General features: G+C 63.6%; 165 protein-coding genes and 2 pseudogenes (1 of these 167 only partly in view). 86 read left to right on the forward strand and 81 right to left on the reverse strand.

Annotation, left to right across the window (positions count from 1 at the left end):
* Nucleotides 1–1363: the 5' portion of an ABCB family ABC transporter ATP-binding protein/permease gene (locus XI08_RS38925; protein WP_271578489.1), read on the reverse strand. Its footprint begins 593 nt before the window's first position; 1363 of the gene's 1956 nt are visible here — the first part of the coding sequence; it begins with the start codon at nucleotides 1361–1363; the stop codon falls past the left edge of the window.
* Between the two features lie 200 nt (nucleotides 1364–1563).
* On the opposite strand from XI08_RS38925, the gene XI08_RS38930 reads away from it, so the two are divergent.
* Nucleotides 1564–2169, forward strand: coding sequence for a TIGR00730 family Rossman fold protein (locus tag XI08_RS38930; RefSeq protein ID WP_271578490.1), 606 nt, complete (start codon nucleotides 1564–1566; stop codon nucleotides 2167–2169).
* 4 nt (nucleotides 2170–2173) lie between these two features.
* On the opposite strand, the gene XI08_RS38935 is transcribed toward XI08_RS38930, so the two are convergent.
* The 4 genes from XI08_RS38935 to cysS form a co-directional block, all read right to left on the reverse strand.
* Nucleotides 2174–2551 carry a VOC family protein gene (locus XI08_RS38935; protein ID WP_271578491.1) on the reverse strand — a complete coding sequence of 126 codons (378 nt, stop codon included), beginning with the start codon at nucleotides 2549–2551 and terminating at the stop codon, nucleotides 2174–2176.
* A 136-nt stretch (nucleotides 2552–2687) separates the two neighbouring features.
* Nucleotides 2688–4286 (reverse strand): citramalate synthase, encoded by a 1599-nt coding sequence (gene cimA, locus XI08_RS38940; RefSeq protein ID WP_271578492.1) that lies wholly within the window; start codon nucleotides 4284–4286, stop codon nucleotides 2688–2690.
* Nucleotides 4283–4774 carry a GNAT family N-acetyltransferase gene (locus XI08_RS38945; protein WP_027544500.1) on the reverse strand — a complete coding sequence of 164 codons (492 nt, stop codon included), beginning with the start codon at nucleotides 4772–4774 and terminating at the stop codon, nucleotides 4283–4285. Before XI08_RS38945 ends, cimA begins: the two co-directional genes overlap by 4 nt.
* Before the next feature lie 115 nt (nucleotides 4775–4889).
* A complete protein-coding gene (cysS, locus tag XI08_RS38950; protein ID WP_271578493.1) occupies nucleotides 4890–6272 on the reverse strand; it encodes a cysteine--tRNA ligase in 1383 nt (460 codons plus the stop codon).
* 286 nt (nucleotides 6273–6558) lie between these two features.
* Between cysS and XI08_RS38955 the strand changes: the two genes are divergently transcribed.
* On the forward strand, nucleotides 6559–6864 hold the full coding sequence (locus XI08_RS38955) for a hypothetical protein (protein WP_271578494.1): 306 nt from the start codon (nucleotides 6559–6561) through the stop codon (nucleotides 6862–6864).
* A 130-nt stretch (nucleotides 6865–6994) separates the two neighbouring features.
* A complete protein-coding gene (locus XI08_RS38960) occupies nucleotides 6995–8188 on the forward strand; it encodes a DUF2865 domain-containing protein (protein WP_271578495.1) in 1194 nt (397 codons plus the stop codon).
* 54 nt (nucleotides 8189–8242) lie between these two features.
* On the opposite strand, the gene XI08_RS38965 is transcribed toward XI08_RS38960, so the two are convergent.
* A complete protein-coding gene (locus XI08_RS38965; RefSeq protein WP_027544504.1) occupies nucleotides 8243–9151 on the reverse strand; it encodes a DUF2189 domain-containing protein in 909 nt (302 codons plus the stop codon).
* Between the two features lie 527 nt (nucleotides 9152–9678).
* On the opposite strand from XI08_RS38965, the gene XI08_RS38970 reads away from it, so the two are divergent.
* From XI08_RS38970 to XI08_RS38990, 5 genes are all read left to right on the forward strand, one after another.
* Nucleotides 9679–10512, forward strand: coding sequence for a cytochrome c oxidase subunit II (locus tag XI08_RS38970; RefSeq protein WP_027544505.1), 834 nt, complete (start codon nucleotides 9679–9681; stop codon nucleotides 10510–10512).
* A 77-nt stretch (nucleotides 10513–10589) separates the two neighbouring features.
* Nucleotides 10590–12368: a cbb3-type cytochrome c oxidase subunit I gene (locus tag XI08_RS38975; RefSeq protein ID WP_027544506.1), complete on the forward strand. Its 1779-nt coding sequence runs from the start codon at nucleotides 10590–10592 to the stop codon at nucleotides 12366–12368.
* Nucleotides 12365–13069 (forward strand): cytochrome c oxidase subunit 3, encoded by a 705-nt coding sequence (locus XI08_RS38980; RefSeq protein ID WP_271578496.1) that lies wholly within the window; start codon nucleotides 12365–12367, stop codon nucleotides 13067–13069. The genes XI08_RS38975 and XI08_RS38980 overlap by 4 nt, the downstream gene beginning before the upstream one ends.
* A 14-nt stretch (nucleotides 13070–13083) precedes the next feature.
* On the forward strand, nucleotides 13084–13806 hold the full coding sequence (locus XI08_RS38985) for a heme-copper oxidase subunit III family protein (protein ID WP_027544508.1): 723 nt from the start codon (nucleotides 13084–13086) through the stop codon (nucleotides 13804–13806).
* A 9-nt stretch (nucleotides 13807–13815) separates the two neighbouring features.
* On the forward strand, nucleotides 13816–14208 hold the full coding sequence (locus XI08_RS38990) for a cytochrome C oxidase subunit IV family protein (RefSeq protein ID WP_027544509.1): 393 nt from the start codon (nucleotides 13816–13818) through the stop codon (nucleotides 14206–14208).
* Between the two features lie 26 nt (nucleotides 14209–14234).
* On the opposite strand, the gene XI08_RS38995 is transcribed toward XI08_RS38990, so the two are convergent.
* The 3 genes from XI08_RS38995 to XI08_RS39005 all read right to left on the reverse strand — a co-directional run bounded on the left by XI08_RS38995 (nucleotide 14235) and on the right by XI08_RS39005 (nucleotide 17844).
* Entirely contained in the window at nucleotides 14235–15992 is a 1758-nt protein-coding gene (locus XI08_RS38995; protein WP_271578497.1) for an NAD+ synthase, read from the reverse strand.
* Between the two features lie 105 nt (nucleotides 15993–16097).
* Entirely contained in the window at nucleotides 16098–16451 is a 354-nt protein-coding gene (locus XI08_RS39000) for a diacylglycerol kinase (RefSeq protein WP_027544511.1), read from the reverse strand.
* Nucleotides 16452–16455: 4 nt separating this feature from the next.
* Nucleotides 16456–17844, reverse strand: a complete 1389-nt coding sequence (locus tag XI08_RS39005) for a class II 3-deoxy-7-phosphoheptulonate synthase (protein ID WP_135173953.1) — start codon at nucleotides 17842–17844, stop codon at nucleotides 16456–16458.
* A gap of 181 nt (nucleotides 17845–18025) precedes the next feature.
* Here XI08_RS39005 and XI08_RS39010 point away from each other — a divergent pair, with 181 nt between their 5' ends.
* Nucleotides 18026–18922, forward strand: coding sequence for an alpha/beta hydrolase family protein (locus XI08_RS39010; RefSeq protein ID WP_271578498.1), 897 nt, complete (start codon nucleotides 18026–18028; stop codon nucleotides 18920–18922).
* Between the two features lie 185 nt (nucleotides 18923–19107).
* On the opposite strand, the gene XI08_RS39015 is transcribed toward XI08_RS39010, so the two are convergent.
* Nucleotides 19108–19371: a hypothetical protein gene (locus tag XI08_RS39015; RefSeq protein ID WP_271578499.1), complete on the reverse strand. Its 264-nt coding sequence runs from the start codon at nucleotides 19369–19371 to the stop codon at nucleotides 19108–19110.
* Between the two features lie 200 nt (nucleotides 19372–19571).
* A complete protein-coding gene (locus XI08_RS39020) occupies nucleotides 19572–21056 on the reverse strand; it encodes an aldehyde dehydrogenase family protein (RefSeq protein WP_271578618.1) in 1485 nt (494 codons plus the stop codon).
* 114 nt (nucleotides 21057–21170) lie between these two features.
* Here XI08_RS39020 and XI08_RS39025 point away from each other — a divergent pair, with 114 nt between their 5' ends.
* Together XI08_RS39025 and XI08_RS39030 are read left to right on the forward strand one after the other, a co-directional pair.
* Entirely contained in the window at nucleotides 21171–22253 is a 1083-nt protein-coding gene (locus XI08_RS39025) for a substrate-binding domain-containing protein (protein WP_271578500.1), read from the forward strand.
* A 76-nt stretch (nucleotides 22254–22329) separates the two neighbouring features.
* Nucleotides 22330–22704, forward strand: a complete 375-nt coding sequence (locus tag XI08_RS39030) for a winged helix-turn-helix domain-containing protein (RefSeq protein ID WP_271578501.1) — start codon at nucleotides 22330–22332, stop codon at nucleotides 22702–22704.
* 6 nt (nucleotides 22705–22710) lie between these two features.
* On the opposite strand, the gene XI08_RS39035 is transcribed toward XI08_RS39030, so the two are convergent.
* Both XI08_RS39035 and XI08_RS39040 read right to left on the reverse strand, forming a co-directional pair.
* Entirely contained in the window at nucleotides 22711–23088 is a 378-nt protein-coding gene (locus XI08_RS39035; RefSeq protein WP_271578502.1) for a hypothetical protein, read from the reverse strand.
* 214 nt (nucleotides 23089–23302) lie between these two features.
* Nucleotides 23303–23881 carry a hypothetical protein gene (locus XI08_RS39040; RefSeq protein ID WP_271578503.1) on the reverse strand — a complete coding sequence of 193 codons (579 nt, stop codon included), beginning with the start codon at nucleotides 23879–23881 and terminating at the stop codon, nucleotides 23303–23305.
* Between the two features lie 162 nt (nucleotides 23882–24043).
* Here XI08_RS39040 and XI08_RS39045 point away from each other — a divergent pair, with 162 nt between their 5' ends.
* Together XI08_RS39045 and XI08_RS39050 are read left to right on the forward strand one after the other, a co-directional pair.
* Nucleotides 24044–24982: a LysR family transcriptional regulator gene (locus tag XI08_RS39045; protein ID WP_271578504.1), complete on the forward strand. Its 939-nt coding sequence runs from the start codon at nucleotides 24044–24046 to the stop codon at nucleotides 24980–24982.
* 173 nt (nucleotides 24983–25155) lie between these two features.
* On the forward strand, nucleotides 25156–26124 hold the full coding sequence (locus XI08_RS39050) for an AraC family transcriptional regulator (protein WP_271578505.1): 969 nt from the start codon (nucleotides 25156–25158) through the stop codon (nucleotides 26122–26124).
* 31 nt (nucleotides 26125–26155) lie between these two features.
* Here XI08_RS39050 and XI08_RS39055 read toward each other — a convergent pair whose 3' ends face one another.
* The 5 genes from XI08_RS39055 to XI08_RS39075 form a co-directional block, all read right to left on the reverse strand.
* Nucleotides 26156–26740 (reverse strand): TIGR00645 family protein, encoded by a 585-nt coding sequence (locus XI08_RS39055; protein ID WP_027544523.1) that lies wholly within the window; start codon nucleotides 26738–26740, stop codon nucleotides 26156–26158.
* 34 nt (nucleotides 26741–26774) lie between these two features.
* Nucleotides 26775–27410, reverse strand: coding sequence for a TerC family protein (locus XI08_RS39060; RefSeq protein ID WP_027544524.1), 636 nt, complete (start codon nucleotides 27408–27410; stop codon nucleotides 26775–26777).
* The gene (locus XI08_RS39065) at nucleotides 27407–27769 is read right to left on the reverse strand and encodes a hypothetical protein (RefSeq protein ID WP_271578506.1); all 363 of its coding nucleotides are present in this window, start codon (nucleotides 27767–27769) and stop codon (nucleotides 27407–27409) included. The genes XI08_RS39060 and XI08_RS39065 overlap by 4 nt, the downstream gene beginning before the upstream one ends.
* Before the next feature lie 2 nt (nucleotides 27770–27771).
* Entirely contained in the window at nucleotides 27772–28233 is a 462-nt protein-coding gene (locus XI08_RS39070) for a tellurite resistance TerB family protein (protein ID WP_271578507.1), read from the reverse strand.
* 569 nt (nucleotides 28234–28802) lie between these two features.
* Nucleotides 28803–29183 carry a nuclear transport factor 2 family protein gene (locus tag XI08_RS39075; RefSeq protein WP_271578508.1) on the reverse strand — a complete coding sequence of 127 codons (381 nt, stop codon included), beginning with the start codon at nucleotides 29181–29183 and terminating at the stop codon, nucleotides 28803–28805.
* 273 nt (nucleotides 29184–29456) lie between these two features.
* On the opposite strand from XI08_RS39075, the gene XI08_RS39080 reads away from it, so the two are divergent.
* The 3 genes from XI08_RS39080 (at nucleotide 29457) to XI08_RS39090 (ending at nucleotide 31807) form a co-directional block, all read left to right on the forward strand.
* Nucleotides 29457–30284 carry a class II glutamine amidotransferase gene (locus XI08_RS39080; RefSeq protein WP_027544528.1) on the forward strand — a complete coding sequence of 276 codons (828 nt, stop codon included), beginning with the start codon at nucleotides 29457–29459 and terminating at the stop codon, nucleotides 30282–30284.
* Nucleotides 30285–30304: 20 nt separating this feature from the next.
* Nucleotides 30305–31534 (forward strand): carboxylate-amine ligase, encoded by a 1230-nt coding sequence (locus XI08_RS39085; RefSeq protein ID WP_271578509.1) that lies wholly within the window; start codon nucleotides 30305–30307, stop codon nucleotides 31532–31534.
* 87 nt (nucleotides 31535–31621) lie between these two features.
* Complete coding sequence (locus XI08_RS39090; RefSeq protein ID WP_135173972.1) at nucleotides 31622–31807, forward strand: hypothetical protein; 186 nt, start codon at nucleotides 31622–31624, stop codon at nucleotides 31805–31807.
* On the opposite strand, the gene XI08_RS39095 is transcribed toward XI08_RS39090, so the two are convergent.
* Nucleotides 31792–31995 (reverse strand): hypothetical protein, encoded by a 204-nt coding sequence (locus XI08_RS39095; RefSeq protein WP_027544531.1) that lies wholly within the window; start codon nucleotides 31993–31995, stop codon nucleotides 31792–31794. The two genes, XI08_RS39090 and XI08_RS39095, sit on opposite strands and share 16 nt — an antisense overlap.
* 403 nt (nucleotides 31996–32398) lie before the next feature.
* On the opposite strand from XI08_RS39095, the gene XI08_RS39100 reads away from it, so the two are divergent.
* Entirely contained in the window at nucleotides 32399–33538 is a 1140-nt protein-coding gene (locus XI08_RS39100) for a hypothetical protein (RefSeq protein WP_271578510.1), read from the forward strand.
* A 132-nt stretch (nucleotides 33539–33670) separates the two neighbouring features.
* On the opposite strand, the gene XI08_RS39105 is transcribed toward XI08_RS39100, so the two are convergent.
* From XI08_RS39105 to rpiA, 4 genes are all read right to left on the reverse strand, one after another.
* A complete protein-coding gene (locus XI08_RS39105) occupies nucleotides 33671–34120 on the reverse strand; it encodes a hypothetical protein (RefSeq protein ID WP_271578511.1) in 450 nt (149 codons plus the stop codon).
* A 215-nt stretch (nucleotides 34121–34335) separates the two neighbouring features.
* A complete protein-coding gene (gene gor / locus XI08_RS39110) occupies nucleotides 34336–35724 on the reverse strand; it encodes a glutathione-disulfide reductase (protein ID WP_271578512.1) in 1389 nt (462 codons plus the stop codon).
* Nucleotides 35725–35757: 33 nt separating this feature from the next.
* A complete protein-coding gene (locus tag XI08_RS39115; protein ID WP_135173979.1) occupies nucleotides 35758–36276 on the reverse strand; it encodes a DUF2059 domain-containing protein in 519 nt (172 codons plus the stop codon).
* A 2-nt stretch (nucleotides 36277–36278) separates the two neighbouring features.
* Complete coding sequence (gene rpiA, locus XI08_RS39120) at nucleotides 36279–37004, reverse strand: ribose-5-phosphate isomerase RpiA (protein ID WP_271578513.1); 726 nt, start codon at nucleotides 37002–37004, stop codon at nucleotides 36279–36281.
* A 155-nt stretch (nucleotides 37005–37159) separates the two neighbouring features.
* Between rpiA and XI08_RS39125 the strand changes: the two genes are divergently transcribed.
* The 7 genes from XI08_RS39125 to XI08_RS39155 all read left to right on the forward strand — a co-directional run bounded on the left by XI08_RS39125 (nucleotide 37160) and on the right by XI08_RS39155 (nucleotide 43829).
* Nucleotides 37160–37852, forward strand: coding sequence for an HAD family hydrolase (locus XI08_RS39125; RefSeq protein WP_271578514.1), 693 nt, complete (start codon nucleotides 37160–37162; stop codon nucleotides 37850–37852).
* 136 nt (nucleotides 37853–37988) lie between these two features.
* Nucleotides 37989–38474, forward strand: a complete 486-nt coding sequence (locus tag XI08_RS39130; RefSeq protein WP_271578515.1) for a hypothetical protein — start codon at nucleotides 37989–37991, stop codon at nucleotides 38472–38474.
* A gap of 109 nt (nucleotides 38475–38583) precedes the next feature.
* Nucleotides 38584–39618: a GTP 3',8-cyclase MoaA gene (moaA, locus tag XI08_RS39135; protein WP_027544541.1), complete on the forward strand. Its 1035-nt coding sequence runs from the start codon at nucleotides 38584–38586 to the stop codon at nucleotides 39616–39618.
* Between the two features lie 292 nt (nucleotides 39619–39910).
* A complete protein-coding gene (locus XI08_RS39140; RefSeq protein ID WP_011086532.1) occupies nucleotides 39911–40450 on the forward strand; it encodes a TRAP transporter small permease subunit in 540 nt (179 codons plus the stop codon).
* A complete protein-coding gene (locus XI08_RS39145; protein WP_027544542.1) occupies nucleotides 40447–42048 on the forward strand; it encodes a TRAP transporter large permease in 1602 nt (533 codons plus the stop codon). Before XI08_RS39140 ends, XI08_RS39145 begins: the two co-directional genes overlap by 4 nt.
* 121 nt (nucleotides 42049–42169) lie before the next feature.
* Entirely contained in the window at nucleotides 42170–43456 is a 1287-nt protein-coding gene (locus tag XI08_RS39150; protein ID WP_271578516.1) for a M20/M25/M40 family metallo-hydrolase, read from the forward strand.
* Nucleotides 43457–43592: 136 nt separating this feature from the next.
* Nucleotides 43593–43829 carry a hypothetical protein gene (locus XI08_RS39155; protein WP_027544544.1) on the forward strand — a complete coding sequence of 79 codons (237 nt, stop codon included), beginning with the start codon at nucleotides 43593–43595 and terminating at the stop codon, nucleotides 43827–43829.
* Nucleotides 43830–44015: 186 nt separating this feature from the next.
* Here XI08_RS39155 and XI08_RS39160 read toward each other — a convergent pair whose 3' ends face one another.
* From XI08_RS39160 to XI08_RS39190, 7 genes are all read right to left on the reverse strand, one after another.
* Nucleotides 44016–45104, reverse strand: coding sequence for a TRAP transporter substrate-binding protein (locus XI08_RS39160; protein ID WP_027544545.1), 1089 nt, complete (start codon nucleotides 45102–45104; stop codon nucleotides 44016–44018).
* Nucleotides 45105–45255: 151 nt separating this feature from the next.
* Complete coding sequence (locus XI08_RS39165) at nucleotides 45256–46614, reverse strand: sensor histidine kinase (RefSeq protein WP_271578517.1); 1359 nt, start codon at nucleotides 46612–46614, stop codon at nucleotides 45256–45258.
* Between the two features lies 1 nt (nucleotide 46615).
* On the reverse strand, nucleotides 46616–47290 hold the full coding sequence (locus tag XI08_RS39170; protein ID WP_027544547.1) for a response regulator transcription factor: 675 nt from the start codon (nucleotides 47288–47290) through the stop codon (nucleotides 46616–46618).
* A gap of 191 nt (nucleotides 47291–47481) precedes the next feature.
* On the reverse strand, nucleotides 47482–50832 hold the full coding sequence (locus XI08_RS39175; RefSeq protein ID WP_271578518.1) for a DUF7379 domain-containing protein: 3351 nt from the start codon (nucleotides 50830–50832) through the stop codon (nucleotides 47482–47484).
* Nucleotides 50833–50907: 75 nt separating this feature from the next.
* Nucleotides 50908–52506, reverse strand: coding sequence for a hypothetical protein (locus XI08_RS39180; protein WP_271578519.1), 1599 nt, complete (start codon nucleotides 52504–52506; stop codon nucleotides 50908–50910).
* Nucleotides 52507–52516: 10 nt separating this feature from the next.
* On the reverse strand, nucleotides 52517–53749 hold the full coding sequence (locus XI08_RS39185) for a CHAT domain-containing protein (protein ID WP_167770689.1): 1233 nt from the start codon (nucleotides 53747–53749) through the stop codon (nucleotides 52517–52519).
* Nucleotides 53750–54181: 432 nt separating this feature from the next.
* Complete coding sequence (locus tag XI08_RS39190; protein WP_271578520.1) at nucleotides 54182–55033, reverse strand: SDR family NAD(P)-dependent oxidoreductase; 852 nt, start codon at nucleotides 55031–55033, stop codon at nucleotides 54182–54184.
* 296 nt (nucleotides 55034–55329) lie between these two features.
* Between XI08_RS39190 and XI08_RS39200 the strand changes: the two genes are divergently transcribed.
* A complete protein-coding gene (locus XI08_RS39200; RefSeq protein ID WP_271578619.1) occupies nucleotides 55330–57096 on the forward strand; it encodes a tetratricopeptide repeat protein in 1767 nt (588 codons plus the stop codon).
* Between the two features lie 39 nt (nucleotides 57097–57135).
* Here the strand turns inward: XI08_RS39200 and XI08_RS39205 are convergent.
* The 4 genes and pseudogenes from XI08_RS39205 to XI08_RS39220 all read right to left on the reverse strand — a co-directional run.
* Nucleotides 57136–57246, reverse strand: a pseudogene (locus tag XI08_RS39205) (IS5/IS1182 family transposase); the annotation flags it as partial.
* A 552-nt stretch (nucleotides 57247–57798) separates the two neighbouring features.
* Nucleotides 57799–58890, reverse strand: coding sequence for a TRAP transporter substrate-binding protein (locus XI08_RS39210; RefSeq protein WP_027544552.1), 1092 nt, complete (start codon nucleotides 58888–58890; stop codon nucleotides 57799–57801).
* A gap of 203 nt (nucleotides 58891–59093) precedes the next feature.
* Entirely contained in the window at nucleotides 59094–60230 is a 1137-nt protein-coding gene (locus tag XI08_RS39215; RefSeq protein WP_271578521.1) for an Mrp/NBP35 family ATP-binding protein, read from the reverse strand.
* A gap of 55 nt (nucleotides 60231–60285) precedes the next feature.
* A complete protein-coding gene (locus XI08_RS39220; RefSeq protein ID WP_027544554.1) occupies nucleotides 60286–60723 on the reverse strand; it encodes a VOC family protein in 438 nt (145 codons plus the stop codon).
* Between the two features lie 199 nt (nucleotides 60724–60922).
* Here XI08_RS39220 and XI08_RS39225 point away from each other — a divergent pair, with 199 nt between their 5' ends.
* From XI08_RS39225 to XI08_RS39250, 6 genes are all read left to right on the forward strand, one after another.
* Nucleotides 60923–61795 (forward strand): NAD(P)-dependent oxidoreductase, encoded by an 873-nt coding sequence (locus XI08_RS39225; RefSeq protein WP_271578522.1) that lies wholly within the window; start codon nucleotides 60923–60925, stop codon nucleotides 61793–61795.
* Between the two features lie 22 nt (nucleotides 61796–61817).
* Nucleotides 61818–63095 carry a sodium:proton antiporter NhaD gene (gene nhaD, locus XI08_RS39230; RefSeq protein WP_271578523.1) on the forward strand — a complete coding sequence of 426 codons (1278 nt, stop codon included), beginning with the start codon at nucleotides 61818–61820 and terminating at the stop codon, nucleotides 63093–63095.
* A gap of 137 nt (nucleotides 63096–63232) precedes the next feature.
* Nucleotides 63233–64828 carry a sensor histidine kinase gene (locus XI08_RS39235; protein ID WP_271578524.1) on the forward strand — a complete coding sequence of 532 codons (1596 nt, stop codon included), beginning with the start codon at nucleotides 63233–63235 and terminating at the stop codon, nucleotides 64826–64828.
* A 44-nt stretch (nucleotides 64829–64872) separates the two neighbouring features.
* The gene (locus XI08_RS39240) at nucleotides 64873–65076 is read left to right on the forward strand and encodes a DUF1289 domain-containing protein (RefSeq protein ID WP_027544558.1); all 204 of its coding nucleotides are present in this window, start codon (nucleotides 64873–64875) and stop codon (nucleotides 65074–65076) included.
* A 28-nt stretch (nucleotides 65077–65104) separates the two neighbouring features.
* Nucleotides 65105–65659 carry a TIGR02281 family clan AA aspartic protease gene (locus tag XI08_RS39245; RefSeq protein WP_025576432.1) on the forward strand — a complete coding sequence of 185 codons (555 nt, stop codon included), beginning with the start codon at nucleotides 65105–65107 and terminating at the stop codon, nucleotides 65657–65659.
* Between the two features lie 219 nt (nucleotides 65660–65878).
* Nucleotides 65879–66547, forward strand: a complete 669-nt coding sequence (locus XI08_RS39250) for an outer membrane protein (RefSeq protein WP_271578525.1) — start codon at nucleotides 65879–65881, stop codon at nucleotides 66545–66547.
* 57 nt (nucleotides 66548–66604) lie between these two features.
* On the opposite strand, the gene dusA is transcribed toward XI08_RS39250, so the two are convergent.
* Nucleotides 66605–67600, reverse strand: a complete 996-nt coding sequence (gene dusA, locus XI08_RS39255) for a tRNA dihydrouridine(20/20a) synthase DusA (RefSeq protein ID WP_271578526.1) — start codon at nucleotides 67598–67600, stop codon at nucleotides 66605–66607.
* 823 nt (nucleotides 67601–68423) lie between these two features.
* Between dusA and XI08_RS39260 the strand changes: the two genes are divergently transcribed.
* From XI08_RS39260 to XI08_RS39280, 5 genes are all read left to right on the forward strand, one after another.
* Nucleotides 68424–70076, forward strand: coding sequence for an ABC transporter substrate-binding protein (locus tag XI08_RS39260; protein WP_271578620.1), 1653 nt, complete (start codon nucleotides 68424–68426; stop codon nucleotides 70074–70076).
* 35 nt (nucleotides 70077–70111) lie between these two features.
* Nucleotides 70112–71122 (forward strand): ABC transporter permease, encoded by a 1011-nt coding sequence (locus tag XI08_RS39265; RefSeq protein ID WP_271578527.1) that lies wholly within the window; start codon nucleotides 70112–70114, stop codon nucleotides 71120–71122.
* Nucleotides 71119–71967: an ABC transporter permease gene (locus XI08_RS39270; RefSeq protein ID WP_271578528.1), complete on the forward strand. Its 849-nt coding sequence runs from the start codon at nucleotides 71119–71121 to the stop codon at nucleotides 71965–71967. Before XI08_RS39265 ends, XI08_RS39270 begins: the two co-directional genes overlap by 4 nt.
* Entirely contained in the window at nucleotides 71946–73670 is a 1725-nt protein-coding gene (locus XI08_RS39275; protein ID WP_271578529.1) for an ABC transporter ATP-binding protein, read from the forward strand. The genes XI08_RS39270 and XI08_RS39275 overlap by 22 nt, the downstream gene beginning before the upstream one ends.
* Nucleotides 73671–73865: 195 nt before the next feature.
* The gene (locus XI08_RS39280; protein ID WP_271578530.1) at nucleotides 73866–75218 is read left to right on the forward strand and encodes an FAD/NAD(P)-binding protein; all 1353 of its coding nucleotides are present in this window, start codon (nucleotides 73866–73868) and stop codon (nucleotides 75216–75218) included.
* A gap of 40 nt (nucleotides 75219–75258) precedes the next feature.
* On the opposite strand, the gene XI08_RS39285 is transcribed toward XI08_RS39280, so the two are convergent.
* The 5 genes from XI08_RS39285 to XI08_RS39305 form a co-directional block, all read right to left on the reverse strand.
* Entirely contained in the window at nucleotides 75259–75660 is a 402-nt protein-coding gene (locus XI08_RS39285; protein ID WP_145639666.1) for a VOC family protein, read from the reverse strand.
* Between the two features lie 134 nt (nucleotides 75661–75794).
* Nucleotides 75795–76577 carry a class II aldolase/adducin family protein gene (locus tag XI08_RS39290; protein ID WP_208750605.1) on the reverse strand — a complete coding sequence of 261 codons (783 nt, stop codon included), beginning with the start codon at nucleotides 76575–76577 and terminating at the stop codon, nucleotides 75795–75797.
* Between the two features lie 16 nt (nucleotides 76578–76593).
* Entirely contained in the window at nucleotides 76594–77586 is a 993-nt protein-coding gene (locus tag XI08_RS39295; protein WP_271578531.1) for an NAD(P)-dependent oxidoreductase, read from the reverse strand.
* A gap of 136 nt (nucleotides 77587–77722) precedes the next feature.
* A complete protein-coding gene (locus XI08_RS39300) occupies nucleotides 77723–78106 on the reverse strand; it encodes a 4Fe-4S dicluster domain-containing protein (RefSeq protein WP_271578532.1) in 384 nt (127 codons plus the stop codon).
* Nucleotides 78103–79698: an FAD-binding protein gene (locus XI08_RS39305; protein ID WP_271578533.1), complete on the reverse strand. Its 1596-nt coding sequence runs from the start codon at nucleotides 79696–79698 to the stop codon at nucleotides 78103–78105. Before XI08_RS39305 ends, XI08_RS39300 begins: the two co-directional genes overlap by 4 nt.
* Before the next feature lie 470 nt (nucleotides 79699–80168).
* Here XI08_RS39305 and XI08_RS39310 point away from each other — a divergent pair, with 470 nt between their 5' ends.
* The 3 genes from XI08_RS39310 to XI08_RS39320 are packed head-to-tail and all read left to right on the forward strand — an operon-like array spanning nucleotide 80169 to nucleotide 82807.
* Nucleotides 80169–81173 carry an ABC transporter substrate-binding protein gene (locus XI08_RS39310; protein WP_231088355.1) on the forward strand — a complete coding sequence of 335 codons (1005 nt, stop codon included), beginning with the start codon at nucleotides 80169–80171 and terminating at the stop codon, nucleotides 81171–81173.
* Nucleotide 81174: 1 nt separating this feature from the next.
* Nucleotides 81175–81990, forward strand: a complete 816-nt coding sequence (locus XI08_RS39315) for an ABC transporter ATP-binding protein (protein ID WP_145639675.1) — start codon at nucleotides 81175–81177, stop codon at nucleotides 81988–81990.
* The gene (locus tag XI08_RS39320) at nucleotides 81983–82807 is read left to right on the forward strand and encodes an ABC transporter permease (protein WP_271578534.1); all 825 of its coding nucleotides are present in this window, start codon (nucleotides 81983–81985) and stop codon (nucleotides 82805–82807) included. Before XI08_RS39315 ends, XI08_RS39320 begins: the two co-directional genes overlap by 8 nt.
* Before the next feature lie 25 nt (nucleotides 82808–82832).
* On the opposite strand, the gene XI08_RS39325 is transcribed toward XI08_RS39320, so the two are convergent.
* The 6 genes from XI08_RS39325 to XI08_RS39350 all read right to left on the reverse strand — a co-directional run bounded on the left by XI08_RS39325 (nucleotide 82833) and on the right by XI08_RS39350 (nucleotide 87643).
* Nucleotides 82833–83180 (reverse strand): DUF3088 domain-containing protein, encoded by a 348-nt coding sequence (locus XI08_RS39325; RefSeq protein WP_271578535.1) that lies wholly within the window; start codon nucleotides 83178–83180, stop codon nucleotides 82833–82835.
* Between the two features lie 27 nt (nucleotides 83181–83207).
* The gene (locus tag XI08_RS39330) at nucleotides 83208–83528 is read right to left on the reverse strand and encodes a 4Fe-4S dicluster domain-containing protein (RefSeq protein WP_271578536.1); all 321 of its coding nucleotides are present in this window, start codon (nucleotides 83526–83528) and stop codon (nucleotides 83208–83210) included.
* Nucleotides 83525–85150, reverse strand: coding sequence for an FAD-dependent oxidoreductase (locus tag XI08_RS39335; protein WP_271578537.1), 1626 nt, complete (start codon nucleotides 85148–85150; stop codon nucleotides 83525–83527). The genes XI08_RS39330 and XI08_RS39335 overlap by 4 nt, the downstream gene beginning before the upstream one ends.
* A gap of 63 nt (nucleotides 85151–85213) precedes the next feature.
* Complete coding sequence (locus tag XI08_RS39340) at nucleotides 85214–85465, reverse strand: hypothetical protein (protein WP_271578538.1); 252 nt, start codon at nucleotides 85463–85465, stop codon at nucleotides 85214–85216.
* A gap of 25 nt (nucleotides 85466–85490) precedes the next feature.
* Nucleotides 85491–86288 carry a MetQ/NlpA family ABC transporter substrate-binding protein gene (locus XI08_RS39345; RefSeq protein ID WP_271578539.1) on the reverse strand — a complete coding sequence of 266 codons (798 nt, stop codon included), beginning with the start codon at nucleotides 86286–86288 and terminating at the stop codon, nucleotides 85491–85493.
* Between the two features lie 35 nt (nucleotides 86289–86323).
* Entirely contained in the window at nucleotides 86324–87643 is a 1320-nt protein-coding gene (locus XI08_RS39350) for an O-acetylhomoserine aminocarboxypropyltransferase/cysteine synthase family protein (protein WP_271578540.1), read from the reverse strand.
* Nucleotides 87644–87896: 253 nt separating this feature from the next.
* On the opposite strand from XI08_RS39350, the gene XI08_RS39355 reads away from it, so the two are divergent.
* From XI08_RS39355 to XI08_RS39365, 3 genes are all read left to right on the forward strand, one after another.
* Nucleotides 87897–89291 (forward strand): LLM class flavin-dependent oxidoreductase, encoded by a 1395-nt coding sequence (locus XI08_RS39355; protein ID WP_271578621.1) that lies wholly within the window; start codon nucleotides 87897–87899, stop codon nucleotides 89289–89291.
* Between the two features lie 193 nt (nucleotides 89292–89484).
* Nucleotides 89485–90450: an aliphatic sulfonate ABC transporter substrate-binding protein gene (locus XI08_RS39360; protein WP_271578541.1), complete on the forward strand. Its 966-nt coding sequence runs from the start codon at nucleotides 89485–89487 to the stop codon at nucleotides 90448–90450.
* A 43-nt stretch (nucleotides 90451–90493) separates the two neighbouring features.
* Nucleotides 90494–91834 carry an LLM class flavin-dependent oxidoreductase gene (locus XI08_RS39365; protein ID WP_271578542.1) on the forward strand — a complete coding sequence of 447 codons (1341 nt, stop codon included), beginning with the start codon at nucleotides 90494–90496 and terminating at the stop codon, nucleotides 91832–91834.
* Between the two features lie 15 nt (nucleotides 91835–91849).
* On the opposite strand, the gene XI08_RS39370 is transcribed toward XI08_RS39365, so the two are convergent.
* A complete protein-coding gene (locus XI08_RS39370) occupies nucleotides 91850–92935 on the reverse strand; it encodes an LLM class flavin-dependent oxidoreductase (protein ID WP_271578543.1) in 1086 nt (361 codons plus the stop codon).
* Nucleotides 92936–93215: 280 nt separating this feature from the next.
* On the opposite strand from XI08_RS39370, the gene XI08_RS39375 reads away from it, so the two are divergent.
* From XI08_RS39375 to epsC, 6 genes are read left to right on the forward strand one after another with little or no spacing between them, the layout of a single operon-like run.
* On the forward strand, nucleotides 93216–94073 hold the full coding sequence (locus tag XI08_RS39375; RefSeq protein ID WP_442869905.1) for an ABC transporter permease subunit: 858 nt from the start codon (nucleotides 93216–93218) through the stop codon (nucleotides 94071–94073).
* Nucleotides 94070–94798 carry an ABC transporter ATP-binding protein gene (locus XI08_RS39380; RefSeq protein ID WP_271578544.1) on the forward strand — a complete coding sequence of 243 codons (729 nt, stop codon included), beginning with the start codon at nucleotides 94070–94072 and terminating at the stop codon, nucleotides 94796–94798. The genes XI08_RS39375 and XI08_RS39380 overlap by 4 nt, the downstream gene beginning before the upstream one ends.
* 17 nt (nucleotides 94799–94815) lie before the next feature.
* On the forward strand, nucleotides 94816–95820 hold the full coding sequence (locus XI08_RS39385) for an NrtA/SsuA/CpmA family ABC transporter substrate-binding protein (RefSeq protein WP_271578545.1): 1005 nt from the start codon (nucleotides 94816–94818) through the stop codon (nucleotides 95818–95820).
* Between the two features lie 22 nt (nucleotides 95821–95842).
* Nucleotides 95843–97075, forward strand: coding sequence for an acyl-CoA dehydrogenase family protein (locus XI08_RS39390; protein WP_271578546.1), 1233 nt, complete (start codon nucleotides 95843–95845; stop codon nucleotides 97073–97075).
* A gap of 46 nt (nucleotides 97076–97121) precedes the next feature.
* A complete protein-coding gene (locus tag XI08_RS39395) occupies nucleotides 97122–97694 on the forward strand; it encodes a flavin reductase family protein (protein WP_271578547.1) in 573 nt (190 codons plus the stop codon).
* Between the two features lie 46 nt (nucleotides 97695–97740).
* Nucleotides 97741–98667 carry a serine O-acetyltransferase EpsC gene (gene epsC / locus XI08_RS39400; protein ID WP_271578548.1) on the forward strand — a complete coding sequence of 309 codons (927 nt, stop codon included), beginning with the start codon at nucleotides 97741–97743 and terminating at the stop codon, nucleotides 98665–98667.
* A 59-nt stretch (nucleotides 98668–98726) separates the two neighbouring features.
* On the opposite strand, the gene XI08_RS39405 is transcribed toward epsC, so the two are convergent.
* The 4 genes from XI08_RS39405 to XI08_RS39420 are packed head-to-tail and all read right to left on the reverse strand — an operon-like array spanning nucleotide 98727 to nucleotide 102455.
* Nucleotides 98727–99593 carry an ABC transporter permease gene (locus XI08_RS39405; RefSeq protein ID WP_271578549.1) on the reverse strand — a complete coding sequence of 289 codons (867 nt, stop codon included), beginning with the start codon at nucleotides 99591–99593 and terminating at the stop codon, nucleotides 98727–98729.
* On the reverse strand, nucleotides 99586–100446 hold the full coding sequence (locus XI08_RS39410; RefSeq protein ID WP_271578550.1) for an ABC transporter ATP-binding protein: 861 nt from the start codon (nucleotides 100444–100446) through the stop codon (nucleotides 99586–99588). Before XI08_RS39410 ends, XI08_RS39405 begins: the two co-directional genes overlap by 8 nt.
* Complete coding sequence (locus XI08_RS39415; protein WP_271578551.1) at nucleotides 100443–101507, reverse strand: ABC transporter substrate-binding protein; 1065 nt, start codon at nucleotides 101505–101507, stop codon at nucleotides 100443–100445. The genes XI08_RS39410 and XI08_RS39415 overlap by 4 nt, the downstream gene beginning before the upstream one ends.
* 21 nt (nucleotides 101508–101528) lie before the next feature.
* Nucleotides 101529–102455 carry a TauD/TfdA dioxygenase family protein gene (locus XI08_RS39420; protein ID WP_271578552.1) on the reverse strand — a complete coding sequence of 309 codons (927 nt, stop codon included), beginning with the start codon at nucleotides 102453–102455 and terminating at the stop codon, nucleotides 101529–101531.
* Between the two features lie 505 nt (nucleotides 102456–102960).
* Between XI08_RS39420 and XI08_RS39425 the strand changes: the two are divergent.
* From XI08_RS39425 to XI08_RS39445, 5 genes and pseudogenes are all read left to right on the forward strand, one after another.
* Nucleotides 102961–104298, forward strand: a pseudogene (locus XI08_RS39425) (LLM class flavin-dependent oxidoreductase).
* 37 nt (nucleotides 104299–104335) lie between these two features.
* Nucleotides 104336–105151 carry a MetQ/NlpA family ABC transporter substrate-binding protein gene (locus XI08_RS39430; protein WP_271578553.1) on the forward strand — a complete coding sequence of 272 codons (816 nt, stop codon included), beginning with the start codon at nucleotides 104336–104338 and terminating at the stop codon, nucleotides 105149–105151.
* A 36-nt stretch (nucleotides 105152–105187) separates the two neighbouring features.
* Complete coding sequence (locus XI08_RS39435; RefSeq protein WP_271578554.1) at nucleotides 105188–105514, forward strand: hypothetical protein; 327 nt, start codon at nucleotides 105188–105190, stop codon at nucleotides 105512–105514.
* 199 nt (nucleotides 105515–105713) lie between these two features.
* Complete coding sequence (locus XI08_RS39440) at nucleotides 105714–105878, forward strand: hypothetical protein (protein WP_271578555.1); 165 nt, start codon at nucleotides 105714–105716, stop codon at nucleotides 105876–105878.
* Nucleotides 105879–105933: 55 nt separating this feature from the next.
* Nucleotides 105934–106443 (forward strand): Lrp/AsnC family transcriptional regulator, encoded by a 510-nt coding sequence (locus tag XI08_RS39445; protein ID WP_271578556.1) that lies wholly within the window; start codon nucleotides 105934–105936, stop codon nucleotides 106441–106443.
* A 662-nt stretch (nucleotides 106444–107105) separates the two neighbouring features.
* On the opposite strand, the gene XI08_RS39450 is transcribed toward XI08_RS39445, so the two are convergent.
* From XI08_RS39450 to XI08_RS39500, 11 genes are all read right to left on the reverse strand, one after another.
* Nucleotides 107106–107807, reverse strand: coding sequence for an SDR family NAD(P)-dependent oxidoreductase (locus XI08_RS39450; protein WP_271578557.1), 702 nt, complete (start codon nucleotides 107805–107807; stop codon nucleotides 107106–107108).
* 33 nt (nucleotides 107808–107840) lie between these two features.
* A complete protein-coding gene (locus tag XI08_RS39455; RefSeq protein ID WP_271578558.1) occupies nucleotides 107841–108647 on the reverse strand; it encodes a glutathione binding-like protein in 807 nt (268 codons plus the stop codon).
* A 60-nt stretch (nucleotides 108648–108707) separates the two neighbouring features.
* Nucleotides 108708–109907, reverse strand: a complete 1200-nt coding sequence (locus XI08_RS39460) for an ABC transporter substrate-binding protein (RefSeq protein WP_271578559.1) — start codon at nucleotides 109905–109907, stop codon at nucleotides 108708–108710.
* A gap of 71 nt (nucleotides 109908–109978) precedes the next feature.
* Nucleotides 109979–111139 (reverse strand): iron-containing alcohol dehydrogenase, encoded by a 1161-nt coding sequence (locus XI08_RS39465; protein WP_271578560.1) that lies wholly within the window; start codon nucleotides 111137–111139, stop codon nucleotides 109979–109981.
* Between the two features lie 101 nt (nucleotides 111140–111240).
* Entirely contained in the window at nucleotides 111241–112251 is a 1011-nt protein-coding gene (locus XI08_RS39470; protein WP_271578561.1) for an NAD(P)H-dependent flavin oxidoreductase, read from the reverse strand.
* 19 nt (nucleotides 112252–112270) lie between these two features.
* Nucleotides 112271–113458, reverse strand: a complete 1188-nt coding sequence (locus tag XI08_RS39475) for an acetyl-CoA C-acyltransferase (RefSeq protein ID WP_271578562.1) — start codon at nucleotides 113456–113458, stop codon at nucleotides 112271–112273.
* Between the two features lie 13 nt (nucleotides 113459–113471).
* Nucleotides 113472–114602, reverse strand: a complete 1131-nt coding sequence (locus XI08_RS39480; protein ID WP_271578563.1) for an acyl-CoA dehydrogenase family protein — start codon at nucleotides 114600–114602, stop codon at nucleotides 113472–113474.
* A gap of 25 nt (nucleotides 114603–114627) precedes the next feature.
* Nucleotides 114628–115809, reverse strand: a complete 1182-nt coding sequence (locus tag XI08_RS39485) for an acyl-CoA dehydrogenase family protein (RefSeq protein ID WP_271578564.1) — start codon at nucleotides 115807–115809, stop codon at nucleotides 114628–114630.
* 12 nt (nucleotides 115810–115821) lie between these two features.
* On the reverse strand, nucleotides 115822–116559 hold the full coding sequence (locus tag XI08_RS39490) for an SDR family oxidoreductase (protein WP_271578565.1): 738 nt from the start codon (nucleotides 116557–116559) through the stop codon (nucleotides 115822–115824).
* Nucleotides 116560–116604: 45 nt separating this feature from the next.
* Nucleotides 116605–118158 carry a class I adenylate-forming enzyme family protein gene (locus XI08_RS39495; RefSeq protein ID WP_442869904.1) on the reverse strand — a complete coding sequence of 518 codons (1554 nt, stop codon included), beginning with the start codon at nucleotides 118156–118158 and terminating at the stop codon, nucleotides 116605–116607.
* 54 nt (nucleotides 118159–118212) lie between these two features.
* On the reverse strand, nucleotides 118213–118851 hold the full coding sequence (locus XI08_RS39500; RefSeq protein WP_271578566.1) for a 2-hydroxychromene-2-carboxylate isomerase: 639 nt from the start codon (nucleotides 118849–118851) through the stop codon (nucleotides 118213–118215).
* A 207-nt stretch (nucleotides 118852–119058) separates the two neighbouring features.
* On the opposite strand from XI08_RS39500, the gene XI08_RS39505 reads away from it, so the two are divergent.
* On the forward strand, nucleotides 119059–119556 hold the full coding sequence (locus tag XI08_RS39505; protein WP_271578567.1) for a winged helix-turn-helix transcriptional regulator: 498 nt from the start codon (nucleotides 119059–119061) through the stop codon (nucleotides 119554–119556).
* 757 nt (nucleotides 119557–120313) lie between these two features.
* Here XI08_RS39505 and XI08_RS39510 read toward each other — a convergent pair.
* The 10 genes from XI08_RS39510 to XI08_RS39555 form a co-directional block, all read right to left on the reverse strand.
* A complete protein-coding gene (locus tag XI08_RS39510; protein ID WP_271578568.1) occupies nucleotides 120314–121075 on the reverse strand; it encodes an SDR family NAD(P)-dependent oxidoreductase in 762 nt (253 codons plus the stop codon).
* Nucleotides 121076–121096: 21 nt separating this feature from the next.
* Nucleotides 121097–122836 carry a nitrilase-related carbon-nitrogen hydrolase gene (locus XI08_RS39515; RefSeq protein WP_271578569.1) on the reverse strand — a complete coding sequence of 580 codons (1740 nt, stop codon included), beginning with the start codon at nucleotides 122834–122836 and terminating at the stop codon, nucleotides 121097–121099.
* Nucleotides 122837–122850: 14 nt separating this feature from the next.
* Nucleotides 122851–123840 (reverse strand): acetamidase/formamidase family protein, encoded by a 990-nt coding sequence (locus XI08_RS39520; RefSeq protein WP_271578570.1) that lies wholly within the window; start codon nucleotides 123838–123840, stop codon nucleotides 122851–122853.
* 30 nt (nucleotides 123841–123870) lie between these two features.
* On the reverse strand, nucleotides 123871–124590 hold the full coding sequence (locus XI08_RS39525; RefSeq protein WP_271578624.1) for an ABC transporter ATP-binding protein: 720 nt from the start codon (nucleotides 124588–124590) through the stop codon (nucleotides 123871–123873).
* A gap of 1 nt (nucleotide 124591) precedes the next feature.
* On the reverse strand, nucleotides 124592–125308 hold the full coding sequence (locus XI08_RS39530; RefSeq protein WP_271578571.1) for an ABC transporter ATP-binding protein: 717 nt from the start codon (nucleotides 125306–125308) through the stop codon (nucleotides 124592–124594).
* Nucleotides 125308–126372, reverse strand: coding sequence for a branched-chain amino acid ABC transporter permease (locus tag XI08_RS39535; RefSeq protein WP_271578572.1), 1065 nt, complete (start codon nucleotides 126370–126372; stop codon nucleotides 125308–125310). The genes XI08_RS39530 and XI08_RS39535 overlap by 1 nt, the downstream gene beginning before the upstream one ends.
* A 15-nt stretch (nucleotides 126373–126387) precedes the next feature.
* Nucleotides 126388–127260, reverse strand: coding sequence for an ABC transporter permease subunit (locus tag XI08_RS39540; RefSeq protein WP_271578573.1), 873 nt, complete (start codon nucleotides 127258–127260; stop codon nucleotides 126388–126390).
* 93 nt (nucleotides 127261–127353) lie between these two features.
* Nucleotides 127354–128607 carry an urea ABC transporter substrate-binding protein gene (locus XI08_RS39545; protein ID WP_045011814.1) on the reverse strand — a complete coding sequence of 418 codons (1254 nt, stop codon included), beginning with the start codon at nucleotides 128605–128607 and terminating at the stop codon, nucleotides 127354–127356.
* A gap of 10 nt (nucleotides 128608–128617) precedes the next feature.
* Nucleotides 128618–129283, reverse strand: a complete 666-nt coding sequence (locus XI08_RS39550) for an ANTAR domain-containing response regulator (protein WP_271578574.1) — start codon at nucleotides 129281–129283, stop codon at nucleotides 128618–128620.
* Nucleotides 129280–130440 (reverse strand): transporter substrate-binding domain-containing protein, encoded by a 1161-nt coding sequence (locus tag XI08_RS39555; RefSeq protein WP_271578575.1) that lies wholly within the window; start codon nucleotides 130438–130440, stop codon nucleotides 129280–129282. Before XI08_RS39555 ends, XI08_RS39550 begins: the two co-directional genes overlap by 4 nt.
* Nucleotides 130441–130535: 95 nt before the next feature.
* On the opposite strand from XI08_RS39555, the gene XI08_RS39560 reads away from it, so the two are divergent.
* Entirely contained in the window at nucleotides 130536–130661 is a 126-nt protein-coding gene (locus tag XI08_RS39560) for a hypothetical protein (protein ID WP_271578576.1), read from the forward strand.
* Nucleotides 130662–130929: 268 nt separating this feature from the next.
* On the opposite strand, the gene XI08_RS39565 is transcribed toward XI08_RS39560, so the two are convergent.
* Together XI08_RS39565 and XI08_RS39570 are read right to left on the reverse strand one after the other, a co-directional pair.
* Nucleotides 130930–131079, reverse strand: coding sequence for a hypothetical protein (locus XI08_RS39565; RefSeq protein WP_271578577.1), 150 nt, complete (start codon nucleotides 131077–131079; stop codon nucleotides 130930–130932).
* A 463-nt stretch (nucleotides 131080–131542) separates the two neighbouring features.
* A complete protein-coding gene (locus tag XI08_RS39570; protein ID WP_271578578.1) occupies nucleotides 131543–132445 on the reverse strand; it encodes a LysR family transcriptional regulator in 903 nt (300 codons plus the stop codon).
* Nucleotides 132446–132623: 178 nt separating this feature from the next.
* Here XI08_RS39570 and XI08_RS39575 point away from each other — a divergent pair, with 178 nt between their 5' ends.
* From XI08_RS39575 to XI08_RS39590, 4 genes are read left to right on the forward strand one after another with little or no spacing between them, the layout of a single operon-like run.
* The gene (locus XI08_RS39575) at nucleotides 132624–133061 is read left to right on the forward strand and encodes a cupin domain-containing protein (RefSeq protein ID WP_271578579.1); all 438 of its coding nucleotides are present in this window, start codon (nucleotides 132624–132626) and stop codon (nucleotides 133059–133061) included.
* Nucleotides 133058–133885: a cysteine hydrolase family protein gene (locus XI08_RS39580; RefSeq protein ID WP_271578580.1), complete on the forward strand. Its 828-nt coding sequence runs from the start codon at nucleotides 133058–133060 to the stop codon at nucleotides 133883–133885. Before XI08_RS39575 ends, XI08_RS39580 begins: the two co-directional genes overlap by 4 nt.
* Nucleotides 133882–135264, forward strand: a complete 1383-nt coding sequence (locus XI08_RS39585; RefSeq protein WP_271578581.1) for an FAD-binding oxidoreductase — start codon at nucleotides 133882–133884, stop codon at nucleotides 135262–135264. Before XI08_RS39580 ends, XI08_RS39585 begins: the two co-directional genes overlap by 4 nt.
* A gap of 13 nt (nucleotides 135265–135277) precedes the next feature.
* On the forward strand, nucleotides 135278–136123 hold the full coding sequence (locus XI08_RS39590; protein ID WP_271578582.1) for an alpha/beta hydrolase: 846 nt from the start codon (nucleotides 135278–135280) through the stop codon (nucleotides 136121–136123).
* Here XI08_RS39590 and XI08_RS39595 read toward each other — a convergent pair whose 3' ends face one another.
* Complete coding sequence (locus tag XI08_RS39595; protein WP_271578583.1) at nucleotides 136124–136918, reverse strand: creatininase family protein; 795 nt, start codon at nucleotides 136916–136918, stop codon at nucleotides 136124–136126.
* Between the two features lie 263 nt (nucleotides 136919–137181).
* Here XI08_RS39595 and XI08_RS39600 point away from each other — a divergent pair, with 263 nt between their 5' ends.
* From XI08_RS39600 to XI08_RS39620, 5 genes are all read left to right on the forward strand, one after another.
* Nucleotides 137182–138168, forward strand: coding sequence for an ABC transporter substrate-binding protein (locus XI08_RS39600; protein ID WP_271578584.1), 987 nt, complete (start codon nucleotides 137182–137184; stop codon nucleotides 138166–138168).
* A gap of 65 nt (nucleotides 138169–138233) precedes the next feature.
* Nucleotides 138234–139082 carry an ABC transporter ATP-binding protein gene (locus tag XI08_RS39605; protein ID WP_271578585.1) on the forward strand — a complete coding sequence of 283 codons (849 nt, stop codon included), beginning with the start codon at nucleotides 138234–138236 and terminating at the stop codon, nucleotides 139080–139082.
* Nucleotides 139079–139879, forward strand: coding sequence for an ABC transporter permease (locus XI08_RS39610; RefSeq protein WP_271578586.1), 801 nt, complete (start codon nucleotides 139079–139081; stop codon nucleotides 139877–139879). The genes XI08_RS39605 and XI08_RS39610 overlap by 4 nt, the downstream gene beginning before the upstream one ends.
* Complete coding sequence (locus XI08_RS39615) at nucleotides 139876–141234, forward strand: amidohydrolase family protein (RefSeq protein ID WP_271578587.1); 1359 nt, start codon at nucleotides 139876–139878, stop codon at nucleotides 141232–141234. Before XI08_RS39610 ends, XI08_RS39615 begins: the two co-directional genes overlap by 4 nt.
* A gap of 19 nt (nucleotides 141235–141253) precedes the next feature.
* On the forward strand, nucleotides 141254–142276 hold the full coding sequence (locus XI08_RS39620; protein ID WP_271578588.1) for an aromatic ring-hydroxylating dioxygenase subunit alpha: 1023 nt from the start codon (nucleotides 141254–141256) through the stop codon (nucleotides 142274–142276).
* Between the two features lie 956 nt (nucleotides 142277–143232).
* Here XI08_RS39620 and XI08_RS39625 read toward each other — a convergent pair.
* On the reverse strand, nucleotides 143233–143508 hold the full coding sequence (locus XI08_RS39625; protein ID WP_271578589.1) for a hypothetical protein: 276 nt from the start codon (nucleotides 143506–143508) through the stop codon (nucleotides 143233–143235).
* On the opposite strand from XI08_RS39625, the gene XI08_RS39630 reads away from it, so the two are divergent.
* Nucleotides 143507–143836 carry a hypothetical protein gene (locus XI08_RS39630; RefSeq protein ID WP_271578590.1) on the forward strand — a complete coding sequence of 110 codons (330 nt, stop codon included), beginning with the start codon at nucleotides 143507–143509 and terminating at the stop codon, nucleotides 143834–143836. The two genes, XI08_RS39625 and XI08_RS39630, sit on opposite strands and share 2 nt — an antisense overlap.
* Nucleotides 143837–144178: 342 nt before the next feature.
* Here the strand turns inward: XI08_RS39630 and XI08_RS39635 are convergent, their stop codons facing one another.
* Entirely contained in the window at nucleotides 144179–145099 is a 921-nt protein-coding gene (locus XI08_RS39635) for a LysR substrate-binding domain-containing protein (protein ID WP_025576019.1), read from the reverse strand.
* Between the two features lie 96 nt (nucleotides 145100–145195).
* Between XI08_RS39635 and XI08_RS39640 the strand changes: the two genes are divergently transcribed.
* From XI08_RS39640 to XI08_RS39735, 20 genes are all read left to right on the forward strand, one after another.
* Nucleotides 145196–145963, forward strand: a complete 768-nt coding sequence (locus XI08_RS39640) for an ABC transporter ATP-binding protein (protein ID WP_271578591.1) — start codon at nucleotides 145196–145198, stop codon at nucleotides 145961–145963.
* On the forward strand, nucleotides 145960–146682 hold the full coding sequence (locus tag XI08_RS39645) for an ABC transporter ATP-binding protein (RefSeq protein WP_027544818.1): 723 nt from the start codon (nucleotides 145960–145962) through the stop codon (nucleotides 146680–146682). The genes XI08_RS39640 and XI08_RS39645 overlap by 4 nt, the downstream gene beginning before the upstream one ends.
* A gap of 3 nt (nucleotides 146683–146685) precedes the next feature.
* Nucleotides 146686–147600, forward strand: a complete 915-nt coding sequence (locus XI08_RS39650) for a branched-chain amino acid ABC transporter permease (protein WP_271578592.1) — start codon at nucleotides 146686–146688, stop codon at nucleotides 147598–147600.
* A gap of 3 nt (nucleotides 147601–147603) precedes the next feature.
* Nucleotides 147604–148677 (forward strand): branched-chain amino acid ABC transporter permease, encoded by a 1074-nt coding sequence (locus XI08_RS39655; protein ID WP_271578593.1) that lies wholly within the window; start codon nucleotides 147604–147606, stop codon nucleotides 148675–148677.
* 29 nt (nucleotides 148678–148706) lie between these two features.
* The gene (locus tag XI08_RS39660) at nucleotides 148707–149894 is read left to right on the forward strand and encodes an ABC transporter substrate-binding protein (protein WP_271578594.1); all 1188 of its coding nucleotides are present in this window, start codon (nucleotides 148707–148709) and stop codon (nucleotides 149892–149894) included.
* 105 nt (nucleotides 149895–149999) lie between these two features.
* A complete protein-coding gene (locus XI08_RS39665; protein ID WP_271578595.1) occupies nucleotides 150000–150728 on the forward strand; it encodes a LamB/YcsF family protein in 729 nt (242 codons plus the stop codon).
* A gap of 41 nt (nucleotides 150729–150769) precedes the next feature.
* Nucleotides 150770–151012, forward strand: a complete 243-nt coding sequence (locus XI08_RS39670; RefSeq protein ID WP_027544813.1) for an acetyl-CoA carboxylase — start codon at nucleotides 150770–150772, stop codon at nucleotides 151010–151012.
* Between the two features lie 14 nt (nucleotides 151013–151026).
* Nucleotides 151027–152397, forward strand: a complete 1371-nt coding sequence (locus tag XI08_RS39675) for an acetyl-CoA carboxylase biotin carboxylase subunit (protein ID WP_271578625.1) — start codon at nucleotides 151027–151029, stop codon at nucleotides 152395–152397.
* A 36-nt stretch (nucleotides 152398–152433) separates the two neighbouring features.
* Nucleotides 152434–153309, forward strand: a complete 876-nt coding sequence (locus tag XI08_RS39680; RefSeq protein ID WP_271578596.1) for a 5-oxoprolinase subunit B family protein — start codon at nucleotides 152434–152436, stop codon at nucleotides 153307–153309.
* Nucleotides 153299–154276, forward strand: coding sequence for a biotin-dependent carboxyltransferase family protein (locus XI08_RS39685; RefSeq protein ID WP_271578597.1), 978 nt, complete (start codon nucleotides 153299–153301; stop codon nucleotides 154274–154276). Before XI08_RS39680 ends, XI08_RS39685 begins: the two co-directional genes overlap by 11 nt.
* Before the next feature lie 326 nt (nucleotides 154277–154602).
* Nucleotides 154603–155562: a helix-turn-helix domain-containing protein gene (locus tag XI08_RS39690; protein WP_271578598.1), complete on the forward strand. Its 960-nt coding sequence runs from the start codon at nucleotides 154603–154605 to the stop codon at nucleotides 155560–155562.
* A 251-nt stretch (nucleotides 155563–155813) separates the two neighbouring features.
* Nucleotides 155814–157838, forward strand: a complete 2025-nt coding sequence (locus XI08_RS39695; RefSeq protein ID WP_271578599.1) for a hydantoinase/oxoprolinase family protein — start codon at nucleotides 155814–155816, stop codon at nucleotides 157836–157838.
* 3 nt (nucleotides 157839–157841) lie between these two features.
* Complete coding sequence (locus XI08_RS39700; RefSeq protein ID WP_271578600.1) at nucleotides 157842–159803, forward strand: hydantoinase B/oxoprolinase family protein; 1962 nt, start codon at nucleotides 157842–157844, stop codon at nucleotides 159801–159803.
* 106 nt (nucleotides 159804–159909) lie between these two features.
* A complete protein-coding gene (gene torT, locus XI08_RS39705; protein WP_027544806.1) occupies nucleotides 159910–161010 on the forward strand; it encodes a TMAO reductase system periplasmic protein TorT in 1101 nt (366 codons plus the stop codon).
* A gap of 66 nt (nucleotides 161011–161076) precedes the next feature.
* Nucleotides 161077–162615: a sugar ABC transporter ATP-binding protein gene (locus XI08_RS39710; protein WP_271578601.1), complete on the forward strand. Its 1539-nt coding sequence runs from the start codon at nucleotides 161077–161079 to the stop codon at nucleotides 162613–162615.
* Complete coding sequence (locus XI08_RS39715; protein WP_271578602.1) at nucleotides 162612–163631, forward strand: ABC transporter permease; 1020 nt, start codon at nucleotides 162612–162614, stop codon at nucleotides 163629–163631. Before XI08_RS39710 ends, XI08_RS39715 begins: the two co-directional genes overlap by 4 nt.
* 13 nt (nucleotides 163632–163644) lie before the next feature.
* Nucleotides 163645–164637 (forward strand): ABC transporter permease, encoded by a 993-nt coding sequence (locus XI08_RS39720; RefSeq protein WP_271578603.1) that lies wholly within the window; start codon nucleotides 163645–163647, stop codon nucleotides 164635–164637.
* A 29-nt stretch (nucleotides 164638–164666) separates the two neighbouring features.
* Nucleotides 164667–165503 carry an FAD binding domain-containing protein gene (locus XI08_RS39725; protein ID WP_271578604.1) on the forward strand — a complete coding sequence of 279 codons (837 nt, stop codon included), beginning with the start codon at nucleotides 164667–164669 and terminating at the stop codon, nucleotides 165501–165503.
* 21 nt (nucleotides 165504–165524) lie between these two features.
* Nucleotides 165525–165983 (forward strand): (2Fe-2S)-binding protein, encoded by a 459-nt coding sequence (locus XI08_RS39730; protein ID WP_271578605.1) that lies wholly within the window; start codon nucleotides 165525–165527, stop codon nucleotides 165981–165983.
* 9 nt (nucleotides 165984–165992) lie between these two features.
* Nucleotides 165993–168353: a xanthine dehydrogenase family protein molybdopterin-binding subunit gene (locus XI08_RS39735; protein WP_271578606.1), complete on the forward strand. Its 2361-nt coding sequence runs from the start codon at nucleotides 165993–165995 to the stop codon at nucleotides 168351–168353.
* Nucleotides 168354–168458: 105 nt separating this feature from the next.
* Here XI08_RS39735 and XI08_RS39740 read toward each other — a convergent pair whose 3' ends face one another.
* From XI08_RS39740 to XI08_RS39755, 4 genes are all read right to left on the reverse strand, one after another.
* Nucleotides 168459–169445 carry a peptidyl-alpha-hydroxyglycine alpha-amidating lyase family protein gene (locus XI08_RS39740; RefSeq protein ID WP_271578607.1) on the reverse strand — a complete coding sequence of 329 codons (987 nt, stop codon included), beginning with the start codon at nucleotides 169443–169445 and terminating at the stop codon, nucleotides 168459–168461.
* A 39-nt stretch (nucleotides 169446–169484) separates the two neighbouring features.
* On the reverse strand, nucleotides 169485–170156 hold the full coding sequence (locus tag XI08_RS39745) for a 4-carboxy-4-hydroxy-2-oxoadipate aldolase/oxaloacetate decarboxylase (RefSeq protein WP_271578608.1): 672 nt from the start codon (nucleotides 170154–170156) through the stop codon (nucleotides 169485–169487).
* An 89-nt stretch (nucleotides 170157–170245) separates the two neighbouring features.
* On the reverse strand, nucleotides 170246–170392 hold the full coding sequence (locus XI08_RS39750; RefSeq protein ID WP_271578609.1) for a hypothetical protein: 147 nt from the start codon (nucleotides 170390–170392) through the stop codon (nucleotides 170246–170248).
* A 647-nt stretch (nucleotides 170393–171039) separates the two neighbouring features.
* Nucleotides 171040–171249 (reverse strand): hypothetical protein, encoded by a 210-nt coding sequence (locus tag XI08_RS39755; protein WP_271578626.1) that lies wholly within the window; start codon nucleotides 171247–171249, stop codon nucleotides 171040–171042.
* A gap of 1093 nt (nucleotides 171250–172342) precedes the next feature.
* Here XI08_RS39755 and XI08_RS39765 point away from each other — a divergent pair.
* A partial coding sequence (locus tag XI08_RS39765; RefSeq protein WP_271578610.1) for a beta strand repeat-containing protein occupies nucleotides 172343–174788 on the forward strand: 2446 nt, incomplete at its 3' end.

Raw genomic sequence — 174788 nt, forward strand, 5'->3', positions numbered from 1 at the left:
CGATGGAAGCGCGCAAGCTCGCCTGCGTGACCTCGCGGATATCCTGGCCGTCGATCAGGATCCTGCCGCCGGAGATGTCGTAGAGGCGGAACAGGAGCCGCGAGATGGTCGACTTGCCGGCGCCGGACGGACCGACGATCGCGACCGACTTGCCGGCCGGCACCTCGAAGCTGATGCCCTTCAGGATCGGACGCGCCGGCTCATAGGCGAAGCGCACGTCCTCGAAACGCAGATTGCCAGCGGAGACGACCAGCGGCAGCGCATCGGGCGCGTCCTTGATCTCGGCCTCGCGTCCCAGCACACCAAACATCTTCTCGATGTCGATGATCGCCTGCTTGATCTCGCGATAGACCATGCCCATGAAGTTCAAGGGCTGGTAGAGCTGGATCATCATGGCGTTGACCAGCACGAAATCGCCGACCGTGTTGGTGCCGTCGCGCACGCCGATCGCGCACATCAGCATGGTCGCGGTCAGGCCCAGCGTGAAGATCACGGCCTGGCCGGTGTTGAGCACCGCGAGCGACGTATAGGCCTGGACGCTCGACTCCTCGTAGCGCGCGACCGAGCGGTCGTAGCGCTGCGCCTCGCGCGCCTCGGCGCCGAAATATTTCACGGTCTCGTAGTTGAGCAGCGAGTCGATCGCCTTGGTGTTCGCCTCGGTGTCGGAATCGTTCATCTTGCGGCGAATGCCGATCCGCCACTCGGTCGCGATGTAGGTGTAGTACATGTAGACCGCGACCGTGATCAGCGTCGCCACCACGTAGCGCCAGTCGAACTGCCAGAGCAGCACGGCCAGGAGCAGCGAAACCTCGACGATGGTCGGGATCAGCTGGAGGATCACCATGCGCACGATGACCTCGATGCCCTCGCGGCCGCGCTCGAGCACGCGCGTCAGGCCGCCGGTCTTGCGCTCGAGGTGGAAGCGCAGCGACAGCTCGTGCATGTGAATGAAGGTGATGGTGGCGAGCTTGCGCACCGCATGCATGGCGACGCGCGCGAAGAGGCCGTCGCGCCATTGCGTCAGCACCGCCATCAGGATGCGCGTCGCGCCGTAACTGGCGGTCAGCAGCAATGGCGAGGCGATCACCCAGAGGTGCCAGTTGTCGGGCAGCACCGGCGCGGTGTTGGCGCCGGTCAGCGCGTCGGTCGCCCATTTGAAGCTGAACGGCACCGTCAGCGTGATCAGCTTGGCGGCGAGCAGCAGCACCATCGACCAGACCACGCGCATCTTCAGGTCGAAGCGGTCGCCCGGCCAGATATAGGGCCACAGATGCGCCAGCGTGCCCATCAGGGTGGCCCGCTCGAGCGGCCCGCCGGCGGGATCTGGCACGTCGGCGCCGGGCGGCGAATGAGGTTGGTCCATCAAGAAGCCTGAAAGCCCGCCGGATGCGGGCGCGCTGCGATTAACGATTTTCGTTCGTCATATAGAAGCTTCCTGGGGCGAGCGCACCCCGCCAGATGGCGAATCTTTGATTGTTTGTCGCCGTTTACCGGTAGATTTCCGGGAGGTCCGAATCACCGATTGGGCTTGACGCCTCTTCGCTGCAATGCATCATGGCACCAATGAGCACGATCAAAACCGTTTGCGTCTATTGCGGCTCCGGCCCCGGAACCAATCCCCGCTTCACCGAAGGCGCCAAGGCGTTCGGCAAGGCGCTCGCCGAGAACAACATCCGCCTGGTCTATGGCGGCGGCTCGCTCGGCCTGATGGGCTCGGTCGCAACCTCCGTCCTCGATAACGGCGGCACCGTCACCGGCATCATCCCCGAATTCCTGCGGATGCGCGAGAATGCGCTGACGCGCGTGCAGGAGATGATCGTCACCCCCGACATGCACGAGCGCAAGCGGCTGATGTTCGAACGCTCCGACGCCTTCGTGGCGCTGCCGGGCGGTGTCGGCACGCTGGAGGAGCTGGTCGAGCAGCTGACCTGGAAGCAGCTCGGCCGTCACGCCAAGCCCGTGCTGCTCGCCAATTTCGACAATTTCTGGGAGCCGCTGTTCTCGCTGCTGTCGCACATGCGCCAGACCGAGTTCATCCGTGCCGGCCTCTCGGTGGACATCCTCAAGGCCGATCGGGTCGAGGAGATCCTGCCGAAGCTGAAGGCCGCCGTGGCAAAGCTCGCCGAGGCGGAAAAAGAGCTCGCTCCGGAAGTCGCGCGCAAGCTCTGACGCCCTACTCCGCGGGAAACGTCACCGCCTCGATCCGGTTGCCATCGGGATCGACGACGAAGGCCGCGTAGTAGCGCACGCGATCGTGCGGGCGGATGCCCGGCGCGCCGTCGGATGCGCCGCCGGCGGACAGCGCTGCCACGTGAAACGCATCGACCTCGGCCGTCGTCTTCGCCCGCAGGCAGATGTGCACGCCGCTCTCCGGGGCTACGCGCGGCATGCCCTCGCGCAAGTTGATCCAGAATTCAGGATAGGCCTTGCCGAAGCCGACCGTCCGCGGCCGCGTGACGAGACGCGTGAGGCCGAGGGCGGCGAGCGTCGCCTCGTAGAATCTTGCGGAGCGATCGAGATCGCTGACGCCGACGGAGATGTGGTCGATCATGTGCTGCCCTCCTCACCCCAACTGTCATCGCCGGCTTGACCGGGCGATCCAGTATTCCGAGACGCCCGAGAACTACCGAGAAGCTGCGGCGTACTGGATACCCCGCTTTCGCGGGGTATGACAGCCGTAGCGGGTCTTACGCCGGCGCACCCGATTTCACGAGCTTGTAGATCACCGAATCCATCAGCGCCTGGAACGAGGCGTCGATGATGTTCGGGGACACGCCGACCGTGGTCCAGCTGTCGCCGTTCTCGTCCTCGCTCTCGATCAGCACGCGGGTGACCGCGCCGGTGCCGCCATTGAGGATGCGCACGCGGTAGTCGATCAGCTTCAGGCCCTCGATGTATTTCTGGTACTTGCCGAGGTCTTTTCGCAAGGCGACGTCGAGTGCGTTGACGGGGCCGTTGCCTTCGGCCGCCGAGATCAGATGCTCGCCGGCGACGTCGACCTTGACGACCGCGAGCGCCACCGTGACGCGCTCGCCGAGCGCGTTGTAGCGCTGCTCGACATTGACGTCGAACTGCTCGACCTCGAAATACTGCGGCACCTTGCCGAGCGTGCGGCGCGCCAGCAGATCGAACGAGGCGTTGGCGGATTCGTAGGCGTAGCCGGCCGCCTCGCGCTCCTTCAGCTCCTCGACCAGACGCATCAGCTTCGGATCGCTCTTTTCATAGGCGATGCCGGCGCGGTCGAGCTCGGCGATGACGTTGGAGCGGCCGGCCTGGTCCGAGACCAGCACCTTGCGGTGATTGCCGACCAGTTCAGGCAGGACGTGCTCGTAGGTCTGCGGATCCTTCAGCACGGCGGAGGCGTGGATGCCGGTCTTGGTGACGAAGGCGCTCTCGCCGACATAGGCCGCATGCCGGTTCGGCACGCGGTTGAGCATGTCGTCGAGCGTGCGCGACACCTTGACGAGGGTCGCGAGCTTCTCGGCGGTGACGCCGATCTCGAAAGCGTCGGCAAACTCCTTCTTCAGCTTCAGGGTCGGGATCAGCGAGCAGAGATTGGCGTTGCCGCAGCGCTCGCCGAGGCCGTTCAGCGTGCCCTGGATCTGCCGCGCCCCGGCGCGCACCGCGGCGAGCGAATTCGCCACCGCCTGCTCGGTGTCGTTATGGGCGTGGATGCCGACGTGATCGCCGGGGATGTGCTTGGTCACCTCGGTGACGATGGCCTCGACCTCGTTCGGCATGGTGCCGCCATTGGTGTCGCACAGCACCACCCAGCGGGCGCCGGCCTCGTAGGCGGCCTTGGCGCAGGCGAGCGCGAAGCTGGCGTCCTCCTTGTAGCCGTCGAAGAAATGCTCGCAGTCGAGCATCACCTCGCGGCCGGCGGCCTTCGCCGCCGCGACGCTGTCGCGGATCGAAGCGAGGTTTTCTTCCCTGGTCGTCTCCAGCGCGACGCGTACCTGATAGGCCGAGGACTTCGCCACGAAGCAGATCGCATCGGCCTTGGCTTCGAGCAGCCCGGCAACGCCGGGATCGTTGGAGACCGAGCGCCCGGCGCGGCGCGTCATGCCGAAAGCGGTGAAGCGCGCGTGATTGAACTTCGGCTTGCTGCCGAAGAACTCGGTATCGGTTGGATTGGCGCCGGGATAGCCGCCCTCGACATAGTCGATGCCGAGCTCGTCCAGCATCGCCGCGATGATCTGCTTGTCCGTCAGCGTGAAATCGACGCCGTTGGTCTGCGCGCCGTCGCGCAGCGTGGTGTCGAACAGATAGAGGCGCTCCTTGCTCATTGCGATGCTCCGAGCGTCTTCTTCATGGTGGTGTTGGCGAGCCACTCGTCGTTGACGGTGATGCTGTTGCGCTGCATGGCGACATAGCCGCGCTTGGCGAAGAAGCCCTGCGCGGTGTCGCTGGCATCGACCGACAGGCTTTTCGCGCCGCGGCCGCCGGCAAGCTTCTCCAGCGCATCGACCAGCATGGTGGCGATGCCCTGCCCGCTGACTGCCGGATGCACATAGAGCATGCGGATGTGGTCGGCCCCTTGCAGCGAGGCGAAGCCGACGGGCGAGCCCTCCAGCGTCGCAATCAGCGTCAGGTCGGCGGCGAGCCGCTTGCCGAACTCTTCGGTTTCGGCAGCCTCCATCCAGGCCTGCTGCTGCGCCTCGTTGTAGTCGTCGCCGGTCAGCTCCTCGATGCTCGCAGCGAAGATCGCGGCGAGCACCGGCACGTCATCAGGCAGGAAGGGCCGCAAGCCCGGCTTTGGCAAAGTCTGTCCCATCGTCTTCACCACATCCCATAGAGCTTGAGCGCAAGTGCCACTGCGGCGGCGAGCAGCAGGATCTTCAGCGCGATGTAATAGAGCCAGTGCCGCGGAAAAGGCGTGTCGGGCCGCATCATCGCGAAAACTCCCAGGTCGTCCCTTCCTTGGAGTCCTTGATCGCAACGCCCATCGCGGCGAGCTGATCGCGGATGCGGTCGGACTCTTTGAAGTCCTTCCGCCCACGGGCCGCGGTCCGCTCCGCGATCAGGCGCTCGACCTCCCCGGCATCGACCCCGCTCGCCTGCTGTTTGCGAGCTTCCCACTGCGCAGCGCTCTCGGAGAGGAAGCCGAGCAGCCGCAGCGATCCCGCCAATGCGCTCACGTCGCTGTTGCGCAGGCCATGCAGCGCCGCAATCGCCAGGGAGGTGTTGAGGTCGTCGAGCAGCGGTTCGACCACGGACGCGGCCGGCCGGCCGGGATCGACGTCGGCCGCGACGCGATACCAGTCGTCGAGCGTCTTGGCGCTCTCCTCCAGCGATTTCATGGTCCAGTCGATCGGCGAGCGGTAATGCGTCTTCAGCATGTTCAGGCGCAGCACCTCGCCCGGCCAATCCGCCAGCAGCTCATGGATGGTGATGAAGTTGCCGAGGCTCTTCGACATCTTCTCGCTCTCGACCTGGAGGAAGCCGTTGTGCATCCAGTAGTTCGCCATCCGCTCCCGGTGGAAGGCGCAGCAGGTCTGCGCCACCTCGTTCTCGTGATGCGGAAACACTAGATCGATACCGCCACCGTGGATGTCAAAATGCTCGCCGAGGTGCTTCCAGGCCATGGCCGAGCACTCGATGTGCCAGCCCGGGCGTCCCTGCGCAGCGATGCCGGCCGGCGACGGCCACGACGGCTCGCCGGGCTTGGACGGCTTCCACAGCACGAAGTCGGTGTTGTCCCGCTTGTAGGGCGCGACATCGACGCGGGCGCCGGCGATCATCTCGTCCAGCGAGCGATTGGACAGCGCGCCATAGTGCGGCAGGGTGGAATTGGCCGCGTTCATCGCCTGCGGCGAGAACAGCACGTGGTCCTCGGCGACATAGGCAAAGCCGCCGGCGACGAGCCGTTCGGTGATCTCGCGCATCTCGCCGATATGCTCGGTCGCGCGCGGCTCGACGCTCGGCCGGAGCGCGCCGAGCGCATCGACGTCGGCGTGAAACTGCTTGCCCGTCTGCTCGGTGACCTTGCGGATCGCCTCGTTCAGCGGCAGGCCCGGAAAGTCGCGCGCGGCGCGGTCGTTGATCTTGTCGTCGACGTCGGTGATGTTGCGGACGTATTTGACGTGCGCCTCGCCATAGAGATGGCGCAGCAACCGAAACAGCACGTCGAACACGATCACCGGCCGGGCATTGCCGATATGGGCGAAGTCATAGACCGTCGGTCCGCAGACATACATGCGGACGTTGCTCGCATCGAGCGGCACGAACGGCCGCTTCTCCCTGGTCAGCGTATCATAGAGGCGCAATTCCATATGGACACCCGTCGGCTGTTGGCCGGGCGTCCAGTGCTCTCAATGTTTTTGAGAAAAGACGGCTCCAGCCAGCGAATCGCTAGCTCGTAATCTCGCAAATCGTGCAAATGGCGAGGAGACCGTTCATGCGGGAACATATGGGCTATGAGGCGGCCCCGCGTCAAGAGAGCCGCGAAAATGCCGTTCTATCTCCGCAAAGCACGGCCGCCCCGCCATGATGGTTCATCATCATTAACCTTTTGAGTTTATTCGAGATGCTGGCGGTTCCCCCAGCCCCGGTATTTTCATGCGACCCATACTCGCGCTCATTTCCTGTGCCACCATCGTCGCGTCATCCGGCGCATTCGCCGAGACCCGCGTCTTCATCATCGCCAACCAGGCGGACGGCTACGGCATCGACCAGTGCCTGGCCAAGGGCGACAAATGCGGCGCGCAGGTCGCGCGCACCTATTGCCAGTCACGGGATTTTGCCCAGGCCTCGGCCTACCGCCGGGTCGATCCCGACGAAATTACCGGCTCTGTCCCCAAAACCGGCGCAAACTGCTCCCATGGCCGTTGCGACGAATATGTCGCAATCACCTGCCAGCGCTGAATTCGCTCGGAGCTGGCGGACCTTAGGCCCAATCTTTGGCCCCTGAAACGACGTGACGATGCCGCAGGAAGCGGCTATGGGAGGGCGCGCTTCGGCCCTTCATGTCACATTGGGCCGTGACCTCGCTAGAATGGCGGATATGCCTGAATTTTTGACTCTCTCCCGTGCCCGCTCGATCCTTGCCTGCACCGTGCTCCTGAGCACCGTGATGCTTGCCAACGGCGCCTTCGCGCAGGCCGGCCCGCCCGGCCCGCCGCCTCAGCCCGGCCAGAACGGGCTCGGCCCCAATCCGATGTGCGTGCGACTGGAAGGCCAGCTCGCCGCGCTCGATCGTGGCGGCGGCGGTGACCCCGCGCGCGAAGACCAGATCCGCCGCTATCAGGATTCCCAGGCCAAGCAGCAGGCCGAGCTCGACCGCGTGACCATGCAGGCCAAGCGCATGGGCTGCGATTCCTCCGGCTTCTTCTCGCTGTTCAACGGCCAGTCGGCGCAGTGCGGCCCGGTCAACACCCAGATCCAGCAGATGCGCGCCAATCTGGACCAGATCACCGGCAATCTCGAACGCCTGCGTGGCGGCGGTCCCGGCGGCTTCAGCCCGGAACGCGACAGCCAGCGCCGCTCGGTGCTGGTGGCCCTCGCCCAGAACAATTGCGGCCCGCAATATGCCAACGCCGTGCAGTCGCAGGGCGGCGGCAACTTCCTGAGCAATCTGTTCGGCGGCAACAACGCCAACAATCCGCAGGCCGTGCCGCCCTCCGATCTCGGCCCGCAATCCGGCACCTACCGCACCGTATGCGTGCGCACCTGCGACGGCGCCTATTTCCCGGTCTCGTTTGCGACCGTGCCGGCGCGCTTTCCGGACGACGAGAAGACCTGCAAGGCGCTGTGCCCCGCCGCGGAAGCGGTGCTCTACACCCACCGCAATCCCGGCGAAGACATGAACTCCGCGGTCTCCGTCAGCGGCCAGCCCTACACGGCGCTGCCGACCGCATTCAAATTCCGCAGCGAGTTCAACCCGTCCTGCTCCTGCAAGGCGGCGGGACAGACCTGGGCCGATGCGTTGAAGTCGGCCGACGACAAGGCCGCGGCCGAGCAGCAGGGCGACATCATCGTCACCGAGGAGAGCGCCAAGAAGATGCAGCAGCAGCGGCTCAACAAGGGCACGCCTGCAACGACGACCAAGAAGGGTGCGCCTCCGGCGCCGACGACAGCCGCCGCGCCGGCCACGACACCGCTGGCGGATACCAGCACGGCTCCGACGAGTTCGGAGAACAAGCCGATCCGCTCGGTCGGCCCGACCTTCCTGCCACAGCAGCAGAAGTAGGCCCTAACCGGTCATGCCCCGCGCAGGAGGTCGCCGGTCACAGCCGTTTCACCGTTACTGCTCTCCCTCGCGGCTCCACGGGAAGAGATTGGCCGGAAAGTCCGCAGCGTAGCGCTTTCCCTTCGGGGGCGGCGACGGCTCGTCCGGTGGATTCGGATTCGGCTCGACCACCCGCCGATAGAGGTGCCAGGTCGCATGACCGAGCACCGGGAGGACGACAGCGAGACCGACGAAGAACGGCAGCGAGCCAATCACGAGCAGCGCCGCGACGATCAGCCCCCACCCCGCCATCGCGACCGGATTGGCGGCCACCGCCTGCAGCGAAGTTCGGATCGCATCGATCGCCGTCGCATGCCGATCGAGCATCAACGGAAACGATACGACGCTGACGCATAGGGCCGCGACCGCAAACAGGAAGCCGATACCGCAACCGACGATGATGAGCGACCATCCTTCCGGCGTGGTCAGCACGCGGGTTGCGAAGTCGGGAATGCTTGCAGCCGCCGCGTGACCGAAGATGGTGACATAGATCGCGTTCGCGACGCCGATCCAGACCCCGAACAGGACAAGCAGGAGCACGCCGAGCTCGAGCATGGCGCCGAAGGACGGTGCGCGCAGCACCTTGATCGCATCCCATGCATCGACCTCCTCGCCGCGCTCACGGCGACGGCTGAGTTCGTAGAGGCCGATCGCGGCAAAGGGACCGATCAAGGCAAAGCCTGCGGCCAGCGGAAACAGCAGCGGCAGGACCGAATGGCCGAGGACCATCCTGAACAGGACAAGACCGAGAACCGGATAGATCACGCAGACGACGATCGCGTGACTCGGCATCGCCTGGAAATCTTCCCAGCCCAGGCGCAGCACCTCTCTCAAGTCGGACAAGCCGATCTTACGAATGGGATAAGAGACCGCCTCACCGAACAGGTGGCGCTTTATGATCCTGTCGGGATAAAGAGTGGCCATGGACACACCCTCCTCTGCTGAAAGCCGCGGCGGAGAACGGCGCACTTTCCGGCCACGCGTATCCGCCCTTGTGTGCGGGAGACGCGATCGAGCCGAGTACGGCAGTTCCAGGCTCAACGAGGAAGGAGCTTAGCCGGACGAAACCCGTCGCGACCTGCGCCCCAAGCTTAGCGCGCGCGACGTGGAATGACCAGCACTCCCGACTGGGTGAAATAAGCGTCGCATATTTTGTGCGATGCACATCGAGAATGCGACTGTCGATGGCCAGCTTGCACGGCAACATGGATCGCCCGCGCCAGCTAAGCGTGTTGACATGCTATTGACGCCGGGTTCGCGGGGGATCATTTTAAAAGCATAGACGCCCGCAAAATTGGCGGTCGCGATCGAATATCGCGACCGGTTGAATGGGCGAGGCAATAGGCGCGGCGATGGCATCGATGTCATCCTAGAAGAGTCCGCCATCGCGACAGACGCGAGCTCCGCCCTGGATTCGTATCCGCAGCCTTCGATGGCAAGGATGGATCAGGATGGCTGTCGCATTGATACTGCTTCTGGTCGCGATCGGCTCGGTGCTGTTTCACCTCTACAGCCCGTGGTGGTGGACGCCGATCGCCACGAACTGGGCCTATATCGACCACACCATCAACATTACGTTCTGGATCACGGGCTTTGTTTTCGTCGCGGTCATCGCCTTCATGGCTTATTGCGTCTTCCGCTTTCACCACAAAGAGGGAAGACGGGCTGACTACAATCCGGAAAACAAAAAGCTCGAATGGTGGCTGAGCGTCGGAACCGGCGTCGGCGTCGCGGCCATGCTGGCGCCTGGCCTCGTGGTCTGGCACCAGTTCGTGACGGTGCCTGCGGATGCCACCGAGGTCGAGGTCATGGGGCAGCAATGGCAATGGAGCTTCCGCCTTCCGGGCAAGGACGGGCGGTTGGGCACGTCCGATGTCCGCAACATCGCTCCCGACAATCCGATGGGACTCAATCGCGACGACCCACACGCGCAGGACGACGTCGTGATCGAGAACGGCGACCTGCACCTTCAAATGGGAAAGCCGGTCAAGGTTCTCCTCCGCTCGGTTGATGTCCTGCACGATTTCTACGTGCCCGAATTCCGGGCCAAGATGGACATGGTTCCAGGCATGGTGACCTATTTCTGGATAACGCCGATCCGAACCGGAACGTTCGATGTTCTATGTGCGGAGCTTTGTGGCGCTGCTCATTATCAGATGCGGGCCAAGGTCATCATCGACGAAGAGCGTGAATATCACGCTTGGCTGGAGCAACAAAAGACGTTTGCCGAATTGTCGCCGGCAAAAGCCCTCGTGAAGGCGACGTACCAAACCGGTGGCAAGTAGCAAGCTGCCGCTGCGAAGATGGATCGGGTGCACGAGGCCAACGCCTCGCCCCCGATGGATACGACCGAGGAGGTTCTATGGTCGATATTCCATATGAAGGGATCACCGGCATCCCGCCTGCCGAAGTACCTGAGGTCGAGCTCTATCATCCAAGGAGCTGGTGGACACGGTATGTCTTCTCCCAGGACGCCAAGGTAATCGCCATTCAGTATTCGCTGACGGCCTCGGCCATCGGGCTGGTGGCCCTGGTGCTGTCGTGGCTGATGCGGCTGCAACTGGGATTCCCCGGCACCTTCTCTTTCATCGATGCCAACCAGTACCTCCAGTTCATCACCATGCACGGCATGATCATGGTGATCTATCTGCTCACCGCATTGTTCCTGGGCGGCTTCGGCAACTACCTGATCCCGCTGATGGTCGGCGCCCGGGACATGGTCTTCCCCTATGTGAACATGCTGAGCTACTGGGTCTACCTGCTCGCAGTCCTGGTGCTGGCCTCGACATTCTTCGTGCCCGGCGGCCCCACCGGCGCCGGCTGGACGCTGTACCCGCCGCAAGCCATCCTCTCCGGAACGCCCGGCCAGGATTGGGGCATCATTCTCATGATGTCGTCCCTGATCCTGTTCATCATCGGCTTCACCATGGGCGGGCTGAACTACGTGGTCACCGTGCTCCAGGCGCGCACCCGCGGCATGACGTTGATGCGCCTGCCCCTGACGGTGTGGGGCATTTTCACGGCGACCGTCATGGCGTTGCTGGCATTCCCTGCACTCTTCGTTGCCTCGGTCATGCTGCTGCTCGACCGTCTGCTTGGAACCAGCTTCTTCATGCCCTCCCTCGTCGAGATGGGACAGCTGTCGAAATATGGCGGCGGCAGCCCGCTGCTGTTCCAGCACCTGTTCTGGTTCTTCGGCCACCCCGAGGTCTACATCGTCGCCCTGCCCGCCTTCGGCATCGTCTCCGATCTGATCAGCACGCATGCGCGCAAGAACATCTTCGGTTATCGCATGATGGTCTGGGCCATTGTGGGGATTGGTGCGCTCAGCTTCGTCGTGTGGGCGCACCACATGTATGTGAGCGGCATGTTCCCGCAATTCGGGTACTTCTTCGCCACCACGACGCTCATCATCGCCATCCCCACCGCGATCAAGGTCTATAACTGGGTGCTGACCCTGTGGCGCGGCGACATTCATCTCAGGGTGCCGATGCTGTTCGCCCTCGGCTTCATCATCACCTTCGTGAATGGCGGCCTCACCGGCCTCTTCCTCGGCAACGTCGTCGTGGACGTGCCGCTTTCGGATACCATGTTCGTGGTCGCGCATTTCCACATGGTGATGGGCGTGGCACCGATCATGGTCGTGCTCGGCGCGATCTATCATTGGTACCCCAAGGTCACGGGACGGATGCTGAACGACGTCCTCGGCAAGTTTCACTTCTGGGTCACCTTCCTCGGCGCCTACCTGATCTTCTTCCCCATGCACTATCTTGGACTGCTCGGGGTTCCGCGCCGGTATTTCGAACTCGGCGACGCGGCGTTCATTCCGCCCTCGGCCCATTCACTGAACGCCTTCATCTCCGTGGTGGCCCTGACCGTCGGCTTCAGCCAGATGGTGTTCCTGTTCAATCTGGCCTGGAGCCTGTTCAAGGGTGAGGCCTCAGGCGGCAATCCGTGGCGGGCGACGACGCTGGAGTGGCAGACGCCGGAGACGCCCCCAGGGCACGGCAACTGGGGCAAGGAGCTCCCGATCGTGTACCGCTGGGCCTATGACTACAGTGTGCCTGGCGCCGCGGAGGACTTCATTCCGCAGAACCAGCCGCCACGCGCGACGCAGCTCGTTCAGGGAGCTGCTTCGTGAGCGCCATCATCCTGTTCCTGGCTGTGCTTGCGATGATCGCCGGATGGTGGCTGTCGCAGCAGCGGCTGACGGCCAAGCCCTGGCTGGAGGAAGGCACGGTCGGTGACTTCCCCGGCGGCGATAGCATGACCTGGCCGGCAGCGAAGGTCGGACTTGGCGTGTTTCTCGCCGTCGCGAGCGCATTGTTCGTCCTGTTCATCAGCGCCTATTCGATGCGCATGAGCGTGGTGGACTGGCGGCCGCTGCCGGTACCGCGGCTGCTGTGGGTCAACACGGGCGTCCTGGTCCTGAGCAGTGTCGCGCTGCAATGGTCGTACGTGGCTGCCGGGCGACACGATACCGAGAGCGTCATGGTCGGTCTGCTCGTTGGCGGAGCATCTGCCGTGATCTTCCTCGCCGGACAGCTCCTGGCCTGGCAGCGGCTCGGGGCTGCCGGATATTTCGTGGCGTCCAATCCGGCGAATTCCTTCTTCTACCTGTTGACCGCGGTGCACGGGCTGCATCTGACGGGCGGTCTGGTGGCCTTGGGCCGAACCTCAGCCAGGATGTGGCGTGGCGCCGAGATCGCCGAGATGCGATTGAGCGTGGAACTGTGTGCCATCTACTGGCACTTCCTGCTGCTGGTCTGGCTTGTCCTGCTCGGTCTTCTCACGGGCTGGACCGATAATTTCGTCGACATCTGCCGCCAATTGCTGAGCTAGGGAGGCGAGACCAGATGGCTGAGACCGTGCTGACAAATTCGGACCAATCGACTGCGCGGCTTGAAGGCTGGCGTGGCATCGCCGCCGACTGGGCGTCCGATCAGCGCGCCTTCAAGAACGTGTCCTGGGGCAAGGCCATGATGTGGATCTTCCTCCTCAGCGACACCTTCATCTTCAGTTGCTTCCTGCTCTCCTACATGACGGCGCGCATGTCGACGACCGTGCCGTGGCCCAATCCCAGCGAAGTCTTCGCCCTCAATATCGGGGGCAAGCACATCCCCCTGATCCTGATCGCCATCATGACCTTCGTCCTGATCAGCAGCAGCGGAACAATGGCGATGGCGGTCAATTTCGGCTACCGCAGGGATCGCGTGAGAACCGCAATCCTGATGCTGGTCACGGCAGCATTTGGCGCAACATTCGTCGGAATGCAGGCGTTCGAATGGACCAAGCTGATCATGGAGGGCGTTCGACCCTGGGGCAATCCATGGGGCGCGGCGCAGTTTGGCTCAAGCTTTTTCATGATCACGGGTTTCCACGGCACCCACGTGACGATCGGCGTGATCTTCCTGATCGCGATCGCGCGAAAGGTCTGGCGGGGAGACTTCGACGTCGAGAGACGCGGCTTTTTCACAAGCCGCAAGGGCTATTACGAGATCGTCGAGATCACCGGGCTGTACTGGCACTTCGTCGACCTCGTGTGGGTGTTCATCTTTGCATTCTTCTACCTTTGGTGAGGTCGGCGCATGACAAACGCGGCAATACACATGGAAGGACAGCTCCACGCTCCCGCGTCTGGCGCAGTCGCAACGGGAGCCGCTCACGCCAAGGGCCAACAGCACCCGATCAAGCTCTACCTCGTGGTCTGGGGCTGGTTGTTCGTCCTCAGCACGTGCTCCTACCTCGTCGACTATTTTGGCCTGCACGGCTATCTGAGGTGGTCGCTGATCCTGCTGTTCATGGTGTTGAAGGCCGGACTGATCGTCGCCGTCTTCATGCACATGGCCTGGGAGCGGCTGGCCTTGGCCTATGCCATCCTGCTGCCGCCGATCGCGGTATTGGTATTTGTGTCGATCATGGTGCTCGAATCCGAATACACGCACTTGCTTCGGGTGCTGTTCTTCGCAACCCCGTCATAGGGCCCGCTGTCGCTCAAGACTGGAGCTCAGCCTTCGAACGCGTCGATCGACGCCTTGCTCCCGCGCGAGACCAGCGTCTCGTCCGGGGCGGGCAGCGGCTCGCCCCTGTCGCGAAAGCGGTTGGTGATGGGATAGCGGCGATCGCGGCCGAAATTCTTAGCTGTCACCTTCACGCCGGGCGCCGCCTGGCGGCGCTTGTATTCGGCGACGTTCAGCAGATGGTCGATGCGGGTGACCGTCTCGCGGTCGAAGCCGGCGGCGATGATCCGATCCAGCGGCTCCTCGCGCTCGACCAGGCGCTCGAGGATGGCGTCGAGCACGTCGTAAGGCGGCAATGAATCCTGGTCGGTCTGGTTCTCGCGCAGCTCCGCCGTCGGCGGACGCGTGATGATATCAGGCGGAATGACCTCACCGGAGGGCCCGAGCGCGCCTTCAGGCTTCCAGCTGTTTCGCAGCGCCGCCAACCGGAACACCTGCGTCTTGTAGATGTCCTTGATCGGATTGAAGCCGCCGTTCATGTCGCCATAGAGCGTGGCGTAGCCGACCGACATTTCTGACTTGTTGCCTGTTGTCACCACCATCAGCCCGGTCTTGTTGGAGATCGCCATCAGCAACGTGCCGCGGGTGCGGGCCTGAAGGTTTTCCTCGGTGATATCAGGCGGCAGATTCTTGAAGATGCCGGACAAGATGGTCTCGAAGCCGGTCACGGCTTCCGCGATCGGCAGCACCTCGTAGCGGATGCCGAGATGGCCGGCGAGTTCGCCGGCGTCCGCGATCGAGCTTGCCGCAGTGTAGCGATAGGGCAGCATCACGCCATGCACCTGGTCGGCGCCGAGCGCGTCGACGGCGATTGCCGCACACAGCGCGGAATCGATGCCGCCGGAAATGCCGAGCAGCACGCCGGGAAAGCCGTTCTTGGCGACGTAGTCGCGAAGGCCCAGCACGCAGGCCGCGTAGTCGGCGTGGTCGCCTTCCGGCTGCGCGGCGATCGGCCCGGTGCAGCGCCAATCGTCGCCGTTACGAGTGAAGCGCAACGTGGTGATGCTTTCCTCGAACGCCGGCAATTGGGCCGCGAGCGAGAGATCGCTGTTGAGTGCGAACGAGGCGCCGTCGAACACCAGCTCGTCCTGGCCGCCGACCTGGTTGAGATAGACCAGCGGCAGGCCGCTCTCGGTGACGCGCGCGACCGCGACCGACAGGCGCACGTCGTTCTTGTCGCGGGCATAGGGCGAGCCGTTCGGCACCAGGATGATCTCGGCGCCGGTCTCGGCCAGCGTCTCGACCACGTTCTCGTAGTCCTCGGACTCCTCCAGCCAGATGTCCTCGCAGATCGGCACGCCGATGCGCACTCCGCGCACGGTCATCGGCCCCGCGGCGGGCCCGCGCGCAAACAGCCGCTTCTCGTCGAACACGCCGTAATTCGGCAGATTGCACTTGAAACGCAGGCCAGCGATGCAGCCGCCCTCGAGCAGCGCGCAGGCATTGTAGAGCCTGCCGTCCTCGACCCAGGGCGTGCCGACAAGCATCGCCGGCCCGCCATCGGTGGTCTCACGCGCAAGGCTTTCGATCGCGGCCCGGCAGGCGGCCTGGAAGGCCGGCTTCTGCACCAGGTCCTCCGGCGGATAGCCGGCGATGAACAGTTCCGGAAACAGCACGAGATCGGCGCCATCGGCGGCGGCTTGCGCGCGCGCCGCCCGTGCCCTGGCGGCATTGCCCTCGACGTCGCCCATGGTCGGGTTGAGCTGGGCCAGCGTGACCGCGAATGCGTTGAGACGTTGGGTCATGGCCGCCCCTGTCCGATCCAATGGCTAGAGCATGATCCGGAAAAGTGTGGAGCGGTTTTCCGAGAAGATCATCCTCAAACAACAACCTAAGGCGCGATGAGCGCTTTAGACGAAACCCAAGCGCTCGACGATGGCAAAGATCCAGAACGCACCGGCCATCAGCAGCGCGACGCCGACGGCCGCCGAGCCCATGTCCTTGACCTGCCCGATCTGCTTGTCGTGATCGAGCGTCAGGCGGTCGGCGAGCTTTTCCACCGCGGTGTTGAGCAGCTCGACCACCAGCACGAACGCGACAGCACAGACCAGCTCGACCGCGCGCATCGCGGTCGCGCCGATGAACCAGGCCAGCGGCAGCGACAGCAGGAGCGCAAAGATCTCCTCGCGGACGGCCTGCTCCGATCGAAGTGCAAAGGCCAGACCGTTACGGGAGTTGATCGTGGCCTTCCAGATCCGCAGCAAGGTCTTAGAGCCCCGCGGCGGCCGGCATCGGCTTGGCCTTGCCGGCGCGCTCCTGCTTGAGCAGCTCGGCGACCAGGAAAGCCATGTCGATGGATTGCTCGGCATTGAGGCGGGGATCGCAGACCGTGTGATAGCGGTCGTTGAGATCCTCGTCCGTGATCGCGCGGGCGCCGCCGAGGCATTCGGTGACGTCCTGGCCGGTCATCTCCAGATGCACGCCACCGGCATGGGTGCCTTCGGCGGCGTGGATCGCAAAGAACGACTTCACCTCGGACAGGACGCGGTCGAACGGCCGCGTCTTGTAGCCCGACGTCGAGGTGATGGTGTTGCCGTGCATGGGATCGCACGACCAGACCACCACCCTGCCCTCGCGCTTCACGGCGCGGATCATGCCCGGCAGGTGCTCGCCGACCTTGTCGGAGCCGAACCGGCCGATCAGCGTCAGCCGGCCGGGCTCGTTGTCGGGGTTGAGCACGTCGATCAGCTTCAGCAGTTCGTCGGGCTTCAGCGACGGGCCGCACTTCAGCCCGATCGGGTTCTTGATGCCGCGGAAATATTCGATATGGCCGTGATCGAGCTGGCGGGTGCGGTCGCCGATCCAGATCATGTGGCCCGAGGTCGCGTACCAGTCGCCGGTGGTGGAATCGACGCGGGTCATGGCCTGCTCGTAGCCGAGCAGCAGCGCCTCGTGGCTGGTGTAGAAATCGGTCGCGCGCAGCTCCGGATGGCTCTCGAGATCGAGGCCGCAGGCGCGCATGAAGTTGAGCGCGTCCGAGATGCGGTCGGCGAGCTCCTTGTAGCGACGGGACTGCGGCGAGTCCTTGAGGAAGCCGAGCATCCATTGATGCACGCTGCCGAGATTGGCGAAGCCGCCGGTCGCAAACGCGCGCAGCAGGTTCAGCGTCGCGGCCGACTGGCGATAGGCCATCAACTGGCGCTGCGGATCCGGCACGCGCGCTTCCTTGGTGAAGGCGATGTCGTTGACGATGTCGCCGCGATAGCTCGGCAGCTCGACGCCGTTGATCTTTTCGGTCGGCGAGGAGCGCGGCTTGGCGAACTGGCCGGCGATGCGGCCGACCTTCACCACCGGCACGGCGCCGGCATAGGTCAGTACCACCGCCATCTGGAGCAGCACGCGGAAGAAGTCGCGGATGTTGTTGGCGCCGTGCTCGGCAAAGCTCTCGGCGCAGTCGCCGCCCTGGAGCAGGAAGGCTTCGCCCGCCGCAACCCGCCCCAAGGCCTTCTTCAGATTGCGCGCCTCGCCCGCGAACACCAGCGGCGGAAAGGTCGCAAGCTGCGCCTCGACGTCGGCCAAGGCCTTGGCGTCGGGATAATCGGGCACCTGCAGCACCGGCTTGCTGCGCCAGGACTCGGGCGTCCACCGCTCGGACATCGCAATCTCTCCGTGAGGCAAAAAGCACAACCTGATCTGTGGGTTGCGAGGGCCGCCTTATACACAGGCTGGCAAAGGACCGCCAGTTGTAAATCCATTTCGTACTGCAAACCCTTGCAGGGAAAGCCAAATTCGCATTTGCTTGGGAGCGGCAAGGAAACTGACAGGACACCGGCTGCCCATGGACGCGGCGCGCGACGACGTTTTCATCGACGAGATCAGCTTCCCGGCGACCGACGGGTATGCGCTGAGCGGCACCCTGTTCCTGCCGCGCGCCACCAAGCGTCATGCCGTCCTGATCAACTCGGCCACCGCCGTCCCGCGAAAGATCTATCGCGGCTTTGCCTCCTATCTCGCCCATCGCGGCTGCGCGGTGCTGACCTACGACTATCGCGGCATCGGCGACTCCCGGCTGCCGGCGATGGTCGGCTACAACCAGCCGAAATCGCTGGTCGGCTTCAAGGCCTCGATGTCGGACTGGGCCGCGCTCGACGTCACCGCCGCGGTGAGCTGGATGCGCGAGCGCTACAATACCCTGCCGCTCACCTATATCGGCCACTCCTTCGGCGGCCAGGCCCTCGGGCTGATCGCGAACAACACCGACATCTCGCGCGCCGCGTTCGTCGCCTCGCAGGCGGCGACCTGGCGGTTGATGACTTCGCCGGAGAAATACCGCGTCCTCGCCTTCATGAACCTCATTGGCGTGCCGCTCGCCCACGCGCTCGGCTACGCCCCGGGCTGGGCCGGCATTGGCGAGGATTTGCCCAAGGGCGTGTTCCTGCAATGGGCCGACTGGGTCTCGAGCCCGCGCTGTCTCTTCGATTCAAAGCTGCCCGCGCTGGAGAACTTCGCCAAATTCAAGGGCGAGCTGCGCGCGCTGTGCTTCTCCGACGATCCCTGGGCGACGCGCCCCGCGGTCGAGCTGCTCGCTGGCGGGTTCACGGCGATCAAGCCCGAGGTGCTGACGGTGACGCCGTCCGACGTCGGCGCCAAGGCGATCGGCCATTTCGGCTTCTTCCGCCCCGAGCACCGCGACACGCTGTGGCGCGGCGTGGCGGAATGGGTCCAGGGCGAGTGAGAGGTATCGCGTTGGCCGCAACCTCAGTGTCGTCCCGGCGAAGGCCGGGACCCATAACCACCGAATTTAGTTTGGCGAAGATTGGTCGTTCGGTACTTCTACCTCACGCAATCGATGGATTCCGCGGTATGGGTCCCGGCCTTCGCCGGGACGACGCATGGATGTGCTTACGTGAGCCGTTCGAATTAGCGAATGATCGTCGTCAGCGACGAGTAGCGCCTGTTCGGCTTGGCTTCGCCCGGCGCGAACTGCGCGAAGGCATCGCTGACGCGCACCGCCGGCGGCGTATCGCCGGCGAAGCGGAATTCCTTTGGCCGCGGCGCGTAGAAGCTGGCGCTGTAATAGGCGTCGTCGAAGCGCGCCTCGCCGACCCCGAACAATGCGTCGCAGACGATCAGGAGTGCGTAGACTCCCGCGACCGCGGCGACGATCTCCTTGAGAATTGACATGCTGATGCCCTGCCCTGTTGCGGGCAGGATGCGCGTTGGTTCCAAAGCTCCGGTTTAAGGCGCCGTGGTTCCTGTTCGCAGGGTTTGCCGCCGCTGAGCGGAATGCAGACAATTTTATCGATCTCGAAAAGAGAGCCCGCCTGACCGGACGATCAGGCGGGCTCCAGGCTTGGCCGCTCGGGAGGTATCAGACGGCCAAATCAGACGGCTAAGTTCATCCATACCGCCTTCGGCTCGGTGAAATTGTCGAGCGCGGCGGTGCCGTGCTCGCGGCCGAGGCCGGAGTCGCGTTCGCCGCCCCAGGGTAGGCGCACGTCGGTGTAGCCATAGGTGTTCATCCAGACCGTGCCGGCGCGGGCCCGCTTGGCAAAACGCTGGAGCTTGCCGATGTCGCGGCTCCAGACGCCGGCCGCGAGGCTGTAGGCGGTGCCGTTGGCGATCCGCAAAGCATCGGCCTCATCCCTGAACTTGATGACGCTGACGACGGGGCCGAAGATTTCCTCCTGCGAGATCCGCATCTCGTGTTCGACATTGGCGAACACCGCGGGGCTGATAAAGTAGCCGCCCTCGCCGACCCGCGTCCCGCCGGTGACGAGGCTCGCCCCCTCCTGCCGGCCGATATCGACATAGTCGAGGATCGACTTCATCTGCTTCTCGGAGATGACGGGACCCAGCGCCGTCTTGCGATCGAGCGTATCGCCCATCTTCAGCGATTTTGCGCGCGCAGCGAGGCGCTCCACGACCTCATCATAAGCCCTCTCCTGCACCAACACGCGGGAGCCGGCCGAGCAGACCTGGCCGGCGTTGAAGAAGATGCCGGAGGCAGCGGCTTTCGAGGCTGCTTCGAGATCGGCATCGTCGAAGATGACATTGGCCGATTTGCCGCCGAGTTCGAGCGAGACGCGTTTGAAGTTGCCGGCCGCGCCTTTCATGATTCCGCGACCCACACCCGGCGAGCCGGTGAAGGTGACCTTGTCGAGATCGGGGTGATTGACCAGCGCGTCGCCGACGACGCGGCCGGGGCCCGTGACGACGTTGAAGACGCCCGCCGGCAGACCGGCCTGAAGCGCGAGTTCGGCGATGCGCAGCGCCGACAGCGAGGTCAGCTCGGCCGGCTTCATCACGATGGTGCAGCCGCAGGCCAGCGCCGGCGCGAGCTTCCACATGCCGATCATCAACGGGAAATTCCACGGCACGATCGCCGCCACCACGCCGACCGGCTCGCGCACGGTGTAGGTCAGGGCATCGTCACGCACGGGCACGACGTCACCGCTGATCTTGTCGGCCCAGCCGGCGTAGTAGATCAGCGTGTCGAGGGCCGCCGGAAAGTCCTGGCGCATCGTCGCGGAGATCGGCTTGCCGGCATCGATCGACTCGAGCTCGATGATTTCTTCGGCGTTTGCCTTGAGCAGATCGGCCCAGCGCAGCAGGATCTGGCCGCGCTCGGAGGCGCGCATCGTGCGCCAGGGGCCCTCGAATGCCCGCCGCGCCGCCGCCACTGCATGCTCGACATCGGCCTCGCCGCCTTCGGCGACGGTGGCGATGACCTGCCCGGTCGCGGGATTGAGGGATTTGAAGGTGCGGCCGGAGCTTGCGGGGACGCGGCGGCCATCGATGAGCAGATGCTGCGGCCGGGCCATGAACTCGCTGGCTGGCGAATGCGCAAAGTCATATGCAACTGACATCATATTTCCTCCTGTTCTGGTATGCCAGATTAGGACAGAGATTGCCGCGGTAAATATGATATCGTGTGCCTATGGCACACCTTACATATGCACTCCACTTCATAAGGTTATTCCATGCTCCAGATCGAGATCGAGGCAGTTTGGCGGTTTCGCCAGGAGGGCAGTCCGCGCACGGCGGTGGTCATGCTCGGCGTGCTCAACGAAATCCGGAAGACCGGAAAGATCACGAGCGCGGCCGCCGACGCGCATCTCTCCTACCGGCACGTCTGGAATTTGATCGAGCAATGGTCGGAGTTCTTCGGCACGCCGCTGGTCGAGACCCAGCGCGGCAAGGGCTCCAGGCTCACGCCATTCGGCGAGCGGCTGGTATGGGCCGGCGAGCGCATGCAGGCACGGCTCGGGCCGCAGCTGGAAAACCTGGCACAGGAGCTGGCAAGCGAGATCAAGCCGTTCCTCGAGCAGCGCCCATCGGTGATCCGCGTGCACGCCAGCCACGGCTTTGCGGTGGCAAAGCTGCGCGAATTCCTCGACCGCGAGCCCGGCATCGGTGTCGACCTGCGCTATGTCAGCAACCAGCATTCGCTGGTCTCGCTGGCGCAGGGCGCCTGCGATCTCTCCGGCCTGCATCTGCCGCACGGCGCGCTGCGGGCGCAAGGCATCAAGGCCGCGCGCGAATGGCTCGATCCCCGCGAGGACCGCGTCATCAGCTTCGTCACGCGCGAGATGGGGCTGATGGTCGCGCGGGGCAATCCGCTTGGCATCGAAACGATCGAGGACCTGACCAGGCCAAAGGTCCGCTTCGTCAACCGCGACCATGATTCCGGCACGCGCCTGCTGTTCGACCAGTTGCTGGCCGCACACCGCATCGACGAAAGCCGCATCAACGGCGCGCAGCAGATCGAGTTCACCCACGCCGCCGTCGCCGCCTATGTCGCGAGCGGCATGGCGGATGCGAGCTTCGGCGTCGAGGCGGCCGCCCGGCATTTCGGCCTCGATTTCATTCGCATCGTGACCGAGGATTATTTCTTCGTCTGCAAGCGCGCCTTCCTCGACACCGAGCCGATGCAGCGCATCCTCGACATCATGCGCAGCGCCGATTTTCGTGCCGCTGTCGCCAGCCTGCCCGGCTACGTGCCGTCGGAAACGGGCACCGTGACCGGCGTGAAGGCGTTTCTGGAGATGCACGCCGTGCGCTGATTCGATACGGCGCCCTCACCTTGTCCGCGGCAGGCAAGAGTGGCAATCTGCCTTCATTGTCCCTCGAGACCCGAACATGTCGCGCGCGAGCGCCAAATCGCTTCCCCAATTGAGCCTTCGCATCGATCTCGACGGCGAGGATCGGATCGGGCCCGGCAAGATCGAGCTTCTGGAGCAGATCCGCGAGCAAGGCTCGATCTCGGCGGCCGGCCGCGCCATGGACATGTCTTACAAGCGCGCTTGGGATCTCGTCGACGAAATCAATCGCATCTGCGGACATGCCGTGGTCGAGCCGCAGGCCGGCGGCAAGAACGGCGGCGGCGCGATGCTGACTCCATTCGGCGAGAAACTTGTTGCCCGCTACCGCAAGATCGAGCGCGACGCCGCGCGCGCGGTGCACAAGGAACTGGAAGCGCTCAGGAGCGATATCGGCCGTTCCCGCAAGTCGTGAGCGCGGCTAGTTCGGCCGCACCGACGTGTCGGGCATCGGCTGCGTCAGGGCCTCGCCGAGCAGGCTCTGCTCGGCCTTCGGGATCGAGAAACGGACCTTGAACCCGTCCTCGGTCTGAAGCGTGATGATGCGCTGGGTCGTGTCGGTCGATTGTTCCAGCACCCAGGATGCCAGCGGATAGGCATAGCGCAGGCTCTGGTCGCCGTAGCGGGCCTTCAGTGCCGTCTCCAGCAATCCCGGCAGCGTCATGATCAGGGCGCCGACCTGGTTGAGCGAGACGCTGACGGCGGCGGTATTGCCCGTCACGTCCTCGAAGCCCAGCGAGATCGCACCGCCATCGGCTGCCACCTCGCAGGTCGTGAGCTGCCTCACCTTGATTTCCATCATCGGTCCCGGAACGCATCTCACTATATCCGTCACGATATATCGATGAGTCCACCCGCGTCCAGCCTACTTTTCTGGAATTGATCGAACCGGCCGCCATGGCCTGGCCGGCGGAAGCGTGATATATGGTTGAATATAACGAGGCTCGAAGAGTGACTACAATCTTCTCATCGACGACAAGATGGTGCCCGGGTTCTCAAATAGGCACGTCCGCTCAGATCGCCGGCTCGTCCTTGAGCGCCGCCACCACCTGCTCGCCGCGATCGGTCAGGCGATAGGTCACCAGCGGACGGCTCGACGGCGGCTTGCGGTCGATCTCGACGATGTAGCCGCGCACCATCAGCGCTTCGAAACTGCCGTAGTAGCCGAACATGCTGATCTGGTTCTGCTTGAGCAGCTTGAACTCGCGCAGGAGACGGATCTCGTTGCCCGAGAGCAGCGAGCGACGGACGCGCTGCACGAACCGCGCGCGCTGCTCGAACCACGCCTGGTCGGGCAGTTCGTGCAAGGCCGGCGCCGGATCGCGCTCGCAGGGGCGCGCCTCGGTCGCGACATCGACCATGACCTCAGGAAGGCACGGCATGCTGCCGACCACCGCGTCCTTGGCGACATCGAGCAATGCGATCGGCCAGCGCCGCTTGTTGTCCACCATGACCGGCGGCGGCACGACGTTGTCGCGCACCAACTGCTCGAAACGGCCGGCGGTGACGCCGACATAGGCGGCCGCCCGGCGGCGATCGACCAGACGGGTGTCCGGCCCGTGCTCCAGCTCGCAAGCGATGTTCTCGTTCACCCCGAAATCCCCTGGCGCGTCGTTGCGCAGGCCCGGCGGCCCCCATTGGGGCCTGGCCGAGCCGGCGGCGAACCTAGGGGGGACCAGCGCTCTCGAAAAGCAGAGAATTTCGTACATGTTGATGCCGTTTCGGCAACGGCTATAGTCCGTGCCGGGGGACCCATGCGATTTCACTCACCGGCCATCCAGTATTTCCACGCCGTCCGCCGCACCGGCTCGATCCGGGCCGCGGCACGCGTCCTGAACGTCGCCTCCTCGGCGGTCAGCCGCCAGATTCTCAAGCTAGAGCAAGAGGTTGGATCACCGCTATTCGAGCGCAATGCGCGCGGGCTGACGCTGACGACGGTCGGCGAGATGCTGGCCCGGCATGTCATGAACGTGCTCCAGGACCTCGACCGCTTCCGCTCGGACGTCGCGTCCCTGTCGGGCACCTGGCGCGGCACCGTCAGCATCGCCTGCATCGAGTCGCTGACGGAATCGGTGCTGCCGGACCTGATCGCCTCACATCGCGGCCGCGCCCGCCGCGTCAGCTTCACCACCGAGGTGAAGGGATCGTCGGACGTGCTGGAGGCCCTCAGCCGCGGCGAGGCCGACATCGGCATCGCCATGGCGCTCCGCCATCCGCCGGACTTGCGGCAGGTCGCCTTGAAGCGGTTTCGCCTCGGCGCGGTGGTGTCGCGCGAGCATCCGCTGGCGCGCCGCAAGACGGTGACGCTGGAGCAATGCCTCGCCTTCCCCGTCATCAATGCGCTGCCGGAGCTGTCGATCTATCATCTGCTCCAGCCGCTGATCGCACAGCTCTCCGAGACCCCGGAGCCGGCGATCCAGGCCAATTCGATCGACCTGATGCGCGAGCTCGCCGCACGCGGCGTCGGCGTCGCCTTCCAGACCCAGCTCGGCATCGGCCGGCTGTCGCGCGACAGCCAGCTCGTCTTCCTGCCGCTCGACAACGCCGGCAGCCCGGTCTGGTCCGACCTCGGCATCTATGTTCGCGCCGAGCGCACCCTGCCCGCCTTCATCGAATCCTTTCTCCAGGAGCTGGTGCGCGAGCTGGGCGAGCGCGAGCGGCGCGAGAACGCGGCCTATCCGCAGACGTCGTGACGTCGCGGCGCCGCCGCCAAGCCGGCGCAGCGTGGATGCGACCACGCGACCCGTGGTCTTGCGGACTTGCCTGAAGCAAGGTTGCTCCGGCAGCATTCCCGGCCGATGTCGCGCCCGCGAGATCGAGGACGCGCCGGCACACGCCGAACGCCTGAGGTCACTGGGATCCCGAGATGCCGGTACGTTGGCTCAAGCCGTCGCGAGTCCTGAGCATCGAGCGCTACAGCGACTTCGAATCCTTTCGTCCGAGCGAGGTTTTGGGCGGCGGCATCAGCACGCCGCTCGAGCCGCGCGAGGTCTCGCTGCACCGCGCCATCCTGCCGCTCCAGGATGGTCTGTTCGTGCTGCAGCGGACCTTCGCCCGGCGCCTTCAGGCCAACATCGGCACCGATCACGGCGTCGGCCTCGTCATCCCGCTCGCCTCCCACTCGATCGCGAACGGGCGCGAGATCGACAATTCGATGATCGGAATCGTGCGCGGCAAGGTGCCCACCGAGGCGGTCGAGCATCACGCCAACACCTATCTGATGCTGCGCTTCAACTCCGACATGCGCCATCGCGGCTGGGCGGACTACGACACCGGGCTCGAATTCACGCGCCTCAACGCCGACACGATGGCGCGCGTGCGCGCGGCCATTCTCGACATGTTCTGCCTGGCCTCGCGCTGCAACGATCCCAGGCAATTCGAAGCCATCGACCGGCCGATCCAGGAAAGGCTTCTCGCGGGGCTCGATGCCGCCCTTGCCCCCATTGACGCTCGACATCTCCGGCGCGGGTCGTACGACAAGCATTGCAAGCTGGTCGCACGGCTGGACGAGGCGGCCACGCTGTCCGGCGGCATCCCGCTGTACAGCGGCGACCTCGCAAATGCGCTCGGCGTCTCCGTCCGCACGCTCCAGAGCGCGACACAGGCCGTGCATGGCGTCAGCCTGCATTACTATCTCAGGCTGAAGCGGCTGTGGTCGACCCGCGCGCAGCTCATCACCGGAGGTGACGGAATGACGGTGAAGGCCGCGGCGCTCGCGAACGGCTTCTGGCACATGGGCGAATTCTCGAAACTCTACAAGGCGACGTTCGGCGAGATGCCGTCCGGGACGCTGGCGCAGGCCCGTGATTTCAAGGACGAGAGCCCGTACCTCTGAGACAGCTTCGGTCAAACGCGCTGCGCCGCGCTCAGCCGTGCCCCACTTCCTTGCGGTGACCGCTCTCGCTGAGGCGATCGACCCAGGCGATGCCGATCGCCGAGATGATGAAGGTCAGGTGGATCAAGACCTGCCACATCACGCCGGTCTCGGTGAAATTGCTGCGCGTGGTGCCGAGATTTCCTGCCTCGATGAAGGTCCGCAGCAGCGAGATCGAGGAGATGCCGATGATCGCCATCGCAAGCTTGATCTTGAGCACGCTGGCGTTGACATGACTGAGCCATTCCGGCTCGTCGGGATGGCCGCTCAGGTTCAGCCGCGAGACGAAGGTCTCGTAGCCGCCGACGATCACCATCACCAGCAGGTTCGAGATCATGACGACGTCGATCAGTCCGAGCACGACCAGCATGATCTGCTGCTCGCTGGCGTCGAACGAGTGGAGGACCAGGTGCCAGAGCTCCTTGAGGAACAGCAGCACGTAGACGCCCTGTGCGATGATGAGGCCGACATAGAGCGGCACCTGCAGCCAGCGCGAGCCGAAGATCAGCTGGGCGACCAGGCCGATCGCCGGCGGCGGCACGGGCGCCGCCGAAGCTGCCTTGGGTTCAGACGTCATGGATCACTCCGGATTGCAGGCAGGAATCGTCGCCTCAGAGACTCGCGATGACGGGCGCGAGCTCGAGCGAGCCGCGATAGATCATCTCGAAGGCAACGTAGACGATGATGGCGAGACCGACATAGGCGATCCAGCGCTGCTTCTGCAACACCCGGCCGAGCAGATCGGCGGCGACGCCCATCATCGCGACCGACAGCAACAGTCCGAACGCGAGGATGTAGGGATGCTCACGCGCCGCGCCCGCGACCGCGAGCACGTTGTCGAGCGACATCGAGACGTCGGCGGCGACGATCTGCAAGGCGGCCTGGCCGAAGGTCTTTCGCGGCGCCGATGCCGCGCTTCCGCCGCCATGGCTGAACGCAAGCGCGCTGCCGTGCCCGGCCTGCTCGCGCAATTCGCGCCACATCTTCCAGCACACCCAGAGCAGCAGCACGCCGCCGGCGAGCAGGAGGCCGATCACCTGCAAGAGCTGGGTCGCGATGCCGGCAAAGACGATGCGCAAGACCGTGGCCGCGACGATACCGACGACGATGGCGCGCCGGCGCTGCCCGGCCGGCAGGCCGGCAGCGGCAAGGCCGATGACGACGGCGTTGTCGCCGGCGAGCACGAGGTCGATCAGGACAACCTGGAGCAGCGCCGACAGCGCGTCGGCGGTGATGAACTCAGTCATGATTGATCAATTTTCGGTGCGGACGGTTCGAACCATTGCGGCTTGCGGCGTTCGATCCAGTCGAACACCTTCGAGCGGGCGGAGCGCAGCGCAGGCACGTCTTCGGCGAGCAATGCGAGACCGAGCGGCAGCATCCAGACGCCGAGCACCGGCAGGAAGGAGAACACGCCGCCGACGATGAGCAGCGCGCCGGAGGGGATCCTCACCCAGCGGCTGGACGGCTTGAGCAGATAGGTGACGGTGTCGCCCATGCGGGGCGGCAGACGATGGACGAGCCTGTCGAGGCGCGGATCACCGCCGGCTATCTGGCCGGTGGTGCCCGCGGTTCCGGTCGTATGCTCGTCCGATGTCGCGCTCATGCTCACTCCTTTGGGAGGGTGCCTGCCGCACCCGGTCCGACCTGCTTGGCGCGCGGCAATACCAACGTCAGCAGCCGCAGCAGCTTGATCGCCTGCACCTCATGGGGATGCACGTCCTCGTCCGCGGCCGCAACGCGCTCCGACAGCTCCATCAGATGGGACGAGAGCGGCATGTTCGAGACCGGCCGCAGCGTGTCGATCACCACATTGGCAAAGTCCGGCTCCTCCAAACGTTCCGCCAGCTCGTCGAACATCGCGAACAATCGGTCGTCGCCGATATGCGGCGCCAAACCGCGATCCCTGATGAAGCGGATCACCTCGTCGCGCTCGACCGGCGAGACACGCCGGTCGGCGACCGCGACAAGCGCGCCGGCGATGATCAGCGCCGCCGCAGCCTGCTCATTGAGGCTGGACGGTTCGGCAATCTCAAGTGCGATCGGGTTGGAGTTTTTGGCGTCAGACATCGATGCTCCTCAACGTTGCGAGATGGCCGCGCGGAGCTGCGATGGGGACGATTGGGCCGGAGGGAAACAGAGAAGGCCCGACGATCGGCCGATCCATCGCATTCGCGCGGGACAGGTCATCCGACATCGCGAGGTTGGCCGACATTCGTCGGCGGCCTCGCCAGAGGGGCCCGGATTCTTGTTCTGCTCACAGATAAAGATGGGCCTGTCGGAATCAAGGCGAGGCGACTGCGACCAGCCGCCGCATCGGTTCCATGGTGCCGGATTTGGTTAAGCAGCTTTGCTGATTGTCTCATGTCCCGGACGCGCTGCAACGCCTTCAGCGTTGCGGCGCAGAGCCGGGACCCAGACAGCCACGCATTCGCCGCTGCATGGGCCCCGGCTCCGCAGCGCACCGCTGAAGAAGCGCTGCGCTGCGTCCGGGGCACGGGAGCCTCGTTTGGGCACGCAACTACGTCAACGCCGTCATTGCGAGCGCAGCGAAGCAATCCAGAATCCCTCCGCGGAAAGACTCTGGATTGCTTCGCTGCGCTCGCAATGACGGAGTGTCGGCGACAGCGTCGCCCCCTTCAATTCACCCGCTCGACAAGATGCGCGCGCGAGGGTGACGGATCGAACCGGTCGCCGAAATATTGCGTTTCGTGTGCCACCAGTCCGTCGCGGAATTCCATGATGCTCACGACGTAGGACGGCACGCCGTCATATGTCAGCACGAATTCGCTCACCCAGAGATCGCCGCCGCCGATGATCCGCCGGACCGTGAAGCGCTTGCTATTCGGCTGCACGAAACGGCTCTCCTGAATGTTCCGGCGGCCATGGATGCGCTCGCCCGACTGCGGGTAGTCGAGCACGGCATCCTCGCGATAGATGTCGTGCTCGGCCTCAAAATCGTTCGCGTCCGACGCATCCCAATGGCTCCGGAGCGCCGCCAATCTGGCTCGATCATCCATCTCGGTCTCCGATCCTGAATGAAACTGTCCGACGCCCTCATCTGATGATGCAGAACTCCGGCGGCAAGGCTCCCCTCGCAACGTCTAACAACGTCCAACGAGCTAACAATTCGATTTGGATGCAGATTGGCGTGCGCACAGGTCTCAGCACATTTGCGACAGATGGAGGTCGGCGGCGGCGTCCTGATTCGCATGTAGGGGTGATGGGAACCATCCTGCCATCAGGCTTGTTGGTGCACCTCACGACGCATCCACTGCCCGACTGGAACCTGCATGTGCCGCTGGATCGCATACCGGGGCGAGACCACCTCGTTCGAACCTTACGTCACCGAGCCCGAGCATTCGCTGATCGCGCAAAGCATCCGCTCGCTCCAGTCCACCGCGGGCTCGAATGGCGACGGGTTCGGGCTCGGCTGGTATGGCGAGCATCCGGAGCCGGGCCTCTACCGTGAAACGCGCCCCGCCTGGTCGGATGAAAACTTGCGCTACCTCTGCCGTCATCTGCGCTCGCACCTCTTCTTCGCCCATGTGCGCGCCGCCACCGGCACGGCGGTGACGCGGCAGAATTGTCATCCCTTCGCCTGCGGTCAGTGGATGTTCATGCACAACGGATTCGTCGGCAGCTGGAACCGGCTGCGGCGCAAGGTCGAGGCGCTGATCCCGGATGCCTATTATCCGTCGCGATTGGGGACGACCGACTCCGAAGCCGTGTTCCTCGCCATCATGGGCGCCGGCCTCGACAACGACCCGCTTCGAGCAACGCAAGCCGTACTGCAATCGCTTGTCGGTCTCGTCAACGAAGGCCAGCTTCGCGAGCGGTTGCGCTTCACCAGCGCGATCGCCAACGGCAGGGATCTCTATGCGTTTCGCGTTGCGGTCAACGATGCCGCCAACACGCTCTATTTCCGTGAGGCCGGTGGCCAGGTCATCGTCGTGTCCGAGCCGTTCGACAAGGAATCGGACTGGACGGAGGTGCCGCCGAATCACGCCCTGATCGCGCGCGCGTCCGAAAGTGCGAAAATTGTTCCGTTCAACCTTGCAATTTCCAGCGGGTCCGACGCGGAACCCGCCCCCGCCAGGAGGATTATTGTCCGCAGGTAATGCCTTCGCCGGGTGGCACGATGACATTTACTTCGGACGTTTTGAAATTGCTGCGTCTCGATTCCTCCGACGACAAGCAGCACCTCGTCATTCGCTCGGCCGGCGGTCGCGGCAAGGCCGCAGAATATTCATTCGGCATCGAGGAGGAATATTTCCTCGCCGATCGGCGCAGCCTGGAGGTTGCGATCCAGACTCCCAACGAGCTGTTCGAGTCCGCGAACTGGTCGACCGGCGGCCAGGCCATGCGGGAGATGCTGCAATCCCAGCTCGAGGTCGCCACCAACGTTCATGTCGACGTCAACGACGCGCGCGAGGAGCTCCGCTTTCTCCGCCGCGAAGTCGCCAACGTTGCCGCCCAGTACGGCTTCGTGATCATGGCCTGCGGCACGCATCCGACCGCCGTCTGGCGCATGTCACAACCGAGCCCGAAGCCGCGCTACGAGGAGATGATCGAGGATCTGCGCAGCATCGGCCACCGCAACATGATGTGCGGCATGCATGTGCACGTCCAGCTGCCCGATCCCGAGAAGCGCATGGCGGTGATGCGCGCGATGCTGCCGCATCTGCCGCTGTTCATCGCGCTGTCGGCGTCCTCCCCGTTCTGGAACTCGCACAAGACGGGCCTGAAGGGCTACCGCCTGGCGGCCTATTCCGAGCTGCCGCGCACCGGCCTGCCCGAACTGTTCGAGAGCAGGTATGATTACGACGAGTATGTCGGCGCCTTGCAGCGCTCCGGCGTGATCCCCGACGAGAGTCACATCTGGTGGGCGATGCGCCCTTCCATGAAGCATCCGACCCTCGAGCTTCGCGCGCCCGACACCTGCACCTTCGTCGACGACGCCGTTGCCATTGCCTCGCTCTATCGCTGCCTGACGCGGCGTCTGTATCGGCGGCCCCATCTGTCGAGAGAGGTCACGGTTGTCGAGCGCGCGATCGCGGTCGAGAACAAATGGCGCGCCCAGCGCTACGGCACCGATTGCATCTTTGCCTCGAAGGACGGGCCGGTCACCATCTCGGAACTGCTCTCCCGCCTGATCGACGGCATCGCCGAGGACGCGGATGCGTTGAATTGCGCGTCCGAGGTCGAGCATTGCCGCACCATCGTGGAACGCGGCAGCTCGGCGGAATTCCAGCTTCGCGCCTACCGTGAAAGCGGCAACGACATCGCGGCCGTGTCACAATGGATTGCTACATCGACGATATCAGGGACGAGCGCTCCGGCGGGACGCACCGCTTCTGCATCGGCATAGCCTCCGCGCAAGCCTTGGGAACGATAACGGCATTCCGGAATTTGCCGTGTCTTGTACAGAGTCCTGTACAGTGTCTTGGAGAAACGCATGACCGACATCACCTGTTGCGCCGGCTGTGGCCGCGGCCTGGTGCCCATCCTGTCCGAGAAGGGCGCGACAGAATCAAGCTGCTTCTGGTGCGAAGGTGTCGATGCGCGAACCATGGAAATGGCGAAGTGGGCGGACAGCCCCTCCGGCAAGCCCGAGCGCAGCGCGCTTCAGTCGTTCGAATGAGCGGCTTCGGACGTCTTACGGAATTCCTGTGCCTCGGTGCTGCAATGCCTTCCGGCTTGCAGGATCACCATGCTGAGCAGGTGAGCCAGGAATGAAAGTCCGGCCGTATGCGCGATCTCGCGCAGCTCGGTGCAGATCTCCGCAATGTAGCGGGCGGCCTCCTGCGGCCTTGCGTAGCCGTCTTGCATGGAAACTCCCGGGTTAGCGCCGGACGAGAACTGCTGTCTCGGTTCAAAAAGGCAACCTAGGACGCCTAATCCCGCCGAGCCGAATGCGTTCCGCGGTTGCACGCGGGAGCAGCCATGCCCTGCACGCTGCCCGTCAGGGCTTGCCGACAAATTAGACAATCTGGGTCACCTTCGCGAGATCGCGAGGTTCGGCAGGACGGTCGGTCAATCGCGCGCAACGCGCGGTCTAACCTTCGGCGGAACCACTGGATTTTCTGCTGTCCGGTCTCGCTATCCGGAGCCGCGGGGGCCGCTTGCTGCCCCGCAACCGAACTGGCCCAAAATTCGCAGAGCCACATCAGGCCCAAGTCCCCGCCCTCGCCACCAGGGCAGCCGGGACGAGCGGATCAGATCGGAGAATGCCATGAACGTGCATGCTGCGGGCGATCTCAAATTCACCGGCCTCACCCGTCCGAATGGCACGCCCCTTCGCCTGAACGATCAGGACTTCGTTGCGATCGACCGCGACAAGAATGCGAAGTTTGAGGCGACCTACCGGCCGCAAGCCCTCTACAATCGCGCCAACGAGGGCTTTCACGCCAACAACGAAACCTTCCTGCTGCACGAAGTCGCGACCAATCTGCCGATCTACCGCCCGGACACCGGCCCCACCGATTTCCATCTTCATCTTCCGCCCGGCGGCTTTCAGCTCGTGCTGGTCACCTCGGGCGCATTCACCTTCGACTACGATGGGCGCTTCTACAGTGTCGGCCCCGGCGCGGTGATGCTGCAAAGCGCGATCGTGCACCGCCAGCTCTTCTACACCTGGTCGGGCCTGTCGACCGAAGAGAATTTGAAGACACCGCAGACGGTGGTGCCCGATCCGATCTCGATGGGCTATTCGGGCAAATTCCTCGAAGCCTTCATCACCGATCCCACCACCTTTCCGAACCCGACCATCGTCGGTCCGAGCCAGATCAACGAGGCCGAGACGCCACGCGTGGCCTGGAGCCATCCTCTGCATGATCGTCCCGCCGATGCAGGCTTCTGGCTTCAGGACCCGCTGGCGCTGGATGCGCTGTTCAAGCCGCTCACCGACGGCTCGGTCAAATCGGCCATGCCGGTCCATGTTCGCGATATCGGCATCGAGGTGCCGAGCGGGCATCTCGTCACCGGCCACATCATCGCAACCGACCCGCCCGGCCAGTCGCTGCTGCCGAAGAGCACGTCGGCGGCGGTGGACGGCACCTCGTTCGCCAAGGGCGAGGTCGTGATCTATCGCGTCATCCGCGGCACGGCCGAATTCAAGACCAAGTCCGGCGAGACGTTTGAACTGTCTGCCGGCGACGTGGTGACGGCCGGCAAGAGCTCGATCATCCTCATTGGCGTCGGTGAGAACACCCAGGTCCTCCGGCTCGGCCTGCTCAAGGGCATGAACGACCTTCGCAGCTGGACCCCGACGCAGCGCGACGAGATCGACGGCCTCGCCGGTCAAATCATCACGCACAAGGACGTCCGTCCCCTGCGCACCGAAGGCAAGCCGGTCGGGTATCTATACGCGTAGCGCACAAAAAACGGCCCGCCGGAGCGGGCCGTCGAGATCTCATTTAGCGCAATGATCGACCGTTGAGCCCAAGCGGTTGCGCGTCTCAATCATGACAAATGCCCTTGGGGTGCATCGGGAGGGTCGAAGGGATCAGGCTTGCGCGCCTCGCGGCGAAGGTCGCGAGACCGGCCGCGTCACGCCGTCGAGCCAATCCTGCGTGTCCGCGAGAGCGAGCCAGGCATCGCCCATGCGCCTGAACTGCTGGCGCGCTGTGTCGTCGGAAGCAGTGCCTTCGAGGGTGAGGCAATGTCCGGCGTTCTCGCGAAGATGCTCGGACCGGCTCGCTTCGAGATCCGTGCTGCTCGCAGGATCTGCAGAGGACTGCCAGGCGTTCCGGCACACCGGGCACCGCCACTGATTGATGAGTTTCCCGGTGGGCAAATAGGTCGAGTGCACGGGAACCATGACGAGCCGCCCGCAGGCGGTACAGCCGTCCGTTCTTTGCGACGGCGGCGATTGGCCGTCGTCCTGAATCACCTTCGGGCTCCAGTGACGTTCGAACTTGCGGCAAAGGTGCAGAGGATAAAGCAAGACGTTCATTGCGCGCCTCCTGTTTGTGGCGGGAGCGCGGCAGCGTCTCTCTGTCACCGGCGCCTGTGGTGTCTGTGCAAGCGATATCCTGAATATGGTGCCTCACCCGACATTCGCCAGAGCGCGATCCCGAGAAACCGCTTCTCAATTGGCGCCGCAGGCCAGGCCCGCGTCGAAGCGTCGACAACGAATCAAGGCGGCCCCGCGGAGGCCGCCTAACACCCCTACTCCGCCGCCTGACGCACGTGGCGCGCGGTCGGGGTGCGCATGGTGACGAGCTCTTCGGCGGCGGTCGGATGCAGCGCAATTGTCGCGTCGAAATCGGCCTTGGTCGCCTTCATCTTCACCGCGATCGCGACCGCCTGGGTGATCTCGGCGGCGGCGTCACCGACGATGTGGCAGCCGAGCACGCGGTCGGATGAGCCGTCGACGACGAGCTTCATCAGAACACGGGTGTCGCGGCCGGACATCGTCGCCTTGATGGGACGGAACGTCGTCTTGTAGATGTCGACGTGGCTGAACTGCGCGCGCGCTTCGGTCTCGGTCAGACCGACGGTGCCGACCTCCGGCTGCGAGAACACCGCAGTCGGGATAGAGGAATGATCCACCTTCACCTCGCGCTTGCCGAACACGGTGTCGGCGAACGCATGACCCTCGCGGATCGCGACCGGCGTCAGATTGTGGCGATGGGTGACGTCGCCGATCGCATAGATGCTGTCGACCGAGCTCTTGGAAAAATGGTCGACCGCGATGCCGCCGTTCTTCGGATTGATGGCGACGCCGGCCTTCTCCAGGCCGAGATTGGCGACGGCCGGATGGCGGCCGATCGCGAACATCACCTGGTCGGACGCCACGCTCGAGCCGTTCGACAGGTGCGTGGTGAATTCCTCGCCATGGCGATCGACCCTCGCCACCGTGCAGCCGGTGAGAATGGTGATCCCCTGCTTCTCCATCTCGCTGCGGACATGGGCGCGGACATCCTCGTCGAAGCCGCGCAAGATGTTGTCGCCGCGGTAGATCACGGTGACGTCGGAGCCGTAGCCCGCGAAGATGCCAGCGAATTCCAGGGCGATATAGCCGCCGCCCTGGATCACGATCCGCTTCGGCAGCTTCTTGAGGTGAAACGCCTCGTTGGAGGAGATCACGTGCTCGATGCCGGGGATCGAGGCGCCGTGGTTGGGTGCGCCGCCGGTGGCGATCAAAATGTACTTTGCGGTAATCTTCTTGTCGTTCTCGAGCAGGCGGACGGTGTGCTTGTCCTCGATCACCGCACGGCTCTTGACGATCTGCGCGCCGGACTTTTCGACATTCGTCGTGTAGGCCGCCTCCAGCCGCGCGATCTCCTTGTCCTTGTTGGCGATCAGCGTCGCCCAGTCGAAGCTCATGGACGGGATGGTCCAGCCGAAGCCGGCGGCGTCCTCGATCTCGTGACGGACATGCGAGCCGATCACGAACAGCTTCTTCGGCACGCAGCCGCGGATCACGCAGGTGCCGCCCATGCGGTACTCTTCCGCGATCGTGACGCGGGCACCGTGGCCGGCCGCGATGCGGGCGGCGCGCACGCCGCCCGAGCCGCCGCCGATGACGAAAAGGTCGACGTCGAATTCAGCCATTGTCCACTCCGACCTTCCTGCCCCGCGTCCTCGTCACATTTCCTTGCCGCGCTTCTTCATCTCGGCGCGAAACGCGCTCGCAATGGTTTCGGAGAAACTCTGTGCCCACGAATTCATGACCTTCATGCTCTGGTCGATGGCGCGCGGCTCGGCTTCGATCAGCTTCTTGCCCAGCGGCGACTTGTAGAAGGTGACGAGGTCCTTGAGCTCCTGCTCGCTGAACTGGGCGGCATAGGCCTGCGCCATGCCTTCGCCGATCTCCTTCTCGCGGCCGGCCAGCTGCTGCGCCACGACCGGCGCCAGCTCGTTGAGGTCCTTCTGGTAGTTGAGGTTCTGTCCGATCAGCGTCGCCTTGACCTTCTCGACCATGCCGGGCACCGCGTTCGCGTACATCGCGGTGGCGTTCTTCATGCTCAGGATTTCCCTGGCCGACGCGATCGCCGCGGGCGAGGCCTTGGGCGCGGCTGCTTGCTGTGCCGCGGCCGGGACCGCGCCAAAAGCCAGCCCCAAGGCAAGGCCCGCAGCGGGCAGCAACTTCAAAACGCTCTTCATTCCTAGTCTCCTTTCGGCTTTCGCCGTTCAATCACGCGAATTCCCTCGCCACCCGCCAGAACAGCCGAGCTGGCCAAGCCGATGAACAACCCATGCTCGACCACGCCTGGGATCACGCTCAACGCCTTGGCGAGGCCGGGCGGATCGACAATTCGTCCGAGCTGGGCATCGAGGATCCAGTGGCCGCCATCGGTGACGAAAACGTGGCTGTCCTCCGCCCCGCCCTTGGCCTTGCGGACCGCCATTTGCCCGGAAACGCCGCAGGCGGCAAATGCCGTCTCGATCGCCCGGCGCGTCGCCCCGAGCCCGAACGGGATGACCTCGATCGGCAGCGGGAAGCGGCCGAGCGTCGGCACCCATTTGGTGTCGTCGGCAATCACGATCATGCGATCCGATGCGGCCGCCACGATCTTCTCGCGCAGCAGCGCACCGCCACCGCCCTTGATCAGGTTGAGCTCGGGATCGATCTCGTCGGCACCGTCGACGGTGATGTCGAGATGGTCGATCTCGTCGAGCGTGGTCAGCGGCACGCCGCAGCGCTCCGCATCGAGGCGCGTCGCCTCGGAGGTCGGCACGCCGATCACCTTGAGCCCGGCCGCGACGCGCTCGCCGAGCAACTCGACGAAATGCTTGGCGGTCGAGCCGGTGCCGAGCCCGAGCTGCATGCCGTCCCGCACCTCTTCCAGAGCGCGCGCCGCCGCCTGCCGTTTCAACTGGTCCATATTCACGTTTGCGCCCGCCTTTGAAGTCACGAATGCGCCGCCGATCGTGGCCGCTTGCGGCGGCCTATGTAGCCTCGTTTTCCGCGCGGGAACAGGCCTATAAGCTGATCTTATGGCGTCGCCCCTTGCGCCGGCAGGGCCGGACCGATAGCGCTTGGACCATGACCTCCCCTCACACCATCGTCTTCGATCTCGACGGCACGCTTGTGGATACGGCGCCCGACCTGATCACCGCGCTGAATTACGTGCTCGACCGCGAAGGCCTGCCGCCCGTGCCGATGCAGTCGGCCCGCAACATGATCGGCGCCGGCGCCCGCAAGCTGATCGAGCGGGGCCTGGAGGCCGAGGGCCGCACCGTGACGCCTTCGGACATGGACCGGATGACGGCGGATTTCATCGCCTATTACGCCGAGCATATCGCGGTCGAATCCCGGCCTTTCGAGGGGTTGGAGGCCGCGCTCGACCATTTTGCGGCGCAAGGCCATCGCCTTGCGGTCTGCACCAACAAGCTGGAATGGCTGTCCAAGCGCCTGCTGGACCAGCTCGACCTCAGCCGCCGCTTCGCGGCGATCTGCGGCGCCGACACCTTTGGCGTCCAGAAGCCGGATCCGGCCATTTTCCGGGAAACGGTGGCCCGCGCCGGCGGAGAGGTCAAAGCCAGCATCATGGTCGGCGATGCCGGAACCGATGTCGGCGTGGCCCGGCGCGCCGGGGTGCCCGTGATCGGGGTCAGCTTCGGCTACACGGACGTGCCGATCGCCGAGCTGAAGCCGGACCGGCTGATCCATCACATGCGCGACCTGCCGGCCGCAGCCCATAGCCTGATGACGGCGCGAACCTCGGCAAGCCACTGAAATTCCACAAAAATCCTGAAGATACCCCGCGTTAACCAACTATTAACTATGCGCATCCCGCCGGTTGCCTGCCCCAAACGACGCTCCTAAGGTCGGTCGGGGATGTGGCGGTTCGTCGCAGTAGAAGTGGATGGTCATGCGTCGTGTCAGCGCGATTGCGTTAGCGGGAGCGAGTCTCCTGGGGGCAACAAGTCTTGGTGGTTGCTCCTCAATGTCCTGGGACATGTTCAAGTCGGCGCCGCCGACGGTGCAGGTCCAGCTCGAATCCAACCCTCCGGGGGCTGACGCCAGGACCTCGCTCGGCCCGGGCTGCAAGACCCCCTGCTCGGTCTCCGTTCCCGCCCCCGATGCCCCGTTCACGGTTGCTTTCGCGCTGCCCAAGTACCAGCCGGCGAGCATCCCGGTGAACATCATCAAGAACCCCGGCGATCTCGCCACGCCCGCCTCGGTCACCACCGATCCGAATCCGGTGTTTGCGGAACTCCAGCCGGCCACCCCGCCCAAGCCGGTGAGGAAGCCGCACCGGCCGAAGAAGCCGAAACCGGCCGCAGCCGCGCCCGCAACAGCCGCACCGGCCGCTGGAGACTCGCCCTTCCCCGATCCGAACGCGGGCAAGCGCTGACCTCCGTTATCGCCCCCAATTGTCCTCAGGCACCGCGATGCTTAGATTGCTTCGAGGGCACCGTTGAAGCAAAGATGCGCCCGTCGCCGTCAGTGACAAGGCATTTGGTATGAACGGATCTTCCGCGAATCCCCGCGCAGCGCTGTCGAGCGCCATGACCGATCCGTTCGGGCGGACCATCAGCTATTTGCGTGTCTCGGTCACGGACCGCTGCGACCTGCGCTGCTTCTACTGCATGTCGGAAGACATGACGTTCCTGCCCAAGGCGGACCTGTTGACGCTGGAGGAGCTCGACCGGCTCTGCTCGGCCTTCATCGCCAAGGGCGTGAGGAAGCTGCGGCTCACCGGCGGCGAGCCGCTGGTCCGCCGCAACGTGATGACGCTGGTGCGCTCGCTGTCGCGCCACCTGTCGAGCGGCGCCCTCGGCGAGCTGACGCTAACCACCAACGGCACGCAGCTGGCAAAGTATGCCCGGGAGCTTGCCGATTGCGGCGTGCGCCGCATCAACGTCTCGCTCGACACGCTCGATCCCAGGAAGTTTCGCGAGATCACCCGCTGGGGCGAGATCGACAAGGTGCTGGAAGGTATCGAGGCCGCGCGGGCCGCAGGACTCGCTGTGAAGATCAACGCGGTGGCGCTGAAGAACCTCAACGAGGATGAGCTTCCCGAGCTGATGCGCTGGGCGCACGGCAAGAACATGGGCCTGACGCTGATCGAGGTCATGCCGATGGGCGAGATCGGCGCGGGAAGGATCGACCAGTATCTGCCGCTGTCGCTGGTGCGCGCGCGCCTTTCCCAGCAATTCACGCTGACGGACCTCGCCGAAAGCACCGGCGGCCCGGCGCGCTATGTCAGCATTGCGGAGACCGGCGGCAAGCTCGGCTTCATCACGCCGATGACCCATAATTTCTGCGAATCCTGCAACCGGGTGCGCATTACCTGCACCGGCACGCTGCACACCTGCCTCGGCCACGAGGATGCCTCCGATCTGCGCAAACCTCTGCGTGCGTCGGACGACGATATGCTGCTTGCGGATGCGATCGACCGCGCCATCGGGCTGAAGCCCAAGGGCCACGATTTCATCATCGACCGCCGCCACAACCGCCCCAGCGTCTCCAGGCACATGAGCGTCACCGGCGGCTGAAGATCGGCCCCTCCCCGCTAACCTAAGCTTTTGACGGCGCGTCAATTTGTCCATTTTCCGATTGACGGCACGTGAAGCCACTGATTTGGTGCGACCGCCTTTGCTTGCCCGGCAACATAAGCCGGCCCGCCCGTTGGCGGTCGCGGTCAAGACGGCAAGGCACGAGGGGAGGACTGACGCCGCAATCGCTCCGGAATGCAATCCGTGCGGTCGTGTGCATCTTGCACGCGAGCCGAGCGATGTGTGCTGAAGCCTCCCGTGAAGTGTTAGGCCGCGACGGAGAGAAAGTAAGATGCGTCCATTGCTGGCGCTCAGCAACGCCATCGACGCCCTCAACGAAAAGATTGGGTACGTCTGTAACCTGCTCGTGCTCCTGGCGTGCCTGGTCAGCGCGGCCAACGCCATGATCCGCTACGCCTTCAACGACTCGTCGAACGGCTGGCTGGAGCTGCAATGGTACATGTTCGCCATCCTCGTGATGTTCGGCTCGGCCTACACCTTCAAGCGCAATGAGCATGTGCGGGTCGAGATCTTCTACCTGACCTTGTCCGAGCGGGGCCAGCTCTGGCTCGACATGATCGGCACGCTGTTCTTCCTGATCCCCTCCTGTCTCCTGCTTGCCTATCTGTCCTGGCCGTTCTTCATGCAGGCCTATAGCGTCGGCGAGACGTCGGCCAATGCCGGCGGCCTGATCCGCTGGCCGATCAAGTTCGTGATCCCCGCCGGCTTCGTGATGCTGGCGCTCCAGGGTGTTTCCGAAGTCATCAAGCGTATCGCGGCTCTCCAGGGCTATGTGACGATCGACGCCAAGTACGAGAGGCCGACCCAATGATTACGCTGGAGATGATGCCGCCGTTGATGTTCGGCGGCCTGGTTCTGGCGATGCTGATCGGCTTCCCCGTCGCGTTCACGCTGGCGGCCGTCGGCCTTTCCTTCGGCTTCCTCGCCATCCATCTCGGCTTCTTCGATCTCAACTTCCTCCAGGCGATTCCCGGCCGCGTGTTCGGCAGCGTGCTCTCCAACGAGCTCCTGCTCGCGATCCCGTTCTTCACCTTCATGGGCGCCATATTGGAGAGATGCGGGCTGGCTGAGGACATGCTGGATTCGATGGGCCAGCTGTTCGGCCCGATCCGCGGTGGTCTCGGCTATTCCGTCATCATCGTCGGCTTCATCCTCGGCGCCATCACCGGCACGGTGGCCGCGCAGGTGATCGCCATGGCGCTGATCTCGATGCCGGTGATGATCCGCTACGGCTACAACATGCGCTACATCACCGGCGTGCTCGCGGCCTCCGGCACGATCACGCAGCTGGTGCCGCCCTCGCTGGTGCTGATCGTGCTCGCCGACCAGCTCGGCAAGTCGGTCGGCGACATGTATCTCGGCGCCTGGGGCCCCTCGGTGTTCCAGATCATGCTGTTCGCCGGCTACACTTTCATCCTCGGCCTGATCAAGCCGGGCCACGTGCCGCCGGTGCCGAAGGAGGCGCGCACGTTGACCGGCTGGCCGCTGTGGAAGAAGTGCCTGATGGGCATCATCCCCTCGGCCGTGCTGATCTTCGTCGTGCTCGGCACCATGATGATGGGCCTTGCCACGCCGACCGAAGCCGGCGCGATGGGTGCCGTCGGCGCCATCGTGCTCGCCGCGATCCACCACAAGGACTTCACCTCGACCGACCGCAAGATCTTGATCCTCGGTGTGATCGCTGCCGGCATCGGCACCATCATCGCGATGATGTACAGCGAGAATCTGATCTTCAAGCTCGCCTTCGCCCTTACCTATCTGGCGGTGGCGTGGATCTGCATCCGGGCCGCGCGCATCCCCGACCTGCGCGACCTGATCACGCAGGGCTACCAGTCCACCATGCGCCTCACCTGCATGGTCACCTTCATTCTGATCGGCTCGACCTGCTTCTCCGTGGTGTTCCTCGGCGTATCCGGCGGCGTCTGGCTCGAGCACCTCCTGACCTCGCTGCCCGGCGGCGTCTGGGGCTTCCTGATCTTCATCAACCTCTTCATCTTCTTCCTGGCCTTCTTCCTCGACTTCTTCGAGATCGCCTTCATCATCCTGCCGATGATCGCGCCGATCGCGCAGAAGATCCTCGCCCCCGTGGTGGGACCGGACGCGGCGCTGATCTGGTTCGGCGTGATGCTCTGCGTGAACATGCAGACCTCGTTCCTGCATCCGCCCTTCGGCTTTGCGTTGTTCTACCTGCGCGGCGTGGCGCCGAAGGAAGTGAAGAGCTCCGACATCTACTGGGGCGCGATGCCCTGGATCGGCCTCCAGCTGATCATGGTGATGCTCGTGATCATCTTCCCAGTCACCGTGACGGGCCTGCTTGACAAGCCCCTCAACGTCGATCTCGACAAGGTCAAGATCGAGGTGCCGCAGATCGAGCTGCCACCGCTGGATCTCGGCCCACCGCAGAAGTAGCGGCCATAACCATCGCCGTCATGTTCCGCCTCGGCGGTTGATGACGCGCGCGTCCGCGCACGTGACACGCGCCGCAAACACGGGCATACCGGGCCATCCTCCAACTGATGGACCGCCGCGTATGTCCCGATCCCACCCTGCTCCGTCGCTCACTCCCTTGATCGCATCGCTCTGGCTGGCATGTGCCGCAACGTTTGCGCATGCGGAACCGATGACCGATGTCCATGCATTGGCGCAAAAGGAGCAGCAGCCGCTGCTCGACACGCTGCGCGATCTCGTCGGCATCGAATCGGGCAGCAAGGACATCGACGGCCTGAACCAGATCGCCGAGCGCGTCGCCGGCCAGCTCAAGCAGCTCGGCGGCACGGTGGAGATTTTGCGCCCCACCGACATCTATCGCCTCGACGACACGCCCGAGACAATCGGCCCGGCCGTGCACGCCGTGTTCAAGGGCACCGGCAGCAAGAAGATCATGCTGATCGCCCACATGGACACGGTGTACCTGAAGGGCATGCTGAAGGACCAACCGTTCCGCGTCGACGGCGACAAGGCCTACGGCCTCGGCATTGCCGACGACAAGCAGGGCGTCGCGCTCATTCTCCATACCGTGGCGATGCTCCAGAAACTCAACTTCAAGGATTACGGCACGCTCACGGTGCTCACCAATGGGGACGAGGAGATCTCCTCGCCCGGCTGGCGCAGCACCATCACCAAATTCGCCGCGGATCAGGACGCGGTGTTCTCGTTCGAAGGCGGCGGCACCGACGGCACGCTGCGCCTCGCCACCAGCGGCATCGGCTCGGCCTATCTCACGGTGCAGGGAAAGTCCTCTCACGCGGGCGCGCGGCCCGAGGGCGGCGTCAACGCGCTGTACGAGCTCTCGCACCAGGTGCTGCAGATGAAGGACCTGTCCAAACCCGAGCAGGGCCTGAAGCTGAACTGGACGGTTTCCAAGGCCGGCACCAACCGCAACGTCATCCCGGCCGACGCCACGGCCCAGGCCGATGCGCGTGCGCTCAAGGTCGCCGATTTCGACGAGTTGCAGAAGGCACTGCACGAGAAGATCAAGAATCGCCTGCTGCCCGACTCCAGGGTCGAGCTGAAATTCGAGGTGCGTCGTCCGCCGTTGGAAGCCAACGACGCCTCGCGCCGCGTCGCGGCCTACGGCAAGACGATCTATGGGGAGATCGGACTGTCCCTCAAAGTCGACGAAAAGGCGACCGGCGGGGGCACCGACGCCGCGTTTGCCGCGCTCAAGACCAGCGGAGCCGTGGTGGAGGGCATGGGCCTGTCGGGCTTCGGCGCGCACTCCAACGATGCCGAATATGTGCAGATCAACAGCATCGTGCCGCGGCTTTATCTGGCCACGCGCATGATCATGGACCTGTCCACAGGCAAGCTGAAATAGCGGCCGGATGCCAAACCCGAGTCCACCGCCGGTGAACGTCTGATCCCGATGACATGGATCAGTTACTATCCAGGACTTGTTTGCTAATTTGCCGGATATGGGCAAATCTCTGTTCCAGGACGGAAGGACGAGCTTCATGAGCAGGCCGGTCAAGACTGAAGGCGAACTGATCGCAATGGCGAGGGCCGAGTTGAAGGTTCACGCCGACTGTCCCGATGGAATGGCGATTTCCATCGTTCGCGATGGCGACTCCTGGGAGTTTCGAGCCAGTGCGGATCAGGCCACTTCCGATCGGCCCGGCTATCCCGAGTGTGTCGCCATGCTGGTCCAGATCGGCGATCACCTCAGCAAGCAGTACGACATCGGGGGGTAGACGGACCTCGAGGCTTCGAACACGCGCGTCGCGATTTCACGACACGTATTCGATCACCATCGTCAAACCAGCTGCGACGCCATCACGACAAGCAACGGAACTGCCGTTTCAAGGAACGGCAGCGCGCCGCGACAGCAGCGCCCCGACGCCGTCGCTTCGGGGCGCAGCACGCGACAGATGGCGCGATCAGCTCTGCGACCGCCGCGCCATGAAGATGTCGTAGCCGACTTCCGCGACCTGGAACCAGGCGTAACCATCGCCGGTGAACTTGGCGAGAGAGTCGTGGACCTTCTTGAAGTTGGCGTTGGTCGCACCGACTTCGGCGTGCAGCTCCTTGGCGGCCTTGTAGCAGGCCTCCATGATCGGCGGCGAGAAGGCGTGCAGCTTGGCGCCGCCCGCGAGCAGCTTCTTCAATGCGAGCGGATTGGCTGTGTCGTAGCGTGCCATCATGTAATTGTTGGCGTAGTGGCCGGCCTGCTCCAGCACGCTCTGGTAATATTTCGGCAGCGCATTCCACTTGTCGAGATTGACGAAGGCCAGCAACATCGGACCGCCCTCCCACCAGCCGGGATAGTAGTAGTGCGGCGCGATTTTGTAGAAGCCCAGCTTCTCGTCGTCATAGGGACCGACCCATTCGGCGGCGTCGATGGTGCCCTTCTCCAGGGCCGGATAGATGTCGCCACCGGCGAGCTGCTGCGGCACCACACCGAGCTTCTGGAGCACGCGGCCGGCAAAGCCGCCGATGCGGAATTTCATGCCCTTGAGATCCTCGGGCGTGTTGACCTCTTTCCTGAACCAGCCGCCCATCTGGCATCCGGTGTTACCGGCGAGCAGCGAGACGACGTTGTAGCTCTTGTAGAACTCGTTGAGGACTTCCCGTCCCCCGCCCTGCATGTACCAGGCCTGGTTGATGCGCATGTTGGGGCCGAACGGCACGGCTGAGCCGAAGGTGAAGGTCGGGTCCTTGCCGAAATAATAATAGGACGCGGTGTGGCCGATCTCGCAGGTGGCGTTCTGGACGGCGTCGAGCACCTGGAGGCCCGGCACGATCTCGCCGGCCGCGAAGATCTGGATCTGGAATTTGTTGTCGGTCGCCTCGGCGACCATCTTGCACATCATCTCGGCGCCGCCAAAGAGCGTGTCGAGCGATTTAGGCCAGCTCGTCGGCATGCGCCATTTGATTTCCGGCATCGACTGCGCGATCGCGGGAGCCGCGAGCGTGGCGGCGCCGGCCGCACCAAGTCCTGTGACCTTGATGAAGTCTCTTCTTTTCATGATTTCCTGCCCTGATGGATTGTGATTCTGGGCCTTCTTGCCGAGGCTTGGACGCCAGCATGGAACATTGCGGCGCCGATTTCCATCCGGATCAGGGGGCGAGAGACGAAATGGCGGGCCTTGCCGCCATTTCAATCCTACGACTTTAGGCTTAGACGGCGGCTTGCGTCATGTCTGCCAACCTGAAGCGCAGCGTGAACTCCGCACCGCCGCCGGGAAGATTCTCCACCGCAACCGTCGCGTCATGATCGTCCGCCACGCCGCGCACGATCGACAGGCCCAGACCGGCGCCGTCGCTGCGCTGGCGGTCGGCGCGCCAGAAGCGCTGGAAGATCAGCTCGCGCTCGGCGTCCGCGATGCCGGGGCCGCAATCGCGCACGCGCACCACGCCGTCGTCACCGACCTCGACATCGACCGAGGTGTCCTTTGCGGTGAACTTGATGGCGTTTTCGGCGAGATTGAAGATCGCGCGCTGGAGCATCTCGGAATTGCCGTGCACCAGTACCGGCGCATCGGTGCCCTTGAGTGCGATGTCCTTGTGCTGGGCGAGCGCGAACGGCGCGATCGCGCCGACCACCTCGGTGCAGACGGCGCGCAGGTCGGCGGTCTCGCCGGGATCGAGCACCAGCGTGTCCAGCTCGGCGATCTCCAGCAGCTGGGCGACGATGCGGCTCATGCCTTCGATGTCGGCGTGCAGCGCCTGCCTTGCTTCGCGGTCGCCGAGCGTCTCGATCCGGGTGCGCAGGATCGCGAGCGGCGTGCGCAATTGATGCGCGGCGTCCGCGGTGAACTGGCGCTGCACGCGAAAGCCGTCCTCGAGGCGATCGAGCGCCTGGTTCACGGCGGTGACGAGCGGCATGATCTCGCGCGGGATCTGCTCCGTCGGCAGGCGGATGTCGGTGCGCGCCGGGCCGATATTGCTGGCCTCCTCCGAGGCCTTCCACAGCGGCGCAACCGCACGGCGGAAGATGATGATGTCGGTGGCGAGCAGGATCAGCAGGATCGGGATGGTGATCCACCCGACCCGCCGGAAGAAGTTCGAGATGATGTCGTCGATGATGACGTCGCGATGCGAAAGATCCTCGGCGACGCGGATGCGCACCGTCCTGCCCTCGATCACGCGGCTGACGCCGGCACCGGAAATCGTCTCGGACAAGCGTGGCGGGGCGGTATCACCGGTCTTTCGCCGCGACGAGAACAGCACGCGTCCGTCGGCATCGCGAATGTCGTACTGGTAGCGGCCATAGGCTTCCGAATAGAGGCCCTTCAGACTGTCGGGCAGATTGAACGTCAACGTGCCGTCCGCCTGCGGGACGATGCGCTCGGCGAGCACCTCGGCCTGGGCGCGCATGGCATCGCGATGCAGCTGGTCGACCTCGGAGTTGAGCAGCCAGAACAGCACCAGCGGCAGGAAGATCGCAACCACCGCGACCGCGACGATGTGCAGGAACACGATGCGCGAGATCAGCGATTTGAACGTCGGCCTGGCGAATGACCGGGCGGCGGACACGCTATTTCTCCTCGGCCATGAGATAGCCGACGCCGCGGATGGTGTGGATCACGACTTTGGCGCCGTGTTCGCTGAGCTGCTTGCGCAGCCGCGAGACGTAGACCTCGACGGCGTTGGAGGCGACCTCGCCCTCGAGGCCGAAGATGTGGTCCTCGACGTTCTTCTTCGGCACCACCCGCCCCTGCCGGCGCAGCAGGATCTCGAGCACCGAGGCCTCGCGCGCGGAGATGATCCGCGGCTGGTCGTCGATGAAGATCTGGCGGCTCTCGGTGTCGTAGACGAGGTTGGCCAAACGCAGCGAGCGGCCGAGCAGCTGGCCCGGCCGGCGCAGGATCGCCTCCAGCCGCGCCACCAGCTCCTCCATCGCGAATGGCTTTGCGAGATAGTCGTCGGCGCCGCTGCGCAGGCCGTTGACGCGGTCCTGCAAGCCGCCGCGCGCGGTCAGCACCAGGACCGGCAGCGGCTCCATCTGCCGGCGCAGCTCGCGCAGCACCGACAGGCCGTCGCCGTCGGGAAGGCCGAGGTCGAGGATCATCGCGGCATAGCTGACGCTGCCGACCGCCTCGCGCGCCTCGGCCGCGCTGCTCACGATGTCGCTCTCGTAGCCGGCCGCCGACAGCCCGCTGGCAACCAGCCGCGACAGCTCGGCATTGTCCTCGACGATCAGAAGGCGCATCGCATTTCCCGCCGGATGTTCCGGTGTCACAGCACGGCTCGCGCCGCATCTGCGCTCTCTTCCCCCATTCGTCCGGTTTCGGCCAGCGAAAAAACGCCGGGCAGGCCGGCCTCCCGCCCCTGTCAGGTCCATGTAAGCCGGTCCGGCGCGAGCTCGGGACGCAGAGGGCGACGGATGGATCCCGGCTCCGGCTAGGGAGCTTCCGAGGCGCGCGCGAACGGATTGCCATACACGGAATAGGCCAGCCAGGTCAGTTCCTTCCGGTTCTTGGCGGCCTCGCGCGCGGCGCGGACGGCGTCAACCAGCGCATCTCCCTGCTTGAGCGAACGATAGAACGCCTCGGCAAAGCTGTAGGCCAGCTTGTCGTCGACCGACCACAGCGCGCCGACCAGCGCACCCGCGCCGCGTTCGGAGTACGGCCGCAGGAATGCGTCGACAAAACCGGCGACACCTCCGCCGATGCCGCGCCCGGCGCGCCCGGTCTGACAGGCGTTGATGAAAACGATCGGATTCGGCCCGCTCTCCGCGAAGCGGGCAAACGCCTTGACCTGATCCGCCGAGAGCGAGTCCTGCGCAAAATTGCCGTCAACCTCGGTACCCGTCATCAACAGGTCGGCTGTCATCACCGCGCGCTGTGCCGCCTCGCCATGGCAGGCAAAGTGCAGCACGTCGCATTCCCTCGCATCCTTCTGCAGGAAGCTGGTCACGGCGATGCTCTCGGCCGGCACCTCGCGCGGGCTGCCGAAGAGCTTGACCAGCATCTGGCGCTCGGCATCGGCGCCTTCGAGCCGCAGACCAGGATCGACATAGGCCGGGATCACGTAGTTGACGCGATCATTGCGCATGGCGAGCTGCGGACCAGGCCACGGCGTGCTGTGCAGCCAGCGCACCAGCCCCCATTCCGCGAGGAAGCCCTTCCCGTCAGGTCCGGACTTCCGGTCGTTGATGTAGAGCAGCTCCCAGGGAATGAACGGCTCCTCCGAGATGACCTGGATCGCGCGGATCGCGTCGCGGTGGGTCCACAACGCCTCGCGGACCCTGTCCGGCAACAGCTCGTTTGCCATGACGATTCCGTTCGCCTGCAGGCGCGACAGGAACTGGTCGTACAAGCGGTTCGTTGCAAGCCACGAGCTCTCGATGCCCTTGAAAATCTCCGCAACATAGACATCGCGGGAGAAGCCGCCCGGAAGCGTGCGCGATTCCGAAACCGCGATGTTCGGGTCGACGCAGGCAAGATCGAAGCGCAGCGTCACCTTGCCGCTCTCCACGATCTCGTAGATCCGCAGCACCGCCGGCTCGTCCGGATGTGCCGCCATGGCCTGTCCGACCTGGCCCCGGCGCAAGGTCTTGCTGTCGGCGTCGACGAACACGGGGGCCAAGGCAAATGACGCGAGAATGCGCGGGCCCTGCCGTGCTTCGACAAGGATGTCGGCCGCGCCTTCCGCGGCGCCCTCCACGACGAACCGGAGCGACTCCGCTCTGCGGTCCTGCGGCGTGTCGATCTCGACGGTGGTGTCTCCGATGACCCGGCAATTCTTGCGCGCGATGATTTCGACGACGATCTTGCGAGCCGTATCGACGTTGACCGGCGCATCCAACGCGGCCGAGGCCGGGCTCTCGGCGGCCTGGATCTTCTGTCGGGAGACCGTGACGAACAGCGGGACCGGCTTCTTCGGCGGCGGGTGAGACTCGATCTCCGCAGCGAAATAGCAGGCGGCGGTTCGTGACCCCGGCGACGTCGATGCAGGGGGCGGCGTGTCAGTTGCGGCAGGCGCCTGTGGCCCGGGCGGCCTGGCCGAAGGAGCGGAGCGCGATCGCGTCCGTCGCAATGTGAGCGTGTCCGACATGGAGCCGGATCCGGAGCTTTCCCATTCGCGAGCAGCCGGACTGGATTCCTGCAGGCGTTCGACGATGGACGCCACTCCCCGCCTCGATCGCCGCGGCGGCGCCTGCAGGTCGATTTGCACCGGGACCCGATCAGGACGAGGTGCACCAATATCCAGCCACTCGCTCAATTTCGAGGGCACGATTTCCGTCGCAAAATACGTGGTGTGAAAGACGTCGTCCGTATCGCCGAAAGCAAACGTCGCGTCCTTCGCAAGGCGCGGGCCACGGGTACCGAACGATGTCATCGACGCCGTATCCACCACCAGATCGTTGTCGAGCTGGAACAGGCGATTTGTGACGCGATCGGCAATGAACTCGGCGAACTCCTTCGTCACGCCCTTGTCGGGTGCGACCTGCGCCACGAAATTCGACGTGATCGCAAAATAGGCTGCGAGCCTGTCGAGAGGACCGGCCGCTCCGTTCAACTCCCTGACGAGATCGCTTGTTGGCCGCATCGCGGCAAGTCCGGGCACCCGGCCCTCGTCGATGGCGACTTCGGAAAACGCCTGGACGAAACGGCCGACGGTCTTGATCCCCTGCGACACGACGGGGCTCAGCGCAGCCCCTCCTGCGAGGAATGAAACCGCGCGGACGCCGGCCATGATCCCGTTGGTGTAGAGGTCGATCATCGCCGCCCAGTTCTCGGGCTCGGCCAGATGCGTTCCGGCATTGGTGCAGCCGACAAAGATGGCCTTGCCGAACCGGATGTCCGGCCGCTTGTCCGCAAGCAGGTTTTCGGCCACGCGATAGACCAGTGCGCCGCGACTGTGGATGACGGCGTCGATCGAGGATTTCTCGGGAATGCCCAGCGCCTGCAGTGCGGCAACAAGAGCTCCCGCATTCTCTCGGGGGGCAACCGTCAGCGTCTTGTGATCGAAGCCGAGGACGGCGTCGTAATGCGCACTGGCCTTCGACAGGAACGTCTTCCCGCCGTCGGAACCGGCAAGCTGCGCGAAGCCGCTCGCCGTCGACGAGAACGTGCCATGCACCATGAGCAGGATCTTCAGCGGGCGGTTCTGCGGCAGTCGAGGCCGCGCCGAGCGCGCCGGTGTCCATGCGGCCGGATCGAGCCCGGCCATCACCACGATGCCCTCTTCCCTGTCCCCCTCGATATAGTCGGTCGCCACATCGATCGCCGTTCGGGCGGCAAACTTCAGCACGTAGGCACGGACCGGATCGATCAGCTTGTCGGACACCCAGTCGAGAACGGGGCCGCGCTTGCCGCTTGCGGCGGGCGTTCCGCGCGCCGTCCCCCTCGTCCCGGCCGTCAGAGGAAATACCAGAACTTGTCCACCTCCACGCCGCCTTGCCGGTTGGCCCGCCGGCTGCGGATAGGTCCAGGCATAGACACCGCCTGCTCCCTCGATCAGGACCATCGCCCTTTCGGACGGGCCGACTTCGACCTCGATCTGCGTCGGCGTCGACGCGTCCCGTCGCAGCGCGCGCGTTCCCGGGCGCGTCGGCACCATCTCGACTTCGGCGGCGATGGTGAAGTCGGACGCCGACAACGCCCCCCTGAGCTGATCGGCGCCACTGATCTGGCTAGCAGTCCCACGGCGAAATCCTCGCCGGACAGGACCGTCCTGAACGATCCTGATTTCGACATCGTCGGGACTACGAACCACGATCCCGTTCGCTACTTCGAGTTCAGCCATGAGTTCGCCCCTGTCCAGACGGTCTGCTTCGTCGCGTCCTCGTGTGCCGCTCGGGCTTGCGAGCCCGGCGTGAAATCAAGTCCTGACCTGCGTGCTCGGCTGAGACACCGGCGCCGCCCATTCGAGCCGATTGCCATTAAGCGCCGACGACTTCCGGATCAGCTTGTTGGCCTCGATGTAGGCTTCCGCGGTCGACGGCACGAGATAGCCCATGACGAAGCCGAGCAGCCCGAACAGAGCGACGATGCTCCCGTACACCAGCCAGGAGATGTACGGCATGTTCAGACCGAAATGCCTGCTCACCAATGTGAAGCCGATGAGAAGGCAGACCATGGCACACGCCATCACCACCGCGTGGGTCGCGCCGTCCCTCAGCCTTGCCTCGTGATAGTCCAGCGCATCGGCCCTCAGCCGCACGTCGAGAAGAATGCTCAGGACCAGCGTATTGGTCAGGAAGACCAGGGACAGCAGCGAGCTCGCCGCAAGCGGATGACCGCTCGCCAGCCAGCCGGGCGCGATCGGGATCGTGCTGTAAGTTATCCAGAGGACGGCATTGCCGGCCAGATAGGACAATGCCCCGAAGACCACATAAGAGCGCCACGGCAAGGCGTACAGCGAGGGACGCGCGAAATTTGTGGAGGCCTTCGGATAGATCGCAAAGAAGATCGAGATCGTGAGGGCCACCGCATGTGCGGCGGAGGAGAGCCCTCCGGTCAGCGAGCCGACTTCATAGTTCTTCGACAGGTTCATGAAGAACAGCGGCAAGACGGAGACCACGAAGTCGAGCACGAAGATGATCACCAGGGGCGCAAACGGCAGCGGCTGGGGGAGAACGGTCTGATATCCGAAGCTGGAAATCAGCTCCGTCCGGGAGTCACGCCTGTCGACCACCGACAACGTCGCCTCGGCCAATCGACGCTGGTACGCAACGCGCAGGTCCTCGCATTCCTCCACGATGAAATCGGAAATCTCGAGCACCAGCTCCACCGCGTCAACATCCGACACCGTGATGTCCTCGGTCAGCAGGAGTGCACGGGCCGACCGTCGCAGCATTCGTCGATATTGCTTTTCCATCTCGTCGAAGGCGGCTTTCCTGGCGCGGAAAAATCTCGCGAACCGCTTGTTCTCGCGCAGTTCGACAAAACTGGTATGGAGGGAAGCGACCTGCTTGATCATGCTTGCCGCGCCGACGGCCAGCACCTGGTTGTCGTCATTGAGCGCCTTCTCGATCAGCCCGGCGGGAACGCCATACCCTGCGAGCTCGCGCTGCAGCTCGGGCGCCGCCCGCTCCGTCACGCTGATGGGCGACCGCGCGATGGCGACGATGACGGTCTCCACGGCCTGTGGGTAGCGGGCCAGCGTCTGCATCATGCTCCGCAGAAAATCGATCACCCAACCGAGCAGCGGCAGGTGGGGCGCCAGCACCATGAAGGCAATCGTCCCCGGTATCGCAACGAGAAGTTCGACTCCGCGGGACATCAGGATCGCGACGAAGAAATAGAACACCACCGCAATCATGACGTAGCCAACGACCGCGAAATAATAGCGATCGCGCATCACGGCATAGCGAATGTCCGCGGTTTGGAAGGGCGCGTGAAAGTCGATCGCGCTGACGATGCAGATCGCGATCGCACCGAGGCAGAGAGCTACGATCGAGTGGTCAAGGCCATGCATGGATGAAAACTCACTCCGATCCGGCCCGGTCCACGAAAATTTCCCCGTCGAGGCCGCGCATATAAAGCACCGGCGAAATCCATTCGGCGAACTGCCGCGCCTTCAATTCGGCCCGGGTATGCGCCAGCGCGGACTGGATCGATACGTTTTCCGCCAGGTAGGTGTAGAAAGTATCGGCGAACGCGAGACCCATATTGTCGCTGATCTCGAACTGCATGGCGATCACGGCGGGCACGCCTCCCTGAATGAGCTCGGCGGCGGTGCTCGAGAACAGGGAGCCCGGTTCGCCCTGCGCGCCGCTGCAGGAGTTCAGGACGACGAGACTCGGCGTTTGACCGGGCTGGGTCAGGAATGCCTTCAGCGAGTCGGCATAAAGCCTGATGCCCTTCGACCCGCCCTCCTCCTGGACCACGATGAAGCCCATCTGCCGCTCGGGATCGTGGCCGCCGTGCCCGATGAAGTGAAACAAGTCCCACCGCTTGCCTTCATCTCCCCTCAGGAAGCGGCGGTTGAGATCCCGCGCCTTTGCCGAGGGGATCCAGGACAGCTTCATCCGCTTGCCGTCATTCAACTCACTCAGCGCCTTCTTGATCGCGACCTGCTCGGCATCGACCTCGATCTCGTCCAGCGGGAATCCGTTCAGGACCTTGACCCGCGCAGCCATGCCCAGCATCCGTATCGGCCTTGCTGCGCACGCCCGGCGCTCCTCGACATAGTCGTCGACGGCGCGCATGAATGGCGTGCTTTGGGACGTCGTCACGTAGAAGCGGTTCTTCTTGTCGTACATCGTCTCCCAGGGCACGTAGGCGAGCGTGGGATCGGTGACCCGCAGACGGATCAGGAACGGCTGATCGTCCTTTCGCGCCGCATGGGAACATTCCTGATAGAGCTCGAGGATCTTGCGCTGAAAGATGAACTCGAAGAGTTGCGATCCGACTTCCTGCACGATCCGTTCGTCCGATCCCGAGGTCAGACTTCCGGCAGCGTCACGGAGAGCGGGTTTTGCCTCATCACCACCGCCTGCCGCGGCCGCATTCTCGTTTCGCGCGCGCATCGCCACGTCGGCGCTGCGCGCGGCAGCGCACTGGAGAATTGCTTCCTGCAACGGCCTCAGATTTTGACGAAAACTCGGCTTGAGCTTCTCGACTTCAATCTCGCGGCACGTTGAATTGTATTCCGCGACGATACGGCAATGACTATCGCCACTATCTTCAATGGTCAGATTGAAAACGACTTTCGCCACGACGCAACCCTCAGCCGCGCACATGCCAGCGCAAAAATCTCACGCCTACTCAAAGTCTATACCGGACAGAAAAGCGCGCAATGGGCGAGTGGCGGTTGTAATGCCGCACATCTGCACGCGCCGACCGCCCGGGGATCGGCGCAAGCCGCACCCCGCCGTGTTCGTGCTGCTCTCCGCATCTACGGGTGCCTGCATCTCGCCGGTCACCCCGCTTTTCCGCCCGGGACGCGCACCATCCATGGTGCACGCCCGATTGGAATCAAATCGAATGATCGTCAAAACGACGCGGAACCGGAGTTCAGACCTGCCGCTCGTAGCTTGCGCGCCCCAGCCGCGGCTCGCACACCGCTTCGCGGCGATCGGCGCGGAGCGGAAGCTTGCCGGCTCCTGGGCTTTTCTAGAGCCAATTCTCCGACACGATTGTGAGCGGTTTCACATCTCCCGTTTTGTTGATCCCGCCCGACTGCTTTGAGCATGCGCCGGAGCCGAGAGCATCGTGCAGGCCGCAGGCTGTGCCGCTGGAAGCTTCACGCCTGTCAGCTCCCACAGTCCGGCGATGAGGGCGTCCTGGAATGTCGGGTCGGTCGCCTCACCGGCCGGCTGCTCCTGCCGGAGGTGATGCCAGTAGCGGCCGCTCACCAGCGCAGCCGGCTCTTCGCTGACGGCAAGCCAGGACTGCGTCTGCTGTCCGGTGTCGAGATCCACGGGGGCACCCGCACCGCCCATTTTGGTGCGCACCCAACCGGGATCGACCGCATTGCTCAGGACGCGCGGCCAGCGCCGTCCCAGTGCGTAAGCCAGCGCGACCGCGTGCAGCTTGCTTTCGGCATAGGCCTTCGCCGCATCCCAGCTTCGCTTGGTCCAGTCGAGGTCGCGCAATGAGCCCTCGCCGCCGCGGTGCAGACCGCTACTGAGATAGACCAGCCGCTTCGGCCGCGCGATCAGGGCCGTCAGCATGTACGGCGCCAGCGTGTTGATTGCCAGCGTGCCGGCGTGCCCCTCCGCTGTCGCGCCGCGGCTCCGCTCCGTGTAGACGCCGGCATTGTGGATGATCGCGTCCATGCGTCCGATCGCGTTGACCTGGTCGGCGATGCCCTTCGTCTCGACGGCGCTCCTGAGGTCGCCGACCACGATCGCCACAGCATGCGAGGCGAAGTCCGCAACCGCCGCGGCGCGATCAGCCGATCGCGCGTGCAGCACCACCCGGTGGCCCTGATCGAGCAGCGCTTGCGCCGCCGCCCGGCCAAGACCATCCGTGCTGCCTGTGATGAAGACGATCGCCATGCGCAGCTCCCCTATACCTGGCAGAACGCAAGCCCGACGTAGCGGCTCTCTGCGCCCCTATCCCCTGCGATATTGTTTCGTCGCCGACCTTCTCCGTCCAGTCAACGTTTTTGCCGCCGGAGGATCCCTGGATGGCGATTTGGGTAATCACCGTCGTCGGCGAGGCCCCGTGTGACGTGAGGATGGCCCAGCTTCGATCTCCTGGCTACTTGCCAGTTGCCCCAAGGTCGTCATCGATGGCTGGCGAGTCGCCTCGGAACGCCGAAAAATCCCTTGATCGAAACCTCTGCGTGATCATGATTGATGCGGTTAGAAGATCATTTGAGGGTACAATGAGAAGGTTGCTACTTATTTCTTTTGTGCTTGCTGCTGATGTCATGGTCGGGCTTTGTACGGCTGCTGCACAATCAGCCGTTGACCTTTGTAACCGAGGAAGCGTCGACGAAGTGATCGCTGGTTGCAGCACAGCCATCAAACAGAATCCGAAGAGTCAAAACGTGTCGATCGCCTATCACAACCGTGGATCGGCTTGGAGCGCCAAGGGCGATTACGACAAGGCCATCGCTGATTTCGAAGAAGCGCTAAGGTTGAATCCGAAGTTGGCGTCCTCTTACAGCAATCGTGGTCGAGCCTGGGCGATGAAGGGCGACTACGACAAAGCGATCCCCGATATGAACGAGTCGATTCGGCTGAACCCGAAGGACGCGGTCGCCTATCAAAATCGTGGCACGGTTTTCTACCACAAGGGCGACTACGACAAAGCAATCGCCGATTGGAACGAGTCAATTCGGTTGAACCCAAGGGAAGCGACGGCTTACAGCGGCCGTGGCTCGGCTTGGATGGGCAAGCGTGACTACGACAGAGCAATCGTTGACTTGAACGAGTCGATACGGCTGGACCCGAAGAATGCGATTGCTTACAGCAATCGTGGTCTGGCTTGGACCGGCAAGAGTGGTTACGAGAATGCGATTGCTGATTTGAACGAATCGATCCGGCTCAACCCGCGGAATGCGGTTAGCTACAGCGTTCGCGGTTTGGCTTGGAGCTTCAAGGGCGATTACGACAAGGCGATCGCCGATCTGACCGAATCGATTCGGTTAAATCCAAAGCTTGCCAATCCATACAATCATCGTGGAACGGCGTGGAGCAAGAAAGGCGATCTGGACAAAGCGATCAGTGATTACAAAGAAGCTGTTCGGCTGAACCCCAACTACGCGGTTGCACAGGAAAATCTCCAGTTAGCGTTAGACAGGAAACAACGAGCGGATTTACGCAACTCACCCGCTGAAGCAGCGGCACCAAATGATATTGGGACGCCTCCCGCTGCGGCGCCTTCGGGCGGAAAACGTGTGGCGCTCGTTATCGGCAACAGCAAGTACAGAAATGTGCCAGCGCTCGATAACCCAACACGTGATGCAGAACTCTTCGCACGAACGCTGCGTAATGTTGGTTTTGACGATACGATCAAGCTCAAGCTATCTCGGGCAGAGATGATGGCTGCGCTTAAAGATTTCCAGAAGACGGCTAAAATGTCTGACTGGGCGGCCATCTATTTCGCAGGGCACGGAATAGAGGTCGGTGGCGTCAACTATATGGTTCCGATTGACGCTCAAATGACAGACGAGAACAGCATCTCAAATCAAATGGTCAATATGGAATACCAGCTGAACGCCGCTGAAGTCAGCAAGAAACTGCGATTGGTTATTCTCGATGCATGTCGCAACAATCCATATGCAAAGCAGGTTGGTGTAGCATCGGCATCCCGGGGCATTGACGGGATTGGTTCTTCTGTCATTGGGCAGGGACTCGGTCGTATAGAGCCAGAACCCGGAACGCTGGTCGTCTACTCCGCGAAACATGGCGAATTTGCTCTTGATGGCGATGGCAAAAACAGTCCATTCGCAGAGGCGTTGGTGAAGAGAATGGAGCAGAAGCCTGCGATAGAGGTGCGAAGGCTGTTTGACTTCGTTAGAGAAGATGTCGTCGAGGTAACGCGTAAACAGCAGCAGCCATTTGCATACGGCTCCCTTTCCGCGAAAGATGATTTCTTCTTTCTCAGATGAGCTCAATGGCAGAGATCGTGGCGGCACTAGGACGCGTACTCATTTGCGCAGCCATAGCCTGATTGATGCGAGTCGAACGAAGGCAAGGTAGTTGGCGGCGAGCTGGTCATAGCGCGTCGCAACGCGGCGGCAGTGCTTGATCTTGTTGAAGACCAACGATCGGCGCCGTGCGCCAATTTCGGATTATGCGATGATTGCTTTCTGCCACTGTTTTGCCCGACGAGTCAAACCGGTTCGCTGCCAGGCTGAGCCCAACTCCATCCGCCCGTCATTGCGAGCGGCTTGTCCGCCGAAGCTCAAAGAGCGAAGGCGGAAGCGAAGCAATCCAGGATCTTTCCGCGGAGGGACTCTGGATGCTTCGCGGGGCCTGTCATCGGGCCGCCCCTGGCGCGGACCCGTTGGCTCGCAATGGCGGTGTCGAGGCAGATGCGCGCCAAATGACGATGTCGTTCCGGTCGCCGCCGGGCAAATCGCCGTTTTTGCCCCGACTGCGCGACGATTTCCGCTTCCCGCTGAAATGCGCCGACACGTCAAATTGTTAGCAGCATCCGCCGGGCAACGTGCCCTCACCCCATTTCTACTGTGCATGGGGTTGTTTTCGACATTATTTGTTTCGGCACCTTCGGATGCGCCCGCAGCAAAGAAAAAGCCCGGCCTCGCGAAGGAGGCCGGGCTCTGTCGTCTTGCGACTTGCTCGACAGATCAGCCGCGGGTGCGCGAGCGGATCATGAAGCTGTCGTAGGTGTACTCGGCGACCTGCCACCACAGATATTCGTCGGAGCGGTAGGCCTGCATGGCGTCGATCGACTTCTTGAAGTCGGCGTTCTTGGCCGAGATCTCCGCCCACAATTCGTTGGTCGCCTTGAGACAGGCTTCCAGCACCTCGTTGGTGAACGGACGCAGCTGGGTGCCGCCGGCAACCAGTCGCTTCAGCGCAGCCGGGTTCTGCATGTCGTAGCGCGCGGCCATCCAGCTGTTGGCGTTGGCCATCGCGTTGGTGAGGATCGCCTGGTAGTTCTTCGGCAGCGCATTCCACTTGTCGAGGTTGGTGAAGGCGTGCACCATCGGGCCGCCTTCCCAGAAGCCCGGATAGTAGTAGTACTTGGCGACCTTGGCGAAGCCGAGCTTCTCGTCATCGTAGGGGCCGACCCATTCGGCGCCGTCGATGGTGCCCTTCTCCAGCGCCGGATAGATGTCGCCGCCGGCGAGCTGCTGCGGCACCACACCGACCCTCTGAAGCACTTGGCCGGCGATGCCGCCGATGCGCATCTTCAGGCCGGAGAGATCCGCAACGGTCTTGATCTCCTTGCGGAACCAGCCGCCCATCTGGGCGCCGGTGTTGCCGCAGGCGAAGCCGATCACGTTCGACTTCTTGAAGAACTCGGTGCCGAGCTCCATGCCGCCGCCCTGGTACCACCAGGAGTTCTGCTGGCGCGCGTTGAGGCCGAAGGGCACCGAGGCGTAGATCGCAAAGGTCGGGTCCTTGCCGACATAGTAGTACGAGACGGTGTGGCACATCTCGACCGTACCGTTCGAGGTCGCGTCGAGCGCCTGGAGGCCGGGCACGATCTCGCCGGCGGCGAACACCTGGATCTGGAACTTGTTGTCAGTCATCTCGGCGACGTACTTCGCCACCTGCTCGCCGGCGCCATAGATGGTGTCGAGCGACTTCGGGAAGCTCGAGGTCAGGCGCCACTTGATCTCGGGCGAGGATTGCGCGATCGCCGGCGAGGCCACCGCGGCGGTCGCCGCCGCGCCTGCTGCCGACACTTTCAGGAAATCACGACGCTTCATCTTCAGGTCTCTCCTTGCTGGGGCGTTTCCCCGAACTTCCTCTTTGCCGCCGCTCATTCCGGCGACGCGCTTGGCCCGCGTCGAACCGAAGGGGCTTGACTGCTGTGGGCGTTTAACACGGAAGCCCCGCCTGCGGAACGCGACATTGGCATGACGGGGCTCTACGAAAGTCGCATGTCCCCAATGGATTGGCCGCGTCTCGCTCAGGCCGCCGCGATGACGCCCTTGAGCTGGTCCCGGACCTGGCCCGCAATGGCGCGGTAGATCGCCGCATGGGGGCCGTCCGGCTCGCTGTCGACGACGGGATTGCCGGCGTCCGAAGTGGCGCGAATCGCCATGTGCAGGGGGATCTCGCCCAGGAACGGGACTCCGAGCTTCTCGGCCTCGTGGCGCGCCCCGCCATGGCCGAAGATGTCGGATTTCGTGCCGCAATGCGGGCACTGGAAGTAGCTCATGTTCTCGACGATGCCGAGCACGGGCACGTTGACCTTCCGAAACATCGCAAGCCCCCGCCGCGCGTCGATCAGCGACAGGTCCTGCGGGGTCGAGACGATCACGGCGCCCTTCAGCGGCACGTTCTGCGCCAGCGTGAGCTGGGCATCGCCGGTGCCGGGCGGCATGTCGACGACGAGCACGTCGAGCTCGCCCCATGCGACGTCGCGCAGCATCTGCGTCACCGCCGACATCACCATCGGACCGCGCCAGATCATCGCGGTCTCTTCCTCCACCAGGAAGCCGATCGACATGATCGCGAGGCCGAAGCGCCGGAGCGGAATCATCTTGCGCTCGGCGTTGAGCTCCGGCTTGTCGTGCAGGCCCGTCAGCCGCGGCACCGAGGGGCCGTAGATGTCCGCATCCAGAAGCCCGACCTTGAGGCCGAGGTCGCGCAGGCCCAGCGCCAGATTGAGCGCGGTGGTCGACTTGCCGACGCCGCCCTTGCCGGAGGCGACCGCGATCACCGCGGCGACGCCCGGAATCTCGGATTGCCGCGCCATCGGCGATTGGCCGCCCTGCGGCGGCTTGTGGGCATGGACCGGCTGCACGCCGGGCGTGCCGCGGCTTGGCGTGGGCGGCGGAGGTGGTGCAGAGCCCGGCTTGCGCTCGGCGGTCAGCGCCACCATCACGGTGGTGACGCCGGGAATGGTGCGCACGGCGGCCTCGGCCTCGGCCCGGACGGACTCCCAGGCCCGCGCCTCCGCGGCGTCGACATTGATCGAGAAGAACACCTTGCCGTCAGAGGCGCTGATCGCGCTCAGCACATTGGCATTGGCGAGCGCGACCCCGCGCGGCGATTTGATCCGGGCGAGGCTGTCGAGAACCTGTTGCTGCGTCACGCTCAAAGCGCATCTCCATGAGTCCAAGATGTGCCCCATTAGAGCGGAAACGCCCAAAAGGCTACTGCCTGCCGATATCGTCAGCCATCTCGGCGGGCGCCGCCCCCTGCTCCATGGCCGCCTCGTAGTTCAGCTCGATCATCACCCCGTTGGGGTCGTGCACGAAGATCTGCCAGAGGTCGCCGCCGGGCACCTGGCGGGAGTCGAATTTCATCCCTTTGGACGTCAGTCGCTGCTTCATGCCCTCAAAACCGCGGCTGACGAAGGCGACGTGGTGAACAACGCCGGAATCCGGCTTTTGTGGCTCCGAGGTCGGAGAAATATCGACGAGGTGCACCACCGGCCTGCCCTCGCTGTACATCCAGGCCCCCGGGAAGGCGAAATTCGGCCGGGCGCCGTTTTCCAGGCCCAGCACGTCCTCGTAGAAGCGGACCGTCTCGGCCAGATTCCGGGTCCGGATGTTGAAATGATCGAGGACGCCAACGCTCACGCCGCCCATGCTTTCGCTCCCTTTTTTGAAGTCCTTAAGTCCCGCCATCCTAGCACAGGGGGCCGCCAAACGAAGCCGTTGCCCTCCCGGCCTAACGGTTTATGGTGCGCCTCCGATCCGCCCTCGCGGCGGAAGTTCCAGGGCGCCGATTTGGCGTCCCTCGCCCGGCAAGAACCGTAAAACCCAAACTACCGACAAGGTACCACACATGGCTAAAGTCGCTTTCCTCGGTCTTGGCGTCATGGGCTTCCCCATGGCCGGACACCTCGTGAAAAAAGGGGGCCACGAGGTCACCGTCTACAACCGCACCGCGGCCAAGGCGAAGGAATGGGCGGACAAGTTCGGCGGCAAGACCGCGGCGACCCCGAAGGCCGCCGCCGAGGGCCAGGATTTCGTGATGTGCTGCGTCGGCAACGACAATGACCTGCGCGCGGTCACGATCGGCCCCGACGGCGCCTTCGCCGGCATGAAGAAGGGCGCGACCTTCGTCGACCACACCACCGCCTCCGCCGAAGTCGCGCGCGAGCTCGACGCGGCCGCCACCAAGGCCGGCTTCAAGTTCGTCGACGCTCCGGTCTCCGGCGGCCAGGCCGGCGCCGAGAACGGCGTGCTGACGGTGATGTGCGGCGGCGCCGAGGACGCCTATGCCGGCGCTGAGCCGGTGATCACCGGCGCCTATGCGCGGATGTGCAAACTGCTCGGGCCCGCCGGCTCCGGCCAGCTGACCAAGATGGTCAACCAGATCTGCATCGCGGGCCTGGTCCAGGGCCTCTCCGAGGGTATTCACTTCGCCAAGAAGAGTGGCCTCGACGTCGCCGCAGTGATCGAGACCATCTCCAAGGGCGCGGCGCAGTCGTGGCAGATGGAGAACCGCTACAAGACCATGAACGAGGACAAGTACGATTTCGGCTTTGCGGTCGAATGGATGCGCAAGGACCTATCGATCTCCCTGGCCGAAGCCCGCCGCAACGGCGCCAACCTGCCGGTGACCGCGCTGGTCGACCAGTTCTACGCCGAAGTCGAGAAGATGGGCGGCAAGCGCTGGGATACGTCCAGCCTGCTTGCGCGCCTCAACCGCTGACATCTGACGATCTGAAACGACCTTGCTGATCGCGATCGCCGCCATCTTCGTCCTCGCCTATGCGGCGATCGCGCTCGAGCATCCCCTTCGCGTCAACAAGAGCGCCTCCGCGCTGCTCGGTGCGGGCCTGCTCTGGAGTGTCTACGCGATCGCGACCGGCGACCACGCGCTGGTCGGCCGCCAGCTCGACGAGTCCGTCGGCTCCACCGCGCAGATCGTTTTCTTCCTGATCGGCGCCATGACCATCGTCGAGGTGATCGACGCCCATGACGGTTTCGAGGTCATCACCTCGCTGATCCGCACCACGAGCCAGGTGGCGCTGATCTGGCTGATCGGCTTCGTGACGTTTTTCCTGAGCGCGATCCTGGACAATCTGACGACCACCATCGTCATGATCTCGCTGATCCAGAAGCTGATCGCCCGTCGCGACGACCGCCTGCTGTTCGCCTCCCTCATCGTCATCGCCGCCAATGCGGGCGGCGCGTGGACCGTGATCGGCGACGTCACCACGACCATGCTGTGGATCGGCGGGCAGATCTCGCCGCTGAAGATCATGAGCGCGGTGTTCCTGCCCTCGCTCCTCAATCTGCTCGTACCGCTCGTCTTCATCAGCTTCTCGCTCAAGGGCAAGACCATCGCGCCGCCGTCGAAGGACACCGGGCTGCTGGTCGTCGACCGGTTCGAGCGCAACCTGATGTTCTATCTCGGGCTCGGCACCCTGATCGCGGTGCCCGCGTTCAAGGCGGTTACGCATCTGGCGCCGTTCATGGGCATCCTGTTCGGGCTCGGCGTGCTCTGGCTGGTCGGCGAGATCGTGCACCGCCACAAGGACGAGCATGTGCGCCAGCCCCTCACGCTGGTGCACGCGCTGGCACGGATCGACATGAGCTCGATCGTGTTCTTCGTCGGCATCCTGCTCGCGGTCGCCTGCCTCGATCACGCCGGCCTGCTCTCGATGCTGGCCAAATGGCTCGATGCCACCCTCGGCCGACAGGACGTCATCGTCGTCGCGCTCGGCCTGCTCAGCGCCGTCATCGACAACGTGCCGCTGGTCGCCGCGACCATGGGCATGTACGACCTCGCGCATTATCCGCCGGACAGCTTCATCTGGGAGTTCATCGCCTATTGCGCCGGCACCGGCGGCTCGATCCTGATCATCGGCTCGGCCGCGGGGGTTGCCGCGATGGGGCTCGAGCGCATCGAGTTCCTCTGGTACGCCCGCCGCATCGCCGGCCCCGCGCTCGCCGGCTATCTGGCCGGTGCGGTGGTATACATCGCACAGCACGCGGCGCAGCATTGAGCCGTTCAGGCCGGATCCAGATTAACGCCTGGTTAACGTAATTCTTTAGCTCCTTAAGTCAGCTCTTAAGGATTTCTTGCCAGAGATAGACAATGCAGAAGGCCCGCGTCCGGCGTGGGCAGGAATCGTGTTGCTTGATGAGTAACCCCGCTGAAAAGCCTGAGGTTGTGCAGCTTCCGGCCGAGCCGGTAAGCGCTCCATCGGCGAGCAGCCGAAGGGCTGCGGCGCAGCGGGTGCGCGAGGCGCGCGATAAGTTAACGTCGACCAGCGGAACCCGGCCGGCCTTCGACGCCGAGATGCTGCGCCAATATGCCCAGACGCGGCTGTCGGCCTCCTATGTCGTAATGCTGCTGGTGGTTGCGACCGGCGTGCTGTTCGGACTGTGGATGCAGCCGATCCCCGCCGCGGCCTGGACCGCCGGCATGCTCTGCATCCACGGCGCGATGATCCGCAGCTGCCGGCGCTTCCTGACCGAGCCCGCCTCGCCCGCCGCGACGCGCGCCTGGCGGACGCGCTTCGTCGTGCTCGACCTGCTCTATGGCCTGTGCTGGATGGCGATCCTGATCCATCCCGTGCTCGACATGGTCACGGAAACACTGATGATGTTCCTGATGCTGCTGGTGATCGCAGTATCGAGCATGCTCGCCGCCAATCTGCCGATCGCCGCACTTGCCGCCACCGCACCGGTCGCAGTCGCCATGGCGCTGAGCTTTGCGGTGACCGGCTCGCTGGACAATTACATCCTGGCGGCGCTCGCGCTCGGCGCCGAAGGCTATTTCGTGCTGCTGGCGCATCGGCTGCATTCCTCGACCTTCGCCACGCTCGAGGCGCGCGCCGAGAAGGACGCGCTGATCGGCGAGCTCGAACAGGCCAAGGCGATCTCGGACGAAGCGCGCCACCGCGCCGAATCCGCCAATGTCGCCAAGTCGCGCTTCCTCGCGCAGATGAGCCACGAGCTGCGCACGCCGCTGAACGCCATCCTCGGCTTCTCCGAGGTGATGAAGAGCGAGATTTTTGGCGCGCACGCGGTGCCGGTCTACAAGGAGTACTCGGCCGACATCCACAATTCCGGCGTGCACCTGCTCAATCTCATCAACGAGATTCTCGATCTGTCGCGGATCGAGGCGGGCCGCTACGAGCTGAACGAGGAAGCCGTGTCGCTGGTCGGCATCGTCGCCGACTGTCACCATTTGATGAAGCTGCGCGCATCGAGTCGCGGCATTACCATCCACGAGGTGTTCGAGCAGGCCATGCCGCGGCTCTGGGCCGACGAGCGCGCGATCCGCCAGGTCGTGCTCAACCTGCTCTCCAACTCGATCAAGTTCACGCCGCAGGGCGGCGAGATCTGGCTCAAGGCCGGCTGGACCGCTTCGGGCGGACAATATCTCTCGGTGAGGGATACCGGCTCCGGCATCCCCGAGGACGAGATTCCGATCGTGCTCGCTTCCTTCGGCCAGGGCTCCAACTCGATCAAATCGGCCGAACAGGGCGCGGGCCTCGGCCTGCCCATCGCCAAGAACCTGATCGACCTGCATGGCGGCACGTTCACGCTGAAATCGAAGCTGCGCATCGGCACCGAGGTGATTGTCACCTTCCCGCCGGAGCGCGTGATGAGCGCGCTCGCGCCGCTGTCGGATGATTCTCCACCGCTCCAGCCGGAGGGCTCCCTCGTGCCTGACGAGAAGCGCCGGCCGCGCCACAAGCCAATCATGAGCGCAGGCACGGGCTCTTAACGATATGCTTGCAGAAATGCCCGACGATCCCTCACTATATCCGAATGAGCAAAGAAACGCCGTGCGTCGCCGTCTGCATGATCGATCCCAAGACCAAGCTGTGCTTCGGCTGCGGCCGCACCTTGCCGGAGATCGCGCGCTGGCACGCCATGGAAAGCGCGGAGCGGCTCTCGGTTATGGCGCTGCTGCCGGCGCGCATGGCGGAGGCCGGCCTTGCGCCGATCGCGGGATCGCAGAAACGCGCCTGACCGGCCCGCGCGCATATGGAGGTGCGCGATGATCCGCTTCCTGCTCGTTCTCGTCATGCTCGCCGGCACCGCAGGTGCCGTCGTCGCCTATGGCGATCCCGATCAGATCGCGCGTGCGAGCCACAAGGTTTCGCACATCTTCCGCGCCCAGACCGCCGCGCCGGCCCCCGCCGTGCAGATCCACCGCGGCCAGGGCGGCGAATTCGCGCTGCGCGCGAAGATCAACGGCGTCGCCGCACCGATGGTGATCGACACCGGTGCGACCTCCGTGGTGCTGACCTGGGAAACCGCGAAAGCCATCGGGCTGCCGCTCGAGATGCTTGAATATGACGTCGACCTGGAGACCGCGGGCGGCCACACCAAGGCGGCCCGGCTGACGCTCGACCGCCTTGCCGTCGGCCACCTCGTCGAGAAATCGGTGCCGGCCCTCGTCGTGCAGCGCGGACAGATGAAGACCAATCTGCTCGGCATGAGCTTCCTCGACCGCCTGGAGAGCTGGGGCGTGCGCGCCGACAAGCTGATGCTCACCGGCTATCCCGAGCTCCAGAGCAGCCCCCGCCGCGCGCGGATGGCGGTCGACTAGACCGCCCACGCGAGCCGCCGCCCGCCTGCCGACAGGCTTGATTGCGCAGGCTGCGCCCCATCCAGAACACGACTTCAGTCGGTGCGCCGCGAAAGCGCTCCGGGGTGGCATTTGCGCTATTTACAAACCGCCCAGTCGGTTTATAACAATCACATTCCCGGATCAGGGTGGACAGGCGCTGCTCCCGAAGGGACGCGGCCAAGTGGGAGACTGTGAATTATGACTGCAAGAGCCGCCTTACGCCGCACGATGCGCACCCTGCCCTTTGCCGCTGTGTTCGCCGCAGGCAGCGCCTGCGCTGCCGACCTGTCGCCGCGCTATGCAGCGCCCGCCTCCGCCTATACGGCACCGCAGCCGGTATATTCGTGGACGGGTCTCTATGCGGGATTCAACGCCGGCTATGCCGAGAGCGGCGACGATGCCTTCAACAATCTCGTCGGCGCGAGTGGCGGCAAGGTCAAGGGCGCCGTCGGCGGCGTGCAAATCGGTTATAACTACCAGCTCTCGCCGATGTTCGTGGTCGGCATCGAGAACGACTTCGAAGGCGGAGACATCAAGAACCACGACGCGCTCAACAGCGCCGCAGTCAGCCTGCCCTGGTACATGACCGGCCGCGCCCGCGCCGGTATCGCGACGATGGATTCACGCCTGCTGTTCTTCGGGACCGCCGGTCTTGCCGCCGGCGAATTGAAGGACGGGCCGATCAACAAGATGAAGATGGGCTGGACGGCAGGCGGCGGCGTCGAATGGGCGTTCCTGCCGAAATGGTCGGCCAAGGCCGAATATCTCTACACCGAGTTCAAGCACGACGACCTGCCGGACTGGAACGACGCGAAATTCCACTCTTTCCGCGTCGGCGTGAATTATCACTTCGACCTGTTCCGCTGAGACCGATCGATCGACGAAGAGCCGGATGTTGCGATCCGGCTCTTCACCTGGCGGCAGTTAGGCGGCCGCCTCAACCGGCGCACGCACACCGACGCGCGCGATCGCATCGCGCAGCACGTCGAGACCGGCGCCCGGCTTTACCCCCTGCTCGGCAAGATGGCGGCGGAAAGCGCGCGCGCCGGGCACGGCGTGGAATGCGCCGACGAAATGCCGTGTGATGGCGTGCAGGCGCGTGCCGCGCGCGAGCTGCGCCTCGATATAAGGCATCATCGCTTCGAGCGCGTCCTGCATCGTCGCATGCGGCGCCGCTTCGCCGAAGATATCGGAATCGACGGAGAGCAGCCGCCAGGGATCCTGATAGGCGGCGCGGCCGAGCATCACGCCATCGACATGTTCGAGATGTGCTACCGCCTCGTCGATGCCTGGGATGCCGCCATTGATGATGACGGGCACATCAGGCATCGCACGCTTGAGCCGATAGACGCGCTCGTAGTCGAGCGGCGGGATGTCGCGGTTCTCCTTCGGTGACAGGCCGTTGAGCCAGGCTTTCCGGGCATGCACGATCAGCGCATCGCACCCCGTTGCGACCACCGCGCGCGCAAGCGTATCGAGCGCCGCTTCGGGGTCCTGGTCGTCGATCCCGATGCGGCATTTCACCGTGACGGGAACGCCGACCGCCTGCTTCATCGCATCGACACACCTCGCCACCAGCTCCGGCTCCGCCATGAGACAGGCGCCAAAGCGGCCATCCTTCACGCGATCGGACGGGCAACCGACATTGAGATTGATCTCGTCATAGCCGAACGCCTCGCCGATCCGCGCCGCCTGCGGGAGCTCGCGCGGATCCGAGCCGCCAAGCTGAAGCGCCACCGGGTGCTCCGACGCATCGAACCCGAGCAGCCGCTCCCGGTCGCCATGGATGATGGCGCCAGTGGTCAGCATCTCCGTATAGAGCAGCGCCCGCCGCGTGAGATGACGGTGGAACACCCGGCAATGCCGGTCGGTCCAGTCCATCATGGGGGCCACGGAAAAGCGATAGTCTTGATATTTCAACTGGTTACAACATCCGCTTAGTAGTCGCCCGGTTATACTACTTCCGCGAAAATAGTATAGCCACCGTTGATCGCCATTCTGCCTATGGCCAGCGGTACTGGTGTCGCGTTCTCCCCAGCCACTCGAGAAAATGAGACGCCTCTGCCGGGTCATTCGCTGCGCATTGGCGCGATTATGGTGGAACCACAACCCAAAGGGCAGTGTCGATCCGCACCGGACGGATTTCGACACCCCCAACGAGGAACTATCCGCTCACGCCGACGTCCGCTCGCAGATAGACAATCGTCTCTGGTGATGCTCCGAACGACGTCTCACATGCGTCAGGTCATCCAGCACCTCGGCGGACCATTCGTTCCGAACACGTGGACCCGCTAAAACGTCGGTGTCGCGCGAACCGTCGCGAGCGCGCCTTTGACCCGCAAGCAAAGTCGACGGCGAGAACGGCAGATTCGAGCGGAGGCCCCATCTCGCATGGGCTGAGGCGCGCGCAGCTTACCGCAGCGGCTTCAACCAAGTTTGTGAAAGCATCGAGCTCCGCTCCAGTGCGACCGCCCCTGGCACGCGTCTCAAAACTGACATGCGACCAAGTGCGACAATCGATACGTATTTGGTCACAAGACAACCGCAGCCGAGTGCGTTTGCACTGACGACAAAATAGCTGTCACTCACATGGCTCCGATCCCGAAGCATTTGTTGTCCATCTCCAGCGAAATTTGGAATGGCCAGATCCGTTCGTTTCGCTTCTCCTACGCAGAAACGCCGGTCGTGCCGAAGCATCTCCATGAATGCCGCGATCGACGCCACCAATCATCAGGGGCCTTCCATGATCGCGCGCTTCTCTTCGCTCTCGCTCTCCCGGCGTCGCCTGCTGGCCGCGACCTCCGTAGTGACTGCGGTCGCCCTAACAGCAATGGCGGGACTGTCTCCGGCACGGAGCGCCGGCGCTCCACCAACAGGCGGCGACATCACCTTCCTGATCGACTCGCTCGGCAGCACGTGGATCCCGAACAACAGTGCGATCTCCAGCTTCCAGGGCCACGTCTGGGGCCATGTGACCGACAAGCTCGTCTATGTCGATGCTGACGGCAAGGTCAGTCCCTGGATCGCCGAGAGCTGGGAGCAGAACGGCGACGCCACGCAGTTCACCCTGCACCTCAAGAAGGGCGTGACCTTCTCCGACGGCACTCCGCTTGACGCAGCGGCTGTCGTCGCCAATCTCGACATCTGGTATGCCGGTCGCAAAAACGATGGCATCAACCCGATTGGGCTGTTTCCGAAGACTTACGAGCGCGCCGAGGCGGTCGACGCGGCCACGGTGAAAGTCTTCTTCAAGGCACCGACGCTCGGGTTCATCCCGACGCTCGGCTACCATGGCTCGATCCTGATCTCCCCGAAAACCATCGCGCAACCTGCGGCCCAGCAGGCCGACCTCTCCAAGACATCCGGCAGCGGGCCGTATGTGGTCGCCTCCTGGAAGGAGGGCGATTTCGTCAAGCTGGTCAAGCGCAAGGACTACAATTGGGGTCCCGCCGCCGTCGGCCACACCGGCCCGGCCTATCTCAATTCGATCACCTACAAGCTTGTATCGGAGCCGTCGCTCCGGGTCGCGGCCGTCCAGTCGGGACAGGCCGATGTCGCCTACAGCCCCTCACCGCAGGAATTGAAGTCTCTCAAGGAGGCCGGGTTCACGATCGCGACGCCGCGCTATCTCGGCTTTGTCAACGGCCTCGCGATCAACACCAAGCTGGAGCCGTACAATGACGTGAAGGTGCGACAGGCGCTCCAGGCCGGCATCGACCGGAAGGAGATCATCGACACCGTCTATACGCCTGACTGGAAGCTGGCGACGTCCTTCATCCAGAGCAACGTGCCCGGTGCGACCGACCACAGCGACCTCCTGGCCTATGACCCCGGCAAGGCCGAGAAGCTTCTCGACGAAGCCGGCTGGATCAAGGGGGCCAATGGCATCCGCACCAAGGAGGGCAAGCAGCTGTCGCTCACACTTCACTCCAATCCCTACCTCGCGACGGCGAAGTCGGTCGACGAGCTCATCGCCCAGCAACTCGGCAAGATCGGATGGAAGGTCACCATCCGGGCCTACGACGTCGTGACGTTCGGCGAGAAGGTCCGGTTCGGCGGACCAGCTGTGCCGGCCTACGAGGTGACGCGCAGCTTCATCGACGCCGGCACGGTCGCCAGCATCCTCACCGATGCCAACAATGGTGAGAACTGGTTCAATCTCGGCGACAGCGACAAGAAGCTCAACGAGCTTCGCGACAAGATTGCCGGCGCGGCCTCTCTCGACATTCGCAATCCGCTGCTCGACGAGTTGCAGACCTACGTTCTCGAGCAAGGCTACTTCATCCCGCGCACGCAGATCGTCCAGCGCATCTACGTGCAGTCTCCGAAGCTCAAGGGAGAGGTCTACAACGGCATCGCCTACGCCAGCTATTACACGGCGACGATCGGCGAATAGGGCGCGGTGCAACCGAGCAGTGTGAGGCAACCGGCATGAGAAGTGCCTATCTGTCCTATGCCGCAAAGCGTTTCGCCCAGGCTGTCATCGTCATCCTGTTGGCTTACGTCTTCACCTTCGTCGTCGTCAGCATCCTTCCCGGCGATCCCATCACCAACGTGCTACGCGACCCCCAGAACGGGTTCAGTGAGGACCAGATCAGGCAGATCATCGCCGCCCAGGGCTTAGATAGGCCGATTCCGGTCCAGCTCTGGACGTCCTTGTCCAACTTCGTGACGGGTGACCTCGGCTTGTCGATGCGGTCCAGCCGGCCGGTGACAACCCTGATTGCCGAGGTTCTACCTTCGACGTTGATCCTCGCATCAGCGGCGTTTGCCATCGCGCTGCTGCTGGCGCTCACGATTGCCTACGGCACGCAGTTTGTTCCGAAACGTTGCGGCCAGGGCTTGCTGCGCGGTTTCCCGTCGTTGTTCCTGTCAGTGCCGAATTTCGTGATCGGCCTGGCACTGATCCACATCTTCGGTTTCCAGCTCGGGCTGTTTCGGGTGATTGCGCCTGATAGCTTCTGGGCAACTTTCTTCGCCGCGATCGCGCTCGGGGGGCCCGTCTCCGCGCGGATCACCGAGGTGCTGATCGCGAACCTCGACAAGGAGTCCGAGCAGGAATACGCCGCCGTTGCGCGCAGCCGTGGACTGGGACAAGCGCGTCTGTTTGCCAGGCATTTGCTCAAACCGTCTTCGCTCCCGGTCGTCACCGTCATTGCACTCGCGATCGGCGAGTTGCTCGGCGGTTCGCTGATCACCGAGACAGTGTTCGGACGCACGGGCATCGGCAGCCTGGTGCAGCGCTCGGTGAGCACGCAGGACCTGCCTGTCCTGCAGGCGGTCGTCTCGCTCGCCGCAGTCGTGTTCGTGCTGGTCAATTTGATCGCCGACCTCGTCTACCCGCTGCTCGATCCGCGCGTGAAGCTGATCGGAGGTCGCAGGGTGCGCCCGACCACCGCTGACGACAGCGCGACTGCCACATCCGCAGCGGTGACCTCATGACCCTCGCCTCCTTCTCTTCTGCTTCGCGCGGCACGTCGATCGGCCGGTTGACAGCTCTTCGCGTGCCGCCGACCGTCGCGCTTTCTTTCGTGGTCATCGCGCTCGTGATCGCATGGTCGCTGGCGCCGGGCTTGTTCACGACTCATAGCCCGATCGTCGGCGTTCCTGCTGAGAAGCTGCTCAGCCCGAGCGCCGCGCATTGGTTCGGCACCGACCACCTCGGCCGCGACCTTTATGCCCGCGTCGTCTACGGCACGGCATCCTCGGTGACGAGCGCGCTCATCGCCGTCGTCATTGCCGCCGTAGCAGGCGGACTCATAGGGCTTCTGGCGGGCTTTCTCAGCGGCTGGGTGGACATTGTGCTTGCTCGCCTGGTCGACGTGCTGCTGGCGATCCCGAACTTCTTGCTGGCAGTCATCGTGGTCACCGCGATCGGTTTCGACACCACCAACGCCGCGATCGCGACCGGCGTCTCCGCGGTCGCCGTGTTTGCCCGGGTGATGCGCTCGGAAGTGATCAAGACCCGGCAGGCGGTTTTTGTCGAGGCCGCGTTCCTGATGGGCGGCTCGCGCTGGCACATCTTGCTGCGGCACGTGCTGCCGAACGCGTCGCGCTCGGTGCTCCCGCTCGCGGTCTTGCAATTCGGCCTGTCGATCCTGGTGATCGCGAGCCTTGCCTTCCTCGGCTACGGCGATCCGCCTCCCGCCTCCGACTGGGGCCTGCTGATCTCGATCGGCAAGGACTACCTCAAATGGCCGTGGCTAGTGTATGCGCCCGCCTTCGTGACAATCGCGACCGTCCTCTCCGTGAACAGGATCAGCCGATGGCTGCGCAAGACAGACTGACCGCAAACACATTCACGCGCGCCGAGCGCACCGCGCCAGTGCCGCTGCGCCCGCTTCCGCTGCTCCGGGTCGATGGCCTCTCGGTCTCTTACGGGCCGCACGAGGTCGTGACCAATGTCGGGTTTGAACTCGGCCGCGGCGAGAGCCTTGCTCTCATCGGGGAGTCCGGCTCCGGCAAATCGACGATCGCCCGCGCGGTGCTGCGGCTGCTTCCCAGCGGCGGACGCGCCACCGGCCGCGTCGCGTTCGACGGCCAGGAGGTGCTTGATATCTCCGAGCGCGGCTTCCGGCCGCTGCGGGGACGCGCCATCGGGTTCGTGCCGCAGGATCCTGCCAACTCGCTCAATCCGGTGCGGACGATCGGCGCCCAGGCACAGGAGGCCGCCGCGCTGCTCGACGAGCCCGACACGGCGATCCGCAAGCAGCTCATCCTGGAGACCTTCGCCGAAGTCGGGCTCGACAACCCTCAGCGTGTCTACGACTCCTACCCGCACCAGCTGTCCGGTGGCATGCTCCAGCGCGTGCTGATTGGCCTCGCGATTCTTCCGCGGCCGGCACTGCTGGTGGCGGACGAGCCGACTTCTGCGCTCGACGTCACGATCCAGAAGCGCATCCTCGACCTGCTCACGCGGCTGCAGCACGACTTCAAGATCAGCCTGCTGCTCATCACTCACGATCTGGCGATCGCCGCCGAACGGGCGAACGCGCTGGTGGTGCTCAAGGATGGCGTCGTTCAGGAAGCCGGCCGGACCGCTTCCGTCTTCTCCTCGCCGGCGTCGGCCTACGCGCGAAAGCTGCGCGCCGACGTTCCGGCCCTCAATCCTGACCGCTACGCTGCCCTGCGCGACGCGGGCTTCCAAACCCTCAAGACCGGCGACGCTGCGACACCAAAGATCGAGGTCAGCGCCGTCACGAAGACCTTTACCGTTGACGGCAAGACGCTGACGGCCGCCAGCGATTTGTCGTTCACAGTTCCGGCCGGCACCACGCACGCGCTGGTCGGCGAGTCCGGCTCGGGCAAGACGACGGCGATACGGCTGCTGCTGGGCCTCGAGCAACCTGACGCCGGCACCATCTCGGTCGCAGGCGAACCGATCACCGGTCGTTCGCCTCAGGCACTCCGCTCTGCATGGCGTCATCTTCAGCTGGTCTACCAGAACCCGTTCACTTCGCTCGATCCGACATGGACGGTCGAGCAGTTGGTGCGCGAGCCGCTCGACCGCTTCAAGGTCGGAACGCGCAAGGAGCGCGACGAGCGGGTACGCGAAGCGTTGGCCGACGTCCGGCTCGGCGAGCACCTGCTGTCCCGCAAACCAGGAGCTCTGTCAGGCGGCCAGCGCCAGCGCGTCGCCATCGCCCGGTCGCTGGTGCTCGAGCCTGAGGTGATCGTGCTCGACGAGCCCACCTCCGCACTCGACGTCAGCGTCCAGGCCGACATCGTCGAAGTGCTACTCTCGCTACAGGCCAATCTGGGCCTGACCTATGTGTTCGTTTCTCACGACCTGGCGCTGGTGCGCCAGCTCGCCCACACCGTCTCGGTGATGCACCGCGGGCGGATCGTCGAGCATGGAGCGGTCACCGAGATCTTCGACAATCCGCAGCAGCCCTATACGAAGTCGCTGCTGGCCTCGATCCCGTCAGGTGTCAGCGGTGCGATGCACGCACAGCAGCCGCAACTCAAACTCGCCGTGGCTGCCGAATGATCGACACCTCACAGGGCGACAGCCGCCGCGTAGCGACATAAACATTCTATGCACCCCAAGTTCGATAGAAAAATGACTGCGCGCTTTTAACCTAGGGAGATATGTCACGTCCGTCCGACTATCACCGTAATCGGGTCGTAGAACCAAACGCAGTCCTGCAAAGTTGGTCGACCGACGAAAAACGGGGGCGGCACGATGGGTGCGGAGGGGCGGCACGCGATCGTCATCGGGGGAGGCGCCAGCGGCGTCCTCCTCGCCTTTCAGCTGCTGAAGACCAATCCATCCGATCTCCGCGTGACCTTGATCGAGAAGAGGCCCGAGATCGGACGCGGACTTGCCTATCATGCAGGGAATCCCGAACATCTCCTCAATGTGCGCGTGACGAATATGAGCGCGCTGCCCGACGATCCCGAGCATTTCTGGAACTGGCTGTGTGCGCAGCCCGCCGGACCGTTGTGTCCGGATCCCTATTGCTTCGTTCCGCGGCAAACCTACGGGGACTATCTCGCCGATCTGATCGCGCCGCTGAAATCGCGTGAGGGGTCTAATGGCCTGACCATCGTACGTGGCGAGTGCGTATCGATCCACGAAAATCCCTCCGACGTCGCAGTCACCCTTGCAGACGGAACATGCTACACCGGGAGCACGGCCATTCTCGCGACCGGCCATGATGCCGCAGTGCGGCTGCTGGCGGGCCACGCCGAACCGTGGGCCTCACCCGCCGAGGCCGGCATCGACACGAAGGCCACCGTGCTCATCCTCGGCACGGGTCTCTCGATGGTCGACTATGTCCTGTCGTTGCTTCGCTACGGACATCAGGGGCGGATCGTCGCAATGTCGCGGCGCGGCCTTCTGCCGAGAGCCCACCGACGCGTCGATCCAATGCGCTTCGCCGAAGGCGAGATCCCGTTCGGCGCCGAGATCGGGCCGCTGCTGCGCTGGTTTCGCCACCGCATCGAGATGCACGTCACTGAGGGCGGCGACTGGCGCGGTGCCGTCGACGCGATCAGGCCTTTCACCCAGCGGCTTTGGCAGGAACTGCCGTTGAGCTCCAGGCGCCGTTTCCTGGAACACGCCCGCGCCTGGTGGGATGTGCATCGTCACCGCACCGCGCCGGAGGTCGAGGCTCGCATTGCGGAGGCTCTCGCGGCAAAACGGCTGACGGTCATCGCCGGCAAGCTCGCCGCCATCGCTCCGAATCCCGACGGCGCGATCGTTCGCTACCGCAGGCGCGGCCAAAGCGAGACGTCCGAGCTTCAGGTCGGAGCCATCGTCGACTGCACCGGCATCGTCCGGGATCCAGGTGCGAGCACCAACCCGGCCGTACGCAGCCTGCTCGACCAAGGCCTTGCCCGCATCGATCCGCTGCGGATCGGCATCGACGTCACACCCGACTGCGTAATCCTCAATCGTGACGGGTCGCCCTCGCGCCGCCTCTACGCCGTCGGCCCGCTGACGCGGGCCGCGTTCTGGGAGATCATTGCCGTTCCCGACATCCGACAGCAATGTGCGGAACTCGCAGCACGCCTCGGCAAACATTCGTTCTAGGTCACAGAGGGCCGAGAGCCAGATTCGTTATAGGCGCTCTCTATCCCCGTTCAATCACCTGTGCGATCTCCCAGACATGGCCTGAAGGATCAGCAAAGGACGCGGTTCGCCGCCCCCAGGGACGATCGATCGGCCCGTTGAGCAGGCCGACGCCAATCTCCCGAAGCGCCGAACACACCTGATCGACGTCAGCAACCCTGATCGTCAAGAGCGCGCGTGCCCCTGCGGAGGACTGCGCGACGCGCGACGGTTCAACGAGCGGCGGCGCTTGCGACACGTCGAGAAGATTGATCAGGAGACCACCAAATCGAAGGACGGATGAGACTGCGTCCTCCCAAACAGTCTCAGATGCGAAAACCCTGGCGTAAAACGCTCTCGACGACACGATGTCGTCGACAAATAATGTGATGACTTCAACTTCGCTTGGCAGACCATTGACCATGCCGCCCTGCTCCTCACCGTTGCTACGGCGGCTTGCACACGCAAGATGAACCGCCTGCCGTTATATCTCACGATGTCCGAGCGTGGCGCAATGCAGGGAACCGGGCCATTGGCCCGGCTCAGAGGCCTTGATTCCTAGTTAAACAGATCCGGCTCCGCCTCGCTGATCCAGTCCCACAACGGCTGGAAGCTGAAGTAGCCGCCCTTGTGGGTTCCGACCTGCCGCGAGGTCAAGCTGGCGATCTCGTGCGGGATCGGCTTTGGCGTGCCGGCGGCCTCGGCAAGCAACTGGGCGCGCGCGGCATTGTCCATCGCGATGTACCACCAGGCGGCCGCCTCGATGGTCGGCCCCACCGTGAGCAGGCCGTGGTTCTGCAAGATAGCAGCCTTCTTCGATCCCAGCGTCTGCGCGATCTTGCGGCCCTCTTCCGCTTCCAGCACGACGCCTGAGAACGGATCGAACAGCACGTGATCCTCGTAGAAGGCGCAGGAGTCCTGCGTCAGCGGATCGAGCAGGCGTCCGAGCGCCGACCAGGCCTTGCCATAAGTCGAATGGGTGTGCGCCGCTGCGATCACCTCCGGATGCGCGGCGTGGATCGCCGAGTGAATTACGAAGCCGGCCTGGTTGATCGGCTTGTCGCCGATCAGGATATTGCCGTCGTGATCAACGAGCTGAAGGTCGGAGACCTTGATCTGGCTGAAATGCTTTGACAGCGGGTTGATCCAGAACCTTTCAGGGAATTCTGGATCGCGCACGGTGACGTGGCCTGCGAGCCCCTGATCGAAACCGTAGCGCGAGAACAGGCGGAAGGTTGCGGCAAGCCGCTGCTTGCGATGCAACCGCTCTTCCTCGAACGTCGCCGCCGGCTTGCGCTCGACCAGGGAGTATTTCTTCGGTTTCTCGACGACCTTGTTCATTGTTGCCGTTCCCTTTCTAGTATTCGAGATTCTTGTCGAAGACGTCGGCCAGCGCCACGCCATGCGCGTAAGCGTCGAGGTTGACCAGGGTCTTGTCCGCCAGCCGCTTGGCATCCTCGCCACCCGTCCATGATACATGCGGGGTCAGGACGACCTTGGGATGGTGATAGATCGGATCACCCTCCGGCGGCGGCTCCGGGTCGGTGACATCGAGCGTGGCGCCGGCAATCCGTCCATCATCGAGCGCCTGCAACAGCGCGCGCTGATCGACGATCCGCCCGCGTGCGACATTGATCAGGTGCAGCGACGTCTTGGAGCGCGCCAGCACATCGGCGTTGATCAGACCCGCCGTTTTGCTCGTCGCTGGCAAAGCGAGGACGAGATGATCGGAAACCGCGACCAACTCCTCGATGCTGTCGACAGGCTGGATGCCCGGAAGGACATATGGCCAGGCCGAGCGCCGCAAAACCCTGATGTTGACGCCGAACGGCTTGACGCGCTCGACGACGGCGCGGCCGATGGCACCGAATCCCGCGATACCGATCGTCTTGCCGCTGAGCGAGCCCAGCGGGGTGATTTTCCATTCTGCACGGCTGCGCGGCCGGATGTCGTGGATGCGTTTTTCGAAGCTGAGGATCGCCGCAAGGACATATTCGGCGATCGGATCGGCCGAGATGCCGCGGCCGACCGTGACCACGGGGCCATCGAGCAACCAGGCCGGAAAGAAATCGACGCCCGTCGAAGCGGTCTGGATCCAGCGCAGGCCAAACGGCCAGCCGGCGGGCTTCTCCGCGGGCGCACCGTGCCAGCCGGCGAGCGGCCGCGTCAGCAACACGTCCGCCTCGGGGGCGATCTCCCATGGCGCGCGATCGGTGGGATGATCGATGATCAGCGGACGCGACCAGTGATCAGCCAGCGCGGCCCGAACCTCCGCGCCGAGCTGATTGACGATGATCGGCGATCGTACGCTGGTGGAGGCGCGCCTGCTTTCAATTCGCGGAGTGTTCATGTCCTGCAGCTTTACGATGGCAACAACGAGGACATGCTAGGCGCTCAGCCCAGGATAGTCTTTTCAAAGATCATCGCTGTCATGCAACAACAGGACGACGCATCTCGGCACGACAAACGAGTTTGTCTCTCCGGACTCACTTGGTGCGGATCACGTCGGCCGACGTCACTTTCGCCTGCGCCGCGGCCTCGCCGGCGCGGCGGAAGACGGTTTCCATCAGCCATTGCTCATTGGGAAAGCGATCCGACCGTTCGTCCCAGCCGGAATGCTTGCGGTATTGACCGAGGCGACCGGAGGACACCACTTCGGTCTCGTCCACGGCGACACGGCGGTCGCAATCGGGTGCAACGTAGATGGCGTCGGCCTGACAATAGAGCTCGCACATGAAGCAGGTCTGGCAATCCTCGACGCGCGCGAGGATCGGCAGGCCGCCTTGCCCGGCGTCGAGCACATTAGCTGGACAAACCTCAATGCATGTCCCGCAATCCGTGCAGCGGTCCGCGACGATGAGCTCGATCATGATGCCACCTCGAGCTGACCAGTCTTGGCGCCCCCAGGAGCACCGTCGACGGCGACCCAGACTTGGTCGAGGCCGCCGCTCAGCAAACGGACTGCAAGCCCGGAATCCCGTGAAGGGAAATCCTCGCGGCGATGAAGGCCCCTGCTCTCCTCGCGTGTTGCCGCCGTGGCGACGGACCAGCGCGCTGTCGCCAGCAGCGCCGCCGTCTCGCGCGAGGCAATCGTGCCTGTGTCGGCGTGATCGGCCAACTCGGTCCACAAGCCCTCGAGCACCTCTGCAGATGCTGCAAGTCCTTGCCCGGTGCGGAATAGATTTTTCTCGAACGGGTGCATTTCGGCACGCACGCCGTCGCGAAGCGCGGCGAGATCGACGCCCCTGGCGCCCCTGCGGGGCTCGCGGCCAAGTGGCCGCAATCGGCCCGCGCTCCTCTTCGCGCTTCGCGCCAGGCGCGCCGCTGCACGCCCGGCAAACACACCGGACGAAAGCGCCCAGGCCGAGTTGACATTGCCGCCGCCGGAGATCGCGCCCGCAACCTTCTCGCGCGAGGCGTTGTCGCCGGCCACGAACAGTCCCGGTACCGACGTCCTGCCATCCACGTCGTGCACGCGCACCCCGCCGATGCCACGAATGGTGCCGTCATTGTGCAAGGTCACCTCGAAGCGGTCGCGATACGGATCGATCCCCCAGCGGTCGAACACCAATGGCACGTTCGGCGAAATCGTGTGCATCCGCGCCTTGATGTCGTCGGGCAAACGGTGCAGCGAGCAGTAGACCGGTCCGCGCTGAAGAGCGCGTGCCAGGCGAATGGTCTGGTCGGGGCCGAAAGGAATATCGAGCTCGCGCCCGTCGGCATCGTAATAGGTCGCGAACGAATACGCCATGCTTCGCGTCATCGTCGAATGCGCGGGTGCAATGGTGTAAGCCGCAGTGAACTCCATGCCGGACATCTCCGCGCCCGCTTCGGCCGCCATGAGATAGCCGTCCCCGGTGTTGGTTCGCGAACCCAGAAGGTGGGAGAGGAAGCTGGTGCCGCCGGCTGCGAGCACCACCGCGCCGGCCTCGATCCGATACGCCCTCCCGCCATCCTGCCGGCGCTGGCCGCGGACACCGCCAATCGAGCCGTCCGATCGCGCCAGAAGCTCGAGCACGGGCGAATGATCGAGGATGGTGACGCCGTGGCTCAGCACCTGCTGCCGCAGGGCGCGCATATATTCGGGCCCGCGGACTGCGCGATAGTTTACCCGCCCCTCGTCATCCACGCCGAACTTGTAATGGCGTGCCAGCGTCGGCAGCGTGCGCCAGGTCTGGTCGAGGATGCGATACATCCAGTCCGCTTCACCAAGACCGAGGCCACTCGTAACACGATTGGCGACGGCCGCATCGCGCGCCGCCGGAGGATCCGGCGGGACCCACCAATGGCCCGGCCCCGCCGCGGCCGTGACGCCGCTGGTGCCGCAATAGCCCTTGTCGACCAGCACGACCTTCGCCCCCGCTTCCGCGGCAGAGGTCGCAGCCCAGGCACCCGCCATCCCGCCGCCGACGACCAGCACGTCGGTCGCCAGCGACAGCTCTTCGAGCGTGGACAACACCATGATCTCTGCCTCTGACAAAACGGCGGCTGGCCGGCACCGGAAGATGCCAGGCCATGCCCATCGCCGCGATGTTTGAGCCGGACCCCGGCCGCGTCAATGAAAGGCAAAACTCTTTTGGCGGCTTGCGGCGAACGAGACGCCCTGCCGTCTTCGATGTCGGGAAGACGTCTATTTCACCGTAGAACAGACTTCTCCGGAGAGGACGGCGACTGAAACGTAACGTCCTTCTATTGTCAGGTCCCGTCGGACGCCCGAAAAGCGGATCGAAGCTCCTCAAGGCACAGGAACAGACTTCCTTCATCGAAGCACCATGGGAGAACGGATTTCTCGTCAAACGCGGCGAGCAGGTGCGTTTCTTTCGAAAATGGCGCAGCGACATCAGTTCACTGGACCGGCTGATTGATTTCCTGAAGTGTGCCGCATGGCTCGTGGTGAGCCCTCGCGCGAATTGGAATTCAAGAGACGTCAACATGAATAGATCGAGGCTTTTGCAGGCGGCGCTCGCGCTGATCATTACGCTGGGCGGCGCGAATGGCGTTCGCGCCGAGACAGGCCAGCTTCGCATCGCCCAACAATTCGGCATCGCCTATCTTCCGCTCATCGTCGCCAGCGAGAAGGGGCTGATCGAGGAAGAAGCCAAGGCACTCGGCATTGCGCCGCCAAAGATCGAATGGCTGCGGCTGTCCGGCGCGGCGGCCATGAACGAAGCGCTCATTTCAGGCGGCCTCGATTTCGCAACGGCCGGCATCACGCCGATGATCCTGACCTGGGACAAGACGCGGACCACAGCCAAGATCATCGGCGTCGCCGCACTGGGCTCGATGGCCAATATCCTGACCACCAACAATCCCAACATCAAGACGCTGGCGGATTTCACCGAGAAGGACCGGATCGCTCTGCCCTCGGTCAAGGTCGGCTTCCAGCCGATCGTCCTCCAGATGGCGGCGGACAAGGCGTTCGGCAAATACGACAAGCTGGACGAACTCACCGTCAGCATGCCGCATCCGGACGCGACGGCCCAGATTCTGTCGGGCCATTCCGAGATCACGGCGCATTTCACCTCGCCGCCGTTCTCGCAGCAGCAACTGGCGAGCGGCAAGGTGCATCAGGTCCTCAACAGCTACGACGTGCTCGGCGGCCCACACACCTTCAACGTGGTTTATTCCACCACGAAGTTCGTCAACGACAACCCGAAGACGATTTTGGCGTTCGTCCGCGGTCTCGATCGCGCCAACGAATGGATCAAGGCAAACCCGAAGGACGCCGCCGCGCTTTACATCAAGGCGGAAGGTTCGAAGCTTGCGCCTGATTTCGTCGAGAGCATCATCCGCGACAAGGACGTGAACTTCACCACCGCGCCCGAGGGCGCCCAGAAGTTCGCGGATTTCGAGGCCAAGGTCGGCCTGATCAAGCAGGCGCCGGCATCATGGCGGGATCTGTTCTGGTCCGGCCTCGGAGAGAAACCGGGAAGCTGACATGAACGTCGCTCCGCGACTGACGGGCCTCGTCGGCGATACGGCGTCGCCGACACTACTAGAGCTCGATCACGTCAGCATCAGCTATCCGACGCCGGACGGCATCCTCACCGCGGTTGAAGACGTCAGCTTCAAGATCGCGGCCGGCGAACGGCTGGTCCTGCTCGGCCCGTCAGGCTGCGGCAAGTCCACGCTGCTGCGTGCCGTCGGCGGTTTCCTCAAGCCGAGCGCCGGTGAAATCCGCATGAACGGCCGGCGGATTGCAGCCCCGGCGCCGGACCGCATGACCGTGTTTCAGGAGTTCGATCAGCTGCTGCCGTGGCGTACCGTGCTCGGCAATGTCCGCTATGCCCTGGAGCGGGGAAGATCGCTGCCGCGGCGAGATGCAGAAGGTATTGCGCGGCGCTGGCTTGAGCGCGTCGGACTGAAGAATTTCGTCGACGCTTTCCCTCACACCCTGTCCGGCGGCATGAAGCAGCGCGTCGCGATCGCGCGGGCCTTTGCGCTGGAGCCGGCGTTGCTGTTGATGGACGAACCCTTCGCCGCGCTTGACGCGTTGACGCGTCGGCAGATGCAGGACGAACTGCTCAAGCTGTGCGAGGAGACCGGCAACACCGCCCTGTTCGTAACCCATGGCATCGACGAGGCGATCCGCGTCGGAACCCGCATCCTGGCCCTGACGCCGCACCCGGGACGGCTGGCCGCCACCTTCGATGTCCCGCCGGACACCCGCGCCCGCGGCAGCTCGGGTTTCGGTGAGCTGGAACGACGCATTCAGGAGACCGTGTTTTCTGCTCCGGAAATCAACCATGTCTGACATCACGGTCCCGAAACTCGTTCGTGCGCCAGCGCTGCGGCGGGCGCTCGAGGGAACACCCTGGCGACGCTTCATAATCCTCGCCGGCTTTGCGCTCGCCTGGGAGCTCTATGCGCGCTGGCTCGACAACGCGCTTCTGCTGCCGACCCTGGGCGCGACGCTGTCGGCGCTGTGGTCGGCCGTCCTGTCGGGCGAGCTGCCGAACCGTGCAGCGACCTCGCTGCGGGTCCTCATCACCGGCTATGCGCTGGGCGTTGCCGTCGCGGCGGTGCTGACGACCCTCGCCGCCCTGTCGCGCTGGGGCAATGAGGCCCTTGGCCTGTTGACGTCGATGTTCAACCCGCTTCCGGCCATCGCGCTGCTTCCCATTGCGCTGCTCTGGTTTGGGGTGGGAACGCCTAGCCTCATCTTCGTGATCGTGCACTCCGTTCTTTGGCCGGTGGCCCTCGCCTGCTACGGCGGCTTCCTCGCGGTGCCGCCGACTTTACGAATGGCCGGCCGCAACCTGGGCCTCTCGGGGGGCCGGTTCGTCGCGGAGATCCTGGTGCCTGCGGCCTTTCCCCAGATCCTGTCGGGCTTGCGGATCGGGTGGGCGTTCGCCTGGCGCACGCTGATCGCGGCGGAACTCGTGTTCGGCGTCAGCGCGCGGTCCGGCGGGATCGGCTGGTTCATCTACACCAGCCGCGCGCAGCTGGAGACGGCGAGCGTCTTTGCGGGATTGCTCACAGTGATCCTGATTGGTCTCCTCGTGGAGGGCGTGATCTTCCGGAGCCTGACGCGGATCACGGTCCAGCGCTGGGGACAGGTGCAAACCTAGGGGATGCCGAGGATCCCGATCGGTCCTATTGGTGGACATGCGGGAATGCGTAGCGATCGGCCAGATAGCGGAGTATTCGTTCCGAGGAATCGATGAAGCGCCGGCCGTTGGCAACGCCTGCGTCGTCAGGCACCGGCCGGCTCTCATCAAAGACCAGAACCGGAAGCGATTGATGCTGCTCGCCCAGGATTTCAATGAGGGCCGTTCGCGGACGCGCGAACGGCAGGCGGTGCACCTCGATCTGCGTTGCCAATCCGGGAAACGACGCCAGCACTCCTTCGATCGCGTTGCAGTGCGGGCAGACGAAGAAGCGGCCCGGCCGCTCGGGATCTTCAAATCCCGGCTTCAACAGAAAGAGGCGATCTCCGCTCATGGCCGGCCTCCAGAGACGACATGAATCTCAATGGCCGAACAGCCGATAGCTACGATCGGCCGCCCGCAGGTGCCGGCTCTCCTCGACCCAGCCCACCGCTCGCCGATAGCTACCCAGCAGGGTCGCTTCCTTCAATGTCGCCACGTCGACCGTTTGCGGCGCGTCGGCGAACGGCGAGACGAACAGCGCATCCTCGGGACAATAGAGCTCGCACAGAAAGCAGGTCTGACAATCGCTCTGGCGCGCGATCCTGGGAATGCCGTCGGTCTTGTCGAAGACATTGGTCGGGCACACGCTCACGCAAATGTCGCAGGCCGTGCATTGTTCGGCGTCGATAACCTCGATCATTCGGCGGCCTCCGCATATTGCTTAGACGCCAACGGGCGCGCCGATGTCCAGACGTCGTCTAGCCCGCCGGTCGTCACGAAATGGAGGTAACGGTCGTCCTGTTCGGGGTAGTCGTCGCGGCGGTGCATGCCCCGGCTTTCCTGACGCGCCAGCGCGCTGCGATACATCCAGCGCGCGGTCGCGAGCATGGCCGCCGCTTCGCGCGCGCGTAGCAGCTCCTGATCGTCTGGCGCATCGGCAGCCGAGGCATCAGACCACAATGCATCCAGCCGACGGAGCGACCCACCCTGCCGCCCGGCCTCGCGGAAGTAATTCAGCTCGTAGGGGAACACCTCATCCTGAACGCTCCGCACGAGCGCGCCGCCCTGCAATGGCCGACCATTGCCGGAGCGCAGACCAACAGTGCCGCGCCGGAAAGCCTGACGCCCGATGGTTGCGCCCAGTTGTCGCGCAAACTCGGCGGCACCCTGGCCGGCCCAACAACCTGAAGACATCGCCCAGGCCGCATTGTGGCTGCCGCCGCCGGTGAAGCCGCCGCAGATCAGTTCGCGCGTCGCGGCATCGCCTGCGGCGTAGAGACCCGGAACGGTGGTCGCGCAACTGTCGTCGATGATCCGCAAGCCCCCCGTGCCGCGAACGGTTCCCTCGAGGCGCAACGTGATCAGAAAACGTTGCGTGAACGGATCGATACCGGTGCGGTCGAACGGGAGAAAGAAATTCGGCTGCGACACGCGCATCTGCCGCCGGGTCTCGGCATCGGCCTGGTCAAGCAGCGCGTATACTGGGCCTTGACGGAGCGCGCGCGCAATCACGGAGCGTCCGCCTTTAGAGGACGCGCCGGGGATGACGCGCCCGTGCTCATCGGTGAAACTCGCCCAGCTGTAGAACAGGGTCTTGGTCACCGATCCGAAGGCCGGCGAAATCGCGTAGGCGTTGGAGAACTCCATGCTGGTGAATTCCGCGCCCACTTCCGCGGCGAGGAGATAGCCGTCGCCGGTCAGCACGTTGGAGCCGAGCGTCTTGCTGAGGAATGCGCATCCGCCGGTGGCGATCACCACGGCCTTGGCGTTCACCACCCAGCGATCGCCCTTCTGGCGGCGCAGGCCCGCAGCTCCCGCCACCACGCCGTTGCCATCGACCAGCAGTTCCAGCGCCGGCGAATGATCGAGAATGGTCACGCCGGCCTGCTTGGTCCGCTTGCGCATCAGCCGCATGTATTCCGGGCCCTGGAGCGAATTGCGTTGCGGCCTGCCGTCGTCATCGACGGGATAAGGATAGCCCCAGTCGGCGAGCTGGTTGCTCTGGGCGTAGGTCCGATCCAGCACGCGCGCCATCCAGCGGCGATCTTGAAGATGACCGCCCAGCTTCTCACGGCTGGCCATCGCGGCCTCGCGGCGCTCCGGAGCCGGGTCGACATACCAGACGCCGGTGCCGGCGGCCGCCGTCGCGCCTGATGTGCCGCAAAAGCCCTTGTCCGCCAGCACGACGCGCGCACCATGCTCGGCGGCGCTGATCGCGGCCCATGTGCCCGCCGGACCGCCACCGAGAACCAGCACATCCGCGTCGAACACGACGGATCCTGTCGAACTCGACAGCTTCTCGGCACGACCAGGGTTCGACATCACTAATCTCCGATCTCATTTCTGAACGGCCCTTCGGCCATCACGCGCAATCTGCTGCAAAATCTATCCAACGCGGGCAACCAGGACATCCGCCGTAGCATCCGCGAATTCGGAAGACATGTCGTTGAAGACCGCGAGTTCCTGAACGGTTGCGGCACGCGGGCGGCGGTTCAACGCCTCGGAGCCCTGTCGATTCAGGAAGAAGCGCCCCAGAGCCTGCACAAACGCCGGCGATCCCGCGATCTCTGAAGCGTGGCTCTCACTACCGGCCACGAAGGCAAAGCTCATCTGATTCACGTCGACGACATAGATCATGCTGAAGCTTTCCCTCGAGGGCGCGCTAGCTGCTGAACCCCGCCGGGATGAACGCCGGGATCTTCTCCTCGATGAATTGCTTCACCTCCGGCGAGTTGAACACCTGGATGAATGCCTTCAGGCGCGGATCGTCCTTCTTGTCGGGCCGGGCCGTGAAGCGCAGCACGAGGCCGTCGTCAGCGGTGCGATCGATGATCAGGGCGGACTTCGGATCGCCGCCGGCTGGAATGAGGTAAGTGATGTTGACGAGCGCCAGCGTTACGTCGTCCAGCGACCGATAGGTTTGGGCGGGGTCGAGCTCGACGATCTTGAGGTTCTTTGGATTCTCGATGATGTCGAGCTTGCTGACCGAAAAGCCTTTGCCGGGCGCAAGCTTGATCAGCCCCGCCCGTTCCAGCAGGATCAAACCGCGGGCACCGTTGAGCGGCTCGTTTGGAATAGCGACGCTGTCGCCCGACTTGATCTCATCGAGCTTCTTAATCTTCTTCGAGAACAGGCCGACAGGCGCAATCACGCCCACCTTGTCGACCTGCACCAGATTGAAGCCGCGCTGCTTGTTCTGAAGAGCAAGATAAGTCGCATGCTGGAACAGGTTGGCATCGACCTCGCCGCTGTCCACGACCTCGTTCAACGCCACCCAGTCCGACAGCTCGACGATTTTGACGTCCTGTCCCTTCTCCTTGGCGAGCTTGGCGGCAAAGGACGCCAATTGGGCAACCGGGCCGGCGCTGGTCGCAATCTTCAGCGGTTCACCGGCGAAGGCGGCTGCCGTGAATGCGAGCCAAAGACCGGCGGCCTGGGCGGTACGACGTAGGATTTTCATTGCCTCAGTTTCCATTGCAAATCAGTTGGCGCATCTCACGCGGCCTTGCGTGCACTGGCGTCGGCCTGCGCCAACGCCTGGCCGAGATCCGCCAAAATGTCGTCGGGATGCTCGATGCCGACCGACAGGCGGACATAGCCAGGCGTGACGCCGGCGGCGAGTTGCTCGGCGGCGGCCAGTTGCTGATGCGTCGTCGACGCCGGGTGAATGGCGAGCGACCGGGCGTCGCCGATATTGGCGACGTGATAGAACAGCTTGAGCGCATCGATGAAGCGACGGCCGGCCTCGACGCCGCCTTTCAGCTCGAAGCCGACGAGGGCTCCGTAGCCGCCCTTCAGATAGGCATCCGCCCGGCGCTTGTTCTCTCCGCTCTGCAGGCCGGGAAAGATCACGTTCGACACCGAAGGATGTTTGGCGAGGAAATTCGCGACCTTCACCGCATTCTCGTTGTGCTGACGGATGCGCAGGGGCAGGGTTTCGAGACCCTGGATGAACTGGAAGGCATTTTGCGGCGCGATCGACGCGCCGAGATCGCGCAACAGCTTGACGCGGGCCCGCAGGATATAGGCAATCGGACCCAACGGCTTCGCCGCCTCCGTCCAGATCGCGCCGTGATAGGCCTCGTCGGGCTTGTTCAGCAGCGGGAAGCGGTCGGCATGCGCAGCCCAGTCGAAATTGCCGCCATCGACGATGGCGCCGCCGATCGCGGTGCCATGGCCGCCGATATATTTGGTCGTGGAATAGACCACCACCGCGACACCATGCTCGAACGGTCGCGCGATCAGCGGCGAGGCCGTATTGTCGAGAATGAGCGGCACGCCGAGCGAGCGGCCGATATCCGCGACTTCCTTGATCGGGAACACGTTCAGCTTGGGGTTCGGGAGCGTTTCGCCGAAATAGGCCCGCGTCTTCGCGTCGGTCGCGCGGCGGAAGTTTTCGGGGTCCGAAGGATCGACGAAGCGAACCTCGATGCCGAACTGCTTCAGGGTCTGCGAAAGCAGCGTCCAGGTCCCGCCATAGAGATCGGTCGACGACACGATGTTGTCGCCGGCTTGCGCGATGTTGAAGATTGCGAAGGCGGAGGCGGTTTGTCCCGAGGCGACTGCAAGCGCGGCCGCCCCGCCCTCCAATGCCGCGAGCCGCGTCTCGAACGCCTCCTGGGTCGGATTGCCGATGCGGGTATAGATCGGGCCCAGTTGCTCGAGCGCGAACAGGCGCGAGGCGTGATCGGCGTTCTCGAACTGGAATGACGTGGTCTGGTAGATCGGAACCGCCACTGCGCCGGTGGCGGGATCGGTGCGGTACGATCCACCGTGCAACGCCAGCGTCTCGAAATTCCGCGTTTCCAAGGCCATCTGTTTTTCCCTTTCGATCTCGAGAGCGCGCGCCGTGCGCGGCAAGCCGTGCTTATCGATGAAAATGATGCGGCCGGATTCCGCCTCTGTCGAGCGTGTCAGAAAAATAGCGATGCACGTGCTGCATCATCGCCGCCTCGCAACGCGTTTGTTTCCGTGCCTTTGCCGAATTGGAAACAAACTCGCTCGCGCAAGATGTTAAAAATGATCGTGCGGAGCGAATGTGCTTCGCGATGAACGATCGGGCCAGACCATGACGCGACTGCGCGAGCTGCGCTTCAACGCTTTCAACATGACGGCCCCAAGCCACAATTGGGCGGGCCTGTGGTCTCATCCGCGCGATGCGTCCATCGACTACAACACGCTCGATTATTGGGTCGACTACGCCAAGACCGCAGAGCGTGGACTGCTCGACGGCATCTTCCTGGCGGACGTATTCGGTGTGTACGACGTCTATGGCAGCAATGCCGATGCCGCCGCCCTGCATGCCGTGCAGCTGCCCAACGCCGACCCGACACTGCTCGTGTCCGCCATGGCTCTTGTCACCAGCCATCTCGGCTTTGGCATCACGTCCAACCTGACCTTCGAGCATCCCTATCAACTTGCGCGTACGTTTTCGACGCTCGACCATCTGACCAGGGGCAGGATCGGCTGGAACATCGTCACCGGATATCTCGATAGCGGCGCGCGTGGCATGGGCCTTCCGGCTGGCCGGGCCCACGACGACCACGCGGCCGAGGACTTTCTCACCGCGACCTACAAGCTATGGGAGGGAAGCTGGGAGGATGCCGCGGTTCGCCGCGACCGCGGCAGCCGCATCTTCACGGACCCTTCAAAGCTCCACCGCGTTCTGCATGAAGGCCCCTACTTCAAGGTCGACGGCATCCATCTCGCCGAGCCGTCGCCGCAGCGAACCCCGCTTTTGTATCAGGCCGGCACCTCGAAGCGCGGCCGCGCCTTCGCCGCCCAGCACGCGGAAGCGATCTTTCTCAACGGCCAGACCAAGCCGATCCTTGCGCGTGCCGTTCGCGAGATACGCGAAGCCGCCAAGGCCTATGGCCGTGATCCCTACGACATCCGCCTGTTTGCCGGCGCGACCGTGATCGCGGCGCCGACACGGGACGAGGCGAACGACCTGCTCGCGGACTACGCACGCCATGTCGACCGGACCGGCCAGCTCGCCCTGCTGTCGGGCTGGACCGGCATCGACTTCTCGACCTATCGGCCCGACCAGCCGATCGAATATGTCGAGAGCAACGCCATCCAGTCGATGGTCGAGAATTTCACGGTACGGAGCGACCGGCCGGTCAAGGTCGGCGATCTCGCGAGACTCAGCCGCGTCGGCGCCCGGTCGCCCTTCGTGGTCGGCTCGCCGCAGGATGTCGCCGACGAGCTGATTGCCTGGGCGGATGAGACCGATGTCGATGGCTTCAACCTGTTTCGCCTGGTCGCGCCGGAATCGCTGAACGCCTTCGTCGACCTCGTGGTGCCGGAGCTGCAATCGCGCGGCGTCTACAAGACCGCCTATCGCGACGGCACACTGCGCGAAAAGCTGTTCCCGGGACGCGGCCCGCGGCTCCGCACGACGCATCCTGGCGCGAGTTTTCGGCGCTCACCCGACACGCTGCGATCCGATGCCGCCGAATAGCGGGCGGGCCGATTTCAGATAACAAGCTGCACCGCGTGGAAAATTCCGTTCTCAGGTTGTCTCCGATCAGAGACGCTTCCTCTCCAACTGCACCGCATTCCGAAATTGCAACACGGCCTCGCTTGCCTGCACATTGCGGCCTGCAGTTTGTCGAACGCGTCGCCAAAGCGGCTTAGCTTCAGGATCATTGTTCATGTCTGGTTTCATCTCCCGCCTGCGGACCCTCGCCGCGGCCACACTCGGCATCTTCGCCATGGCGTCCGTTCAGCCCGCGACGTCCGAAGAGATCCGCATCGGCTATCAAAAATCCTCGACACTGACAGCGATCCTGAAGACAAACGGGGAGCTGGAGAAGGCGCTGGCGCCGCTCGGCGTCACCATCTCCTGGCACGAATTCACCAGCGGCCTGCCGCTGCTCGAAGCCATCAACATCGGCAGCATCGATTTCGGCGCTGATGTCGCCGACACCGTGCCGATCTTCGCGCTGGCTGCCGGCGCCAAGCTCGCCTATGTCGCCGAGGAAGCCGCCTCGCCGGCGGCGCAGGCCATCGTCGTCCCGCAATCCGCGACCATCAAGACCATTGCTGAGCTCAAGGGCAAGAAGATCGCGGTAACCAAGGGCGCCGGCAGCCACTATCTGCTGCTTGCGGCGCTGGCGAAATCGGGGCTCAGCTTCAAGGACATCACGCCTGCCTATTTGACGCCGGCCGACGGTCGCGCGGCTTTCGTCAGCAACAATGTCGATGCCTGGGTCGCCTGGGATCCGTCCCTGACCAGCGCCCTGCATCAGACGAAGGGCCGGATCCTATCCGACGGCAGCAACGGTCTTGCGAGCTACAAGCGCTATTACCTCGCCTCGGCCACCTATGCGGACAAGCATGCCGAAGTGCTCAACGTGATCTTCGCAAAGCTCGCCGAGACCGGCAAATGGGTGAAGTGGCAGCCGAAGGACGCCGCTACATTGCTCGCGGGGCTCTGGGGTATCGATGCGGCCACCGTCGAGGAAGCCAACAGCCACCGGTCCTATCAGGTGGGCGCGGTCACCGGACCCGGTCTGTCGGAGCAGCAACGAATTGCAGACGCATTCCACGCCGAGGGTCTGATCCCCGTGAAGATCGACACCACCGCCATCAAGATCTGGTCCCCGAAGGGGTCCTGATCACCGCTACGTGCGCCTTAGGCCGCCGACCTTCGGAATCCTCATGCCCCCACGCCAACTGCACCTGAACGTCAACCTGCTCCATTCCGGCGTCTATCCATCGGCGTGGCGCCTCCCGGACAGCGATCCACGCGCATTCTTTGATCTCGGGCACTATGTTCGGGTGGCGCAAATTGCCGAGCGCGGCAAGCTCGACGCGATCTTTCTGGCGGATTCGCCGGCCGTGAACGATCGCATCGACTATCGATCGTTCACGTCGCTGGAGCCGACCATCATTCTGGCGACGGTCGCAGCCGCGACAACGCGTGTCGGCCTGATCGGGACGGTATCGACGAGCTATAACGAGCCCTACAACATTGCGCGCCGCTTCGTGTCCCTCGATCACGCCAGCGGAGGCCGCTCGGGATGGAACGCGGTCACGACCGCAGATGCCGCGTCAAGCCGCAATTTTGGCCTCTCGGGCGCGCTGGAACACAAGGCCCGCTACGAGCAGGCCAAGGAATTCACGGAGGTCGTCCACGCCCTGTTCGACAGCTGGGAGGACGACGCCTTCGTCGGCGACAAGGCGAGCGCCAGGTTCGTCGATACGTCGAAAGTACACCCGATCGCCCACCGCGGCCCGCATTATTCAGTCGCCGGCCCCCTGAACGTGCCGCGCTCGCCGCAGGGACGACCGGTGACGGTGCAGGCGGGCGGCTCCAGCGACGGCCGCGACTTCGCCGCCGCCTATGCGGAGGCCGTGTTCACACTGGCGCAGTCGATCGAGGAGGGCGTTGCCTATGCGCGCGATCTGCGAACGCGTGCCGCGGCTTACGGCCGCTCCGGTGATTCCATTGTGATTCTGCCGGGACTTGCGACCGTCATCGGCAGCACGGAAGCGGAAGCAAAGCGGCGGCAGGATGAGCTTTGGGAACTGGTCCCGATCGAATACAGCCTGGCGCGTCTCGCCGGCACGCTTCAGATCGACCCCGCTCTGCTCGAACTCGACAAGCCGCTTCCCGATCCCTTGCCGCTTCCGGCGAATGCCAATCACACCATGTTCCAGGGCACCGTGAACCTTGCCCGCCGCGGCAATCTCACTGTCCGCGAACTGATCCGCGCGCTCGGCGGCGGCGTTGGCCATCGCATCATCGTCGGGACGCCGGAGCAGATCACGGACGATATCGAGGCCTGGTTCAAGGCCGGTGCCGCGGACGGCTTCAACCTGATGCCGGACGTTCTTCCCACGGGCCTGGAGACCTTCGTCGATACCGTCGTGCCGATCCTTCAGAAGCGCGGTCTGTTCCGAACCGAGTACACGGGCACGACATTGCGCGACCATTTCGGTCTGCCGCGGCCGACGAGCCGCTACGCAAAGCAGGCGCCCGCCGTCGCCTCGGCCTGATCGCAACCAGCTACCCTATCGACTGGCCAGCTTCGCAGCTGGCCCAGTTGATCGCCTCGCTCGGACGCGGGGAATAATCTCGTCTGCAAACCGCCGCATCTCTGCCTCGAACGGCTGGAATTGCAGCATGAAGAGCTCAATGCCGGCGGCATGGAATGCCTCGATGCGCGCCGCGACCTCATCGTAACTGCCGACCAGCCCCGCGGCCGTGCCGCCGTTGCTGCCGACCCGCGGCGTCTTCTGCATCGTCTGCATCATCACGACTTTCGGGTCGGTATTCTGCTTCTGGATCGCCTTCATCGGCGCGTCCTTGGCCGCAAGGCTGAGCAGCCGCTCATAGGCGACCTGCGCCTGCTCACGGGTCTCGCGTGCCACGACAAAGGCGGACAGACCGAAGCGCAATGGCGGCGCTGAACCGCGCGGCCGCGCCGCGACATCGGCGATCAGGCCGGCGACATCATCGAGCGGCTGGCCATTGATGAACCAGACGTCGCCATGGCCGGCGACCAGATCGCGCGCGGGCTCGGATTCCCCGCCGACATAGATGGCGGGGCGCTTGCGGTACAGGCTGGTCGGCCGCAGCGCATAGTCCGTGACGTTGAAGTGATCGCCGCTGAAATTGAGGCGCTCGCCCTCCATGAGCCGGGACACGACGGAGATCCATTCCTTGCCGTAAGCATAGCGGGCATCGTGCTCGGGAAAGCCGATCCCCGCCTTGTCCAGCTCCGGACGATTCCAGGCATTGACCAGATTGATCGCAAACCGGCCGCGACTGATGTTCTCGATGCCGAGCGCGAGCTTGGCGAGCACCACGGGGTGATAGAGATATGGCTTGATGGCGGCAATGATCTCGATGCGCTTGGTCAGCGCCGCGATCGCCGCAGCAGCACTCCAGGCTTCGAGCTGATCGAGATCTTCCCGATGCGGATTGATCGTGTGCTGCGCGATCAGCGTCGAATCATACCCGAGCTCCTCGGCTGCAAGGATCAGATCCCGATTGCGCTCCCAGGAGGCATCGTAGGGCTCTTCCGGGTCCTGATGCGCGGCACGCGGCCCATGCACCAGCGCCCAGATGCCGAAGCGAAGAGGTGCAGCCGTCATCATGCTCTCCCGTAACTCTCTCGACTTTCGCCGTTCTCGCCAATCGCTGGCGCGAGTTCAAGCAGACGCGCATCAAAAGATTTTCTTTGTTGCGCATCCACGCGGCGACGACAGCAGATCACTCCGGATCTGACGACAATTGAAATACCGCTCTATTTCTGCCAGCCCGATTTCGTGGGACATTTTGTGGAGACGGCAGGTGATTGCCGTCACGCTTTCTGCATCACATGCAGTGCGTGAAACGAGGTCTCGCGTCTTGAGCAATATGGAACTGAGCGGCATGGACCGCAGCGTGATCGGTGCGGACCGCGCGCCGTCATCGCAAAGCGGCGGCAACGCACTCGCTCCCACCGCCGCGAAAAGCAAACCTGGCACTCGCAGCCTTCAGCTTCTGTCGTGGCTGGCGCCGGTGGTGCTGGTCGTCATCTGGGAATGGCTGGCGCAGGCAGGATGGCTCTCGCCGCAAGTTTTGCCTGCACCGAGCAAGGTCATCCGCACCGCTTTCAAGCTTGCAACCACGGGCACACTGCTCAACGATCTCGGTGTGAGCTTGCTCCGGGCGGCGGCGGGATTCGTGATCGGCACGGCCGTTGGTGGCGGCCTAGGCATTCTCGTCGGCTTCTCCCGCATCGCCGAAGCTCTGATCGACCGCAGCGTACAGATGATCCGGGCCATCCCGTTCCTCGCGGCGCTGCCCCTGGTCATCGTCTGGCTTGGCGTCGGTGAGACGCAAAAAATCTTTCTTGTGGCCCTCGGCGTCACCTTCCCGATCTACATCAACACGGTCCTCGGTATTCGCCAGGTCGATCCAAAACTGCTCGAGCTCGGCCGCGTCCAGGGCCTGAGCTCCATTCAGCTGATCCGCCGGATCATCCTTCCCGGCGCATTGCCGTCGATCCTGACCGGGGTCCGCTATGCGCTGGCGACGGCATGGCTTGCGCTGGTCGTAGCTGAAACCATCGGCGCGCAGTCGGGCATCGGCTTTCTCGCCATGGACGCGCGTGAATTCCTGCGCACCGACGTGATCGTGCTGACGATCGTGATCTATGCGCTCATCGGCGTCGCAGCCGATGGAATTGCACGCTTCCTCGAACGGCGCCTTCTCGCCTGGCATCCGAACTACGGGGCAGCACGATGAACGCTCACGTCGCTCCGCTGTCGGCCTCTTCATTCGAAACCGGACCGGCCGTCATCGTCAGCAATCTCGTGCGCAGCTACGGCAGCCGCGTGGTCATCGAAAAGCTGAACCTGCGCATCGAACGGGGCGAGTTCGTTGCCCTGCTCGGCGAAAGCGGCTGCGGCAAGACGACATTGCTGCGGGCGCTCGCCGGTCTGGACTCGATCCAGGGTGGGCGCATCGTCGCGCCGCGCCGGCCGGCGGTGGTATTCCAGGAGCACCGGCTCCTGCCCTGGGACAGCCTCTGGCGCAACGTCTCGCTTGGTTTGCAGGTGCCGGACGCACGCGAGCGCGTCGCCGAAGCGTTGACCGAGGTCGGCCTCGGCGACCGTCTCGACGATTGGCCGCGCAATCTGTCCGGCGGACAGGCCCAGCGCGTCGCGCTTGCCCGCGCGCTGGTGCAGCAGCCAGAGCTTATGCTCCTCGACGAGCCGTTTGCCGCATTGGACGCGCTCACCCGCATCCGCATGCATGAGCTCGTTCGCGAGCTCGTCGCCAATCATCAGCCGGGCGTTCTGCTCGTCACGCACGACGTCGACGAAGCGATTGCTCTGGCGGATCGCATCCTGGTGATGCGGAACGGCGCCATCGCCTACGAGCACCGCGCGGCGCGCAACGGCTCGACACCCATCTCGCGTCGCGAGCTCCTTGTCGAGCTCGGCGTGAATTCGCACTCCAGCCACTAATTCAACGGAAGGCCATTATGTCCGACTCTTCAATCGCCAAGCCGTCCCGCCGCAGCTTTCTCAGCACCGCGGCCTTCGGCGTGGGCGCCCTCGCCGGCCTGAACATCGGCGACTTTGCCGAGGCCGCAACTGGCCGCGCCACGGATACGGTTCGCCTGACCTGGGGCCTTAGCGGCCTCAATCTGATCGCCAAGGAACGCGGCGAGTTCGAGAAGGTGCTGGCCAAGGACGGCATCAAGGTCGAATGGCTCGGGCCCTTCCCGAACCACGCCCCGACATTGCAGGCCGTCACCGGCGGCAGCGCCGATTTCAGCTTCGGCGGCAGCACGACGCCGGCGCTGGCCGCCATCATCGCCGGTTCACCGCTGGTGTTTACCCAGTTCGTGGTTTACGAGCCCCGCACCACGGCGATCATCGCCAAGGACGGCTCCGGCATCGATAAGGTCGAGGACCTCGTCGGCAAGTCGGTCGCGGTCAACCGCTCCGGCCTCGGCGAATTCCTGCTAGTGGCCGCGCTCGAGAAGCACAAGGTTGACCGTTCCAAGGTCAAGTTCGTCTATCTCAATCCGCCCGATGCGGCGCCTGCGCTCGCCTCCGGCAAGGTCGACGCCTGGTCGATGTGGAGCCCCGGCGTCGATATCGCCCGGCTCGAATACAAGGCGCACGACATCTTCCTCGAAGGGCGCGATCTCGACTTCCAAATCGACTACACGTCCTACCTGACCACCCGCAAATTCGCGACCGACAACCCTGCCCTCGTGCGAGCCGTCAACGATGCGTTCCGCGCCGAAGGCAAGTGGATCTCGGAGAACGGGAAGGAGGCGGAGTACATCGCCCAGAAAGCGGGCAAGTACAGCGACGAGGTGCGCGATCAGTTCATCGCGCTGAAGCGCCAGTACCGCTACTTCGCCGTCAACGACGAGCGCTTGATCAGCGAGCTGCAAAAGGCCGCAGACTGGCTTGTCGCTCGCAAGGTTTTGCCCGAGCCGGTCAAGGTGACCGACCATCTCGCCCTGCTCTGAGAACGCGACCAACAGGCCAATCATGAACAAGACCGTATCCGCCCCCTCCCTCGGCACATCCGAGCCGCTCAAGGCCGGCTCGCCGGAGATGGAAGCGCTGCTCAACCAGATCGCCGAGAGCTCGAGCGCGCGAGAACGCGACCGCGTGCTGCCCTTCGAAATCATCGATCTCATCCGCCGCGCCCGCCTCGGCGCGTTGCGGCTTCCGGTAAGCGCCGGCGGCGCCGGCAGCACGATCCGCGATCTCTTCGCTTTCGTGATCCGCCTCGCCGAGGCCGACGCCAATGTCGCGCATATCTTGCGCAACCATTTCAGCGTGGTGGAGCGGCTGGTGCGTACGCCCAAGGACGAGCAGAGTCGCGCGTGGCAGAAGGCCGTCGCGCAGGGCGCGATCATCGGGCTTGCCACCACCGAGCTCGAAAGCCCCCGCGTCGGCAATGTCACGCCGGGTACGACCTTCACGCCTGACGGAAACGGCGACTACCTCCTGAACGGGACCAAATACTACAGCACGGGCACACTGTATTCGGATTACGTGCTAGTACGCGCCGCCGATCCTGATGGCACCAGCGGCGCGACCATCGTCCCGATCAAGCGCGACGGCATCGAGCTGGTCGACGACTGGGATGGGCTCGGACAGCGGCTCACCGCGACCGGCACGACGCATTTCCGCAACGTCAAGGTCAAGCGCCAGGAGATCGTCTTCGACACGCCCGACACCGGCTACGGCGTGCCTTACTCCAACACGTTCGCGCAGCTGTTCCTGACCGCGGTCGTTGCCGGTATCGCGCGCGCAACCTTGCGCGACGCGACCGCCCTGATCCATTCGCGGAAGCGAACCTTCTATTACGCGCCCACAGAAGTTCCGACCGATGATCCCCTGCTTCAGCAGACCGTCGGCCAGATCGCCAGCGGAGCGTTTGCGGCCGAAACGGTGGTGCTGGCGGCCGCCGAGGCGCTCGACGTCGCGACCGATGCCTTCGACGCGGGCGCATCGAACGCTGCAGATGCCGCCCACACGGCCGCGCTGCTCTCGGCCAAAGCCAAGGTCATCGCGGACGATTTCGCCATCCGCGGCGGCAGCCTGCTGTTCGACGTCGGCGGCGCGTCCGCGACCAAAAAGGTCACTAATTTCGACCGGCACTGGCGCAATGCGCGGACGCTGTCCTCGCACAATCCGACCACCTACAAGGCGCGCTCGATCGGCCAGTACGAAATCAGCGGCACGCCGTTGCCGGCGAAGGGCTTCTTCTAGGCAAGATGGCGCCGCATTCGACGGTCCGATGCAAGGAGAGACAGACATGGGAAAGTCGGACATCCATCTGGTCACTGACAGCAATGAGATCGAGCACCAGTTCCGCGCCGTGATGCGCCGCCTCGCCGGTGGCGTCAGCATCATCACGGCCGGCCGCGACGACGACATCACGGGGATGACGGTCACGTCGCTGACCTCGCTAAGCGCGAGCCCGCCGCGCGTGCTGGTCAGCGTCAACCGGCAGGCCTCATCTTTTGCCCCGATCGAGCGTCACAGGGTATTCGGAGTCAACATTCTCGGATCCGACCAGCAGGAGCTCGCGAGCCGATTCAGCAATGGCAGGCTGAAGGGGGCCCAGCGCTATGAAGGCATAGCCTGGACGGCCGGGGTATCCGGCGTTCCCTTGCTTGGCAATTCACTGGCGACGATCGAATGCCAGGTGGAGGAGATCATCGAGCGGTATTCGCATGGGATCATCGTCGGCAGCATCTTGAGCTTCGAACTGTCGCCCCAGTTGTCGGGACTGGTATACTGGAACGGTCAATACATCGAGATAAAGCACGATTTCGATCTGGATTTGCTTGCCGAGATCAGCATCCCCCTGGCGCATGTCAGGTAGGAGCGCTCCTGCAGCTTCTCGATCTCCGGCATAAAACGAGGGCAGCATGAAACGCGAAATCCCGACATCGGACCTGGAGCCGACTGCCAGGCGGTGGCAGCTCGACCGGATCGTGGCCGAGCTACGCGTCTCCCGGGAGGAGACACACAGCATTCGCAGGGACGGCGAAGCACGCCAGGCCCCATCGCGCGAAGCGCTGGAGGCGGTCCTCGATGGCCTTACGGCAGCACTGTTTCCACGGCATTACGGTCGCTCCGAGCTCGACGGCGAGAATATCGACTATTTCGTCGGAAACACCCTCAGCGTCGCCCTGGACTCGTTGTGCGACCAGATCCATCGCGGTGCCCTCTTCATCGGCGACGAGCTCACCGCCGGCTTCCGCCGCGAGGACGCCGTCGAACTGACCCGGACATTCGGCTCGCGACTGCCGATCGTGCGCGGGCTCCTCATCAACGACCTCAGGGCCGCCTTCGTCGGCGACCCGGCCGCCCGGAATTTTCCCGAGATCCTGATCGGCTATCCCGGCATGACTGCGATCATTCATCACCGCCTCGCCCATATCCTGCACGGGTTGGGCGCCCGGCTTATCGCTCCCCTGATCGCCGAGATCGCGCATACCCGTACCGGGATTGACATCCACCCCGGCGCGAGCATCGGCTCCGGCTTCTTTATCGACCACGGCACCGGTGTGGTGATCGGCGAGACCGCCATCATCGGCGACAACGTCCGCGTCTATCAGGCCGTCACGCTCGGCGCCCGCCACTTTCCGACCGACGACGATGGCAGTTTGATCAAGGGCGACGCCCGCCATCCGATCGTGGAAGACGACGTCGTCATCTATGCCGGCGCCACGATTTTGGGCCGGATCACCATTGGTCGCGGATCGACGATCGGCGGCAATGTCTGGCTGACCCACGGTGTGCCGCCGAACAGCATCGTGACCCAGGCCACGGTCCGCAATAAGCAAGGCTAGAGCTTCTTGTTTCTACGCGTTTTCTTGACGCGAACCGGTATCCACTTCGCTCGAAAACGCTATATGGCTGGCGCCTTCCATCGCATCAGGCGGCGCTCCAGCGCCTCGAGGATTGCGTTGAAGGCGAGGCCGATCACGGTGATTCCAAGGATCCCGAAATACATCTGGGGGATCAGGAAGCTGTACTGGCTGTTGATGATGAGATAGCCGAGCCCTGATTTCGCACCGACCATCTCGGACGCGACAAGGACCAGCATCGCCGAGGCACTTGCCAGGCGTATGCCGACGAAGATCGTCGGCAGCGACGCCGGCAGGATCACCTTCCGGAACAGCTGGCTGGACGTCGCCCCCATCGTCCGCGCGGACTTGATCAGGAGCGGATCGACCTGGCGGACCGCAGCGATCGTGTTCAGCAGCAGCGGCCAGGCGCAGCTGTAGACCACCATGGTGACTTTCGAGAGCTCGCCGATCCCCAGCAGCAGGATGAAGACCGGCAGCAGCGCAAGCGGCGCCGTGTTACGCGCGATCTCGATGATCTGGTTCAGGAGATCGCCAAGCCGGGCGTACCACCCCGTCAGCACACCCAACGGCACGAACAGGACGATGGCGATCAGGAAACCGCTCAGGGCCCGAAGCAGGCTTGCGCCGACGTCGTCATAGAGCTCGCCGGTCTGCGCGAGCTGCCAGCCGGCAGCGATCACTTCGGAGAACGGCGGCAGGAACGTCACGTCGATCAGACCGAGGCGCGGCGCCGTCTCCCAGACGGTCAGGAACAGCAGCAGCAGCAGGGATCGTTGCCCGATGATGCCTAACCATCGCACCAGGCTGCCCCTCGCTGCGGCAACTACGCCGGCGCGTTGCCTGGCCCGGTCTTTCGGGCTCCCCTCGGCCAACTCCAGCAGCGTCAGGATCTCCAGATTAGACATGGGCCAACTCCTTCGACTTGGCGACCCGCTCGCCGTCCGATGCCGGTACCTGAGAGCCCTGCGCCTTCAAGACCTCGCCGCGCAGCAAGGACCACACTTCGTGCCTGACATGACCGAACCCGGGCAGCGAACGGACATCCTCGGTCTCGCTGTGCAGCTCATCGGGAATATCGATGACTTGCTTGATGCGGCCGGGGCGCGAGGTCATCACCGCCACGCGCTGGCCCAGGACCACGGCTTCGTCGATACCGTGGGTGATGAACAGGATGGTCTTTCCCGTGCGGCGCCAGATCCGCAGCAGCTCGCCCTGGAGTGTCTCCCGCGTCTGTGCATCGAGCGCCGCGAACGGCTCGTCCATCAGCAGCACCTCCGGATCGTAGGCAAGGCTGCGGGCGATCGCGACGCGCTGTTTCATGCCGCCGGAGAGCTCGTGCGGATAGCGGTCGGCAAAGCCGGATAGCCCGACCAGGTCGAGATAATGCAGCGCTCGCTCTCGCCGCTCCTTCGCCTTCAAACCAGCAATGTCGAGCCCGAACTCGACATTCTGCGCGGCCGTCCGCCAGGGAAACAGCGCGTATTGCTGGAATACGATGCCGCGGTCGCGCGCCGGGCCCTCGATAACCTTGCCATCGAGCAGGATGCGACCGCTGCTCGGCGTCGTCAGGCCGCCGAGCAGGTCCAGCAGGGTCGACTTACCGCAGCCGCTCGGCCCGACCAGCGCAAGGAATTCGCCGGTCCGAACATCCAGCGTGATGTCGTCGAGCGCGGTGAAGCGTTGCGCCGGCCCACCATCCTTGCCGCGGACCAGGAATTCCTTGCGCACATGCTCGAAGCGGATCTTGGCCGTCGTCATTTGACCTCCGCGGTCTTGCCCGGGCGGAAATAGTTGAACTCGTTGGTGTAGAGGTCCGACGGCTTGAGCTGGTCCTGCTTCAGCAAGCCATCCTTGACCAGCCAGTCGACCCATACCTGGAGTTCGGCATCGCCGATCACGCCGCCCTTGGTCGCGACGCCCGTGCTCTTCCAGTACTTGATCGGGGTAGCGTCCTCGTTGCGCTTGCGCTCCGCGACAATGCGTTCGAAGCGGGCGCGGACCTCCTCCGGCGGTGTTGTCTGAGCCCAGTCGATGGCACGAGACACGCCCTCGATCAGCTTGCGGGACGTATTCGGATTGTCCTTGATGAACTTGTCCCGCAGCACATAGGCCCCTCCGGTGAAGTTCCCGAAGACGTCCGTATCCGCAAACAGCCGCCGAATGCTGCCGCGCTCGAGTGCCTTGTCACGCAGAACGCCACCGAGCGTGCTAAGCTCGACCTGCCCCTGCCGCAACGCCTGCTCGCCGGTGACCGGCGGGATCGCAACAAGCGTCACCTGCTTCGCCTCCGCCGGCGTCAGGCCGTTGCGAGCCAGGTACTCGCGCAGCACGAATTCATGGTGCGCTCCCAGCGTATTGACCGCGACCTTCTTGCCGATCAGGTCCCGCGCGGTCTTGATCGGACTATCCTCCTTCACGTAGTAGCCGCTGTAAGTGTTGTCGTCCGAGCCGTAATAGCCGACCACCGCCTTGATCGGCGCCTTGGCAGCGATCAGCTTGATGATCGCGCCGTAGAAAGCGCCGCCGATGTCGATATCGCCGGTGACCACGGTCTGGATGTCCTGCGGGCCGCTGATGGTGTTGCCGACCCATTTGAGCTTGAGCGGCGCGAGATAGCCGAGATCGTCGGCCAGCTCGATGAAGGTGACCTGCCCGGCCCAGCCCTGGTAGCGGATCTCGGTCTTTTCGAGCTGCGGCTCGGCCGCAGCGCCCCCGATCAGGCCCGCCAGCGCGACACTGGCAAGGCCGATTTGCCGGACCCTTGCCTGTGCACGCAAGCCGACCACCAGCCGACGCAAGGCAGAAGCGACGGTTTTCATTGGATTCACTCCCGTGCTCATTCAGGCAGCTTTTGCCTGCGGCTTGGTCGACTTGATCCGGGTGACGCTCTGGCGGCCGTCGATGCCGACCGGCACCTCGCCATCAATGGTCGCGCGGCGCACGACGCGATGCTGATCGCCGTAGTCATTGACGGCGTAATGCTGGGTCGCGCGATTGTCCCATATGACGACATCCCCCTGCCTCCAGCTCCAGCGAACCGTGTTCTCCGGCGCGGTAATGTGCGACTGGAACAGATCGAACAATTTCTGGCCGTCATATTTCGACAGGCCAACGAAGCGCTGGACGAAGTTGCCCAGCACCAGCGTCCGCTCGCCGGTCTCGGGGTGGACGCGAACGACGGGGTGCTCGGTCTCGTAGATCGTCCCGGTGAAGACCTCTTCAAAGTGTTTCCGGTCGGCCTCGCTCGCCCGGGTCTTGACCGCATAGTCATAGGCATTGCTGTGCACCGCCCAGAGCTCGTCGGCGAGCTTTCGCAGCGGAGCTGGCAGGTCGAGATAGGCGGCAGCCGTATTCGACCAGATCGTGTCGCCGCCGAATTCCGGGATCACGACGCCGCGCAAGACCGAGATCTTGGGATAGGCGTCGACAAAGGTGACATCGGTATGCCACTGGTCGGCACGGCCGCCTCCACGCCCGGAGTCGAGCTCGAGGATCGAGGCCGTGCCCTTGGTAGCGCCGACCGTCGGATGCGGCACCAGCGTGCCGAGCCGATGGGCAAAACGCTCCTGCTCGGCATCGTCAAGATGATTCTGGTCACGGAAGAAGATGACTTTGTGCTCGAGCAGCACCTGGTTGATCGCTGCAATCGTCCGATCCGGCAGATCGCCCGAAAGCTTGATATTCCCGATTTCGGCACCGATACGGGCCGATCGCTTGACGATATCCGAACGCGGAATGACGTTGTCGATGGCGATTCGGTCAGTCATGTCATCTTCCCCGAGACCGCGATCCATTTGGACAAAGCTCCGCCGCTCGCCGATCGCAGTTGCGACGGTGGAGTGAAAGACAGTGATGGTGTGATCGATCCTCTTGCGGGATTACCGTCTGCTCTGGCGGCAATCCCGTCTGGCGGGACCTTTCTGTGGAGGCTGCATCAATGCGACCTGTCGTTCAGTCAAGGAATGCTAGCTCACGGCTTTCGGAAATGGCTTCCAAAGATTGAACGGTGTGGGGAATAGTTGCATTCGCGAAAACAGCGACAGAAAACGCAAAGCCGCTCTCGGCGTAAACCACGGTGTCGCCGCCGCTTAGATGTTCGTCTGGACGTGCGCATCTCGAATCCACAAGGGGTCGCGCCACGTGCGATCTCCGCTTGCAGGCTTTCCCGAAAGTTCATGCTCGGATCGAACTCAACAACGCAAATCCATTCCATCGACAACGATGCGAGCGCCGACATAGATTTTGCGCAGGCCGCATACGGGGCGTTTCGACATGAGCAATCGACGGCAGCTTGTTCTCAACCTCTTCATCTATCCCGGCGGCCATCACGAAGCTGCGTGGCGCTACAAGGGATCGTCGGCGGAGCGCATTCTCGACATCACCTATTATCAGGAGCTGGCGCAGCGCGCTGAGGCGAGCAAGTTCGACGCGATCTTCTTTGCCGACGGGCCGGCGCTGGCCGACAACGTCCGCTACGCCCAGCGTTTTCGCTTCGAGCCGATCACCTGGTTGGCTGCAATCGCCGCCGTGACGAAGCGTATCGGCCTGATCGCGACGGCATCGACCACCTATACCGAGCCTTACAACCTCGCGCGCATGTTCGCTTCGCTCGACCATCTGAGCAAGGGCCGCGCCGGCTGGAATATCGTGACGACCAGCGCGCCGCAGGCCGCGCAGAATTTTGGCCTGCCCGAGCACCCGCCCCACCACGAGCGCTACGAGCGCGCCCGCGAATATCTCGACGTGATCTCGCGGCTCTGGGACAGCTGGGAGGATGACGCGCTCGTCAACGATCCCGCTTCCGGCGTCTTCGCCGAGACCAGCAAGATCCACACGCTCGACCATGTCGGCAAGCATTTTCGCGTGCGCGGCCCGTTGAACATCTCGCGCACCCCGCGGCCGGTCTATGTGCAGGCCGGCTCCTCCGACGATGGCCGCGCCTTCGCGGCCCGCTTTGCGGAAGCCATCTTCACCGCGCACCAGACACTGGACTCCGCCAGAGCCTTCTATGCGGACATCTAGCGGCAGGCCCGCGCCTTCGATCGCGGCCCCGACGAGATCAAGATCCTGCCCGGCATCAGCCCCTTCATCGGCAGCACGCAAGCCGAGGCAGACCGCCTCCAGGAGGAGTTCAACGAGCTGATCCAGCCGGAATATTCCCTGACGCAGCTGCGCCAGATGATCGGCGTCGATCTCACCGGCTACGATCTCGACGGTCCCGTGCCGCGCCATCTGATCGACACCGCCAGTGCACGCGGCGTCGCCAGCCGTTTCAAGCTTGTGGTCGACATCGTCGATCGCGAGAAACCGACGGTCCGCCAGCTCGTCCAGCGCCTAGCCGGCGCGCGCGGCCACTGGGTCATCGCCGGCACGCCGGACAAGATCGCCGACAACATCCAGGCCTGGTTCGAGGGCGGCGCGGCCGATGGTTTCAACGTGATGCCGCCCTGGCTGCCCGGCGGCTTCGACGTCTTTGCCGAGCAGGTCGTCCCGATCCTGCGCAAGCGCGGCTTATTCCGCGAGGACTACACCGGCACGACGCTGCGCGAGCATTACGGCCTCGCCCGCCCCGCCAGCATCTACTCGAACGAGGTCAAGGCAATCGCCTGACACCGCTCTCCCTCCAAACTGGAAACCGTAAGAACACATGAAGACCGCGTTGTTTCTCCTCTCCGGCCTTTTGGCTCTCTCCCCACTCGCCGCCGAGAATTCGTTGGCGCAGCAACCCGCGAAGCCCGAGCTGCGGGTCGGTTTCGTGCCGGGGCCGTACATCGATGAGTTCAAGATCGGCGTCGAGCCCGAGCTGAAGCAGAAGGGCTACAAGATCCGCTACGTAGAGTTTTCGACCGGCCTTGAAGCCAACAACGCGGTGTTCAAGTCCGAGATCGATGCCAATGTGATGCAACACACGGTCTTCCTCGAGTCCTATAACGAGCGCCAGAAGACCGATCTCGTCGGCATCGTCCACGTCCCGACGCCCCCGATGGGCCTCTATTCGAAAAAGCACCCGCTGGGCACGCCGATCAAACCGGGCTCCAGCGTTGCGGTGCCGAACGATCCCGTCAACCTCCAGCGTGCGCTGTGGGTGCTGCGCGATCTCGGATTGATCGAGATCCGCGACAGCAAGCCGGTCGACGTCACCGAACTCGATGTCATCAAGAATCCGGGCGGCATCAAGATCGTGCCGCTCGAAGCCGCGCAGGCACCGCGGGCGCTCGACGATGTCGACTTCGCCGCGGTCCAGGGCAATTTTGCGATCTTCAGCGGCCTGAAGCTGACCAATGCCTTTGCGCTGGAGAAGATGACCACGCCCTATGTCAACGTGCTCGCAGTGAAGAAGGCCAATGCCAATGCCGAATGGGCACAGGACATCGTCGCCGCCTACAAATCGCCGACATTCAAGACGGCGATCTTGGCTGACCGGTTCTATGACGGGTTCACCCTGCCCGACTACATGAAGTGAATGGATCGCGGAACAGCAGTGAGACGAGGCGTCAGCGTGTTCGAGTTCACACTGGAATGGACGAGCCTTCGCTCGTCCACTGAGCGGGCGGCCGACGCGCGAGCGGTGACCAGTCGCGTCGGCTGGCATGAAGCCTTGATCCTGCCGCTGGTGCTGGTGATCGCGTTCCTGTTCGTGCTCGGCGTGATGACGGGGGCGCACCTGCATGAGCGCGCCGACCGGAGCCTGATGTATGCATCGTTCGGCAGCATGGGAATACCCATGCTGTCGATGGTGCCGGACTCCTGCCGTAGGCCGCTGAACGCCGGCTCCACCCCGCGTCTGCAGCACGCCGACGTGCTCGCGCTACTCGCGAACGAATGATCTGACGCCTCCGCACTCCCCACACCGCATGAAAAATGTTCCTTGCGAAACGGCACCATGGAATTTTGTGCTCGAACAGATGACACTCTCAGTATGATCCAACCAAACTGAACGTGGCCAACGGCTGGCGATGTTCAACATGTTACCGCTCGTGTTAGCTTTGTCGTGTTCTCGCCCTACAATGTTGTCCGGAGTGAACATGAGCTACATCATATCGCTGCATTCAAGCTTCGCCAGCTGGCTCGAACAGGCACGCGGATGGTTCCGGCACTCACTGCGGCCGCAGACGGGCGGCCCGAACGATGACCAAGGCGGCCATCAGGACGACCTTTACGAGATCTTCCTGTTCGGACCTCACGGCTGAGAACTCTACGCAAGCGCCGGCCCCGAGCTTCTCCTGACACAAAGGTAATCAGACAATGACCGACGCTGCGTTGCAGCTCGCCGAGACTGGCCGCCGCCTCGATGCCATCGACCGCAAGATCCTGACGGTGCTTCAGGAAGACGCCTCACTCTCGGTGGCCGAAATCGGCGACCGGGTCGGCCTGTCATCCACGCCGTGCTGGAAGCGCATCCAGCGGCTCGAGGCCGACGGCGTGATCCTGAAGCGCGTCGCGCTGGTCGACCAGAACAAGATCGGCCTCGGCCTCTCCGTGTTCGTCTCCGTGGAGAGCGCAGATCATTCCGATGACTGGCTGAAGCGTTTCGCCGCGGCGGTCAGCGCCATGCCCGAGGTGATGGAATTCTACCGCATGGCCGGCGACGTCGACTACATGCTGCGCGTCGTCATTCCGGACATGCCGAGCTATGACGTGTTCTACAAGAAGCTGATTCATGCCGTTCCGCTCAAGAACGTCACCTCGCGTTTCGCGATGGAGAAGATCAAGTCGATCACGGCTTTGCCGGTGCCGGCCGTGACTGTGGAGTAATTTCGACAAGCGGTGAGACTGTATCACGCTACAAACTCCCCCATAGCGCACCAAAGCACCCTCAACCGAGATGCTATAACTCCTCTCGCTTCTAGGTGGAATAGAGCGCTCGGTGAGGTTTTTGGCGCTGTTTTGCGGCCGGCTGCCATTGCCCGCCGCCACGCCAAATATGCTCTTCTCTCGGACATTCGTATTTCGCGGCTTGTCGCTGCGTCCACCTTTGAACGTCTGCTTACACTGGTCTTGATGGGACTTTTCTTGATCTCCCGGTGCACACGCCGCGCACACGCCGCCCTCTAACCCATTGAGAATTCAGAACTCTCGCTCCAATCCATCATAAGGAAGTTTGAGCTAGGTCCAGCCAATGTAAGCTAGCCCGATCTAGTATTGACTGCGAGAATTGAGGATTGGCTTGGTGGTACATACCGAGGCTCGAGCCTAGGACCCGCCGACTAAAGGGAGGTGTGATTTAGTTTGAAAATCAACGGTCGTTCCGACACATGCGTCAATAAATTTTCATTGAACCCCGCAGTGGAATTTCGCCTTGTCGGAACAGCTGGATCATGAAGGCAGACTGGAGGGTGGACGGGCCGCAGATCGTGTCAGAAGGAGCCGCGCCAGCTCGATCGCGCTAGATCGGCTCTTGCCGCTTTGCACGCCCGCTACCAGCTCTCGCCGAAGGGCCGAATTTCAACGTTAAACGACCATGCGCTGCGGTCCTGGTGGGCGAGGTGCCAGATCTCGCTGGCGATCGCCTGCGGCTTGATGAAGAAGTCGTCCGGCCGCTCCGGCCACCGCTTTCGCGTCCATTCGAGGTCGATCACGGCATCGATCACGACATAGGCAACGTGGACTCCCTGCGGTCCCAGATCCCGGGCCATGGACTCCGCCAAAATCCGCTGCGCCGCCTTGGTCGGCGCAAAGCCGGCGAAGCCGGCCTTGCCGCGTAGCGCCGAGGTGTTGCCGGTCGCAATGATAGACCCCGCACCGGCTGCGACCATCGCTGGGGTAAATCGCCGGGCCAGGAACAAAAGCCCCATCGTGTTGACCTGAAAATTGCGATTGAGGATCGCCGGGTCAATCTCCCGGAAGGTGCCAAAGGCACCGCCGACGGCGTTGTGGATGACGACGGCGGGATGCCCGAGATCACGCTCCACAGCGGATGCCACCGCATCCACCTGCGCGGGATCCGATACATCACAGCGAAATCCCTTCGCGCCGGGCAATTGCGCTTCGAGCGTCGCAAGACGCTCCTCGTTCCGCGCGAGCAGCGCTACGCTATAGCCGCCTTCTGCAAACTTCCTGGCAAGGGCCGAGCCCGTACCGGAGCCGACACCTGAGATTAGGCAAACTGGCGCGGTCATGCGGGCAGACCTCCTTCGTGCAGCCGGCGGCCTTCACGCCGCAGCCCTGGACAGCAACTTCTCGACAAATGGCCCGAGATCAGGACGGAAGTGCTCGTGCGCGACGAGCCGGTCAAAATGGGCGAACGCCAGAGGGTACTCACTCCGAACACCGGCGTGAAGGATCTTGTCGAGGCTCAGTCTGTTCAACTGTTCAACCCGCGCATGCTCGTTCATGAACAGCGCAAGTTCGGCGGCAAAGCAGATGTCGGCCAACGTGATCCCGTTCCCCACCAGCGTATCCCGCCGCGGCGACAAGGCCTGTTCGATCCCCGACGCATAGATCGCGAACGCCTCCTTCGCGCGGGCGTGAATGGTCGCATCGACCGTGCCGGCCGACAGCGCAAGGAGATAGATCTGCGCGTCCCTCGCAAAGACCAGGCTGACATCGAGAAAGCCATCTATCCTGGACGCTTCATAGGCGTCCCTTCCGTAGAGCAGGTACGTCGCTTCGCCAAGGCGCGCCACAGCACGCATGATGCAGTTGGATTCGAAGATTCCGACCTTGCCGGCAGGCCCGAAGGCGGCCGGCACGTTGCCGAACGGCTGCGCCGCCAAGAAAGCATCGGTCTTGAAGAGCTGCGCGCCGGTCAGCCCGACCCGCCCCGTTCGTGCGAGAGATGACAGCGATTGGCGTTCCTCCTCGACCAGAGGACGTGCATCATAATCCCACAGCCAGCCTTTGAGCTCCCTGGCGGGCGCCCCTCTGACCTCGACATCCACACCGCAGAACCGTGCGGCAATGGTTGCCTTCCAGACACGCGGGTTCGGCAGATAGGAGAATATGCGCAAGTCGGCCATCGTGGATTTCTCCTGATGAACTTCGTCCTCACCTCCCAAGCGTAGGAGCAGCCGGATGCTCTACTCCGAGCTTGCGTCGAGAATGTCGCCGAACGGCTCCCAGCGGGAACCGGTCCAGCGCTGAAGCTGAAGCTGCGTCCAGATCATGTTGTTGCTCTCACTGGTATTGATCCTGACGCCGGGCAAGGCGGTCGGCAAAACAAAGTCCTTCAGCGACTTTGCCTGCTTGATGATGTTCTCGCGCGAAAGATCGTCGCCGCATTGCCTGAGGATCTGCTCGAGCACCATGCCTTGCTGGTACCCGGTCAGATAGCTGGTGTTGGTGATGTCGGAGCCAGCCAGATATCGCTCGAAGAAGGTGCGATAGGCCTTGACCGCCTCATCGTCAGTCCATTTCTGGTCGTTCGGATCCTTGTTCGGGGTCCCGACAATGACACCAATCGAATTTTCCAGCCCTGCGGGCCTCAGCGTGCCCGCGACCGAAGACGAAGGGAAGTTGATCAGGATCGTCACCTTCCACCCGGTCTCGGCTGCGCGACGGATCGCCTGTGCCGCGAATTTCGGCGTCCCGGCCACGAACAGTGCCTGCGCGCCGGAACTCTTGAGTGCGACGACCTGCGAGTCGACCGTCGGCTCCGTGACCTCGTAGCTGGCGGTGACCACACGCTTGTCGAAATCCGCGCCCAGCACCGCCTTGAAGGCGTTGACGTAGTCGCGACCGAGATCATCGTTCTGGTAGAGGATTGCGTATTTCGCCGCGGGCAACGCACGCATCAGATATTTTGCGTAGATCTTGCCTTCGGTGTCATAGCTGACGAGGCCGGTGGTCGTAAGCGGATAGTCCTTGACGCTGGTGAACTTGCTCGCTCCCGTGACGATCGCGATCGTCGGCACACGTTTTGCGGCAAGATATTTTGCCACGGCGGAGTTACCCGCCGTGCCGAGCTGGCTGAACATAAAGGCGACCTCGTCGCTCTCCACCAGCTTTCGCACATGCTCGAACGCCTTGGGCGGGCTGTACGCATCGTCCATCATGACATAGTCGATCTTGCGCCCGTGGATGCCGCCGCGATCGTTGATCGATTGCACATAGGCCTGCACGCCCTGCCCGACCTGGCCGATCGAAGAAGCTGGTCCGCTCAGCGGAAAAATACCACCGATCTTGATCTTCGTCGGCGTGACACCCGGCGCGTCACCCGCCCAGCAAGGCGTGGACATCGCAATCACGAATGCGCAGGCCAGTCGTGTGCCCCAGGACATCGCGCGTTCCTCCATTGTTGTTTTGCGCGCGCCCTGCATGCAGCAGGCGCGACGGAGATTGAGTGGCCGCTTCAGGCGGCCAGCTTGAGTATCTTGACGATGTCGCCGGGCTCACGGATCGGCTGGGGGTTCGCTCGCGTGAAGATCGACAGCATTGCGTTCTTGCCAATCAGCTCAAAACGGTCCTCGGCCACACCGACGTCGGCAAGCCTGCGCGGCAGGCCAAGCTCCGCGATGAAAGCTGCAAAAGCCTCGCCGGCATCGCGCCCCGGCGCACCGAGTGCGGTCGCGACCGATTCTTGAGCGATCTGAGTGGCCGGTAGATTATATCGCAGCACGCTCGGCATCATCACGGCCGTGCAGAAATAATGCGGTACGTCACAGGTCCCGCCAAGAACATGGCCGATGGCATGGCTTGCGCCCATCGGCACGCGCGACTGCAACCCGAAGGCTGACATCCAGGACCCCAATTGGCAGCTCAGCCGTGCCGCTTCGTCGTTTGGGTTGTCCTTGGTGCGCAGGAGCCCATCGTGCAGATAACGCAGCCCCTGCTGGCACACGGCATCGACGAGCACATTAGGACGGCTCGAGCAGATCGCCTCGATGCCGTGATCCATCGCCCGCGTGCCAGACCCAAGCCAGAGCTTCTCAGGCGTGTATTTCGTGATCGCGGGGTCGACGATGATGCTGCGCGGCATCATCATCGGATGATTGAAGATCTGCTTCAGCTTGCGGCTGGTATCGGTGACCAGCGCGCCGGAATTGTACTCACCGCCCGAGAGCGTGCTGGGGATCGCGATCATCCGCACCTTCGGGGTCCGAAATGGCCCGAAGCGGCGCTCCGGCGTGGTCTCGAACCCGTCGAGCCCCATCGGTTCGAAAATCTCGTGCTCCATGCACATCAGCACGATCTTTGCCGCGTCGACCACAGAACCGCCGCCGATCGCGACGACCAAATCGGCTTGAGCGTCCTTGGCCTGCCGCGCAATCTGCGTAACCACGTCCCGGGTGGTGTGCTGCGGCACGCCATCAAAGGTCGCGGCATGGCGCGCACCGAGCGCCGCCCTGATTTTCTCGATCTCGTCGGTGGTGGTGTTGAGCGTGCGGCTTGCGATCAAATAGACGCGCTTGGCGCCCAGCCGTTCGGCCTCCTCCCGCAGCGCCTCGGCCGCCGGCTTGCCGTAAATCACGGATTCCATGGTGGGGTATTGATGGCTACCGGCGACTGGCATGCTCTTCCTCCCTGGCGTTCTTTTTTCTCTGGGTGCTGCGGCGTCAGCCTCGTGACGCCGTCAGCTATCCCGGTCTTGACGTGCTCGTATGTCGCGCCTCGTCAGGCGACCGCACGGGTCCGTGCAGGCTCGATCGTCCCGTCAAGGAATCCAGTCAGCCGCTGGCGGATGATCGCCTCGGCCTCGGCCATGATGCGGTCGATTAGCTCCTTCACCGTCGGAATGTCGTTGATCAAGCCGACCACCATGCCGCAGCTCCAGGCTCCGGCATCCATCTCGCCGTTGATCATCACCTTCGGATAGACGCCCGCGACCTGCTCGTGGATGTCGCCGATCTTCAACGTGGCGCCCTTCTCGCGCTCGATCTCGAGCAGTTCGTCGACGCCCTTGTTCTTCAGCACCCGCTCGGTGTTGCGCAACGCGCGCATCACGAGGCGCGTATCGAGCTCGGTGGCGTCAAGCAGCGCCTGCTTCACATTGGGATGGACCGGCGCCTCCTTGGTGGCGATGAAGCGCGTACCCATGTTCATGCCGGCGGCGCCCATCGACAGCGCTGCGACCAGGCTGCGCGCATCGGCCATGCCGCCGGAAGCCACGAACGGAATCTTGAGCTCGTCGGCCGCGCGCGGCAGCAGGATCATGTTAGGAATGTCGTCCTCGCCGGGATGGCCGCCGCACTCGAAGCCATCCACGCTCACGGCGTCGCAGCCGATCTTCTCGGCCTTCAGCGAATGCCGCACCGAGGTACATTTGTGGATCACCTTGATGCCGGCTGCCTTCAGCGCCGGCATATAAGCTTCCGGGCTGCGGCCCGCGGTCTCGACCGCCTTGATGCCGCCTTCACGAATCGCGGCGATGTATTCCGGATAGGGCGGCGCCGACAGCGTTGGCAGGAAGGTGAGATTCACGCCGAACGGCTTGTCTGTCATGTCGCGGCAACGCGCGATCTCCCTGGCTAGGAGCTCCGGCGTTTTCTGTGTTAGGCCGGTGATGATACCGAGGCCACCGGCGTTGGACACCGCCGCCGCCATCTCGGCAAAGCCCACATAATGCATGCCGCCCTGGATGATCGGGTGCTGGATGCCGAACAGTTCGGTGATTGCTGTCTTCACGTGAAAGCTCCGTTTCCGATCAGTGAACGATTTCGAACAGGCCGGCCGCACCCATGCCGCCGCCGATGCACATGGTCACCACGCCATACTTCGCCTTGCGCCGCCGGCCCTCGATCAGGAGGTGGCCAGTCAGCCGCGAGCCGGTCATGCCGTAGGGATGACCGATCGCGATCGAGCCGCCATTGACGTTCAGCTTGTTGGGATCGATGCCAAGCTTGTCGCGGCAATAGATCACCTGAACCGCGTAGGCTTCGTTGAGCTCCCAGAGATCGATGTCATCGATCTTGAGATTATGACGTTTGAGCAGCCGTGGGATCGCCGCGACCGGACCGACGCCCATCTCGTCGGGCTCGACGCCGGCAGCCACAAAGCCGCGGAAGATGCCGAGCGGCTTCAGGCCTTTCTGTGCGGCGATCTTGTCGCTCATGATCACGCAGGCCGAAGCGCCATCGGAGAGCTGACTGGCATTTCCGGCGCTGATGGTCTTGCCTTCGAACACCGGCTTGATCTTGGCGAGGCCCTCTGCCGTGGTATCCGGCCGTGGGCCTTCATCCCGGCTCAACGTGACCTGCTGATAGCTGACCTGCTTGGTGTCCTTGTCTACCACCGCCATTTTGGTCGTGATCGGCACGATCTCGTCGTTGAAGCGGCCGCCCTGCAAGGCCGCGCCGACACGGCGCTGGCATTCGAGGCTATATTCGTCTTGCTGGTCGCGGCCGATCTTGTAGCGGTCGGCGACCACTTCGGCAGTCTCCAACATCGACATGTACATCTCCGGCTTCATCGCCATGAGATCCTGGTCGACGGCATGGAACTTGTTCATGTGATCGTTCTGTACCAGGCTGATCGACTCGATGCCGCCGCCGATCGCGATCTCGACGCCGTCGAGCATGACCGAGCGCGCGGCGACCGCGATCGCCTGGAGACCGGAGGCGCACTGCCGGTCGATCGTGGTGCCGGCGACAGTCACCGGAAGACCGGCGCGGATCGCGCCCTTGCGGGCGACGTTCATCACCATGGTGCCCTGCTGCATGGCGCAGCCCATCACCACATCCTCGACCTCACCAGGGGCAATCCCGGCACGCTTCACCGCCTCGGCCATCACATGGCCGGCCAGCGTCGGACCATCGGTGTTGTTGAGCGCGCCGCGATAGGCCTTGCCGACGCCGGTCCGCGCGGTGGATACGATGACTGCTTCAGTCGTCATGTCTGCCTCTCTGCTAGGCGGCCGCATCGAGCTGCGCGTAACGCAACACGTGAAAGGCGGGATCGCCGAACTGGATGTTGATGGAGGAAATCCGCTTGAAATAATGCCCGACGTTCAATTCGTCGGTCATGCCCATGCCGCCATGCAGTTGCACGGCCTGGTCGGCGATGAACTTGCCCGCGTAGCCGATCTTGGACTTGGCGCCCGACGCGAGCCGCGAGACAGCGGCCTCGTCTGCATCCAAGCTGAGCGTGAGGTGCTGCATCAACGAGAGCGCCTCCTGATGGGCGATGAACATATCGACCATCCGGTGCTGCAGCACCTGGAACGAGCCGATCGTCGTGCCGAACTGTTTGCGGGTCTTGGAATAGTCGAGTGTCGCGGCATTCAGCTCGGCCATCGCACCGACCGCCTCGGCAGAGAGCGCACCAATGGCACGGTCGCGGCAGACTTCCAGCGCGGTCACCGCCTCGCCCTCCTCACCCAGCAATTGGCCGGTAACGCCGCGCAGGCTGATCTCGGCTGCACGGCGACCGTCGATCGTCTTAAAGCTCTGCAAGTCCAGGTTGGCGGCGTGGCGGTCGACGACAAAGAGGCTGACGCCGCTGCGATCGCGCGGCTGACCGGAGGTGCGTGCCGAAACGATCAGATAGTCCGCCCAGGGCGCGGCGACGACCGCTGTCTTTGCGCCGGTCAGCACGTAGCCCTTACCCTCGCGCCGCGCCATGGTGGTGACGTTGGCGAGATCGAAGCGTGAGCTCTTCTCGGTCCAGGCCAGCGCCCAGATCATGCTGCCGGCGATGATGTCCGGAATGAAGCCCTGCTTCTGTTCCGCGCACCCGACGCGCTCGAGCAGGCCGCCCGCGAGCACCACGGTCTCGACGAAAGGCTCGACCACGAGATGACGGCCGAATTCCTGCATGATGATCATGGTCGACAACGAACTCCCGCCGAGGCCGCCTGCGTCCTCGGAGAATGGCGCCGCCAGCAGGCCCAGCTCGGCGAAGGCCTGCCATTGGCTGCGGCTGTACCCTTCTTCGCTCGTAACGATCTTGCGGCGCGCATCAAAACCATACTGGTCGCGCAGCAGGCGCTGGACGCTGGACCGGAGCAGCTCCTGCTCTTCCGTGAACTGGATATCCATTCGCTTCCTCCGGTGCCGCCGTGCGCTAGAGACCGAGCACGGCCTTGGCGATGATGTTGCGCTGAATCTCGTTGGATCCGCCGTAGATGGAGAGCTTGCGCGCGTTGAGGTACTTCTCCGATGCGGTGTGACCGTGATCCGGCCCCGGCATGAAATGGTTGGCGCTGACCGGATGCTCGCGGATGGCGAGCCCGTAGTTGCCGATCGCACGGTGGGTCAGCTCAGTAATGTCCTGGAAGATCTCGGTGCCGCGGATCTTGAACAGCGAGGCCGCCGGCCCCGGATCGATGCCACGGGCCATTTGCGCGACGACGCGCAGCTCGGTTGCCTCCAGTGCCAGCACGTCGAGCTCGACGCGGGCGATGTCCTTGATGAATTCGAGGTGGGCGGGATCGTCTTGCGGGATCTCCGCCTTGACGATCGCTTTCAGTTTCGCGATGTAGCGTGTCGAGCGGCCGATGCCGGCCATGCTGGTGCGCTCATTGCCGAGCAGGAACTTGGCGTAGGTCCAGCCCTTGTTCTCCTCGCCGATCAGGTTTTCGACGGGCACGCGGACGTTTTCGAGGAAGACGTCATTGACCTCATGCGAGCCGTCGATGGTGATGATCGGCCGCACGGTGACGCCCGGCGACTTCATGTCGATCAGCAGGAATGAAATGCCAGATTGCGGCTTTGCGGCCGGATCGGTCCGCACCAGGCAGAAGATCCAGTCGGCGTGCTGCGCGAGCGTGGCCCAGGTCTTGTGACCGTTGACAATGTAATGGTCTCCGTCGCGCACCGCCTTGGTGCGCACGGTGGCGAGGTCCGAGCCCGATCCCGGCTCCGAATAGCCCTGGCACCACCAGTCCTCGCCCGAGAGAATCCGCGGCAAAAACTTCTGCTTCTGGGCCTCGTTCCCGAACGTATAGATAACCGGGCCGACCATGGTGACACTGAACGCCAGTGGCGGCATCGTGCCGGCGCGCGTGGTCTCCTGCTCGAAGATGAAGCGGCGAGTGATGGACCAGTCGGGCCCGCCATATTCCTTGGGCCAGAGCGGCGCGATCCAGCCCTTCTTGTGGAGGATGCGATGCCACAGCAGCATCTGCTCCTTGGAAAGGTCGGTCTCCGGATTGGGGACGCGCATTTCGGCCGGATAATGATACTTGATAAATGCGCGGACTTCGTCGCGAAACGCCGCGTCTTCCGGGGATAGCGCGAGCTCCATGGAACGCGCTCCCTACCACTTTTCGCCGAAGGGACGGATCTCGAGCTCAAATGTCCAGGCGCTCTTGGGTTGCTGATAGAGCTGCCAATAGGACGTCGCCACCGACGCCGGCGGCATCAGCAGGTCCGGATTATCAAGTGCATCGGGGCCGAGCGCTTCGAGCCGGCGCTGGCGCACCCATTCGGTATCGACCCCGGAGTCGATGATGAGGTGCGCGACATGGATGTTTTTCGGCCCGAGTTCGCGGGCCATCGCCTGCGCGACCGCGCGCAAGCCGAACTTGGCGCTGGCGAAGGCGGCATAGCCGGAGCCGCCACGCAAGCTTGCAGTGGCGCCGGTGAAGAAGATGTTGCCACCTCCGCGCGCCAGCATCAGCCGCGCGGCCTCGCGGCCGGCGAGAAAGCCGGAGTAGCACGCCATCTCCCAGACCTTGCGGAACACCCGCTCGGTCGTCTCGAGGATCGGGAAATTGACGTTGGCGCCGATGTTGAAGATGCAGACCTCGAGCGGCGCGTGCTTGTCGGCGTCGCTCAGGAAGGCGGTGATCTCCTCCTCCTTGCGCGCATCGAGCGAGCGCGCGTGGATCTCACCGCCGGCGGCCTCGATGTCCTTGACTAGGGGCGCGAGCTTGTCGCCATTGCGGCGACCGGCGAAGACTGTGAAGCCCTCGGAGGCGAACTTCTTGGCAATCTCGCCGCCGATGAAGTCACCGGCGCCGATCACCGCAGCCGTCCTGTTTCTCTTCTGCATGAAACTTCTCCAGCCTTCTGAGATGTTGAAGCGATCTCGCCCGCTTCAGCTGCGTAGCGATTCCGCCAGCTTGTGCTTCAGGAGCTTGCCGGTCGACGTGGCCGGCAGCGCGTCCATGAGGATGATCTCGGACGGCCGCTTGTAGGAGGTGAGCTCCGGCGCGACATGCGCCATCACGTCCTGCGCAGTCGCCGAGGAGCCTTTGAGCAGCTGGACGAAGGCCACGATCTCTTCGTTGCCCACGACCGGCCGCCCGACCACGGCGCATTGCACCACGTCGGGATGGGTGCTGAGCACCGCTTCGATCTCGGCCGGATAGACGTTGAAGCCGGACCGAATGATCATCTCCTTGGTGCGGCCAACGATGAACAACGCATCGCCCTCGAAGCGCGCGAGGTCGCCGGTGTTGAACCACCCGTCCGGGTCGATCGCCTTCGCCGTGAGGTCGGGCGCGCGATAATAGCCGCGCATGACGTTCGGTCCGCGGACATGCAGCTCGCCGATGTCGCCGTTCGTCACGATGGTGCCGTCGCGCGCCACGATCCGGGCCTCGATACCCGGCACGAGGGTGCCGACAGAATTGTCGCTGCGCGGCGCCTCGGGCCGCACGCCGGAAATGCCGGGCGAGCATTCGGTGATGCCAAAGGCGTTGCCCAGCGGAAGACCGAGCTCTTTCTCGACCCTTGCCTTGAGCTCGAGGTCGAGCGGGGCGCCTGCGACGCTCATCAGCCGCAGCGCCCCGCGCTCCAGCCTCTGCAAGCCCGCCATTTGCTTGTATTCCAACAGCCGCTGATAGGTCGCGGGCACGCCGTTCAGAAGCGTGATGCCTTCCTCGGCCAGCGCCGTGGCAAGCGCCGCGGGATTGTATTTGGTGACCAGTCGCGTGACGCCGCCGACCATCAGCGTCATCGTCAGCAGCGAGATGCCGACAATATGCGAGATCGGCAGCACGCAATACTGCACGTCGTCAGCCGTCATGCTGCGCAAAGTCGCCGTGGTCCTGGCCGAAAACAGCAGGTTCCGATGCGTGAGCATGACGCCTTTCGGCGTTCCGGTCGTGCCGGACGTGTAGATGAGCACCGCCACCTGGCGTGTGCCGTCAGCCTCGACCGGCTCGGTCTGCGTGTCCTGGTTCAGGGCAGACACGCCGATGCCGTGGAGCGGCCCGACATCCCGCACCGCAGCGTCGTAACGCGTCGCGTGCGCGGCCGCCTCTTCGGAGACCTTTGCCGTGAAGAACATGCGCCGGGCACCGCTGTGATTCCTGATCTGATCCAGCTCACGCGGCGACAGCCGCGGGTTGGCGACAATCGCCCAGGCATCGAGGCGGCTTGCGGCGAACAGGAGGCAGGCGAGCGCGATCGCGTTCTCGCTGACGATCATCATGCGATCGCCGGCGCGGATGCCAAGCGCGCGGAGCGCCTCCGCCGTAGCACCAACCGCCCGGTCGAGTTCGCGATAGGTCAGTCTGGCATTGTCTTCGATCAGCGCCGTCCGGTCGGGAGTGGCGGCAACATAGGGGTCCATGACCTCATGGATGCGCTGCGGCAACGCATTCGTGATTTCGGCCGCAACCTGCTGCCAGTTCGCCAATGACACCTCCCGTTGAAAGGCCCTTTGCGGGCTCGGTTCGTTCCGGATGCCTCCGCGCGGTCAGGCGCTCTTGCGCTGTGCCGAGCTCAATTGCGCAAGGATTTCGTCCTCGACATCGCGCAGACTGTCCTTGCCAAAGTAGATTTCGTTGCCGACGAAGAACGTTGGCGAGCCGAACGTGCCGCGCGCCACCGCGCTGCCTGTGTTCTCGATCAGCTTCTTCTTGACGTCGTCCTTCTGGGCACGGGCGATGATGCGATCGATGTCCAGCCCGGATGACAGGAACGCATCGCGAAACACCTGCGCATCGTCCATCTTCTTGGGCTCGACCCACATGTGGTGATAGGCGGCACGGAAGTAGGGCTCGAACATCCCCTCGAACTCGGCCGCGACAACGCCGCGCATCAGCATCAGCGTGTTCACCGGGAAGAACGGATTCGTCTTGAATTTGGTGATGCCCTGGCGGCGCAGGAAACGCTCGGTCTCGAGCGCATTGTATTCCGGCTTGTTCTTGATCCCGCGCAGGGACTCCGCGGGCGACATGTTCCCGGTCGCCTTGTAGACGCCGCCGAGCAGCACCGGCACGTAGTCGAATTTGACTCCCGTTCGCTCCTCGATGGCCGGCAGCGCAAGCTCGGCGAGGTAGGCGTTGGGACTGCCGAAATCGAAGTGAAACTCGACCTTGAGCGGAGCTGCCATGGAACGCCCTTCCCTTCGATGACGGCAATCGTTCGCCACCTGATTGATCGTGGCGCCCAGTCCTATAGTTCTATTTTAGAACTGTCAATATGATCATCATCATTCAATTGCGCCGATTCCGCGCAGAATGAGGCATCCTATTGAAATTTAGTGAGTTCTGATTTAGAATTTCTTTTTGTAGATGCCGCAGATCGACTGGAGACGTTGATGAAATGGGATGCTCTCGAAGAGGAGCCGTGCTCGCTGGCCCGCACCGTGGCGGTCATCGGCGACCGCTGGAGCCTGCTCATCCTGCGTGAATGTTTTCTTCGGGTCCGCAGATTCGACGAGTTCCAGTCGTCGCTTGGCGTGACCCGGCACCTCTTGGCCGACCGGCTGAAGAAGCTCGTGCGCTTTGGCGTGCTGCGCAAGATTCCCTATCAGGATGCACCCAAGCGCTACGAATACATCCTGACGCAGAAGGGTCTCGACCTCTATCCGATCATCATGTCGATCGTGCACTGGGGCAACATCCACATGGTCGACTCGCGCGGACGGCCGTTGCTGCACGAACACAAGAACTGCCACAAGATGTTCGACCCCGTCATGGTCTGCTCCGAATGCGGTGAGCCGCTGAGCGCAAAAGCCGTCCACGTGCATCCGGGCCCCGGCGCGCGGAAATCCTCACCTGCGCGTGCGAAGGCCGTCGAGCACGAGACGAAATGACAGCCGACCGAACAAATGCATCAGCGGCCTGATAGATTTCGATGTAGCGGCTGCTCTTCTGCTTGGCGAGACGCACGAATACCAGAACGAGGAGTTCAAGTATCGGTCGGGAGTTCCAACACCAACCGAGGTGCTTGCCAGTGCGACAACGACCGCCCTTGTGGCCGGCGACGCGCGTACGTTGGTCGAGTCTCGAGAGGCGGAAAGCCTGCCTGCGTCTCCGACAGGTTCAAATCCCGGATCTGCAACCATCTCAAATTACCTTTTCAGGCGGTCGCTTAGCGTTACCCTCGAAGGCAAAGATCACGAGCACGCGACGTAATGGCCCCCACAGGCCAGCACTCACGTCATTGAACAAAATCGTGGTCTAGCGCGCAAAAGCGCAGTTTTGGTGCCCAGGTGCGGAATCGAACCACCAACATCAGCATTCTTCACCCTTACGCTGAACAGCGGCCCTCCCCCACCGACGAAACGAAGACAGGTCCGTTCGCCAAGCGAAAAACGAGATCAGCTTCTCAGTCGCAGGTGGCGGTCCTGCTCTTGTCAATTCGATCGCGTCCAGCCCGACGTCCGCATCATCCCTCAGACCGACTGCTCAAATTTGCCGTCGATAGATTTTTCTTGATCTCTCGGTGCACATGTCTTGCACACGCGGCCATCTAACCAATTGAAAAGCTTGAACTCTCGCTCCAATCCATCATCATGGGCACATTTGAGCTAGCGAGGTCCAACGCGAGGCAAACGCCGATACATTTTCCTACAACTGCACCCCACGCGTGAGTGCGCCGTCGACGACAAGATTTGTGCCCGTGATGAAGCTGGCCGCGCGGCTGGCGAGAAACACTACGGCGTTAGCCATTTCCTGCGGCGTTCCCATCCGACCCATCGGGTTGAGGGCTAACGCAGTCTTGTAGAGTTCGGGATTGTTATCCTTGATCATGTTCCAGACCCCGCCATCGAAATAGGTGTTGCCCGGGGAGACCGAGTTCGCGCGAATACCCTTCCCTGCGAGCTGATTGGCTAGTCCCTGCGTGTAGTGGATGATCGCCGCTTTGAAGGTGCCGTAGGGACCCGCGGCGAAATCGACCTCGCGCCCTGAGACACTGGAAATGGTGACAATCGCGCCGGCGGCACTCTTCTCTAGATAGGGCATGGCCGCATTCACCAGCCGAACCGTACCCATCATGTCGGTCGAAAACTCCTTCTCCCAGCTTTCGTCGTCCTGCCCGATGGCAAGCGCGCTGACATTGGCGACGACGACATCGATGCCGCCGAGCTTGGCCGCCATATCGCCGACCCAAGCCTTCAGTACTGCCGCATCGGAGACGTCGACCGCACCGCCATAGGCCGCGATGCCATTGGCCTTGAGCGCGGCGGTCGTGCTCTCGACCTCGGCCAGATTGCGAGAGCACACGCCGACATTGGCGCCTTCGGCAGCAAATGTCTCGGCGATCGCGCGGCCGATTCCCTTGGTGCTTCCCGTGATGAGAACCCTGGCGCCCTTCAGTCCCAGATTCATGGTCGGATTCCTTTTCTTGGTTCAGTAATTGTTCGCAGCAACCTTGACCAATCCACGATAGCTGTGCGGCATGCGCATCGAAACCAGATCCTTTCGACGCACCACATTGGTCGGATAGACGCTGTCCAGATTGGTCGTGTCGACCAGTGCGGTTGCAATGCCCGTGGCGTCGGCCGCGATCGCGTCCTGCCGCGGAAACGCGAACGTGTCCGGACCGAACACGCCGCTCAGCCCGGGATAGCCGCGTTGGGAATCGACGACATTGGCGAAAGCGAAAAACAGGTTGTTCTCGCCCGCGCGAACGCGAAAATGATGCCAGTGATACTGATCCGGGCCGGTCGGAATCGGCTTTGGCTGCCCCACCTCTGTGCCGGCATGCGACGAACTGAAGCGCCCCTTGATCGCGGCGGGACACGCAATGAGATCGCAGCCGCGCAGCGCCAAGACCCGGCCCGCTTCCGGGAAAGATGCGTCGTGACCGATCAGCAGCCCAATGCGGCCGATCGGCGTGTCAACAACGGTCCAACCGTCACCGGCCGTGGCCCAGCTTTGTTCGTCGGCCGCCAGATGCGTCTTGCGATAGACGGAGATGCTTCCATCGGGCGCTACCAGGCAAGCGCTGTTGTAGACCAGATCGTCGTTGCGCTCGGCGAGGCCGCAGACGAGATAGAGGCCAAGTTCCCCCGCAAGCTTGCCGAGGCTAGCAGTCGCCGGCCCCGGTATCGGCTGCGCCGACTTCGCGGGATCGGTCAGGCCTGTCACTGCTAACTCCGGAAAGACGACAAGCTCCGCCCCCTCTGCTTTTGCCGCCCGCGCGTACGCCTCGATCTCCTTCATATTTTGAGCGGCGTCGTCACCAGGCGCAAATTGCGCGACGCTAACCTGCGACGTCTTGCCGGCGGGCCAAGGCTCGTGGCCATAGAGGCGGAAGAAGTCACGCGGATTCCAGCTGAATGTGTCGGTGAGCAGTTCCGGATAGAGCTCCGGCCGTCGCTGCGCGAACACGGCCTCACCGAGCACGCGGCGCACGCGGGCGGCGTCGAGGTCGATCTCGGACAGCAGGACTCCATCGCCCTTATCAAGCACAGCCGTCACCTGCCCGTCCGGCGCGATCACGCAGCTGCCGCCGCTGAATTGCACCGTGCGTTCGAGCCCCCATCGATTGCTCTCAATGAGGTAGCAGCCGTTCTCGAAAGCGCGGCTGATCCAGTAAGGCGCAGGCGTCCGCTCTGCCAGCCAGTTGGAGATATGGCAGATGACGTCCGCGCCCCCGAGCGCCATCAGCCGCGCGGTTTCCACGAAATGGATGTCCATACAGATCAGCAGTGCGATCCGCCCGATCGGCGTCTCGAACACCTGGTTGTGCAGATCGCCCGCCGCCGCCCATTTCGGCTCGGAGATATAGGGATGCGTCTTGCGGTGGTGACCGACAACGCCGTCGGGGCCGATCAGGACGGCTGTGTTGAAGTAGATGCCGTCCTCATCCACCTCCGGCATGCCGACCACGATGTAACAGGCGTGCTTGCGCGCCAGCGCCGCGAAACGGTTCGTGGTTGGCCCCGGGACCGTCTCGACAAAAGGCGCGACCTCGGCACGGTCGAACCAGCAATAGCCCGTCGTTCCCATTTCCGGCGTGACGATCAGCTTTGCGCCGGCAGCCGCCGCCTGCTCGCAGAGATCGAGCAGGCGCGCAATGTTGCGCTCCTTCTCGAACATGGTCGGCTCGAACTGGACGGCGGCGACTTTGTGTATGCGCGACATGGCCTGGCTAGTCCTCAAACGAGATAGGACTTCTTGATGGAAGCGCCGAGCGTATATTTGGGATCGACCATGTTGCCGACACGCATGCGCCCGGCCTGAGTTAGCAGCATGTAGGCGTCGATCTCGTCGAAGCCGTAGTCGGCCGCCATCCAGCGGCAGAGCTCGCGATAGGCGATGCGGGCGGCATCCTCCATCGGCCGCGCCGAGCCAATGGTCATAATGAACTCCTTCGTCTCGAGCCGCGGCCACGCAATGGTCCAGCCCTTGATCAAGTCGATCTGAACCGTGGTCACGGTCGGATGCTCTATGGCGACGCCGCAGAGCTCGCCATCGCCTTGTGCGGCATGGCAGTCGCCGAGATAAAGCAGCGCACCCTCGGTGTTAACCGGCAGGTAAATGACGGCGCCGACACCGACATCGGGAAGGTCCATGTTGCCACCGTAATAGTCCGGAACCAGCGACGAGATCGCCTCAATCTCCGGCGAGGTGCCGATGGTGCCTATGAAGGGTTCATAGGGCAGCGTGATCTTGTCGTTCCACTTCGTTCCGGTCTTGGCATCGATCTCGAGTTTTTTGACTCGCTCGGGCAGCGCGGGATTGAGCAGCGCAGTTTGGCCAGTGCTGACCAACCCTCCGAAGTCCGGCATGACCACGGTGGTGCCGCACGGCTGCGGTCCCCGTGGCACGATGCTTTCGATATAAACGGCCAGCACGTCGCCTTTTTCGGCGCCATTGACGTGGATTGGTCCGTTCTGCGGATTGAGGAACGGAAAGTTGAGAATCTTGGACGGGCTATCGGTCTCGTGCTTGATTGCGCCTTCGAACGCGTCATGCGTCTCGGCGGAGACGACGGCGCCCGGATCGACCGTCAGCACCGGCTTCACATAGGGGCCGTAGACATAGTGGTACTTGCCTTGCTCGGTTTCGGTGATCCTGTATTCCTTGCCGCGCTCGCCCTTGGCGACACCCTTGCGGGCCATAATCGAATCGTTTTGCCAAGCCATTGCCGTTCTCCTTGGTTATAGGCGTCGCTCTCAAACCGCGAGGTGGCGGCGCATCTCCGCCTCATCGTCGAGCGCCGAGCGGTTAAGGCTTGCGACGATGCGGCCTTTGTCCATGACGTAGCAGCGCTGCGCCATGGCGCGGATCACGTCGAGATTCTGCTCGACCAGGATGATGGTCACACCGGTCCTTCGGTTGAGCTCGACCATGTTGCGCGCGATATCCTGGACGATGTTAGGCTGGATGCCTTCGGACGGCTCGTCCAGCAGGATGAGACTCGGATTGGCAATCAGGACCCGCCCGATCGCGAGTTGCTGCTGCTGGCCGCCGGACATGGCGCCGGCACGCTGGGTCCAGCGCTCGGCGAGAATCGGAAACGCCTCGACAATCTTGCGCCGACCCGCCTCGGGGATGCCGCTGCCCTTGATCGCGGCGCCGACCGCGACGTTCTCGCCGACGGTCAGCCGCGGGAACACGTCGCGCCCCTGCGGCACATAACCCATGCCGAGGCGGGCCCGCTTGTGCGCCGGGAGAGATTCCACCGCCACGCCGCGATAGACGATCGAACCGCTCATCGCTGGCACCAGCCCGATCAGGCTCTTCATCAGCGTGGACTTGCCGACACCGTTGCGTCCGATGACAGCGACGATCTCGCCTTCCCGCACCTCGATCTCGATTCCTTGCAGGACGGGCTTGCCGCCATAGCCGGCGCGTAGAGCCAGCGTCGAGAGGATCACTTCCTTACGCCGCATATCAAGCATGGGCCTGCCCCAGATAGATCGCCGCCACACGCTCGTCGGCCACGATCTCGTCGATCGAGCCTTGCGCAAAGACCTGGCCGAGATGCAACACGGTCACGCGCTGGGCAACCTGGCGCACGAAGGCCATGTCGTGCTCGATCGCCAGCACAGTCATGCCATCGGCATTGAGCCGCTGCACCATCTCCCCAGTCATGTGGGTTTCCTCCGGCGACATGCCGGCGGTCGGCTCGTCGAGCAACAGAAGACTCGGTTTCAAGCTGATAGCCATGCCGATCTCAAGCCACTGCTTCTGGCCGTGGCTAAGATTGCCGGCGGTCTGCGCCTGCTCGCTCTCCAGTCCGAGGAAGACGAGCAGTCTGTCGATCTCCGCTTCGAGTTCCCTACCGCGATGTCGGCTCTGTAAGGCGATCTCAAGGTTCTGGCGGACGGATAAGCCCTTGAACACTCCAGGCACCTGGAACTTGACCGACAGTCCGCGGCGAATCCTCGCAAAGGACTTCAGCGCCGTGATGTTCTCTCCCGCGAAGAGGACATCGCCGCTGCCGGGATGGTGCTCGCCGAGGATCAGGCGGAACAGCGTGCTCTTGCCGGCGCCGTTCGGGCCAATCAGGCAGTGGATCTCACCCGTCTCCAACGTGAGGTCAACGGCATTGGTGACGTGCAGGCCGCCAAAATGCTTGTTCAGTTTACGAAGCTCGAGCAACGACATCAGCCGGCCCTTTGGGTGACGCGCGCGGCAAGCCGTCCGAGCCAGTTCATCGTCCCGAGCACGAGACCGTTCGGGGCGATGAGGACGGTCAGCACCAGCAGCACACCCATGAAAACGAGCGCATACTGGCTGCCGTAGATCGTGAGCGCCTGGAATGCCGCCAGCACCCCCAGCGTGCCGACCACGGTCGAGGTCAGATCACTGCGCCCGCCGACCGCAACCCAGATCAGCGGTAGCGCCGCTGCCGTCATACCCATGCTAGATGGCGTGATATATTGTCCCCACGCCGTGTAGAGCACGCCCGATATCCCCGCGAGCACGGCGCCAATGACGAAAGTGATGAGCTGATATTTGCGCACATCGTAGCCCAGCATCTCCGCCCGTTCCGGGTTCTCGCGAATCGCGACGATCACGTTGCCGAACGACGAGTTCATTAGGATGCGCAAGGCCAGATAGACGAAGACCAAGAGGCCAAGCACGAAATAGTAAAGCCCAACATCAGCGAATAGCACGATCGGCTCGCCCGGCCACGGGATGGTCAGAGGCGGCATCGCGCTCATGCCGTTGAAGCCGTTGAGCCGCGCGCTACCAATGTGCCACTCCGGCCCCGCGGTCTGCGCCATGAAGCGCTCCAACATCAGGGTCACGGCGAGCGTGACGATGCCGAGGAATACGCCGGCGATGCGGCCGAAAAACATGAAGTAGCCGAGCAAGGCCGCAAAGAGCGCCGCAATCGCGATCGCTGCCACCAGCGCCACCAATGTGAATCCATAGGCCGAACCGAAATTGAGGGTTAGGACGCCGTAGCCGTACCCCGCGATGCCGAAGAACGCGGTTTGCCCGAAAGACAGTGAGCCGCCATAGCCCCAGATCAGGCAAAGGCTGAGAGCGATGAACACCCAGACGAAGAAGTAGACGGTGTTGCCGACCGTGTAGCCGTCGCTGAACAGCGGATAGGCGAGCGCGATCATCATCACGACGGCAAACAGGCTCCAGAAGGCTGGACCACGACCGACGGTCTGCGGGCCTTCGAGACGACGAAAGAAAGAGACGAAACCACTCACGACGCCATCACTCCGTCAGGTGCGTTCGCGCAGCACGAAGCCGGAGATGCCCTTCGGCAGCACCCGGACCACAATGATGACGGCGACCAAAAGACCGATCTGGCCAAACAGCTGTCCCTGCCACGACGTCATGGCCGATTTCACCACTGCCAGCACGCCCCCGGCCGGCGCGGTGCCGAGGAAGACGTCGGCGCCGCCGATCACCACGGTGACGAAAGCTTCCATGATGAAGGTCGCGCCCATGGTCGGCACCAGCGTCATGGTCGGCGCATAAAGGCCGCCGGCAAGGCCTGCGAGCCCCGCCCCGCAGGCGAAGGTGAGGCTGTAGATCAGCCGCGTGTCGACGCCGAGTGCCGCCGCCATATGCGGCACCTGAATGGTGGCACGCGCCAGCACGCCGAAGCGCGTCCAGTTGAACAGGGCGTAGAGACCCGCGAGCACGCCGAGTGCGGCGCAGAACAGCACGATGCGATAGATCGAATAGGAATAGTCACCGACCTGGAAGCTGCCAAACGGCGTGCCGACACCAGCCATGGTCGATCCGACCATGATTAGCGTGCCTTGCGTCGCGATCAGGCTGAGCCCCCAGGTCGCGACTATGGTGTCGAGCGGCCGGTCGTAAAGATGGCGGATGACGGTGAGCTCGACCAGGACGCCGACCAGCGCGGACACGATCGTTCCTACCAATATCCCTAGCGGCAACGGCAGGCCGGCATGCACGGTGGCAGCCGTCACATAGGCGCCGCACATGATGAACTCGCCATGGGCGAGATTGATCACGCCCATCATGCCAAAGATCACCGCAAGCCCGCAGGCCGACAGCACCAGAAACGCGAAGGCGTCGCCGAATTGATAGAGTGCAGAAAATGCGAGGGTCGCGATGTCCATGAACCTGCCAGACTGGTGAGAGAAGCGGCGTTGCCGCCGCGAATGTCCGTGATCGCCCCGGCGTGCCGGGAACGCCGGGGCGATCGACCGCCGTCAGGGCTTCGGCGGCGGATTCGACGGCGTGTACTGGGCCATCGGATCTTTCTTCGTCAGGTCGCAGCCGGCTTCACCGAGCCAGTAGGGCTTGATGTCCTCCCAGGTCTTCGGGAAGGAGATCGAATGATCGGCGCCCACCTTGGCGAGATAGATCGTGTGCGACATGTGCTGGCTCTTCGGGTCGATGCAGACCTTCCCTTCCGGCGCATCCATGCAGACGTCACCCATCGCGATCACCTTGCGGATATCCTCGCGCTTGGTCGACTTCGCCCGCTCCACCATCTGTTTGTAGAGATAGACGGCGAGGTAAGAGTTTTCCGCCTCCTGGTTCACATAGGGCTCGCTCGGAAACTTGGCCTTGAACTTGGCGTAGAATTCCTTGCTCTTGGGCGAGTCGATCTCCTCGATGTAGTTGGTGGTGACGTACATGTCCTTCAGGCTCGGCGGCTTGAAGCGCTTGTGCTCGTAGCCCTGTCCGACGTTGACCGAGGACGCCATCGGAAGGTTGACGTTGGCGGAGGCGGCCTGCTCGTAATAGGAGGCCTGCGCGGTGCCGACCAGCAGCGTGACCACGAAGTCCGGCTTGGCCTTCTGGATATTCTGGATGCTCTGCGAGAACTGCGACACGCCGAGGGGGATGAACTCCTCGCCGGCCATCTTGCCGCCGTTCTCCTTAACGATCTTGCGCACCCACTCCGCCGAGATCTGGCCGAAATTGTAGTCGGCTGCCAGCGTGTAGACGTTCTTGCCGTACTTCTCCATCATGTAGGGAATGAGCGTGGAGAACTGCTGCTCCGGCACCGCGCCGGTGACAATCATGTGGCCGTCGCAGACGCCACCTTCATACTGGTTGTTGTAGAAGGCGAAGCCGTTGAACTGGTCGACGATCGGCCGATAAGCCTCGCGCGAGGCCGACGAGAAGCCCGCGAAGACGACGTCAACCTTGTCGCGCTGGAGCACACGGCGCATGAATTCCTGGTAGCGCGTGTTGTCAGACTGTGTGTCGTAGGGAACGAGCTCGATCGGCCGGCCCATGATGCCGCCGGCCTTGTTGATCTCGTCGGCGGCAAGTTGGATGGCGTGGACCTTGCCGATGGTGGCGGCGGCGAAGTCGCCGGACTGATCCTCCAGCACGCCGAGCTTGATCGGGTTTTCCGCCGCGAGTGCCGAGGGCGATCCAAGATGTGATCCGAGGACAAGCGTCCCCGTGAGGGCTGCGGCACGCAGCCCCCGCAATACAGACTTGCTCATTTTTCTTCTCCTAGATGGCTTGCTTGTTGCCGCCTTGCAGCATGATGCCGGTCGTGCGGCCGGTCGTATCGGGCGGCTTCGCCCTCTTGCTCAGAAACTCCTCGGAATAGAGTTCCATGTTCTGCCGCGCGCGCATGCTTTCGCGACGGAGCCGGGAATAGGCATCCTCCTCGTCGAGGCCGTCCTGCTGCATCAGCAGGATGACGGCCCGGATCACCGCGCGGCGGCCGCGGCGGCGTTCCTCGAGGCCCTGCAAGCGCTCATACATCTCGGCGCGCAGCAGGAACTGATTGATGCCCATGAAGAGCGAGGTATAGACCGCGCCGCCATGCACCGGCTTGCGCAGGAATGAGGTGGCGCCGAGATTGACGAGCGCCTTGAGCCGGCTCGGCGCCTCGACGCCGACGAGGCCGATCACCGGCACCGGCGGCAGCCGCGAGGCCGGATTGACTTCGATCGCGACCGCGCCTTCGAGATCGCCGTCGACGAACAGGATGTCACGGTCGGACTGAAGGCCAGCGACGTCGATATGCGCGTGGCCGTCGATAATCTCCGGATATTCGGTGGAGACGCCGAGCTTGGCGAGCGTCGTTTCGAGCGCGCTCTCCCATCCCCCTCGCCGGGTGACGACGATGGCGCGGCCGCCCTTGAAGTTCTGTAGCAGTCGGGAGCTCATGATTGCACCACCTTCAACAGCGGAGAGCGCATCGCGCTGGCAAAGCGCGGTGACGACTGAACGAGATAGGGATCGGGCGCGATCGGCTCGCGGGATTCCAGCAGCACCTCGAACTGGCCGTTGGCGGCCGAGCGTCCGATCCGTGGTGTCAGCCAGGCGTGAAAGGTCTGCCGGTCGATACGGACTTCCCCTTGCGGAGCGCGCAGCCGCTGATCGGCCACGGCGGCGCGCACCGTACGAGCGTCGTCGGTGCCGGCCTGCGACAATGCCGCCGCGAGCAGCTTGACGGCGATGTAGGAGGATTCAGCATCTGCCGACGAGACCGGTCCATCCGGAAAGGACGCCGTGTAGGCGCGGATGAAGGCGGCATTTTCCGACGAATTCAGCGAGGAGAAGTAGACGCTTGAGGACAGATGTCCGTCGACCGCGTCCGGGCCGATCTCCGGCAATTCCGGTTCCGACAGCGTGCAGCTCGCGACCGGAATTTCGGCAGCCTGGTCGATGCCGCGCGTCCGGCAGGCGGCCCGGAACGCGCGGAAAAAGGCATAGGCGCTGGTGCCGATCAGATTGTTGAAGACGAAGTCGGGACGCTGATTGATGATCGCCTTGATCACCTGGTCGACCTCGGTATCACCGACCGGAAGATAGCGCTCGGCGAGCACGGTCCCGCCCCGCGCGATCAGCGCCTCGCGGAAGATGCGGTTGTTCTCCCACGCCCAGATGTAGTTGGAGCCGACACAGAACGCGCGCGAGCCGACGCGGGACGCCAGATAGTCGACCAACGGCAGCACGTGCTGGTTCGGCGCGGCGCCGGTGTAGATGACGTTATCGGAGCTTTCGAAGCCCTCGTAGTGAGACGGATACCACAACAGTCCGTCGAACTTCTCGAAGCACGGGATCACCTCCTTGCGGCTCGACGAAGTGTAGCAGCCGACCACATGCCGGATGTCGGAGCCGAGAAGCTCGAAACTGAGCGAACGATAGCGCGCGAGGTCGCCGGACGGGTTGACCACCACCGGCTCCAGCTCGACGTCCTGGCCGCTGGCATTGACCTCCTGGAACGCTAGCAACGCGCCATTGAGGATCGAACGCGCGACGACGCTGTAGGAGCCCGTCGTCGAGAACATCACGCCAATCCGATACCGTTTCCGCGCCATCACTCGATCCAAAAACAAAAAAAGCGCCCGCCGGCTGTGAAGCCGAGGGCGCCCTCGCCGCCAACCAAACACGCAAAGAATGCGTGGCGTTGGAAATGATTGAACTCATCGCGTTGCTGGGCCGTGTTGCCCTACGCTTGCACGATACGGTCGTTGAGATCGGATATTATGTCAAGCGCGTTGTTGCAGCGAACACTGCCGCAATTCGTGTCGGCCTGTAGCAAAACTGTGCAAGGGGACTCGTGATTGTCGGATAGAGCGATTGGCGACAGGCAAACCCGTTCGCGCCGGGCCGCGCTGATAGAACGCAAATAGAGAACAGCGCCGAGCACCACACTGTCGGACTCGCAGTTTGTCAGACTCATTTTTGCAAAATCGATGCCGTTCTTGACCAAATTTTGGATCGGATCATAGTGGCCGCGCGGCGGAACGACCGATGACGCGCGCTGGACTGCCCGACGGTTCGATCGAGGCAGCGTCGCTCGCTGACTATGTCGCTGCGGCATCCAACTCTGACGGCGTCGCACCGGCTTCGATATCCTTGAGCAGTTGCAGCAATCTGGCGCCTCCCTCCATCAGATCGGCCTGGATCGACTGCTTCACGGCCTCGGGATTTCTTGCGGCGAGACCGTCAAGCACGTTGAGATGCTGATGCCGTCCCGGATAGGTCGGGGAGGCGCCGGCTACTCGAGGCGTGTGGGGCCGTGCTCCTTGAGCCAGTTTGCGACCGAGGCCTTATCGATCAGCCGGTTCAACGCATTCGTGACGATGTCGCGGCTGGGACAGCAAGATCGGAGATCTGGGCCTCGCATGCGGATCGGTTTGAAACGCCCCGCCTTGTAGACTGACACTTTCTCACCGCGACACGTCAGTCGGTCGAGTCCATCATAGGCAAGTTTGAGCTAGCTCTAGCAAATCATGCCCAATCTGCTGCGGGTGAGCGCCTGCGCGCTGCGGCTCTCTGAAAGCATGCAGATCATCGGTCGAACGCCGCATGATTCGTGAAATGTTTGCCACGATGACCGTTCCGGTCTTCATATGGCATCGAGCGCGAAGCGGCTGCGACCCGCCCTGCAATGACAGCGGGCGACGCCCCGGTCGCTCACGCCGCGGCCTCACGCATCATCGCCTTCAGCATCTCCGCGAGCACGCTGGCGATCGCGCTCGTCCCGCGCTCGTGGCCGATCAGCATGAGCGTCTGCGTCTCGTGCGCCAACTCGCGCACCGGCACATAGACGAGGCGGCCGACGCGCCGCTCGAACTCGATGTCGAACGGCGTAAGAAAGGTAATGCCATTATCAAGAATGGCAGCGTGGCGCATGATCTCGATGGCGTTGGTTTCGATGATCGGCAGCGGTTCCAGCGAGGCTTTCGCAAATGCCGAATCGAGGTAAGGCCGGATCACGGTCGACCCGTCGGCGATCACCAGCGGATAGTCGACGCACTCGCCGAGCCGGATCTGGTTGCGCTTGGCGAGCGGATGGCTCGGCGCCATCACCGCGCCGAGTTTGCCGGCGGCGCGGGCCAGCACCTTCAGGTGACTGCCGCGGGTGAAATCGAAGCCGATGCCGAGGTCGGCCTCGCCGCTGGCGACCGCGGATTGAATGTCCTCGCCCGTGGTCAGCAGCGTCAGACAGAGCCGCACCCGGGGATTGGAAACACGGAACTGCTTGACGGTGCCGGGCACGAGGTTCGAAGCGAGACCGCTCATCATCGCCACCGTGATCTCGCCCCGGCGCAAACCTTTCAGTTCCTCGATCTTGCCCTGCGCGCGGGTCAATTCCTTCAGGGTCTGGCGAATGTGGCCAACCAGCACCTCGCCCGCCGCGGTCAGAATCAGCTTGCGCGGCAGCCGTTGGAAAATGGGCGTGCCGAGTTCGGTCTCAAGCGCAAGAATCTGGCGACTGATGGCGGAGGCCGCGACGTTAAGATGGCTCGCAGCCTTGCGGATCGATCCGGTGCGCGCCACCTCGTCCACATAGGTCAACAGGCGGCTATGCAGCATCCCCTTGCTCCTGCTTGGAAAAGAGCCTCGCTCCGGAGGATGCTGTTACGTTGCCTAAAAGGCAACGGTGTTTGCGAAATAAAGCGCTTTTGTGCAAGCCTTCCGGCGTGCTGAATCCATCGTGGCTCGTCACGCGTACGTCCGCACGTCGAACCGGCCACAATCAGGAGCCTCCCTCATGGCGTTCAGCGTCGAAAACCTCGCTCAGTCCAAGGCCTTCCGCATCTCGCCGACGGACACCAACTATTTCGTGATGCTGTTCGATCATGAGAGCGACCGGATCGACAACATCTTCGTCATCGAAATCTTCCGGCCGGGCGGCGCGACGCCGCCCAACGAACATGCGACGGCGCACGAATTCTTCCACGTGCTGCACGGCGAGGGAGTCGCGCGCTGCGACGGCAAGACGCTGCCGATCAGAAAGGGCGACTCGCTGCTGCTGCATCCCGGCTCCGAGCACGTGATCGAGAATACCGGGGCCGGCAAGCTGTATTGCCTGACGGTGATGACACCGAACGAAGGCTTTGCCGAATTGATCCGCGGCGGCGAACCGGTCGAGATCGAGGCCGACGACATCGCGGTGCTGCGGGGGCGCGACCAGGCGGATCAACGATGACCAACACCCGCCTCCAACCGGTCGATGATCTCATGCCGCTCGGCGCCAGCACGCGCAACCGCTGGTCGGTCTCGGCGACCCGGGCAAACCTTATCCGGCCACCGGTCGTGCCGCAGCCGGTGACGATCGATGCCGGCGCCAAGCTCGTAACCTTCGATCTCGCGCGCACCGCCATCATTGTCGTCGACATGCAGAACGACTTCTGCCATCCGGACGGCTGGCTTGCCCACATCGGTGTCGATGTGACGCCGGCACGCGCACCGATCGCGCCGCTGCAACGGCTGTTGCCAGTGCTGCGCGGCCTCGACGTGCCGGTGATCTGGCTCAACTGGGGCAACCGGCCCGATCGGCTCAACCTCAGCCCGGCTCTGCTGCATGTCTACAAGCCGTCCGGCACAGGCGTCGGCCTCGGTGACCGGCTGCCGGGCTCCGGTGCGCGGGTGCTGGAACGCGGCAGTTGGTCAGCCTCGATTGTCGAAGAGCTGACGGTCGAGTCCACCGACATTCATGTCGCCAAATATCGCATGTCAGGATTCCAGGACACCGAGCTCGATAGCATCCTGCGCAACCTCAATGTCACGACGCTCTTGTTCGCCGGAGTCAATGCCGACCAGTGCGTGCTCTGCACGCTGCAGGACGCCAACTTCCATGGCTACGACTGCATGCTGCTGCGCGACTGCGCAGCCACCACCTCACCGGACTACTGCATGGCCGCGACCGTCTACAACGTAAACCAATGCTTCGGCTTTGTGCTGGAGTCTTCCGTCCTTGCCGCTGCCCTCGCCGGCAAGCGGGCCACCATCGCCGAGGTGAACGCGCCATGAACGATCTCACGTCTTTTGACGCATCCAACAGGCATCCATCGACGGACAGACTGGCACCGCTGCTCGCCGAGCTCGGCGATATCCCGGTCGTGACTGATCCCACAATCGTGCGCCGGCGCTCGCGCGATTTCTTCTGGTACAGCCCGGTCCTCAACGATCAGCTCAACGACAAGTCGGCCGATCTAATCGTCGCGCCACGCGACGAGGCCGATATTGTTCGCGTCGCCGCAGCCTGCGTACGCCACCGCGTGCCACTGACGGTGCGGGCCGGCGGCACCGGCAATTACGGCCAAGCGGTACCGCTCGCCGGCGGCGTGCTGCTCGACGTCACCGCGCTCGACACGATCGAATGGATCAGACCCGGACAGATCCGTGTCGGCGCCGGCGCCAAAATGAATGCGATCGACGCCGCGACACGGCCGTCCGGCTATGAGCTGCGGATGCATCCCTCCACCAAGCGCACCGCGACCATTGGCGGTTTCGTCGCTGGCGGATCCGGCGGCATCGGCTCGATCACCTATGGCGGCTTGCGCGAACCCGGCAATATCCTCGCCGCGCGCATCGTCACCATGGAGTCGGAGCCCCGCATCATCGAACTGCGCGACGACGCGGCGCAGAAGATCAACCGTGCCTACGGCACCACGGGCATCATCACCGCGCTCGAAATGCCGCTGGCGCCCGCACAGCCATGGATCGATGTGGTGGTCGCTTTCGACGATTTCCTGGCCGCGGTCGAATTCGGCCGTGCCGCGGCGCTTTCCGACGGCATCATCAAGAAACTGCTGGCGCCCATCACATGGCCGCTGCCGTCCTATTTTGGTGCGCTCAAATCCTGCTGCCCCGAGGGCAAGAGTATTCTGATCGCGATGATCGCCGAGCGCTCGCTGGAAGACTTCAGGGATCTGCTCGGCGATCGCGGCACCATCACTCTGGAGATGCCGACCGACGAAGGCCCCGGCAAGGTGCCGCTGTACGAATACACCTGGAATCATACCACCCTGCAGGTGCTCAAGAGCGATCGCACGGTGACCTATCTGCAATGCCTGTACCCCCATGACCGGCTGCTGCAGAAGGTCGAGGAGATGCGCACGATGTTTCCGGACGAGGTGCTGCAGCATCTCGAGTTCATCCGTTTCAACGGCCAGTTGACCTGCAGCGGACTGCCGGTGGTGCGGTACAGCGACGCGGAGCGGCTGAACGAGATCATCCGCCTGCACGAGGCGCACGAGGTCCATATCGCCAATCCGCACGTGTACACCGTCGAGGATGGCAGCCGCTACAAACGCGTCGATGTCGATCAGCTTGGTTTCAAACATGAGGTCGATCCCCACGGCCTGCTCAATCCCGGCAAGATGCGCAGCTTCGTGGCGGAGCGCTGACGGGAACATCACGATGGGAACGATATTCGGCGAGACGAACTGGCGATCGATGAGCCAGGAGCAGCGCGATCTCGGGCTCAATAACAGCGCCGCCGTACCGGGCAGCGCAGAGCTTGTCGCGAGCTGGGAGCAGCGGTCCGCCGCCATGCGGGACAAGCATTCCGCGCATCTCGACCTGAGATACGGTCCACGCGACCGTAATCGGATCGATTTCCTCAAGGCCGCCGAGGGCGGCCCGACGCTGGTGCTGATTCACGGCGGCTACTGGCAGATGCGCTCGAAGGAAACCGTCACCTGGTTCGCCGAGGGACCGATGGCTCACGGCATCAATGTCGCGCTGATCGGCTATACCCTGGCGCCGGAGGCGACCATGGACGAGATCGTTGCCGAGATCCATCGGGCTCTCGACGCCCTCGCTGAACAGCTTCCCGCGCTCGGCGGCGACCCCAGCCGCATTGTCGTCTCAGGCTGGTCGGCAGGTGGACATCTGGCGACGATCGCGCTGTCGCATCCGCGCGTAAAGGCGGGCATTGCGATCAGCGGCATCTTCGATCTCGAACCGATCCGCCACAGCTTTCTCAACGTCAAGCTCAAGCTTGACGAAGCGACGTCGCGGCGCAATTCGCCGCTGCTGCTCTCAAGCGGCCCCGCGGCACCGCTGGCTCTGGTGGTCGGCGCGGCCGAACTGCCGATGCTGCGCCAACAGACGGCCGACATGGCCGCGCACCGCGCCGTCAACGGATTGCCGGTGAGCTATGAGGAAATTCCCGGCGCCGACCATTTCTCGGTCATGCTCGCGCTGGGCTCGCCGACCGGCCGGATCACGACCCTGATCCGGCAGCTGTTCGAGCGCAGTTGATCAGCGCGGCAGCTTCGCCGCCTTCACGTCGTACAGGAGCTTGATGAATTCCCCCGCGGCGTGCTCGGCGGTGAGACGGCCCTTGTCGGCGGTGGCCTTGTGCGCTTCGCCGACCGCGCCGTCGGGATTGAGGTCGCCGGCGATCCAGGCATAGGCAATGAATCCGGTCGGCCTGAGATGGTCGAAGGCCGCTTCGTCGTCCTCGGCAACGGACCGGAAGTCCTGCGCGCGCGCCATGTCGACCAGTTCCGGGCGGAAATGCAGCATCAGCGAGGTCTCGACGTCACCGCCGTGAATGCCGAATTTCAGCTCGCGCTCGCTGTAAAGGCCGGCCGGCTTGCCGAGCCGCGACCAGGCAGACTTGACCACCAGCATGTCGGCACGCACCCGCAGTTCGCGCGCGACGATGCCCATCACCTCGTCATTGCCGCCATGCGAGTTGACGATCACGAGCTTCCGCACGCCGGCGCGCGCGACCGACAATCCGAGCTCGGTCCAGGCCTCGATCAGCGTCGCCGCCGGCAAGGTCAGGGTGCCGGGCATCCGCAGATGCTCGTTGGATTTGCCGACCTGCTGGATCGGCAGGATCCGGATGTCGAGATCATCGGGCAGACAATCGATCAACGTCTCGAGCATGCCACGGTTGATCGCCGCGTCGACGCCTACCGGCAGATGCGGCCCGTGCTGCTCGATGGCAGCGATCGGCAGGATGGCGATGGTGCTCTCTGGATCGAGGCTTTCGAATTCACGCGAGGCGTATTCGTCCCACCAAGCGCGGCGGCGCAGCTTGTCCATGTTGGATTCCCTTCACGCCGCACCGCGCGGTTGCGGCGCGTACGACCATGATGTCCGACTATGACATCGCGGAGCCGTTGACAATGGTGCGTGCCGAGGCGTGACCCGGCTTTTTATGCGTTGCCTAAAAGGCAACATATGCCTCGAATCAAAATGCTTCCGGATGACAGACGACGCGTGCATCTTTCGCAGTGCCGGGAACGCTGCCACCGGGATTCCGCCCCATCGGAATTCCTTCCGATCGAGATCACACCGAGGTTGCCATGAACGCCGTCATGACCATCGTGTCCCGCGCCCTGCTCGCCGCCGCGGCTTGCCTTGGCTTCGTCGCCCCGTCGACCGCCGCCGACAAGGTGACATTTCTGACCAGCTGGTTCGCCCAGGCCGAGCATGGCGGCTTCTACCAGGCCAAGGCGACCGGGCTTTACGAGAAGGTCGGGCTCGACGTCACCATCAAGATGGGTGGACCGCAGGTGAACGGATCGCAGCTCCTGCTGGCCGGCGAGACCGACTTCCTGATGGGCTACGACATCCAGGTGCTGAAAGGCCGAGAAAAGGGACTGCCACTGGTGACGGTAGCGTCCTCGTTCCAGTTCGATCTGCAAGGCATCATGGCCCATGACGACGTGGCAGACCTCGCCGCCTTGAAAGGCAAGCCGATCCTGATCTCCGGTTCGTCGCGGACCACGTTCTGGCCGTGGCTGCGCGCCAAATACGGCTACACCGACGACCAGATCCGCGCCTACACTTTCAACCTGCAACCGTTCTTTGCCGACCCCACGGTGTCGCAGCAGGCCTATCTTTCGTCCGAACCGTTCCAGGCGCAGCAGCAGGGCGCCAAGGCAAAATTCTTCCTGTTCGCCGACGGTGGCTATCCGCCCTACGGTTCGACGATCGTGACGACCGAGAAGATGCTCGCCGAGAACCCCGATGTGGTGGCCCGCTTCGTCAAGGCATCGCTCGAGGGCTGGCGTGACTATCTCAAGAACCCGGAACCGGCCAACGCCCTGATCAAAGTCGACAACCCGAAAATGACCGACGCCCAGATCGCATATGCGATCGACAAGCTGAAGCAGACCAAAGCGCTCGACGGTGGCGACGCCGCCACAAGCGGAATCGGCATCATGACGGCTGCGCGATGGAAGCAGACCTATGACTTCCTGGTCGCCGCCGACCTGCTCGATCCAAAGACCGAATGGCAAAAGGCGTTCACCGATCGCTTTGTCAAGGATCTGAAGATCGGATTCTAGCCCACGGCGCGCAGGCGCGAAGCTTGCAACGATCCGACGATCATTACTCCACGAAGAAGCCTATCATGAATGCTCCCTTGCCCAGCGACCCCCTGGACGCACACACCGCGCGCCGCGCAGCCGATCGTCGGCCGGCGGTCGAGGTGCTGTCCGCAGAAAAGATCTTCGCCAACGGCACCCGCGCCCTGGCGCCGATCGACCTCACGATCGCCGAGGGTGAATTCCTCACTTTGATCGGCCCGTCCGGTTGCGGCAAAAGTACGCTGCTTAAGCTGATCGCCAATCTCATCCAGCCGTCGGACGGTCGCATTTTGTGGTGGCGTGGCGATTCCGGACAGGTCGGCCAGGACGGCCGCGGCCTCGCCTTCGTATTCCAGGAGCCGACCCTGATGCCCTGGGCGCGGGTCGATACCAATGTGCGGCTGCCGCTCGACCTCGCCGACGTGCCACGCGGCAAGGCCGATCCGCGGGTCAGCGACGCCATCGCCCGGGTCGGCCTCTCGGCCTTTGCCCAGCATTACCCGCGCCAGCTCTCCGGCGGCATGAAGATGCGGGTGTCGATCGCCCGCGCGCTCGCCACTGACCCGACCCTGCTGTTGATGGACGAGCCATTCGGCGCGCTCGATGAATTCACCCGCAACAAGCTCGATGACGATCTGATCAAGTTGTGGTGGGAACGCAAGCTGACCACGGTGTTTGTCACCCACTCGATCTATGAAGCCGTGTTCCTGTCGACCCGGATCGTGGTGCTCGCCGCGAACCCAGGCCGCATTTTCCGCACCATGACGATCGATGAACCGCAACCACGCGGCCAGGATTTCCGCGACAGCGCCCGGTTTGCCGCCTATTGCCGCGAACTGTCGACCTGGCTCGCCGAAGCGTCGTTGCCGTCAGTATCGGGAGCCACGCCATGAAGCCGCTGTTGCAATCGGAGACTTTCGTGCGAATCGCGGCGCCGCTCGCGGTCGGCGTGGTGCTGCTCGCGGTCTGGGAAATCGGCTGCCGCCTCGGTTCGATCCCGGTCTATCTGTTTCCGAAACCGAGCGACATCATCGCCAGTCTGATCAAGAATGGCCCATCGCTGCTGCGCGCACTGCTGATCACCTTACGCATCACCCTTCGGGCGTTCGCCGCTGCCGTTGTGCTGGGGACGCTGATCGCCTTCATGTTCGTGCAAAGCCGCGCCATCGAGGTCAGCCTGTTTCCCTATGCAGTGCTACTGCAGGTGACGCCGATCGTGGCGATCGCGCCGCTGATCATCATCCTGGTGAAGAACACGCAACTCTCACTTACGGTGTGCGCGACGCTGGTGGCGTTGTTCCCCATCATCTCCAGCACCACGCTGGGCCTGCGCAGCGTCGATCCCGGGCTCGCCAGCTATTTCCGCATGAACCGTGCCAGCCGATTGAAGACCCTGGTGCGGCTGCGGATACCCGGTGCTCTACCGTACTTCTTCGGCGGCCTGCGCATTTCCTCCGGGCTCGCGCTGATCGGCGCAGTGGTCGCCGAGTTCGTCGCCGGCACCGGCGGCCGCTCATCGGGACTTGCCTACGAGATTCTCGATGCCGGATTCCAGCTGGACATTCCAAGGATGTTCGCCGCACTGTTCCTGATCACCGTCACCGGCGTGGTGCTGTTCGGCGCGATGGTGGGACTCTCCAAGCTAGCGCTGTCGAACTGGCACGAGAGCGAGCTTGGAACCGAAGCATGAGTGCATTGCTGATTGAGAATGCCGAGGGGATTTTCACCGGCCTTCCCGGCGAGGCGATGCGTGCCCAGGGATCGATCCGGATTCGCGACGGTGTCATCACGGCGATCGGCGCGCTCACGCCGGAGAGCGGCGAACGGAGGCTGGATGCCTCAGGTTGCGTGATCTATCCCGGATTGATCTCGACCCACCACCACCTGTTCCAGAGCGTGTTGAAGGGGGTGCAGTCCGGCATCAATCAGCCGCTCTCCGGCTGGCTGCGGTCGGTGCCCTATGCGTACTGGTCGAAGATCGACGAGGAGGCGTTGGCGGTCGCGGCCCGGATCGGCCTTGCCGAGCTGCTCCTGTCCGGCACCACAACCGTGGCTGATCACCACTACCTGTTCAGCGATACCTACCGGTTCGATCCGGCGGCGGTGATCTTCGAAGTCGCCCGCAGCCTCGGGCTGCGCCTGGTGCTTTGTCGCGGCGGCGGCACCAAGACGAGCCATATCGGCGGCGGTGACGGAGCGCCGACGCCAATTGAACCGCTCGAGCGCATGCTGGCCTCGGTCGAAGCTTGCGCCCAGCGTTTTCATGATCCCTCTCCCGCCGGTCTCACCAAGGTTGCGATGGCGCCGACGACGCCGACCTGGTCACTAGAGCCGGGCCAGCTTCGCGAGGTGATTGCCGCCTCGCGTCGCATGAAGCTGCGGCTGCACAGCCACCTGTCGGAAACGTCGGACTATGTCGACTTTTGCATGTCCGTGCATGGCAAACGTCCCGTGCACTGGCTTGCCGACCACGACTGGCTCGGTCCCGATATCTGGTACGCGCACATGGTGCATCTCGACGGTGACGAGGTGAAGATCCTGGCCGAGACCGGCACCGGCATGGCGCACTGCCCGCAGTCGAACTGTCGGCTCGGCTCCGGTGTCGCGCCGGCCGACGCCCTCGCGGCACTTGGCGGCGCGGTGTCGCTGGGCGTCGACGGTGCGGCGTCGAACGAGGCTGCCGACATGGTCTGCGAAATGCACAGCGCCTGGCATACCCATCGCGCGGTGAAGGGCGCGAATGCCGTCACCGCCGAAAACGTCGTGCACTGGGCCACGGCCGGCGGCGCGCGGGTGCTCGGCCTGCCGCATGTCGGCACGCTTGCACCGGGCCAGCAGGCGGACATCGCGGTGTTCGATCTCGACCAGCCGCGCCATTTCGGCATGCACGATCTCCTGGTCGCACCGGTGACCTGCGGTGGCGCCAGGGTGCGCCATCTGCTGATTGGCGGGCGGACCGTCGTTGACGACGGCGCCATCCCCGGCCTCGACCTTGCACGACTTCGAACGGACGCTGCGCGCGTCGTGACGCGCATTGCCGCCTAAATCTTTCGGGAGACACCCCATGCTGGCCACCAAACAACCGGTGCTACGCCGCTTCTGGTACGCGATTATGCGCATCGAGCAACTCGAGAGCGGGCCGCAGCCGTTCACGCTGCTCGGTGAGCCAATCGTGCTGTTTCTTGATTCCAAGGGCGAACCCGCGGCGCTGGAGGATCGCTGCTGCCATCGCACCGCAAAACTCTCCAAGGGCTGGTGCCGCAACGGCAACATCGTCTGCGGCTATCACGGCTGGGAGTACGACCGCGACGGCAAGCTGGTGATGATCCCGCAGTTTCCATTCGAGCAACCGATCCCCGACGCCAGAGCGCGCGCGTTCCGCACGAAAACTCGCTACGGCTATGTCTGGGTGGCGCTGGACGAGCCGCTGCGCGACATTCCCGACATTCCCGAGGACAGCGACCCCGCCTACCGCCGCATCTTCCAGTTCTACGACACCTGGAACACGGCAGCACTGCGGCTGATGGAAAACTCGTTCGACAACGCGCATTTCGCGTTCGTGCACAAGAACACGTTCGGCGACATTGACCAGCCGCGACCGGAAAAATACGAAATCGTCGAAACCGACTACGGCTTCGAGGCGGAAACCATCGTCACCGTAAAGAACCCGCCGATCGCGGCGAAAATCTCTGGCACAACGGAGCCCCATACAAAGCGACATATGCGCAACAAATGGTTCATGCCGTTCTGCCGTCGGCTCGACATGGAGTATCCCTCCGGCATCCGGCATATCATCTTTAACTGCGCAACACCGATCGCCGACGGCAAGATCCAGGTGGTGCAGCTCCTGTTCCGCAATGACACTGAGGCGGACTGCTCGGCGCAGGAACTGATCGACTGGGATGCCGCGATTATCGCAGAAGATCGGGACATCCTGGAATCGACCGACCCGGACGCGATCGTCGACATGGGCCGCAAGATCGAAAAGCACATGCCGTCCGATCGCCCCGGCATGTTGATGCGCAAGCGCCTGCTCGACCTGCTACACGAGCACGACGAGGACGAGGTTCCGAAGCCGGTAGCATAGACGCCAGTGTGCTGGAGCGCGGTCATCTGGCCGTGTAGTCACACGCTCGTTGCCATGTGCGACAGTGGAAAGCAGATGGCGATTTGGAGCGCACTTCCACATTTTACATGCCGGCTAATGCTTACAAGCATCGGCGTACCGCAAGAGGCGTTCTGGATCAGCGGAACTGCGCTAATGGGCGGTGAAGGGGGTGCCCCAGCGCTCACCTACCTCTTGCCTCCCGAGCACTTTGGTTGTGCACTTCCGCTGTCTCGATGCGGCTCGCCCACCCGCCTTACAGATCTTCTCATATTGGCTGTGATGAGATTATTCTTGATCTCCCGGTGCACACATCGTGCACACGCCGTCCCATAACCAATTGAACAAATTGAAGTCTCGTTCCAATCCATCATGGGCGCCACGGAAATGCGATAATCTTTATCTTTCAACAAGTTACCCTACACTATCAAAGGACTAGACGAGGAACATGCACCCTGTGTGTGCACTCCAAACTAGCCAAAATTGCACACGCTTGTACCGCGGGCACTCCCAACCGGCGCTCCCGACAAGCGTGCGCTGGAGCATGCGTCGCTCACGAATCTTCGCTGCCCCTCCTTTTTGCCGTTCGCACCTCCCGACCTCAAGCCGCCCGTTCCAGTTCAGCCGGCCCGCTTGGATGCCGCAAGATTCTACGACAGAACGACATGCGCACTCAATCGAAATGAAAATCGCTGCAAGCAACGAAATCAAAAAGTGGCTCAGCGAGGACAACGCAGATCAAGCAAAGTCCAACGTCAGCCAATGAGAGGAAGTGCTTCAACTCGACGTGAGGAACATGACGATACAGGAGGAAATGTAAAAGCGAGCGCACACCGTGGCGATTGTGTTTTCCGTCGATTACGGGCCGCCCAATGATGTCGAGCGCACCGGCATTCGCGGCGACACCCGGGCCCGCGACTACGTGATCCACCGCGAGTTCAAGTAACAGAAGGCGACGCCTGCAATCGCGAGCGGGTCGTGAGAAGCGCCCTGAGCGCTTTCGCGCGATCATCCTGGCGGACGGTTTCACGGACCGGAAAGCCGCGCCGCCGCAACGCGCTCACGCCTGGTGACCACATGCTCTGGATCACCGCTTCCCCCGCCAGCATCATGTCGGCCGACTCCAGCGCCGTCTTCCAGAAACCGCAGAAATAGCCTGCGCGCTTGCGCTCGCTCAAAATCCGCATCAGTCGATCGATCTCGGTGGTCGACATGTTTCCGATATCGTTGACCGCGCAATCCATCCGCGAGCATTTCGCCACACCCAACGATCGATTGCGCGAGCAGATCCGCCATAATCTTCTGCCCGTGCTGGCGGCGGAGCGCGTGCTTCGCCAGCTCGGCCTGCCCGACGACCGCACGGCGATCACCGAACATCGCCTGATCGTGGAGCTACTGCTGCTCGATGCGGTGCCGGCAGCGGCGGCCATGCTGGAGGCGCATCTGGCAGCGGCCGAACGGCGCAGCATCGCCCAGATCAAGATCGTCGCGGTGCTTCCCGAACCGCGATCGATCGCGCCTTATCTGACGCGGCTCGAATGAGGCGGGCGCGCGGCACATGACGCTCAGCCGAGACTGTCGCGGATCTCTTGCATCAAGCCACGGATCACGCGCTCAGATTGCCTTCAGTGGTTTTTCTAGCTTTACCGGTGCACACGCCGCACGCACAGCGGCGCCCGCGGGCGCACACCTGCCGTGCAACGACTACACTCCGACCAACGATCATTCACGTGGGCGAACCTGGCATGAGGCAGCAACGCTTCTTGACCGAGGCTCATGAGAAGCCACTCGACAAGTTGGGCAGAACCGATCCCGAGGCCAGGACCTTCGCCGTTGGCGGAAATGGTCTCGCCACCCGACAAGCGGCACCGGCTCAGCGAGCCTTCAATCGAACTGCACCGGCTCCGCTCCGGGATAGGCATGCGCGACATACTCGCAGAACGCCCGAGCCGCTGGGGAAAGACGCGCCTTGCTTTTCCAGGCGAGACCCACATCCATGGTGTGAACGTCATCATCCAGGGTCTTCACATCGATGCGATGCCCCTCCAGCGACCATGGCCGATAGACCATGTCGGACAGGACCGTGATACCCATGCCGGTCGCGACCATGCTGCGGACGGCCTCCACGGACAAGGTCCGGAAGATGACGTTCGGCACATGCGGCGTCCTCTGCCAGTAACGCATCGCGGAGCGCTCGGCTTCGTCGACGGTCAGCATTAGATATGGCTCACTCGCAAGATCAGCTAGCGTGACCTTGTCCTTGTGCAGGAGCGGATGGTGCGCGCAAGTCCAGAGCCGTCGCGGCGAGCGCAACAGCAGGCGTGAACGGATACTGCGCCGATCGTGCAGATTGGAGACCAGCATGATGGCGGCATCGACGCTGCTGCTCACCAGGCTCTGCTCGATGGCATCGCGCTGGAATTCATGCAGTCGCACCGTGATGCCGGGAAACGAACGCCAGAAGCGCGACAGCAGCGGCGGCAGGAAATAGCCTGCCACCGTGTAGCTGACCGCGACGTCCACCGTGCCGTCGACCTGGGTTCCCCAGCGATGCGGCCCCTGCATCGCATCCGACACGCTCGCCTCGATCGCACGGGCGCGCTGCAGGAATTGCTGACCATCGACAGTGAGCGTCACGCCGTTCGAATGCCGATCGAACAGCTTGCGCCCGAGATCGGCTTCAAGCGCCTTGATCGACGCGGTGACGGCCGATTGGGTCACATTCAGCGCAGCGGCCGCCGCCGAGACCCTGCCGGACTCGGCGGTGGCGATGAAATGGCGGACCTGACGGAAAGTCAGCGTCATCAATTTTTCCGATATCAGTGACCAGTATTTCGAATTTTACAATCCCCCACCGCGCCGCAAAAATCAATCATTCGATCGCGAGTGAGAAAACCGTTCATGACGTCGGGTGGGTTGGAACTGGTCGCTCACGATGTCAGTGTCCAGTTCGAGGGCCTGAAAGCCCTCTCCGAGGTGACCCTCGCCGTACCGCGCGGACGTATCACTGGATTGATCGGCCCCAACGGCGCCGGAAAGACGACACTTATCAACGTGCTGACCGGCTTCCAGTCGCTGAGCACAGGCGGCGTCGAGCTCGAAGGCCAAGCGATCAACGGCATCGCGGCACACAAGCTGCGACGCATGGGTGTTGCGCGCACTTTTCAATCGGGTCGACTGTTTCGCGATCTTCCCGTGATCGACAACCTTGAGGTAACGGGCGTCGGTCTCGGCCAGAAACGCCGCGACGCCATCGCGGAGGCCGAGCGCGTCATGGCCTGGCTCGGCATCTCACATCTCGCAGGCACGATAGCGGGCGCCCTGCCCTACACCGACGAACGTCGCGTGGCCATCGGCCGTGCCATCATGTGTACACCGCGCTATCTGCTGCTCGACGAACCCGCGGCCGGTATGTCCGAGCATGAAAGCCACGATCTTGCGGTCATCATCAGGCGGATCGCCGGCGAACTCGGCGTCGGCGTGCTCCTGATCGAGCACAACATCGGTCTGGTTCTCGAACTCTGCGAACGCATTTTCGTGCTCGACTCCGGCGAGATCATCGAGGTCGGTTCGCCCGCCCAGATCCGCAACAGCGATGCCGTGCGGCACGCCTATATGGGCACGCAGCAGGACGAGTTGCTTCTGGTCGAAGAGGCGGTCGCGTCATGAGCCTGCTGGCCGTCGACGACATCACCGTCAGCTATGGGCGCCTCACGGCGCTACGCGGCGTCACTCTGAAAATTGCCGAAGGCGAAATCCTGTTCGTGACCGGCCCCAATGGCGCCGGCAAGTCGACCCTGCTCAACGCCATCGCCGGCGTTGTCCCTTCCGGATCGGGCACCATCACACTCGCCGGCGGCATGATCACGGGTGCGGCTCCCGAGGAGATCGCCCGGCGCGGTTTCTCGCTGGTGCCTGAGGGACGCAATGTCTTTGGCGGCCTGACCGTCGAGGAAAACCTGAAGGTCGGCACCGGCATGCGCACCGACCGCAAGAAGATCGGCGACGATCTCGACGCCGTCTATGCGGAGTTTCCGATGCTGGCCGAGCGCCGCCACACCGCGGCCGGCATGCTGTCCGGCGGCCAGCAGCAGATGCTGGTGATCGGTCGTGCGCTGATGGCCGCGCCGCGCATCATGGCGATCGACGAGCCCTCGCTCGGGCTCGCACCGAAAATCATCGACCAGGTCTACGAAATCCTGATGCGGTTGCGTGCGCAGCGCAAGCTGACGCTCCTGATCGTCGAGCAGAGCTCGACCCGTGCAAAGATGACGGGCGGGCGGATGGTGCTGATCCGCGGCGGACGCATCGTGCTGGAGGGCGAAGCCGCCGACATGGTCAAGGACGCACGGCTGAAGCAGGCCTATTTCGGCTTCGGGGATCACTAGGCCATGACCGCCGTCCTGCAAATCCTGTTCGACGCGCTGAGCCTCGGCAGCATCTATGCTCTGGGCGCGCTCGGCATCGCCGCGATTTTCGGCGTCATGCGGCTGGTGAACTTCGCCCATGGCGACTTCATCGCCTTTTGCGTATTCGCGATGCTGTGGCCGTCGATCGATGCCGCTGCGATCGTGTTCGCCGGCCGCCTGCCCTTCTATCTCTTGATCCCGCTCTTGCTGTTCGTCGGCGCCGCGCTGTCGATGTCGTCGGAGGTGATCGTCTTCCGCCGCTTCCGCAACGCCCATCCGGCCACGATGATGATCGCATCCTTCGCGCTCGGTTTCGTGATCCGCCATCTGCTGCTGATGCTCTATTCGAGCCGCCCCAAGTCGATCACGCTCTGGCCCAATCTCGGCCTGCCGGTGGAATTTTTCGGCGCCCACATCCCAATGCTCCAGGTGGTCACGATCATCATCACGCTCGCGGTGCTGGCGGTGCTCGTGCTGTTCCTCAAGCACACCCGCTATGGCCTGGAGATGCGTGCAGCAGCCGACAACTTCACCATGGCCCGCATGCTCGGCGTGCGCGCCAACGGCGTCATCCTGCTCGCCTTCGCCATCAGCGGCATGCTGGCCGCCGCGATCGGCCTGATCCTCGCTACCAATTCCGGCACCGCCGATATTGGCATTGGCGCCAATGTCATGCTGATCGCCTTCATCGCCACCGTGATCGGGGGCCTCGGCAGCGTCCCCGGTGCGGTCGCCGCCGGCTTCCTGATCGGTGCCGCCAGCGTCGTGTTTCAGGCCACGCTGCCGCATGACGCCCGCGTGTTCCGTGACGCCTTCGTCTATGGCGCCGTCATCGTGGTCCTGCTGGCGCGTCCGCAGGGCCTGTTCGCGCCCAAATCCGCCAAGCAGCGAGTCTGATCGATGTCGAAGCCGCCCTCCGTCATCAGGCAAACGGTCGTGACGCCGATCGTGCTGATCGTGGTGCTGCTGGCGACGGCCGCATTGACCTATGCGTTCGGCAGCCGGGCCTTCAACCGCACCGCGATCGAGATGTTCATCAACATCATGGTGGTGGTCGGGCTCTACGCCTTCGTCGGCAATTCCGGCCTGCTGTCGTTCGGCCATATCAGCTTCATGTGCCTCGGCGCCTACATGACGGCGTGGCTCGCCATTCCGCCTGTCATGAAGTCGATCACGCTCAAGGGCCTGCCGGCATGGCTATTGCACACGCAATTGCCGATGTGGGTCGCCACCCCGATCTCCGGCGTGTTCGCCGCGCTGTTCGCGCTGTTCGTCGGCCGCATCATCATGCGCCTGTCGGGGATTGCCGCCTCGATCGCGACCTTCGGCCTGCTCGGCGTCGTCAACAACGTCTATTCGAACTGGGACTCTGTCACCGGGGGCCAGGGTTCGATCGTCGGCATCCCGCCCACGATGAATGTCTGGATCGGATGGCTGGGGGCCGCGGTCGCGATCGTGATCGCCTATCTCTATTCGATCTCCCGCTCCGGGCTTGCGCTGCGCGCCACACGCGACGAAGCGATCGCGGCGAGCGCCTCCGGCGTCGACATCGTGCGTGAACGGCTGATCGCATTCGTCGTCAGCGCCTTCATCATTGGCCTCGCTGGCGCGCTCTATGCGCACTTCCTCAGCATCGTCAATCCCGGCTCGTTCTACCTACGCACGACCTTCGTCTCGCTATCGATGCTGGTGGTCGGCGGCATGTACAGCCTCAGCGGGGCAGTGTCCGGCGTCGTCGCAATGTCTGTGCTGATCGAGTTGTTCCGCAATCTGGAAAAGGGCGTCAGCGTCGGCGGCCTGTCGATCGGCCTGCCGAACGGCGTCCAGGAGATCGCGATCGGCATCATCACCATCATCATCCTGATCTACCTGCCGACCGGACTCACCCGTAACCGGGAATTCTCCTGGCGCGGATGGCCGCTTCAGCGACGGCTCGCATCGCCGGTGCAGACTGCGCTGAAGGAAATGAACTGAAGCTCGATGGAACATTGGAGGAGTGGACAATGCGGATCTTGAAACTACTTGGCATCCTGGCCGGGGCGACTGCGCTGCTGTTGACGCCGGCCCGCGCCGCGAACGAGATCGTCGTCGGATTTGCCACCGCGGCATCCGGCTTCATGCAGGCCTATGACAAGCCGGCCCAGGACGCCGCGTTGATCCGCATCGATGAGATCAACAAGGCGGGCGGCCTGCTCGGCAAGAAGATCAAGGCCGTGTTTGCCGACACCAAGACCGATCAGGCCGAAGGCGCCAAGGCGGGCCTTGCCGTGCTCGACCAGGGCGCCGACCTCGTCATCGTCTCCTGCGACTATGATTTCGGTGCTCCGGCGGCCCTGCAGGCTCAGGCGGCCGGCAAGGTGTCCTTCTTCCTGTGCGCGGAGTCGATCAAGGCAGGGATTCCCGGCGTCGGTCCGTTCTCGTTCTCCGCCTCGGTGTTAGCCGCCGTGCAGGGCGCAACGATGGCGGAGTGGGCCTACAACAAGAAGGGCGCCCGAAACTTCTATCGCCTGCTCGATAGCTGGACCGTCTACAACAAGGGCATCTGCGACGGTTTTGACTGGATGCTGCCGCGCCTGAAGGACGCCAAGCTCGCCGGCAGCGATACCTTCAAGAACGACGACGCCTCGATCGCGTCCCAGATCACGCGCATCAAGAGCCTGCCGAAGGAGCCAGACGCCATCATGCTCTGCACGATGATGCCGGGCGCCGTGTCGGCCATCAAGCAGATCCGCGCTGCGGGGATCAAGTCGATGATCCTCAACGGCTCCGGCGTCGATGGCAGCTACTGGCTGAACGCTGTGCCTGATCTCTCGAACTTCTATGTCCCGGTGCAGGGCTCGGTCTACGGCGACGATCCAAACGCGAAGGTCAACGAGTTCAACAAGAAGTACAAGGACGTGACTGGCGGCGATCCGTCCAGCCAGTACGTCTATCCCGGCTACGTCCTGATCGACGTCTGGGCCAAAGCGGTCGAGCGCTCAAAGACGACGGAAGCCGCCGGCGTCGTCGCCGAGCTCGAGAAGATGAACAACGAAGCCACGCTGTTCGGGCCGCGGACCTTCACCAAGGACATCCACCACCAGAACCAGGGCCGCTACCTGATCGTCGACACCGAGGCCGGCAAGCCGAAGGTGATTGATCAGTGGACCATCTCGGAGAAGATCCCGGTCGACTACCTCGTATCCAAATAAGCAGGCGGCATGCCGTGCGCGAGTGCCTTGTTGCCCCTGCGCACGGCCCTGCCCTCCAAACGCATGCAAGAGACCGCAAGAAGGACAACGGGAGGACAATGAGACATGGTCGTCATTAACTGCGACATGGGCGAGGCTTACGGCCTCTACAAGATGGGCGATGATAAGGCATTAATGCCCTATATCGACGTCGCCAACGTCGCTTGCGGCTTTCATGCTTCGGATTTCAATCACATGCGCAAGACCGTCCAGTTGGCCAGGCAACACGGCGTCAAGGTCGGCGCACATCCCTCGCTGCCCGATTTGCAGGGCTTTGGCCGTCGCGAGATGAAGATCGACCGCGACGAACTGGCGAACTGCCTGCTCTATCAAATCGGTGCGCTCAAGGCGTTCCTGGACGCCGAAGGCGTGCCGCTCAATCATATCAAACCGCACGGCGCGCTGTACGGCATGGCGACACGCAACGAAGAGATCGCGGAAGCAGTGGCCGACGCCGCCGACGTCTACAAGGTGCCGCTGCTCGGCATGAAGGGCACGCTGCATCAGAAGGTCTATGAACGCCGCGGCCACACTTTCGTCGCCGAATACTACGCCGATCTCGACTACAACGCCGACGGCAGCCTCATCATCACACGCGAACATGACGCCAAGGACCCGGTCGATGCCGCCTCGCGCTGCACCCGCGCCGTGAATGAAGGCAAGACCCGATCGGTCGCAGGCAACGACATCGTCGTTGGTGCCGACTCGATCTGCATCCATTCCGACACACCCAATGCCGTCGCGATCGCGGAAGCCGTTCGCGAGGCTGTTCGTCCTTATTTGACCGCGCCCTGAGCCATCGGCCAAGGTCGACACGAACCCACGAGGAGCAATTCATGACCACCCAGCAGATATTCTCGCCGCTACCGGGCATTTTCTACCGCAAGCCGGCCCCCGACAAACCGGAATACAAGTCCGACGGTGACGTCATCACTGAAGACGACACGATCGGCTTGATCGAGGTGATGAAGTCCTTCAACGAAGTCAAGGCGGGCGCGGCCGGCAAGATCCTGCGTTTCCTTGCCGAGAATGAGGAAGCCGTGATGGCCGGCCAGCCCATCGCCGAGATCGACGTTTGAGCGCCCCCGGTTCCATGGCGATCAAGAAGCTCCTCATTGCCAATCGCGGCGAGATCGCAGTGCGCATTAACCGCGCGGCGCGTGAGCTCGGGATTGCGACGGTGCAGGTCTACAGCAAGGCCGACAAGGACTCGCTTGCGGTGAAGCTCGCCGATGAGTCCGTCGAGATCGGCCCGCCGCAGGCTTCCAAATCCTATCTCGATCAGACGAAGATCCTGGCGGCAGCCGAGAGCACCGGCGCCGATGCCATCCATCCAGGATACGGCTTCCTTGCAGAGAACGCGGAATTCGCCGCCGCGGTCGAAGCCGCGGGGTTGATCTTCGTCGGCCCCACGGCGCAGTCGATCCGCTTGATGGGCGACAAGGTCGCAGCGCGCGAGGCCGCGGCATCGGCAGGTGTCCCGACCGTCCCGGGCAGCGAGGGGCGCCTGGAAACTCCGGAAGCGGCCTTTGCTTTGGTCGAAAAAACCGGCTTTCCCGTCATGATCAAGGCAGCCGCTGGCGGTGGTGGCCGCGGCATCCGCATCGCGCGTACAGCCGAGGAGTTCCATCATTTGATGCCGCAGGCACAGGCCGAGGCGCTGGCGGCGTTCGGCGACGGCGGCCTCTATGTCGAGAAGCTCGTCGAAGGCGCGCGGCATATCGAGGTCCAGGTGCTCGGCGACGGCAAGGACGTCATCCACTGCTTCGAGCGCGAATGCTCGCTGCAGCGTCGCCGTCAGAAGGTGTGGGAGGAAGCCCCCTCGCCTTCGCTGACACCGGCCGTTCGTGAACAGCTCTGCGCATCGGCGGTCGCCCTCGCCAAGGCGGTGAACTACCGCGGCGCCGGAACGCTCGAATATCTCTATGACGACAGAACCGGCGAATTCTACTTCCTGGAGATGAACACCCGTATCCAGGTCGAGCATCCCGTCACCGAGATGGTGACCGGCATCGATCTGGTGCGCGAGATGATCCGGATCGCAGGCGGCGAGCCGTTACGTATCCGTCAGGACGAGGTCCGGGTCAGCGGTCATTCGATTGAAGTGCGGATCAATGCGGAAGATCCCGCGAAGAACTTCATGCCCAGCCCCGGCACGATCAGCGCGCTCGCCGTGCCCGATGGCGAGGGTGTGCGCTTCGACAGCATGCTCTATGCCGGCTACACCGTGCCGCCATTCTACGACAGTCTGCTCGGCAAGCTGATCGTCCATGCCGAAGACCGCGCGAGCGCAATCCGCCGGCTTGAAGGCGCGCTCGCCGAACTCACTATCGAGGGTTTGGCTACGACAAAGCCCCTGCATCAAGCGCTTGCCCGCGATCCCGACGTGCAGGCCGGACATTTTCACACCGCCTGGCTCGAGCCCTGGCTGGCTTCACACACCAAAGCCACCCCATCCACATGATCACCCGCCCGGTCAGCAACAGGAGGCCGTAGTCCCATGCAAACCCGATTTTCCTTCGGCGGCGACGAGCACATCTTCGCTGAAGTCGATGAATCCATGTCGCTCGAGGCCTTCTTCAAGAGCCTGTTTATTACCAATGCGGTGCGCGATGCGAAGATCAAGGGCGTGACCGAGATTTGCCCGGCCAACGCGTCCTATCAGGTCAAGTTCGACCCGGATCAGATCAAGCCTGACGATTTGCTCACCGAATTGAAACGGCTGGACACGGCGGCCGAGAAGTCCGAGCCGGTCATCAAGACGCGGATCATCGAAATCCCGGTGCTCTACAACGATCCCTGGACGCACGAGACGCTGATGCGCTTCCGCGAGCGTCATCAAGACCCCAACTGCACGGATATCGAATACGCAGCACGCATCAACAATCTCGACGGCATTGACGGCTTCATCAAGGCGCATTCAAGCGCGCCCTGGTTCGTCTCGATGGTCGGCTTCGTCGCCGGCCTGCCCTTTCTCTATCAGATGGTCGAGCGCCAGCGGCAGATTCAGGCGCCCAAATACCTGCGTCCTCGCACGGACACGCCGAAACTAACGGTCGGGCATGGCGGCTGCTTCGGCTGCATCTATTCGGTGCGCGGCGCCGGCGGCTACCAGATGTTCGGCATCACGCCGATGCCGATCTACGATCCGAGCCAGAAGATCAGCTACCTCCGGGACTTCATGTGCCTGTTCAGGCCAGGCGACATCGTCAAGTGGAAGCCGATCGACCGCGCCGCCTATGACGCGGCTGTGGCCGATGTCGATGCTGGCCGCTTTGCGCCCGTCATCCGCGACGTCTCGTTCTCGCTGACCGAATTCAATCGCGACATCGACGCCTATAATCGCAAGCTCGAGGGGGTTCTCCATGGCCATTAAGGTTCTCAAGCCGGGTCTTGCGACGACCGTGCAAGACCTCGGGCGTCCCGGCTACTACCACATCGGCATACCGCTCTCCGGCGGCATGGACCGGCATGCGCTTGCAGCGGCCAATCTGCTTGTCGGCAACGAGGAAGGCGCAGCTGTCCTCGAGGCCGTGTTTATGGGACCCGAGCTCGAGTTCACCGACGATGCCTTGGTCGCGGTCACGGGCGCCGAACTGCCGCCGAAGCTCGACGGCGCGCCACGCGAGACCTGGAGCAGCTTCAAAGTAAAGCGCGGCCAAAAGCTCTCCTTCGATTTCCTCAAGCAAGGCGCGCGCGCTTATATTGCGGTCTCAGGTGGCATCGACGTTCCGGTCGTGCTTGGTTCGCGCTCGACCTACGCGCTCGGCGCGCTCGGCGGATTCAAGGGTCGCAAGCTCGAAGCTGGTGATGAGTTGCCAGTGGGCGCGAGTTCTGCGTCTGTCAAGGAAGGCCGCACGATCGCCAAAGATTTGCGCGGCCTGCCGGCCGGAATGCCCACCGAATTGCGCGCTATGCCGGGCCTTTATTGGCACCGCATCACCGAGCAGGCCGGCAACGGCTTCTTCTCCGACACCTGGAAGGTCGCGCCGGAAGCCGACCGGATCGGCTATCGCTTCAAGGGCGCCAAGCCTCTCGAGTTCGTGCCGCGCGAGCCGCCGTTTGGCGCGGGCTCCGACCCTTCCAACATCACCGATGCCTGCTACCCCTACGGCTCGATCCAGGTGCCCGGCGGCACCGAACCGATCGTGCTGCATCGTGACGCGGTTTCGGGCGGCGGCTATTTCATGGTCGGCACCGTGATCGCCGCCGACATGGACCTGATTGGCCAGCTGCAACCGAACACACCCGTCAGGTTCGTCAAGGTCGGGATGGATGAAGCGCTTGCGGCGCGTCACGATCGGGCCGGGCTGTTGGCCAAGCTCCGCAGTTCCCTCGCCTAATCGTCTGCGCCGCCTTGTTCATCGAGAGCCTCCCGGACTCTTTCCGGGAGGTTGTCCTCGACAACGGCTTCCATCTTTCATTGCCCCGATCGAAATTGGGCAAAGGCGGCCTAAAATATCGGCTTTCCCTTCGGTCGGACTTGACGTCATCCTTCTGTCTTCGCCAAGCTAGGGTCGATGGTGGCAACGGGACTACAGTATGCGTGCGGCCATCGACGATCGTGGTGACGATGCTTTCGCGCCCGTCACTGCGTGAGTGCAGCGGATAGTCTACGCCAGGAGAGACTATAGGGATCCAGCAGTCGACGGCAGTGACGGAGCGCAAGATGCAGACCACTTTCGCGACCAACGACATTCCCACTCACCAACGCCGCCAGTTCTGGCAGCAGGTCGTCTCCGACATCTACTATTCTCTGGACTTGCGTTTCCTCGGCGGTCACGACTTCCGCGGCAATCTCGGCGCCTGGTCGCTTGGGCCGGTTTCGATCTCACGCAACGTCTCGGACGGTCTGCTCTACAAGCGGCATGAACATCACCTCCTCAACGAGCGCGAAGAGAGCTTCCTGATCACGGTGCCCGAGCTCGCGGAAATCCGCTTCGAGCAGGACGGCAAGGACATCCGCTGCAAGCCCGGCGCCTTCCTGATCGAGCGCAGCCATCTGCCCTATGAGTTCAGTCATCGCGATCCGGCCGCGCTGTGGGTGCTGAAGATTCCGAGCGCGGTGCTGCGCCGGCGAATCTCCCGGCCTGAACGACTGGCCACATTGCAGTTCGATGCCAGCCGCAGCGTCGGTGCGCTGTTCGTCGAGACGCTGCGCCTCGCTGGCGAGCGGATCGGGGAAATGGACGAGACGGCCCGCACCATGATGGGCAAGCATCTGATCGACCTGCTGGCGATGGCAGTCGAGTCGGACGAACGCGTGCTGGCGGGCCACTCCTCCACCGTTCGCAATGCGCATCTTCACCGCTGCGAGCAATTCATCCGTTCGCGCATCGACAACATGCGTCTCACGCCGCAAATGGTGGCCGACGGCTGCGGCATCTCGCTGCGCTATCTGCACCAGATCTTCGAACGTGAAGGCGTCACCGTGAGTGCGCATATCCGCAATCAGCGCCTCCTGATGTGCGACAACATGCTGCGCGATCCGAATTGCCGGAAGAGCATTGCGGAAATCGCATATCAATGCGGCTTCGGCGATCAGGCGCAGTTCAGCCGGAACTATCGCGGCCGCTTCGGCTGTTCGCCGAGCGAGGCTCGTGCAACATCGCGTGCACCCAATTCGTGACCGTCCTTCGCCCGGCGTCCACGCGCTAGCCCCCGATTGAGCTGGTGCGTTTGAGCCCTCGTGCTCTCTGACACAAATTGTCCTGCGCTCAGCGACAAGCGGTCCGCTGACGATGTGCCTATCATCCTTCCGACATCTTCGAGATCCGCCGGTCGAACGGGCGGTTCGCGGCTCCGGGCCAAAGGTCCGGGTGCTCCCGCGCGCCTGCCTGACCACGACCTGCAAGCGTATGCTGGAAAGGAAGGCCCATCGTGCAGAACCTTCGCGTGGCCGTCGATGTCGGTGGCACCTTCACCGACATCTGCATCATGGATGAGGCCACCGGCCTCATCCGCATCGAGAAGACCTCGTCAACCCGCGATCCCATCGAGGGGATCATGGGCGGCGTGTCCAAGGCCGGGATCGACCTGTCCAAGGTGGCGCTGTTCTCGCATGGCACAACGGTCGCGACCAACGCACTGATCACCCGCCGTCTGCCCCGCACCGCCGTCGTCAGCACCGAAGGTTTTCGCGACGTCATCGAGATCCGGCGCGCCAACAAGGAAGATCTCTGGGACACCTACAAGGACGTCGTCAAACCCTACGTGCCGCGGCGTGACCGGTTGACCGTTCCCGAGCGCATCGATGCTGCCGGCAAGGTGGTCCAGCCGCTCGATCTCGACGCCGCGCGGAACGTTGCGCGCATCCTCAAACGCCGTGGCGTCGCTGCAATCGCGGTGTGCTTCATGAACGCCTATCTGAACGGCGAAAACGAGCGCGCGATGCGCGAAATCCTGCTGCAGGAGATGCCCGAGATTCCGGTCTCGATCTCTTCCCAGGTGCTTCCCGAAATCTTCGAGCATGAACGATTCTCGACCACGGTCGCCAACGCTGTTGTTAGTCCGGTCGTCGTCAGCTACACCAGCCGCCTCGGCGACCGCCTCGCGGATGAAGGCTACACCCGCGATCTCCTGCTGCTGCACACCGGCGGCGGCGTCATGACGCCGGCGAGCGTCAAGGATTTTGCCGCGCGCCTCGCCGGCTCGGGGATCGCCGCGGGGGCGATCGCCAGCCGCTACATCGCCGGCCTCTGCGGCTATCCCAATTCGATCGGTCTCGACATGGGCGGCACCTCGACGGACGTGTCGCTGGCCTATGACGGTCACTCGCGCATCACCAAGGACTGGTACATTGAGTTTGGCTATCCGATCCGCTTCGCGTCGATCGAAGTGCTCACCATCGGCGCCGGCGGCGGATCGCTGGCCTGGACCGATCCGGCGGGCTCGCTGCGCAACGGTCCGCAATCGGCCGGCGCCTATCCGGGCCCGGCCTGTTACGGCAACGGCAATACGCAGCCGACCAACACGGATGCCAACGTCACGCTGGGCCGGCTCGGCAACGATCTGGCCGGCGGCAAGGTCAAGCTCGATCCTGCCCTTGCCCGGCAGGCGGTCGAAGATGGCGTCGCCAAACCATTCGGCCTCGGCCTGCACGAGGCGGCGGATGCGATCGTCAAGGTTGCCAACGCCAACATGTCGGACGCGGTACGGTTGATCTCGATCAGTCGCGGCTACGATCCGCGCGATTTCGCGCTAGTTGCGTTCGGCGGTGCCGGCGCCCTGCATGGCGTCGACGTGGCGCGCGAGCTCGCGATCCCCGTCGTAATCGTGCCACCCAATCCCGGCGTGACCTCGGCGCTCGGCTGCCTGCTCGTCGATATGCAGCACGACTTCTCGCAGAGTTGCATGGTCGGCGCCGACGAGGCCGACTCCGCTGATATCGAAGCTCAGTTCGCCGAATTGGAGAAGGAAGCGCTCGCCCGTCTCACCCATGAGGGCGTCGCCGAACGCGACATCGTGCTGCAGCGTTCGATCGACATGATGTATCGCGGCCAATGGCGGTCGCTCGCGGTGCAGGCGCCGCGCCCCATCGGGGCGATCGCCGATCTGGTGCATAGTTTCCATGCCGAGCACAAGCGCGAATACAATTTCCGCCGCGACGACTCGCCCGTGAGCTTCTTCCGGCTGAACCTGAAAGCCATCGGCGTCGTGCCCAAGGCCGAGTTCGCCGTCCACAAGCCGACCGGTGTGATCCCTGAGCCGGTCAGCCGCCGCAGGGTGTGGTTCGAAGGCAACGGGCTCGATACGCCCGTCTATGCCCGCGACGACCTGCCCTGCGGCTTCTCCTTCCAGGGCCCTGCGATCGTCGAACAGGTCGACGCAACCACCGTCGTGCCGCCCGGCGCCAGCGCCGAGGTCGACAAATATCTCAACATCATCATCCGCGCGAAGGACTGAATCATGGCCGGAGATCTCCAGCTCGACCCCGTGACCTTCGAGGTTCTGAAAAACTCCTTCATCACCAGCGTCGATCAGATGGGCGAACAGGTGCTGCGAACCTGCTACTCCTTCGTGATCTACAACCGCGACTTCTCCAGCGCCCTGCATGACGCCAAAGGTGAATGTGCGGCCCAGGGCAATCAGGACATCGCTGTCCATGTCGGAACGCTGCACTTCACTTGCCAGGACGTCATGCGCTACTTCGAGGGCGACATGCATGAAGGCGATGTGTTTGCGATCAACGATCCCTATGCTGGCGGCACCCACTTCTCCGACGTGCGGCTAATCCGGCCGATCTTCGCCGACGGCAAGATCATCGCATTCAGCCAGTCCAACGGTCATTGGTCGGACATGGGCGGCAGCGTCCCCGGCTCGTTCGACGTCGCGGCGCGCGACATGTTCCGCGAAGGCCTGCGCATCACGCCGATCCGGCTGTTCGACAAGGGACGATTCTGCAAGGACGTCGCGCATCTGATCGCGTCAAACACCCGCGATCCCGCCTCCATCATCGGTGACATCCAGGCACAAGCCGAGGCCACCGCCGTTTGCGGGCGCGAGATCCTGCGTCTCGTCAACAAATATGGCCGCGATACTGTCGAGACCGGCCTCGCTGCGGTCCAGGACTATGTCGAGCGTTCCGCACGCCAGCGGATCGCCGCGCTGCCCGACGGCGAATGGGAGACGGTCGACTTCATCGATCGCGACCCGGCCGGCGGCGAAGGCATGATTCCGATCCGCATCAAGATGACGATCAAGGGCGATAAGGCGATATATGACTTCACCGGCAGCCACCCGACCATCGGCTCGATCTACAATTCCGCGTTTGGCGCAACGTTCTCGGCGGTTGCGGCCGGCATGAAGACGTTCTTCCCCGACCTGCCGCTCAATTCCGGCTTCTACCGCTGCTTCGAGATCATCGCCCCCGAAGGCTCGATCGTCGATGCGAAATGGCCGATTGCAGTCACCGGCTTCCTGATGCCGTTCGAGAAGATCATGAACTCGATCTACGAGATCTGGTCGAAGCTGATGCCCGAGCGCGCGCTCGCCTGCGCCTTCAATCTCGAATATCTGCTCACCGGCGGCTTCGATGGCCGCAGCGCCGACAAGCCGATCTTCATGTTCTATGACTGGCTGCCTGGTGGCTGGGGCGGCCGCAACGGCAAGGACGGCAGCAACGTCACCACCGCCTGCTTCGGCACCGGATTGATGTCGCAGCCGGTCGAGGGCCAGGAGCGCGCCAATCCGATCCTGACGACCAAGTGCGAGATCCTCAAGGACTCGCCCGGCCCCGGCAAATGGCGCGGCGGCGCCGGCGTGATGAAGACCTCCCGCATGCTGCAGGCCGAGAAGACCGTGATCTCCTACATCTGCGACCGCGAGCGCGCGGTGGTGTGGGGCATCGAAGGCGGCCTGCCTTCCATGCCGCACGGGCTGACGCTGAAGCGAAACGGCAGCCAAGGCGAGGAGCGACTCGGCTCGATCTTCTCCGACGTGCCGATCGGCGAAGGCGACGTGTTTTCCCGACCGACGGCTGGCGGTGGCGGGTTCGGCGATCCGCTCGAGCGCGACCCGCGTCTCGTGATCGAGGACATCAAGGACGACTACGTTTCGGTCGAACGCGCCGCCAGGGATTATGGTGTGGTCGTGCACATCATCGACGCCGAGCTCTGCGAGTACGAGGTGGACAGGGCCGCGACCGACGTGCTCCGCGCCAGGATCAGGGCCGAGCGGGTCGCCAACGTCCGGCTCGATCCGGAGATCGTGGCCCAGCGCTATCGCAGCGGCGCGATCGATGTACTCGACGTCATCCGTCAGCATGCCGTGATCCTAGACTGGGGTAACGGCACTCTCCTCCCCGAGTCCACGCGTCAGTTCCGCGAAACCTTCGAGCGGCGCTCGGTCGCAAAGTGGGCCACGGGCTGATTCCCATCGGCAGCCGCGTCGCCCTGGGGGCGCGGCATGCGCATGCAGAAAGAGGATCCGAATCCGTCGGCCCTCGCCCTTTCATTCGAACCATGAGGATTGAGCCATGACCCGTACGACGTGCCTTTCCACCAGCCGACTTCGGCCGATCCGCTACACGCTCGGCATCGCCGCCAGCCTTGCACTTGCCGCCGCGATCACGCCGGCAGCGGCCGAGACGCCATGGTTTCCCATGAAGGTCTACGACGCGTCATCGGGCACGCCGAAGCCGGCGGAGTACACGGCATTGCCGAAGGCCGAGAAGCCGTACAAGCTATGCGTGCTGTTTCCGCACATGAAGGACAGTTTCTGGGTCGCGGTTGCCTATGGCATCGTCAAGCAGGCCGAGGCGATGAACGTCAACATGACGCTCTACGAAGCTGGCGGCTATGAGAACCTGCCCAAACAGCTCTCGCAGTTCGACGACTGCATGGCGAGCAGCCCCGATGCGATCATCGTCGGCGCCATCTCGGGCGCAGGCCTCAGCAAGAAGTTCGAGGAGGCTAAGGCCAAGGGTGTTCCGGTGGTCGGCGTCGCCAACCCACTACCGCCCAATGCGCTGCCCGCTGCCATCTATGTCGACTTCGTCGCGATGGGCGAAGTCACCGGCGATGGTCTGCTCGCGCAGGCCAAGCCCGGCGACAAGCTCAACATCGTGACCTTTCCCGGTCCGGCCGGCTCGGGCTGGGCGGAATCCTTCAACGAGGGCTTCAAGAAGGCGGTGGCGAAGAATCCGAATGCCAAGGTGCTGGCCGAAAAGTTCGGTGACTCCGGGGTCGCCGTGCAATTGCAGCTGATCCAGGACGCGCTGCAGGCCTATCCCGGCATGAACGTGATCTGGGGCACCGCCCCGACCGCGGAGGCCGCCGTCGGCGCAGTTGCCGAAGCCGGCCGCAGCGACATGAAGATCATGTCGTCCTATGAGAACCAAGCCATGCTCGACGCACTGAACCGCGGCGACATCCTGGCCTTCGCCACCCAGTATCCCGTCGGCGAAGGCGCCGTCTCCGTCGACCAGGCCGTGCGCCTGATCGAGAAGAAGCCGGTGATGAGTCTCGCTCAACCGCTTGCTTCGGCGGTCGACAAGACCACTGTGCCGAAACTACAGATGGACCTCGTGCTGGCGCCGGGAAGCTGGAAGCCGGTTTATTCGGTCAAGGCCAAGTAACTGGCCACGCATGCGAGGCGGGAGACCTGCGCTCCCACCTCGCTATCCAACCCCTGCGGAGACCAAATGGACGCCGACACCGACCCGAAGCCGGTTGAACCCTTGCTCGCCTTGCGCGGCATCTCGAAGCGATTCACCGGTGTCCGTGCGCTCGACCGGGTCGATCTCGATGTCCATGCCGGCGAGCTGCACGTGCTGTTCGGGGAAAACGGCGCTGGCAAGTCGACCCTGATCAACGTGGTGTCCGGAACGTTTCCGCCCGACGAAGGCACATTCCATTTCGTTGGCGAGGAGATCCACCAACTGACGCCGCAGCGGGCACGCGCAATCGGCATTAGTCCGGTGTTCCAGGAATTCTCTCTGGTTCCGAGCCTCACGGTGGAAGAGAACCTGTTTCTCGGTCGCGAGGTCACCCGCGGTGGTGTTATGCATGCGCGCGAGATGCGCAAGCGTGCAACCGCGCTGATCGACGAGCTCGGCTTCGATCTCAATCCATCGGATCGGGTCGACGACCTCTCGCGTGCGCATCAGCAGATGGCCGAGATCGCCAAGGCGTTGCTTGGCCGCGTGCGCCTCCTGATCCTCGACGAGCCGACGGCGTCGCTGACCGAGCGCGAGACCGGCCGGCTGTTCGAGCTGATCGCCCGGCTGAAGAGTCAGAATGTCGGGCTGATCTACGTCTCGCACCGCATGCGCGAGATCCGCGCACTCGCCGACCGCGTCACCGTGCTGCGCGACGGCCGCCACATCCGCACCCTCGATGCTGCAACCTCGAGCGACGGCGAGCTGGTCGAGCTGATGACCGGCCGCAAGATCGACCTGCTGTTTCCGACCATCGCGCACAAGCCGGACAAGGTCATGGTCGACGTGGAAAGCCTGACATTGGCCGACGGCAGCGTGCACGACGTGAACTTTCACGCCCGCGCCGGTGAGATCACCGGCATCGCCGGGCTCGTCGGCTGCGGGAAGTCGGAGCTGATCCGCGCGGTCTACGGGATCGAGCCGATCGCCTCTGGCACGGTCCGGATCGATGGCTTGCCTTACGAATTTCCCGCGCCGCGGCGCAGCCTGAAGCATGGCATCGCCTACTTCCCCGCCAACCGGGTCGCTGAAGGGCTCGCACTGTCGCGTCCGATCCGCGAGAACGCATCGATGACCGTGCTCGATCTGCCTGCCTTCGCGTGCCTCGGCGTGCTGCGGCAGGCCGCGGAGCGCATCTCGATCCAGGGCATCATGGAACAGCTGCAGCTCAGGCCACCCAATATTGAGCGGACCGCCGGCGCGCTGTCCGGTGGCAACCGTCAGAAAGTGATGCTCGGTCGCGCATTGACGCGCGACTTGTCCGTGTTCCTGTTCGACGAGCCGAGCGTCGGCATCGACGTCGGCGCCAAGCTCGAGGTCTACGAGTTCATGAAACGCCTGGTCGAGGCAGGCGCCGCCGTGATCGTGGTGTCGTCGGAACTGCCGGAGGTACTGGCGCTGTCGAACCGGCTTTACGTCATGCACCACGGCCGCATCGCCGCAGAGCTGACGAGTGCCGACAAGACCGAACAGAACGTGCTCGCGAGCTTCTTTAAATCGCATCTTGTCGCGGAGGTCGCATGAGCACGGTTGCGGCCGCCGGGATGCCTCGACGACCGATAGGTCTCGGCCGATCGATCGTTGGCCGAATCGGATTCCTTCCGGCCCTCCTGGTCGCCCTCGTCGTTGGCATGTCGGCCGTCGATCCCCAGTTCTACGGCCTCATCAACATCCTCAACATCTTGCGCAACGCCTCACTGCTGGCCATCGTTGCCTGTGGCCAGGCGCTGGTGATCGTCGCCGGCGGCTTTGACCTTTCGGTCGGCGCGGTCGTCGCACTGGCGAGCGTGGTGACCGCCAAGACCATGGCGGCCACCGCTGCCGCTTTCCCCGGCAACACCGCGCTGATTGTCGCAAGTGGGGTGACCGCCGGGCTCGGCTGTGGGCTCGTGGTCGGGCTGATCAACGGCTTCTGCGTCGCGAAGCTGAAGGTCTCCGGCTTCGTGGTGACGCTCGGCACGATGTCGGCAACAGCAGGCGCCGGCTTGATGATCACAAGCGGCATCCCTGTCTACGGCATGCCAGATGCCTTCGTGAAGGGTTTTGGGCGCGCGCAGCTGCTCGGCCTGCCGACCGCCATTTATGCCGCGCTTGCCGTCATTGGCGTAATGATGTTCGTGCAGCGGCGCACGCTGTTCGGTCGCTATGTCTATGCGATCGGCGGTCATGTCGAAGCCGCCGTCGTCTCCGGCGTCTCGATCCAGCGTCACGTCGTCGGCACCTACGTCGTGTCGAGCGTGCTTGCGGCCCTCACCGGCATCCTGCTCACCGCGCAGGTCGGCTCCGGCCAGGCGAGCTTTGGAGGCGATCGCATGATGCTGCAGTCGATCGCGGCTGCCGTGATCGGCGGGGTCTCGTTGCGCGGCGGTGTCGGCCGCGTCGAGATCGTGGCCGTCAGCGCGCTGTTCTTGACCATCCTCGGCAACGCGCTCAACCTGCTGCATGTCGACTCCCGCCTGCAGCCGGTCTTTCTCGGCATCATCATGGTCGCGGCTGTGGCGCTTGATGAATTGAGCCGACGGAGCAAGGCCCGTGTCTGACCTGGAATTGTCCATGACAACCGAGCCGACAAACCGCGAAAAGTCGTTTCCGACCGATTGGCTCTGGCGCGCAGTGCTGCCGATCGCGTTGGTCGCCCTGCTGCTGGGCTTTGCTGCCGTCGATCGCAGTGTGCTCTCGCCGGCCAATCTCCTCAACATCGCGCAGCAGACCAGCTATCTCGCACTGTTTGCGATGGCGCAAACCGTGGTGATTCTGACCCGTGGCTTCGACCTCGCGCTGGGCCCGGCCGTCTCGATGGTCAGCGTCGGCACCGCGCTGGCGATGGCCGGCGCCACGGCCGCTGGCCATGATCAGACTACCGTTCTGCTCGCCGGGCTCGGCGCCGGCTTCGGCCTCGGCATCGCCTGTGGCCTGTTCAACGGCATGGTCATCGCGCTGCTCGGCGTCAATCCCTTCGTTGCAACGCTCGGCAGTTACAACATCGCCATCGGCGTCGCGACCACGCTCTCTGCCGGTCGTCCGGTCCAGGGGGTGCCAAAACTGTTCTCCCAGCTCTTCTACGGCGGCAGCATCTTCGGCTTCCCGGCCACGATCTCCATCACGCTCGCCATAGGCATCGTGCTGCATCTGACGCTGGGCCGCACGGTGTTCGGCCGCTCGCTCTACATCATCGGAACCAACCCGCGCGCCGCGGCGGTCGCAGGCCTGCCGGTCAAGCGGATCCTGATCGCGACCTATGTGCTGTGCTCGACACTAGCCGCGCTCGGCGCGATCATGATGACCGCGCGCACCGGCTCGGGCGAACCAAATCTCGGCGGCTCCTTGTCGTTGCAGGCCATCGCCGGCGCCGTGGTAGGCGGAACGAGCCTGGCAGGCGGCCGCGGCGGGGTGGGCACCGCCGTGCTCGGCGCCCTGTTCGTCACCATCCTGTCCAACGGCATGAATCTCACCCGCATCGACGGCTACATCCAGATGGTCGTGCTCGGCGCCATCGTCATCATCGGTGTGCTGCTCGATCGCCTGCGACTGGAGCGACGCCAATGATGGCAAGTTCTCAAGGCGAGGCGACCGGAATGTTCTACGTCGCGCCGTCGCTCGCCGCCGCCCTCGACACGCTGAACGATTATGGTCCGGACGGTGCGGCCTTCGCCGGCGGCACATGGATCATGCGCGCACCGATCCGGCATCAGCCGCTCAAAACGCACTATGTCGCTATCGGGAAAATCCCTGAACTGACCGTTATTCGGATCGGCACGGATGCGATCGAGATCGGCGCGGCGGTGACACACGCCGCGCTGACTGCGGCGTTGACTGATCTGCCCGAGTTCGCAGTCCTCGCGGCAGCCGCAGGCCGCTCCGCCAACCCTGCGATCCGCGCGATGGCAACGATTGGCGGCAATCTCTCGGCGTCGGATTTTTCCGCGGCCGACTGCGTGCCGGCCCTGCTCTGTCTCGATACCCAAGTCGAGGTCTCAAGCCGAGACGGCCACGAACGCATTAGTCTCGACGCGTTCTTGAAGCGGCGATCCACGTTCGCACCCGGCCAGTTGCTCACCAAGATCGTCGTGCCTCGATCCGGGCACAAGACTGCTCATTCGCGCCTGCCACTGCGCAAGGCGGGAGACTATCCAGTCGCCATCGTCAGCCTTTCGGTGGATGTCGATCCGACCAACCAAGTCCGAAAGGCACGGATCGCTATCGGTTCGGTCGAGATGGTCGCACGCCGCTGGGAACGGCTCGAAACGGCTCTGGTTGGCCGCGTCTTGGATCCCGCACAGGCTGCGGATATCGCCGCTGATCTTGCCGACGAATTCACCGGCCGCGAGAGCGTCGAGGTACCCGCCTGGTATCGCGTCAGGGTGTTGCCCGGTCTTGTCAGGCGCGCGACTGCCGCCGCTCTTGGCGTCTGAATGAGATTGCTGGAGGTGAGCATGTCCCTGAGCCTGACCGTCAACGGCAAGCGACGCACGTCCGCCGCCGATCCTGTGACGCCACTCGTTGACGTCCTGCGGGAAGAGTTTCATCTCACAGGCGCCAAACCGGTATGTCGCGAAGGCTTTTGCGGCGCCTGCATGGTGCTGCTCGACGACAAGCCGACACCATCCTGCCTGATGCCGGCAGCGCTCGCGCAAGGTTGCGAGATCCGAACGGTCGAAGGCCTCGGCGCCGGCGACACGCTGAACACGATCCAGCAGGCACTCGAAGCCTGTGACGCAGTCCAGTGCGGCATGTGCTTCCCGGGCATGGTCGTGACCCTGACACATTTCCTGACAACTTCACCCCGCGCAACACGTGACGACATTCGTGCAGCGCTGACTGGGAACATCTGCCGTTGCACCGGATATGAACGCATCGTCGACGCCGCGCTGACCGCGTTGGCGAAGGAATAGAGGCCTGCCATGTCAGACGTCTCAGCCACCATGGATTTCCGCCGCCGCGATGCCCGCGACAAGCTGCGCGGCCGCACGCGCTACACCATGGACCGTTTCCTGCCCGGCATGCTGCACGCGGCGGTGCTGCGCGCCAGCGTGGCCTCAGGCCGCATCGTCCGCCTCGATACCGCACGCGCCGCAGGCATGCCCGGCGTGCGCGCCATCATCACCGCGGCGGATGCTCCCGGCAAGATCGGGATCGGCATCGCCGACCACCCGCTGTTTGCCCGCGACGTGATTCGCTACGACGGCGAGCCGCTGGCGGCCGTCGCTGCCGACACGCTTGCCCAGGCGCAAGCCGCGCTTAGGGCGATCGATGTCGAGATCGCGCCGCTGCCGGCCGTGCTCACCATGGCTGAGTCCCTAGCGCCCGCCGCGCCGCTCGTTCATCCCGACTGGCGCGATTACGAGGTGCTGTTCGAAGGCGGCGCACGCGAAGGCAACGTGGCCTGGGAGGCAACGGTGGTTCGTGGCGATGTCGATGCCGCCTTCGCAAGGCCTGATGTCGAGATCGTCGAGAGCAGTTTTCGCGTCGGCCGCCAGAACCATGTCGCTTTCGAGCCGCGTGCGGTGGTAGCGAGCTATGAGGACGGCCGATTTCACATCGAAACCTCGACCCAGGTCCCCTGGACCATCCGCAATGCGACCGCGCGCATTCTCGGCGTTGCTCCATCGCAGGTGCGGGTCACGGTGCCGCCGGTCGGCGGTGCTTTCGGTCTCAAATTCGATCTCGCGATCGAGCCGTTCGCCGCCCTGCTCGCCCGCGCCAGCGGACAGCCGGTGCGGCTGGTCAATTCGCGCGAAGAGGAGATGCTGACCTGTCTGTTCCGTGAGAACGCCGAGATCCGCATCCGTTCGGCGGTGACGCGCGACGGAGAAATCGCCGGACGCGAGGCAGTCGTCCTGATGGATTGCGGCGCCTATGGCGGTGAGCAGATCTTCCTGACCACCATGACCGCGCATACGCTCGGAGGAAACTACCGTCTCGGCGCCGTGCGGCTGGTCTCGCGTGCAATCTACACCAACACCGCACCAAACGGCGCGTTCCGCTGCTGCAATGGTGTCTACTGCACCTTCGCGCTGGAGCGGCACACCGACGAGATCGCCGACCGACTCGGCATGGACCCTGTCGTCTTCCGCCGCTGCAACGTGCTCGGCGACGGCGATCTTGGTGCCACCGGCCAGGTGTTTGAAGGCAATGTGCTCGGTCCGATGCTCGATCGGATGGACACGCTGCGCGATGCAGCCGCCCCGCTCCCCAAGCTGGCCGACGGCCGGTTGTTTGGCCGCGCCACCACGGTCGGCACCTGGTTCGTGTTCGTCGGTCCCTCGGCCGCGACCGTCAACATGAACGCCGACGGCACGGCTACGCTGGTGACTTCGGGCGTCGAAATAGGCTCCGGCTCGATGATGCAAAGTCTTCCCCAGATTGTTGCGAGCACGCTCGGCCTCAAGCCCGACGACGTCATCGTGCGTGCGGCCGACACCGACGCAGCCGGCTACGATGTCGGCGTCGGTGGTGGCCGCACCACGGTGTCGCTCGGTGCGGCAAGCCTGTCAGCTGCACAGGAGGTACGGACCAAGCTGTTCAAGGTCGCTTCGGACATGATCGAGGCAGCACCGGAAGATCTCGTGATGCACCAGGGACGCATCGAAATCGCCGGCGCGCCCGGTTCGGGTCGCACGGTCGCCGAGGTCGCAACCCGCGCCCAGGCCCAGATCGGCCCGATCTCCGGCACCGGTGCGTTCACCGGCGCCGGCGTGCCGGCAATGCCCGGCTGCACGGCCGGCCACTTCATCGACGCGATCGACATCCCAGTCTTCGCTGTCCACGACTGCGAGGTCGCGGTCGATCCGGAGACGGGGCAAGTCGAGGTGCTGGCCTATCGCGTCGTCCAAGACGTCGGGCGCGCGCTCAATCCGCGCGCGATCCACGGCCAGATCCAAGGCGGTGTCGTCCAGGGACTCGGTTATGCCTTGCATGAGGAGGTGACGATCGGCGCAAACGGCCGCGTCTGCCAGACCGGATTCGAGACCTATCGCGTGCCAATCGCCCTCGACGTCGTGCCGGTCGAGATCAACCTTTATGAGGGTGCGCCCTCAAGGGGACCGCTCGGCACAAAGGGCACCGGTGAGGTACCAATTCTGAATGTAGGCGCAGTCATCGCATGCGCTGTAGCAAACGCGACCGGAAAGCGCGTCCAAGAATTGCCTTTGACACCGCCGCGCGTTCTCGAACTTCTGCTCGATCGAAAACAGGAGCTAACCCTACCCCACATCGGCGAGGCGTGGACGGACAATCTGGTTCAGCCTCACGAGGCACCCTAGCGAAAAACATAGCCACCGGCCGCCGTGAACGGCTCGAATCCCTCGTGAACTCCTTCCCGCACGCCTGCCGCGTCCTGCCAACCGTCGCTAGCCCAAGATAGCCCTCTAGCAAGGCACCTCCGCCACGCGCTGCAGCTTCTGCAAGCAGCGCGTGGTGCGAACCACGGTCGGCATGTCCTCGTCAGGAAAATTAGTCTTCCAGTCGGTCACGCCGACCTCGCCGACATACATGTCGCCTTTGGAATCCAGCGCAATGCCATGCGGCGCGAGGAATTTTCCGCTCGCAAGACCGGGGCCATCCTCGCCGCCGAGGCGCGCGATACGCTTGCCCTTGGCGTCCACGATCGACAACCGCGGACCGAGATTGGGCACCTTGCGGTTGACCGGCATGGCAGGGCCGAGCTCGCCGATCACGAAGGTCGGGCTCTTGCCGCCACCGCAGCAGCACAGCGCGCACGGCCGGTGCAGATTGTTCCACTGCGCCTCGTATTTGCCGTTGCCGTCGAACACCTGCACGCGATGGTTCTCGCGGTCGGCGACATAGACCCAACCATCGGCGTCGGTGACGATATTATGCACGATGTTGAACTGGCCGGGATCGGTGCCGGGCGCGCCCCAGCTATTGATCAGTCTGCCGTCCGGCGTGAACTTGTGGATGCAGGCATTGCCGTAGCCGTCGGAGACGTAGATCTCTCCCTTAGGGGACAGCGCGGTGTGGGTGCAGCGATGGAAGGGATCGCCGCTCATGAACGGCGCGGGCTTTTCGGGAACACCGATCGTCAGTAGCACCTTGCCGTCAGTGCTGCACTTTCGCACGGTGTGGTCGCCGTCATCGGTGCAATAGAGGTTGTCGTCGGCGTCGATGTGCAGGCCGTGCGCGCGGGAGAACAGCCCCTCACCCCAGCTGCGCAGGAAATTGCCGTCGCGGTCGAGCACCACCATCGGATGGGCGCCGCGGTTGAAGACGTAGATGCGGTCGCGGCTGTCGACCGCGACGGAAGCGACGTCGGTGAGCTGCCAGCCAGCCGGCAGTTTCGCCCAATTGTCGACGACGCGGTAGCGGTGCTCGCCCGAGCCGAGAATGGCTGACACTCGTTTTCCTGTTGTTGCGCGCCTGCGTCGCCTGATCGCTCAGGCGAAGGTGCAGCCCTTGGATTCCAGCACCTTGCCGATGCCGGACAGCTCGAGGATGTTCCCGCCGGCCTTGAGCGCTTTCATCACGCCGGCTTCCTTGTCCTCGCGCGCCGCCGACTTGACGCAGACGTCGGCGATGTTCTCCTTCGGCACGATGACGACGCCATCGTCATCGGCGCTCACGATGTCGCCGGGGCGGACGGCGATCCCACCGATGACGATCGGCTGATTGATAGTGCCGAGGGTCTCCTTGACGGTGCCCTTCATGCACAGGCCGTAAGAGAAGACGTTGAAGCCGGTGTCGCGCACGGCAAGGCCATCGCGAACGCCGGCATCCGTGACCAGGCCGACGATGCCCTTGGCGACGCAGGCCGTCGCCAGCACCTCGCCGAAGCCGCCCTGCTCGGGATGATCGCCCGCGCTCACCACGAGCACGTCGCCCGGCTTTGCCAACGAAATCGCCGTGATCAACATCATGTTGTCGCCGGGATGGCAGCTCACCGTCAGCGCCGGTCCGCAAGCGCGCATCCCGAAATAGATCGGCTTGATGCGGAAGGTCAGCGCACCCGATCGTCCCTGCGCTTCGTGAAGGGTGGACGGAGGAAACTTCTTGATGCGCTCGACAAGCTCGGCGGCGGGCCGATCGAATGTCCTGATTACATGCACCATGGTAACCTCCTTGCGGTCGCGATCTCCGTTACACCTCCATAACCAACCGCCTTAGGGCGGCAAATTCAGATTTTAGGATTGCCGCTTCGTTATGGCTCGTCCTTCGGCTCATCCGGAGGCGATGCCGGGCCACCCGAGGCGATGGCAACCGAGCCGAGCTGGGCCTCGAACGGACCCCAGGTCTTGACGATGATCTCGAGCAGGATCTTGTAGACGGCGAATGCGGCATCGGACAACGCGGCAGTGCGGTTCCCATGCAAAATCCGCGTCGGCTCAATTCGATCGTCATGTGCCCGCTCCGTTGCTGCTACAAAATGATGCGCCCGCGATCTCCGCCACTTCCGTGGTCTTGCTCTTGGAATTTTCTTCTGCGGCCGACGGTAAAAAATAGATTTACGTTCGATGACAGGGGAAGCATGACTGCGGTCTGCCGCCATAGCGAATTCTTATGGCGCCCCTGCGCTTCTGTCGATTTGTCGCTCGATGCAGCTAGCGCTGCGCGCGCGAGCGCGGCTGCCAACAAATCCCCGCTTGAATCGCGTTCGCCCTGCGCTCAGTTCCAAACGGCCTCTTGCGGCCCCGTGCAGACCGGCGCGGACGCCGCATCTGCTACCCCGTGCCTCGACCGAAACTGTCGAAAAGTGCAGGCGGACGAGCAGTCGATCGCACCGACGCGGCGCCATCTACATCGGAAGGCCTGATCAGGTTAGCTGTGAGGAGATTTTTCTTGATCTCCCGGTTCACACGTCGTGCACATGCCGCCCTCTAACCAACTGAAAATATTGAACTCTCGCTCCGATCCATCATGGGCAAGTTTGAGCTGGGTACAGCAAAACATTAGCAACTTGCCAGGCTTAGCTCGATTTGTGCCAAGTTAGACAACTTATCGCATGACGGCCTGTTTCGGCCGCCGTGCGACGGACCGAGTGGCGAATGAAGCCGACGCATCAAGTCGGCCGTTGCCGTCCTCGGGAAACACCAGCGCGTCGCTGCGGCTCGCCGAGATGTTGACGATCTCCAGCGAAGTGTCGCGGTACGTATCGGTGAGATCCGACAGCGTAGTTTCGACCTTGAGCCAGCGGTCCTGCCGCAACGCGCATGCTGCGGCCCCGCTGCGCCTCGATGACGCCGTCGGCTGAAAGCAGCTCGACGGCCTGCCGGATCGTGACGCGCGACACGCCGAACTCCGCGGCCAGCTCCTCGTTGACCGGGAAGCGAAAGCCTTGGGTCCAGATGCCGTGCTTAGACTGAGCAAGACCAAGGAGCCGGCACTTAGTCTTGCCGACCTCGGGCGGCAAAAAAGCGCCAATTAGCTATCTGCGATTTCATCGATAACGTGCCGCAGGTGCGGTCGATCAGCATGCGCAACCGTAGTCTTACGTGGTCCCGACGGAGTACCCCTCCTGGGCCGTTGCCCCGACCGAGATTCCTAGCGAGCATCGCGATCTACGAGAAGCAGGGGCTGCGCGATTGCTCGTCTCACATTTCAAGCGGCTCGCCGAGGCGGGGATGCGTAAAGCGTTTTCCAGCCCGGACTGGGATTCTTGCGCTGATCCATCCGTGCGAACGATCCTGTGCCGCGGGCGACTGTCGGGTTCGATCTCTCAAGGGACGTTACTAAAGCAAGAAACGTTATTGGAAAATCATAAGCCGTGCGCGGTCGTCAGGAGACCGAGCATGAACGGGGCAGGAGTTAAGGGCGTCGGAGTCTTTTCACAACAGGCCAGAGTTTCTTCTGGCGGCGGCGCCTAGGCGCTGAACGGGCGCTCATTGCCGGCGCCCTCCCGTGAGTTGCTCTTCGAATGCAATTGCACCTGCTCCGCGTCAGCAGAGTGGAGTGTGTTGTGAGCAGCGCTTTATTCACCTCGACATCTTTACTGGGCGCCAGCCGTTCCGAAACTAATTCTCGCCTCAGGGACAATTCGAGTTCGTCTCGACCATCGGATCCTTCGGTCGAACTGTGTATGGCAGTTACGATAGCCTCCCGGGTGACGGCGGCTCCCGTGATCGATTCAGCCGATCTGCAGTCCTCGCCGAGCGGCGGCGCACCTTCGCTATCTCCTCGTCAAGACACGACTGCAGCGTTCTGGGCCGCTTCAAGATCGCCCGTATCCGACACGTTGTTCCCCCGTGTTCGGGTTGCTCCCAAATGACTTTCATATTCTACGCGTTTTGAGGTCGAAGACATGGCTACCCAGACAACCGGCGGCGGCAGCACCACCTCGTTCACCAATACACCGCAAGCGAAGGACGATATTTTTACGAGTGGCCTGACCGCCGCCGGCGTATCCATTTCGCTGACGGAGGATAACCTTCAGCCTGTCTTTTTCGATGTCATGGGAAATGACCTTGGAGGCAATGCCAAGACCCTCTTTTCCATCGACAATGGCATCAATAACAGCGGCGCTATGAGCGGCTATAGTGCGGCTGATTTGCTGACCCAGGATACTGCGCGCGCCGAAGCCACAAGCAGCGATACCAGCTTGAATGGCGCCAAAATCTGGATCACGGCGGATGGTAAGGTTGGATATGACGCGTCAGCATTAAGCGCTCAAATCGCTGCCCTGTCAGCAGGGGATTTTTTCACAGATTCATTCATTTACGCCATCCGGCTTGGCAATGGGACGCTGAGCTGGGCTACCGCCACGGTGAGAATTGCCGGGGTCAACGATGGCCCCGTAGCCGTGGCCGACACAAATGCGGTGAAGGAAGACACCGCGTCGAATTCAGTCAGCGGCAACGTGCTCACCAACGATACCGACACCGATACGCACGACAGTCATTGCGTCACGGCCGTCAACGGCTCTGCCACCAAGGTCGGTGCTGATGTGGTCGGCATCTACGGCACGCTGCACCTCAACTCCGATGGAACGTACACCTATACGCTCAACAACGCCCAGGCGAATGTGCAGGCCTTAGCGGCAGGCCAGCTGGTTTACGACACTTTCAGCTACACCAATTCCGACAATCATGGCGGCTCGAGCATTGCCAACCTGACTATCACGGTTACCGGCACCAACGATGCGCCGGCGATCACCTCGTCGGCGCAGAGCGGCCTGGCGACGGAGTGGGCGGATCTGTCGGCGGCCGAGGCGGCCAACTCTCCGTATACCGCCTCCGGCGCCGTGGCGTTCACGGACATCGACACGCTCGACAGTCACATTGCGAGTTTTGCGCCGCAAGGCGGCGGCTATCTCGGCACGTTTACCCTCGATACCACCAACCACGATACCGGCAACGGCGGCTCGATCGGCTGGCGCTTCTCGGTTGCCGACAGCGCCATCGATTACCTGCAGGCCGGCCAGACCCTGACCCAGAAGTACGATGTGACGATCTCGGATGGTCACGGAGGCACCGCTGTGCAGACCGTGACCGTGACGATTGTCGGTACCAACGATGCGCCGGTGATCACCTCATTGGCGCAGAGCGGCCTGGCGACGGAGTGGGCGGATCTATCGGCGGCGGAAGTTGCCAACACCGCGCACACCGCCTCCGGTGCGGTGAGCTTCACCGACGTCGACACGCTCGACAGCCATACTGCGAGCTTCGCTCCCCAAGGCGGCGGCTATATCGGTAGCTTCACGCTCGATACCACCAACCATGATACCGGCAATGGCGGCTCGATGGGCTGGAGCTTCTCGGTCGCCGACGGCGCCATCGATTATCTGCAGGCTGGCCAGACCCTGACCCAGAAGTACGACGTGACGATCTCGGACGACCACGACGGCACCGCGGTGCAGACCGTGACCGTGACGATTGTCGGCACCAACGATGCGCCGGTGATCACCTCGGCGGCACAGAGCGGCCTGGCGACGGAGTGGGCGGATCTGTCGGCAGCGGAAGTTGCCAACACCGCGCACACCGCCTCCGGCGCGGTAACCTTCACCGACGTCGACACGCTCGACAGCCACACCGCCTCGTTTGCGCCGCAGGGCGGCGGCTACCTCGGCAGTTTCACACTCGATACCACCAACCACGACACCGGCAATGGCGGCGCGATCGGCTGGAGCTTCTCGGTCGCCGACGGCGCCATCGATTATCTGCAGGCTGGCCAAACGCTGACCCAGAAGTACGACGTGACGATCTCGGACGACCACGACGGCACCGCGGTGCAGACCGTGACCATGACGATTGTCGGCACCAACGATGCGCCGGTGATCACCTCGGCGGCACAGAGCGGCCTGGCGACGGAGTGGGCAGATCTGTCGGCGGCGGAAGTTGCCAACAGCCCGCATACCGCCTCCGGCGCGGTGACCTTCACCGACGTCGACACGCTCGACAGCCATACCGCGAGCTTTGCGCCGCAGGGCGGCGGCTACCTCGGCACGTTTACCCTCGATACCACCAACCATGATACCGGCAATGGCGGCGCGATTGGCTGGAGCTTCTCGGTTGCCGACAGCGCCGTCGATTATCTGCAGGCTGGCCAAACGCTGACCCAGAAGTACGACGTCACGATCTCGGATGGTCATGGCGGCACCGCGGTGCAGACCGTGACAGTGACGATTGTCGGCACCAACGATGCGCCGACGATCACCAGTGCCGCGCAGTCCGGCACCGTGTCGGAAGGCGATGACCTTCCGGCCGCAGCCCAGACCGCCACCGGCCAGGTCACCTTCTCCGACGTCGACA

Source organism: Bradyrhizobium sp. CCBAU 11361 (assembly GCF_028128935.1).
GTDB classification, from domain to species: domain Bacteria; phylum Pseudomonadota; class Alphaproteobacteria; order Rhizobiales; family Xanthobacteraceae; genus Bradyrhizobium; species Bradyrhizobium niftali.

Bases quoted from the DNA above. Each gene is read 5' to 3' on its own strand.
- XI08_RS39570 (WP_271578578.1), bottom strand. From the start codon at position 132,445: ATGCTGCATAGCCGCCTGTTGACCTATGTGGACGAGGTGGCGCGCACC.
- XI08_RS39430 (WP_271578553.1), top strand. From the start codon at position 104,336: ATGAAGACCGCGTTGTTTCTCCTCTCCGGCCTTTTGGCTCTCTCCCCA.
- XI08_RS39055 (WP_027544523.1), bottom strand. From the start codon at position 26,740: ATGACGTCTGAACCCAAGGCAGCTTCGGCGGCGCCCGTGCCGCCGCCG.
- XI08_RS39005 (WP_135173953.1), bottom strand. From the start codon at position 17,844: ATGTCCGAGCGGTGGACGCCCGAGTCCTGGCGCAGCAAGCCGGTGCTG.
- XI08_RS39660 (WP_271578594.1), top strand. From the start codon at position 148,707: ATGCGGATCTTGAAACTACTTGGCATCCTGGCCGGGGCGACTGCGCTG.
- XI08_RS39460 (WP_271578559.1), bottom strand. From the start codon at position 109,907: ATGTCCTGGGGCACACGACTGGCCTGCGCATTCGTGATTGCGATGTCC.
- XI08_RS39685 (WP_271578597.1), top strand. From the start codon at position 153,299: ATGGCCATTAAGGTTCTCAAGCCGGGTCTTGCGACGACCGTGCAAGAC.
- XI08_RS39550 (WP_271578574.1), bottom strand. From the start codon at position 129,283: ATGAGCTCCCGACTGCTACAGAACTTCAAGGGCGGCCGCGCCATCGTC.
- XI08_RS38960 (WP_271578495.1), top strand. From the start codon at position 6,995: ATGGCGGATATGCCTGAATTTTTGACTCTCTCCCGTGCCCGCTCGATC.
- XI08_RS38965 (WP_027544504.1), bottom strand. From the start codon at position 9,151: ATGGCCACTCTTTATCCCGACAGGATCATAAAGCGCCACCTGTTCGGT.
- XI08_RS39275 (WP_271578529.1), top strand. From the start codon at position 71,946: ATGGCTGCGCAAGACAGACTGACCGCAAACACATTCACGCGCGCCGAG.
- XI08_RS39610 (WP_271578586.1), top strand. From the start codon at position 139,079: ATGAAGCCGCTGTTGCAATCGGAGACTTTCGTGCGAATCGCGGCGCCG.
- XI08_RS39585 (WP_271578581.1), top strand. From the start codon at position 133,882: ATGAACGATCTCACGTCTTTTGACGCATCCAACAGGCATCCATCGACG.
- XI08_RS39160 (WP_027544545.1), bottom strand. From the start codon at position 45,104: ATGAAAAGAAGAGACTTCATCAAGGTCACAGGACTTGGTGCGGCCGGC.
- XI08_RS39075 (WP_271578508.1), bottom strand. From the start codon at position 29,183: ATGGATGATCGAGCCAGATTGGCGGCGCTCCGGAGCCATTGGGATGCG.
- XI08_RS39170 (WP_027544547.1), bottom strand. From the start codon at position 47,290: ATGCGCCTTCTGATCGTCGAGGACAATGCCGAGCTGTCGCGGCTGGTT.
- XI08_RS38930 (WP_271578490.1), top strand. From the start codon at position 1,564: ATGAGCACGATCAAAACCGTTTGCGTCTATTGCGGCTCCGGCCCCGGA.
- XI08_RS39720 (WP_271578603.1), top strand. From the start codon at position 163,645: ATGACAACCGAGCCGACAAACCGCGAAAAGTCGTTTCCGACCGATTGG.
- XI08_RS39245 (WP_025576432.1), top strand. From the start codon at position 65,105: ATGATCCGCTTCCTGCTCGTTCTCGTCATGCTCGCCGGCACCGCAGGT.
- XI08_RS39010 (WP_271578498.1), top strand. From the start codon at position 18,026: ATGGACGCGGCGCGCGACGACGTTTTCATCGACGAGATCAGCTTCCCG.
- XI08_RS39510 (WP_271578568.1), bottom strand. From the start codon at position 121,075: ATGAATCTGGGACTGAAGGGCGCCAGGGTTCTCATCACGGGAAGCACC.
- XI08_RS39505 (WP_271578567.1), top strand. From the start codon at position 119,059: ATGAAATGGGATGCTCTCGAAGAGGAGCCGTGCTCGCTGGCCCGCACC.
- XI08_RS39100 (WP_271578510.1), top strand. From the start codon at position 32,399: ATGAACGTGCATGCTGCGGGCGATCTCAAATTCACCGGCCTCACCCGT.
- XI08_RS38970 (WP_027544505.1), top strand. From the start codon at position 9,679: ATGGCTGTCGCATTGATACTGCTTCTGGTCGCGATCGGCTCGGTGCTG.
- XI08_RS39300 (WP_271578532.1), bottom strand. From the start codon at position 78,106: ATGATCGAGCTCATCGTCGCGGACCGCTGCACGGATTGCGGGACATGC.
- XI08_RS39115 (WP_135173979.1), bottom strand. From the start codon at position 36,276: ATGAAGAGCGTTTTGAAGTTGCTGCCCGCTGCGGGCCTTGCCTTGGGG.
- XI08_RS38990 (WP_027544509.1), top strand. From the start codon at position 13,816: ATGACAAACGCGGCAATACACATGGAAGGACAGCTCCACGCTCCCGCG.
- XI08_RS39280 (WP_271578530.1), top strand. From the start codon at position 73,866: ATGGGTGCGGAGGGGCGGCACGCGATCGTCATCGGGGGAGGCGCCAGC.
- XI08_RS39355 (WP_271578621.1), top strand. From the start codon at position 87,897: ATGACGCGACTGCGCGAGCTGCGCTTCAACGCTTTCAACATGACGGCC.
- XI08_RS39095 (WP_027544531.1), bottom strand. From the start codon at position 31,995: ATGCAAGACGGCTACGCAAGGCCGCAGGAGGCCGCCCGCTACATTGCG.
- XI08_RS39410 (WP_271578550.1), bottom strand. From the start codon at position 100,446: ATGACGACGGCCAAGATCCGCTTCGAGCATGTGCGCAAGGAATTCCTG.
- XI08_RS39395 (WP_271578547.1), top strand. From the start codon at position 97,122: ATGGGAAAGTCGGACATCCATCTGGTCACTGACAGCAATGAGATCGAG.
- XI08_RS39480 (WP_271578563.1), bottom strand. From the start codon at position 114,602: ATGGATATCCAGTTCACGGAAGAGCAGGAGCTGCTCCGGTCCAGCGTC.
- XI08_RS39645 (WP_027544818.1), top strand. From the start codon at position 145,960: ATGAGCCTGCTGGCCGTCGACGACATCACCGTCAGCTATGGGCGCCTC.
- XI08_RS39015 (WP_271578499.1), bottom strand. From the start codon at position 19,371: ATGTCAATTCTCAAGGAGATCGTCGCCGCGGTCGCGGGAGTCTACGCA.
- XI08_RS39665 (WP_271578595.1), top strand. From the start codon at position 150,000: ATGGTCGTCATTAACTGCGACATGGGCGAGGCTTACGGCCTCTACAAG.
- XI08_RS39675 (WP_271578625.1), top strand. From the start codon at position 151,027: ATGGCGATCAAGAAGCTCCTCATTGCCAATCGCGGCGAGATCGCAGTG.
- XI08_RS39350 (WP_271578540.1), bottom strand. From the start codon at position 87,643: ATGGCCTTGGAAACGCGGAATTTCGAGACGCTGGCGTTGCACGGTGGA.
- XI08_RS39050 (WP_271578505.1), top strand. From the start codon at position 25,156: ATGCCGGTACGTTGGCTCAAGCCGTCGCGAGTCCTGAGCATCGAGCGC.
- XI08_RS39365 (WP_271578542.1), top strand. From the start codon at position 90,494: ATGCCCCCACGCCAACTGCACCTGAACGTCAACCTGCTCCATTCCGGC.
- XI08_RS39090 (WP_135173972.1), top strand. From the start codon at position 31,622: ATGACCGACATCACCTGTTGCGCCGGCTGTGGCCGCGGCCTGGTGCCC.
- XI08_RS38935 (WP_271578491.1), bottom strand. From the start codon at position 2,551: ATGATCGACCACATCTCCGTCGGCGTCAGCGATCTCGATCGCTCCGCA.
- XI08_RS39515 (WP_271578569.1), bottom strand. From the start codon at position 122,836: ATGTCGCGCATACACAAAGTCGCCGCCGTCCAGTTCGAGCCGACCATG.
- XI08_RS39155 (WP_027544544.1), top strand. From the start codon at position 43,593: ATGAGCAGGCCGGTCAAGACTGAAGGCGAACTGATCGCAATGGCGAGG.
- XI08_RS39035 (WP_271578502.1), bottom strand. From the start codon at position 23,088: ATGGAAATCAAGGTGAGGCAGCTCACGACCTGCGAGGTGGCAGCCGAT.
- XI08_RS39235 (WP_271578524.1), top strand. From the start codon at position 63,233: ATGAGTAACCCCGCTGAAAAGCCTGAGGTTGTGCAGCTTCCGGCCGAG.
- XI08_RS38945 (WP_027544500.1), bottom strand. From the start codon at position 4,774: ATGGGACAGACTTTGCCAAAGCCGGGCTTGCGGCCCTTCCTGCCTGAT.
- XI08_RS39420 (WP_271578552.1), bottom strand. From the start codon at position 102,455: ATGACTGACCGAATCGCCATCGACAACGTCATTCCGCGTTCGGATATC.
- XI08_RS39340 (WP_271578538.1), bottom strand. From the start codon at position 85,465: ATGATCTATGTCGTCGACGTGAATCAGATGAGCTTTGCCTTCGTGGCC.
- XI08_RS38975 (WP_027544506.1), top strand. From the start codon at position 10,590: ATGGTCGATATTCCATATGAAGGGATCACCGGCATCCCGCCTGCCGAA.
- XI08_RS39310 (WP_231088355.1), top strand. From the start codon at position 80,169: ATGAATAGATCGAGGCTTTTGCAGGCGGCGCTCGCGCTGATCATTACG.
- XI08_RS39250 (WP_271578525.1), top strand. From the start codon at position 65,879: ATGACTGCAAGAGCCGCCTTACGCCGCACGATGCGCACCCTGCCCTTT.
- XI08_RS39360 (WP_271578541.1), top strand. From the start codon at position 89,485: ATGTCTGGTTTCATCTCCCGCCTGCGGACCCTCGCCGCGGCCACACTC.
- XI08_RS39405 (WP_271578549.1), bottom strand. From the start codon at position 99,593: ATGTCTAATCTGGAGATCCTGACGCTGCTGGAGTTGGCCGAGGGGAGC.
- XI08_RS39545 (WP_045011814.1), bottom strand. From the start codon at position 128,607: ATGAGCAAGTCTGTATTGCGGGGGCTGCGTGCCGCAGCCCTCACGGGG.
- XI08_RS39465 (WP_271578560.1), bottom strand. From the start codon at position 111,139: ATGCCAGTCGCCGGTAGCCATCAATACCCCACCATGGAATCCGTGATT.
- XI08_RS39070 (WP_271578507.1), bottom strand. From the start codon at position 28,233: ATGTCTGACGCCAAAAACTCCAACCCGATCGCACTTGAGATTGCCGAA.
- XI08_RS39140 (WP_011086532.1), top strand. From the start codon at position 39,911: ATGCGTCCATTGCTGGCGCTCAGCAACGCCATCGACGCCCTCAACGAA.
- XI08_RS39210 (WP_027544552.1), bottom strand. From the start codon at position 58,890: ATGAAGCGTCGTGATTTCCTGAAAGTGTCGGCAGCAGGCGCGGCGGCG.
- XI08_RS39520 (WP_271578570.1), bottom strand. From the start codon at position 123,840: ATGGCTTGGCAAAACGATTCGATTATGGCCCGCAAGGGTGTCGCCAAG.
- XI08_RS39595 (WP_271578583.1), bottom strand. From the start codon at position 136,918: ATGGACAAGCTGCGCCGCCGCGCTTGGTGGGACGAATACGCCTCGCGT.
- XI08_RS39745 (WP_271578608.1), bottom strand. From the start codon at position 170,156: ATGGTGCATGTAATCAGGACATTCGATCGGCCCGCCGCCGAGCTTGTC.
- XI08_RS39450 (WP_271578557.1), bottom strand. From the start codon at position 107,807: ATGACCGCGCCAGTTTGCCTAATCTCAGGTGTCGGCTCCGGTACGGGC.
- XI08_RS39335 (WP_271578537.1), bottom strand. From the start codon at position 85,150: ATGTCGAACCCTGGTCGTGCCGAGAAGCTGTCGAGTTCGACAGGATCC.
- XI08_RS39475 (WP_271578562.1), bottom strand. From the start codon at position 113,458: ATGACGACTGAAGCAGTCATCGTATCCACCGCGCGGACCGGCGTCGGC.
- XI08_RS39295 (WP_271578531.1), bottom strand. From the start codon at position 77,586: ATGAACACTCCGCGAATTGAAAGCAGGCGCGCCTCCACCAGCGTACGA.
- XI08_RS39485 (WP_271578564.1), bottom strand. From the start codon at position 115,809: ATGGAGCTCGCGCTATCCCCGGAAGACGCGGCGTTTCGCGACGAAGTC.
- XI08_RS39715 (WP_271578602.1), top strand. From the start codon at position 162,612: ATGAGCACGGTTGCGGCCGCCGGGATGCCTCGACGACCGATAGGTCTC.
- XI08_RS39315 (WP_145639675.1), top strand. From the start codon at position 81,175: ATGAACGTCGCTCCGCGACTGACGGGCCTCGTCGGCGATACGGCGTCG.
- XI08_RS39290 (WP_208750605.1), bottom strand. From the start codon at position 76,577: ATGAACAAGGTCGTCGAGAAACCGAAGAAATACTCCCTGGTCGAGCGC.
- XI08_RS39020 (WP_271578618.1), bottom strand. From the start codon at position 21,056: ATGTCAGTTGCATATGACTTTGCGCATTCGCCAGCCAGCGAGTTCATG.
- XI08_RS39590 (WP_271578582.1), top strand. From the start codon at position 135,278: ATGGGAACGATATTCGGCGAGACGAACTGGCGATCGATGAGCCAGGAG.
- XI08_RS39200 (WP_271578619.1), top strand. From the start codon at position 55,330: ATGATTGATGCGGTTAGAAGATCATTTGAGGGTACAATGAGAAGGTTG.
- XI08_RS39555 (WP_271578575.1), bottom strand. From the start codon at position 130,440: ATGGCGCGGAAACGGTATCGGATTGGCGTGATGTTCTCGACGACGGGC.
- XI08_RS38985 (WP_027544508.1), top strand. From the start codon at position 13,084: ATGGCTGAGACCGTGCTGACAAATTCGGACCAATCGACTGCGCGGCTT.
- XI08_RS39455 (WP_271578558.1), bottom strand. From the start codon at position 108,647: ATGGCCGACTTGCGCATATTCTCCTATCTGCCGAACCCGCGTGTCTGG.
- torT (WP_027544806.1), top strand. From the start codon at position 159,910: ATGACCCGTACGACGTGCCTTTCCACCAGCCGACTTCGGCCGATCCGC.
- XI08_RS39305 (WP_271578533.1), bottom strand. From the start codon at position 79,698: ATGGTGTTGTCCACGCTCGAAGAGCTGTCGCTGGCGACCGACGTGCTG.
- XI08_RS39285 (WP_145639666.1), bottom strand. From the start codon at position 75,660: ATGGTCAATGGTCTGCCAAGCGAAGTTGAAGTCATCACATTATTTGTC.
- XI08_RS39105 (WP_271578511.1), bottom strand. From the start codon at position 34,120: ATGAACGTCTTGCTTTATCCTCTGCACCTTTGCCGCAAGTTCGAACGT.
- XI08_RS39345 (WP_271578539.1), bottom strand. From the start codon at position 86,288: ATGAAAATCCTACGTCGTACCGCCCAGGCCGCCGGTCTTTGGCTCGCA.
- XI08_RS39085 (WP_271578509.1), top strand. From the start codon at position 30,305: ATGACATTTACTTCGGACGTTTTGAAATTGCTGCGTCTCGATTCCTCC.
- XI08_RS39730 (WP_271578605.1), top strand. From the start codon at position 165,525: ATGTCCCTGAGCCTGACCGTCAACGGCAAGCGACGCACGTCCGCCGCC.
- XI08_RS39600 (WP_271578584.1), top strand. From the start codon at position 137,182: ATGAACGCCGTCATGACCATCGTGTCCCGCGCCCTGCTCGCCGCCGCG.
- XI08_RS39380 (WP_271578544.1), top strand. From the start codon at position 94,070: ATGAACGCTCACGTCGCTCCGCTGTCGGCCTCTTCATTCGAAACCGGA.
- XI08_RS38995 (WP_271578497.1), bottom strand. From the start codon at position 15,992: ATGACCCAACGTCTCAACGCATTCGCGGTCACGCTGGCCCAGCTCAAC.
- XI08_RS39065 (WP_271578506.1), bottom strand. From the start codon at position 27,769: ATGAGCGCGACATCGGACGAGCATACGACCGGAACCGCGGGCACCACC.
- XI08_RS39650 (WP_271578592.1), top strand. From the start codon at position 146,686: ATGACCGCCGTCCTGCAAATCCTGTTCGACGCGCTGAGCCTCGGCAGC.
- XI08_RS39190 (WP_271578520.1), bottom strand. From the start codon at position 55,033: ATGGCGATCGTCTTCATCACAGGCAGCACGGATGGTCTTGGCCGGGCG.
- XI08_RS39690 (WP_271578598.1), top strand. From the start codon at position 154,603: ATGCAGACCACTTTCGCGACCAACGACATTCCCACTCACCAACGCCGC.
- XI08_RS39030 (WP_271578501.1), top strand. From the start codon at position 22,330: ATGTCGCGCGCGAGCGCCAAATCGCTTCCCCAATTGAGCCTTCGCATC.
- XI08_RS39525 (WP_271578624.1), bottom strand. From the start codon at position 124,590: ATGCGGCGTAAGGAAGTGATCCTCTCGACGCTGGCTCTACGCGCCGGC.
- XI08_RS39615 (WP_271578587.1), top strand. From the start codon at position 139,876: ATGAGTGCATTGCTGATTGAGAATGCCGAGGGGATTTTCACCGGCCTT.
- gor (WP_271578512.1), bottom strand. From the start codon at position 35,724: ATGGCTGAATTCGACGTCGACCTTTTCGTCATCGGCGGCGGCTCGGGC.
- XI08_RS39415 (WP_271578551.1), bottom strand. From the start codon at position 101,507: ATGAAAACCGTCGCTTCTGCCTTGCGTCGGCTGGTGGTCGGCTTGCGT.
- XI08_RS39575 (WP_271578579.1), top strand. From the start codon at position 132,624: ATGGCGTTCAGCGTCGAAAACCTCGCTCAGTCCAAGGCCTTCCGCATC.
- cimA (WP_271578492.1), bottom strand. From the start codon at position 4,286: ATGAGCAAGGAGCGCCTCTATCTGTTCGACACCACGCTGCGCGACGGC.
- XI08_RS39540 (WP_271578573.1), bottom strand. From the start codon at position 127,260: ATGGACATCGCGACCCTCGCATTTTCTGCACTCTATCAATTCGGCGAC.
- XI08_RS39605 (WP_271578585.1), top strand. From the start codon at position 138,234: ATGAATGCTCCCTTGCCCAGCGACCCCCTGGACGCACACACCGCGCGC.
- XI08_RS39270 (WP_271578528.1), top strand. From the start codon at position 71,119: ATGACCCTCGCCTCCTTCTCTTCTGCTTCGCGCGGCACGTCGATCGGC.
- XI08_RS39700 (WP_271578600.1), top strand. From the start codon at position 157,842: ATGGCCGGAGATCTCCAGCTCGACCCCGTGACCTTCGAGGTTCTGAAA.
- XI08_RS39025 (WP_271578500.1), top strand. From the start codon at position 21,171: ATGCTCCAGATCGAGATCGAGGCAGTTTGGCGGTTTCGCCAGGAGGGC.
- XI08_RS39625 (WP_271578589.1), bottom strand. From the start codon at position 143,508: ATGTCGACCACCGAGATCGATCGACTGATGCGGATTTTGAGCGAGCGC.
- XI08_RS39320 (WP_271578534.1), top strand. From the start codon at position 81,983: ATGTCTGACATCACGGTCCCGAAACTCGTTCGTGCGCCAGCGCTGCGG.
- XI08_RS39710 (WP_271578601.1), top strand. From the start codon at position 161,077: ATGGACGCCGACACCGACCCGAAGCCGGTTGAACCCTTGCTCGCCTTG.
- XI08_RS39225 (WP_271578522.1), top strand. From the start codon at position 60,923: ATGGCTAAAGTCGCTTTCCTCGGTCTTGGCGTCATGGGCTTCCCCATG.
- XI08_RS39630 (WP_271578590.1), top strand. From the start codon at position 143,507: ATGTTTCCGATATCGTTGACCGCGCAATCCATCCGCGAGCATTTCGCC.
- XI08_RS39635 (WP_025576019.1), bottom strand. From the start codon at position 145,099: ATGACGCTGACTTTCCGTCAGGTCCGCCATTTCATCGCCACCGCCGAG.
- XI08_RS39125 (WP_271578514.1), top strand. From the start codon at position 37,160: ATGACCTCCCCTCACACCATCGTCTTCGATCTCGACGGCACGCTTGTG.
- XI08_RS39490 (WP_271578565.1), bottom strand. From the start codon at position 116,559: ATGCAGAAGAGAAACAGGACGGCTGCGGTGATCGGCGCCGGTGACTTC.
- XI08_RS39130 (WP_271578515.1), top strand. From the start codon at position 37,989: ATGCGTCGTGTCAGCGCGATTGCGTTAGCGGGAGCGAGTCTCCTGGGG.
- XI08_RS39080 (WP_027544528.1), top strand. From the start codon at position 29,457: ATGTGCCGCTGGATCGCATACCGGGGCGAGACCACCTCGTTCGAACCT.
- XI08_RS39060 (WP_027544524.1), bottom strand. From the start codon at position 27,410: ATGACTGAGTTCATCACCGCCGACGCGCTGTCGGCGCTGCTCCAGGTT.
- XI08_RS39385 (WP_271578545.1), top strand. From the start codon at position 94,816: ATGTCCGACTCTTCAATCGCCAAGCCGTCCCGCCGCAGCTTTCTCAGC.
- XI08_RS39240 (WP_027544558.1), top strand. From the start codon at position 64,873: ATGAGCAAAGAAACGCCGTGCGTCGCCGTCTGCATGATCGATCCCAAG.
- XI08_RS39375 (WP_442869905.1), top strand. From the start codon at position 93,216: ATGGACCGCAGCGTGATCGGTGCGGACCGCGCGCCGTCATCGCAAAGC.
- XI08_RS39640 (WP_271578591.1), top strand. From the start codon at position 145,196: ATGACGTCGGGTGGGTTGGAACTGGTCGCTCACGATGTCAGTGTCCAG.
- XI08_RS39735 (WP_271578606.1), top strand. From the start codon at position 165,993: ATGTCAGACGTCTCAGCCACCATGGATTTCCGCCGCCGCGATGCCCGC.
- XI08_RS39180 (WP_271578519.1), bottom strand. From the start codon at position 52,506: ATGCATGGCCTTGACCACTCGATCGTAGCTCTCTGCCTCGGTGCGATC.
- XI08_RS39580 (WP_271578580.1), top strand. From the start codon at position 133,058: ATGACCAACACCCGCCTCCAACCGGTCGATGATCTCATGCCGCTCGGC.
- XI08_RS39620 (WP_271578588.1), top strand. From the start codon at position 141,254: ATGCTGGCCACCAAACAACCGGTGCTACGCCGCTTCTGGTACGCGATT.
- XI08_RS39655 (WP_271578593.1), top strand. From the start codon at position 147,604: ATGTCGAAGCCGCCCTCCGTCATCAGGCAAACGGTCGTGACGCCGATC.
- XI08_RS39500 (WP_271578566.1), bottom strand. From the start codon at position 118,851: ATGGCAGCTCCGCTCAAGGTCGAGTTTCACTTCGATTTCGGCAGTCCC.
- moaA (WP_027544541.1), top strand. From the start codon at position 38,584: ATGAACGGATCTTCCGCGAATCCCCGCGCAGCGCTGTCGAGCGCCATG.
- epsC (WP_271578548.1), top strand. From the start codon at position 97,741: ATGAAACGCGAAATCCCGACATCGGACCTGGAGCCGACTGCCAGGCGG.
- XI08_RS39330 (WP_271578536.1), bottom strand. From the start codon at position 83,528: ATGATCGAGGTTATCGACGCCGAACAATGCACGGCCTGCGACATTTGC.
- XI08_RS39440 (WP_271578555.1), top strand. From the start codon at position 105,714: ATGAGCTACATCATATCGCTGCATTCAAGCTTCGCCAGCTGGCTCGAA.
- XI08_RS39175 (WP_271578518.1), bottom strand. From the start codon at position 50,832: ATGGCTGAACTCGAAGTAGCGAACGGGATCGTGGTTCGTAGTCCCGAC.
- XI08_RS38955 (WP_271578494.1), top strand. From the start codon at position 6,559: ATGCGACCCATACTCGCGCTCATTTCCTGTGCCACCATCGTCGCGTCA.
- XI08_RS39530 (WP_271578571.1), bottom strand. From the start codon at position 125,308: ATGTCGTTGCTCGAGCTTCGTAAACTGAACAAGCATTTTGGCGGCCTG.
- XI08_RS39260 (WP_271578620.1), top strand. From the start codon at position 68,424: ATGATCGCGCGCTTCTCTTCGCTCTCGCTCTCCCGGCGTCGCCTGCTG.
- XI08_RS39325 (WP_271578535.1), bottom strand. From the start codon at position 83,180: ATGAGCGGAGATCGCCTCTTTCTGTTGAAGCCGGGATTTGAAGATCCC.
- XI08_RS39390 (WP_271578546.1), top strand. From the start codon at position 95,843: ATGAACAAGACCGTATCCGCCCCCTCCCTCGGCACATCCGAGCCGCTC.
- XI08_RS39370 (WP_271578543.1), bottom strand. From the start codon at position 92,935: ATGACGGCTGCACCTCTTCGCTTCGGCATCTGGGCGCTGGTGCATGGG.
- XI08_RS39045 (WP_271578504.1), top strand. From the start codon at position 24,044: ATGCGATTTCACTCACCGGCCATCCAGTATTTCCACGCCGTCCGCCGC.
- cysS (WP_271578493.1), bottom strand. From the start codon at position 6,272: ATGGAATTGCGCCTCTATGATACGCTGACCAGGGAGAAGCGGCCGTTC.
- XI08_RS39145 (WP_027544542.1), top strand. From the start codon at position 40,447: ATGATTACGCTGGAGATGATGCCGCCGTTGATGTTCGGCGGCCTGGTT.
- XI08_RS39220 (WP_027544554.1), bottom strand. From the start codon at position 60,723: ATGGGCGGCGTGAGCGTTGGCGTCCTCGATCATTTCAACATCCGGACC.
- XI08_RS39680 (WP_271578596.1), top strand. From the start codon at position 152,434: ATGCAAACCCGATTTTCCTTCGGCGGCGACGAGCACATCTTCGCTGAA.
- XI08_RS39150 (WP_271578516.1), top strand. From the start codon at position 42,170: ATGTCCCGATCCCACCCTGCTCCGTCGCTCACTCCCTTGATCGCATCG.
- XI08_RS39560 (WP_271578576.1), top strand. From the start codon at position 130,536: ATGATTGAACTCATCGCGTTGCTGGGCCGTGTTGCCCTACGCTTGCAC.
- XI08_RS39670 (WP_027544813.1), top strand. From the start codon at position 150,770: ATGACCACCCAGCAGATATTCTCGCCGCTACCGGGCATTTTCTACCGC.
- XI08_RS39445 (WP_271578556.1), top strand. From the start codon at position 105,934: ATGACCGACGCTGCGTTGCAGCTCGCCGAGACTGGCCGCCGCCTCGAT.
- XI08_RS39725 (WP_271578604.1), top strand. From the start codon at position 164,667: ATGTTCTACGTCGCGCCGTCGCTCGCCGCCGCCCTCGACACGCTGAAC.
- XI08_RS39265 (WP_271578527.1), top strand. From the start codon at position 70,112: ATGAGAAGTGCCTATCTGTCCTATGCCGCAAAGCGTTTCGCCCAGGCT.